At 40.0% G+C, this 230,686-nt stretch carries 228 protein-coding genes, 3 tRNA genes and 1 pseudogene (2 of these 232 only partly in view); 99 read left to right on the top strand and 133 right to left on the bottom strand.

What is annotated here, in order from left to right; translation table 11 throughout:
• Positions 1-788, bottom strand: the 5' portion of a protein-coding gene (locus tag JWG40_RS09600; RefSeq protein WP_205285570.1) for a SpoIIE family protein phosphatase. The gene continues 730 nt to the left of window position 1, outside the view; the window shows 788 of its 1,518 coding nt (coding positions 1-788); the start codon lies at positions 786-788; its stop codon lies beyond the left edge, outside the window.
• Positions 789-914: 126 nt separating this feature from the next.
• Between JWG40_RS09600 and JWG40_RS09595 the strand changes: the two genes are divergently transcribed.
• Positions 915-1,913, top strand: a complete 999-nt coding sequence (locus tag JWG40_RS09595; protein WP_205285639.1) for an LB_137 family protein — start codon at positions 915-917, stop codon at positions 1,911-1,913.
• A 10-nt stretch (positions 1,914-1,923) separates the two neighbouring features.
• On the opposite strand, the gene JWG40_RS09590 is transcribed toward JWG40_RS09595, so the two are convergent.
• From JWG40_RS09590 to JWG40_RS09580, 3 genes are read right to left on the bottom strand one after another with little or no spacing between them, the layout of a single operon-like run.
• Complete coding sequence (locus JWG40_RS09590; RefSeq protein ID WP_205285638.1) at positions 1,924-3,270, bottom strand: PrsW family intramembrane metalloprotease; 1,347 nt, start codon at positions 3,268-3,270, stop codon at positions 1,924-1,926.
• A gap of 58 nt (positions 3,271-3,328) precedes the next feature.
• Positions 3,329-4,531, bottom strand: a complete 1,203-nt coding sequence (locus tag JWG40_RS09585; protein ID WP_205285569.1) for a VWA domain-containing protein — start codon at positions 4,529-4,531, stop codon at positions 3,329-3,331.
• Position 4,532: 1 nt separating this feature from the next.
• Positions 4,533-5,321: an AAA family ATPase gene (locus JWG40_RS09580; RefSeq protein WP_205285568.1), complete on the bottom strand. Its 789-nt coding sequence runs from the start codon at positions 5,319-5,321 to the stop codon at positions 4,533-4,535.
• A gap of 114 nt (positions 5,322-5,435) precedes the next feature.
• Between JWG40_RS09580 and JWG40_RS09575 the strand changes: the two genes are divergently transcribed.
• Both JWG40_RS09575 and JWG40_RS09570 read left to right on the top strand, forming a co-directional pair.
• Positions 5,436-7,346, top strand: a complete 1,911-nt coding sequence (locus tag JWG40_RS09575; protein ID WP_205285567.1) for a hypothetical protein — start codon at positions 5,436-5,438, stop codon at positions 7,344-7,346.
• Positions 7,346-8,056, top strand: coding sequence for a carbon-nitrogen hydrolase family protein (locus JWG40_RS09570; RefSeq protein ID WP_205285566.1), 711 nt, complete (start codon positions 7,346-7,348; stop codon positions 8,054-8,056). Before JWG40_RS09575 ends, JWG40_RS09570 begins: the two co-directional genes overlap by 1 nt.
• A gap of 67 nt (positions 8,057-8,123) precedes the next feature.
• Here the strand turns inward: JWG40_RS09570 and JWG40_RS09565 are convergent, their stop codons facing one another.
• From JWG40_RS09565 to JWG40_RS09555, 3 genes are read right to left on the bottom strand one after another with little or no spacing between them, the layout of a single operon-like run.
• Positions 8,124-8,684, bottom strand: coding sequence for a lipoprotein signal peptidase (locus tag JWG40_RS09565; protein WP_205285565.1), 561 nt, complete (start codon positions 8,682-8,684; stop codon positions 8,124-8,126).
• Between the two features lie 18 nt (positions 8,685-8,702).
• Positions 8,703-10,337 carry an ABC1 kinase family protein gene (locus tag JWG40_RS09560; protein WP_205285564.1) on the bottom strand — a complete coding sequence of 545 codons (1,635 nt, stop codon included), beginning with the start codon at positions 10,335-10,337 and terminating at the stop codon, positions 8,703-8,705.
• Entirely contained in the window at positions 10,334-11,374 is a 1,041-nt protein-coding gene (locus tag JWG40_RS09555) for a Gfo/Idh/MocA family protein (protein ID WP_205285563.1), read from the bottom strand. The genes JWG40_RS09560 and JWG40_RS09555 overlap by 4 nt, the downstream gene beginning before the upstream one ends.
• A gap of 51 nt (positions 11,375-11,425) precedes the next feature.
• Between JWG40_RS09555 and JWG40_RS09550 the strand changes: the two genes are divergently transcribed.
• Genes JWG40_RS09550 through JWG40_RS09540 form a run of 3 tightly spaced genes read left to right on the top strand, consistent with a single transcriptional unit; the run spans position 11,426 to position 14,447 of the window.
• Positions 11,426-12,805, top strand: a complete 1,380-nt coding sequence (locus JWG40_RS09550; protein WP_205285562.1) for a UDP-N-acetylmuramoyl-tripeptide--D-alanyl-D-alanine ligase — start codon at positions 11,426-11,428, stop codon at positions 12,803-12,805.
• 30 nt (positions 12,806-12,835) lie between these two features.
• On the top strand, positions 12,836-13,333 hold the full coding sequence (purE, locus tag JWG40_RS09545) for a 5-(carboxyamino)imidazole ribonucleotide mutase (protein WP_205285561.1): 498 nt from the start codon (positions 12,836-12,838) through the stop codon (positions 13,331-13,333).
• Complete coding sequence (locus JWG40_RS09540; RefSeq protein ID WP_205285560.1) at positions 13,317-14,447, top strand: 5-(carboxyamino)imidazole ribonucleotide synthase; 1,131 nt, start codon at positions 13,317-13,319, stop codon at positions 14,445-14,447. The genes purE and JWG40_RS09540 overlap by 17 nt, the downstream gene beginning before the upstream one ends.
• A 1-nt stretch (position 14,448) precedes the next feature.
• Here JWG40_RS09540 and murC read toward each other — a convergent pair whose 3' ends face one another.
• From murC to rsmH, 7 genes are read right to left on the bottom strand one after another with little or no spacing between them, the layout of a single operon-like run.
• Entirely contained in the window at positions 14,449-15,876 is a 1,428-nt protein-coding gene (murC, locus tag JWG40_RS09535) for a UDP-N-acetylmuramate--L-alanine ligase (protein WP_205285559.1), read from the bottom strand.
• 26 nt (positions 15,877-15,902) lie between these two features.
• Positions 15,903-16,979, bottom strand: a complete 1,077-nt coding sequence (locus tag JWG40_RS09530) for a UDP-N-acetylglucosamine--N-acetylmuramyl-(pentapeptide) pyrophosphoryl-undecaprenol N-acetylglucosamine transferase (protein ID WP_205285558.1) — start codon at positions 16,977-16,979, stop codon at positions 15,903-15,905.
• On the bottom strand, positions 16,976-18,124 hold the full coding sequence (locus JWG40_RS09525) for an FtsW/RodA/SpoVE family cell cycle protein (RefSeq protein WP_205285557.1): 1,149 nt from the start codon (positions 18,122-18,124) through the stop codon (positions 16,976-16,978). The genes JWG40_RS09530 and JWG40_RS09525 overlap by 4 nt, the downstream gene beginning before the upstream one ends.
• A gap of 23 nt (positions 18,125-18,147) precedes the next feature.
• Complete coding sequence (gene mraY, locus JWG40_RS09520) at positions 18,148-19,260, bottom strand: phospho-N-acetylmuramoyl-pentapeptide-transferase (RefSeq protein ID WP_205285556.1); 1,113 nt, start codon at positions 19,258-19,260, stop codon at positions 18,148-18,150.
• Between the two features lie 17 nt (positions 19,261-19,277).
• Complete coding sequence (locus tag JWG40_RS09515) at positions 19,278-20,798, bottom strand: UDP-N-acetylmuramoyl-L-alanyl-D-glutamate--2,6-diaminopimelate ligase (RefSeq protein ID WP_205285555.1); 1,521 nt, start codon at positions 20,796-20,798, stop codon at positions 19,278-19,280.
• Positions 20,795-21,151, bottom strand: a complete 357-nt coding sequence (locus JWG40_RS09510) for a hypothetical protein (protein ID WP_205285554.1) — start codon at positions 21,149-21,151, stop codon at positions 20,795-20,797. The genes JWG40_RS09515 and JWG40_RS09510 overlap by 4 nt, the downstream gene beginning before the upstream one ends.
• Positions 21,139-22,083, bottom strand: a complete 945-nt coding sequence (gene rsmH / locus JWG40_RS09505; protein WP_205285553.1) for a 16S rRNA (cytosine(1402)-N(4))-methyltransferase RsmH — start codon at positions 22,081-22,083, stop codon at positions 21,139-21,141. The genes JWG40_RS09510 and rsmH overlap by 13 nt, the downstream gene beginning before the upstream one ends.
• A gap of 72 nt (positions 22,084-22,155) precedes the next feature.
• Here rsmH and JWG40_RS09500 point away from each other — a divergent pair, with 72 nt between their 5' ends.
• Complete coding sequence (locus tag JWG40_RS09500) at positions 22,156-22,668, top strand: HIT family protein (RefSeq protein WP_205285552.1); 513 nt, start codon at positions 22,156-22,158, stop codon at positions 22,666-22,668.
• A 7-nt stretch (positions 22,669-22,675) separates the two neighbouring features.
• On the opposite strand, the gene JWG40_RS09495 is transcribed toward JWG40_RS09500, so the two are convergent.
• A complete protein-coding gene (locus tag JWG40_RS09495) occupies positions 22,676-23,533 on the bottom strand; it encodes a CheR family methyltransferase (protein WP_205285551.1) in 858 nt (285 codons plus the stop codon).
• 71 nt (positions 23,534-23,604) lie between these two features.
• Here JWG40_RS09495 and JWG40_RS09490 point away from each other — a divergent pair, with 71 nt between their 5' ends.
• Positions 23,605-24,351 carry a menaquinone biosynthetic enzyme MqnA/MqnD family protein gene (locus JWG40_RS09490; RefSeq protein ID WP_205285550.1) on the top strand — a complete coding sequence of 249 codons (747 nt, stop codon included), beginning with the start codon at positions 23,605-23,607 and terminating at the stop codon, positions 24,349-24,351.
• Here JWG40_RS09490 and JWG40_RS09485 read toward each other — a convergent pair.
• The 4 genes from JWG40_RS09485 to JWG40_RS09470 form a co-directional block, all read right to left on the bottom strand.
• Entirely contained in the window at positions 24,348-24,986 is a 639-nt protein-coding gene (locus tag JWG40_RS09485) for an LIC11874 family lipoprotein (RefSeq protein ID WP_205285549.1), read from the bottom strand. The two genes, JWG40_RS09490 and JWG40_RS09485, sit on opposite strands and share 4 nt — an antisense overlap.
• Positions 24,987-25,024: 38 nt before the next feature.
• Positions 25,025-26,449, bottom strand: a complete 1,425-nt coding sequence (locus JWG40_RS09480) for an ammonium transporter (protein WP_205285548.1) — start codon at positions 26,447-26,449, stop codon at positions 25,025-25,027.
• 9 nt (positions 26,450-26,458) lie between these two features.
• Complete coding sequence (locus JWG40_RS09475; protein WP_205285547.1) at positions 26,459-28,279, bottom strand: GAF domain-containing SpoIIE family protein phosphatase; 1,821 nt, start codon at positions 28,277-28,279, stop codon at positions 26,459-26,461.
• 171 nt (positions 28,280-28,450) lie between these two features.
• Positions 28,451-29,458 (bottom strand): hypothetical protein, encoded by a 1,008-nt coding sequence (locus tag JWG40_RS09470; protein ID WP_205285546.1) that lies wholly within the window; start codon positions 29,456-29,458, stop codon positions 28,451-28,453.
• A gap of 47 nt (positions 29,459-29,505) precedes the next feature.
• Here JWG40_RS09470 and JWG40_RS09465 point away from each other — a divergent pair, with 47 nt between their 5' ends.
• On the top strand, positions 29,506-29,934 hold the full coding sequence (locus JWG40_RS09465) for a hypothetical protein (RefSeq protein ID WP_205285545.1): 429 nt from the start codon (positions 29,506-29,508) through the stop codon (positions 29,932-29,934).
• Positions 29,935-30,016: 82 nt separating this feature from the next.
• A complete protein-coding gene (locus tag JWG40_RS09460) occupies positions 30,017-31,465 on the top strand; it encodes an AsmA family protein (protein ID WP_205285544.1) in 1,449 nt (482 codons plus the stop codon).
• Between the two features lie 102 nt (positions 31,466-31,567).
• On the opposite strand, the gene typA is transcribed toward JWG40_RS09460, so the two are convergent.
• Positions 31,568-33,376 carry a translational GTPase TypA gene (typA, locus tag JWG40_RS09455; protein WP_002974204.1) on the bottom strand — a complete coding sequence of 603 codons (1,809 nt, stop codon included), beginning with the start codon at positions 33,374-33,376 and terminating at the stop codon, positions 31,568-31,570.
• Between the two features lie 118 nt (positions 33,377-33,494).
• Here typA and rplU point away from each other — a divergent pair, with 118 nt between their 5' ends.
• The 10 genes from rplU (at position 33,495) to rsfS (ending at position 40,355) form a co-directional block, all read left to right on the top strand.
• On the top strand, positions 33,495-33,803 hold the full coding sequence (gene rplU, locus JWG40_RS09450) for a 50S ribosomal protein L21 (RefSeq protein ID WP_002982882.1): 309 nt from the start codon (positions 33,495-33,497) through the stop codon (positions 33,801-33,803).
• On the top strand, positions 33,804-34,133 hold the full coding sequence (locus JWG40_RS09445; RefSeq protein ID WP_205285543.1) for a ribosomal-processing cysteine protease Prp: 330 nt from the start codon (positions 33,804-33,806) through the stop codon (positions 34,131-34,133).
• Between the two features lie 4 nt (positions 34,134-34,137).
• The gene (gene rpmA, locus JWG40_RS09440; protein WP_205285542.1) at positions 34,138-34,395 is read left to right on the top strand and encodes a 50S ribosomal protein L27; all 258 of its coding nucleotides are present in this window, start codon (positions 34,138-34,140) and stop codon (positions 34,393-34,395) included.
• 77 nt (positions 34,396-34,472) lie between these two features.
• Positions 34,473-35,498, top strand: a complete 1,026-nt coding sequence (obgE, locus tag JWG40_RS09435) for a GTPase ObgE (protein ID WP_205285541.1) — start codon at positions 34,473-34,475, stop codon at positions 35,496-35,498.
• Positions 35,485-36,345 carry a glutamate 5-kinase gene (gene proB / locus JWG40_RS09430; protein WP_205285540.1) on the top strand — a complete coding sequence of 287 codons (861 nt, stop codon included), beginning with the start codon at positions 35,485-35,487 and terminating at the stop codon, positions 36,343-36,345. The genes obgE and proB overlap by 14 nt, the downstream gene beginning before the upstream one ends.
• 3 nt (positions 36,346-36,348) lie before the next feature.
• The gene (locus JWG40_RS09425) at positions 36,349-37,614 is read left to right on the top strand and encodes a glutamate-5-semialdehyde dehydrogenase (RefSeq protein ID WP_205285539.1); all 1,266 of its coding nucleotides are present in this window, start codon (positions 36,349-36,351) and stop codon (positions 37,612-37,614) included.
• Between the two features lies 1 nt (position 37,615).
• Positions 37,616-38,227 carry a nicotinate-nicotinamide nucleotide adenylyltransferase gene (locus JWG40_RS09420; RefSeq protein ID WP_205285538.1) on the top strand — a complete coding sequence of 204 codons (612 nt, stop codon included), beginning with the start codon at positions 37,616-37,618 and terminating at the stop codon, positions 38,225-38,227.
• A complete protein-coding gene (gene yqeK / locus JWG40_RS09415; protein ID WP_205285537.1) occupies positions 38,224-38,841 on the top strand; it encodes a bis(5'-nucleosyl)-tetraphosphatase (symmetrical) YqeK in 618 nt (205 codons plus the stop codon). Before JWG40_RS09420 ends, yqeK begins: the two co-directional genes overlap by 4 nt.
• Positions 38,831-39,988 carry a LytR C-terminal domain-containing protein gene (locus tag JWG40_RS09410; protein ID WP_205285536.1) on the top strand — a complete coding sequence of 386 codons (1,158 nt, stop codon included), beginning with the start codon at positions 38,831-38,833 and terminating at the stop codon, positions 39,986-39,988. Before yqeK ends, JWG40_RS09410 begins: the two co-directional genes overlap by 11 nt.
• Before the next feature lies 1 nt (position 39,989).
• Entirely contained in the window at positions 39,990-40,355 is a 366-nt protein-coding gene (gene rsfS / locus JWG40_RS09405; protein WP_002974064.1) for a ribosome silencing factor, read from the top strand.
• Here the strand turns inward: rsfS and JWG40_RS09400 are convergent.
• A complete protein-coding gene (locus tag JWG40_RS09400; protein ID WP_205285535.1) occupies positions 40,342-42,402 on the bottom strand; it encodes a thioredoxin domain-containing protein in 2,061 nt (686 codons plus the stop codon). The genes rsfS and JWG40_RS09400 overlap by 14 nt on opposite strands.
• 250 nt (positions 42,403-42,652) lie before the next feature.
• On the opposite strand from JWG40_RS09400, the gene JWG40_RS09395 reads away from it, so the two are divergent.
• From JWG40_RS09395 to JWG40_RS09385, 3 genes are all read left to right on the top strand, one after another.
• On the top strand, positions 42,653-44,215 hold the full coding sequence (locus tag JWG40_RS09395; RefSeq protein ID WP_205285637.1) for a TolC family protein: 1,563 nt from the start codon (positions 42,653-42,655) through the stop codon (positions 44,213-44,215).
• Positions 44,212-45,393, top strand: coding sequence for a M20 metallopeptidase family protein (locus tag JWG40_RS09390; RefSeq protein WP_205285534.1), 1,182 nt, complete (start codon positions 44,212-44,214; stop codon positions 45,391-45,393). Before JWG40_RS09395 ends, JWG40_RS09390 begins: the two co-directional genes overlap by 4 nt.
• A 70-nt stretch (positions 45,394-45,463) precedes the next feature.
• Entirely contained in the window at positions 45,464-46,222 is a 759-nt protein-coding gene (locus JWG40_RS09385) for an enoyl-CoA hydratase/isomerase family protein (protein ID WP_205285533.1), read from the top strand.
• An 18-nt stretch (positions 46,223-46,240) separates the two neighbouring features.
• Here the strand turns inward: JWG40_RS09385 and JWG40_RS09380 are convergent, their stop codons facing one another.
• From JWG40_RS09380 to JWG40_RS09365, 4 genes are read right to left on the bottom strand one after another with little or no spacing between them, the layout of a single operon-like run.
• Positions 46,241-46,699: a MarR family winged helix-turn-helix transcriptional regulator gene (locus JWG40_RS09380; RefSeq protein WP_205285532.1), complete on the bottom strand. Its 459-nt coding sequence runs from the start codon at positions 46,697-46,699 to the stop codon at positions 46,241-46,243.
• 34 nt (positions 46,700-46,733) lie between these two features.
• The gene (locus JWG40_RS09375; protein ID WP_205285531.1) at positions 46,734-48,053 is read right to left on the bottom strand and encodes an aminopeptidase P N-terminal domain-containing protein; all 1,320 of its coding nucleotides are present in this window, start codon (positions 48,051-48,053) and stop codon (positions 46,734-46,736) included.
• The gene (gene waaF, locus JWG40_RS09370) at positions 48,050-49,111 is read right to left on the bottom strand and encodes a lipopolysaccharide heptosyltransferase II (protein WP_205285530.1); all 1,062 of its coding nucleotides are present in this window, start codon (positions 49,109-49,111) and stop codon (positions 48,050-48,052) included. The genes JWG40_RS09375 and waaF overlap by 4 nt, the downstream gene beginning before the upstream one ends.
• On the bottom strand, positions 49,111-50,211 hold the full coding sequence (locus tag JWG40_RS09365) for a thiolase family protein (RefSeq protein WP_205285529.1): 1,101 nt from the start codon (positions 50,209-50,211) through the stop codon (positions 49,111-49,113). Before JWG40_RS09365 ends, waaF begins: the two co-directional genes overlap by 1 nt.
• A gap of 79 nt (positions 50,212-50,290) precedes the next feature.
• Between JWG40_RS09365 and bfr the strand changes: the two genes are divergently transcribed.
• From bfr to JWG40_RS09345, 4 genes are read left to right on the top strand one after another with little or no spacing between them, the layout of a single operon-like run.
• Complete coding sequence (bfr, locus tag JWG40_RS09360; RefSeq protein WP_205285528.1) at positions 50,291-50,767, top strand: bacterioferritin; 477 nt, start codon at positions 50,291-50,293, stop codon at positions 50,765-50,767.
• Positions 50,768-50,820: 53 nt separating this feature from the next.
• Positions 50,821-51,897, top strand: coding sequence for a THUMP domain-containing class I SAM-dependent RNA methyltransferase (locus JWG40_RS09355; RefSeq protein ID WP_205285527.1), 1,077 nt, complete (start codon positions 50,821-50,823; stop codon positions 51,895-51,897).
• Positions 51,894-53,039 carry an acetylglutamate kinase gene (locus tag JWG40_RS09350; RefSeq protein ID WP_205285526.1) on the top strand — a complete coding sequence of 382 codons (1,146 nt, stop codon included), beginning with the start codon at positions 51,894-51,896 and terminating at the stop codon, positions 53,037-53,039. Before JWG40_RS09355 ends, JWG40_RS09350 begins: the two co-directional genes overlap by 4 nt.
• A gap of 7 nt (positions 53,040-53,046) precedes the next feature.
• The gene (locus JWG40_RS09345; RefSeq protein WP_205285525.1) at positions 53,047-53,397 is read left to right on the top strand and encodes a DCC1-like thiol-disulfide oxidoreductase family protein; all 351 of its coding nucleotides are present in this window, start codon (positions 53,047-53,049) and stop codon (positions 53,395-53,397) included.
• Here JWG40_RS09345 and JWG40_RS09340 read toward each other — a convergent pair.
• Genes JWG40_RS09340 through JWG40_RS09330 form a run of 3 tightly spaced genes read right to left on the bottom strand, consistent with a single transcriptional unit; the run spans position 53,387 to position 56,258 of the window.
• The gene (locus JWG40_RS09340) at positions 53,387-54,064 is read right to left on the bottom strand and encodes an iron-containing redox enzyme family protein (RefSeq protein ID WP_205285524.1); all 678 of its coding nucleotides are present in this window, start codon (positions 54,062-54,064) and stop codon (positions 53,387-53,389) included. The two genes, JWG40_RS09345 and JWG40_RS09340, sit on opposite strands and share 11 nt — an antisense overlap.
• The gene (locus tag JWG40_RS09335) at positions 54,061-55,056 is read right to left on the bottom strand and encodes a D-alanine--D-alanine ligase family protein (RefSeq protein WP_205285523.1); all 996 of its coding nucleotides are present in this window, start codon (positions 55,054-55,056) and stop codon (positions 54,061-54,063) included. The genes JWG40_RS09340 and JWG40_RS09335 overlap by 4 nt, the downstream gene beginning before the upstream one ends.
• Positions 55,053-56,258: a KamA family radical SAM protein gene (locus JWG40_RS09330; protein ID WP_205285522.1), complete on the bottom strand. Its 1,206-nt coding sequence runs from the start codon at positions 56,256-56,258 to the stop codon at positions 55,053-55,055. Before JWG40_RS09330 ends, JWG40_RS09335 begins: the two co-directional genes overlap by 4 nt.
• Before the next feature lie 82 nt (positions 56,259-56,340).
• On the opposite strand from JWG40_RS09330, the gene JWG40_RS09325 reads away from it, so the two are divergent.
• The 3 genes from JWG40_RS09325 to JWG40_RS09315 are packed head-to-tail and all read left to right on the top strand — an operon-like array spanning position 56,341 to position 59,088.
• Entirely contained in the window at positions 56,341-56,985 is a 645-nt protein-coding gene (locus tag JWG40_RS09325; protein WP_232369277.1) for an HAD family hydrolase, read from the top strand.
• Between the two features lie 34 nt (positions 56,986-57,019).
• Positions 57,020-57,838, top strand: coding sequence for a GerMN domain-containing protein (locus tag JWG40_RS09320; RefSeq protein WP_205285520.1), 819 nt, complete (start codon positions 57,020-57,022; stop codon positions 57,836-57,838).
• 38 nt (positions 57,839-57,876) lie between these two features.
• Positions 57,877-59,088 (top strand): GGDEF domain-containing protein, encoded by a 1,212-nt coding sequence (locus JWG40_RS09315; RefSeq protein ID WP_232369276.1) that lies wholly within the window; start codon positions 57,877-57,879, stop codon positions 59,086-59,088.
• A 152-nt stretch (positions 59,089-59,240) separates the two neighbouring features.
• Here JWG40_RS09315 and mqnC read toward each other — a convergent pair whose 3' ends face one another.
• Positions 59,241-60,350 (bottom strand): cyclic dehypoxanthinyl futalosine synthase, encoded by a 1,110-nt coding sequence (gene mqnC / locus JWG40_RS09310; protein WP_205285519.1) that lies wholly within the window; start codon positions 60,348-60,350, stop codon positions 59,241-59,243.
• Between the two features lie 123 nt (positions 60,351-60,473).
• Here mqnC and JWG40_RS09305 point away from each other — a divergent pair, with 123 nt between their 5' ends.
• The 4 genes from JWG40_RS09305 to JWG40_RS09290 are packed head-to-tail and all read left to right on the top strand — an operon-like array spanning position 60,474 to position 66,336.
• Positions 60,474-62,576 carry a (Fe-S)-binding protein gene (locus tag JWG40_RS09305; RefSeq protein WP_002982586.1) on the top strand — a complete coding sequence of 701 codons (2,103 nt, stop codon included), beginning with the start codon at positions 60,474-60,476 and terminating at the stop codon, positions 62,574-62,576.
• 23 nt (positions 62,577-62,599) lie between these two features.
• Complete coding sequence (locus JWG40_RS09300; RefSeq protein WP_205285518.1) at positions 62,600-63,493, top strand: FecR family protein; 894 nt, start codon at positions 62,600-62,602, stop codon at positions 63,491-63,493.
• On the top strand, positions 63,490-64,419 hold the full coding sequence (locus JWG40_RS09295; protein WP_205285517.1) for an LBF_2017 N-terminal domain-containing protein: 930 nt from the start codon (positions 63,490-63,492) through the stop codon (positions 64,417-64,419). Before JWG40_RS09300 ends, JWG40_RS09295 begins: the two co-directional genes overlap by 4 nt.
• A 3-nt stretch (positions 64,420-64,422) precedes the next feature.
• Entirely contained in the window at positions 64,423-66,336 is a 1,914-nt protein-coding gene (locus JWG40_RS09290) for a PP2C family protein-serine/threonine phosphatase (protein ID WP_205285516.1), read from the top strand.
• Here the strand turns inward: JWG40_RS09290 and JWG40_RS09285 are convergent, their stop codons facing one another.
• Positions 66,337-67,926, bottom strand: a complete 1,590-nt coding sequence (locus JWG40_RS09285; RefSeq protein WP_205285515.1) for a peptide chain release factor 3 — start codon at positions 67,924-67,926, stop codon at positions 66,337-66,339.
• 128 nt (positions 67,927-68,054) lie between these two features.
• Between JWG40_RS09285 and JWG40_RS09280 the strand changes: the two genes are divergently transcribed.
• Together JWG40_RS09280 and JWG40_RS09275 are read left to right on the top strand one after the other, a co-directional pair.
• Positions 68,055-70,088, top strand: a complete 2,034-nt coding sequence (locus JWG40_RS09280; protein WP_205285514.1) for a 6-bladed beta-propeller — start codon at positions 68,055-68,057, stop codon at positions 70,086-70,088.
• Entirely contained in the window at positions 70,069-72,105 is a 2,037-nt protein-coding gene (locus tag JWG40_RS09275; RefSeq protein WP_205285513.1) for a tetratricopeptide repeat protein, read from the top strand. Before JWG40_RS09280 ends, JWG40_RS09275 begins: the two co-directional genes overlap by 20 nt.
• Here the strand turns inward: JWG40_RS09275 and JWG40_RS09270 are convergent.
• Positions 72,062-72,622, bottom strand: coding sequence for a hypothetical protein (locus JWG40_RS09270; protein WP_205285512.1), 561 nt, complete (start codon positions 72,620-72,622; stop codon positions 72,062-72,064). The genes JWG40_RS09275 and JWG40_RS09270 overlap by 44 nt on opposite strands.
• Positions 72,623-72,648: 26 nt before the next feature.
• Here JWG40_RS09270 and JWG40_RS09265 point away from each other — a divergent pair, with 26 nt between their 5' ends.
• Entirely contained in the window at positions 72,649-73,125 is a 477-nt protein-coding gene (locus JWG40_RS09265) for an SRPBCC family protein (RefSeq protein WP_205285511.1), read from the top strand.
• Here JWG40_RS09265 and JWG40_RS09260 read toward each other — a convergent pair.
• Positions 73,102-73,557 carry a methylglyoxal synthase gene (locus tag JWG40_RS09260; protein WP_002974225.1) on the bottom strand — a complete coding sequence of 152 codons (456 nt, stop codon included), beginning with the start codon at positions 73,555-73,557 and terminating at the stop codon, positions 73,102-73,104. The genes JWG40_RS09265 and JWG40_RS09260 overlap by 24 nt on opposite strands.
• Before the next feature lie 51 nt (positions 73,558-73,608).
• Here JWG40_RS09260 and JWG40_RS09255 point away from each other — a divergent pair, with 51 nt between their 5' ends.
• Positions 73,609-74,415 carry an FcpA-related putative periplasmic flagellar protein gene (locus tag JWG40_RS09255; RefSeq protein ID WP_205285510.1) on the top strand — a complete coding sequence of 269 codons (807 nt, stop codon included), beginning with the start codon at positions 73,609-73,611 and terminating at the stop codon, positions 74,413-74,415.
• Here the strand turns inward: JWG40_RS09255 and JWG40_RS09250 are convergent.
• From JWG40_RS09250 to miaB, 3 genes are all read right to left on the bottom strand, one after another.
• Complete coding sequence (locus JWG40_RS09250; protein WP_205285509.1) at positions 74,412-75,242, bottom strand: hypothetical protein; 831 nt, start codon at positions 75,240-75,242, stop codon at positions 74,412-74,414. The genes JWG40_RS09255 and JWG40_RS09250 overlap by 4 nt on opposite strands.
• Positions 75,243-75,314: 72 nt before the next feature.
• Entirely contained in the window at positions 75,315-76,907 is a 1,593-nt protein-coding gene (locus JWG40_RS09245) for an LptF/LptG family permease (protein ID WP_205285508.1), read from the bottom strand.
• Positions 76,900-78,276 (bottom strand): tRNA (N6-isopentenyl adenosine(37)-C2)-methylthiotransferase MiaB, encoded by a 1,377-nt coding sequence (miaB, locus tag JWG40_RS09240; RefSeq protein WP_205285507.1) that lies wholly within the window; start codon positions 78,274-78,276, stop codon positions 76,900-76,902. Before miaB ends, JWG40_RS09245 begins: the two co-directional genes overlap by 8 nt.
• Before the next feature lie 63 nt (positions 78,277-78,339).
• Here miaB and JWG40_RS09235 point away from each other — a divergent pair, with 63 nt between their 5' ends.
• The gene (locus JWG40_RS09235) at positions 78,340-78,939 is read left to right on the top strand and encodes a J domain-containing protein (RefSeq protein ID WP_205285506.1); all 600 of its coding nucleotides are present in this window, start codon (positions 78,340-78,342) and stop codon (positions 78,937-78,939) included.
• Here the strand turns inward: JWG40_RS09235 and JWG40_RS09230 are convergent.
• The 3 genes from JWG40_RS09230 to JWG40_RS09220 are packed head-to-tail and all read right to left on the bottom strand — an operon-like array spanning position 78,936 to position 82,705.
• Positions 78,936-80,072, bottom strand: coding sequence for a DUF1574 domain-containing protein (locus JWG40_RS09230; protein ID WP_205285505.1), 1,137 nt, complete (start codon positions 80,070-80,072; stop codon positions 78,936-78,938). The two genes, JWG40_RS09235 and JWG40_RS09230, sit on opposite strands and share 4 nt — an antisense overlap.
• Position 80,073: 1 nt before the next feature.
• A complete protein-coding gene (locus JWG40_RS09225; protein WP_205285504.1) occupies positions 80,074-81,498 on the bottom strand; it encodes an MBOAT family O-acyltransferase in 1,425 nt (474 codons plus the stop codon).
• Positions 81,499-81,523: 25 nt separating this feature from the next.
• Entirely contained in the window at positions 81,524-82,705 is a 1,182-nt protein-coding gene (locus tag JWG40_RS09220; RefSeq protein ID WP_205285503.1) for a class I SAM-dependent rRNA methyltransferase, read from the bottom strand.
• 54 nt (positions 82,706-82,759) lie between these two features.
• Between JWG40_RS09220 and JWG40_RS09215 the strand changes: the two genes are divergently transcribed.
• Both JWG40_RS09215 and JWG40_RS20160 read left to right on the top strand, forming a co-directional pair.
• Positions 82,760-84,541, top strand: coding sequence for a 7TM diverse intracellular signaling domain-containing protein (locus tag JWG40_RS09215; RefSeq protein ID WP_408611504.1), 1,782 nt, complete (start codon positions 82,760-82,762; stop codon positions 84,539-84,541).
• Entirely contained in the window at positions 84,495-85,292 is a 798-nt protein-coding gene (locus JWG40_RS20160) for a SpoIIE family protein phosphatase (protein WP_408611502.1), read from the top strand. The genes JWG40_RS09215 and JWG40_RS20160 overlap by 47 nt, the downstream gene beginning before the upstream one ends.
• On the opposite strand, the gene JWG40_RS09210 is transcribed toward JWG40_RS20160, so the two are convergent.
• From JWG40_RS09210 to JWG40_RS09175, 8 genes are all read right to left on the bottom strand, one after another.
• Entirely contained in the window at positions 85,267-86,106 is an 840-nt protein-coding gene (locus JWG40_RS09210) for an undecaprenyl-diphosphate phosphatase (RefSeq protein WP_205285502.1), read from the bottom strand. The genes JWG40_RS20160 and JWG40_RS09210 overlap by 26 nt on opposite strands.
• A gap of 6 nt (positions 86,107-86,112) precedes the next feature.
• On the bottom strand, positions 86,113-86,784 hold the full coding sequence (locus JWG40_RS09205; RefSeq protein WP_205285501.1) for a lipoprotein LipL31: 672 nt from the start codon (positions 86,782-86,784) through the stop codon (positions 86,113-86,115).
• Between the two features lie 100 nt (positions 86,785-86,884).
• The gene (gene mfd / locus JWG40_RS09200; RefSeq protein WP_205285500.1) at positions 86,885-90,307 is read right to left on the bottom strand and encodes a transcription-repair coupling factor; all 3,423 of its coding nucleotides are present in this window, start codon (positions 90,305-90,307) and stop codon (positions 86,885-86,887) included.
• Between the two features lie 6 nt (positions 90,308-90,313).
• Complete coding sequence (panC, locus tag JWG40_RS09195) at positions 90,314-91,168, bottom strand: pantoate--beta-alanine ligase (RefSeq protein WP_205285499.1); 855 nt, start codon at positions 91,166-91,168, stop codon at positions 90,314-90,316.
• Positions 91,165-92,457, bottom strand: coding sequence for a histidinol dehydrogenase (gene hisD, locus JWG40_RS09190; RefSeq protein ID WP_205285498.1), 1,293 nt, complete (start codon positions 92,455-92,457; stop codon positions 91,165-91,167). The genes panC and hisD overlap by 4 nt, the downstream gene beginning before the upstream one ends.
• 43 nt (positions 92,458-92,500) lie before the next feature.
• On the bottom strand, positions 92,501-93,685 hold the full coding sequence (locus tag JWG40_RS09185; RefSeq protein ID WP_205285497.1) for an LIC11435 family protein: 1,185 nt from the start codon (positions 93,683-93,685) through the stop codon (positions 92,501-92,503).
• The gene (locus JWG40_RS09180) at positions 93,675-95,798 is read right to left on the bottom strand and encodes a FecR domain-containing protein (RefSeq protein WP_205285496.1); all 2,124 of its coding nucleotides are present in this window, start codon (positions 95,796-95,798) and stop codon (positions 93,675-93,677) included. Before JWG40_RS09180 ends, JWG40_RS09185 begins: the two co-directional genes overlap by 11 nt.
• Before the next feature lie 5 nt (positions 95,799-95,803).
• Complete coding sequence (locus JWG40_RS09175) at positions 95,804-98,560, bottom strand: adenylate/guanylate cyclase domain-containing protein (protein WP_205285495.1); 2,757 nt, start codon at positions 98,558-98,560, stop codon at positions 95,804-95,806.
• A 50-nt stretch (positions 98,561-98,610) separates the two neighbouring features.
• Here JWG40_RS09175 and JWG40_RS09170 point away from each other — a divergent pair, with 50 nt between their 5' ends.
• Together JWG40_RS09170 and JWG40_RS09165 are read left to right on the top strand one after the other, a co-directional pair.
• Positions 98,611-99,381 (top strand): exodeoxyribonuclease III, encoded by a 771-nt coding sequence (locus JWG40_RS09170; protein WP_205285494.1) that lies wholly within the window; start codon positions 98,611-98,613, stop codon positions 99,379-99,381.
• A gap of 32 nt (positions 99,382-99,413) precedes the next feature.
• Positions 99,414-100,385, top strand: a complete 972-nt coding sequence (locus tag JWG40_RS09165; RefSeq protein WP_205285493.1) for an LEA/WHy family protein — start codon at positions 99,414-99,416, stop codon at positions 100,383-100,385.
• Between the two features lie 77 nt (positions 100,386-100,462).
• On the opposite strand, the gene JWG40_RS09160 is transcribed toward JWG40_RS09165, so the two are convergent.
• Both JWG40_RS09160 and mgtE read right to left on the bottom strand, forming a co-directional pair.
• Positions 100,463-101,098 (bottom strand): LA_2219 family laminin/E-cadherin/plasminogen-binding protein, encoded by a 636-nt coding sequence (locus tag JWG40_RS09160; RefSeq protein WP_205285492.1) that lies wholly within the window; start codon positions 101,096-101,098, stop codon positions 100,463-100,465.
• Between the two features lie 63 nt (positions 101,099-101,161).
• Positions 101,162-102,565, bottom strand: a complete 1,404-nt coding sequence (mgtE, locus tag JWG40_RS09155; RefSeq protein WP_205285491.1) for a magnesium transporter — start codon at positions 102,563-102,565, stop codon at positions 101,162-101,164.
• Between the two features lie 65 nt (positions 102,566-102,630).
• Here mgtE and JWG40_RS09150 point away from each other — a divergent pair, with 65 nt between their 5' ends.
• From JWG40_RS09150 to JWG40_RS09140, 3 genes are read left to right on the top strand one after another with little or no spacing between them, the layout of a single operon-like run.
• On the top strand, positions 102,631-103,323 hold the full coding sequence (locus tag JWG40_RS09150) for a hypothetical protein (RefSeq protein WP_205285490.1): 693 nt from the start codon (positions 102,631-102,633) through the stop codon (positions 103,321-103,323).
• Positions 103,313-104,359, top strand: coding sequence for an OmpA family protein (locus JWG40_RS09145; RefSeq protein WP_205285489.1), 1,047 nt, complete (start codon positions 103,313-103,315; stop codon positions 104,357-104,359). The genes JWG40_RS09150 and JWG40_RS09145 overlap by 11 nt, the downstream gene beginning before the upstream one ends.
• Entirely contained in the window at positions 104,352-105,308 is a 957-nt protein-coding gene (locus JWG40_RS09140; RefSeq protein WP_205285488.1) for a cation diffusion facilitator family transporter, read from the top strand. The genes JWG40_RS09145 and JWG40_RS09140 overlap by 8 nt, the downstream gene beginning before the upstream one ends.
• Here JWG40_RS09140 and JWG40_RS09135 read toward each other — a convergent pair.
• On the bottom strand, positions 105,305-106,351 hold the full coding sequence (locus tag JWG40_RS09135) for an acyl-CoA dehydrogenase (protein WP_205285487.1): 1,047 nt from the start codon (positions 106,349-106,351) through the stop codon (positions 105,305-105,307). The two genes, JWG40_RS09140 and JWG40_RS09135, sit on opposite strands and share 4 nt — an antisense overlap.
• 6 nt (positions 106,352-106,357) lie before the next feature.
• Positions 106,358-109,249, bottom strand: coding sequence for an excinuclease ABC subunit UvrA (uvrA, locus tag JWG40_RS09130; RefSeq protein WP_205285486.1), 2,892 nt, complete (start codon positions 109,247-109,249; stop codon positions 106,358-106,360).
• A gap of 40 nt (positions 109,250-109,289) precedes the next feature.
• Between uvrA and JWG40_RS09125 the strand changes: the two genes are divergently transcribed.
• Entirely contained in the window at positions 109,290-110,924 is a 1,635-nt protein-coding gene (locus JWG40_RS09125; protein WP_205285485.1) for a S49 family peptidase, read from the top strand.
• A gap of 24 nt (positions 110,925-110,948) precedes the next feature.
• Here the strand turns inward: JWG40_RS09125 and JWG40_RS09120 are convergent, their stop codons facing one another.
• Together JWG40_RS09120 and JWG40_RS09115 are read right to left on the bottom strand one after the other, a co-directional pair.
• On the bottom strand, positions 110,949-111,956 hold the full coding sequence (locus tag JWG40_RS09120; protein WP_205285484.1) for an L-threonylcarbamoyladenylate synthase: 1,008 nt from the start codon (positions 111,954-111,956) through the stop codon (positions 110,949-110,951).
• Between the two features lies 1 nt (position 111,957).
• Positions 111,958-113,529 carry a glycosyl hydrolase family 18 protein gene (locus tag JWG40_RS09115; RefSeq protein ID WP_205285483.1) on the bottom strand — a complete coding sequence of 524 codons (1,572 nt, stop codon included), beginning with the start codon at positions 113,527-113,529 and terminating at the stop codon, positions 111,958-111,960.
• 145 nt (positions 113,530-113,674) lie between these two features.
• On the opposite strand from JWG40_RS09115, the gene JWG40_RS09110 reads away from it, so the two are divergent.
• On the top strand, positions 113,675-114,385 hold the full coding sequence (locus JWG40_RS09110) for a queuosine precursor transporter (protein ID WP_205285482.1): 711 nt from the start codon (positions 113,675-113,677) through the stop codon (positions 114,383-114,385).
• A gap of 7 nt (positions 114,386-114,392) precedes the next feature.
• A complete protein-coding gene (locus JWG40_RS09105; RefSeq protein WP_205285481.1) occupies positions 114,393-115,163 on the top strand; it encodes a glycerophosphodiester phosphodiesterase in 771 nt (256 codons plus the stop codon).
• On the opposite strand, the gene JWG40_RS09100 is transcribed toward JWG40_RS09105, so the two are convergent.
• Complete coding sequence (locus JWG40_RS09100; protein ID WP_205285635.1) at positions 115,142-115,510, bottom strand: VOC family protein; 369 nt, start codon at positions 115,508-115,510, stop codon at positions 115,142-115,144. The genes JWG40_RS09105 and JWG40_RS09100 overlap by 22 nt on opposite strands.
• Before the next feature lie 46 nt (positions 115,511-115,556).
• On the opposite strand from JWG40_RS09100, the gene JWG40_RS09095 reads away from it, so the two are divergent.
• The 3 genes from JWG40_RS09095 to hisC are packed head-to-tail and all read left to right on the top strand — an operon-like array spanning position 115,557 to position 119,550.
• Positions 115,557-116,924 carry a hypothetical protein gene (locus JWG40_RS09095; RefSeq protein WP_205285480.1) on the top strand — a complete coding sequence of 456 codons (1,368 nt, stop codon included), beginning with the start codon at positions 115,557-115,559 and terminating at the stop codon, positions 116,922-116,924.
• A gap of 9 nt (positions 116,925-116,933) precedes the next feature.
• Positions 116,934-118,451, top strand: a complete 1,518-nt coding sequence (locus JWG40_RS09090; protein ID WP_205285479.1) for a 2-isopropylmalate synthase — start codon at positions 116,934-116,936, stop codon at positions 118,449-118,451.
• Between the two features lie 37 nt (positions 118,452-118,488).
• Positions 118,489-119,550 (top strand): histidinol-phosphate transaminase, encoded by a 1,062-nt coding sequence (hisC, locus tag JWG40_RS09085; protein WP_232369294.1) that lies wholly within the window; start codon positions 118,489-118,491, stop codon positions 119,548-119,550.
• A gap of 124 nt (positions 119,551-119,674) precedes the next feature.
• Here hisC and JWG40_RS09080 read toward each other — a convergent pair whose 3' ends face one another.
• Positions 119,675-120,073, bottom strand: a complete 399-nt coding sequence (locus tag JWG40_RS09080; protein ID WP_205285478.1) for an Hsp20/alpha crystallin family protein — start codon at positions 120,071-120,073, stop codon at positions 119,675-119,677.
• Between the two features lie 10 nt (positions 120,074-120,083).
• Complete coding sequence (locus JWG40_RS09075; protein WP_205285477.1) at positions 120,084-120,527, bottom strand: Hsp20/alpha crystallin family protein; 444 nt, start codon at positions 120,525-120,527, stop codon at positions 120,084-120,086.
• A 155-nt stretch (positions 120,528-120,682) separates the two neighbouring features.
• Between JWG40_RS09075 and JWG40_RS09070 the strand changes: the two genes are divergently transcribed.
• The 3 genes from JWG40_RS09070 (at position 120,683) to JWG40_RS09060 (ending at position 123,599) form a co-directional block, all read left to right on the top strand.
• Positions 120,683-121,141 carry a RidA family protein gene (locus JWG40_RS09070; protein ID WP_205285476.1) on the top strand — a complete coding sequence of 153 codons (459 nt, stop codon included), beginning with the start codon at positions 120,683-120,685 and terminating at the stop codon, positions 121,139-121,141.
• Positions 121,138-121,692: a hypothetical protein gene (locus JWG40_RS09065; protein ID WP_205285475.1), complete on the top strand. Its 555-nt coding sequence runs from the start codon at positions 121,138-121,140 to the stop codon at positions 121,690-121,692. Before JWG40_RS09070 ends, JWG40_RS09065 begins: the two co-directional genes overlap by 4 nt.
• 341 nt (positions 121,693-122,033) lie before the next feature.
• Positions 122,034-123,599 (top strand): hypothetical protein, encoded by a 1,566-nt coding sequence (locus JWG40_RS09060; RefSeq protein WP_205285474.1) that lies wholly within the window; start codon positions 122,034-122,036, stop codon positions 123,597-123,599.
• Between the two features lie 41 nt (positions 123,600-123,640).
• Here JWG40_RS09060 and clpA read toward each other — a convergent pair whose 3' ends face one another.
• From clpA to JWG40_RS09035, 5 genes are read right to left on the bottom strand one after another with little or no spacing between them, the layout of a single operon-like run.
• Entirely contained in the window at positions 123,641-125,908 is a 2,268-nt protein-coding gene (gene clpA, locus JWG40_RS09055) for an ATP-dependent Clp protease ATP-binding subunit ClpA (RefSeq protein WP_205285473.1), read from the bottom strand.
• On the bottom strand, positions 125,905-126,246 hold the full coding sequence (gene clpS / locus JWG40_RS09050; RefSeq protein ID WP_015679845.1) for an ATP-dependent Clp protease adapter ClpS: 342 nt from the start codon (positions 126,244-126,246) through the stop codon (positions 125,905-125,907). Before clpS ends, clpA begins: the two co-directional genes overlap by 4 nt.
• The gene (locus JWG40_RS09045) at positions 126,246-127,409 is read right to left on the bottom strand and encodes a GNAT family N-acetyltransferase (RefSeq protein ID WP_205285472.1); all 1,164 of its coding nucleotides are present in this window, start codon (positions 127,407-127,409) and stop codon (positions 126,246-126,248) included. Before JWG40_RS09045 ends, clpS begins: the two co-directional genes overlap by 1 nt.
• A 15-nt stretch (positions 127,410-127,424) precedes the next feature.
• Positions 127,425-130,574, bottom strand: coding sequence for a SpoIIE family protein phosphatase (locus JWG40_RS09040; RefSeq protein ID WP_205285471.1), 3,150 nt, complete (start codon positions 130,572-130,574; stop codon positions 127,425-127,427).
• 27 nt (positions 130,575-130,601) lie between these two features.
• Positions 130,602-131,240 carry a DedA family protein gene (locus tag JWG40_RS09035; RefSeq protein ID WP_232369293.1) on the bottom strand — a complete coding sequence of 213 codons (639 nt, stop codon included), beginning with the start codon at positions 131,238-131,240 and terminating at the stop codon, positions 130,602-130,604.
• 92 nt (positions 131,241-131,332) lie between these two features.
• Between JWG40_RS09035 and JWG40_RS09030 the strand changes: the two genes are divergently transcribed.
• Genes JWG40_RS09030 through JWG40_RS09010 form a run of 5 tightly spaced genes read left to right on the top strand, consistent with a single transcriptional unit; the run spans position 131,333 to position 135,843 of the window.
• Complete coding sequence (locus JWG40_RS09030; protein ID WP_205285633.1) at positions 131,333-131,764, top strand: hypothetical protein; 432 nt, start codon at positions 131,333-131,335, stop codon at positions 131,762-131,764.
• A 2-nt stretch (positions 131,765-131,766) separates the two neighbouring features.
• On the top strand, positions 131,767-132,876 hold the full coding sequence (locus JWG40_RS09025) for an AI-2E family transporter (RefSeq protein ID WP_205285469.1): 1,110 nt from the start codon (positions 131,767-131,769) through the stop codon (positions 132,874-132,876).
• Positions 132,877-134,154 carry an exodeoxyribonuclease VII large subunit gene (gene xseA / locus JWG40_RS09020; protein ID WP_205285468.1) on the top strand — a complete coding sequence of 426 codons (1,278 nt, stop codon included), beginning with the start codon at positions 132,877-132,879 and terminating at the stop codon, positions 134,152-134,154. It begins immediately after the preceding gene.
• A gap of 9 nt (positions 134,155-134,163) precedes the next feature.
• Positions 134,164-134,439 (top strand): exodeoxyribonuclease VII small subunit, encoded by a 276-nt coding sequence (locus JWG40_RS09015; RefSeq protein WP_002982688.1) that lies wholly within the window; start codon positions 134,164-134,166, stop codon positions 134,437-134,439.
• Between the two features lie 3 nt (positions 134,440-134,442).
• Positions 134,443-135,843, top strand: a complete 1,401-nt coding sequence (locus tag JWG40_RS09010) for a high affinity choline transporter 1 (RefSeq protein WP_205285467.1) — start codon at positions 134,443-134,445, stop codon at positions 135,841-135,843.
• Here JWG40_RS09010 and JWG40_RS09005 read toward each other — a convergent pair.
• A complete protein-coding gene (locus JWG40_RS09005; protein ID WP_205285466.1) occupies positions 135,812-136,861 on the bottom strand; it encodes a D-alanine--D-alanine ligase in 1,050 nt (349 codons plus the stop codon). The genes JWG40_RS09010 and JWG40_RS09005 overlap by 32 nt on opposite strands.
• 47 nt (positions 136,862-136,908) lie before the next feature.
• Here JWG40_RS09005 and JWG40_RS09000 point away from each other — a divergent pair, with 47 nt between their 5' ends.
• The 6 genes from JWG40_RS09000 (at position 136,909) to ptsP (ending at position 143,571) form a co-directional block, all read left to right on the top strand.
• Entirely contained in the window at positions 136,909-138,318 is a 1,410-nt protein-coding gene (locus JWG40_RS09000) for a hypothetical protein (RefSeq protein WP_205285465.1), read from the top strand.
• Positions 138,315-139,091 (top strand): MlaE family ABC transporter permease, encoded by a 777-nt coding sequence (locus JWG40_RS08995; RefSeq protein WP_205285464.1) that lies wholly within the window; start codon positions 138,315-138,317, stop codon positions 139,089-139,091. Before JWG40_RS09000 ends, JWG40_RS08995 begins: the two co-directional genes overlap by 4 nt.
• Positions 139,092-139,099: 8 nt before the next feature.
• Complete coding sequence (locus JWG40_RS08990) at positions 139,100-139,888, top strand: ABC transporter ATP-binding protein (protein WP_205285463.1); 789 nt, start codon at positions 139,100-139,102, stop codon at positions 139,886-139,888.
• A gap of 32 nt (positions 139,889-139,920) precedes the next feature.
• Positions 139,921-140,694 (top strand): mammalian cell entry protein Mce, encoded by a 774-nt coding sequence (gene mce / locus JWG40_RS08985; protein ID WP_205285462.1) that lies wholly within the window; start codon positions 139,921-139,923, stop codon positions 140,692-140,694.
• A gap of 178 nt (positions 140,695-140,872) precedes the next feature.
• Positions 140,873-141,781, top strand: coding sequence for a UDP-3-O-acyl-N-acetylglucosamine deacetylase (lpxC, locus tag JWG40_RS08980; protein WP_205285461.1), 909 nt, complete (start codon positions 140,873-140,875; stop codon positions 141,779-141,781).
• Positions 141,782-141,843: 62 nt separating this feature from the next.
• Positions 141,844-143,571 (top strand): phosphoenolpyruvate--protein phosphotransferase, encoded by a 1,728-nt coding sequence (gene ptsP / locus JWG40_RS08975; protein WP_205285460.1) that lies wholly within the window; start codon positions 141,844-141,846, stop codon positions 143,569-143,571.
• A 68-nt stretch (positions 143,572-143,639) separates the two neighbouring features.
• On the opposite strand, the gene JWG40_RS08970 is transcribed toward ptsP, so the two are convergent.
• Both JWG40_RS08970 and JWG40_RS08965 read right to left on the bottom strand, forming a co-directional pair.
• Positions 143,640-144,971 (bottom strand): peptide MFS transporter, encoded by a 1,332-nt coding sequence (locus JWG40_RS08970; RefSeq protein WP_205285459.1) that lies wholly within the window; start codon positions 144,969-144,971, stop codon positions 143,640-143,642.
• A complete protein-coding gene (locus tag JWG40_RS08965) occupies positions 144,950-145,516 on the bottom strand; it encodes a cob(I)yrinic acid a,c-diamide adenosyltransferase (protein ID WP_205285458.1) in 567 nt (188 codons plus the stop codon). Before JWG40_RS08965 ends, JWG40_RS08970 begins: the two co-directional genes overlap by 22 nt.
• A 204-nt stretch (positions 145,517-145,720) precedes the next feature.
• Between JWG40_RS08965 and JWG40_RS08960 the strand changes: the two genes are divergently transcribed.
• Both JWG40_RS08960 and JWG40_RS08955 read left to right on the top strand, forming a co-directional pair.
• Positions 145,721-146,569 (top strand): flagellin N-terminal helical domain-containing protein, encoded by an 849-nt coding sequence (locus tag JWG40_RS08960; RefSeq protein WP_039926747.1) that lies wholly within the window; start codon positions 145,721-145,723, stop codon positions 146,567-146,569.
• 99 nt (positions 146,570-146,668) lie between these two features.
• Positions 146,669-147,400 carry an OmpA family protein gene (locus JWG40_RS08955; RefSeq protein WP_205285457.1) on the top strand — a complete coding sequence of 244 codons (732 nt, stop codon included), beginning with the start codon at positions 146,669-146,671 and terminating at the stop codon, positions 147,398-147,400.
• Positions 147,401-147,506: 106 nt separating this feature from the next.
• Here the strand turns inward: JWG40_RS08955 and JWG40_RS08950 are convergent, their stop codons facing one another.
• Positions 147,507-147,920: a YbaB/EbfC family nucleoid-associated protein gene (locus JWG40_RS08950; RefSeq protein ID WP_232369273.1), complete on the bottom strand. Its 414-nt coding sequence runs from the start codon at positions 147,918-147,920 to the stop codon at positions 147,507-147,509.
• Here JWG40_RS08950 and JWG40_RS08945 point away from each other — a divergent pair.
• Entirely contained in the window at positions 147,907-149,265 is a 1,359-nt protein-coding gene (locus tag JWG40_RS08945; protein ID WP_205285456.1) for a cyclic nucleotide-binding domain-containing protein, read from the top strand. The two genes, JWG40_RS08950 and JWG40_RS08945, sit on opposite strands and share 14 nt — an antisense overlap.
• A gap of 49 nt (positions 149,266-149,314) precedes the next feature.
• On the opposite strand, the gene JWG40_RS08940 is transcribed toward JWG40_RS08945, so the two are convergent.
• Positions 149,315-150,088 (bottom strand): ParA family protein, encoded by a 774-nt coding sequence (locus JWG40_RS08940; RefSeq protein WP_205285632.1) that lies wholly within the window; start codon positions 150,086-150,088, stop codon positions 149,315-149,317.
• A 95-nt stretch (positions 150,089-150,183) separates the two neighbouring features.
• Here JWG40_RS08940 and JWG40_RS08935 point away from each other — a divergent pair, with 95 nt between their 5' ends.
• The 3 genes from JWG40_RS08935 (at position 150,184) to JWG40_RS08925 (ending at position 153,945) form a co-directional block, all read left to right on the top strand.
• Positions 150,184-150,564: a YopX family protein gene (locus JWG40_RS08935; RefSeq protein ID WP_002982550.1), complete on the top strand. Its 381-nt coding sequence runs from the start codon at positions 150,184-150,186 to the stop codon at positions 150,562-150,564.
• A gap of 62 nt (positions 150,565-150,626) precedes the next feature.
• On the top strand, positions 150,627-152,039 hold the full coding sequence (locus JWG40_RS08930) for a tetratricopeptide repeat protein (protein ID WP_205285455.1): 1,413 nt from the start codon (positions 150,627-150,629) through the stop codon (positions 152,037-152,039).
• A gap of 31 nt (positions 152,040-152,070) precedes the next feature.
• Positions 152,071-153,945 (top strand): AMP-dependent synthetase/ligase, encoded by a 1,875-nt coding sequence (locus tag JWG40_RS08925; protein ID WP_205285454.1) that lies wholly within the window; start codon positions 152,071-152,073, stop codon positions 153,943-153,945.
• On the opposite strand, the gene pepN is transcribed toward JWG40_RS08925, so the two are convergent.
• Positions 153,942-156,518, bottom strand: a complete 2,577-nt coding sequence (gene pepN / locus JWG40_RS08920) for an aminopeptidase N (protein ID WP_205285453.1) — start codon at positions 156,516-156,518, stop codon at positions 153,942-153,944. The two genes, JWG40_RS08925 and pepN, sit on opposite strands and share 4 nt — an antisense overlap.
• Before the next feature lie 41 nt (positions 156,519-156,559).
• Positions 156,560-156,829 (bottom strand): RNA recognition motif domain-containing protein, encoded by a 270-nt coding sequence (locus tag JWG40_RS08915; protein WP_002974517.1) that lies wholly within the window; start codon positions 156,827-156,829, stop codon positions 156,560-156,562.
• Between the two features lie 145 nt (positions 156,830-156,974).
• On the opposite strand from JWG40_RS08915, the gene JWG40_RS08910 reads away from it, so the two are divergent.
• Positions 156,975-158,645 carry an EAL domain-containing response regulator gene (locus tag JWG40_RS08910; protein WP_205285452.1) on the top strand — a complete coding sequence of 557 codons (1,671 nt, stop codon included), beginning with the start codon at positions 156,975-156,977 and terminating at the stop codon, positions 158,643-158,645.
• Here JWG40_RS08910 and JWG40_RS08905 read toward each other — a convergent pair.
• Entirely contained in the window at positions 158,634-161,102 is a 2,469-nt protein-coding gene (locus tag JWG40_RS08905) for a TonB-dependent receptor family protein (protein ID WP_205285451.1), read from the bottom strand. The two genes, JWG40_RS08910 and JWG40_RS08905, sit on opposite strands and share 12 nt — an antisense overlap.
• A 76-nt stretch (positions 161,103-161,178) precedes the next feature.
• Between JWG40_RS08905 and JWG40_RS08900 the strand changes: the two genes are divergently transcribed.
• On the top strand, positions 161,179-162,276 hold the full coding sequence (locus tag JWG40_RS08900; RefSeq protein WP_232369271.1) for a hypothetical protein: 1,098 nt from the start codon (positions 161,179-161,181) through the stop codon (positions 162,274-162,276).
• A gap of 74 nt (positions 162,277-162,350) precedes the next feature.
• On the opposite strand, the gene JWG40_RS08895 is transcribed toward JWG40_RS08900, so the two are convergent.
• Positions 162,351-162,605: a hypothetical protein gene (locus JWG40_RS08895; RefSeq protein WP_205285450.1), complete on the bottom strand. Its 255-nt coding sequence runs from the start codon at positions 162,603-162,605 to the stop codon at positions 162,351-162,353.
• A 140-nt stretch (positions 162,606-162,745) separates the two neighbouring features.
• Between JWG40_RS08895 and JWG40_RS08890 the strand changes: the two genes are divergently transcribed.
• Complete coding sequence (locus JWG40_RS08890) at positions 162,746-164,185, top strand: APC family permease (protein WP_205285449.1); 1,440 nt, start codon at positions 162,746-162,748, stop codon at positions 164,183-164,185.
• A 53-nt stretch (positions 164,186-164,238) separates the two neighbouring features.
• Here JWG40_RS08890 and JWG40_RS08885 read toward each other — a convergent pair whose 3' ends face one another.
• Complete coding sequence (locus JWG40_RS08885) at positions 164,239-164,811, bottom strand: methyltransferase (RefSeq protein ID WP_332470472.1); 573 nt, start codon at positions 164,809-164,811, stop codon at positions 164,239-164,241.
• A gap of 62 nt (positions 164,812-164,873) precedes the next feature.
• Between JWG40_RS08885 and JWG40_RS08880 the strand changes: the two genes are divergently transcribed.
• Together JWG40_RS08880 and JWG40_RS08875 are read left to right on the top strand one after the other, a co-directional pair.
• Complete coding sequence (locus JWG40_RS08880; protein ID WP_205285447.1) at positions 164,874-165,113, top strand: hypothetical protein; 240 nt, start codon at positions 164,874-164,876, stop codon at positions 165,111-165,113.
• A gap of 33 nt (positions 165,114-165,146) precedes the next feature.
• The gene (locus tag JWG40_RS08875; protein ID WP_205285446.1) at positions 165,147-166,244 is read left to right on the top strand and encodes an NAD(P)-binding protein; all 1,098 of its coding nucleotides are present in this window, start codon (positions 165,147-165,149) and stop codon (positions 166,242-166,244) included.
• 2 nt (positions 166,245-166,246) lie between these two features.
• Here the strand turns inward: JWG40_RS08875 and JWG40_RS08870 are convergent, their stop codons facing one another.
• Positions 166,247-166,678, bottom strand: a complete 432-nt coding sequence (locus JWG40_RS08870) for a DUF1499 domain-containing protein (RefSeq protein WP_205285445.1) — start codon at positions 166,676-166,678, stop codon at positions 166,247-166,249.
• Between the two features lie 70 nt (positions 166,679-166,748).
• Between JWG40_RS08870 and JWG40_RS08865 the strand changes: the two genes are divergently transcribed.
• Complete coding sequence (locus tag JWG40_RS08865; RefSeq protein WP_205285444.1) at positions 166,749-167,633, top strand: alpha/beta hydrolase; 885 nt, start codon at positions 166,749-166,751, stop codon at positions 167,631-167,633.
• Between the two features lie 226 nt (positions 167,634-167,859).
• On the opposite strand, the gene JWG40_RS08860 is transcribed toward JWG40_RS08865, so the two are convergent.
• Positions 167,860-167,941 (bottom strand) — tRNA-Leu (locus JWG40_RS08860).
• A gap of 104 nt (positions 167,942-168,045) precedes the next feature.
• Between JWG40_RS08860 and JWG40_RS08855 the strand changes: the two genes are divergently transcribed.
• Entirely contained in the window at positions 168,046-168,684 is a 639-nt protein-coding gene (locus tag JWG40_RS08855) for a hypothetical protein (RefSeq protein ID WP_205285443.1), read from the top strand.
• Positions 168,685-168,693: 9 nt separating this feature from the next.
• Positions 168,694-170,178 (top strand): lysine--tRNA ligase, encoded by a 1,485-nt coding sequence (gene lysS / locus JWG40_RS08850; RefSeq protein WP_205285630.1) that lies wholly within the window; start codon positions 168,694-168,696, stop codon positions 170,176-170,178.
• A 148-nt stretch (positions 170,179-170,326) separates the two neighbouring features.
• On the opposite strand, the gene JWG40_RS08845 is transcribed toward lysS, so the two are convergent.
• Positions 170,327-170,875: a hypothetical protein gene (locus JWG40_RS08845; RefSeq protein WP_205285442.1), complete on the bottom strand. Its 549-nt coding sequence runs from the start codon at positions 170,873-170,875 to the stop codon at positions 170,327-170,329.
• Positions 170,876-170,932: 57 nt separating this feature from the next.
• On the opposite strand from JWG40_RS08845, the gene serA reads away from it, so the two are divergent.
• From serA to JWG40_RS08825, 4 genes are read left to right on the top strand one after another with little or no spacing between them, the layout of a single operon-like run.
• A complete protein-coding gene (serA, locus tag JWG40_RS08840) occupies positions 170,933-172,156 on the top strand; it encodes a phosphoglycerate dehydrogenase (RefSeq protein WP_205285441.1) in 1,224 nt (407 codons plus the stop codon).
• Between the two features lie 26 nt (positions 172,157-172,182).
• On the top strand, positions 172,183-172,959 hold the full coding sequence (locus JWG40_RS08835) for a hydroxyacylglutathione hydrolase (RefSeq protein ID WP_205285440.1): 777 nt from the start codon (positions 172,183-172,185) through the stop codon (positions 172,957-172,959).
• Positions 172,960-173,001: 42 nt separating this feature from the next.
• Positions 173,002-173,394 (top strand): MAPEG family protein, encoded by a 393-nt coding sequence (locus JWG40_RS08830; RefSeq protein ID WP_205285439.1) that lies wholly within the window; start codon positions 173,002-173,004, stop codon positions 173,392-173,394.
• On the top strand, positions 173,391-174,155 hold the full coding sequence (locus JWG40_RS08825; protein WP_205285438.1) for an endonuclease: 765 nt from the start codon (positions 173,391-173,393) through the stop codon (positions 174,153-174,155). Before JWG40_RS08830 ends, JWG40_RS08825 begins: the two co-directional genes overlap by 4 nt.
• Here JWG40_RS08825 and JWG40_RS08820 read toward each other — a convergent pair.
• Positions 174,145-175,083, bottom strand: coding sequence for a LysR family transcriptional regulator (locus tag JWG40_RS08820; protein WP_232369269.1), 939 nt, complete (start codon positions 175,081-175,083; stop codon positions 174,145-174,147). The two genes, JWG40_RS08825 and JWG40_RS08820, sit on opposite strands and share 11 nt — an antisense overlap.
• 101 nt (positions 175,084-175,184) lie before the next feature.
• Between JWG40_RS08820 and JWG40_RS08815 the strand changes: the two genes are divergently transcribed.
• The 11 genes from JWG40_RS08815 to JWG40_RS08765 all read left to right on the top strand — a co-directional run bounded on the left by JWG40_RS08815 (position 175,185) and on the right by JWG40_RS08765 (position 182,919).
• Positions 175,185-176,195 carry a zinc-binding alcohol dehydrogenase family protein gene (locus JWG40_RS08815; RefSeq protein ID WP_205285437.1) on the top strand — a complete coding sequence of 337 codons (1,011 nt, stop codon included), beginning with the start codon at positions 175,185-175,187 and terminating at the stop codon, positions 176,193-176,195.
• Complete coding sequence (locus tag JWG40_RS08810; RefSeq protein ID WP_205285436.1) at positions 176,192-176,983, top strand: SDR family NAD(P)-dependent oxidoreductase; 792 nt, start codon at positions 176,192-176,194, stop codon at positions 176,981-176,983. Before JWG40_RS08815 ends, JWG40_RS08810 begins: the two co-directional genes overlap by 4 nt.
• 94 nt (positions 176,984-177,077) lie before the next feature.
• Positions 177,078-178,463 carry a dihydrolipoyl dehydrogenase gene (locus JWG40_RS08805; protein ID WP_205285435.1) on the top strand — a complete coding sequence of 462 codons (1,386 nt, stop codon included), beginning with the start codon at positions 177,078-177,080 and terminating at the stop codon, positions 178,461-178,463.
• Entirely contained in the window at positions 178,460-179,491 is a 1,032-nt protein-coding gene (trhO, locus tag JWG40_RS08800) for an oxygen-dependent tRNA uridine(34) hydroxylase TrhO (protein ID WP_205285434.1), read from the top strand. Before JWG40_RS08805 ends, trhO begins: the two co-directional genes overlap by 4 nt.
• Positions 179,492-180,409: an ABC transporter ATP-binding protein gene (locus JWG40_RS08795; RefSeq protein WP_135659800.1), complete on the top strand. Its 918-nt coding sequence runs from the start codon at positions 179,492-179,494 to the stop codon at positions 180,407-180,409.
• Between the two features lie 2 nt (positions 180,410-180,411).
• Positions 180,412-181,182 carry an ABC transporter permease gene (locus JWG40_RS08790; RefSeq protein WP_205285433.1) on the top strand — a complete coding sequence of 257 codons (771 nt, stop codon included), beginning with the start codon at positions 180,412-180,414 and terminating at the stop codon, positions 181,180-181,182.
• Complete coding sequence (locus JWG40_RS08785) at positions 181,166-181,447, top strand: BolA family protein (RefSeq protein WP_205285432.1); 282 nt, start codon at positions 181,166-181,168, stop codon at positions 181,445-181,447. Before JWG40_RS08790 ends, JWG40_RS08785 begins: the two co-directional genes overlap by 17 nt.
• Positions 181,448-181,462: 15 nt before the next feature.
• Positions 181,463-182,134: a glutathione S-transferase family protein gene (locus JWG40_RS08780; protein WP_205285431.1), complete on the top strand. Its 672-nt coding sequence runs from the start codon at positions 181,463-181,465 to the stop codon at positions 182,132-182,134.
• A gap of 1 nt (position 182,135) precedes the next feature.
• On the top strand, positions 182,136-182,360 hold the full coding sequence (locus JWG40_RS08775) for a BolA/IbaG family iron-sulfur metabolism protein (RefSeq protein ID WP_205285430.1): 225 nt from the start codon (positions 182,136-182,138) through the stop codon (positions 182,358-182,360).
• A gap of 2 nt (positions 182,361-182,362) precedes the next feature.
• Positions 182,363-182,671 (top strand): Grx4 family monothiol glutaredoxin, encoded by a 309-nt coding sequence (grxD, locus tag JWG40_RS08770; RefSeq protein ID WP_002982746.1) that lies wholly within the window; start codon positions 182,363-182,365, stop codon positions 182,669-182,671.
• 5 nt (positions 182,672-182,676) lie between these two features.
• Entirely contained in the window at positions 182,677-182,919 is a 243-nt protein-coding gene (locus JWG40_RS08765) for a glutathione S-transferase N-terminal domain-containing protein (protein ID WP_205285429.1), read from the top strand.
• A gap of 123 nt (positions 182,920-183,042) precedes the next feature.
• Here JWG40_RS08765 and gshAB read toward each other — a convergent pair whose 3' ends face one another.
• The 18 genes and pseudogenes from gshAB to JWG40_RS08675 form a co-directional block, all read right to left on the bottom strand.
• Positions 183,043-184,050 (bottom strand): bifunctional glutamate--cysteine ligase GshA/glutathione synthetase GshB, encoded by a 1,008-nt coding sequence (gene gshAB / locus JWG40_RS08760; RefSeq protein ID WP_205285428.1) that lies wholly within the window; start codon positions 184,048-184,050, stop codon positions 183,043-183,045.
• A 4-nt stretch (positions 184,051-184,054) separates the two neighbouring features.
• The gene (gene gshA / locus JWG40_RS08755) at positions 184,055-185,647 is read right to left on the bottom strand and encodes a glutamate--cysteine ligase (RefSeq protein WP_205285427.1); all 1,593 of its coding nucleotides are present in this window, start codon (positions 185,645-185,647) and stop codon (positions 184,055-184,057) included.
• 3 nt (positions 185,648-185,650) lie between these two features.
• Positions 185,651-187,405, bottom strand: a complete 1,755-nt coding sequence (gene ggt / locus JWG40_RS08750; protein WP_408611508.1) for a gamma-glutamyltransferase — start codon at positions 187,403-187,405, stop codon at positions 185,651-185,653.
• Between the two features lie 2 nt (positions 187,406-187,407).
• A complete protein-coding gene (locus JWG40_RS08745) occupies positions 187,408-187,731 on the bottom strand; it encodes a metal-sulfur cluster assembly factor (RefSeq protein WP_205285425.1) in 324 nt (107 codons plus the stop codon).
• Complete coding sequence (locus tag JWG40_RS08740; protein ID WP_205285424.1) at positions 187,728-188,150, bottom strand: iron-sulfur cluster assembly scaffold protein; 423 nt, start codon at positions 188,148-188,150, stop codon at positions 187,728-187,730. The genes JWG40_RS08745 and JWG40_RS08740 overlap by 4 nt, the downstream gene beginning before the upstream one ends.
• Positions 188,134-189,378, bottom strand: coding sequence for a cysteine desulfurase (locus JWG40_RS08735; RefSeq protein WP_205285423.1), 1,245 nt, complete (start codon positions 189,376-189,378; stop codon positions 188,134-188,136). The genes JWG40_RS08740 and JWG40_RS08735 overlap by 17 nt, the downstream gene beginning before the upstream one ends.
• Entirely contained in the window at positions 189,375-189,689 is a 315-nt protein-coding gene (locus tag JWG40_RS08730; protein ID WP_205285422.1) for a Rieske (2Fe-2S) protein, read from the bottom strand. Before JWG40_RS08730 ends, JWG40_RS08735 begins: the two co-directional genes overlap by 4 nt.
• The gene (locus JWG40_RS08725) at positions 189,689-190,846 is read right to left on the bottom strand and encodes a SufD family Fe-S cluster assembly protein (protein ID WP_205285421.1); all 1,158 of its coding nucleotides are present in this window, start codon (positions 190,844-190,846) and stop codon (positions 189,689-189,691) included. The genes JWG40_RS08730 and JWG40_RS08725 overlap by 1 nt, the downstream gene beginning before the upstream one ends.
• Complete coding sequence (gene sufC / locus JWG40_RS08720) at positions 190,843-191,595, bottom strand: Fe-S cluster assembly ATPase SufC (protein ID WP_205285420.1); 753 nt, start codon at positions 191,593-191,595, stop codon at positions 190,843-190,845. Before sufC ends, JWG40_RS08725 begins: the two co-directional genes overlap by 4 nt.
• A 94-nt stretch (positions 191,596-191,689) precedes the next feature.
• Positions 191,690-192,928: an EAL domain-containing protein gene (locus JWG40_RS08715; protein ID WP_205285419.1), complete on the bottom strand. Its 1,239-nt coding sequence runs from the start codon at positions 192,926-192,928 to the stop codon at positions 191,690-191,692.
• Positions 192,929-193,043: 115 nt separating this feature from the next.
• The gene (locus JWG40_RS08710; RefSeq protein ID WP_205285418.1) at positions 193,044-194,327 is read right to left on the bottom strand and encodes a sugar phosphate nucleotidyltransferase; all 1,284 of its coding nucleotides are present in this window, start codon (positions 194,325-194,327) and stop codon (positions 193,044-193,046) included.
• A gap of 53 nt (positions 194,328-194,380) precedes the next feature.
• Positions 194,381-195,028, bottom strand: a complete 648-nt coding sequence (purQ, locus tag JWG40_RS08705) for a phosphoribosylformylglycinamidine synthase subunit PurQ (protein WP_205285417.1) — start codon at positions 195,026-195,028, stop codon at positions 194,381-194,383.
• Entirely contained in the window at positions 195,025-195,273 is a 249-nt protein-coding gene (gene purS / locus JWG40_RS08700; protein WP_205285416.1) for a phosphoribosylformylglycinamidine synthase subunit PurS, read from the bottom strand. The genes purQ and purS overlap by 4 nt, the downstream gene beginning before the upstream one ends.
• Entirely contained in the window at positions 195,255-196,112 is an 858-nt protein-coding gene (locus JWG40_RS08695) for a phosphoribosylaminoimidazolesuccinocarboxamide synthase (RefSeq protein ID WP_205285415.1), read from the bottom strand. The genes purS and JWG40_RS08695 overlap by 19 nt, the downstream gene beginning before the upstream one ends.
• Positions 196,109-197,236, bottom strand: a complete 1,128-nt coding sequence (locus tag JWG40_RS08690) for a PP2C family protein-serine/threonine phosphatase (RefSeq protein ID WP_205285414.1) — start codon at positions 197,234-197,236, stop codon at positions 196,109-196,111. Before JWG40_RS08690 ends, JWG40_RS08695 begins: the two co-directional genes overlap by 4 nt.
• Positions 197,237-197,239: 3 nt before the next feature.
• Positions 197,240-197,938, bottom strand: coding sequence for a cytochrome c biogenesis protein CcsA (gene ccsA, locus JWG40_RS08685; RefSeq protein ID WP_205285413.1), 699 nt, complete (start codon positions 197,936-197,938; stop codon positions 197,240-197,242).
• A gap of 51 nt (positions 197,939-197,989) precedes the next feature.
• A complete protein-coding gene (locus JWG40_RS08680) occupies positions 197,990-198,646 on the bottom strand; it encodes a heme exporter protein CcmB (RefSeq protein ID WP_205285412.1) in 657 nt (218 codons plus the stop codon).
• Positions 198,627-199,232: pseudogene (locus JWG40_RS08675) on the bottom strand (ABC transporter ATP-binding protein); the annotation flags it as partial. The pseudogene JWG40_RS08675 and the gene JWG40_RS08680, both read right to left, overlap by 20 nt.
• A gap of 23 nt (positions 199,233-199,255) precedes the next feature.
• On the opposite strand from JWG40_RS08675, the gene JWG40_RS08670 reads away from it, so the two are divergent.
• Positions 199,256-200,272 (top strand): tetratricopeptide repeat protein, encoded by a 1,017-nt coding sequence (locus JWG40_RS08670; protein ID WP_205285410.1) that lies wholly within the window; start codon positions 199,256-199,258, stop codon positions 200,270-200,272.
• Here the strand turns inward: JWG40_RS08670 and JWG40_RS08665 are convergent.
• Positions 200,227-201,015: an ABC transporter ATP-binding protein gene (locus tag JWG40_RS08665; RefSeq protein ID WP_205285409.1), complete on the bottom strand. Its 789-nt coding sequence runs from the start codon at positions 201,013-201,015 to the stop codon at positions 200,227-200,229. The genes JWG40_RS08670 and JWG40_RS08665 overlap by 46 nt on opposite strands.
• Before the next feature lie 71 nt (positions 201,016-201,086).
• Between JWG40_RS08665 and JWG40_RS08660 the strand changes: the two genes are divergently transcribed.
• Both JWG40_RS08660 and JWG40_RS08655 read left to right on the top strand, forming a co-directional pair.
• Positions 201,087-201,986: a hydroxymethylglutaryl-CoA lyase gene (locus JWG40_RS08660; RefSeq protein ID WP_205285408.1), complete on the top strand. Its 900-nt coding sequence runs from the start codon at positions 201,087-201,089 to the stop codon at positions 201,984-201,986.
• The gene (locus tag JWG40_RS08655; RefSeq protein WP_205285628.1) at positions 201,976-202,872 is read left to right on the top strand and encodes a TIGR02757 family protein; all 897 of its coding nucleotides are present in this window, start codon (positions 201,976-201,978) and stop codon (positions 202,870-202,872) included. The genes JWG40_RS08660 and JWG40_RS08655 overlap by 11 nt, the downstream gene beginning before the upstream one ends.
• Here the strand turns inward: JWG40_RS08655 and JWG40_RS08650 are convergent.
• From JWG40_RS08650 to JWG40_RS08635, 4 genes are all read right to left on the bottom strand, one after another.
• A tRNA-Glu gene (locus JWG40_RS08650) sits at positions 202,832-202,906 on the bottom strand. The two genes, JWG40_RS08655 and JWG40_RS08650, sit on opposite strands and share 41 nt — an antisense overlap.
• A 40-nt stretch (positions 202,907-202,946) precedes the next feature.
• Positions 202,947-203,019 (bottom strand) — tRNA-Lys (locus JWG40_RS08645).
• A 79-nt stretch (positions 203,020-203,098) separates the two neighbouring features.
• Positions 203,099-204,373: an adenylosuccinate synthase gene (locus tag JWG40_RS08640; protein WP_205285407.1), complete on the bottom strand. Its 1,275-nt coding sequence runs from the start codon at positions 204,371-204,373 to the stop codon at positions 203,099-203,101.
• A 7-nt stretch (positions 204,374-204,380) separates the two neighbouring features.
• A complete protein-coding gene (locus tag JWG40_RS08635; protein ID WP_205285406.1) occupies positions 204,381-205,406 on the bottom strand; it encodes an ATP phosphoribosyltransferase regulatory subunit in 1,026 nt (341 codons plus the stop codon).
• Between the two features lie 122 nt (positions 205,407-205,528).
• Here JWG40_RS08635 and JWG40_RS08630 point away from each other — a divergent pair, with 122 nt between their 5' ends.
• Positions 205,529-207,547, top strand: a complete 2,019-nt coding sequence (locus JWG40_RS08630) for a 1-acyl-sn-glycerol-3-phosphate acyltransferase (RefSeq protein ID WP_205285405.1) — start codon at positions 205,529-205,531, stop codon at positions 207,545-207,547.
• Here the strand turns inward: JWG40_RS08630 and JWG40_RS08625 are convergent.
• The 36 genes from JWG40_RS08625 to rpoC form a co-directional block, all read right to left on the bottom strand.
• A complete protein-coding gene (locus JWG40_RS08625; protein ID WP_205285404.1) occupies positions 207,537-209,357 on the bottom strand; it encodes a PAS domain-containing sensor histidine kinase in 1,821 nt (606 codons plus the stop codon). The genes JWG40_RS08630 and JWG40_RS08625 overlap by 11 nt on opposite strands.
• A gap of 111 nt (positions 209,358-209,468) precedes the next feature.
• The gene (gene rplQ / locus JWG40_RS08620) at positions 209,469-209,984 is read right to left on the bottom strand and encodes a 50S ribosomal protein L17 (RefSeq protein ID WP_205285403.1); all 516 of its coding nucleotides are present in this window, start codon (positions 209,982-209,984) and stop codon (positions 209,469-209,471) included.
• Between the two features lies 1 nt (position 209,985).
• Positions 209,986-210,963 (bottom strand): DNA-directed RNA polymerase subunit alpha, encoded by a 978-nt coding sequence (locus JWG40_RS08615; protein WP_002974165.1) that lies wholly within the window; start codon positions 210,961-210,963, stop codon positions 209,986-209,988.
• A gap of 25 nt (positions 210,964-210,988) precedes the next feature.
• Complete coding sequence (gene rpsD, locus JWG40_RS08610; RefSeq protein ID WP_205285402.1) at positions 210,989-211,621, bottom strand: 30S ribosomal protein S4; 633 nt, start codon at positions 211,619-211,621, stop codon at positions 210,989-210,991.
• Between the two features lie 10 nt (positions 211,622-211,631).
• Positions 211,632-212,045, bottom strand: coding sequence for a 30S ribosomal protein S11 (gene rpsK / locus JWG40_RS08605; protein ID WP_002974369.1), 414 nt, complete (start codon positions 212,043-212,045; stop codon positions 211,632-211,634).
• 11 nt (positions 212,046-212,056) lie between these two features.
• The gene (rpsM, locus tag JWG40_RS08600; protein ID WP_002982948.1) at positions 212,057-212,437 is read right to left on the bottom strand and encodes a 30S ribosomal protein S13; all 381 of its coding nucleotides are present in this window, start codon (positions 212,435-212,437) and stop codon (positions 212,057-212,059) included.
• A gap of 6 nt (positions 212,438-212,443) precedes the next feature.
• The gene (gene rpmJ, locus JWG40_RS08595) at positions 212,444-212,557 is read right to left on the bottom strand and encodes a 50S ribosomal protein L36 (protein ID WP_002983148.1); all 114 of its coding nucleotides are present in this window, start codon (positions 212,555-212,557) and stop codon (positions 212,444-212,446) included.
• Positions 212,558-212,566: 9 nt separating this feature from the next.
• Positions 212,567-212,785, bottom strand: a complete 219-nt coding sequence (infA, locus tag JWG40_RS08590) for a translation initiation factor IF-1 (RefSeq protein WP_012476295.1) — start codon at positions 212,783-212,785, stop codon at positions 212,567-212,569.
• Between the two features lie 13 nt (positions 212,786-212,798).
• Entirely contained in the window at positions 212,799-213,359 is a 561-nt protein-coding gene (locus JWG40_RS08585; protein ID WP_002983181.1) for an adenylate kinase, read from the bottom strand.
• 3 nt (positions 213,360-213,362) lie between these two features.
• Positions 213,363-214,742, bottom strand: coding sequence for a preprotein translocase subunit SecY (secY, locus tag JWG40_RS08580; protein WP_002974039.1), 1,380 nt, complete (start codon positions 214,740-214,742; stop codon positions 213,363-213,365).
• A gap of 7 nt (positions 214,743-214,749) precedes the next feature.
• Positions 214,750-215,283, bottom strand: a complete 534-nt coding sequence (gene rplO / locus JWG40_RS08575) for a 50S ribosomal protein L15 (protein WP_205285401.1) — start codon at positions 215,281-215,283, stop codon at positions 214,750-214,752.
• A 4-nt stretch (positions 215,284-215,287) separates the two neighbouring features.
• Positions 215,288-215,467, bottom strand: a complete 180-nt coding sequence (gene rpmD / locus JWG40_RS08570; protein WP_205285400.1) for a 50S ribosomal protein L30 — start codon at positions 215,465-215,467, stop codon at positions 215,288-215,290.
• A 14-nt stretch (positions 215,468-215,481) separates the two neighbouring features.
• A complete protein-coding gene (rpsE, locus tag JWG40_RS08565) occupies positions 215,482-215,985 on the bottom strand; it encodes a 30S ribosomal protein S5 (protein ID WP_002973816.1) in 504 nt (167 codons plus the stop codon).
• 3 nt (positions 215,986-215,988) lie between these two features.
• Entirely contained in the window at positions 215,989-216,357 is a 369-nt protein-coding gene (rplR, locus tag JWG40_RS08560) for a 50S ribosomal protein L18 (RefSeq protein ID WP_039926661.1), read from the bottom strand.
• A gap of 6 nt (positions 216,358-216,363) precedes the next feature.
• Positions 216,364-216,903 (bottom strand): 50S ribosomal protein L6, encoded by a 540-nt coding sequence (rplF, locus tag JWG40_RS08555; RefSeq protein ID WP_002973724.1) that lies wholly within the window; start codon positions 216,901-216,903, stop codon positions 216,364-216,366.
• 14 nt (positions 216,904-216,917) lie between these two features.
• A complete protein-coding gene (rpsH, locus tag JWG40_RS08550) occupies positions 216,918-217,316 on the bottom strand; it encodes a 30S ribosomal protein S8 (protein WP_002973604.1) in 399 nt (132 codons plus the stop codon).
• 17 nt (positions 217,317-217,333) lie between these two features.
• Positions 217,334-217,519 carry a type Z 30S ribosomal protein S14 gene (locus tag JWG40_RS08545; RefSeq protein WP_012476296.1) on the bottom strand — a complete coding sequence of 62 codons (186 nt, stop codon included), beginning with the start codon at positions 217,517-217,519 and terminating at the stop codon, positions 217,334-217,336.
• 10 nt (positions 217,520-217,529) lie between these two features.
• Positions 217,530-218,081, bottom strand: a complete 552-nt coding sequence (gene rplE, locus JWG40_RS08540; RefSeq protein WP_002982447.1) for a 50S ribosomal protein L5 — start codon at positions 218,079-218,081, stop codon at positions 217,530-217,532.
• A 3-nt stretch (positions 218,082-218,084) separates the two neighbouring features.
• Positions 218,085-218,468 carry a 50S ribosomal protein L24 gene (gene rplX, locus JWG40_RS08535; protein ID WP_205285399.1) on the bottom strand — a complete coding sequence of 128 codons (384 nt, stop codon included), beginning with the start codon at positions 218,466-218,468 and terminating at the stop codon, positions 218,085-218,087.
• Between the two features lies 1 nt (position 218,469).
• Positions 218,470-218,862 carry a 50S ribosomal protein L14 gene (gene rplN / locus JWG40_RS08530; RefSeq protein WP_002974152.1) on the bottom strand — a complete coding sequence of 131 codons (393 nt, stop codon included), beginning with the start codon at positions 218,860-218,862 and terminating at the stop codon, positions 218,470-218,472.
• On the bottom strand, positions 218,859-219,128 hold the full coding sequence (rpsQ, locus tag JWG40_RS08525) for a 30S ribosomal protein S17 (RefSeq protein ID WP_012388932.1): 270 nt from the start codon (positions 219,126-219,128) through the stop codon (positions 218,859-218,861). The genes rplN and rpsQ overlap by 4 nt, the downstream gene beginning before the upstream one ends.
• A gap of 3 nt (positions 219,129-219,131) precedes the next feature.
• Positions 219,132-219,404 carry a 50S ribosomal protein L29 gene (gene rpmC, locus JWG40_RS08520; protein WP_205285398.1) on the bottom strand — a complete coding sequence of 91 codons (273 nt, stop codon included), beginning with the start codon at positions 219,402-219,404 and terminating at the stop codon, positions 219,132-219,134.
• Positions 219,401-219,814, bottom strand: coding sequence for a 50S ribosomal protein L16 (gene rplP / locus JWG40_RS08515; RefSeq protein ID WP_002974545.1), 414 nt, complete (start codon positions 219,812-219,814; stop codon positions 219,401-219,403). The genes rpmC and rplP overlap by 4 nt, the downstream gene beginning before the upstream one ends.
• Positions 219,815-219,836: 22 nt before the next feature.
• On the bottom strand, positions 219,837-220,517 hold the full coding sequence (rpsC, locus tag JWG40_RS08510) for a 30S ribosomal protein S3 (RefSeq protein WP_205285397.1): 681 nt from the start codon (positions 220,515-220,517) through the stop codon (positions 219,837-219,839).
• Between the two features lie 3 nt (positions 220,518-220,520).
• Positions 220,521-220,871 carry a 50S ribosomal protein L22 gene (rplV, locus tag JWG40_RS08505; RefSeq protein ID WP_004783773.1) on the bottom strand — a complete coding sequence of 117 codons (351 nt, stop codon included), beginning with the start codon at positions 220,869-220,871 and terminating at the stop codon, positions 220,521-220,523.
• Positions 220,872-220,879: 8 nt separating this feature from the next.
• Positions 220,880-221,158: a 30S ribosomal protein S19 gene (gene rpsS / locus JWG40_RS08500; protein ID WP_205285396.1), complete on the bottom strand. Its 279-nt coding sequence runs from the start codon at positions 221,156-221,158 to the stop codon at positions 220,880-220,882.
• Between the two features lie 13 nt (positions 221,159-221,171).
• Positions 221,172-222,008 (bottom strand): 50S ribosomal protein L2, encoded by an 837-nt coding sequence (gene rplB, locus JWG40_RS08495; RefSeq protein WP_205285395.1) that lies wholly within the window; start codon positions 222,006-222,008, stop codon positions 221,172-221,174.
• A 2-nt stretch (positions 222,009-222,010) separates the two neighbouring features.
• A complete protein-coding gene (locus JWG40_RS08490; RefSeq protein ID WP_100790764.1) occupies positions 222,011-222,316 on the bottom strand; it encodes a 50S ribosomal protein L23 in 306 nt (101 codons plus the stop codon).
• 4 nt (positions 222,317-222,320) lie between these two features.
• On the bottom strand, positions 222,321-222,956 hold the full coding sequence (gene rplD, locus JWG40_RS08485) for a 50S ribosomal protein L4 (RefSeq protein ID WP_002983252.1): 636 nt from the start codon (positions 222,954-222,956) through the stop codon (positions 222,321-222,323).
• 15 nt (positions 222,957-222,971) lie between these two features.
• Positions 222,972-223,595: a 50S ribosomal protein L3 gene (gene rplC, locus JWG40_RS08480; RefSeq protein WP_205285394.1), complete on the bottom strand. Its 624-nt coding sequence runs from the start codon at positions 223,593-223,595 to the stop codon at positions 222,972-222,974.
• An 11-nt stretch (positions 223,596-223,606) separates the two neighbouring features.
• The gene (gene rpsJ, locus JWG40_RS08475; RefSeq protein WP_002974412.1) at positions 223,607-223,915 is read right to left on the bottom strand and encodes a 30S ribosomal protein S10; all 309 of its coding nucleotides are present in this window, start codon (positions 223,913-223,915) and stop codon (positions 223,607-223,609) included.
• 4 nt (positions 223,916-223,919) lie between these two features.
• Positions 223,920-225,125 carry an elongation factor Tu gene (tuf, locus tag JWG40_RS08470; protein WP_015679831.1) on the bottom strand — a complete coding sequence of 402 codons (1,206 nt, stop codon included), beginning with the start codon at positions 225,123-225,125 and terminating at the stop codon, positions 223,920-223,922.
• A gap of 49 nt (positions 225,126-225,174) precedes the next feature.
• Positions 225,175-227,088 (bottom strand): elongation factor G-like protein, encoded by a 1,914-nt coding sequence (locus JWG40_RS08465; RefSeq protein WP_205285393.1) that lies wholly within the window; start codon positions 227,086-227,088, stop codon positions 225,175-225,177.
• An 82-nt stretch (positions 227,089-227,170) separates the two neighbouring features.
• A complete protein-coding gene (gene rpsG / locus JWG40_RS08460) occupies positions 227,171-227,644 on the bottom strand; it encodes a 30S ribosomal protein S7 (protein ID WP_015678186.1) in 474 nt (157 codons plus the stop codon).
• Between the two features lie 13 nt (positions 227,645-227,657).
• A complete protein-coding gene (gene rpsL, locus JWG40_RS08455) occupies positions 227,658-228,032 on the bottom strand; it encodes a 30S ribosomal protein S12 (RefSeq protein WP_004783543.1) in 375 nt (124 codons plus the stop codon).
• A 143-nt stretch (positions 228,033-228,175) separates the two neighbouring features.
• Positions 228,176-230,686 carry the 3' portion of a DNA-directed RNA polymerase subunit beta' gene (gene rpoC / locus JWG40_RS08450; RefSeq protein ID WP_205285392.1) on the bottom strand. 1,788 nt of this gene lie beyond the right edge of the window, so 2,511 of the gene's 4,299 nt are visible here — the last part of the coding sequence; its start codon lies beyond the right edge, outside the window — the gene reads right to left on this strand; it ends in the stop codon at positions 228,176-228,178.

The following is a 230,686-nucleotide window of genomic DNA, read 5'->3' as shown; positions in this document are numbered from 1 at the left end:
AACCGAGTAATGGTTGTTACCTTGTTTTGGATTTCTTCTGCCATTAAGTTGAATGACTTACCCAGACTATCCAATTCATCATTACTTTTAAATCCCCAGTCTACCCTAGACTGCAAATTACCTGTTGCCATTTCTTTGGAAGCAACCTCTAAGGATCCTACTCGTTTGAAGATAGCTCGGTATACAAGGATAGCAAAAATAATATGGAAAACAATCCCCCAAAGGACAGCATAACCCACCTGAATGTAGAGTTGTTTTAATCGGTCTTGGATTGATGAGATATTAAAATGGGTAAAAAGAAAAACTTCCCTGCTATCGGAAAGACGGATGGGTAATAAAAAATCAACCGTAAAATCCGATTCGTTAAGATCCAAACTGTATCGTGCTTTGAATAAATTTCCTTCCTTATCGGAAGAAACTTCTTTGGTCTTTTTTAAAACAGATTCTGTGATTTCTTTTACACCCGGTCCAGATTCTGGTTCAGATAATATGATTTTTCCATCAGGATCAAAAATCGAAAATCTGTTGATTTCATAGAGTTTTAGTGTTTTACGAAAAACTTCAAAACTTTCATCTCGGTTACCCGAAAGGCCAATGGATTGAATATCAGCGAGGATGGTGTTGGCGAGGTTTTCTGACTGGAATTGGAAGTTCTTGAGAAGCAAATCAGATTGATTTTCGAAGATCATCACCGTAAAAAAGATGATATTGAGCAAGGCAAGAAGGGAATAAAACAGTCCAATCTTAAAGCGTAAGGAATTCGTCGTTTTGATTTTGCTTTTGTTCACGGCAATTACTAGTATTGTCGATAATTAAGTGATAGAAATCTATCACAAAATGAGATTTTCCCATTGGTTTTAGGCATCTACATATCCTTCCTTCGCTTCCTACGAGCTATTTCACTTCCGTTTCTCGTGGTTTTTGCTTTCTTCTCCCTTTCAGCCGACAAGATTCGCTTGAAATCAGGGGAAGTACTGAACGGTAAGGTAGTGAATGTAACCGCCACTCATGTGGAATGGCAGGATCAAGGAAAAAGGTATAAATTTTTAAATACGGAAGTTTTAGGAATCGATGTAGGTTATGATGGACTTCCCGCTTGTGCCGATTATAAAACTTTTGGTGTGGAAGATTGCGATTTAATTCTCACCAAACTAACGAAAACGAATGCTAGTTTTTCCAAAAAGAGTAGCCCCTTGGAACTTGAGATTATTCCGTTAAAAAAAATAGCAAGCCTTCGAGTGAATGCGGATTCTGGATTTCCTATGGAACGTTACATTGATCCCGGAGTAAAGGGTAAATGGGTTTTTGCTGGAAAAGAAATTTTTGGTAATTTCAAGACTCTGGAACGCGACAAAATCACCATTGAGACAGAGTCCAAAACTTTGGAATCTGTCGATACTTTAGATTTTGAATCTTTTGAGATTCAAAACAAGTCAGTGATTGTGAAGGTGATTAAGGAAGAAACTCCGAAAGTTATCCCTGGTTATACGCCGATAACCGAAAAAAGATATGGAAAAGCTGCTTTTATTTTCAGTGGAGCATTGCTTTCCGGCTTGGGGATGTTATATGAATATAATGCATCTGTGAATGCAATCAACAACGATATCGAGTATATCCCTACGGCAGATGGTAGAGTATTTGTTTTTGCAAATACCCTTAGTACGGACAAATACGACTTCCATAGACAACGTTTTCTCATTTATTCGGCGGTATTCACTTCCATCATTACTTACAGTTTGATTGATAGTTTTTATTTAGGTCGGATGGAAACAAAAAAGGAAAATGCAAATGGAGTGTATTTAAAGCCGATTTTAGATTTGAAACCAAATTCAAATATCTTAGGATCTGCAAACCAGTTTCAAAGACCAAATGATAGTTTGTTCTATGGATTTAGTTTTGAATCTCGATTTTAATTGAGATCACTTATACCATCGCCTCTCGTAAAAATAAATTTTTAAAATTTTGTTTGAACCGAAGGAAGTGCCATTTGATTAGGAATGGATAAGGAATCGCATCCAGTTGACACATAGCACCGCAATTCCCCTCTTCCGTTTCTCTACACCATAAAATAGTTCCCGAAAGTCCTACAAAACAATCCAGTCCAATCCAAAGATCAAATTTAACTTTGGTATTGTCTGGAAACATTTGTGAAGTCGGAAGGTAAAACATATTGGCTTGGATATGAAAGATGGCCGAATTTTCTTCAATATTATTTACATGTAAGTCAACAGAACTAAATAGTGGAACGGCAAGCATTCTATCTCGAAAAAAATACGGATTTAAAATTCCCGCAAAGAAAAACATAAGAGAAAGAATGATGGGATACATCACAAATAAAGCAAAATAATCCTGCAGAGCTAAATCAGGAAATTTCTGAGTAATCCAATCTGGGGAATCCAATAATATATATACTGATAAAATCCCTGGGATCAAAAAGAATCCAGTAAGGATGGAATGGCGTAAGTTCGGGTATTGTAAAAGTTTGATCCCCGATGTAGAAATATGTTTTTGAATATTTTGAATCCAACCTTCGTGTCGGTTGTGTCGACTTAAAATTTCATACTCTTCCATACTCATATTCATTAGTTTTAGAATATGACCTGGAACAAGAATTCTTGATTTAGCGATTGTTAGCTCCAATATAAAAAATAGGGAAAGGATACAAACCGGCAGAATTACAAGTAAATCAATTTCTTGAAAGATCGAGAGGTTATAGAATCCGTGAATTCCAACACAAACAAAAAAACCAAAGCTTAGTTTGCCCCATTTGAATATTGGGTTTTTATGAAATAAGAACATCATCAGATAGGCTCCCACAAGCCCCCCATTCATCATATGAATGGGGAGCGCCGTAATGGAGCGAAGCACCTGCGACCAAAGACCGGTGTTAATAAAGTATAAAATATTTTCAACTAATCCAAAAATTCCACCTAACACAAGGCCGTAAAAAATTCCATCAGTGACAGTAAATTCATCTTGGTTTTTTCTAAAAAATAGATAAATTCCAAGTAATTTCGCAAATTCTTCCACAAAAGCAGAAAGAATAAAAGCGTTCCAATATGGCCCACCGTTAGGAAGCCAATTCAAAAGTAGAGATTGTAAACCGATGGCAATCCCTGCACTAAAAATAGAAAAAGCAATGGCAGTGTATTGTAAAAAAGATTCTGTAAAGCGGTAAAAATGAAATCGATAAAAGGAATAATAAAAAGCGAGCGTGATGAAATTGATAAAGAATATGACCAAACTAGGAATCGAAATTTGAATGATCATCTGTTTGATTAACGGCAAAAAAACTCTGAAAATCAACGAGAATTGCTCGTGAAATTGGTTAAACCAATCTTTTTACAGCCTTCCGTAATCCCTCAATTGTTAAGGGAAACATGGGAACAACATCTTCAATGGCTTCGATCGTAGGTGCACCCCAGAAACGTTTGGGCTCGGGATTGAGCCAAACCGATTCAGGAAAATATCCCACAAGTTCTTTTAGAGATTCGAGCCCACTTTTGGCTTTTCTTTGTTTTTCTTCAGAACTTGAACCATGATACGCATAAGGATTGTAAGGTGTTCCCATAAGTTCATAGGGAGCCATATAAGCATCTCCCACAAAAATGAGTTTTGTGTTTTTGCGGAATTTTTCCTCGAATTGTTTTAAAGAAATACGTGTTTGAAACTCGTGATTTGCATAGAGATATTCATGAAAGATATTGTGAAAAAAGTAATTATGTACTTCTTTGAAGTGGTAGAGCCCACGGCTCGCACTGAATAGTTTACTCACTCTGTCGGAATGAGGGGTCATACTTCCTCCGATGTCCATGATGAGTACAAGTCGAAGAGAATTTTTTCGTTCTCTTTCTTCCACAAGCTCAATTTCGCCCCCATTTTCACAGGTTCTATCGATGGTTTTGTCTACGTGGAGTTCCCTTCTTCCTTCTTTTTTTAAAAACCTAAGTTCCTTTAAGGCAAGTTGGATGGATCTTGTGTCTAGGATTTCATCTTCCCGGTAAGCTTTGTATTTGCGTTCATTCCACAAACTCACACCAGAACGGTTCCCTTTCCCTTCTGTATTTCCGCCAATGGAAATTCCGTTGGGATTGAAGCCGGAATTACCAAAGGGAGAGGTTCCCGAAGTCCCTACCCATTTGTTCCCACCATCGTGGCGCTCTTTTTGTTCAGCCAAACGTTTTTTTAATTCTTCGATGACTTCTTCCATACTCAGATTAGGAGCATTTAATTTTTCGGAATCACTTAAATGTTTGGGAATGTTTTCATCTAACCATTCAAATAGAGTATCTCTAAACTGAATCCTTTGTTCCTTCCAACTCCCAAAGGTTTTGGAAAAGGCAAGGTCATAACTATCGTAGTGTTTTAGATCTTTGGCAAAGTTAAGTCGACCCACTCGGTAAAGTTGGTCCAAGTTCATATATCCAGAAGGATCAGTGAGTTTCCTGAGACTTGCGAGAAATGCAATTAGCTCTCCCGTAGAACAAGGAACAGACTCCCCGCGCAGATTGTAAAAAAAATCCAAGAACATATTAGTTCAAATAAACTCGGTAGTCGTCTTCTGATTTGAAGAGGGTTCCTGCAAATGGAATTTTACTAGATTCCAAAGTTTCCCCTGATACTAACAAAACTTGAATCCAGTCCAAAAGTTCGCTTGTGGAAGGTTTTTTTCGGAGGCTTTCGATTTTTCGGATTGAATAAAACATGGCCAAAGCTTTTTCCATAAACTCTGTTTGAATGGATGGATAATGAGCTTTGATGATTTCTTTCATCGCCTCTCGTTTCGGAAATTCAATGTAATGGAAGATACAACGCCTGAGGAAGGCATCGGGAAGTTCCTTTTCGTTATTGGAAGTGATGATGACAATCGGTCTTTCTTTGGCGATGATATGTTCTTTGGTTTCTGGAATGAAAAATTCCATTTTGTCCAATTCTAAAAGCAAATCATTCGGAAATTCAATATCTGCCTTGTCAATTTCGTCTATGAGGACTACTGCTTTGTCTGGTTGGGAAAATGCTTCCCCAAGGGCCCCGAGCCGGATGTAGTTTTTTACATCCCTGACCCGGAGCATGGCTTCCTCTTCTGGGAACCGAGAGTCATTCAATCGAGAAACGGCATCATAGAAATACAAACCTTCTTTGGCCAAACTAGTGGATTTAATATGCCAGCGGTAAAAGGGAAGGTTCTTTGTCTCGGCAAGGAAACTCGCAAGGAGAGTTTTCCCGGTTCCTGGTTCCCCTTTCAGAAGGAGAGGTCGTTTTGTAATTTCTGCCACTTGGACCGCTTCTTTGAGATCTTCGGACAGGATGTAATCAGCCATGGTGTATTTACCTTTTGGACTCCAATCTTTTCGGAAAAACGGGGGAATCCACTAAAAATTGCTTTTTGTAAGAAATTGAATTCCCATATTAAGGATTTGGAACGATAGTAAATTATGGGCGATTTTGATAATACGAAACGGGCAATTGGCGTTGGGAAACTGGATGATTCTGCAAGAAAGGATATGTTCAATAAGTTTGTCAGTGCCGGCGGGGAAATTGTAAAAGAAAAACAACCGCAAAAAGAAGACGACTCAAAGAAGAGTCGCCCAGAACCCAAGGTTCGACAAAGCACCGTTTCCCGTGGAAACGACGATAGCCGATCGGGAAGTCGGGGTGGAAACCAAAACAAATCTGATTCTGGAAACGCAAGATCCCAAGCAGATTCAAAAGCCCAATACGAAAAAGAAATTAGTAGTTTTTCAGCAAGGTTTGGGATCAAACTCAAATGTTGGCTTGCCCGTGTCACCCCGTTTGGAACAAGCGACCTCACTCCCAAGTTCATGCACGATTTTAGCATTCGCGCCAAACAATCCTTAATTGAACTTCAATACAGTGGAAATGAACTTTTAGCAAACCAACAATATTCTCCTCAACTGAGTAAAGCTTTAGATAAAATCAATCCGCTCCTCGTGGAATTACTTGCCATGGGCCAAAAACTTTATAATGGCCCCGAACTAACAGACATTACTGATCCCATCCTGGTTGCCCCAGAGTCTCCCGTTGCTATCGAACGAGTCAAAAATCCAATTTATGCACTTTTTAAAAGGATGTACATTCTTTATCCTTACCAAGAGACTTTAAAAAAATCTTTTGTCCAAGCTTATGATGAATTACAAAAATTGGAAGGGAAACCATCACTAATTTATGCGAACAAAAAACGAAAGGTAACGCAAGAAATTGATACGTTGTTTGAAGGTTTTTTTGATAGGCTTTATCTTATTATCTTAAGGGCAGAAAATAAAAATATCCCACTTATCTCTCGTTATATGGAAAACCTTTTGGGTATTCTTCCTGAAGATCGCCCTGGCCAAAGAAAGTCAGGAGAAAATGTTCCTGGTGGAAAGCAGGTAGAAACCAGAGACGATAAAAAAGAGGAAGAAGCAAAAAAGGAGGATGCAGAAGAAGAAGTTCCTCTTTCCAAAGAGCAAGCGTATGGCCTTCGTTTGATGCAGATGTATTCTCTACCGAAACTTCGTAAAAAATTTGATCCAAAAAATGAGTATGGTCACATTTCCGATTCGGATAAAGCCCTACTTGCCTTGTTCTATTTCTTTGAATTTGATGATGAATATTCCTTTGTGATGACAACAAAAAAAATTGATATCAAACCTGGCTCGGTTAACGGAGTTAAGGTGGATTATCGCCAAAAGATGTTGGATATTTATGAAGGCACAAGAACCATCATTGACCAATTCCGTATTTATAACGACATCGTAAGAGAGTTAGAAAAACACAAAGCCAATCCAGGTGCCAACTACATTGAAGCTTCCAAAAAACTAACAGGAATTGAACAAAAACGTACCGGACAATCCAGAACCGTTAGATTGGCCATCAAAGAATTTAGTTTAAAATCCAGAGATTCTCTTCTTGTTCTGATAAAGGACATGAAAAGCAAAAAGGAAATCGTCGCAAACATGAATGACGTTTTGACTTTGGATTCGATGGAGTCTCGCAAACGGCTCAATAAAAAACCGGTGAAACAGTGCATTATGGAAGCCTATTGTTACTTAATGGCTTTGTATGAGCGCTTGGAAACTGGTGATTTATTCGGTGGCCTTGTGGAACTCACTCCAGAACAAATGAAATCTTCTTTTGGTGTGGAATTGGGAAATGCTAGTGGTGAATCTACGGATACAGAGTTTGCTGATTTAGACAAAGATTCCTCTGAACCATCGAATCCAGTTGCGAAAACAAATCAAAGTTCGGAAACTAATGACTTAAGTGAGGATTCCTCTAGTGAAGAAAATGACAGTTCGGATGATCCTTTAGATGATGACATATTACCATCTGGGAATCCATTTTAATGGCAGTCATAAAAATCGCAATCTACCAAAAGAACTTACATAAACGCATAAGCCCTGAGGAAATTTTAAAAATCCAACAAAGTAAGGCTCATTTTTTGATTTTACCGGAAGGTTTTCCTCACTTCTTTCAAAGTGAATCGCCTGAAACCGCCGCCAAACACGAAAAAGAATACCAAGACCATTTGTTGGAAATTTCGGAAACTTTTCCTGGGGTCATTCTCGGCGGTAGCCACTATCGAAAAAATGAAGAAGGTCATTTGGTTTCCGCTCTACCCATTGTCCAATCTCTAGTCTTAGTAGATTTCTACGAAAAAAAATCCCCTTCCCTTTCTAAAGAACCCGGTGTGGTTCCTGGAAAAACAGAATCTATCTTTATCATGGGGGGCCTTCGTTTTGGACTTCTTGTTGGTGAAGATTTAGAAAATGAATCTATCTGGAAAGAGTTTAAAAAAGAAGATATTGAAATCATATTCTATTTATCTTATGCCGACGAAAAACGTTCTTATGAGGAAGATCTTACCTACTTTGAATCGCTTGCCAAAGAAAGAGGGGTCCATTTAATCCGTGTTTGTGGACCATCAGAAGGGAAACCGGCCCGTAGTCTCTACGCATCCCCCTCTGGAATCAATTGGAAAGTAGGTAAAGTAGAAGAAGACAAGGATGTGTTTAAAACTTTGTCTGTGAATGTGATGAGAAGTTATTTGTTATAATAAAAAAGTCGGGATCTTTTTTTGCGAACGGATCCCTATTACTTTTCCACTTATATTGATTTTAGTTTTATTTTTTATCTAACTCTTTCCAGTCCATAGTGAAAAGGAGGATGACGATTCCAATCGACACACAAGAATCGGCAACATTAAACGCAGGCCAACGATCAAAGAGTAAAAAATCGGGCCATTCAAAGTCGAGAAAATCCACAACGCCAATGTATTCGACTCCCGGTTTTTCTGGTGTGAACCCGAATCGAAAACCAACTCCCGGAATTTTTACAAAAAATTTATCTAAAAAATTCCCGAAAGCTCCTGCCATCACAAAATTCCAGCCCCAAGCATTTCCCAAATCAGCATTTTGCCAACGATAGAAAATAAGGAATATAATGGCAAATCCTGTAGCAAAAAGGGATGGCAGGGCGTTGTCTTGAAAAAGTCCAAACACAAAACCGGTATTAAAAGTTAAGGACAATCGGAAAAAATCACCTAACACAGGAATACTTTCGTGGGCAAACATTTTGGTGATGATAATATATTTAGATGATAAATCTAAAAAAAGTCCAACTGCAACAAAAGCAAGATATCCTGGTTTAAAGACCGAAAAAAATGGGGTTTTAGGTAAATTCATAAATTAAAGAGGGTCCGTTTATTTTTGTTTCCAATAACTGAGACTTGATTTGGCTAAAGACCAAAAACTCAGCCCTGATAGTATGTAAAATAATATGCTTGGTTCTTTCCATAATTTTTCCGAATAATACATTCCGAAAAAGAAAAATATCGAACCGAGCGCTCCGAAGGTAAATATTTCCTTTAGCCGTAATTCCTCTTTTCTTGAGGAATCCGGGGTTTGGAACTCTCCTCGGTTCCATTTGTATAAAAATTCATTCAGTTCCTTAGGAAGTGAAAAGAGACTCGTAATGAATTCTTCCCCTTCATCCTTCCAAAGTTTTTTCAACGAACTTCCTTTCAGAACAATCTGCGAGAATGGTTTTTCTGCATAATCAATCATGGATCTTGTTGGGTCCAAATAGGATGAGTTTCCAAGTAACAAAGCAAGTACGCGGTGGAGACTTAGGAAATTGGGGGGAAGTTTCAAACTAGAAAGAAGTCGTTTTAAACTTACTTGGATTTCTTTTAAAAATCGAAGGTCCTCTGCTGGACGAAGTGTATCAAGACCAATGTTACGAAAGTGGTCAGTGGAATCTAAAATTCGATTTAATTTTTCCAGAGAATACTTCACTATTTGGATGAGTTCTTCTTTCGATAATGATTCGGTTACGGCTCCAAGTTCAAATAAAGATTCTGTGATTAGATGATAGTCTTTTCGCATAGCACCAATTAGAATTCTTTCTAAAATACGAGTTTCTTCTTCGGAGATGGATTGAACGGCACCAAAATCAATAAAACAAAGTTCCCCAGTCTCCATAAAAATTAGATTTCCAGGATGTGGATCTGCATGAAAGAATCGGTATTCGAAAATCATTAGGATATAAGCCCGAACCAGTTTTTCTAAATTGGGATTTTTTTTGGTATGGGATTCCAAAACCCCTAATTCGTAAATTTTTTTGCCTTCCACAAATTCTGTAACTAACGTATGTTTGTTACAGAGTCCATCTATCGGATTTGGGAAATAAAAATCTTTTTCTAAAGCAAATAGTTGTTTGGTGTATTTTAGGTTTTTTAATTCGCTTCGAAGATCAAGTTCTGCACGAATCATAGAGTGCAGTTGTTCGTTTACTTCTTTGGCAGAAATTTTAAATACAAATCGGTCAATGATCCAAAGTACCCTAGAGATAGTTTTTAAATCGCGAATGGCATCTTCTTCAATTCCAGGATATAAAGTTTTTATTGCGACTTTTTTCTCATTGTAATAACCAATATGGACTTGGGCGGTCGAAGCACTTGCATAAGATGATTTGTCTAGATTTGTGAAGATTTCATTCATTGATTTTCCATAATCATGGATCCAACGTTTGTCAATATCCTCGAATTTTCTGGGTGGGATTTTATCTTGTAAGTCTTGTAGTTCCCATAAGAATTCTTCTGGTAAAACATGAAATAAATTGCTTATAAATTGACCAATTTTGATATACACTCCACCTAATCGAAAGAATAGGATCTTTGTCTCTTTACCTTTTCTTTTTAAAAACTGAATCCGGAGGTTTTCATATTTAGATTGGCTTTTGAATTTTCGTTTGATTTTGGTTAATACGAGATAGTGGAACCAAGTTTTTATTACAAAAAAATAAATGGAAGCGGACCTGTTTTGTTTTGAATTCATTGTTTTCGCCTGTAAATGGATTCTATCAAGCTTAGAATCTCAATATTATTGGAAAGTGTCCCTTCCATCGTTTGTTTTTTTCCCGTAATCACTTGAAAGATTTCATCATATATTCCGATAAATGCATTGGCTGTTTCTGGTTTTGGAAACTGAGCTGGAAGAAAAGGAACTAAACTCCGAAATCCTTTGTACAACTTTGACGTTTCCGATTGGTAAAACTGAAAACCATCATTGGAACAAATAATTCTGTGGGTATCGGTATGGATATCGAGTTCAAATTGAAAATAGTCTCTTTCGCCCGCCACATCTAAAAGAACATCCACACCTGCTTTAGTTCGAAACCAGGCCACAGCTCTTGATTCGATAGAATTCCTTTTTGGTCTTTCTAATTTTGCATCCACTAACTTGGGTTTTCCGAGAATCCAATGGATGAGATCTACCGCATGTGTACCGTCATGGAGTAAAGGGCCACCACCTAGTTTTGAAAATGCAAGGCCAGGGTTTTTAGCCGAAGTAAATACAGAGGCTCGGATGGATTTCAGGTTCCCAAAATTCCCTTTTGTTAGTTGGTCTTTTACAAATTGATAACTGGGATGATACCTTCTTTCATGGTTGATCCAAATTCGGGTTTTGTGTTTTTTTGCGAGTTTTTGAATCCGTTTGGCCCCGGATTCTGTGAGTGCCACTGGTTTTTCAATGAGAAGATTGGGAATCCCTTGGCGGATGCAGTGTTTGGCCCAGTCTTCGTGGTTGGCACTGGGAGTGGAAATGACTGCTAATTGAATGGAATTAGGTAGGGTTACTTTCCTGGGGTCGGAGTTTACGATTTCTGTTTTTGCATCCCAATAGGATTGAAAAGATTCACATTTTTCGGGATTTGTATCCAACCCCAAAATAAATTCAAACCGATCTTTTCCCCAGTCGGAGTTGAGCACGCCCATATGAGTGCAGGGTTTTTTGCGAAAAGGATCCGTTTCTAAACTGGAACAAATCCGTCCTAGGCCAATCAGGATGGTTTTGATTTTGGATCGTTTCATTTATCTTTTTCTTCCAAATCTTTCTTTCCGAAAGAAACTGGCGTAGAAGCTATGATCGCACCATTTGAATATTCCCTGTCAACTATTCTAAGTTTGTTTTCCAAAGACCCACATTGGGACCGGACGGACAATCCTACCTTCCGTTGGATCACAACCTCATCTGCTGAAACCAAGCCTTGGTCTTTGTTTGTTCCCTTACGAGGAACAAGGGATGGTCATGAATTTATACCCGATGCCTTATCGAAAGGGGCACTTGCCTTTCTATGCGAAAAAAACCACCCTATCTTAAAAAAACTTTCCGATGCCGATCAGTCGAAAGCGATTTTAGTTCCCGATTGTTTACTCGCACTGGGAGTCCTTTCCCGTTACCATAGAATTAGATTTAGACCCATCATTTTTGCAGTCACTGGATCATCAGGAAAAACAACCACAAAGGATTTGTTAGGTGGCTTGTTCAGTTTTTTGAATCGAAAATCCCTTGTGGTTACAGAAAAAAATTATAACAATGAAATCGGACTTCCGTTTACTTTGTTTCGGATTACCGAAGAGACTCGAGTTGTGATTTGTGAATTGGGAATGAACCATAGAGGAGAAATCGCTAGGCTCTCCCAGATCGCTGAACCTACACATGCCCTTATCACAAATATTGGTTCGGCCCATATTGAAAATCTTAAATCACGAGAAGCCATTGCCGAAGAAAAAATAGATATCATCAGTGGAATGCCAGAAAATTCAGTCATCTTTGTACCCGACGACTTGGAGTTTTTGAATCGTGTGAAATTGAGAACTAAAAAACAAAAAATTAAGCTTTTGATTTGGAATCATAAAGAAAAACCCAATTTAAAAATAAAGAAAATAGAACCAAATGGATTTCGCCTGGAGTGGAAAGGAAAAGAGATCCATTGGAAACTCCCTGGCTCAAAGCTTCTTTCCAATGTGCGAGGAATGTTGGCTGTAGGAACTCATTTTGAAATCCATCCAGACCAAATTACAAAAACAATTCAAAATTACAAAAGCCCTGACAAACGATTGAATATAAACAAGGGTTACTATACCATCATTGATGATTGTTATAATGCCAATCCAGAATCCATGCTTTCTAGTATTGGAGCAGCAGAACAGTTTGCCGGTGATAAAAACATCGTATGGATTTTAGGTTCGATGAAGGAGCTCGGGAAGTTTTCGAAATACTATCATGAAGAGATGGGAAAAGAAATCCAGAGAATCGGAAAAGGTGTCTTACTCGGATTTGGCGAAGAAACAAAACCTATGGTGAAGAAAGTGCATGGAGCCCAATGTTTTACCGAAGCGGAGGAACTCATTCAATTTGTGAAATCGACTGTTCCGAAACATTCTGTTTTACTCGTCAAGGGATCTCGGTCTATGAAAATGGAAAGAATAGTACTAGCCTTAGAAACATTTAAGGGTTGATGAAGAATTGGCCTTTCCTAGATTACACGTATGCCTACAAATCTACCAAAAGTAGCTGTCATTATGGGTTCCCATTCTGATTGGGAAACCATGAAAGAAGCCTGTGATATTTTGACAGAGTTTGGAATTCCTTTTGCAAAAGAAATTGTATCAGCACACCGTTCTCCTGAAAGGATGGTCGAGTTTGCAAAATCTGCAAAACAAAATGGATTTGGTGTAATCATTGCTGGTGCTGGTGGTGCCGCCCATTTGCCCGGAATGACAGCTTCCCTTACCACATTACCCGTATTAGGTGTTCCAGTGCAGTCCAAGGCATTGAATGGAATGGATAGTCTTTTATCGATTGTTCAGATGCCGAAAGGTGTCCCGGTTGCCACGTTAGCAATCGGGACGAGTGGTGCTGCCAACGCAGGATTACTAGCGGTTCGTATCCTTTCTTTATTGGATGCAGAGTTACACAAAAAATTAGAATCTTTTGCAGACAACAACCGTAAGTTAGCACTTTCTAAAAATGACCAACTTATCTAAAGAAAATCAAAATCTAAAAATAGGTGTTTTGGGTTCAGGCCAACTCGGACAGATGATGTGTTTAGAAGCCCTCCCCCTGGGTTATGATTTTTATTGTTATTCACCAGACGAGGATTCCCCCGCAGAAAAGGCGGGAGCCCGAGCAACAGTCGGTAGTTACGAAGACTTATCCAAATTAAAAACATTTCTTTCGAAAATTGATGTTTTAAGTTTCGAGTTTGAAAATATTCCCAAATCCACGTTAGAGTATTTGGAGTCACAATCAAAACAAATTCAAATTTTTCCACCCGCGAGGGCATTGGTCATTGCCCAAGATCGGTATTTAGAAAAGACTCATTTTCGTAAGTTAGGATTTCGCACTGCCGATTTTTTTCACCTAACAGAAGACACTGCAAAGTTTGAAATCGCAATCCCTTTCCCTTGGATCATCAAAACACTTCGTTTTGGGTATGATGGAAAAGGTCAGGTCAAAGTTAAGGATGAGAACGAATACCAAAACTTTTTATACAAAGCCTTTCCTTCAGGAAAAGAGGAGTATCTGGTTGAGGAAGTGATTCCCTTTCAAAAAGAAATCAGTATCATCCTCACTCGCTTTCAAAATGGGGAAATTGTTTGTTACGGGGCTGTAGAAAATGAACACAAAAATCATATTTTAGATCTCTCTATTTATCCTGCCAGAATTCCAGCAGGCCTGAACCTGGAGGCCACTGAAATGGCTTCAAAACTCGCGGAGACTTTGGGATATGTGGGAACAATGGGTGTGGAATTCTTTTTAAAAGAAAACCATATTTATCTGAATGAATTTGCTCCGAGACCTCACAACACGGGACATTTCACTCAAGATTGCCAAAGTTTTTCACAGTTCCATTTGCATGTAGCTGCAATTACAGGAAACTATCCCCCAACAGATGTTAGACCAAAACCTACGTTAATGAAAAATATTTTAGGAAATGAATACAAAGAGAGTTTGTCTATCGCTCGTTCTCTATTAAAAGATGATAGATACCAATTGCATCTTTATGGAAAACGGGATGCAAAATTTGGAAGAAAAATGGGGCATATGAATTTTAAAGGAAATTTAGAAGAGGTAAACCCCCTCTTTCATGACCTTTAATCTATAATTTCGATTTGTCTTCTAATAATTTAAGGCCCCAGTCTCTCACATTTCCAGCACCTAAACAAAGGAACATATCCCCTCCTTGTAATTTGGATTTGATAGAGATTAAATCTAAATTCATATCTCCTTTTAAAAATTCTGCATTCTTTGTATTCAGGAAAGGTAAAAAGGATTCATGAGTGATTCCCGGAATGGGTGGTTCCCCTGCGGAATAGATGGGTAAAATTAAGAGATTATCTGTAAAAGAAAGAGACTCTGCCAGTTCTTTTAATAACAACTGTGTGCGGGTATAACGATGCGGTTGGAAAAGAACGACAAGCCTTCCATTCAATTTCAATTTGTTTTTTAAGGAACGAATGACCATGGCAATTTCTGTGGGATGGTGACCGTAGTCATCCATCACAGTGACCCCATTCCAAATTCCTAAAATTTCTTGCCTTCGTTTAACACCAATATAACGAGAGAGTATATCCGCAGATATTTCAGGAGAAACTCCTGCTACAAAAGCTCCCACAAGGGCTACAAGCCCGTTGGTCAGATAATGAACCCCGGGATAGGGTAATTGTAAAGATAGGGAAGTAAATCCGGGAAAATCAAATTCCAAAACATCGTCTTTGATATGATACCGTATCGGAATGAGTTGGTTTCCGAGTGTCAATTCTAAAGAAAGATACCATTCTGATTTTGTATCTTTACTTTCTAGACAGAGATAGAGTCGGAATTCTGGAGAAAACTGAATGTCCTTAGTTTTATGTAAGAGGACATCCCGAATCCCAGGATCATTGGCATACAACACGGCATCACCGGCAGTGCCAAAAGAAATATATTCAAAAAAGGCATCTTCTAAACGTTCGCGGGTTTTGTAATAATCCAAATGGTCATTGTCAATATTTGTCAATAGACGGATGGAAGCTTTGTGGCCAAGAAAGGTCCCGTCAGATTCATCCGATTCGTAAACGGCAAATTTTCCACCCCCGATCTTTCCTCCGCGTTTTTCCAAAAGACTCGTGTCCCCACCAATCATAATGGTAGGATCCAATCCCAATTCAGTTAGAATTTGAGAAACCATGGTGGTCGTAGATGTTTTTCCATGACTGCCGGCAACGGAAATGGATTTTTGGTTCGAAACCAAAAGATGCATAAATTCTGATCTATGTTTAAGAGGAATGTTTTTGTTTTTAATTTCATCAAACACTTGTTTGTGTTTGTCGTTGATTGCAGAACTATACACTACCATCTCGATTCCTTCTAAAGGAATCTGTTCGATATTGTTTTGAATGGTAGCCCCACGTTCTTCTAAGTATCGAGTTGTTTCCGAATTTTTTTTGTCGTAACCAAAAACCGAAAGTTTTAAGTCGAGTGCCATATGGGCAAGACTCGACATTCCACTTCCACCAATTCCCAAAAATAAAATAGGACCTTTCACTGTATTTATACTTCGATATATATATATTAATGAAAAAAATAGGAAACCGTTTGGTATGCTGCATTCACATTGGAAAGTGCCAAAGAAGTATGTCCCATTTCTCGGAGAATTTCCGAGTGATCCTTCCACCCGAGTAAAATCTGCACAAGCCTCGTGGGATCTTCTGAAGTGGAATGAATGGTCACCGCCGCCCCTTGGGATTCTATATAATTTGCATTTTCCTTTTGGTGGTTGTCTGCGGCATAAGGATAAGGAATGAGAATCATCGGAAGGCCAAAAACCAAACATTCAGCAAGAACTCCGGCACCTGACCTTGCGACGACTATATTTGCCCATTCATAATTAGGTTTCATATCATTCGCATAAGAAATGATTTCTGCATCCCCAACTGATTTTCGTTTGGTTTCTTCATACAAAGAAGTTCCTGTTAACAAACGAAATTTATACTTGTTTGCAATCTCAGGATTTTCCATTGCTTTTAGAATCATTTGGTTGAGTTGCCTTGCCCCTTGGGATCCACCAAGAACAAGAACATTGACGGTATTCTTTTTTCCTTCATGTAAGTTTTCATTTTGTCGGATATTTAAGTTTATTGGAATCACACGTTTACGGATCGGATTTCCTATGGTTTTGCCAGAAATGGAATATCCTTCTGCTAAGGGAAAACTGAAAGCGAGTTTCTCCGAAAACCTGGCAAAGATACGAGTGATTTTTCCTGGAACACAATTTTGTTCACAAAGATATAATTTCTTTCGAAATAGAATGGCATAGAGGATGGCAGGAAGACTAGAATACCCTCCCATCCCGATCACTGCCCTTACTTTCAACTGATGAAAGAGCAAAATCGTTTTAAAAAAAGGATATAAGAATAAAAGCGGATAAACTAATGTTCGTAGACCACCTAACTGAGGCACATTATGCCAAAGAACAGTACATGGCGGATTTAAAAGATCAGGATTGTCTTTGTTACGTACAAGGGAATGTAAATACACCGCATCAAATCCAAACGTGGAAATTTTTTCTGCTAAAACTTCGGCAAGTGCCACTCCTGGCGATATATGTCCACCGGTCCCACCAGCTGCAATCAATACGGATCCACTCATAATACCAAATTCTCTTTACTGGTGATGTTGGCAAGAATTCCGAATAGGATAAAAATTGTAATGAGGGAGGATCCTCCATAACTTAAAAAAGGTAAGGAAATTCCTGTGACAGGAACAATTCCAGTCACTACAAATAAATTCAAAATGGTTTGGAATCCAAAGAGAATGAGAATTCCCGATGCCAAAAAAAAGCCAAGTTTGTCTTTCAAACGTTGGATTAAAAAATAAATTCGGACAAAAAGAAAAATCACAACGGAGAGAAATAACAAAAAACCCAAAAATCCAAAATCTTCCACAAAAGATGCCATCACAAAATCAGTATGGCTATAGGCCAAATATCGGTGGGCATAACCGGAGCCGACGGGGCGACCCAAACTTCCTCCATCAAAGAAGGCACGAAAACTAGTGACCAACTGGTGGCCTTCATCAAATCGAAATTTATAAGGATCAAGCCAAATTTCTAAACGTTTTTTTCTGTAACCGACTTGGGTCACAAGAACTACAAGGAGAGGCAAAACAGAAGCGCCTAAGATAAAAAGCCGCTTCATGGGAAACCCAGCAAGGAGTACAAAGAAAAATAAAACAAGAAGGAGCTCAATCGTTGTACCAAAGGCAGGTTCAATCACAATCAGTACTAATGTGGCAATAATCAAAAGTACTGAGACAATCTTCTTTCTGTCCCATTTTACTTTTTTGAAATCAAAATTATAAAAGAAATAAGAGGAAAAGAGTAAAAGACTAATCTTTGAAAATTCGGAAGGTTGGATTTGGACTCCTCCAATTTGGATCCAACGATTAAAACTCCTTCCATAACTAGTTCCTACTGATTTTCCGAGGCCTGGGATAAACACTGAGATAAGTAATAACAAACTAAGAACAGAAAATAGAAAGGACCAGCGCACTAAAAATTGATAAGGAATTTGACTGAAAACCAAAAAACTAATAATCCCAAGAATCCCCCATAACAATTGTTTGTTTATGTAATAGTTTGGGTCGGAAAACTCGCGTTCGGCGGGAATGACAGAGGCACTGTACATAATAACAATGCCCATTCCAAATAGGAAAAAAATTCCATACAATACTGGCCCGTCAAACCTCGAGTTTCCAAATCGAAAGAGGTTTTGTATTGGCCTGTAGATTTCCATAACTGTTGTCTAACCGTGGTTGATTATTGGATCTTAAGGGTAGACAAGGTAATGATGGCTAGGATAATTCCGATGATCCAAAAACGGATCACTACTTTTTCTTCCGACCAACCAGACAATTCAAAATGATGGTGTAAAGGAGCCATTTTAAAAATTCGTTTTCCAGTGAGTTTGAATGACCCCACTTGTAAGATTACACTCACTGCTTCTGCCACAAAAATTCCTCCAAGGATCACTAGAAGGATTTCTTTTTTTAACATAATGGCTACAAGGCCAAGCGTAGATCCTAAAAATAAGGAACCTGTATCTCCCATAAACACTTGAGCGGGATGGCAATTGAACCATAAAAAACCAAGTAAGGCACCAGAAAGTCCTGCAAGGAAAACTGCATATTCATGAGATCCAGGAAGGTAAGGAATGTGCAAATAGTTTGCGGCAGAGGGAGTGCCGGATACATAAGAAATGAGGGCGAAGGTAGCTGTTGCAATCACAACCGTTCCCGAAGCAAGTCCATCGAGTCCATCGGTAAGATTGACTGCATGAGAGCTTCCAATTAACACGATGATGGCGAATGGAACTGCTAAGAATCCTAAATTCCAAACAGGACCTTTTACAAATGGTAAAAACAAATCAGTGATCGTAAATACAATCCCTTTGGTTGCGACTATATTGGATTTCCCGGTAAAGTAAAAGTAAATAGTAGTGATAGATACCGCAAAGAAGATAGTCACAAGAAATTTGGTTCTTGCTCTCATTCCTCCTTTGATTTTTTTTACCGACTTCATATAGTCGTCTGTAAATCCAAGACCTGCAAAAAGAATCGCAGAAACTAGAAGTAATAAAACATTTAAATTAGAGAGATTTCCCCATAACAGAGTGGAGACGGTAAGTGATAAAATCATTATGAGTCCCCCCATGGTGGGAGTTCCCGATTTGGCAGCATGAGACTGGGGTCCATCGTTACGGACCGATTCCCGAAACTTTAAGGAAAGGAGAAAGGAAATCAAAACCTTACCAAAAAGAAAGGTGATAAACATAGAAGTAAGACCCGCCATCATCGCACGTAGGGTTACATAACTAAAAACTCTAAGGAAACCGTAATCGTTTCCGAACGATTCATAAATCCACTGGAACATTCAACTTCCCCTTTCGACTAAAGTCCTAAATTTTGAAAAGCATTCTCTATCTCTTCAAAATCCACAAATTTTGTTTTTTCTTTTCCTATGATTTGGTAGGTTTCATGGCCTTTTCCGGCAACCACCAAAATCCCATCTCGTTCTAGTAATCCTACGGCTCTTTGAATCGCCACTCTTCGATCTGTGATTTTTTCATACCTTTGGAATCCACGAGAAAATCCGGATTCAATTTCATCCAAAATTGCTTCAGGAGATTCTGTTCTTGGATTGTCTGAAGTAAGAATGACAAAATCGGCAAAAGTTTCGGCAATGCGAGCCATTTGCGGTCGTTTGGTGCGGTCCCTGTCCCCACCACAACCAAATAGACAAATGATTTGTTTGGGAGCAATTTCCACACAACTCTTTAAGATATTTTCTAAGGCATCCGGTGTATGTGCATAATCCACTACCGCAATTCGAGTTCTGTCAGGAAAGGGAACCACATGAAAACGACCGGGTACTGTGGGGATTTTTTCCAAACAAGAAATCACTTCCTCCCATGGAAAGCCTAATTCATATGCAATGGCTAAGGCAAAAGAAGTATTGAATACATTGAAATTACCAAGTAAGTTTGTTTTGATACTACGGACTTCGATGAAGGGTAGGTTCTTTGCTTTTTTATGAAAACGGTATTCACTTCCCAAAAGAGAAAGTTTTGTATTTGTATAATTGAACTCACCCGATTTTCCCAAAATATAAACGGGAGATTTTAATTTGGCTTCGGCGATCCGTTTGACCATTGCCTTTCCGTAGGAGACATCACCGGCAACAAGTCCAAATTTATTTTTTACAGAGGATTGTTCTAAGAGTTGGAAAATTTTGAACTTACTTTCAAAATAATCTTCCATATTAGGATGAAAGTCCAAATGATCTTGAGTTAGGTTGGTAAATCCAGCACAAGTGATTTCCAAACCCGCCACCCGTCCTAGTTTCAATCCATGGCTACTCATTTCGATAAACACATACTCGATTCCCTCTTCTAACATTTGTTTGAGGAGAAGGTTGAGAGAAGATGCATCGGGAGTGGTATAACCCGATTCTAAAATCCGATCCATAATTTGGATTTGTACAGTTCCAATGAGAGCTGCATTTTTTCCAACTTTTCTTGCTAGGTGGAAAAGGATAAAAGTTAAGGATGTTTTGCCATTGGTTCCTGTGATGGCCACAAGCTTCATTTTTTTGGCTGGATTTCCGGCAAGAAGGCAGGCGATTTTACCATGAGCTTCTCCCAAAGCTTCTTCTGTTTCGAGAATTCCTGGAAAAAGTTCCAAACCCTTTAATTTTAAATGTCGTTTGGAAACAAGGACTACCTTAGAACCAAGTTCTTCTGCCATCTTAAGGAAGGTTTCTTGTTTTTCGTTTGTTTCTTCTGGGAGAACAAAGATATCATTTGGTTTTAGTTTGCGGCTATCGCCCCAGATATAATCCACTTCCAAAGAGCTTTCGCCTTTGATGAGTTTCACATCGGGAATTCGTTTGATGATTTCTGATAGTTTCATTTTTTTTCTGTAAGTTCCTCTTCCGGGATGGGAGGAAGCTCTATCGTCACTGTGCGATTTCCTAAACTAATAGGAAGGAATTGGTAAGTTCTACGGTAAAGTGTTTCAATTCGTTCAGCGGAAGTATAAGCTACAATTCCGATTTTCAGTTCATCATTCTTTCGTTTTAGCTCTTCTTTGGCGGAAGTCCTTTCGTGAATTTGGCGTGTGAGTCTTGCTTTCTCTAAACCTTGCCAAACAATGAAATAAAAAAATATCAGGAAAGGAAATAAAACTACCATGGGTTTCAATGGAGAAAAAAAACCAAGAACCAGTTCTGGAATGTTCCTCATATTTCCTTTCATCGTTCCCATCTAGGTTTTAATATCGGATCAATTTTTTGGATCCCCCTTAATTTTGCCGAACGAGAAGCCCTGTTTTCTCGGATTTCTGTGTCGGTTGGTAGGATGGGTTTTTTTGTTAAGATATCAAAATGTTCGGTTGTCTTTAGATCACGAAAAGTCCATTTGACAATTCGATCTTCTAAAGAGTGAAACGAGATACAAGCGAGAACCCCTCCCACTTTTAGCAAATCACTAAGAACCCGAATTCCTTTTTCTGCATGTAACAGCTCTTCGTTGACCTCTATCCTTAGTGCTTGGAAAATTTTGGTCGCTGGGTGGGATTCTTTTGGCCAAAACTTTCTAGGGATTGATGTTTCCACAAGTTTTACAAGTTCTGTATTGGTTGCAAATTTCTTTTTCTGCCTCGTCTGTACTATGTTATTTGCAACTTTTAAGGCCCAACGTTCTTCTCCGTATTCCCAAAAGACTTTTTTGAGATGTAAAACTGTGCTGTAATTAACGACATCCGCTGCCGTTTTCCTGCCCACTTGGGGTTCGAGGCGCATGTCCAGTGGTTCATCATTTTTAAAAGTAAATCCTCTTCCCGAATGTAGGAAGTGAAATAAAGAAACTCCTAAGTCCACGAGAGCGCCATCAAGCCCTGGACAATCCACCGAATCTAAAAGTTCTTTGTTCACTTCAGAAAAATTCATTTGGAAGGGATGGACACGGTCAAGAGATCCAATCACGGATAGAATTTCTTTTTTTGCCCGTTCCAACATGACAAAGTCACGATCGATGAGAATGAGCTTTGCATTAGGAAAGGTTTGTAAAATGAGTTTGGAATGCCCACCTTCCCCAGCAGTCCCGTCAAGAAACCATAGGGGTTCGGGGCTTTCCGTTTTTTGGAGCAAATCGATGACTTCTTTCGGAAGTACGGGAATATGAGGAGATTCTGACACTGTTACTTTCTTACTGTATACTTGTCAAAATCCTTGCAATCCTTTAATCCTTTAGGGAGATTGAAAGTACAAATGAGTTCCTATGAAGAACATTCGCTGAGAAAAAACCTGTTCAGCATAGGAAAATTAGGCTATGCCAAAGGGGATAGACCCAATGTCGACTGCATCCTTTGCGGGGTTCGAGACAAAAACGAAATTGTTCCCAATCTGACCATTGCCGAAACGGAACTTTCTATCATCTCGGTCAATCTATTCCCCTACAATCCTGGCCATATCATCATCTTTCCCAAACGTCATATCATCCACTACTTAGAACTCACTGAAGAAGAAGCGCTCGATATCCATAGACTCACTCAAAAAACGATGAGAATCCTAGAGAAACAATGGAAGGTGCAGGGCTTTAATATTGGTTACAATTTAGGAAAGAATAGTGGAGGTTCCATTCCCCATATCCACGAACACATCGTGCCTAGATTTCCAAACGAAGCAGGATTTTTAGATGTACTTTCCAATACAAGGATTGTGATCTATGAACCCTACCAAATGTGGGATGATCTTAAAAAACTTTGGGTTAAAGAAGACTAAAATTCTCCTATTCTTTTTTTTGGTAGATGGTATGACCTAAAAACTTAAAACTATCAGAGATTCCAAACATGGTTTCTGAATGCCCAAGGATGAGATATCCCTTTGGTTTTAAACTGGCCTCAAAATTCTGGAATAACGTTTTTTGCGTTTGTTTATCAAAATAAATCACGACGTTCCTACAAAAGATTAAATCCAATTTATCCGTTATGGGAAAGGGAAAGTGCAAAAGATTGATTTGTCGAAAGTCAATCAAAGCTTTCAGGTGCGGTTTGGCTTCATAGAAAACATGATCTTTTTCTACCGTTTTGATAAAATGTTTTGTTTTCATAGCTTCAGAAACTGGTTCCAACCTGTCATCTCGATAGAGACCTTTTTTTGCGGTGGCAATGACTTGTGTATCAATGTCTGAGGCATAGATTTTGCAATTCCAACCTGGTTTTGTTTGGAAGTAATCATAAACAGTAATGGCTATTGAGTATGGTTCTTCTCCCGTCGAAGAAGCAGAACACCAAATGCGCAAGGTTTTGGTTCCCCCACTGGCAGCAGCTTGTTCTAAGGCAGGGAAATATTGGTTTTTTAGAAATTCAAAATGGTGGTTCTCTCGAAAAAAATCCGTTTTGTTTGTTGTTATACGGTTGATGAGTTCTTGCATTTCATCGGTGGCAAACTTAGGATCTAGCTTTAATTTGGCTACATAGTTTTCGAAACTAGTGATTCCCAATGTGCGAAGCCTCGCATTGAGCCTAGACTGAACCATAATTTTTTTATGTGGTGCTAAAAATATACCAGCTTGTTTGTACACTAAATTTTTAATGAATTCAAATTCGGCATCACCGATTGTGTTTAAAGATGTTCGAAAGTCCAATTTGCCCTCGTAAGTGATTCGACACTCTTTTTCAGTTCTGACAAGTTGTTTTTTAGAAGGGAAATTAGATAATGAAAATAGGCATCGTAAAACACCTGAATGCCCGCCCCCTAACCCTCTATTTTGAGAGAACTTCCGGGTATTTACCAGTATATGAAAATCCCAGTGTCCTCATTGAACTCCTAAAACGTGGGGAACTCGATTGTGCCCTTGTTTCCTCTATCGAATGCGAAAGAAATCGTGAGAGTTTGGACTTCACAAAGATTGTTGGAGTTTGTGCCAGAGATGTGGTTCGTTCGGTTCTATTCTTTCGCCATGAATCTGAGCCTGGTCTTCCCGAGGTAGTTTATACCGACAAGGGGTCTAGGTCTAGTGTGGCATTGTTACAATGCCTCCTCTTTCGTGAATTTGGAACCTTGGTGGAAGTGATCCCCACTCCTGCTTCCGAAATCTCAGAGATGATGAAAGAAGGGAAAGGATCGCATCTTTTGTTTGGCGATCATGCCTTATTACAAACACCAGTTCCGGGATACCAAGTGGTGGATCTTGCCGAATGGTGGAACCAATCTACGGGATTATATTTCTGTTTTGCCTTTTGGGCATTTCCCAAGGGAAAGGTTTGGGATGACCGCCTCTTTTTAACCGCATTGGAATATGGACTGAAGGAGTTAGACTCCATCATTAAGGAAGAAAAAAGACTTCCGATTGCTGTCACAGACCGTTATCTCAAACAAGAGTTACACTATATTCCGGAACAAAAAAATTTAGATGGGTTTGATTTGTTTATCAAAACAGCGAAGGAATTAAAACTCGTTTAGAAAAAACGAATTTTATACTCCCAAGTTTTTGAATCTGGATTTTCCAAAGTTTCTTGCAGAGGAATTTGGTATGTCAAATTTCCAAGACCAATAAAACCTCGGTTGGAACTACATTCTGAATCTTTGGGAAATAAAACTTTAAATTGAATTCTACCTTCGCGTAAAAGTCTCGAAGTTTCCGAGATGATTTTCTTTTCCCCGGCACCTGTGTCTAAAATGGCATTGTCAGTAAGATTAGGAAAATCACGTTTTACAGTTAAAGATCTTGGTTTGGATTTGATGGAAAAGGTTCCAATCAGAACTCCTTCCAAATGCAAAGGATCTTCAAAGTCTAATTTGTAAGAAACCTTACCTTTTCGTTTGAAATACATATCTGTCGTTTCCGATTTTTCTAATTCACGAAAGGTAAAGTCTCTCACCTGTAAGTTGTTATTCGATTTTTTTTTGACTGAAGATATGATTTCTTCTTTGGAAGTCGGTAGAAATTTAATGAGAGAGTCGTTCGAATCTTTTTTTAAAGGGACTGTGTATGCAATTTCTACTGTACCAGAACTTAACTTTCGAAAGAGGATGGTCTCCTCATATTCAAAACAACCAACAAAAAAAAGGATGAGTAATAAGGGAAAACGAAACACACCCTAGGCTTCCCATAAAGAAAACCTAGGGTCAAGGACTATTTGGAAACTGGGTAAGCCTCATTTCCGTGTTCTAGAATATCCAAACCTAACAATTCCTCTTCTTCCGAAACCCGAAGTCCAATTGTTTTTTTGATGAGATAGAATACTGCGAAACTAGTTGGGAATGCCCATAAAAAGGCAGTCACCACTCCGATGGCCTGAGCGGCAAACTGTGCAAAGCCTGATCCGTAAAAAAGTCCTGTATCCAGACTAAAAAGACCCACAGCCAGTGTTCCCCAGGCACCGCAAACTCCGTGAACAGAAACCGCACCCACTGGATCATCAATTTTGATTTTGTCTAAGAAGAGAACGGAGACGATGACAAGAATCCCGGCAACAGCTCCAATACAAACCGCGCCAGTAATACTCACCACATCACAAGGTGCGGTAATGGCAACAAGACCTGCGAGTCCCCCATTCAAGGTAAGGCCAATTTCAGGTTTTTTAAATAACAACCAAGTAAGAACCATAGCGGCAATCGCTCCCGCACAAGCTGCCATATGAGTGACAACAGCGATCCGAGCAAAACTCCCTCCCTCGATTGAGGTCGTAGAACCGGGGTTAAATCCAAACCATCCAAACCAAAGAATAAAAACACCAAGGGCTGCCATCGACATGTTATGTCCAAGGATTGGATAGACCCTGCCATCGGTTTGGAATTTCCCCATCCGAGGGCCCACCACAAGGGCTCCCGCAAGACCCGCCCAAGCTCCCACACTATGAACGACAGTTGATCCTGCAAAGTCGTGGAAACCCACTCCCTCTCCACCACCGAGTCCTAATGATTCTAAAAATCCGGTGGAGATTCCAAGGAGACTTCCCCAAGCAAAAGATCCGAAGATTGGATAAATAAACGCAGTGATCACAATGGAAAAGACCAAATAGGCGGAAAACTTTGTCCTCTCAGCCATGGCTCCTGATACGATCGTTGCTGCAGTGGCTGCAAAAACAATTTGGAAGATAAAGAAAGTATATTTGGAAGGATCCATATTCCCATCTTCGGTATTGATGAGGGTTTCTGCAAACGCTGGAACTCCTACCCCAAATCCCGTGAGGACTTGGGGACCAAACATAATAGAAAAACCAACCAGCCAATAAGCGATGGCCCCCACAGTTAAGTCCGAGAAGTTTTTCATAAGGATATTCACCGCATTTTTGGCTCTTGTGAATCCAGCTTCCACGTAGGCAAACCCTGCTTGCATAAAAAATACAAGAAAAGCTGCAATACAAGTCCATACCCAATTGGCTTCCTGTTTGGTTGTTTCTAGGGCAAGTTTTGTTTCCGCAAGGGAAGTTTTAATACCTGCCATTTCTTTTGCCAATGTTTCTAAACTCTGAGTTTCGTTTGCCACTTCTTCGGCTCCAAGTGCGGAACCAATAAGAAGGACCGATAAACTTAAAAATATTCCAAATCTTTTCATAAACTTTCCTTAACTAACTTTCTGCGAATGTGATTCTAACCTTAAAAGTGAGGTTTTTAATTCCAAACTCTGTGGTGTATTTTTTACGCCTTGTTGCAACACTTTGATTGCTTTTGGTTTCGCATTTTCTTTCAAATAACATTGCGCAAGTAAGATACTTGCTTTTGCAAAACTATGGTCACTTGAAAGCGCCATCTTTAACGCACGTTTTGCTTCCGAAATCATTCCTGCCTTGTAATAAGCACGTCCCATCATAAAATGAGAAGCAGCTGTATTGTCCCCGGAAGTCCGTAAATACTGCTCTAAATAGCGGATCGCTTCGTTGTATTTTCCGTCCCTATAATACATCTTTCCTAAAAAGACTAAGATTTCTTTCAGAGAAGAATCAATGCTATAAGCTTTGAGTGCTTGAGCATAAGCCTCTTCCATTTTCATCTTGGAATTGGACTGTTTCGCCATTTGTATGTAATGCGAAGCTTCTGGAATGGAATCCCCACAATACAGAAAGAGAAAACTTAAATCATCTCCATTCGGAACATCCCCTTGGTATGCCCGAAATCGTTCTACAAAGGCATTGGAGAGTTTTTTTAGATCCACTTTCCCGCGACCTTCCATTACAAGGCGTTCTCTTTCGTCTTGTAACCAAGTAAGGATTCGATCCACTCCCACCTCATCTTTCAGATGGTTTCTTTGTTCACTAAATCCATCAGAGATGAGAAGTAAAAAATCTCCCGGCTCTAACTTACCTTGTTTTTCTTCATAGTCGATTTTTCTAACAGGAAGGATTCCTAGCGGAACACCTTTAGTATCATACTGAATGAAAGTATCATCAGCAGCTTTGTAATGTAACATACGCTGGTGGCCTGCGTTTACATAACCAAAAGTATAATCACTAAAAATACGAACCATAAAAGCAGTGAAATAAGTGGATTCCGGAAGTTGTTCTCTTAGTTTTTCTCCAAGTTCCTCCATAATCTCGGTGAGTCCAAGTCCTGCCATCACCGATCTTCTGAACTGGTGGTGGATGGCCATAGTCACAAGAGCCGCTGGAATTCCATGTCCCGATACATCAATATTGATTGCAGTGAGTGAATGGCCTTGTCGTACAATGTCGACAAGATCCCCACTCACTTCTGCCATTGGTTCGTAGTGGCTTGCAAAATAAATTCCGTTCCATGCACTAAGGTCTTGGGGAAGGATTTGGCTTTGGACATTTCGTCCCATTTTCAAATCCCATTCTAATTGATTTAATATCGCTGCTTCTCTGGCTCTTGCGGTTACAAGTCCTTCAATGAGTCTTACGCCGTAAAGGGCAAGGGCCAATTGCGAAGTGAGGGCTTCTAGAATTTCTAGGTCATCAATGATATAAAAATTTTCTCGTTCACTTTCTACAGCAAGAGTCCCAAGGATTTCTTCCTTTTGCATGATGGGAACACACATGACTGACTTTGTTTTTTCCCCTTCATCGAAGAAGTGAGCAGAACGTGTTAGGTCATTCACAAGAACTGGTTCTTTGGTTTCGAAGACCGCACCAGAATAACCTTCCCCCATCACTAAATTTCTACGGGGAGGCTCTGTCTCTTTGACAAACTTAACAGGGACTAGATACTCTCCATCCCAGAGTCGGAGGGTTGTATTGTCCGACTCAAAAATTTCCTGGCAGATCAGGATGACCTTGGAAAAGAGTTGGTCCTCTCTATCTAAATTGGCAAATTCTTTGGAAATGTAGAGAAGGATCGCAATTTTATCTTTGTCTGTTAATCCTCCCACGACTTTGTTTTGTCCGCGGAAGTTGACGAGCATTCGTTTGGAAACTTTGAAATCAACCATATAGGATACCTTTCTGATTTAGATGCAAGTATCGTACCGACGGTGCATCTCGCCTAAAGAAGTCAGAATATCCTATAATTCTCTACATTCTGTTTCAAACTTCAGCGAAAGGAATAAAAAGCACTTATGGAAACCATCCAATTTGCTTAATATTTAAACAAATGGTGTTCTTCATTGGAACTGGATTTGGATTTGGGCCGCAGCTCGGGTCTCTGCCCCCTCTCTTTCCGGGACACTGAGTCCCGATCTTTGGAGAGAGATTGAGTATAAATATCCATCTCCTAAGGCAGAAGGAAAGATAGAACCAGCAATCCCGAGAGAAGCCGTGTAAAACCCTCTCAAAGTAGTATCTGCGCGAAATTCTCTTCCTAGTCCCGATAAAAATTGGAATGATTCTATTTTCCCAATCGCTAAACCAATGTTACCAGCATACATCGTACGGACTGGATATTGAAATGAGTTTTCGCTTCCATTGAGAGAGGTATGCGACCTTTCAAAAAATGTTCGATTCCCTTCCATTTGTAAATAGATCGATTCTGTGATTTTATAACCAACACCAACTAGCAGACGTTCAGGGAGTCTTTCTTTTAATTTTTCTGATCCTAGATATTTATCAAAGCGGTAACTGCCTGGAGATTCTAAAATCAATCCCATTCGAAAATTCCCATACTGAAAAGCAGTCGAGACGGAGACGTTCCAAGAATAAGAACTATAACCTCCAATCCTTCCTGAAACACCTGGTCCTAAATGTAAGGCAAAGGAAAGGTTTTCATTCCACTTCCAACTGACAAAACCTTGGAAAGCATAATTCGAAAAACGTTCATCAGTGGGAAAGGATCGTAAAAAAACAGGTTTGCCTCGAAACCCAAAACCCAGGGAATCGGAATAGGAAAAGTACATTGCTCCCGATAGATACAATGGTGAAGTTTTAGGATTCGCATAACTGCCGTTTACACCCCCATCCACGATATGTTTGGTTTGATTCGATAAAAAAGCAGTGTTTCCATAAAGACTTCCCATCGGATTTGGACTAACCACTCCCGTGGACGAGAGTCCAAGCAAATAGGCAGATGGGTATGCGGATTCGTAACCCGAAACTTGAGCGAAAAGACTTCCCAAAGAAGTGCCGCAAAGGAGAAGAACCAGCAGAGGGAAATACCATTTTCTTTTGAAAATCATTTACTGCCATTACTCCAAAGATTTATTGGAAAGAAAAGGGATTTCTTATGACAAGGCCAATGTACAAACAATTTCGATCCCCACAAGGTTGGTATTCCTTTCTTTTCCCTGCCAATTGGGAACAAATGGTTGTTGAAGAAATTCCTGCCTTTTTTCATCCCGATGGTGGTGGTGCCTTACAAGTTTATGCCTTTGAATCTAAATTAGAAGATTTCGATGTAGACCAGGAATTGGAAAATTACCTAAAAATCCATGAAATTGATTATGATGCCGAAAACGTGGCTGTGTTTGAAAACAATGAAGGTTCTGAGATCCGCGCTTGCGAATTTTTAAAGGAAGATCGAGTTTGGATGGTTTATATGGTAGCCAACCAAAAACGGATGATCCTTGTAACGTATAACTCGGACGAAGAAGTTGGTGATGAACTTTTCCAACAATTAACCAACATTATCAGTTCGGTTCGGTTTTTGAATTAATTTCTTTTCCTTTTTTACTTTACAGAAGCCAAATTTGCCCTAATCTCAACACCACTCTTTAGTGCCGAAATTAGGAGACCATATGAAAAAAATAGGTTACGGAATTGGTGCGGCAATCGCATCTATTCTACTCATCGTAATCATCGCGTTAGTTTTCGCTGGAAGTTTTATCACTCCCAGTTTTCTTGTAAAACAAATCGAATCCTCAATCAATGTCCGAGCCCATGTAGAATCAGTCAATATCAACCTTTTTAATGTCCTTTCGGGAATTGAGATTGAAGGCATTGTCCTTGCACCTCGGGATGATGTGGCCAACAAAGGTACACCCCTTGACGAAAGAAAATCAAAACCAAAAGGTCTCATCCAATTAGGGAAAGCCGATGTCAAAATCTCTTTTTTGGCTCTACTTACAAAAACCTTAAAGGTAAATAAAATTGTTCTAAAACAGCCAGTGATCTCGCTTACCATGAATGAAGATGGAGGAAATAATCTTACAGGTCTTTTCAAAACACCTAAGATTGTGGATGGAGAAAAGAATCCAACCCTCTCGGCAGAAGCAATTGCGGAAAGGAAAAAGGAAGCAGAGGAAGAGGCAAAAGAAGAAGCAAACGCACCCCCGTCTGGACCATTTTCCATCAAAGACATTCCTATTGCGATAAGGATGGGTCTTGTGGGAATTCAAGAGGGAAATATCCAAGTCAATATGCGGAAAACTGGCCAACAAATCTTAATTCAAAAATTGGATTTAGAATTAAGGGACATTGATATTGATGGAAGTGATTTGAAGTCGCATAACAGTATCGATGTGAATTTTGATGCGGATGTCACCATTATTGGTAGAAATAAAAAAGAAGCTGCCAAGTTTATCTTAGAAACGGACGGCAAAGTGGTTCCCTTTGTTGTGAAAACGGGCCTTGTGAATCCGAAAGTCATCTATGAAGTGACTATGAAAGAAGATTCCTTTGTTTCTGGATTTGCCGCTTTTGATGCCATTGCAGGTGAACTTCCGATGATGAACCAAGCTGGACTTAAACTGGATAAACTAAAGGAAAAAGCAGAACTTAAAAAAGATGTTTCTTTTAAAGTAGAGTATAGCAAAGGTAAGGTGACATTTTTAGATGAACCTACCTTCCCTACAAAGAACTATGACCTACAAATCACAAAAGGATCTTATATCGTCACAACCACAAACTACCATGAAATGAAGATGGGTATGTTGTATGATGAAGACGAATCAAAAAAATCTTTAGCATCGGTGGATGAAAAAATCAAACAAGCCACAAAGGGTCAGGGAGATCCAAAAGCACTTCGCAATAAAATTGTGGGTAACCTCATCAAAAACGAAAGGTTATTTATCCCCTTTCGCACTTACGGCGACATTCGGAATCCCAATGTGGAACTTGGTGTCGGTCTTGGAACACTTACTGATTTGATTGGTGGTGCTGTGAAAGAAGTGATCAAAGGAAAAGCCGGGGATGCATTGAAAAAAATTCCAGGTGCAGGAGATGCACTAAAAGGACTCGGTTTCTAAATACGAAAATTACATAAAAAAGGGACTAAACATTTAGTCCCTTTTGGAGTCTGTTCTGACTTCTAGATCAACTTTGAAGTCAGAGTTTATGGTGCGTTTTTTCTAACGACCACCACCAGATCTCTTTCTCATACTCGCATCCAAAACTTTTTTACGAAGACGCAAACTTTGTGGTGTGACTTCCAAAAGCTCATCATCATCTAAAAATTCAATGGATTGTTCCAAAGTCAGCTTCTTTGGTGGAATGAGGCGGATCGCTTCATCTGAACCTGAGGCACGAACGTTGGTTAATTTCTTTTCACGCACTGGGTTTACTTCTAAGTCAGTGTCACGGCTATTCATTCCTAGGATCATTCCTGGATAGACTGCCACTTGTGGTTCGATGAAAAGATCGCCACGTTCTTGCACTTTCCAAAGAGCATAGGCAGTCGAATCTCCAGAGTCCATAGAAATAAGAGCTCCGTTTTTACGACCAGGAATTTCGCCTTTGTATTTATCAAACTTTAAGAAGCGGCTAGACATTACGCCTTCTCCGCGAGTTTCCGAAATGAAATGCCCTCTAAATCCAATAAGCCCACGAGTGGGAATTATGTATTCCACGCGAGTGATTCCAGAGGTATGAGCATCCATTCCTTGTAACTCTCCCTTACGACGGTTGAGTTCTTGAATACAAGCACCAGAGAATTGGTCAGGTAAATCCATCACTAGAGTTTCGTAAGGTTCAATTTTTTCCCCAGCTTCATTGTATTTAATGATCACTTCAGGACGAGATACTTGGAGTTCGTATCCTTCCCTACGCATATTTTCAATGAGGATGGATAAGTGGAGTTCCCCACGTCCCAAAATTTTAAAACGATCTTTATCTTCTGTTTCTTCCAAACGGAGTGCTACGTTGGTTTCCAATTCTCGGTCCAGACGTTCACGAAGGTTTCGTGTGGTAACAAACTTTCCTTCTTTTCCAGCAAATGGAGAGTTGTTTACCATAAAGAACATGGAGACCGTTGGTTCTTCTACTTGGATGGCAGGGAGTGGAAGTGGATTGCCGAGGTCACAAACGGTATCCCCGATAAATACATCCGGAATTCCTGCCATAGCCACGATATCTCCAGATCCTGCTTCGTCGATTTCGTAACGAGTGAGTCCTTCGTATCCATAGAGTTTTGTGATTTTATAATTGGCTGTGGTTCCGTTGGTTTTAGCAAGAGTAACATCAGCACCCTTTTTCATTGTCCCTTGGTAAATTTTACCAATGGCAATACGACCGACATATTCATTATAATCAAGGGCTGTGACTTGGAATTGGAGGGCCTTGTCACTGTCTCTTTTGACTGGAGGAACATGTTCCAAAACTTTATCCAGAAGTGGCTCAATGTTCGAACCAGGAACTTCGGATAGGTGGTTCACTGCCCAACCTTGTTTTGCGGAAGCATAGATGATGGGGAAGTCTAACTGTTCTTCTGTGGCACCAAGATCACTGAATAAGTCAAATACCTTATCCACGGAAAAACCTGGTCTTGCCCCTTCTCTATCCACTTTATTTACCACTACAATCGGTTTGTGGCCTAGTTGGAGTGATTTTCCAAGTACGAACCTTGTTTGTGGCATGGGCCCGTCAAAAGCGTCCACAAGTAACAGTGTGCAGTCTGTCATGGACAAAACTCGTTCCACTTCTCCCCCGAAGTCAGCGTGACCTGGAGTATCAACGATATTAATGCGGGTTCCTTTATACTTAACCGAAGTGTTTTTGGCAAGGATCGTAATCCCTTTTTCTTGCTCCAAAGCATTGGAGTCCATAATTCTCTCTCGGTCTTCTTTCGCGGTTACGGCGCCCGTATGGCGAAGGATACAATCTGTGAGTGTCGTCTTACCGTGGTCGACGTGTGCGATGATGGCGATGTTGCGAATTTCCATTGTTTTTACCAGAAATTCCAATCCACTTAGGCTGTAAATGGGGATTTGCGTTTGACAAGAGGTGCCTATCAGAAATCCTGGTAAGAACTACATTCGAGAAAGAGATTAGGATAGTTATATGTTCGCCATCATTGAACTTGGAGCCAAACAATTTAAAGTGTCTCCTGACCAGGTATTCGTCGCAGAAAAAACAGGAAACTCGGTCGGAAGTACAGTAGAAACAAAAGTCCTACTCCTTTCCGATAACAATAAAGTCAACATTGGATCGCCAGCGCTTTCCGGTGCCAAAGTGACTTTAAAAGTATTAGAAGATTGTAAGGGTGAAAAAATCCACGGCTTTAAATACAAAAAAAGAAAGAACTACAAAAGATCTTGGGGTCACAGACAACAACTCCAAAAACTGCAAGTAGTATCAATCAACGGATAATTGATTTATAGTAAGATTTTAAAAGAATTAGGAGGGAAAATCGCAGGAATCCAACTGGAAGGACATTCTCCGAAGGACTTAGGTTCAAAAGGGGAAAACCTTTTGTGTGCTGGAGTTTCCACTCTAGTGCAGAGTGCGCACTCGTATTTGGCATCACAAAACAGTTTGGAATCGGAAACAAAACGAGACGGATACTTAGAGTTTTTAGTGAAACTTGATCAAAGAGAGGGCTACCAAAGCCTACTTTCCATGGTGGAGTTTGGATTAAAAAGTTTAGCATCCACTCATTCTGAAGCGATTTCCATCCAAGACGTAATCATAAAGGGGTAAACAAATGGCTACAAAGAAAGGTGGGGGATCCACAAAGAACGGTCGTGATTCAGAATCGAAGAGACTTGGTGTAAAAGTTTACGGTGGGCAGCTTGCTATTGCTGGTAATATCATCGTTCGCCAAAGAGGAACTGAATACAAACCCGGAAAAAACGTAGGAATTGGTCGTGACCATACCCTATTTGCACTTGTTGACGGGGTTGTGACTTTCGAACACGTAACGAAAGAAAGACAACAAATCTCCGTTTACCCGAAAGCATAGTTCCTCTCCTACAAATGAGAGGACAAAACCCGTTTTAGGATTTCCTTAAACGGGTTTTTTTTTGACCAAAGGACAATATGAGCGGATTTATAGACGAAGTACCCATTCGAATTCGAGCCGGACACGGAGGGGCAGGTTCTGTCCACTTCCATAAGGAGAAATTCGTTGAATTTGGCGGTCCTGATGGGGGGGACGGGGGAAAAGGTGGAGATGTTATTTTCCTTGCCGAAGGGCGGATGATGACTCTGGAGAATTACCTACCGGATCGTCTGTATTCTGCCCAAGACGGCGAACCTGGCCTTGGACAAAATAGACATGGAAAAAATGGTGAGGATTTAATCTTAAAAGTTCCTGTAGGAACACAAATCCTAGATTCGGTGACTATGGAACTTCTTTATGATTTCAACCACGACGGCGAAAGTTTTACCATTGCGACTGGCGGACGAGGCGGAAAAGGAAATACATTTTTTAAAACTTCCATCCAACAAGCCCCCCGTTATAGCCAACCTGGAGAAGAAGGTGGCGAACTATCTTTATTATTAGAATTAAAACTATTAGCCGATATCGGAATTGTAGGACTACCTAATGCCGGTAAGTCGACCCTACTCGCAAAAATTACCCATGCCCATCCCAAAATTGCCGGTTATGCTTTCACTACCCTCTCGCCTAATCTAGGTGTTGTGCATAGACATGAAGATTTATTTCGTTATACAGTAGCGGACATACCAGGGATCATCGAAGGTGCTTCTCGTGGTGTAGGGCTTGGGATTAGCTTTTTAAAACACATCGAACGGGTCCAAGGGATTTTGTTTTTGTTCGATGGTGGGAATCTGCAACTCGAAGAAGAATTGGAAATGTTACGCAGTGAACTTGGAAATTATAATGATTCTCTTTTGGATAAAAAATTTCTCATTGTCATCAACAAAATGGATATCTGGGACAATGACCCTACCTTTACAGCAGAGCTCCAAACGAACTATTCCCATTTAGGGGAAATCATTTGTATTTCCGCAGACAAAGAATCAAATCTGGATTATCTTTTGGAAAGGATCGATAAAGTATTCTTTCCTGAAAAATCAAAGTTAGTTTATGAAAACACGTAAGGAATTTTTAAACTCCCTGCAACAAGCAAAACTCATTGTCATTAAAATTGGAAGTGCTCGTGTTTCTGGTGAAGAATCCAAAATCAATGACTTTCTGTATGATCTTGTCGGTGACATCCGAAGTTTGCGTGACCAAGGAAAAGAAGTCATTCTCGTTTCCTCGGGAGCCATTGCCCAAGGTAAAAAACTTTTGGAAAGCCAAAACGGGAATTTTCCTAATGGAAAAACCACCCTTGCCGAAAAACAAGCGTTTGCTGCCATGGGCCAAAACAAACTCCTTAATCTCTATGAGAGTTTTTTTAGCCGAGTCAATATTCCTATCGCTCAAATTTTATTTGGAAGAAAAGACTTAAACGAAGAAAAAAGTTTTACCAACCTCAAACAAACGTTTCGTCAACTTTTGGATTGGGGAATTCTCCCTATCGTCAATGAAAATGACTCTGTATCAACCGAAGAGATCAATCTAGGAGATAATGACATTCTTTCTGCCATTGTGGCATCCATTGTGGGTGCTGACTTACTTCTTGTATTAACGGGTGTGGATGGTTTTTTAATAGAAAATTCCAAAATTGATTTATTTACCGAGATAACAGAAGAAACGGAAAGTTTAGCCACTGGACCTTCTGGTCCTGGGACCGGTGGTATGTTTACCAAAATCAATGCCGCAAAACTTTTGTTACCATTTGGAATCAAAACAGGGATTGTGAACGGAGAAAAAAAACATGCCATCTCGCAGTTTTTTGAAAAGGAAAATATTGGGACTTTAGTGGCCAATGAATCATTTCCTCATAGAATTCCAACCGCATCGGAGATCCAAACGCATTTCTTTTCTTTACCCTCGGAGTGAATTATGGCAGATGAATTGACAACCTACGCAAAGGAATTAGCCTCCAAGGCTAAGTTAGCAAGTAGAGCTCTAAAAGGACTCACGACGCTTCAAAAAAATGCAGTCCTTCTAAGCGTAGAAGAACTGCTCCTTAAAAAAGAATCCGCTATCATTGAAAAAAACCAATTGGATATGAAAAACGGAAAAGAGAAAGGACTCTCTTCCGCTATGATGGACCGCCTTCTTTTAGATTCCAAACGAATCAAAGGAATGGCCAAGAGCATTGAAGAAATTCGTAACCTTCCGGATCCCGTTGGCGAGGTAGTTCGTGGTACTATTCTACCCAATGGACTGGAGCTTCTTACCAAACGAGTACCCATTGGTGTGGTGATGACAATTTTTGAGTCAAGACCCAATGTCATCATTGATATTGCATCTCTTTCCTTTAAATCAGGGAATGCATGTATTTTGAGAGGTGGATCTGAGGCCTATCATTCCAATTTAATCCTATCCTCTCTATTCCACGAAGCCATTACTGAGGCGAATATCCCTGGAGTGACAAAAGATGCGGTGACATTTGTGGAAAATACAAATAGAGAAGCTATGGTTCCTTTTTTTCAATTGGAAGAACTGATCGATGTGATTGTTCCCCGAGGTGGCGAAACTCTCATTCGATTTGTATCTGAAAATAGTAAAATTCCTGTCATTAAACATGATAAAGGTGTAACCAATCTTTATTTGTCTAACCATGCCAATCCTGAAATTGTCCTTCCGATTCTGATCAATTCAAAAGTGCAACGGCCTGGGGTTTGTAATGCTTTGGAAAATTTATTTATCCATAAAGACTATCCGAATATCAGTGGGTTGTTAACAAACTTGGAAACGGCAGGGATTCAAATTCTTGGGGATATATCAATTCAAAAGTTAATCCCTTCCGCCAAACTAGCGCAAGAAAATGATTTTTATACTGAATTTTTGGATACTAGGCTTAGCATTCGACTGGTGGATTCTGTAACCGAAGCCATGGAAAATATTCGAAAGTATAGTTCTGGTCATACGGAATGTATCTTATCAGAAGATGTTTCCGAAATTCGAAAGTTCCAACAAGAATTGGATAGTGCTGCTATCTTTGTGAACTGTTCCACTCGGTTTCATGATGGTGGTGAGTATGGACTTGGTGCTGAGGTGGGAATTTCCACAGGAAAACTCCATGTACGTGGACCTATGGGCCTTATCCACCTAACTACAACAACTACGTATGTAACGGGTGGCGGTCAAATCCGCGGCTGAAATGGACGTTCTTTTTTTTGGAGGAAGTTTTAATCCCCCTCACCGGGGACACCGCCACGTGATTGAGACGATTTCCAAGTCTTTCCCTGAAGCCCTTCTCTATATTTGTCCCAATTTTGTTTCTCCGTTTAAGTTAGGGGAAAAAGCTTTTACAGCTGAAGAAATTTGGAAACTTTGTTTGGCGGAATTTGAAGGATTTTTATCCCGAAAAGTAATTCTTTGGGACAAAGAAATCAAAGAGCCAACCGTAAGTTATACGATAGATAGTCTAAACTCACTGCAGTCCCTCTACCCCGATGCGCAAATTTCTTTGGTAATTGGCGAAGACAATTTAAATTCTTTTGATAAATGGAAATCATATATTGACATCCTAAAAGCCACCAAACAAATCATTGTTGTACGAAGAGATAGCCCTTACCCAAAAGAAATTTTAATCCCCTCTTTTTTCCCGAAATCCCAAGTTCTCGTTTTGGAGAACCCGATTCTTCCTATGAGCAGCAAAGAAATTCGAAAAATGTCCCTAGGAGACTGGGTCGAACCCTTTGTTTTGCCTAAAACCAGAGAACTTGCCGTTCGGTTTTTAAATGAAAAACAAGGAGATATTTTTTTATGAATCCATCTCCTTTCGCATCACTAGAAGACTGGACGGAATTCTTTACAGAAGAAGTTCCCATTCAAGTCACGGATATTCGTTTCCAACATATTTTGCGGGTGGCAAAGTATGCTGAGTCCTTAGCCAAAACCCATAGTTATCCTTATCCTAAAAAAGCCTATCTTGCAGGACTCTGCCATGATATCACCAAACAAAAAAAAATGGAGATCCATACCCAGTTATTTCGGGAATTTGACTTTGCTTCAGAAGGAATTCCTTCGCAGGCCCTTCATGCTTTTTCCGCGCCTTTATGGCTAGAGAGAGAATATGGTTTTGTCGATTCTGAGATCGCAAAAGCCATCTCTTCTCATACCCTCGGAAACCCAGAACCATCTTTCTTGGACAAAATTTTGTATGCAGCTGATTTTTTGGGTTCCGACTATGCTTTCAAACAACCGGAGCTTTCGATCTGGATTCAGAAAACAGAGGAAAACCTAGACTACGGTGTTTTTATGAAAGCGTTTCAAACGATTTCCTTTCTTATGGAAAAAAAAGAAGTCATTCATCCTTATACAATCAATATGTACAACCAATCTGCTAAAAATCTAAAAGGAAACCAAATCGATGTTACGTGAACCTCCTAAAAAACAAACAATCCCTGCAAAAACTCTTTTGATTGCAGCAGGGTCTTTCTTTTTAATAGCACTACTCTTTTTAATCTTCCGCTCCAAAGCGGGATTTTCTCTAGATCAAAAGTTTTCCCAAAGTAAAAGAATGCCGATCCTATTTTCCGTGTTAGGGGAAAAGGACGAATACCTATTTTCTCTCTATGCAGAATTTTACCCAAATGAAAAAAAGGCAGCCCTCTTCTTTGTGAATCCTAAAACCAGTTTTGATGATGGGGATAAATCTCTAAAAGAAAAAGGCAGTTCAGCTCCGTCCTATGTGGAATCTGTTTTAGAAGATACTTTAGATTCCAATATCCCCTTTAAAATTGTTTGGACGAAAGCTCAGTTTCAAAATTGGGTCAATTTACTTGGTGGACTCAATCTTTTTTTTGAACCAAAGTCTCTTCACATAACAAAAAACTACGCAAGGAACAAACAAACCTATATTTTAGATGGGGAAGATACATTTGATTGGATGAGTTCTCTGGCAGATGAATCTATGATTTCCTATATCCGTCGTTTGGAGATCCAAGAAACGGTGCTCCTAACTGTCCTTGAAGCCATTCACGAAAAAAAGGACTTACTCGGAAAACAAAGGGTTGCTTATCTGCATTCTCAAATGACAACCAATCTCTCTCTAAAAGAATGGGAGACACTTGTCGATTTTTTGAAAAAAGAAAAGATTCACTTTGGTGTTTCTGAAGTTCCAGGAGAACCAATGGGACGCCCCAAATTCAAAGATGAAGTTTTAAAAGCAAATGAAGAGACGGTGAAAGTTGCTTTTCACAAATTTGCAAGCGAGCTCAGATCCCTTTCTTTTAGTGAGGGCGAAAGGGCAAGGATAGAAGTATTGAATGGAACACCTAAAAATGGGCTTGCCAGATACGGGAAGGTGCTTCTGAATGATAAGGGTCTGAAAGTTCTCTCCGTTGACAATGCCTGGGATTCTAGTTTTAAATCCAGTATCATCTTAAACCGCTCCGGAAACACACAGTACACGGATATTATCTCTGATACCTTCCAAGGACGAAGGGTTTACTTCGCTCTTAGGAAAGATCTGGGACTTGATGCCACCGTCATACTCGGGGAAGATTTTCAAAATTCCAAGGACTAAAATGCCGAACATCAGTGCAGAGACATTAGAACATCTCAAAAAAATCAAACAGACATTAATTGATAAAAAATGTGAAAATATCCAATTTTTGGATCTAAAAGACGTACATAGTTATCTTTCCTTATTTGTCCTTGCGACTGTCAAAACAGAAACACAAGGCAGGTCTTGTGCCAAAGACATCGATAAGTACATGAAACCTTTGAAATTGGCAGTCAAACGCCAAAACCTAGCCGACCTTCCGAAAGATGCCACAGGCTGGATTCTTCTCGATTACGGTGAAATTTGTGTTCATATCATGACAGACGAAATGAGAACCTACTATTCGTTAGATCGTCTTTGGGGTGATGCCGCTCCTATTGCTGTATAAGAGCGAGTGTTTCTTCCCAATTGTCCTTAGGCAATTCACAAGTAAAATTACGACATACATAAAACCGGAGACCGGAACCTGCATCCCTTCCCAAAAGAAGCTCTAGTTCCGACCCCAAACCCTTCGCTTTAGATTCCTCTAAGACCAACCAAACAAGATTGGGATCTTTGATTTCCCCTAATTTTCTCCTGATGGATTCTACTTCCCTAGGATTCTTGTCTTTGTATACCACAAGCACTTCCTTTGATGGGTATTGAAATTTCTGGAAGGCAGAAATCATAGAAGGATAACTCAGAGAGTTTTGAGTGAGTTCCGGTAGAAAGTAAGCAAAAATCGAATTTGCTTTCGATAACAAATCCACTTCTTTATATCCAAAGGAATGCAGGAGATGGAACAAGTGTAAGATGGTGGAATTTCCAGAAGGTTCCACTCCATCATAACCTTCCATGGTTCTCACGAGTAAATCTTCATTTCCATGAAAGGATTCATAAAAAGGTCCAACCTTGGATTCAAAATGGGAAAACAAATATTCCAATGACTGTTTTCCCTTTGCATAAGCCTCCAGGTTTTCATCCAATTGAAAAAGTTTAAAAGAGACCCAGATAAATTCGGCATAATCGGGAAGGTTCCCGAAGTATTTGGCCTCTCCTTCCCGGTAACGTCTGAGGATCGAACCGTCCGCACCGACTAAACTTTTGGTGAGAAAGGTATAAATTTTTTTGGCATCCGTTAAATACTCTATTTCGCCGGAGACTTCATAAGCCGATAGAAGGGCACGAATCCAAAGACAATTCCAAGAAGTTAACACTTTGTCATCCCGTAACGGACGAATTCTATGGCTTCGTTTTGCGAGTAACTTCGATTTCGCTGCCTCCAGTTTCTCTAAAAATTCTGGTTTGAAGTGGATTCCCTCAACAAAAGGATTTTTTCCCTTCCAATAGAGATTGAGGATGTTTTGGTGTTCAAAATTCCCTTCTTCAGTCACATTCCAAAATCCTTGGATTTCTTCCTCCGGGACGATTGTGTGGAATTCGGAATGTTCCCAAAGATAAAACTTTCCCTCTTCCCCTTCGGAATCTGCATCCTCCGCACTGGCAATGCCTCCCGACTCCAAAGTCATATCTCTTCTAATATAATTTACAATTTCTCCGATTACCTCTAAAAAGAAGGAATCACCAGTCGCCTTATAAATTAGAGATAGTGCTTCTACATATAAAGAATTGTCATACAACATCTTTTCAAAATGAGGTACAAGCCATTCATGATCAGTCGAATAACGGCAAATTCCGCCACCTACTTGGTCGTAAATCCCGCCAAACTTCATAGCATAAGCCGTGTTAAAGGCCATTTCCAATGCTCGCGGTTCTTTTTTTCGTAAACTGTAATCGACAAGAAAGCAAAGAGCCATACTGGGTGGAAATTTATTTACTGTATTTGTTTTGAATCCAAAATATTCTTTATCATAAACTTGGAGGTATCTTTCGAAATTTCTTTCAATGATTTCTGTTTCAGGAACTTTCCCTTCATTGGTTCTTGTTTCGTTGTCCCTTAGGTAATTTGTTAAATCTTCAGCAGCGGAAATGAGTTCTCCCCTTTGGTTTTTCCATGCTTCTGATACTAGGCGGAGAACCTCTTTGAAACTGCGTTTTCCGTAGCGATTTTCAGGAGGAAAATAGGTCCCACCGAGAATGGGTTCTTTTTTAGGAGTAAGAAACATATTAAGAGGCCAACCACCTTGGGTTCCCATCGCATGCAGAGCATCCATATAAATTTTATCGATGTCTGGTCTTTCTTCTCTGTCTAACTTGATGCATACGAAATCACGATTTAAGACTTCCGCTGTTGAATCATCTTCAAATGATTCCCGTTCCATCACATGGCACCAGTGGCAGGTCGAATATCCAATGGACAAAAGGATGACTTTATCCTCTTTTTGGGCTTTTTCGAAGGCTTCCGTTCCCCAGGGAAACCAATCTACGGGATTGTGTGCATGTTGTAACAGGTAAGGACTTTTTTCATGAACCAGACGATTCGGTTTTTTCGACATATTTGCCACAATGCACTCCCAGAAACTAATGTTTCTCCACCTAGCTTTTTACATTTTAGGTTGATTGACAACATTGATTTTTTCATCTTGTCTGAGTAAGGGGTTTAAGAAGTTTCCATTGAATCATAACATTTTTACTACCCCAGGTTTTTTCATAAATTCCCGAAAGTTGACCAGTTGGTTAATATCTTTTAGTCTCCTCAGTTTTCCCATTTTTGCGGAATCAGACTTTGAAGAAGACGTGAAACGAATGCAGCTTTCCCAGTGGGAAAACGGCAATACAATCCCTGATTCCCTCCAATCTGGCAGTGGACAAAGAAAACTACGTCTTAGCATTTCTCAGGCAATCGAACAGGTCATTGAGAACAATACCATTGTCCAAAATGCTAAATTAGAGATTGTGAAGGCAGATAGCCCCGAATGGAAAAATGAATCCAAATACAGTTGGAAGGCATTGGCCAGTATCCAATCCTCCAAACAACTTTTTCCCGATAACCGAAACAACATCTTTGCCGGAACGATTCGTTCCCAAGATAAAATCTCTGCAGGTATCGAAAAACAGTTTAAAACCGGTACTTATTTCAAAACAGAAATCAGTACCATTCGTTATGATGTAAACGCATTTGAAAATCCCAATTCACAGACTGCTGGATTTGGAAGTTTGCTTGCCGCTCCCCCCATGTATACGGGTGCACTTTCTGCCACCCTCTCTCAAGAGCTCCTCAAATATGGATTTGGTAAAACCGAAGCAGATAGAGAAAAACTTCTGAAAAATCAAACCTTACTTGTGCGAGAAAACTATATCAATATCTTAACACAACTTGTAGTAAAGATTCTCGTAGACTACTGGTCTCTTAGTATAGTGGATTCGCGTATCGCCACTTATGAAAAGGTTTCTAAAAACACAGAAGAGATTCGTCGTCTGACCTTACGTAAAACAGGACTTGGACTTTCAGAAGGATTTGAAGTCAACCAATGGAACCAGGCCTATTTACGAACCCAATCGTTACTTGAAAAAGCAAAAGTAGATCGAATTGAAGCCGAAAGAAATCTAGTTCGGATTCTGAATGTAGATACAGGCTCCTCAATTGAAGGTGTCACCGACTTAAGTGAAACCTTACCTACAGGAATCGATTTAAAAGCAGACAAAGAATATGCTCTTTCCCGTAGGACGGACTACCTCATCTTAAAAAGAGAAAGAGAAATTGCCAAACTAACTTTGAACACAGCTCTTGCAGAAGATGATCCTTCTCTCCTTGCCACATTTTCTTATAGTTCCATTGGACAAAATTTCCTTTCTCCTCAGGACAACTTCATTGCTCGCCAAAGAGGAATTACCTCTTTCAATTACCCGCAAATTGTAGCTGAGTTAAAGATGTCTTATCCTCTCTGGGATTTGGGAATCAAAGCAGGAATTCGAGATGCAGAAACTAATCTCAAAGTAAACGAGATGAAAATCCAAAACTTGGAACAAGAAATCACCCAAGAAATTGACAACCGTCATGAGGCGCTGATTGCAAGCCATGCCCTTCTGAAAGACCTAATGAAAACTCGTAAAGAAACGGAAATTTTTTACAATGGGCTTATGGAACGATTTCGGCAAGGCCGTTATACGGCTGTTAACGTAAAAAATGCCTTGGATAGTTTGGCGAATGTGGAGCTTGCTGTCACACAGGCAAAGATCAATTTTAATATTAATTTAGTTCGTTATGAGTTGGCAAAAAATTCTCTTTTTGAGAAATATGGACTCGATCTCTATTCTATTTTGGAAGAAGTCGAAAAGAGAGCCAAACAAGAAACCGACAAATTATGAAATCCTATCCCAAAGAGCGTAAAGAGGAGATGGTTCGTTACAGACGGACCTTCCACCAGTTCCCCGAACTCAAATATGAAGAAAGGGAAACGGCCTCTTTTGTTAAGATTCATTTGGAATCTCTCGGATTTCAGGTAGAATCAGGGATTGCGGAAACGGGTCTTGTTGCCCTTTTTGATTCTGGAATTCCTGGAAAAACCATCCTTGTTCGTGCTGATATGGACGCCCTTCCCATTCATGAAGAAAATACTCACGAATACAAAAGTAAAACACCAGGAAAGATGCATGCTTGTGGCCACGATGGGCATACGAGCATCCTTATGGCTCTTTCTTCCGAATTAAAAACTTCATTTTCTGAATTTGTTCCGAAAGGTCGTGTTCTTCTCTGTTTCCAACCTGCAGAAGAAGGCGGCTCTGGAGCCGATCGAATGATAGCCTCGGGGATTTTGGACCGGTACCAAGTGGATTCCGTATTTGCCCTTCATGTTTGGAACCATATTGATCTCGGAAAAGTGGGCGTTGTGAACGGAACCATGATGGCTTCGGTGGATGAATTCAAAATCACAGTGAAGGGAACTTCTGGTCATGGTGCCATGCCCCAACATACAGTGGATCCCATTATTGTGGGTTCTCACTTAGTGACAGCACTGCAAACTCTGGTCTCTCGAAACGTAGACCCTCTGGAACCATGTGTAGTAACAGTGGGATCCTTTCATTCGGGAAATGCTTTTAATGTGATTCCCGAAACTGCCACTCTCCACGGAACGGTAAGAACCTATTCCAAATCAGTATACGAAATGATTCCGAAACGGATGGAGTCACTTGTCGAACAGGTTTCTGCTGGGTTCGGTGCGAAAATTGACTTCGAGTACAACCGCGTTGACAAACCTACCATCAACGATCCTGCTATGGCTGATATCGTCAGAATCGCCGCAAAAAATGTTCTAGGAGAAGACTCTCTCACAGAAGAAAATACTCGAACCATGGGGGGAGAAGATTTTTCTGCCTTTCTTATGGAACGCCCTGGATGTTATTTTTTTATCGGATCTAGGAATGAATCCAAGGGACTGGTCCACCCACACCATAGCTCTTTTTTTGATTTCGATGAAGATGCCCTTCCCATTGGCCTTGCGGTTATGAAAGAAGTCATCAAAACTTACCTTTTAAATTCCAAATAAAGAAAATTACTCTTGTCCTTTTTGACCGTCGTTTCATTAGTTAGACATCTAACCATTTTAGAGGATTCATATGATTTCATTCGAAGAAGTAGACGGAACCGGTTTTATCCGATTGGGGATCAATGACAAGAACAGTTTTTCCAATGAATCGTTTTTGGCGTTGAAGAAGGCTATTCAATCAGCAAAGGAATCTAATTCCAAAGTTATTGTTTTAAAAAGTGATTCTCCTGGGAGTTTTTCTTTGGGTCTTGATTTAACGACTGTCAGCACCATGGATATGTCGAAAGACCTTGCATCTTTTTTAAGTCTGTTTTATGAAAATTTAAAGGGATTATATACACTTCCTGTTCCGACCATTGCGGAAATTTCAGGTCATGCTCTCGGTTATGGCGCGATGTTGGCCCTTGTTTGCGACTACCGTTTTGTCACAGAAGACATTCGTTTTGGATTGCCGGAAGTAAAAATTGGAATCCAAGTTCCTTCCTTTATTTATGCACTGATGGGAGAAGCTGTAGGTTATGATGCGGCAAAACGCCATGTTCTTTTAGGCGATGCTTTTAAAGCAAAAGAGATGCCCAATTTGTTTGAAGAGATTGTCGAAACAGAAGATGATCTAAAGAAAAAATCTAAATCTTTGCAAACCAAACTAAAAAAGAATTCTCTTTCTGCTATGAAAGATACAAAGTCAGGGATTTTATCTGTCCAAAAGGATCTATTGGCACTTATAGAAACAGATATCAAGGCAACCATCCAAAGTATCCAATCTAAAGATGCTCAGGAAGGAATTTCTGCTTCTGTGCAAGTAAGAAGGCCAGTTTTTACTTCCTAAGGATTCCCTTCTTTTCGTTTAACTTTCTTTTTTATTTCGTATGTGTTTGTATATTTGATCGAGGATAGGATACAAAATATCCTCGTTTTCTTTAGAGATTCCCCAGGTTTGTAAGGAAAGTAGTTTTGCCGAAATTGTAACTATTTTTTGGCGAATTTTTTTCCCATCCTTTGATAACAGAAGGGCCCATTCCCTTCCATCGCTTGGAGAAGGATTTCTTTCCACAAGACCTTCCTTTACCAAACGATTCACAAGTACAGTACAGGTTGGCTTCGTTTTCTCAATGGTTTTAGCTACTTGCGTCATATTGATAGGAACCGAACTTCTCAAAAGAAAAGTTAGGATCTCAAAATGGGAAGTAGTAAGGCCTGGATAACCTAACTTCTCCATCTCTAAACGGACAATTTCTGCAATTTCAGAACTAATCCGATCAAAGTAACGAACCGATCGAAAACGTTTCGGTAGTTCTCTAGTCATAAACAAAAGACTTGTCTATCAATGATTTTATCCTCTAGGCCTTTAAAGCTTCAATTTCGGAAATTTCTTTGGGGATAGATTCCGTTAAGTTGATAGGAGTTTTTCCGTGAATCAGAATATCATCTTCGATACGAATACCAATCCCTCTAAATTCTTTAGGAATGGTATCGTCAGACGGATCAAAATAGAGTCCAGGTTCTACCGTGACTACCTGACCATCTTTCAGTGGTCTTGATTTTCCTTCTAAAAAATACCTTCCCACATCATGTACATCCATTCCCAAGTAATGACCGGTTCTATGCATATAGAACTTTCTGTAAGTTCCCTTTTCTATGATTTCGTCTAAACTTCCTTTTAAAAAACCCATTTCTCGCAAACAATCTGAGAGGAAACGAACGGTTTTTTCATGAACTTCATTGAAAGGAGTTCCTACCACAGAGTTATGGATCGCATTTTTTTGAGCATACAGAACAACTTCATACACAGTTTTTTGGGCCTCCGTGAATTTTTTTCCAACAGGAAAAACCCGTGTCACATCAGCAGTATAATAATTCCATTCGGCACCGGAATCGACAAGAACCAAGTCCCCATCTTTTAGAATGTCATCATTACTTACATAATGAAGGATACAGGCGTTTTTTCCTGCGGCCACAATATGACCATACCCACCACCAATGGATCCATACTTTAAATATTCCTGATCGAGAAGTGCTTCCAACTCATATTCATACATTCCTGGTTTACTTTCTCGCATAATGCGCATATGGCCAAGTTTTGTGACCTCGGCTGCATTTTTTAGGAGGGAAATTTCTTCTTTGGATTTGGTTAATCTTTCTTCGTGTAAAAAATTAGGATGTTCGATCCGGTGCGGGCCAAACTTTCCTTCTCGGGCGCGTTCCGAGAGATTACGGCATTCTGTAATCAGTTCTCGGTCTCGGTCAGGATTCTCCCCAAAAAAATAATAAAGAGTATGGTTTCCAATAAGAATTGCTGGCTTTTGTTTTTCCCATTCCGTCAGGTCATAAGTGAAATCTAAACCTAACATTGATTTGATTTTTTCTTTCCCAAGTCGAATCCCAGTCCAAATTTCTTTTTCTTTATCCTTTGGCAAACAAAACATTCCTGCCGTATCCTTGGTGATGGCTAGGATAGAATCTTCTTCAGTGATTCCGGTTAAATAGTAAAAGTCTGAGTTTTGACGGAATTTATACTCCACATCTCGGTTTCGAATTTTATGACTTGCAGCAAAGAGTAAAAAGATCTCACCCAACTTTAATTTCTTTTGGATGTTTGTGATCCTGCTCTGATATAATCTTCCATTATAATCTTTAGTTTTTTTATCAGGCAACTTCATGGTTTAATGACTTCCTCTAAGGCTTCAAAGATACGCACAGGGTTTTGGTCCATCATACAACGGAAATGCCCTTCAGGACAAATCCTACCTCCGTGGATCCCACAGGGCCTACAGTTTAGACCCTGCACTTCCATTATTTTATGTCGATCAGAAAGACTTCCGTAACCAAAAGCGGGAATGGTTGCTCCATACAACATAACTGTCGGTGTATTAAAAGCGGAAGCAAAATGAATGGGACTGGAATCATTTGAAATAATAGCTTTGGAGTTTTTTATCCAAACCATTAGTTCTTTTAAATTCGTTTTTCCGACAAGGGATAACAAACGACTCCGTTCCCGAAGTTGTAAAGGTTCGGTTTTCATCAGCCGAAAGATTGTATTTTCGATCTCTAAATCTGCTTTGCTACCAATCAGAATGACTGTTTCTTTTCGTTTACGAAGAATCTGAGTGATGACACTCACAAATTTTTCTTCGGGCATCCGTTTGGTTTCCCAAAGTGAAGATGGTGCAATTAAGATATAACCTTCTTCATTGGTTAAGATTTCTTTCTTTTTTGTAAAAAAAGATTCTTCTTCGGTTACGCTAGGAAATAAATAAGGTCTTCTTTCTCTTCCAATTGGAAAATCGTATTCTTCAAATAATAGGGAAAATAGTTTTTCTACTTCATGAGGACCTTGTTTGGGTCTTTGTACTGTCTTTGTATGTAAAAATGAAAAACCAGATTCTTTGTAGCCAATACGGATAGGAGCTCTAGTGAGATAAGAGAGTAAACTGGAACGAAAAGAAAAATGAGCTGAGTATACCTTATTAAAATTTTCTTTTTTTAATAAACCAGCAAAGTGCAAAAAGGCGAAAGGATTTCTTTTGATCTTTTTTTTATCCAAAGACCAAACTCTTGTTAAATCTGGATTATTATCCAGAACAGACTCTGTACCAGCATTTACCAATACATGGACTTCTGCTCCCGGATGTTCTGTTTTTACCGCATGGAAAAACGAAGTAGATAGGACCAAATCTCCTAAGAAGGCTGTCTGGATGATCAGTATTTTTTCGGGCATCACGCTCTTTCTAGTATCGACACAAAGTTGTTTGTAGCAAGTCCACCTATACTTTGTGCTACTGCCAACCGCTTTTCCGGCCATTCCTCAAAGAACCGGCAAAGTTCGACAATTTGTGCCAGGCCCGAAGCACCCACAGGATGACCCCTTGATTTAAGTCCCCCAGAAGAATTGATCGGGATTTTCCCTTTCGGATGGGTGAGCCCTGCTTTCACTTGGAATAAAGCCTCTCCCCGCTTGAAAAAACCAGCATCTTCGGCTCCGACAAGCTCAAAAGGAGTGAATGCATCATGTAATTCGGCGAAATCGATGTCTTCCGGTGAAACACTTGCTTCTTCATAGGCTTTCGCAAAAGCTATTTGGTTGGCAAGGAAACTAGGTTCTGCAGAAGAAAGAAACGGTGCCGTTCCCGAGCCCATTCCCTTGACTACAACCGAACTAGGATCTTTGGAAAGCACAAGAGCCGCTGAGCCATCGGAAAGTGGTGAGATATCATACAAACCCAAGGGACTGGAAATCATGGGTTGGGATTTGTAATCTTCCCAGGTTAGCTTCTTTTTGATATGTGCCTTGGGGTTATGAAATCCGTTGTCATGGAGTTTTTTCGAAATCGCAAACAAATCATCTTCTTTATATCCATAATCGGCTAAATATTTTCGGGTGATCATTGCACCACCTTGGGCCATGGACATCCCCAAAGCCTTTTGCGAATCAGAGAGGACAGAACCTAACAAAAGATTATTTTCTTCTCGACTTAGTTGTGACATTACCTCCGTAGCAATCACCAGTCCATGGTCAAATCTACCACTGAGAATTAAATTCACTCCCAATTGAAAGGCAGCCGCTCCAGAGGAAGATGCGGTTTCTATCCTTACCGAATACAAATCACGAAGTCCAAGCCGACTGGGAAGTTTTGCAGACAAATGGTACTCTTTGTTATATGAATCTGGAGAAAAACTAGCATAGATAATAAACTGAATTTTGTGAGATTGAAACTCATGTACAGATTGTTTTGCGGTCGCAAAGGATAAATCCAATTGGGATCCTTTGTGTTTTCCGAATACACTCAATGAGGGATTGTGAATGTAAACTTTCTTCATACGAATAGAGTTTACGCTTGCCTATTCTATGAAAACCAATTATCTTTCCAATTGAACGCAATAAAATGAGGCCACCCATATGAAGGGAAAGAAAGAAGTAATCGACATTTTAGCGGAAGTTCTCACAGCAGAACTCACAGCCATCAATCAGTATTTTATTCATGCAAAACTCTGTAAAAATTGGGGATATTTGGAACTCGCTGATTACCTCAGAAAAGAGTCCATTGAAGAGATGAAACACGCCGACGAAATCATCGAAAGGATTTTGTATTTCGATGGAATTCCCGACCTTCAAAAATACTCAAAAATCAATGTTGGACAAACTGTTCCCGAGATGTTGGAGCATGACTTACAATTGGAATACGGTGCGGTGGAAAGACTCAATCGAGGAATCGATATTTGTGTTGCCGCAAAAGATAATGGAACCAGGGAACTTTTAGAGAAGATTCTTGTTTCTGAAGAAGAACATATTGATTGGATAGAAACTCAAAAGTCCATTATTGAATCTATCAGTATCCAAAACTACTTAGCTCAGAAATTAGGAGACTCGGAATAAAACCTACTCACCCTACTTACCATGCCATTTGCGGAGAGGGCCTTTCTCCGCTTTTGGAATCCGAATTAAAATCACATCGCCTTAGAATTGATAGTTCCAACCGAGGTGGAGTCTTCTTTTCCGGAAAAAAGGAAGACGTCATTGATTTTGCCATCCATACAAAATTTGCTTCACGTATCAACTTACAGTTATTGCACGAAAATGCTGATGACTATGATGAATTTTATACCAAAGCAAGTGAACTTCCTTGGGAAAAATATATCGGTCCAGAAGTTAGTTTTCGTATTGATGCAGAAACAAAAGACAAACTGAGAAATTCTGAATTTACCATGCATCGTATGAAAGATGCAGTTCTCGACAGACTTCGTAGCAAAAAAATTCCACTTCCGGAAATAGAAAAAAGAATGGCCGATATCACCATTGTGGTTAGGTCTCATACCGACAAGTTTAGTATCGAACTTTCCTTTTCGGGAGATCCTGTGGGCAGACGAGGTTATCGTTTATTCGCTGGAAATGCACCTGTGCGTGAACCGATAGCCCAAGCGATGTTAGAAATGTCTGGATGGAAAGAAGGAAACTCTTTAGTGGATCCTATGTGCGGATCAGGAACCATTCTCATTGAAGCAGCACTCAGAGAACGCCTGTATGGTGAAATCAACCGGTTTTTATTTGCGGAATCTCCTGTGTTTCAAATTCTATTTCCTACTTATGTGTTTTCGGAAAGAAAAAAAGAGAAACCAGAGTCACCTCACCTTTTCGGATTTGATGTGGATCCAGAAGCCATTCGCATAGCAAAGGAAAACGCTTACGAAGCAGGTGTGGAAGATTTTGTAAAATTTGAAGTGGGAGATTGTTTAGAGCTCAAAAATAATTTTGGACCGGTAGGACATGTGGTAACAAATCCGCCTTACGGGGACCGGATCGGAAAACCAATGGAAGATTTGCGTGAGATGTACTTTCAATTTGGAAGGGTCATCAAAAATGAGTTTGGTGGTTGGAAATTTACAGTTTTATCCGCAGATTTCTCACTCCTTGGAAAATTTGGTCTGAAAGAAAATTCCCACTTAAGTTTAAAACATGCAAACCTAAAAGCAAAGATTGTGGATTACGAAATCCGTGGGGGGAAATGAATTCCAAAGACGTACTCAGCCGAGTCTTTGAAATCACAAGGGATCCAAGAGATGGGCTTCTATTCTTAAAAGAATTCCAGTCTCTTTCCCCAGAATCCTTTGCCATTCTTTATGCAGACTCCGAAACCATATTTGAAAGTTCTGAAGCCCTTTTCTCCGATTTGAAGTTACTCTACCAATTGGATTTATTTCCTTTTGTTGTTTTAGAAGTGGATAGTTTCCAGTATCTAAAAGTTTTTTTTCCTTTAGAGCAAATGAATGCTGAAGGAGAAAAAAGTTTAGGTTTTACCTATCAAGTAATGGATCGTAACCAACCACTGAAAGAGGCAGTGAAAGAAAGCATTCGTCAGAAAAAAATTCCCATTCTCCTTTGGGATGATGATACGGAAAAACTCTCTGCACTCCTAGATCGGTGCAGGTCCATCCTTCACTCTTCAAAAGTCATTTATGTTTCGATTGATGGTCCGCTGAAAGATCCAATTTCTGGCAAAGTAAAATCCATTGTACAAAGAGATAAAAGTTTTTCTCTACCAGAAGGGACTACCCTCTCTAGGTCACAGGAAGAATTTGTAAATCTGTCGGAAGATCTATTATCCAAAATCGAAGACCCAAAATTTAGTATTGTAATCACTTCCCCCTTCACCCTACTTACAGAGCTTTTTACGGTCAAAGGAAGCGGAACTCTTGTTAAGCGAAAAAACAAAATTAAAGTCTGCCATTCTACCGAGGATGCAGATATGAAACGAGTGTTCCAACTCATTGAGGAATCTTTCGGAAAACCTTTAAAACCAGATTTCTACAAAACAAAATTTGATGTTCTATTTTTAGAAGAATCTTACAGGGCCTGTGCCTGGATGCAAAAAACGGAACATGGCTACTTGTTATCTAAGTTTGCGGTCAATGGTGTGGCAAGAGGGGCAGGAGTCGGACGAGACATCTGGGATCAAATTCTCGAACATTGCCGACCGCTTTTTTGGCGCAGTAAACCCGACAACAATATCAATAAATGGTATATGTCTGTAGCTCAAGGAATTGAAAAAGACGAAAGTTGGTATTACTATTGGTTGGGACTCGACAGGTCTCTCATTCCTGCCACCATACAAACGTTAAAAGAGCAGCCCGAAGATTTTTTCCCTAAATAAATAGTTTATGCAAACCCCAAAATCTATATTAATCTATGATGGAAACTGTAATTTTTGTTCGCGGCTTGCCAAATCCATTCGAGAAAAAACAAACGAAAAGATAGCCATTCTTTCTTATCATAAACTATCAAAGTTGGAACTGGAATCTATCCACAAGCAGCTCACAAACGAACTCTGTGCGGGAGAGGTTCAGTTCATTGAAGAAGGAAATCGTTACCCTGGTTTTTTTGCAATCAGACAAATCCTTTGGAAGATGGACCAATACAAATATTTTGCCTTTCTTTTGTATTTGCCTTTAATTCCATTTATGGGTATGGCCGCTATGTATCTTTTGAAACGATTTCGTTCTAAACTTTAGTTAGTCGTTCTCTATCCAAACGAGAAAGTCCTGTATAAAAATCCTCTCTGGCGGCAAGAGCGAGTAAATTTCCTTCCAACACTTGGCTTTTAGAATCTTCCGTAGTTGCCGTTTCTCCAATGAGATCAAACATCCTTTGGCTATGGCCTTCATCAGCATCCAAATTCACTTGGAAAAACTTCCCTTCAGGTAAGGCCATTTCAGTTTTTAATTTCCGATATGCGTTTGCTATTTGCGAATATTCTAGTTTTAGAAGGTATTCATTCGCTGGACCAAGGGCCCCAAGCCCATAGAAAAAACCTTTTCCAATGATGGATTCCATTTTATCCAAATAAGTTTTTGTTTCAGGTAGAAGTTTATGATTGGAAAAGTCAAAGTTTAATTTTGTTAAAAACTCGGTAAGGATAGAAACATGGGTATCAGAAATTTTCCCTTCGCCTAATTCCCCCCATATGTTTTCTACAAGGACGATCTTTGCATTTTGGTCTCTTGTTTTTGCTGCTACTTGCAAAAACCAATCCACAAAGCCAATGGATACAAAGTATTCTTGGCTAAGCCATAAAATTAAGTCACTAAAACTCATAGTAATCTTTCGTTCTAATAACCACTGCGACTTAAGTACTGGATGGGTTTCCACATCCTTTTTTAAAGTTTCTATTAAGTTCATACGTTTCGATCCTTTGCATATTGATAACGAAAATGATAATTGTATTCTTCAAACCCCAATTCCAAACAATGGTTTAAAAGTTCAGAATAAGTTTTTCCCATATTTTCCCATAACAAGGGCAAGGTGGAGTAAATGGATGAAAATCCAGGAGTGGCATTGACTTCCAGAAGGTAAACTTCTTCTTTTTCTAGTTTAAAATCCAAACGAATGTATCCGGAACTCCCTAAGAGCTCTGCCACTTTTAAGGAATAGAACTGGAGTGAATTCGAGAGCTCCGAAGGTACATGGAAGTCTAATGATTCTAGAAAACTTTCTTTGGATTTGACAAGGTCACTGTAAACAGAACCGGGATAGTCCACAAAGGCTGGTGGGGTGGCTTGGTAATTGCCTTGATTTCCAAGAACGGCAATGGTCAGTTCTCGACCGGACAGGTAAGTTTCAGCAAGTAAACTTGGATATATTTCTAAGAGTTCGGAGGTTACCCGTGTAAAATCATCGTTCTGATCAATCCGGTTATTTTCTCCGATGCCAAGACTCGAACCTTCCCCGTTAGGTTTTAGAAATAAGGGAAATGGGATCTTAGGAGTGTCGTTTGGACTTAGGATAAGCTGCGAATCCGCTGTAGGAATTCCAAAGGTTTTTAGGAATAGTTTTGTTTTGTATTTATCTAGAGTTAAGGTTTGCACCGAAGCCGAACTTCCCGTATGCGGGATTGCCAAATATTCGCATAACGCAGGTATGTAAGCCTCTCGATTTGGAGAATGATATCCTTCGACGAGATTCCATACAATCCAGTTCTTTCTATCGTTTGGTGGAATGTTTGTTAGAACTGAGGCAATTTCAGTTGGATGAGATAAAACCGCAACATCATAGCCTAGTTTCTGAATGGTATCTTCCATATTCAGAATCGTTTCTTTTGATTCCCATTCTTGGCATAACTCTGGAGTTTTCGGATCATAAAGATCACAAGCCAAAACCACTGTACGCTTCATAATCCCAATTTCTCCCATAGAGAATCGCTAATGACGGGATAATACGATTCTCTATCAGAACCAACAGGTTCAAAGGAAAGGTGAATTTTTTTTGTGACTGCAGAACGGAAGGCATGTTGGCGTGTTTTCGGATAGTATCCTAAATACCAATTAGGGGCGATTGTGATCTTTCCGCCACCCCCAGGTAAATCATTTACAAATTGGGGAATCCCCATGCCTCCAATTTTTCCGCGCATATACTCTACAATTTCTATCCCACGAGCAAGCGGGGTTCGAAACCCCCTGGAACCTGGAATGAGTTCTGGATCATAAAGATAATAGGCGCGAACTCTCATCTCTAATAATTTTTTATGGAGGCTGAGCATTACCTCTTCCTCATCATTAATTCCTTTTAATAAAACAGATTGGTTTCCCACGGAAACTCCGGCTTTTAACAACCGAAGGATGGCTTCCTTGGATTCTTTTGTACATTCTTTGGGATGATTGAACTGAGTGTTACAAAAAATGGATAGATTGTCATCATTATAGGTTTCTATGATTCTGCACAAATTATCCGTTATGCGAAAAGGCAAGGTGACAGGATTTCTTGTCCCTAGCCTACATATTTTTACATGGGGAATAGAATGAAGTTCCGATAAAATCCACTCCAATCGAGAATCTGCTAAGTTCAGTGGGTCTCCTCCACTAATCACAACATCTTCAATTTCTTTGTGATTACGAATGTAATCAAAGGCCTTTTCTAAATCTCCCTTTTCCATTCGTTCTTCACTGGAGGATACCTTACGACCCCGCATACAATGACGACAATACACACTACAAGAATGGTTGGAAAATAAAAGAACCCGATTGGGATACATATGAGTGAGTCCACGAACAGGGCTTAGGCGTTCTTCATCTAAGGGATCAGCACTTTCTTCCGAAGAAAGGACTGCTTCTTCCGAGCAAGGAACAATCATCCTGCGAATCGGGCAACTGGGATCTAAAGGGTCTGAAAGCGCCAGGTAATATGGTGTTGTGGATACATGCAGGCGGATCGTCTCACGAATTCCTATTTCTTCCGATTCTGTAAGCACAAAGTATTTTGAAAGGTCTTCGCCTTTGATTCTGTTTTGCAACTGTGAGGTTGTATCCGTCCAATTTGTCCGGGAAAACAACTCACTCCGCGCCTTAAGAACTTCTGATAAACTGCTTTGCACGAGCATAACTTCCAATTCCTTACTTGCCAAGAGACCACCAAATTCTTTTCTGGTGGTAATGCAAGAAAACCGCCTGGGGGAAATCCGCATGGTCGCCTTCGATGTCGATGGGACCTTATTTTCCTCAGAATCCATAATCTTTAAGACCTATGTGCAGGCAATCGAAGAGTTTGCAAGCAAGACGGGAAAAATCACGTCCTTACCCAGTCATGACCAGATTATGAATGAAATTGGAAAACCAGTGCGAACGATTTTTGCGAATCTCTTGCCTGACCTTCCCGAATCCGAACGTGATATGATTTCTGGAAGAGTTCTAGACCTTCTCTGTGACGCCATCCGAAGCGGTGGTGGAGATTTTTATGCGGGAGTTGGATCCACCATCCATTATCTAAAAGAGAAGGGATACACCATCACTTGTGCATCCAATGGAAGGAAGGCCTATATCGAAACGGTTTTAGACACGGCAGGAGTTTTACAATACTTCGAACCAATCGTTGTCATCAACCAGGACACCATCCATACCAAAGGTGAAATTCTTGCCGAATATGTTCGTAAGTACAATTTAGAACCAAGTTCCATTGCAATGATTGGCGATAGACATAGTGATTGGGAAGCTGCCAGACAGACTGGCTGCCCTTTTGGATTTTGTACCTATGGCCACGGCCTTCCCGGCGAAATTCCCGATTTTGAATGGAAATTTGACGATTTACCGACCCTAAAAGAGTTTTTTTAAACCCTCTTTTTGTTCTTCCTCCGACATTTATAGTGTGGCGGTACTTCCCCAAATCCAAGAAGACAAATGGAAATCTTTACGCTATTTGCTTGGCGGAATTTTTCTTGTACTCGTTCTTATTGAAAAATCTATGGGTTTTGATCCGAAAACGGGCGGAAATTTTTTTCCCAAACAAGGATTTCGCAACATAGGAAAGACCCAAGAAAAATCTAAATTTGCCGAGCCCACAGATCCTTTTGCCAAAGAAAACTGGGAAGATGATTTGAATTGGGAAGAAGAAGTTCTCACACAGACTTTTCCTGATTCCGACCCCAAAACAAAACCACGCCAAAAATTAGTTGATGATACCATACCTGAGATCACTCTTCCAGAAGACAGGTTCCCTGGCGCCGGCAAACGTCTGCAGGCGGATGCGGGTTACTTATCCGTTTATTTTTTGAAATTTTATGGAACGGGAAAAAATAGCCAATCGCAACTGGTAAAACTTTCTCGGGAATTCCCAGGGGGAGATCCCATTCCTTTTTTATTCCAAGAACTCACAAAAGGTCCGAACCCTGAAGAAAAGGGCAAAGGAGTCCTATCTGCTTTATCCAAACGTATCCGAATGGAACCAAATTATCGATTGGAAAACGGAATTCTTCATATCTCTGTTTCCGAAGACATAAGTTACGGCGGGAGTATGGAGATCTTAAAAGATCGATTAGACCAAATTGTTTTTACTATGGTAGGTAATTTTGGAATCAAAGCAGTTGTTCTTTATTCCAATGGAGAACGAATTCGCACTTTGGGGAGTGATGGTTTGACGATCCCAGAAGTTCTTGCCAAATCCCAAAGAAAGGTCATCATTTTTTGATCCGGTAAATGGTTTACAGATGCTAGAAGTATTGTATTTTGATTTTTGGTTCGCTCATGCGTAGGCATACATTCAAAAGGTATTTTTTTGTATTTCGTAAAATGTTTTTACGAACCTACCACCCGAGTTTCACCGCCACGAATATTTCAGATATAGGATCCTCTCTACAGATTTTCAGCGTGATGACGGCTTTTACCTCCATCATCTCTCTCCTTTTTGTGGATTCCCTCGTCAGAACCAAAGAAGCTAGTTTCTGGATCGCTTTTTTTCGGATCTCTTCTCTTGCGATCTGTTTCGTTGTTTATCTCTTTGGAAAAAAGAGAGTCAAACTTTACCAAAGACATATATACGGAATTACAAGTCTTGTACTCATAGCTCTCATCCTGCTCTATATTCCCATGATGGTATATGACAAACCGAACCATGCTTATTATTTATTTGGTTCTGCTATCGTTATTGCCAGTGCATCCATCCTATTATGGATTGAACCTTTTCGTATCCTTCTACTATCCACTTTATACATTGCTGTTTTTATCCCTCTGCATTTGAACTTCTCTAGAAGCCAAGGGTTTGATCGTTTTATTTTTTACCAGGATGTACTCATTGTTTCGTTTTTACTCGCATTCGGATTTGTAGCAAACCTTCTTATTAACTATTGGAGATTTGAAGAATACCGAGTCAAAGCTAGGCTTCGGATTACGGTTGGAAAATTACTTCGCATCAACCAAAAGATAGAAGATTTGTCTCGAGTGGACTCGATGACTGAGCTCTTTAACAGACGTCATTTGTTAGAACAATTTGATCTCTATAAAAAAAGATCCAACCGGGAAGGTTTTATTATTGGACTTGTGATTTTGGATCTTGACCGTCTAAAAGCGATTAACGATAAATATGGTCACAAACAAGGGGATCTTGCCATCCAAGCTTTTGCTAAAACGGTAAAGTCTAGGACAAGGATTACAGACATTGCCGCAAGGATTGGCGGCGATGAGTTTTGTCTTCTTGTTTCACCAATCGATAAAGAAGGATTACAAGTCCTTGCCGAATCCATTCGAGAAAAATTGGAACGTTTGCAAATCCCGATCCACAACCAACCAGGGGAATCTCTTACCTTAACGGTCTCAATTGGAGCCACACTCTTTCGTGCGGAAGACGATCCTAGTTTTGATGAACTCTACCACAAAATTGATACTGCCCTCTACACCTCAAAAAACGAAGGCAGAAATCGAATTACCCTGATCGAATCGTAAAAAAAAGAGTGACAGGTTTTAGGAAATTCTAAATAGTTGAAATTGAGACTGATTCTCAGTTTATGTCCATAACGGATAAGGTGTAAAATTTCAAAAGATGGGGGGAACACCCCGTCTTTTTTTTTGTCTTTAGTGGGGGTGGATCAGAAAAATCAATCCACTCCGACTTGGTTGCATTCGTATTCTTCCTCATAGAGTAAATTCCTTCGGATCGGTTGGAACCCCCCTTCTTTCAAGAATTTTCTGGCTTCCTTTTCTGTTTTGAGTCCAAAGGAACGAAGGACATTTTCTTCGATTACCACAGAAGAAATATCATCAGCTCCCGAATAGAGTGCGAGTTGCCCCACCCCTTTTCCAAGAACCATCACGGAAGTTTCCATGTGTTTGATATTATCTAAAAAGATGCGGCAGATTCCAAGGACCTTTAAGTATTCATGAGTCGGAACAGGTCTTACTTTAAAACGTTTGGTTTGTGGTTGGAAGGTCCAAGGGATAAAGGATAAAAATCCACCGGTCCGGTCCTGGAGGTCACGAACAACACTTAAGTGTTCAATCACTTCCTCTTCTGTTTCCTCCGATCCAAAAACAACATTCGCCGAACCGAGAAGTCCCACTTCATGACAAGTTTCCATAGCTCGTATCCACTCCGAAACAGTGGCTTTTTTGGGAGAGATGATTTGGCGCATTCTTTCGGTTAGAATTTCCGCACCAGCACCGGGAACCGAATCAAGCCCAGCTTCTTTCAAAATCAAAAGCACTTCTCTTAATGGCTTTCCAGTGATCGTTTCTAAATTGATGATTTCTACCGGGGAAAAGGCACGAATGTGCATCTTAGGATATTTCGATTTAACCGTGCGAATGACATCCAAATAATAATCGAAAGGAAGCTCTGGATACACTCCCCCTTGCAGGAACATTTGGTCTGCTCCTTCCTCCACAGCGTAGTCCATTTTTTGTAAGATATCCTCTTTCGAAAGAACATAACCTTTTCCATTCCCAATTTCATCCATAAAGGAACAAAAGCTGCATTCTACATTACAATAGTTCGTATAATTTACGACTCGGAACATGGTATAACTGGCTTCTGTATGGGGCCTTACCTTTTCACGTAAGTACCGAGCCACCATCTGGATTTTTAAAAAATCCGCTTCCTTGTAGAGGAGAACGGCTTCTTCTGGGGAGATACGTTTCCCTGCAACCGCATTTAAAAGGACAGCTTCGGACGGATCATTTGGATTCAAGGAAAACGAGTCTAAATTCATGGTCTCTACCTACTTGGACAGGAAATCTTCCTACAGATCCCTGTAAAAACCGAATTTTCCTGGACATTCATTTTTCTATACAAATCCTAGGAAATACCAAACACCTTAAGGGCATAAACATAAATGGATATCGGAAGAATCATCTTTCACCTATTATTCACAGCTTTTTTCGTCGTGGCAAACGTTGTGTTTGTCCGCGCCATCCTTTATAGGCTCGGATTGATCTTTAATGGTCGTCCTGCATTCTTCAATGAGGATGCAAAAAAGAACCTAAATATCGGATTCCGCTTAAAGAGCTTTCTGATCAACGTCGTCCTCCAAAAGAAAAATTTCAGGGAACCTGTGCGCGGAATCATGCACGCCTTTGTATTCTACGGATTCCTAGTCTATACCATCCATACAACAAGCCAAATGGTTGCCGGTATTTTTGGTTATGTCATGGACGACCCTTACAAGTTTGCACTTCCCAATTTCCTCTTTGGCGAAGCAGCGAATCATATTTACGAACAAGCAGTCAATTATGTATCCATCCTAGTTTTAACCGGTCTCGGTTTTTTCGCTTGGAGACGTTGGATTAAAAAAGCAAAAGGTTTGGATGTTCACTCTCCCGCTTCTGCTATTGTCATCAGTATGATTGCAACACTTATGGTCACCACCTTACTTGGAAATGGTGCAAAGACAGTTGCGGCTACATACTTCACTCATGCGGGACTAATTGATGGAGCCATTGGAAAACTTTGGGAATCCATCGGTGTTGCCAATTCCAATGCGGACATTGTGTTCCAAATTATGTGGTGGGGCCATATCCTTACTGTGTTCTCGTTTATGTTGTATGTTCCTACATCAAAACACGCGCACTTAATTTTTGCTCCTTTTAACTATTTCTTGGCAACAGACACTCCTAAAGGCCAACTTTCCAAACTCAACTTAGATGATGAAAATGCAGTTTGGGGATCCAACCGTGTGGAAGATTTCCCTTGGCCAAACCTACTTGACGGTATGTCTTGTATTGAATGTGGTCGTTGCCAAGTGGAATGCCCAGCAAACAGAACAGGAAAAGTTCTAAACCCAAAAGCCATCATTGTAGAACTCAAACACCAAATGTTAGAGAAAATGCCAGAAGTGGCAGCGGCACGTGCTGGAAAAACTCCTGAAGAAGGTGCAGAAGCAGTAGCTGCCCTAGAAACTGGAGTGATCAACTCACACGAAGGTTTAAGTGAAGAAGCACTATGGGGATGTACTACTTGTTATGCGTGCGTAGAAGCATGCCCAGTGGGAAACAACCAAGTGAATGCCATCATTGAAATGCGCCGTCACTTAGTTCTTGCAGAATCCAAAATGAGTCCAGAACTTCAAAAAGCCTTCACAAACATGGAAAACAATTCGAATCCATGGGGTGTAGGAGCTCATACAAGAGCAGACTGGGCACAAGGTTTGAATGTAAAAGTTCTTTCCGAAGCCGAAGACAAAAACGTAGACGTACTCTATTGGGTAGGTTGTGCGGGGGCTTTTGATGAAAGAAACAAAAAGATCTCTCGTGACTTTGTTAAAATCATGCAAAAAGCAGATGTAAACTTTGGTATTCTTGGAACAGAAGAAGGATGTTCGGGAGATTCTGCACGTCGCGGTGGTAACGAATACCTCTACCAAACCTTAGCACAAACCAACGTAGACACAATCAATGGTTACGGAATCAAAAAAATCGTAACTGCTTGTCCACACTGCTACAACACAATCAAAAACGAATACCCTCAGTTTGGCGGAAACTTTGAAGTCATCCACCACTCCGAATACATCAACCAACTTTCTAAAGATGGTAAAATTGATGTAAAGGTAGCTGACGATGCGAACACCGGAAAATACACTTACCACGACTCTTGTTACATCGGTCGTTATAACAACAATTACGATAACCCTCGTGATGTGGTGAAAAAAGTATCCGGTGGAAAAATCGAAGAAGCGGTCGATCATCACTCCAAGGGACTTTGTTGTGGTGCGGGTGGTGCGCAGTACTGGATGGAAGAACACGTGGATGAATCCAATCCAGAAAGTATGCGTGTGAATAGCAAACGTACAGGACAACTCTTGGATACGGGTGCAACAACCATCGCTACTGCTTGCCCATTCTGTATCACGATGATTACAGATGGTGTGAAAGCCGCAGAGAAAATTGATTCCGTAAAAGTAAAAGATATTGCGGAACTTGTAGCCGAGAATATCGACTAACAAGATTTGAGTTTGAGGAAAAAATGAAGTTTCAGAATTTCCTCAAACTGATTTCTCTATGTCCATTGAAAAGGTGGGAGGAAACTTCCACCTTTCCCGTTTTAATCCAAACTCTTCTCAGTCAAAAAATCCGATTCGCATTTATTATCTTCTATTTTTTCCTTTCCCCCATTCATTCTGAATCAAAACAACAGAGGATCCAACCACCCGAAGGTGATGGGATTACCATCATTGTGGAAAAAGGACAGACCTTAAGTATCATCTCCAAAACTTATTTGGATGACCCAAGAAAATGGAAGGAACTCCTGAAATCCAACCAAATAGACAATCCTAATCTCATTATCCCTGGAATGAAATTGTGGATTCCTAAAAGTTTAGGGAAAAAACCGTTAGCAGACATCCAACGATATACAGGAAAAACGGAAGTTCTCAAAGTTTCTCAAAAACAATCTGACTGGGCAAGTGCCAATGTCGGTGAAGGCCTATATACAAAAGATGAAGTGCGAACCTTCAAGGAATCAGAAGCACAATTCCTTTTACTTTCTGGATCAAGGTTTGAAATCACAGAAAATAGTCATATCATTATGGAAAAAGGAAAATCGGATTCCGAACCGGATGAACTATTTCTCCGTAAAGGTAGAATTCGCTCCATCATCCAGAAAAAACCATCGTCTAACCAACGTATGTTTCTTCTTCGGACAGATGCGGCTGTCTCCGAAGTGAAGGGTACTGACTTCATTACAGAAGTGGATGGATCTGGAAACACAACTCTTAGTTGTTATGAAGGTTTGGTTGCTGTTAGTGCCCAAAATGTAACAGTGAATGTTGCCTCCGGATTTGCAACTTTTGTGGAAAAAGGAAAACCGCCTTTAAAACCCTTTGCCCTACCAGATCCACCAAAGCCAAGAGAAGAATGAAAACTTCATTTAAGATTTTCACTTATATACTTTTTTTAAGTGGGATTACTTTCCCTATCTTTTCAGATTCAAAAACAATTCAATTGATTCTAGAGCCAGAACGGGAGGATATCATCCAATATGAATTTGAATTATGGAAGGGAACTTCCTTTGATCTAGAAATTCCTTTTCGAGTGGTATCGAACCCTGGAAATATTCAACTTTATATTCCGAATGGATACGAATACTTCCGAATCCGCGCCGTTGCTAAACGCCAAGTGCGTGGGTTTTGGACTGAATTATTCGAAGTAAATTCCTTTGGGAAAAACAAACCAAAAGAAACCGCTAAAGTTGTATCTCAAAAACCCATAAAAACGGATGTGCTAATCCCCCTCCCCACAAAGGACGGAACCAATCACTTTTTTCTAACAGAAAGTAAAATCCAAGTAAAACCAGTAACCAAACAATCAGTAAAAACATCGGTTCGCTATCGTTTGAATGGAGGTTCTTGGAAATTGACTGAAATTCCAGAATTTTTCTTTTCCAAGGATGGAGAATACCGCTTGGAATTCCAAGTGACCAATGAACTCGGAGTTTCCGATTCGATGCAAGTTTGGGAATTCAGTGTAGACAACACCCCACCTAACACGGAACTTGTTTGGGATCCGCAAACACATAAAAACAAAGGACAAATTTACATATCCGCAAATACAAATCTCAAACTCCAATCATTTGACTTAGGATCAGGAGTGGATGTGATTCGTTTCCGAAGCTCATGTGGGACAAGTTCAAAGTCTGAATGGTTTCTTTGGGAAAAAAATTCTTGGAATGAGTTATTAAAATCTTGTGTAAAGGATTTGGAAATAGAAATCTCAGCAAGTGATCGCTTAGGAAATGAAGAAATTCCCAAAAAAATTCGCATCAAACAAACAAATCAGGAGAACTAACTCGTGTCTTATGTTCGTTGGTTTCGAGAATTGTATGGAAATTTTTTATTTGTAATCCAAACCAAGTCCTTTCTTAAGTTATTTCTCTCAATTGTCACATTTCTCATTGTTCCCTATATCCTTTTAGTTGCATCTATGATTCAATCGCAGTACAGGGAAGCACTGGACTGGAACCAAAGATTCCAATTGATTCGAATCCAACTGCTTGCCATTGATTTAGAGAACCAAATCAGAGAAACAATCAATTCGGAGCTTCTGGAAAAAAAAACAGTCGGTTCTATTTCTCTCTCAGACTTGGAGAGAGTGAGTAAAAACTGTAATTCGTTAAAACATCACCCAGGAGAGATACCTGAACTAATTCTCGTCAGTTGCAAACTAGATTCAGAAGAAAAATCTTATCTTTTCGTTTTCGATGGCAAACAGATATCTATCCATTCTGCAAAATTTTTGGAAGATTCGCTACTAGACTCTCCTTTTAGTGACCCCAACGAAGGACTTTTTGTTTTAAACAATGATGGCAAATTTGGAATTTCCGGATTCATTGAGGATGATTTTTTAGTCTCCGATTTTTGGAAAACAGATGTTAAGTTCTCTCTGCAAATCCGATCTAACTTACCAAACCTTCGTGAGACAAAAAAAGAAGACATGGATTATTTTGTGGTCAGTTTTCCCATGTATGGACTTCCCCTTCACCTATTCATTGTCAGTCCCAAGGATCTGGTTCTTATTCCAATAAAAGATTCGTTAAAGAAGAATGTTCTCATCTTATTTTCAATATTCATTTTATCTTTTCTTTTTTCTATAGTGATTACTCTCAGAGAAATCGAATCTAAACAAAAATTAAGACTTCTTTTACAAGAGTTTCCCCATGCAGCTATCCTATTTGATCCCAAAGGGAAAATACTATTAGAAAATGTCGAGGTCGAACCAAAACTATTAGTAACAGAACTATATCGTGACCAACTTTCGATTAAAGAATGGATTGAAAAGGAAGTCAGTTCTTTCTTAAAATCAGTTTCCAAGGTTCAAAATGACCAAACTAAACTTAGACGAGAAGAATCAGAATTCTATTCGGTGGATGGTTCCGTTTATCTAATTGAAATCACTTACCAACTTTGGTATTTAGAGCAGAAATACCGATATGCCAGTGGGGCACTGGTTCTTATACAAAATGTAACCAAAAAACGCCAAGAATTTGAAAAGGAAATGGAATATGCCAAGGATTTGCAAAAAAAATATCTTCCTAATAGAATTATTATCTTACCGCACTTAGACTATGAAGTATTGTACAAACCGCTTATCCAAGTAGGTGGGGATTATTATGACTATATTGATTTAGGAAACAATCGTTCCATTTTTGCAATAGGTGATGTGATTGGGCATGGTGTGAAGGCTGCCATGATGATGACTGTACTTCGTGTTTTGTTTCATCAAATTGTAAAAACAGAATCCGATCCCAAAAGAATCCTTAGTGGAATGAATGAAGGAGTATCCACTAATTTTCCAGATCCCTATGCATTTGTACCTTTTATGTTTTTGTTATTTGATTTTAATCAAATGACAGTTCAATACGGAAACGCTGGACATCCAGGGATGTTATTTCAAGCTCCTGGAGGGATGGTTTGTTTAGAAAAATTCAATCCAATGTTTGGAATGATTCATAATAAAGATCCAAAGATTTTAGAATTTCCAATAGAGAAAGGAGACAGATTTTTTCTTTTTACTGACGGATTAAAAGATGTAGAAGATTCAAATAAAGAAAAATTATGGGAAAAGGAATTGATACAGTTTTTTACATCAATGGGTTCAAACCATATGTCACTCATCAAACAAAAGTTAGAACTAAAAATTAACTCCTATAGCGATGGAATTCCTCTTTTAGACGATATTACCTGGATCGGGATTGAAGTGATCTAATCAATCTTCCAAAGGAGGATTATCTAAAAGTTCAATTCCTTCATTGTTCTTATGAAAATAGTTCATATCCCATTCAGTATCGAAAAGAAGAGCCATATTTCCAAATAAATCCTCCACCAAATTAGCATTTGATGGAATTTTGGACCGGTCTTCTTTTTTCACCCAACGAGAGATTCCATAAGGAAGGATATGAATGGAAGTTTCGGCTCCATATTCATCCTTTAGGCGACGTTGGAATACTTCAAACTGGAGTTTTCCCATAGCACCAATGATGGGCACACCACCGCCAATTGTTCGTGAAGTGAAAAGGTGGAGAATCCCTTCTTCTGCTAATTGATCCAAACCCTTTTTAAAAGATTTTAATTGTAAAGTATCCTTACAAGAAATGGTGGCAAAAAGTTCCGGTGCAAAACTAGGTAGAGGACGTAAAGGTGGAGTATTCCCCGTAGACAAAACGTCTCCAATTTTATAAGTTCCAGGATTTACAAGTCCAATGATATCTCCCGGATAGGCAGTATCTACCGTGTTTCTGTCTTGGCCAAAAAAAGCAAAACTGGAAGAAAGTTTAACCGGTTTGTCTAACCGGTTATGATTTACGTTTAATCCACGCTCAAAGACACCGGAACAAATCCGAAGAAAAGCAATCCGGTCTCGATGCGCTTTATTCATGTTAGCTTGCACTTTGAAAACAAAAGCACTAAAAGGTGCATTGATGGGATCTAAATAATTCCCATCACGGAGAGGAATGTGATCAGGGCCAGGAGCTAATTCCAAAAATTTATTCAAAAAAAGTTCGATCCCGAAGTTATTTACCGCCGAACCAAAATAAACCGGTGTTTCCTTGCCTAGTAGAAACATATTTTTGTCTACTTTCCCAATTCCATTTTCGACTAGATCAATTTGTTCGCGGAAAGCAGTTACAATTTCTGCATCAAATTGTTCATCAAGACTCGGATCATTGGGACCGGCCATACGAAAGACAGCCTTTTGTTTTCCACCGGGTGTGCGATCAAACAAATACAATTGTTGGTCCCGAAGGTCATAAACTCCTTTAAAATCAAAACCCGTTCCAAGCGGCCATACATCTGGAACCGCTTTGATTCCTAGAACCTTTTCGATTTCATCCAAAAGCGCATACAGATCCTTAGTCGGTCTGTCCATTTTATTGATAAAAGTAATGATGGGAATTCCGCGATCCCGACAAACGCGGAAAAGTTTGATGGTTTGGGGTTCGACCCCTTTTCCGGCATCAAGAACCATCACGGCAGTGTCTGCTGCCATCAGGGTTCGGTAAGTGTCCTCAGAGAAGTCTTCGTGGCCTGGAGTGTCTAGAAGATTTAAGATGCTATTTTTGTATTCAAACTGGAGGGCAGCGGAGGTAATCGAAATCCCTCTCTCCTTTTCCATTGCCATCCAATCAGAGGTTGCCGACTTCCCTTCTTTTTTTGCTTTCACCGCTCCTGCGAGTTGGATGGCACCACCATAAAGAAGCAGCTTTTCAGTGAGAGTGGTTTTTCCCGCATCGGGGTGGGCAATGATGGCAAAGGTCTTTCGCCGACGGACTTCACGTTCTATAAGTTCAGGAGACATAACTTCATTTCCATACTGTCTAAATTTAAGATTCTGTCGAGAATAAAGAGAAAACCACATTCCGAATCCTAAGGAAGGGGTTGACTTACAGATTATGTCCCATTAGATTGGGGTTGGAGGGAGTGTCTTTGAGAAAGTTACTATCGTTTTTCTTTCTATTGGTGAGCACACAAATTTTCCCTCTGGACTTTCCCAACTTTTCCTTGGGGGAAGAGAATGCCAAGGAAGAATTCAAACGAGGTCTTACCTATAAAAATTTAAGAGAATATTCAGCGGCAAAAGAACGATTTCAGAAAGCCGTAAATTTAAAAAAAGACTTCCATTTAGCACGTTTAGAACTTGCGAATAATTACTATCTGTTAGGCGAATGGGAAGAGGCTTTAGATGAATTAGAAATTCTTGCCTCGAAAGCAAAAAACGATCTTTTAATCATTAATAAAATTGAAGCTCTTCGTTTGGCCATTGCTGGTGGCGTCACCGATAAAGAAAAAATCTATTTTAAAACCATTGAAGGAGATTCCATTCGCGGTTACCGGTTTCGTAATCCAGTGGACATTACCTTTGATGAAGATGGGAACTTCTATGTTGCAGGGTTTGACACTTCCAATATCATTAAATTCAATGCAGCAGGATCTCCCCTTTCCAACTGGCGTGGGGGTATTACAAGAAAACTCGATCGCCCAGTCTCCTTAGCTTATTACAATCAAAAAATCTATGTCGCGGATTTTGCCAGGGATGAAGTATTAATCTTTGATTTATCTGGAGGTTACCTATCTTCCCTGGGTGGACCAGGAAAAGGTCAAGGACAGTTTCGCGGTCCCTCTTCTCTTTTTATTGATCCCAGTGGAAATCTTTTTGTAGCTGATTCCGGAAATGCTAGGATTCAGAAATTCAATTCCAGCGGAAAATTTATTTTAGAGTTTCAAGGTTCGGGAAATTCTAAATTAGGTAATCCTTCGGGGATCACCATTCATGATGGTAAAATTTATGTTGTGGATAAAGAAAATCTTCGGGTAGTTATTTTTGACGGTGATGGAAATACAATAAACACAATCGAAAAACCTGAATGGAAAAAACCAAGAAACATTCGAATCTTAGACAACCAGATATTTTTAACAGACGAACTCACTGGAATCTGGACCTACTCTTTGTTACATGGTGAATGGACACAGCTAAATAAATTTCGAGATAAAAAGGGTGTATATCGTGTTTTATTTCGTCCTTTTGCAACGAATATGGACTTCACTGGAAGTTTGTATTTTGTAGATTTTGGAAAACATAGAATCGATATATTTTCTCAAAAAAACCACCTACTTTCCAACTTAGATTTAAAAATTGAATCCATTGATACTTCTGGATTTCCGGACATTCATATTTATACTCGAGTTCGCAACCGGGCCGGGAAAGAAATCGTGGGAATCGACCGTTTGAGTTTTCGAATTTTTGAAAATGATAATATGACACCCCTCTTTAGTTTAGCGAACAAAAATAAACTAAACGATAAACTAAGTATTGCGATGGTTTATGAAAATAGCGAGAGTTTGAAAAAGGGAAAACTTTCACTTGAAGATGGTCTTTTTCCTTTCTTTCGTTCCCTCCGAGATACAGATAAAATTGCCTTGTACAGGGCTGGGAAGGATAGTAACTTAATCCTTGCGGAAACAGTTTCCTTACGCGATATACTCGCAAAAATTAGGGATGGTATTCCAGAAGAAAAATACAATTTTGGTAAAGCGAGCATAGCCGCCTTACAGAAATTATCTTTAGAAACCGGGCCCAAGGCCCTCGTCTATTTAGTTTCTGGCGAAAGTAGAGAAGATAGTTTTTTACAATACCAAAAATCTAGGATCGTTTCTTTTGCCAAAGCCCATTCCATTCCTATCTATATTTTGACTGTAAATCCAAACCCTTCGTTGGAAGATTCTTGGTCCGATATGACTGGGCCAACCAACGGTCGGTATATCGTTCTTGATGGAGAAGGAGAAGAAAGGGATTTATATAAAAAACTAAAATCTCATATAGACTATCGCTACATACTCTCTTACAAAACAGATACAAATCCAGAACTAATCAATCGCTACATCAAACTAGCAATCGGAGTGGAACACAGAGGAGTAAAGGGTCGAGATGAAGGAGGATACTTTGTTCCAGAACCTCGTTAAGTTTACTTTTTTATTTTTGTTGCTAACAGGACTTTTTGTATCGGATCCTCTTTTAAAGGCACAGACTTCCACTTTAGAAGACATTGCTGAAGGGAAAAGGCTCCAGTCAGAAAACAATTGCCGTAAGGCGATTCAATTGTATCAGTCTGCCTTACAAAAAAACCGGAATTCAATCGATGCGAAATTAGGAGTAGCAGATTGTAGCTTTCGCTTAGGTGCCTACAGGGAGAGTAAAAAATTCTATTTAGAAATTTTAGAGAGAGAACCAAAACATATCTTCGCAGTTTCTGGTTTATCAGAAATTTATCTTTTAGATTCGGATTTTTCCGCCATTTCGAAGTTAATTGATCCTTTACTTGTCGAATTCCCAAATAATTCGGCACTCCGAATTACAGAAGCCAAGTCACTGCAGAAACAGGGAAAATTGGATTCTGCAATTTACAAACTTAAAACATTGGCAACTCGGTTGGATGAACCTTCTGATTTATTGAGAATGTTAGCCGAACTATATTTTACCAAACAAAATTATACGGATTCCTATAATGCGATCGATTCCTATTCAAAAAAAGAGCCTAATGATCCAGAAGGATTTGCATTCAAAGCAAAAGTCTTATTATACCAAAACTATTTTTACCCAGAACAACTCCGAGTTGCACTTAGTTCAGTAGAAGAAGCACTCCAAAATTCTTTAAATCTTGATCCCAAAGGGGAACAGGCTCGTTTTTATTCCGTTTACCATGATATTATTTTATCCAATTTTGGATCAAACAGAGAGATTAAGAAAAAAGCCTTTCGGACGATTTATGAACTCGCCAGAGAGTTTCCTGATAACCAACTTTATCATAGTTTGGAAGCCAATTTGGCTTGGGAACTTGGGGAAACTAAATTTGCCACTTACCACTACCGAAGGGCATTGCAATTAGATGATCTAGATGAAATTTTGCGTTTTGAGGCAGAACAGTATTCAATCAGCCAAGAGAAAGAAGAGTCAAAATTAAGAAGAGAACTCGGTGATTATAGACGAGACCGGTTTTATTCCGAAAAACATTCCCTATACCATAAAAGTTCCATTTTTCACCTCAAAAGAGCTAAAGACCTTAGCCCACAAACACCCGTAATTCGGAAAGAATTATTAGAGTTTTACAATCAAACTGGAGAAGGAGTAAAATACACCAACCTTTTACTTCGCTTGCGTGAGGAAGATCCGAATTCCTTTAAACTCCAAAACAAACTCGAGTTTTCGATTAAGAATATAAAAGAATCATTGGAGTTTCGCGAAGGATACATCCAAATTGATCCAAACGCAATTCAGGAAAATGTGATTCGATATAGCCCGGAAGTTTTTGTTTTTGATATGGAGTCCAGTTTAGCCTTTCCTTACCATTTACAAGCAGGACGATTGTTATCGGAAGCACTACGTTATAATTTGAAACAGATGCAATCAGTTCGGGTTGTGGAGGGTGACGAGTTTCAATACATTAGAGGACTTCTGAAAGAAACCAGTTATCATCCGTTTTCACAAACAATACCTTTTACCATAGACAACTTGCACTTGTTAGATACAAAGAGAAAAAACGCATCAAAAATTCGATATATAGTACATGGCAAATATAAAATGAAAGATGGTGATATCCGGCTGGATGTTTCTGTGTATGACAGAACTAGTTTGAGAGACATTGCCACATGGTCTACTAACCAACGAGGTCGCGATAGCCTTCCTACAGTCATTCATCGAATCGCTGAACAGATCAAGGTTTTACTCCCCAAAGAAGGAAAAATCTTGAAAGTCAAAAAAGATGAAGTGATTGTTTCTCTTGGAAAAGATGATGGATTACTAAAAAATTCAAAATTAGAATTCCAAAGAAAGGGGAAACCCTTGTTTCAAGGGGAAATCATTGAACTTGGAAAATCCATCTCTTCTGTGAAACCAAATGTCCGCGGATGGGAAAAGGAACTGGCAACCGGAGATGACGTCATCCTTCCCATGGACTCTCGTATAGAGAAGAAAGATAAATAAGGAGCTCCTCCGAAATTCTTTCTTCTTTTTCTTTTGTAAGATTTGGAATTTCTAATTGGCAAATATTTCCTTCTAGATAAATAGAAATCACATCTTCTCTTTGAAGACAATGGGATAATACTGGACGCAAACTAAAGAACTCTTTTGCTTCTAAATAAATGGGTTCCTTTGTAAATCTATAGTTAGAAATGACTTTATGAATTTCAGGTCGTGGTGTTTTTTTCCATTCTAAATCGATATTGGGGTAAAAATAGAATTTTCCTAAATCGAACTTAAGTTCTCCCAAAGATAGGAGGACTTCGTCAGTTTCATTCATCCAGCGAATCAAACCAGAATCGGAATCCATTTTATCACTAAATCCAACCAATACGGAGCGAACACCACTCTCATTGCGTTGCAAGGTTAGAATCAAAACCTGAGGTTTCCCTAGTTTTTCTGATTCCGCATCAATTCTTTCTTTAGTATCTTGGGAAATAGTTAACTTCTGTTTCTTTTTTTTAAAGGGAAACCACATCATTTGGAACTTATTGCCTTCTAATCATTATGAATACATTCATTTATAGATCCAGTTTTCCCATCGAAAAGGAAATCTTGTTTCAGTTCCATGAGGATCCCATTGGTTTTCAGACTTTAGTTGGAGAAACTAAAGGAATCGAAATCTTGAAATCTCCGAAGTCATTACAAGTAGGCGAAGAAGTGGTTTTAAAGATTTCCATTTTACCTTTCTGGAAACAAACCTGGATTGCGAAACATATCGCCTATAGTAAAAATAACTTCTTCCAAGATAACCAAGAAAAAGGTCCTTTTCGTAAGTTCCAACACACTCATAGATTTTTGGATAGTCCAGAGGGAAATACCTCCAGTATTCTTTCTGATGAAATTCAGCTAGATTTCTATCTATGGCCTATTTCACGTTTTTTTCTATTCCCTATCCTTTATTTTATGTTTCGGAAACGACACTGGCTTACAGCAAAACACTTTGGGGTGAAAGCAAAATTAATTTTTTGCCGGTATTCTTGAGCCATAATCAATCAATTGGCGATTATATTCCGTTTGCATTAAAGGAGATGAGATTAAAAAATCAGCACTAGAACGATTACAGGCCATTGGAATATTATACAATACTGCAATTCGGAGTAATGCCTTTACATCGGGATCATGTGGCTGGGCAGAAAGTGGATCCCAGAAAAAAACCATAAAATCAATTCCATCCTCAACGATTTTGGATCCAATCTGCTGGTCTCCCCCGAGAGGGCCTGAGATGAACCGAAACACTGGAAGACCTATTTGTTCATGAATCAATTTTCCTGTGGTTCCTGTGGCAGATAGGTGGTGTTTGCTTAAGGTGCCTTTATTGTATTTTACCCAATCTAATAGATCTTCTTTTCTATTATCATGTGCAATGAGAACGATCTTTTTCGTGATCTCCATTTTTCTTTGAATTAGTACCATAGAATGATAGTTCTTGCCAATATCTAGGATTCAAGGAAAGTTTCCCTGTAAATGAAATTTCCCATACAATTTTTATGGATTTCTTTGATTTTTCTAGGATTACTCCCCCTCAGCTCCAAAGATACAAATCAGACGTCTTCTAAGGAAAACCGCGTGGAATCGATCCTTCCCTCCAGACCGGAATCGGGATCTCCGTGGGGGGAAAGTTCAGAACGATTGGATTCAATTCAAATACTCAACTTAGTAGATGAAAAGAATTCGGAAAGACGTTGGCAAGAAGCAAACAAAGAATACTCATTTGCCATTGATCATTTTGAATCTGGTAGAAAAAATCTAGAAAAACGAAGAGAAGATTCTAAAAAAGAAATATACTATGAAGATAGATACGAATGGCAAAAACAAATCAGAAAGGAAAACAAAGAAAAGGAATTTCAAAAGCAACTTTTTGACTTACGATCACAAACGGTAGCTCGCCTAGTGAAAGGTATGAATCTTTTAGATAAAATAGAAAACCCAAAGGTAAAGGAAAGTGCCCCTTACCAAGATTTAAAATCCGGAATTTACAGAGAATACATCAAACACCAAGAAGCGTTTAAAAACTATCTACAGGTCATTGATTTTACGCATCGTTATATTGATCTTTCCGCTAAAAATGAAAAAGAAGCAGAACCTCACAGGCTCCTTGCCCTGTCCTATGAAAAAATGGAACAAACAGCAATTCGCTCCAAAAACCAAGAACTCTATTACGAATTCAAAGAACTAAAGAAAAAACATCTATTGCGTTTTGCTGAAATTCACTATGGACGCGATTCCAAAGAATATGCGAGCATAGAAGAAAAGGTAGGAAAGGACTTTTAAATCAGTCCTAGTTTCTTTTTTAAAGATCTATTTTCTTCCACAAGTTCTTTAATTTCTTGTTCTGTATATTCGAAAAGTCGATCTTGGGCTCTTAAAATTTTATCCAAATTCATCTCTTCGATTCGAGAATAATTTAACACCTGTTCCGTTGCTTTTTGTAATTCCAAAGCCTGTTTGAGTTCTTTTTCCCGAAGCTCATCCAACTGTTGGCTTGCCTTTACACGTTCATGAAGTTCGATCAACTCCTGATTTTTCATATCATTGACTTTGTCTAAGGCTGTGTTGATTCCTGCTTGGGATCGTTTGACCAGTTCTTCGTATTTTAGAATAGAACGAAGGGCTTCGTTCTCCTTTTTGGATTCTTCATACTCTTGGTGTGCAAGCGTAAAAACGCCTTCGAAGAAACCAACATTCTCCAGACAAGAATTGCCAATGTCTAAAGCTGCTGCTTTATACGATTCCGATTGGATGGTCCGGTCCAAAATCATACGAAGTTCCCGAACATGGAGGGGATTTTCTAAAACTAAGTATTTTGCATGACCTTGGACCGCTTCCTGAATCTGGTCTACTCCATCTTCAGAGGATACAAGAATCAACGAAACAAAGGGATTGGCTTCAAAAGAAGCGGCAATCGTTGGTTGGATTTGTTTCCACTCCGCAAAGGTTACCTGGAGGAACAAAATATGAATATCGTTAGGACTTATGGAAATTCGATCCAATTCGTCCAATTGCATTTGGTTGACTTGAACTTTGATCTTCGAATGTTTCCAAAGTTCTACCGGAAAGGGGCGTCCTTTAGAAATATTCCAAATGTAAGAAGTTTTCAAATCATTTCTCCTGTGCTACAAATACTGCTTCTATAGGACTGCAGTCAGAGGAATTTTCTAGCAAATTTTGTTTTATTTGCGTTTTCGGAAGCGATTTTTTCTCAGTTCCATCTTCTCTTCCAAAAGGTCTCGAAACCGGAAGTAAAATCCCAATCGGCTCCGAATGGACTCAGGTAACTTGGCATCTGTTCGTGAAATCATAATGTAGATGGAAAGGGTGGCAATCACAATATTTGCCGACCAAGGTCCAACCCAATCGGGGACGTTTTCTTTATACGAAATCCCAGAACCAAAAATAAAGAACGTATAATAAATTAATAAGAAGATAACAGCCAGAGTAAAACTCATTCCTTTTCCCGATCTTTTAACAACAAGACCAAGCGGAAAGGAGAGAAAGAAAAATATTTGGCAAGAAAGAGGAGTCGCAAACCGCTTGTGAATTTCCACATTAAAAGCTGTCAGCGTTTTTTTCGATTCATTGAGTAATTCGGAAAGTTGGGTAAAAAGTGCAAATTTTTGAGCCATATCCTCTTGGCTACCGGTACTTGCTCCCATGATCAGTTCATACTTAAACTGTTCTACCATTTGTTTTAAACCGCCTACCCCTTTGATGGATAAACCGTATTCTTTCAAAATTTCTAATCCCGGAATATTTTCCAAACCTTCGGATTGAATGGCATTTCGAATTTCGATAAGCATTGGTAATGAAAAAGTATCTGGCTTCACATTGATACTTAAAGTTTTTGTATCTTTTTTGGATGGAGTGTTATAATCCATCTCCCCGTCCATAAAGTTTGTGATTCCAATGGCATTGGTTTCTGGATCCCATTCAATGACATATCCCTTTCTCAACCGTACCGATTTTTCATATTCACCAGCTAAGTTTTTTTTCTCGACTAACAGTCCTTCTTGGGCATTTATGATTTGCAACATTTTGGATCCACCCATAGGAACTGCCAAATTATTTACCATAATAAAGTCAGTTCCATCGGCAGAGATTGCCCACTCACGGATTTGGACATTGCTTAGGTTTCCATCAGCATCAATACCGCCTGAATACATAGTCCTTCCCTTTTCGGAGAAAAAATCCTGAGTTTTATCTCCAGAGAACTGACCAGGTTGGATGGCAAGTAACGGGTTGTAGGTGGCAATCCAGTTGTCAAAATCTTTCATCTTACGCGTATTCTCCGGCCCTAAATAAAAATTTAAGTACCCAACAATAAGCGTCATTAGAAAACCAAATACGAGAAAATTGGAATAAATATAAGGAAACGAAACTCCGGAAGCACGCATAGCGGTAATCTCAGAATCTCCCGATAAACGACCTGCGGCCATAATCCCTGACATCAAACAAGCCATGGGAATTGTCATTGGGAGAGTATTCCCAAAAACATATCCCATATAATCCAATAAACGAAAAAAATCGACACCCTTACCCACAAACAAACCAATCATTTTTTGGATGGCCACAGCCATGTAAATCATAGTGAAAAAGGAAAGAGCGACAAGAAAGGGGCTTAAAATTTCCTTTAGGATATAGATTCTAAGGATGGAAGGTTTGAAACGTTTCCATTTACCCAAACGATCCGTATCCACCATAAAACCTGGTGGTAAGTCATCTTTAGAGAAGACTCTTACGGTTCGTAAATCGACTTGTTTAGCCAATGAGGGTTCCTTTTAAAGTAGCACTAGTAGCTGACTCAACTTTAACTTTAACTGTTTTCCCAATCCAATCTTGCGGGTTTTTCGAAGCGTTTTCAGGAATGGGAAACACAACCATTCGACCACAATGGGACCTACCGCATAACTCGAGTTTTGATTTTTTTGAAGTGTTTTCGACAAGCACTGAAAACTCATTTCCGATCTTGGACTGATTTTTTTCATGAGAGATTTTGGTTTGTAACTCTACAAGTTCAATGAGCCTTTTACTTTTGACTTCTTCTGGAACATCGTCAATAAACTTTCGTTTAGCGATTGTACCTTCTCTTTCGGAATATTTGAACATATATGACATGTCAAATTTTACTTTTTTTACTACTTCAAGAGTTTCCTGAAATTCTTCTTCTGTTTCTCCGGGAAAACCCACGATGATATCAGAAGTGATTCCGATATCAGGAATTCGACTCTGAATGCTAGCAACTAAGTCCAGATATTCTTCTTTGGTATAACTTCGTTTCATATCCCTAAGAACTTTGGAACTTCCCGCTTGTAATGGCATGTGGATTTGTGAAGAAAAACGTTCTTCTTTAGCCATAAGAGAAATAAGATGATCAGGGAAGTCTTTTGGATGAGGGCTTGTGAACCGAACCCGTTCTATAGTGGTTTCTTTTAAAATTGTTTCCACCAATGCACAAAAGTCTGTATTTTCAAAAGAGTAACTATTTACATTTTGGCCAAGTAGTGTAATTTGTTTTACACCCATCTCTTCTAATTGTAGAATTTCTGTAACAATGGAACCGGGTTCGCGACTTCTTTCTCTCCCTCTCGTATAAGGAACAACACAAAAAGTACAGAAATTATTGCACCCTCGCATGATCGTAACAAAAGCTTGAATGCCATTCACCACTTTTGGTTCCAATTCATCATAGGTTTCTGTTCGAGAAAGACGTGTTAGTTGGACATCACGTTCGCCTTCTCTAATTTTCTGAATGAGCTCTGGTAAAGTTCTATAATTATCTGGACCAACAATTAAATCCAATGGTAGTTCTTGGTGGAATAAATCCTCACCCAAATTCTGTGCCATACAACCTAGAACCCCAATGACGAGGTTTGGATTTTTTTTCTTTAGATATCCTAGAGATTGTAACCTTCCATAAATTTTGGCATGGGCATTTTCTCTGACAGCGCAGGTATTGAGAAAGATAATATCGCTTTCTTCGACCGAATCTGTGGTCTCATATTTTTCTTTGCGAAAGAGTTCCTTAACGATTCCCGTATCGTATTCGTTCATTTGACACCCGTAGGTCTCCACATAGACCTTTCCGAGTTGGATGGGGCTCTCTGCGGTAGGAATTTCGGTCAAGGATGGGTTCATAATGATATGTTTTTCCAGAAAATCTCCTTGTAAAGCAAAGAAGAAGGATACTAAAAGGAGTATATGGCTCGGACAAAACGGGAGACATTCTACGAAATCTTGGGAGTAACCAAGGAATCAACAACGGAAACAATCGAAGCTATTTATTTAAAGGAATTAGAGTTTTGGGAACATTTGCAAGGCGCAGGAATTCTGGAGGCCAAGGACAAAATTCTGGAACTGACGCGAGCTTACCTAACCCTTAGCGAACCCAAAAAAAGAAAAGATTACGACTCCCAACTTGATTTCGAATTTGTGCTTTTGGACGGGAAAGCGAAAGATCCGGAAATGGAAGAAGCCTATGACCAATACCGGCTAAGCCATCATAAAACCTACCAAGAAATCATCAGCGATTTCACTCGTTTTCGAGAGGAAATGGGAGATACCCTTTGGATTCTCAAAAAAACCACAATTTATATGGTTCTAAACCTTCTCTTGTATTCAGGACTTATCCTTCTTCATTCCCTGTGGATCGAAAATACGGAAAATCAGAAAGTCTGGGGTAATCATTTATCCGATTGGGGTTCTGGAATCTTTTTAGCAGCCAGTGCTCTCGGTTATCTTTTCTTTCGCTTCCGTTTTCTAAATAAAGAACTAGAAAAACGGAAAGAAAAAAGAATCTAACGAACTTCTTTGGGAAAAAGTATCGGCAAAAGATTCGGGAAACAGGCTCCACTCAAGTGAAGTGAGTCGACAAAATCTTTGCAAACCCAATGCGGATCCACGTTAGGATCTACCACAGTGAATTTGGAATTTGGAACTTGAGAGGCAGAAGCCACTGCCGATTTAATTTCCCTATTGAATCTTTCCAAAAGTCCATCCGTAGACATCCGCCTTCTTAAGGCATCCGAAACAGCAGGAAAATAAACAATTACTGGAATACCCGTTCCTTTTAGTAAATCTAACATTCTCTTAAAGAAATAAATTTGCGTCGGAGCCAAACTAGTGCCGCGCAAATACTGGTTGTACATTGCTTCTGCGTCTCTTTCTAAAAAAATATCCATATTAGCAAATTTGATTTCGTTGGGAAGGGCGCCAAATTTCACTCGGTTTACCATTTTGATTTTATCAATGTAGTTTCTTTTGTGTTCTTTGCCTGTGATGCTTACCGCCATACCAGGGAAAAAACCTACTTCGATATTCTTATTATTCGCTTTAATTGCCGTTGGATCCAATGGGTATTTGTATAGAGCAAAGAATTTTTTTAAGAAATAAATCTCCACCTCATCCATAGAAAAGCCTTCAGCATTCGTTTTCCATGGATCCTTTGTTTTTAATCGATAAAAGTCTAGATGTTTTAAAACATACTCATTGTCATAGGATCCGTTCAAAGAGTAATCGATGGCAGCCTGGGAAAACAAAAGTGGATCTACTTCAATCAGAACATAACGAAGAGGAAGTTTGGCATTTAAACTTCTCTCCAACCAATAAGCCTGGAAACTCGGTGGGCCAAAGGGGGCAGCGAAGTTAAAAGTATTCGTATTGGGAAAAAAAGACTCTACCATTTCAGAGTCAAATTCCCCCGAACGAGAACTTCCTAAAATTAAACCAATTTGTTTGGAAGGATTCTTCTTTCTTTCTTCCAACATAACCTCGAAGAGATCTTCTTTTAACTCATAGAACTTTCTTTCAATTTTTTTCCAACTATAGGTGTTTTCTACAATGATTGGCAAAAAGAAAATTTTATCCAAAAGGAAAAGTGCAAAAGCTAGAAAGATCGGATACAAAACTATAGGAAATTTAAGTTTAGAATTCATATTAAAATTGGAAATAGATAAATTCCGTTCCTCCCGGAGCAAGATAACCTAACAAGATTGTAACGATTAACGAAAAAACCAGGAGAAAACTAAGAGATGTTTTCGTAGACCAGTTTTCTCTTGGAAAACTTGGTTTGGTTTGCAGGTAGTTCAGTAAAAATGTGAGAAATAAACTGTAAACAATCAGTTCTAATTTATTCGTTCTCTCTCCCGATGCTCCTGTAAAAGCTCTAAAATACATAGCCAACGCATTGTGAACGGAAGGTGCATTAAAAAAAGGAATTGTGAAAACAAAAAAACAGAACGCATACACCACACCAAGGTATTTTTTCCATATAGGAACTATCGTATTTTTTTCGGGATTTCGAATGAGCTCAATTTTACGCTCAAAACTTAGCATAAGTCCATGTAAAAATCCCCAAATAATGAACGTAAAATTGGCTCCATGCCAAAAGCCTGCGAGAGTAAAGGTTACAATTAAGTTCAAGTATCCCCGATATTCAGAAACTCTAGAACCACCTAACGGAAAGTAAATATAATCTTTGATCCAAGTTGCAAGAGTCATATGCCAACGAGTCCACAACTCTCGTACTGACCTAGAGAGGTAAGGCGCATGAAAGTTTTCAGGCAAATTAATTCCTAGAAGTTTTCCAAGTCCCCTTGCAAGATCTGTATATCCACTAAAATCACAGTATACTCGAGCTGCATACCCAAACCAAGCGATGAAATTTGTAAACCCATCATACTGTTCTGGATTTTGAAAGATGGGTTCAATGACTGGAGATAAATTATCAGCAAGAACTACTTTCTTAAGTAACCCAAGAAAAACTAAGTAATAACCTTCGAAAAGTTGTTCCTTCTTCGCATTCCAAACTTCTAATTGATAAAAAAATTCACCATGACGGACAATTGGGCCTGCCACTAATTGTGGAAAGAAAAAGATAAACAAAGCAAATTGTAAAAAGTTAGGGTTCTCTTCTGCATTTCCACGTTTAATATCAATGGTATAGGCAACCATCTGGAAAGTGTAAAAACTAATGGCAAGCGGAAGGGTAATAGAATCAGCTCCAAATTGAGAATTTAAGAAACTTTGGATTGATTCTGGTGCAAAAAAAATGCTTCCCGTAAATTGAAAAAGCAAAGCCCAAAGAAAATAGAAATATTTGAATAAGAAGAGGTTTCCAAAATTTACAAAAAGAGAAACCGGATACCAAAAAGAGGATTTATTTTTAAGGATTTGTTTATTGAATAAATGGTTTAAACCTACAATCGAAAGGAAGTGAAAAGCAAAGGGAATCGACCAGGCAGCATAAAAAACAAAAGATGCCAGAAACAAAAACCCCAATCTGTACTTACCGCGAAACACCCAGTGCAAACAGTATACGACAAGGAAAAACAAAAGAAAACTAAGGGATGTAAATTTCATTCTAAGATTTCACCAATGTAAAAGATTAAGTATCGCCATCAACCTGAATCACAAGGCCTTTTAAGTATTCTCCTTCAGGATGGAAGACAGAATAACCATGGTCGGGACTCTGAGTTAGATGGTGCAAAATTCTAACTCTTTTTTTGGCATCTTTTGCAGCTCCGAAAACTATTTTTTTAAACAAATCAAAAGAAATATGTTGGGAACAAGAGAAGGTAAAAATTAATCCCCCTGGTTTTATTTTATACATAGCCCGCATGTTAATGTCTTTGTATCCTCGGCTTGCCTGATTGACGGTAGCAATGCTCTTTGTAAATGCCGGTGGATCCAGAATGACCAGATCATAAAAATGTGGTTCCATCGCTTTTAAATAATCAAAACTATCTAAAACTAAACTTTTATGCCTATTTGGCTCTTTTTCAGAAGAAAAACCATTTAAAGCCAAGTTTCGTTCACAAAGTTCGATGGCTTGTTTGGAAATATCTAAACTATGAACTGTTTTTGCACCAGCTAATAGTGCATAAACGGAAAAAGCGCCCGAATAGGCAAAAGTATTTAATACGACTCTTCCGAAAGCATACCGAGCAAGTAGCGCTCGATTGTCTCTCTGGTCTAAAAAAAATCCTGTTTTTTGGCCTTTGGTAATGTCGGCAATAAATTGGATTCCATGTTCCGTAAAAACAGCATCAGTGTCCTTTCCTTTGTGAAAAGTAGCCTCCCCGCCTTGTTTGTCCTCAGGTTTATCACTTTTTTCCAAAATGGTTTCAAAGCCCTTTTCTGAAAGGAAGGAAACAAGCCACTCACGTAACTTTAAAGCGCCAGGAGTTTTCAGTTGCATTACAGCTGTTTTGTGATAGCAATCAACAACGATACCGGGAACACCGTCTCCTTCTGAGTGAAAAAGTCGAAACCCCGTAGTTTCTTTAGGAAGTAATTTCTCTTTGGATTCTAGAATGCCAGTCCATTTTGAACTCCAATACAACTCAGTAGAACCATCTTCTTCTTCATCAAAAGAGAACAAACGAATTCTGATTTGGCTTTTTGGATCGTAATGGCCCCAAGCAAGAAACTCACCGGACGAGGATTCAACTCGCACAGTATCTCCTGAAACCAAGTCTTTTTCTCCCGAAGCAACCGCTCCAGAAAAGATCCAAGGATGAAAATTTAATACAGCTTTTTCTTTATTCTTTTTTAATCGAATGACCATTTTGCATCCATTTGGAATTGTATCAGAGTTATGAACGTAAGAGTTCGTCTATATATGATAAAACCGATACTCATCTTTCTTGTCTTTTCTTTTTCCCTTCTCCATTCCCAGGCTGTCTCCGTTTCTGCTACAAAAACAAATGCCGAAGAAATGATTTCATTGGATTCAAACACGCAGGATCCGGAATCCTTTTGGTTCATGACTGACGAAGTTCTCAGTGAATCAACCATTGAATCCTTTACCGAATCAAACTTTTCCAATCGATCATGGAAACGAGTTCTCGTGCCTGGGAGTTTGTATAAAAATAAAGGAGATTATTCGACAAAAAAAACAGTTTTTCTTGCGAAATGGATAGTTTTTCCGGAAAACCGAAACATACAATTTAGTTTGCGATTGGGTGTGATCAATGATCGCGACAAAACCTATCTCAATGGAAAAAAAATTGGGGAAACAGGGGTTTGGAACTCACTCGAACCGCAAGCCTATGACAAACTGAGAATATATCGTGTTCCTTCTGATCTCATTCAATATGGTAAAAAAAATCTCCTCCTCATCCAAATTCAACCTTACTTCGGTAATTCGGGTGGGATCGAACAAGATGAAACCATTCTTGGACCCTCGGAAAAAATTTATTCACGATTTTATAAAGATGAATTCATAAAATTACTTTTTTTAACTATTTATTCCACCGTTGGAGGATATTTTCTTTTTCTATTCATCCGAAGGAGAAAGGATAAAGAAAATCTTTTTTTCGCACTCTTCTCTTATTCATTCGTAATATATAATTTTCTAAGAAACCAACTTAAATACGAATTCGAATTTCCTTTTTTAGAAATGAAAAAATTGGAATATATGGTCATTCTACTCCTTATACCATTTATGTATCATTTCCTAAGAACATTATTTAAGGAACGTTACAGCATTTGGGGAAAGTCATTAGATGCCTTACAACTGGGATTCTTTTTGTTTTTTGCATTCACTCACAATATTGAAACCTTCAGTTTGTTACTTACAAATTTTGTCCAACCTACCTGGTTAGCTTATGTCGTACTAATCTTTATCATTTTATCCAGAAACTTAAAGAAAAAGGAAAGGAGAGCTTTTTATATTACCATCGGACTCACCATTGTTCTCATTGCTGCTATCATTGATACAGCCACCAATCGAAATTATTGGGTTTTTCCTCGGATTATGGGTTATACCTTCCTTGTCTTTAATATCTCACTTGCTATCATCCTTGCCAATTCCTTTGTCAAACTGAACGAAGAGGTAGAAGACTTAAATAAAAACTTAGAAAAAAAAGTGGAAGAAAGAACGGACGCCTTAAACGAGTCATTACTCCAATTACAGATTTTAAAAGAAAAACAAGATGGTGATTACTTTTTAACTTCCCTTCTCATCCAACCACTGGCGCGGATTGAAAACCAAATTCAAGAAATCAAAATTGATACCTATGTCGACCAAAAGAAAAAATTTCAGTTTCGAGGAAAAGAGGGAGAGATTGGTGGAGATATTTGCATAGTGGGAACCATCCATTTAGAATCGGGAGCCTATACGGTATTTGCCAATGGTGATGCGATGGGTAAATCCATCCAAGGAGCAGGTGGTGCCCTTGTACTTGGTGTTGTGTTTCAAGCAGTATTATCTCGTGCGAAATCAAGTTATACAAAGTCGAGACCACCGGAACTTTGGCTGAAAGATCTCTATGTAGAACTTCAATCCGTGTTTGTTAGTTTCGATGGTTCTATGTTATCCAGCGTTGTCCTGGGAATGGTATCCAAGAACGGCTTTGTGTATTATATCAAATGCAGAACATCCATGGAGCATTCTTTATAGAGATGGCGTTGCCTCTTTTATTGAAACAGAACTTTCTATGAGAAAACTAGGTTTTCCAAAAAATGATCACTACTTTCAAATCAAAACATTTCCGCTAGAACCTGGTGATATCTTGCTCATAGGTTCTGACGGAAGAGATGATATCGGACTTGTCCAAAATGATAGCAATCTTCGTTCCATCAATGAAGATGAAACATTAATTTTACGTTTTGTAGAACGTGCAGAAGCAAATCTAAAAAACATAGTTCATGAAATTGAATCGAGTGGCGAGATTACCGATGACCTTTCGTTTTTAAAAATAGAATACTTTCCAGAAAATCCTAGAATGTCCCTACCTGAAATTGTAAAAAAAGAATATATAGAAATTAAAAACAAATCCAAACAAGGGAAATATGCGGAAGCATTAGAGCAGTTACTGCCTCTGATTGAAAATTTTCCCCATCCTTCCTTTTTGGCTCTCGCTGGAAATTTGCAGTACCAACTAAAGGACTGGAAAGAAGCCATCAAAAATCTAAAACTTGCATCGAAGGATAATCCAATCAAAGAAGAGTATCTTTATATGACAGCAAGAGCTTTATACAAAAATGGACAAGTCCAGGAAGCAATCATTTGGTGTGAACGTTTATTTTTGAGAAATAAACTCTACAAGCAGAATACAAAATTGCTTATGTATCTGCTCGATAAGACAAACAATATAGACAAAAAGGAATTCTATTTAGAATTTTTTAGCCACGAACAAAGTATAGTATAACAAGGATTCCGAGGAAAATACGATAGATCCCAAAAGACAGAAAACTTCTACGACGAATGAAGGCCATGAACAATCGTATGATAAAATAACAAATCACAAAAGAAACAATACTACCCAAAAGAAGTAAACCTATGGTTTCTGAATTCAAGATACCACGGTGTTTATAAAGTTTGTATAAACCAGCTAACGTCAAAACGGGAATTGCTAGAAAAAAGGAAAATTCCGCAGAATCTTTTTTAGAGACACCAAGAATCCTTGCTGTAATGATTGTGGCTGCGGAACGAGAAACACCTGGAATCAAAGCAAAACACTGAAAAAATCCGACGAGAATTGATTCCTTCATTCCAATGGATTTACCTTCGCTTTCATCATAGTGCCTCATTTCTACAAAAACCATAATGAGCCCACCAACAAACCAAGAAAGTCCCAGGATAAGAAGAAGGTCCGGTCGCATTTTGATTTGGTCTAAACTATTCTTAAAAACAAATCCCAAAATTAGAATAGGAAGAATGCCCACAATCAAATTACGATAAAAAGAGAAACCTGCATTTTCTTCTGATCTTTTGGCGATAAAGAGAGCAGCTGATTTTGTATGTTTCCATAAAAGTTGGAAGTATAAAACAACAACAGAAAGGATAGCACCTGTTTGGATAAATATATCAAATAAATCCTCAAAGGATTCATGATTTACTTTTAGGTTTTCAAAAGGAAAAAAGTAACTGAAGAGGAAAAGATGTCCCGTAGAAGAGACCGGAAGGAATTCCGTGGCAGCTTCGATGATACCACGGAGAAATGCATTTAAAGTATTGTCCATTCCGACTTATTTTTGTTCGTTGGCTGGTTCTTCTACTTTTTTCTTTGGTGCAAGGTAAGCATCCAGGTCAAATTTATCGTTACGTTTGATAGTTACTTCTTCTTTAATTCTTTCAACTACTAAGGGAAGTTGTTCTCTAGTTTGTAATTGTTTGATTTGAGCTTTAGCAAAAGTAAGGCATTTATCAATAGTTAGGTTTGCGATATTCCTATCCAATCCGCGCAATCTTTCGCATTCTGCTTTTGCTTGTTCATCAGTGATTTGGATTTTTTTCTCAACCTGTTCTGATACATACATTTGCGCAATGGTTTGCATCTCTACTTGTTTGATTACTTCAGCAACATCTGGTCGAGAGATGTAACCGTTTTTTTCAGCCACTAGACGAGTCATAATCATCTGGCGGTAAGTTTGGTAGAAATTTTTCTTTTGGAGTTGGTAGTTTAGATCTTGGAAATTTTGCGGAACTTCGTTGATATCTTTTTCGATGAACTCAAGAAGAGTCTTTTTTTCGATATTTTGCAATCGGCTGATGGAATCAAGTGCCGTATCATAAGCCGCTTCAAAGTCTTTTACGGTAATTTTATGGTTATCCAAAGTTTCGATCACCGGAGAAGAGTCCGAACACTGAACGAAGAGAAGGGATGCCAAAAAAACAAACAAAGGAAGGATTTTAGTCATATTATTTTAGTGCCTGAAAGGATTTGTGATGATGGTTTCGTGAATTCCCTCAATGTCTATCTTTTTTTAGCCATCAAGGGTTGATTCTATTGCCTAAAAATTAAGCGGCCAAAAATTCCAAAAGTGAAAGCAATTTCTTGATTTTTTGCAAATCTTCTCGTTCTGGAATCGTATAACGTAATACAGATGGTTCTTGCGGGGAGATCAGTAATCCTTTGAATTTCGCCATAGCCTGGATCACCCTGTCTGGATTTCCACGAAAATAAGTTCCACATTTGAAGAGGATTTCCTCTGGTTTTTCGGTGACAAATTCAAAACCTAAATTGGATGCAAGGGTCCGAATCTTTTCTAATTCCACAAAAGTCTTTGCAATTTGTGGCAATTCGCCAAACCGGTCTTCCATCTCCAAGGAAAGTTCCTCGATTTCGTCAAGATTTGCTGAACCTTCAAATCGTTTGTAAAATTCAATTTTCTGTTTTGTGTCAGGAATATAATCATCCGGTAGATAGAAGTTGGTTTTTAAATTTACCGCAGTCCGAACTTCGACACGCACCTCTTCGCCTTTGATACGTGAAATCGCCTCTTCCAACATCTTTACATAAAGGTCAAATCCCACTTCCATAATATCACCGGATTGTTCTTTTCCGAGAAGATTCCCTGCTCCACGAATTTCTAAATCGCGCATAGCTACTTTAAAACCAGAACCTAACTCTTGGTATTCGAAAATTGTATTTAGCCTTTTTTCAGCAAGCTCAGTCATTAGTTTTTTTGACGGATAAAACATATAAGCATAGGCTTTTCTGTCCGACCGGCCTACACGGCCTCGGATTTGATACAACTGCGATAACCCAAACATATCGGCTCTTTTGACAATCAGAGTATTGACATTTGGCATATCAATTCCAGATTCAATGATTGTAGTTGTAACTAAAATATCATATTTGCGTTCGTAAAAATCAACAAGTGTCTCTTCAATCTCATCTTCAGTCAACTGTCCATGTAGAATTCCCACCGAAATTTCTGGAACCAAAGAGCGGATGTAAGCCGCCTCCTCTTCAATGGACTCTACCCGATTGTACAAATAAAAGACCTGTCCTCCTCGATCGATTTCTTTTCGAATGGCTTCTTGGATGAGAGTATCATCTTCTTCTAATACATAAGTTTCGACACTTTGTCTATTTTTTGGTGCCGTGGAAATAATAGAAAGTTCACGAATTCCGGTAAGTGCCATATGCAAAGTTCGAGGGATCGGTGTTGCTGTGAGTGTCAAAACATCAACAAGAGTTTTAAACTTCTTTATCGCTTCCTTGTGCGTAACACCAAACTTCTGTTCCTCATCGATAATTAGAAGTCCTAAATTCTTTGGTTTTACCTTGGATGATAAGATAGCATGGGTTCCAATGAGCATATCAATTTTCCCTTCGGAAAAGTTCTTTAGATCTTCTTTTATTTCTGCCGCAGTTCGGAACCGTGAGACAAAGGCAATTTTGATTGGGTAATTTTCGTATCTTGTTTTGAAGGTATTAAAATGTTGCAAAGACAATATGGTCGTTGGTGTGAGTAACATCACTTGTTTACCAGCCATAATTACCTTAAAGGCAGCTCGAATAGCGACTTCTGTTTTCCCGTAACCTACGTCCCCACAAACCAAACGGTCCATCGGTCTTATGGATTCTAAATCTTGCTTTACGGCTTCAATTGCTGAAATTTGATCAGGGGTTTCTTCAAATTCAAAAGCGGCTTCAAATTCCTCCTGCCAAATCGTATCTGGAGGAAAAGCAAATCCATTCAGTTTGAGTCGATTGGAATAGAGTAACACCAGTTCTTCGGCAAGTTTGTCTACCGATTCCTGAACGCGATCCTTAGCCTTTTTCCAGGAATTTTTTCCCAGAGTATCCAGTTTTGGAGAATCGGTTCCGCCGATGTATTTTTGAACCAAGGAAATTTGATCAAGAGGAACAAATAAACTATCCCCACCAGCATATTCTAATTTAAGAAAGTCCCTTTCTTTTCCATCAGCCTTAGTTCTTTCAATTTTAACAAATCGGCCCACACCATGATTGACATGAACCACATAATCTCCTTCTTTCAAATCAATGAAAGATTCGATCATCTGCGAAGCTTGTTTTTTATACCTGGTCTTTCGTTTGTATTGACGTCCAAATAGATCATTGTCCGTAAAAATATAGACATTCTCATCGAGAATATGAAATCCTCGTTTGAGATCTGAGATGACTAGATGGATTCCCGGCTTTACTTTGTTAAGTGGTAGAGGGGTGGGATCTTCCGAATCGGAATGAACGGTTTCGACTTCTCCATCCGTAAAAAGTCCTTTTAGGCGCATCATTTGCGCAGAAAACGAGGATGTGATAAAAATTTTTTTCTTTGGATCTTCGCTAAGTAACTCTAAAAAATGTTCTTTAGCTTCTCTAATTTTACCACGAAACCCCCGAACTTCCGTAATGGGCTCATAAGAGAAATTCCTTTGGTTGTCTGGCAGAAGAGAAAACCGAATTCCGGAAGTTTCTTCTGAAGTTAGGGTCTCCCATTCTTCTCCAAAAGAAAGAAGTTCCTCAGGTTTAAGGCACAAAGATTCTTCCTTTTTTTTCTCATAGAGTGTATTGTATTCCCTCTCCATTCCATAGGCCCGTTCCTTTGTATCATAATACCTTGGGAAAATTAGGACTGGCTTTTTGGCAAAGAAATTAAGAAATCCTTCGTGTTTTCGAACTAATGGTAGATGTTCTTCAATAATTTCCAATTCGGAATCAATAGGAAGACGCTTCTCTTTATGAGTTTCTAGTTCTTCCTTATATTTAGCTTTATCATCTCGACTAACAATTGTTTCGTTTGCCGCGGTAATAATAATTTCCTGAATTTTGGCAATCGATTTTTGAGTATTAGGATCAAAGGTTCGGATTTCATCCACCGTATCTCCAAAAAAATCAATCCGAACAGGATTTGCCAAATAAGGAGTATAAATATCTAGAATTCCACCTTTTAAACTGAAGTGACCAAACTGCTCACAAACCTCTTCTCTATGATATCCTAAATTGACTAACTCCGATAATAACTTATCTAGCGGAAAATCCTTTCCTAACTTTAAGATAATTGATTTTCCTTTCAAACTTTCTTTTACTGGAAGTTTACGCAAAAGAGCAGAGACAGATGTTACCACCAAACAACGATTTCCTGAAAGTATTCTGTTGATGGCGAGGATACGGTCCCTTTTCCATTCCATCTGCCATTTGGTGTATTCGTAAGGAATATTTTCTGGCCCAGGGAAATAAAAAATCTCATCTTGAGGTAGAAAACTTAGAAGTTCACGAGAGAAACTTTCTGCATCCTGATTTGTAGGAAGGACTATAAGAAATGTAGAATCTGAACTCAGCGTTTCATACAAAGAACCTGTGACAAAAGAATGTGCAGACTCAGGAATCCCACTTAAATTGACTAAGGATGTTTTAGATTCAGCGAATACTTGTTTGGGACTAAATTTACGATCTTCGATTTCTTTTGACATGAATGTTTAATTCGGAATTTGGATGATCTGATTGTCAATGAGGCGGACATCCCCAACAAATGCAGCTATTGCCAGTAGAACCTCACCTTCTAATTTTTCTTTGGGTTTAAGTTCTATCGGGTCTACAACTTCTAAGTAGTCAATACGAACGGAAATTCCCGTGAGTAGAAAATCTCTTAAGATTTCCTTCCAAAGTTTAAGATCTCGTTCTCCCGAAAGGATTGTTTTTTTGGCCAGAGCAAACATCCTAGGGATTAGGCTTGCCGTTTCTCTCTCTTTTTTCGTTAAACGGACATTACGTGAGCTCATAGCAAGACCATCTTCTTCCCTACGAGTGGGAACTCCGATAACTTCTAAAGGAAAATTCAAATTTTCTACCATTGCAGAAATGACACGAAATTGTTGGTAGTCCTTCAAACCAAAAAAGGTTTTGTTAGGCTCAGTTAAATGAAAGAGTTTAGCCACGATCTGTAAAACTCCTTCAAAATGACCGGGTCTTGTTCTCCCACAAAGGTTTTTTTGTAATTCGGGAATACTTAAACTTATAGGAGTTTTTGTTTCCGGATACATGGTTTTTACGTCAGGTAAAAAGACTAAGTCCACTCCTCTCTCTTCGCATAACAATAAATCACTATCCGTTTTTACAGGATACTGTTCAAAGTCTTTGGGATCATTGAACTGGGTCGGATTGACAAAGATAGATACAATGGTTTTATCTGTTTCTTTTTTTGAAGTTTCCACAAGATCCATATGGCCTGCATGCAAACTTCCCATTGTAGGACAAAATCCAATGGTATACTTTTGTTCTTTCCATTCTGCAATTTGATTTTTTAGTTCGGAAATATTAGAAACAACTTTCATGGATTTTCCTCTGTGCGCACTTTCACACTGGTTCCATGCTCTTCATCCAAACCTTCCAATTCAGACATTAACTTTACAAATGGGTAAAGTTTTTCTAAAGATTCCTTAGTCACTTCTTGAAAGGTCACTCGTTTTAAGAAGGTGTCCACACCTAAAGAAGAATAGATCCGACTGCCTCTCGCAGTCGGAAGGATATGATTGGTTCCACTGATATAGTCGCCCATGGCAACGGGCGAATAAGGACCAAGGAAAACACTTCCCGCATGTTCAATTTTTGAAAACACGGCTTCATTGTCTTTTGTCTGGATCTCTAAATGTTCAGGAGCCAGCTCATTGGAAAACCAAATACAATCTTCTATATTAGGAAAAACTAAAATGGCAGAATTTTTATAAATGGAATGTTGTTTCATTTCCAATCGTTTGGGACGTTCGAGAAATGCTTTCTCCAATTCTTCACTGACTTTTTCTGCAAAACTTAATTCTGTAGTGAGTAGAATCGCAGAAGAATCCTCGCCATGTTCTGCTTGTGATAACATATCACAAGCAATCCATTTGGGATTTGCGGAACTATCTGCAATGATAGATACTTCACTGGGACCGGCTGGGCTATCAATCCCAATCAATCCCTTACCAGCTAAGTAGGATTTGGCGGCAGCGACATAGGCATTTCCAGGACCTACAATAAATTCGGATTTAGGGATCGATTCTGTACCATAAGCACATGCCGCAATTCCTTGGGCTCCTCCCACTGTTATGATCCGATCGACTCCCAGGATTTGGCAGAGCCAGATCAAAATTTCAGGCAATCCCTCTTTTTGAGGAGGTGTGACGAGCTGGATATTTCCTACTCCTGCAATCTTTGCGGGAATGACTCCCATAAGGACACTAGAAGGATACAAAGCCTTTCCTCCAGGAGCATAAACAGAAAGAGAAGGAATGGCCGTGTATTTAACACCTAACCTGTTTCCATCAATGGTTTTAGACCAGGATTCTCTTTTCTGAGCGTTGTGGAATTCTTCGATATTTGATTTTGCTCTTAAGAAGGCTTCTTTGATTTTTGGATCTAAATTGGTTTGGATCGAGCGAGGGTCGAGTGTTACCGAACTCAGTTTGATGCCATCAAACTTCTCTGTGTATTCAAGGAGAGCCTTGTCACCTCTAGTTCGGACTGCCTCCAAAATTGGAAGGATTTTTTCGGTAGCAAAACTTAGGTCTTCTTTGGCATCCGATAGAAAACGATCCAATTGATTCCGTGAATTTCTGTCACAGCGAAGGATAGGAATTGGCATAAAATCAGCATGAGAGGAAGTCCTTCCCTAAACAAGCTTTTTGTCAGAAGCGCGAGGAGAATTCGATTTGGTAACGTGACCCATATTCATACGTAAATTTTGACTGGTTCCAACCCGCATCTGTTGTGACAGTTGCTTGTACGCGTTTGGTCGTTTCTCCTAAAGGAAATCCTGGTTCGTAATTTGCTACATTCCTTTTAGCAGAAAAATAGGAATCCACAATATTATAGAGTAAAAATACACCTAAAATTCCGGCACCTGCTTGAATCACACCTAACTCAGTTTTAGCGGTATTAAATTTTGCCTCTGCATTGGTTCTATTGACTAACCAAAGAAGTTGTGAGTCTTGCCTTTCGACCAAAACCACTCCCAATAGTACGGCAGACTGGTAGTCAGATCTTGCACTTAAAAATTTATTATATGAATTGGCATATAAAGCGGCTGCAGAAACAGCTACAACTGGGAATACGTAGAGTTTCCAATTTTTCCCGTCGATGTACTTTTGGCCCCAACCTGGCATCAGAGTGGAGCGCCAAAGTGTTGACCAATAAGGAGTTTCATAATAATCCTCTGGAATTTCTTTCCGTATGATCCTCTCTTGTCTGGCAGCAAACTGGGAGGCTTTTTCTTTGGAATCCGATAAAACTACTCTTTGTTTGGCGGTAAGGACTTTATTTCTTGGATTTTCTAAAACCAAATCATAAATTCCTGTATCTGAATCTGCATCTACAGCAAATGTCGCCTTCGCTACTGAATCGGATTCGATAATGACTTTTTTGGCGAGTATTCTTTTCCCACTACCAGTCACCATGTACACCTTCATGGGATGAATAAAATCCTTTCCCTCAAGTAAAAAAACTTTTTCCTTTTCTTCTTTGGATACAGAAAAAACAGAATCTTTAGTGAGTGTGGGAACTTTGGAAACCACCACTTCAAATTTTACCCATTCCGAATAACTTCCAACCTTCCCAAGCTTATTAACAACTGCTACACGGTGCTCGTAAATTCCTGAAGTATAATTGACTAAATCATAACTAGTTCCATTCACTCGTTCCGAGAGAACAAGATATCCACTAGAATTTTTGATTTCTAAAACATAACCCGTGGCACCGTCCACATCCATCCAACGTAATTGGTATTGGGTTTGTTCTTCTCCATTCATTTGGGCAGATAGAGAGAAAATTGAGAACAAAAATAAAATTAAACAAAACCAAAACTTATTCCACATAGATCTTTCCTGGAGTTAGGATTTTCGGAACTTTCAATTCTGGAACTGAAATGAAAAAGTCCTGTTTATTGTAGGCAGATTCTCTTTCTGATCCATCTGGTTGTTTGTATAAAGTAGCGACTTCCCATCGAAATCTTCCGACATTCAATTTTTGAATTTCGCTAAACTGGAGTTTGGTTGAACTAACTTTTTCGTTTAAAATTTGTTTTTCCCTGATCCCAGAAATATCAATCAAATGAATTCGGTATCCTGATGCTTTTTCCACTGGTTTCCAAGTGAAAACGATGGAATTTTTTGTAAATAAATCGATGGTTTCATTTCGAACTGGAGTCACCAAACTCGGAGGATCCATACCAGAAATCATCTGGAAGTTACGAACCCCACTGAATTCGACCTCGCCCTCTACTGGACGAACTCGCCAATAGAATCTTCCTAGGTCCTTCGATTTGAATTCAAAATAATTTCCAGAAACATTTTCTTTTAAAAGGAGAGGTTGGAAGTCGGACTGTTTTGCGATTTCTACTTCGTAATTTGACTTACCCGTTAATTTTTTCCATTTGAGAACGACAAGGGAACGTTCATCCACTTCCACCTCAGCTCCGTTTCCTGGTGCAACAAGCTCCATCTCCTCTTTGGCAATTACGTTAAAAGAGGAGGATTTGGAATCTAAGGAAACTCCATTAGAACCAATTCCTTTCACTCTCCAAAAATATGTTCCAACACCCAGTCCACCAGTGAGCTTCAAAAAATTGTTTTTAGTAGCTTCCGACTTTACCTTAGATTGGAAATTAGAATCTGAACTTAATTCCCATTCGTATTGGCCAAAATCTTTATCATCCTTCCAGGAAAAGAAAAGTTGGGACTTCGTTTGTTCTTCTGCAAAGGTTTTTCCACGTGCCGGCTCTAACAATTCCGGTGGTGCCGTATTTGTCTTTTTTGTGACCTGGAATTTAATCACTGGAGACGATTTTTCGGAGATTCCAGGAAGATTCGACCTTGCTTGGATTTTGGCAAAGTAATTTCCCTCATTTAAAGAATCAAATGCCAATGATTGGTTCTGTGTCTGTTTGGAGAACACTCCTTCCGAAAAATTAGAATCTTTTGCAATTTGTATTGTATAAGAGGAATAAAGATCTAAAGGATTCCACACAAAACGAACCACAGGTGTATCTTGTGTGAATGAAAAAATCTCTCCCGATTTTGGGCTTAGAATGCGAAGGCCTGGATCACTAAGAATTCGGAATTGATACACTTCAGTGGTCTGTTTCGATTTGGAACTCGGATTTTCGTAAGAAACTCGCCAATAATACGATCCAGATTCTAACTTCTTAGTGATATTAGGTGATGATAATTTTTCCTTAACCAAGGACTTCGAAAAATCAGGGAATAAAGAAATTTCTATAACAGGGTTCGTTTGTTTGGCAGACTCTGGTTTCCATCCAGATAGGGAAAAAGAAATTCGTTCTGATCCCGATTCAGAGAGGATGTTTTTTCGATCCTCGGGTGTCGCCAAACGATACACAGGTTTTCCCACCTTAACCCCTGATTCAGTTACATTGGCAATTTGGTCTTTGGCAATGGTCTCTTCTTTTCCATTGGAAGTAAGTTTTGCCTCACCCTGATCTACTTTGATATTTAACTCTGATTTAGTTTTATCCAGTTTTACATCACCATTGGCAACAGAAACCGTTTTGTCGCCTGCGGTGATATTCATCTTCATATCACCAGAGACCGTACCTTCTCGCGCGGCTTCAAAAGATCCATAAGCAAAGTTGATGTTGATGTTTTTATCCGAGATATCCAAAAGAATCATCGAGTTCTCAGATATATTGATCTTTGTTCCATCATTTAAGGTAAGTATTGCGTCAGATAGACCTTCCGTGCGGATGGTGTCTCTATTTTTCACTTCTGTTTTCGATTCAATCAAATCCCAAACGACTGCGTCGTTGTATTTTCGAAGCACGGTTTTATTCTTGAAAGTAATGATTCCGATCGTTGGACCTGCAGCGTCATTAAAACGATAATTTAAATTTCGATGAAGAAGGAATGAGAATACAAGAATTAGCAACAACAGTGCCGAAACTACAAATCTTGTATCGTTTAACCATCTCATAAACTTTACTTATGTGTCCTCGTAAACACACCATCCCAATCGGAACCTGGAGGGTTTAGTTTGTATTCTTCACAGCGTTCGATAAGCATATGACTAGACTTATCTTTTTTGCCTTTGGCATTTTCAGAATCCAAAAAAAGTTTGATCGCCAAATTCCAATTTTGATCTAAATAGGCTTTGAATCCTGATTCATAAATTTCCGCAGCCTCAAGCGAGTTTGGTAAAACCATCGATCGGTATCCAATGAGTTCATGAATTTTTACCGGCTCATTTTTACCTTTCACTCGAACAAGATCCAGATAACGAGTTACCATCTCCCCTTGGATGGAATCACGAATGGGATCGGTTATGAGAATGTTGACTCCATAATCTTTACCAGCAGCTTCAAGCCTTGCCGCCAGGTTTACTGTATCTCCCATCATAGTGTAGGATGCGAGAGCATCTGTTCCCATAAAACCAACCTTAGCTGGTCCTGAATTGAGTCCAATTCTTGCATCCATCACTTGCGCTTCTTTGGAATAAAGATTGTTTTGAGTCCAATACTCACGTAACTCCGCAAGTTTCATTACCATATCAACGCTTGCACGGGCGGCTTTCAATTCATGGTCAACGACAGGAACTGGAGCATTGAAAATTCCTACAATGGCATCCCCAATGTATTTGTCTAAAACCCCTTCGTGTTTTTTCAAAAGCAGGGTCATGGCAGATAAATATTCATTCAAAAGGGCAGCAAGGTCTGCTGATTTTAGTTGCTCGGAAATAGTAGAAAAACTGGCAACATCTGAGAAAAAAGCAGTGATGAGAGTCTCTGATCCTCGTTTTAAAGCAGCAAGATCTACCATGGCTTCCTGTACCACAACAGGATCAATCATACTCCCAAGGATATTTTTCACCTTTTCCCTTTCTTCCAAACCAGCACCCATATCAATGAAGTATTTGGTAAGAAGACCCACTTCGTCTTGGGTAGTCGGTTTGATCCCAATCTTAAAATTTCCTTTGGCGATCTCTAATGTGGCAGTTAAGAGTTGCAAAACTGGTTTTGTAATGGTTTTGGAAAAGAAAAATACAAAAATGAGTGCCGAACAAAGCCCGATTCCAGCGATATAAAGATTTGTTTTTTGGCTTTTGTAAACATCGGCAAAGGCTTTTTCTTCAGATACAATGGTAATCACTCCCGCATCTGCAAATCCTATCTTCTGAAAAGAACCTAAATACTGCCCACCAAGTTCTTCATCAAAATAACTCATCTGTCCTGTATTCGGCGCGCTAGTTAACATAGATTTTACGATAGGCATTGAGGCAAGATCAGTGGCAGCAAGAATCAAATCCTCTTTGGGATGGGCAAGTGCCGTTCCATTTCCATTTACCATAAAAGTGGTTTCGATTCCTTTTTTGGAAAAGGCACCTATGATTTTATTCAACTTAACAATCATCACAAGGGCATTGTCAAGTTCTCCATTTTCTGAGGTCGGAATAGCGATAGCAAAAGAAGGTTCTTGGAATCCAGGACTTGAGTTTAGTAAAACCGCTTGTCCGTTAAAGGCTTCGGCAAGAGCATCCCGATTTCGATTGACCACTGCATGAAAATCTTCTTCCGTTACGGAACTTTTTTTAAGTTCTTCTTCGTTAAAAACTTCGCGTTTCATGACCAAGGCATTCTCTTTTCTTTCGAAAATTCCTAAGTAGATAAATTCCTTATCGTTTTGAAAAAAAGTTTTTATGAGAAGTCTTCTTTCGGCTTCCGGAAGTCCTTGTGTTGTCAGTGTGATGGCGATTTGTCGCCCCTTTTCTACCACACCCAAAATATCCGATTTTACCTTAGAACCAATGATTTCGGCAATCCGAATATTATTATCACGTAACTGAAGTTCGATGGACCTCTTAAAGTAAAAAGAGGCGAAAAAGATAATTACAGAAACAGATAGAGCGAAAAGGAAACTAATCACTCCCATCATTTTTAATTGCAAAGAAAACCTTGTATTTGCAGAACCATCTAATGAATGTATTTCGGGAACTTCTTTTGATTCGGAAGGTTTTGGTGCTGGTTCTGATTTAATGTCTATTTTGGGAGGTTCACTCACATCGGATTCAGATTCAGAAAAAGATGATTCAATTAAATCATACGGATGGTTCGGAGATTCATCAGGGGGGGAAATTTCTTCTCTTTCTTCGTAGACCAATTCCGAATTTACTTCCTCGAAATGGACTTCCGAATCGTTGGCAGAAACTAACACAGCCTCTCTTTCTTTTTTTCGCCCAGACCTTCCCACAAATTCTAAGGGTGGGTGGCTCAAAGTTGCTTTTTTTGAAATATGCTGATTTGAAACAGTAGATTCAGCAACAGAACTTGTTTTGCCAGTCAGACCAAATTTATGAGTGATACGATCTGGCGATACCTTATCATCCCAAAGATATTCTAAACGAGCAAATACGGAACGGGCTTCCAATTCCAATCCTTTAGGAAGCAAAACATATATAGTTTTTCCTTCCCCTAACTTTGATAATTCGGAAGCCAAATACTTATTTGTTGCGATATTGTGAATGGATACAAACGGAAACTCGAGACGGTTCGTATCCGTTGGAATTCCCCAGAGTGGCGGTCCAAAACGGAACTCCAATTCCCCAGCACGCCTTGTCTGGAAAAATATAGTGAGCCCCTCGTTCCAGTCCCATGTTTCTAAACTCCCAGGAGATTCATCCCAGAGTAAAAATGAGAGTTTGGACGTTCGGAGGAACGGAATTTCTGCGGAAATTTCTATCATGCCTTTTTTAGTATCGACGTATTACGCCATACAATCGATCTCAATTCTAGATGAAAATCATTACGTTAAATTGCAACGGAATTCGTTCCAGTTTGAGCAAAGGTTTGCTCGATTTTATCTGTCAGGAAAATCCTGACATTATTTGTTTCCAAGAAACAAAGGCCCCCGTGACAGAAATTGACAGAAAAGAATTTCGAGATCTGGGTTACGAAGTTCATAGTTGTTTAGCAGAAAAACCTGGATACAGTGGAACAGCGGTTCTCACCAAATTTAAGCCGAAATCTGTCGCTGTGGGTATGGGAGATGGTATTTATTCCTCGGAAGGAAGGTCCATCCTCCTCGAATATCCTGATTTTTATCTCTGGAATCTCTACTTTCCTTCTGGAACGAGTGGGGAGGAACGTCAAAAGGTAAAATACCAGTTTTTAGACTCTTTTTTTGAACTTGCAAAACCTTATACCAAGAAGAAAAAACCTCTGATTGTTTGTGGCGATGTGAACATTGCCCATACAGAAATAGACATCCATAATGCCAAAGGTAATCAAAAGAGTTCAGGATTCCTTCCAGAAGAGAGGGCTTGGGTTTCCAAGTTTTTGGATTTGGGTTTTATCGATTGCTTTCGGATTCTCAAACCAGAGATCCGCGACGAATACTCATGGTGGACCTACCGCTTCCAAGCAAGAAAAAACAACAAGGGTTGGAGGATTGATTATTTTTTTATCACAAAATCTTCTAAATACAAAATCGAATCCGTTCACATTGCCAAAGAACCGGTTCTCTCTGACCACGCCCCCGTAGTTATGAGAATCCAATTCACTTGACAAAGCTTTAGATTTAGGGGAGATTTCTTAGGATGAAATTGGCACTTCCCTTAATTTTTTCTCTTTTCACTCTCCAATGTTCTGTTCTTGGTGTGATCCAAGATAAAATTCCTTTGCCTGCTTTTGAATTTGATTCTCTATCAATCAAAAGCATCACATTTACAGATATCACATTAAATGTAGTTACTTCAGTGGAAAATCCCTATCCAGTTTCTATTCCCAGTTCCTTACTCGATATGGATATTAAAATTGAAGGATTAAAACTTTCCCAAATCAAAACAGACCTAGGCGCTATTGAAGGGAAAAAAACAAAACAACTTCCTTTGGAAGTCAAACTAAAGTATACAGACCTACTCAATCTTTATAAAAAATTTCCGAACAAACCTTTGTTAGAAGTTAGCGCCGAAGGAAATATGAAAGTTCCAATTCCCAAACAGTGGCAACTTCTAGGAAAAGATTCACTTACTTTTCCCTTTGTCAAAAAAAGAGAAATCCCAGCGATTCTTCCTAATGTGGAAATCCAAAACTTCAAAATTTTAATGCCCACGGAAGCCGATATCCTAAGCGCATCCCATACAGATACCCTTGCTGACTCGGCCACTGGTTTTTTAAAAGGACTTCTGGGAGGATCCAAACAACCTGCCACTTCGGCCGCCAAAGCAGGATTAGCTGGCTTAAAGTTAGATTTAAATACCGAATTTGATTTTGTATTCTCGAACCAAGCAGCCTCTAATTTAAACCTAACAGGTCTTACCTATGATTTAAATTTGGCAGGCGAAAAATTCTTAAATGGAACACCTAAAGAAATTCTCAATTCGGGAAAAACTTCCACTGTAAAAGTAGCCACAAAGTTTCCGATCACTTCGATTAGCTCCTCTCTTTACAAAACCATCCAATCCAAAACCGCACAGTTTGATTTAAAAGGAGATTCGGGCCTAAAAGTCCCAGCAGTTGCGGAAACCATTCCTTTCCAATATGAAAAACATGGAAACTTCAAGTGGTGACTTGCTGAAATTGTAACGAAGTAATAAGACAAGGATGAAAGGAATCCCCTGAACACAATGTTAGTTTGATGGATTGGTTATTTCTTTTTTTGTAACATCTGCTTAATTTCGTCTCTAGTTTTTCCCGGATAGAGGCGAATTTGGTAACTAATCAAAAACTTGGTGATGATGGGACTCCCATCTTTAGTAGAATGTTCGTAATTGAAACGGGAAGCATCATTTTGAATGATTTTTGCGATATCATTGATTCTCGGAACACGACGGTCAAAAGCAATGGATTCTAGTTTTCCTGTCACAGTATTTAGGCCAATGGTGATCATTCCATCATCCACAAAACTGAGTAGATCAAATTTCTTCATTTCCTCTTTCGAAAGTTCATCTCCACCTGCATCCGGCTTTCTACGAATTTTATCAGTATGGCGAATTTGACGAACTTGATAGGAATCAGAGGCAATAAATACGCGAAAGATTTCTGTAGGCAGATCGCTTTTCTTTTGAAAGAAAGGAATCTCCCCCGCGTGGTTTTGCACTTCTTCCCCTTTTTCGTTGATAATGATTTCTCCTTCGCCCCCTGGTGGTGGGAGTAAATCTTTTATAGGAAGAGTTTCCTGAGTGATTTCTTCCTTAGCATTTGGGCTCGTTTGAGGTGTAGATTGGCAATGGCTGACTAAAAAGAAAGAGAGAACCGATACAAACAAAGGCAAGAATTTCATTTCGACATCAGTATTTGGTGATTTCTCTTTAGTGGCAAGAATTTTAAATTGAAAGGGCAATCCCTAAACTAAATATTTTGCGAACACTGTGGCAAGTCCGAGGAAAAAGAAAAATCCACAAACATCTGTGGTGGCAGTCACAAAAATAGAGGATGCAATTGCCGGATCCACACGCATTGCTTTCAGTACGATCGGAACTAATGATCCCGTGAGAGAGGCGACAATCATATTTACAAACATAGCAGTTCCTACCACAAGACCAAGAACAAGATTTCCTTTTACTAAGAAGATCATACATCCTGTTACGGTTCCAAGTACAAGCCCATTCAATACTCCGATTGTACATTCTTTTCGAACCGCTTCCCACCAATTAGAAAAGGAGAGGTCTCCTGTGGCAATATTTCGGATAACAACCGTTACTGACTGCGTACCCGCATTCCCTCCAAGCCCTGCCACAATTGGCATAAGGGTAGCAAGAACCACAATTTGAGAAATGGTATCTTCAAAAAAAGCAACGACTGTAGAGCTTACAAAAGCAGTGAGTAAATTCACATTCAGCCAAATAATCCTTCGTTTTACCGATTGTAAAATGGGTGTAGATAATCTTTCATCCTCTGATACCCCGGCCATAAGTAGGATATCTTCCGAAGCCTCTTCCTCCACGATCTCTAAGACATCATCTACTGTGATGCGGCCAATGATTCGACCCAAATCATCTGTGACTGCGGCACTGACTAAGTCATATTTTTTGAATGTATTGGCGACCTCTTCCTGATCGACATCATAATGAAAAGCAAAGACAGAGAAGTTTGTGATTTTTGCTACCTTAGTGTTGATGGGTGTGAGGAATAAATCTTTTAAAGGAATAAACCCTTCAAGGACTCCATCTTCATCGGTAACATACACTTGGTAGATGTCTTCGATTTCTTTTGCTTTTTTGCGAACATTGATGATTCCTTTGCGAACATTGTCTGTTATGGAAACAGTTGCAAAGTCTTTAGACATAAGACGTCCCGCCGAGTATTCACGAAAACCCAACTGGGAACGAATTTCAAAACTATCGGCTTTACTTAAGTTTGCTAAAACTAGCTCTCGTTTGGTGCCTGGTAAATAAGAAAGAAGATAGGTGGTTTCATCTGTTTCAATATGATCCAGAGTGTTCGAAATCTCATCTACAGAAAGTTCCTCTAAAAAAGACTCCAAGGTCTCCTCTTCCATTTTGATCAGGGAATAGGCTTGGTCTTCTTTTGGAAGAAGACGAAATAGGTATAATTCCTCTTCGCGTTCTAAGTCACGAAATAAGGTGACGATATCGGCGGGGTGAGCCCCATCCAACATTTCTTTAAGCTGTTTGGAATCCTCAGCCGTAATGAGGTCTTTGATCTCTGCGACAAACTCATCATAGGAATCGCTGTCTCTGTCGATTTTGATACGGAATTCGGATTCTTTCTTTCTTTCTTCTTCCATAAATCAGCGGATTTCCTGAATTTTCCAATTGACGGTTATGTCACGTAGAGCATAGGCTATATCCTATGTCGGCACGAGTTCGAATTTTGAAAACGAATCTTTTTCTTCTACTTGTTTTTTCCCACTGTGTTCTCTTCGAACCAAAAATTAGTAAAGTTCCTGATGCTTATGTACGGGATGAGGTAATGAACTCAGAACAGAAAAACGCCACAAGAGTTCTGACAGATAAAATCATCAAACTTAATAACGAAGTCTCGGCGCAAAGAAAGGCAAACACTCTCACAGGCCAAGCGATCAAAATCTCGCAAAGTAAGGTAACAAAACATAGCGCCCAAAGGGATCTGGCTCGCACCAAAGAAACCTACTTCGTTTTGAAAGAAGACTCGGCAGCTTCCAAAAGGTATCTGGAGGAAAGCCTGGGCCATGAATTGGAACGGGCCAAAGAAGAAACTAGATACAAAACTTGGGTGCAAAAAGAAAAAGAAGACAAGGCCTATTTGGAGATGAAAGAAGCGGCTCTTGGTGAACTCATCGCTGAACTCGAATTAGTTCGCTCGGAAATTGCCGTTAAATTCCAAGAATCGCAAGGAAAAACTCCAACCGACCCAGAATATATTAAAAAAGAAATTTATGAAACCCAATATGCAGAGAAAAAATCCGACGCTCGCCGTCGGGTCTCTGACTGGGAGCGAGTCAAAACAGAAGCTCCTAGTTTGCCAAAAGTCAATTTAGAGGACAGTTTTGACGATGCGAAGTAAACAAAGAAGCCTAAGCTTCTTACTCCTAACCCTTGTTTTTGTTTCCGGCCTATCGGCAGATTGGGTTTACTTTCCTTACGAATACAACCAAATCTATAAAGAAAAATATGCTTTGGAACTAGAACTGGCTGACATTCGTAAACAACACCAAAACGAACTGAATCGTTTGGAAGAGGAAAAAAAAGAACTCCAAACCCAAAATCGCAATCTTACCGAAGACTTAGAATTAGAAAAACGAAATCGGGCCAAAGAACAAGATGAGTATTCTGATAAGATGCGCGATTACGATATGCGCCTTCGTGGTTTAGAAAAGAAAGGAACGGATAAAGAACGTCTCCTTGCAGATGAAAACCGAAAACGAGAAGAAAAAGACAGGGCAGATCTAGATGCATTGAAGAAAAAACTCGAAGAAAAAGAACGAGAAAACCTTCAAAAAGAACAAAAACTCCGAGAAAATTATGAATCCAAAATGGATGAACTGAAAGAAAGGATTCGCAATTTAGAAGAGGAACTTGGAAACCTACGTAAACTCACCAAAGAACAAAAAAGAGAATTAGAAAGGCTTGCCGAACAAACCAAAGAGTTTGAAGAAAAGTTAGCCAAGGAAATCACTTCAGGCCAAATTCGCCTCAAACGTTTTCATAACAAACTTATCATCAATATTGATGATAAAATATCCTTTGATAGTGGTTCTTCGGAACTAAAACCTGCCATCCTTCCTGCGATTGAAAAAATTCGGGATATCTTAGCTGCTTATCCAGAAAACTACATTGTGGTGGAAGGTCATACTGATAATGTTCCCATCAAAACAAAATTCAGAAACAATTGGCACTTATCCAGCGAACGTGCGTTATCCGTCTTGGATCATATGTTGCAAAACAAAAACCTAAATCCAAAAAACTTTTCTAGCGCCGGTTATGGGGAATTCCAACCCATAGTCCCCAATACAACAAAAGAAAACAAAGCTCTGAACCGCCGCGTGGACATTGTGGTTGTACCTAGAGCTACTGGGTCACTCAATACAAACAATGAGTAAACCAAGACCCAAACGTTCTCGCTTGGTATTTTTTTTAAGCCTTTCGGGTCTGCTCTCTGTTCTTATATTTTTTATTGAATGGATTGGTTCAAAAGAGAGCGGAAGCCTTGCTCTCTTTGCGGATGCAGGCCATATTTTTACCGATGTATTTGCCCATATTATCTCGCTATTTGCTCTTCTCATTGCATCCAAAAAACCAACACAAAAATATCCTTTTGGATTCCACCGGTTTGAGGTTTTAGCAGCTTTATTCAATGGCCTTCTCCTCATTGCGATTGCTCTTTTTATTTTGTATGAAAGTTATATGCGCTTTTCTGGCTCGGCTCATGTAGAAGCGGATGCGATGCTCGCCTATTCCCTTGTGGGATTTGGAATCAATTTAATATCTGCAGGGCTTCTCGTAGGAGTCAGTAAAACAAGTCTCAATTTAAAATCGGCATATCTCCATGTAATTAGTGACTTACTAGGAACCCTTGCGGTTGTCGTTGGAGCCCTTCTCATTCGATTTACTGGATTTAAAGAAGTAGACCATTTCCTAAGTATCATCCTTGGAATCTTTATCTTAAAAACATCCTATGGAATCGTGAAAGAATCTATAGAAATTCTGATAGAAGCAGATACAAGTGAATTTGACAAAGAGCATTTATTGGAACATATCAAAACCTATCGAGGCATCGAAGCAGTTCCCCAAATGACTGTTCGAAAACTCACATCAGGTGTGTTCTCAGTCGAACTACAGATTTTAGTCAAAAAAGATGCAGACAGGGATAAAATCGTTTTAGAAATTCATAAAGTACTAAAAGAAGAATTTGGTGTTCCGTTTGTTTCAGTCGAAATTCTCTCTTCCGCTCTAAAAAACCAATTAGAAGGAATCGCTATACGAGAAACCGAACGTGAATTTGGTCACCACGGCCATAGCCATGGACACGCTCACGACCACCATCACTAAGAATTCCTTTTTTTTATTTGGACTAAGTAATTGGTAAAGGAATCTTCCCAAACAAAAAGTTGGTAGTCTGGATCAATGGACTTAAGTTCCTTAGGAGAATCTACCTTCCAGAGTTTGGCAAGAGCCAATAGCAAGCCTTCCGTCGGGTAAGGAAATCCAGAAAGTAAAAATTCACCATCGGGATTTCCATTTCTAGGTGAGAGAAAAGACTCCCTCCAGTCGATCAGTTTTTCTCTTTCTTTTGCAACAGTTTGCTCTTCTAACGAGATCTTTTTTGTTTTCCCAATCAGTAACGAAGCTAAAGACATAAGTTCTTTTAATCTTAGTTCCATTCCCAGTTTGCCATAATTTTCTAAAACCAAGTCATCCTTTGTGATGGGATATTCGCATAACGAAAGTTTTAAATGACTTACCAGATGGGTAAAGTCTGTTTGGAAACACTCTTCTTGGATTTGGGTTTTCTGATCCGTGGAATTCCCTTCTCTTTGCCTATGCACTAGGTAGACGGGATTTTCTGATCCCTCTTTCGTTATCCAGAAAATCAGGTCGGCCTCCCCACCATTGGTGATAAAGGATTTGGTTCCTGACAGAAGTCCATCTTTTACTGTTGAACTCAGCTTCCTAAGTTTCCCCTCCCAACCGGGTTCACTCACTCCTACAGCATAGATTCTTGTAGGGTTTGTTTTACGAAAAGCGTCCCAAGGAGAATCAAATGAAGTTTTTTCACTCACCGATTTTCCTTTCGTGTAAGATTCATTCTCCATCTGTAAATGAGCTTGTTTTAAGATTCCCCCTGCCACATTGACTTCGACCATACAAGAAAGAGCAAGAGAAACACCCACAGGCTCTTCTGCTAAGTGAGATAGTTTCTTCTGGAATTCTAAATAAGATTCTAAACCGAGAAGAAAGTGATAAAAACCTTCCTTTATGAGATAGGGTTTCCAACTTCGATAAAACCCGGCCTCTGGTCCGCCGGTATCTTTTGGATAAGAAGAACCAGGGACCCCATACTTTAAAATCAAGTTTACCTGTTCTACACCCATAACAAACTACTTGGATTTCTTTTTGGCATATTTGATGTCTAGCGCCTTCTCTTCTTCCAATACTTTTTTTAGATACTGGCCAGTAAACGAACGTTTTTCGGTAACCACTTCTTCTGGAGTCCCAGTAGCGATCACTTCCCCACCACCGTCACCACCCTCAGGACCAATATCAATGATATAGTCTGCTGCTTTAATCACATCTAAGTTGTGTTCGATGATTACCATCGAGTTTCCTTTGTCGACAAGGACTTGCAGGACAGAAAGTAACTTTTCAATGTCTTCGAAATGAAGTCCTGTTGTTGGTTCATCCAAAATATAAAGTGTTTTTCCTGTAGGTCTTTTGGAAAGTTCTGTGGATAGTTTAATCCTTTGGGCCTCACCCCCAGAAAAGGTTGTGGCAGCTTGGCCGAGTTTAATATAACCAAGTCCCACATCCATAAGAGTGTCTAACTTACGTTTGAGATTTGGAATTTTTTCAAAGAAAACAACGGCCTCTTCAATGGTCATATCCAAAATATCGGAAATATTTTTTCCCTTGTATTTTACTTCCAAAGTCTCTCTGTTGTATCGTTTGCCCTTACAAACTTCACATTCTACATAGATATCGGGAAGAAAGTGCATCTCAATTTTTAAGATTCCGTCGCCTTCGCATTTTTCACAACGTCCTCCGGCAACATTAAAACTAAATCTTCCGGGTCCATACCCTCGCACCTTAGCTTCTTCGAGTCCGCTATACAAATCCCTGACAAAAGTGAACAAACCAGTATATGTTGCCGGGTTGGATCTCGGAGTTCTTCCGATGGCCGACTGGTCAATGTTAATCACCTTATCAATCTGATCTTTACCCAGGATTTTTTTATGTTTTCCAGGAATGAGCTTCATTCCCATCACAGAACTTGCAAGTTCCTTGTAGAGAATTTCATTGATAAGAGTAGACTTCCCGGAACCGGACACACCGGTAACAACCGTTAAACTTCCAAGTGGGATGGATACATCAATATTCTTGAGATTATTGTGTGTGGCTCCAGTGATTTTTAGGAACTTTCCATTGCCCTCGCGCCTTGTTTTCGGCATGGAAATTCTTTTTTCCCCAGAGAGAAATTTACCTGTGACAGAATGTTTGTCTTTTTTGATTTGTTCGGGAGTGCCAAAGGCCACAATCTCTCCGCCATGAATCCCAGCGCCAGGACCCATATCCACAATGAAATCTGCCTCTTCCATGGTTTCTTTATCGTGTTCGACAACAAGAACTGTATTCCCGAGATTACGAAGGCCTTTTAAGGTTTGAACAAGTTTCGTATTGTCTCTTTGATGAAGGCCAATGGAAGGTTCGTCCAAAATGTACAAAACACCCATTAGGCGAGATCCAATTTGAGTCGCTAGTCGAATCCTCTGCATCTCACCACCGGATAATGTTCCTGCGGAACGGCTAAGGTTCAAATACCCTACACCCACATCGTTCAAAAAGTGAAGGCGTTGGAGGATTTCTTTTAGAATAGGTTTAGAAATGGTATCTTCGGCCCCTTTGTATTCGGAGGATTTTGTAAACGCTAAGGCCTTTTCAATGGAATAACCAGTGTAAGCATCGATTCCCACTCCTTGTACTTTGACAGCCAAGGCTTCCGGACGGAGACGTTTTCCATGGCATTCATCGCAATCATGGTTTGTCATAAAAGATTCAAACCACTGGCGCATCGAATCCGATTTTGTTTCTTTATACCGACGTTTGAGGTTAGGAATCACACCTTCATAATTTTTGGAAAATTCATAATGCGAATTGGCACCCCGAAAATCATAATCGATATGAATGGACGCATCTCCATGTAAAATTGTAGATCGAATTTTTTCAGATAGATCTTTCCATGGAGTGTTTAAATTGAATTTCAATTTTTTGGATAACGCTTGTATGGTGGCCATATACCAATAGGAATTGGATTTGGAACCTCCCCAGGCTTCGATACAACCTTCGGCGAGTGAAGCATCTCTATCAGTCACTAGGAGAGATTCATCAAACTCTAAGAGGACTCCGAGCCCATCACAATGGGAACAAGCACCAAATGGAGAATTAAAAGAAAATAGTCTTGGAGTGAGTTCGGGAATACTCACATCATCGCATTTGGGACAGGATAGTTTTTGAGAGAACAGATGGTCTTTTTCTCCGTCCTCGACTACCACAATTCCATCCGCCGTCTTTAAAGCAGTTTCTACGGAATCCGACAACCTAGATTGAATTCCTGGTTTCATCACAATTCGATCCACAACGATATCGATATCTGCTTTGAAGTTTTTCTTCAAAGGAATTTCATCCTCTAACGAATACACCTCTCCATTCACACGCACCCGGTTGAATCCTTCTTTTTTGAAACGTTCGAGGACCTCGCGATGTTCCCCTTTTTTGCCCTGAATGACGGGTGCCATAATTTGGAGTTTGGTTCCTTCGGGAAATAAATTGATTCTATCAGTGATTTGGTCGACGGAAAGGCTAGATATGGCGGTTCCACATTTGGGACAATGAGGTTTTCCCACTCTGGCATATAACAGCCGTAAATAATCATAAATCTCTGTCACTGTACCCACCGTGGAACGCGGGTTTCGGTGAGTTGTTTTTTGCTCGATGGAGATGGCGGGACTCAGTCCCTCGATTTGGTCCACTTCTGGTTTTTCCATTTGCCCGAGAAATTGACGGGCATAACTGGAAAGCGACTCCACATACCGCCTTTGTCCTTCGGCATAGATGGTATCAAAGGCAAGGGAGGACTTCCCCGATCCAGAAAGTCCAGTGATGACCACAAGTTTATCTCTTGGGATATCAAGGTTTATGTTTTTGAGGTTATGTTCTCGGGCGCCGCGAATACGAATAAAGGAATCCACATCGGATAGCTTGTTTTCCTCTTTCATTCTGGAAAGAATTTTAAGAAATGACGGAAGAGGTTCGCCCGTGTTTCGCATTCTTTTTTTGATACTTTTTTTGCCCTTTCGCCTTCTGTATCAGTTATACCTACGTCTAAGCCTAGTTTTCCAACGAGGACGCGAGGTCTATGAACTGGAATTTCCTGCCGTTTTTGAAGATTCTTACAAGTCTTACTTAGTCAAAAAATTTCAGGGTAAGGAAGAAACCGTCACAAGATTAGAACTCCTCATCCTTCTCAAACTCATCCAAAAAAATGGGAAAATCAAAACCTTAGATATCTCCCTTCCCCCTCTGGAATGGACTCTCTCTGAGTTCTATGAAGTGAGAAACCAACTCATTGCCATTAAAGATTCAGGTAAAAAAGTCCGAATCTTTGCCAAAGAAGGTGGAGTCGGAACTCTCCTTTTACTCACTGCAGCTACAGAAAGTTATTTGGCTCCAGAATCCGAATTTATGGTTTTATTACCAAGCGCCGAACCAATGTTTTTTGGTAAGTTTTTGAAAACCTGGGGGATTGAAGTCCAAGCCTTTGCCTCCGGTCCCTACAAATCCTTTGCCGAAAGTTTCACTAGGGGTGAGTTTTCTAAAGAAGCAAAAAAGAATTTAGAAACTTTGGTTTTGGATTTACGAAAAGTAATCCTAACTGCCCTTACCAATGGAAAAAAATCATTAGAGCCTATTTTCTATAGACCAATGCTATCTTCCGATGAACTTCTGTCAGCTGGTATCATCCAAGGAATCAAAACAGAAACAGAATTCTTTTCTGATGACAGAAAGGTGTTTTCTGGAAACTATCCGTCCCTACACTACAAAATCAAAGAATTTCGCATCCTTCCCAAACGAAAGGCTGAAGTAGTGATCCTTCCTTTAGAAGGAGGAATCTCTGGAGGTGATTTTTTACATAAACATAGAGAAAATGGAAAAATTGAAGCCTTCTCACTCATTCCCAATCTAAAAGCTCTTTCTGAAGACAAAAAAATCAAAGCAGTGATCTTAGAAATTTCCTCACCTGGCGGGTCCGCGTTTTATTCCGAACAAATCCACCAAGAGATCCTAGAATTAAAGAAAACCAAAATTGTTACCGCTTATTTTAAAGATACTGTTGCGAGCGGTGGGTATTACCTTGGTTCGGCGGTAGATCATATCACGGCATCTCCCGTTTGTATTACAGGTTCCATTGGTGCAGTGAGTATCCGAGCCAATCTACAAAAATTATACAAAAAGTTTCAATTGAATAAAGAGGCCGTTGGATTTTATCCTTTTCGAGACATCCATTCTGAATTCCAACCCCTTTCCAAACAAAGTGTTCAGTATCTAGAATCTCAAATCAAAAAGATCGAAGGTTTGTTTTATAGGCGTGTGGCCGAAGGAAGAAAAATTCCTTTAGAAGACCTTCCAAAAATTGGAATGGGGAGAGTGTATTTGCCAACTGTGGAAAACCGGATTGTGGATTCACTCGGAGGGCTTTTAGATGCAGTTCATGAAGTGAAAGAAAGATTAGGTGGAAAACCGATCCTTCTCACAGAAGAACTTCCTGCTTACAATCTAAGAAACAAAATTCCCATTCTTGGCGGACTGATTTCTGAATTAAAAACTTTAGAATCACTAAACGAGATCTCACTCCTATCCCCCATTCGTCTCGCATGGAAAAACAGAAGATAATTGGGAATTTAAGGTTTCTAAAAGTTAACTACTGATAGCCTTCTCCAATCGATTGCGAAGGCCCTCTTCTCCTTTACCGAGTTTGGGAACTTCGCAAAATATTGTATCGATTCCTGCGAAGTCACAGGCTTCAAAAAAAGCGTAGAGTTTAGACGCATAATCTTCATTAGAGGATACAAAGCAGAAACGATCGCTTTTGAATATCGGATGAAGATTACCAAGTTTATTTCCCTCATTGAGCTCTATCTCTTCGAACGAAAATCCAATCCATGCAGTGGACTTGGATTCATTCATTGTCTTTAAACTAAATTCGAATTCCTCTTTGGATGCCAAAATCACACGGGCTGTGGGAGCATAATGTTTGTATTTTGTTCCGGGGCTTAAGGGAACGGAATCTGTCTCCTTTTGGGAACCAGACCCTGGAATCCAAAGGTCAGGGAGAATTTTCAGAAGTTCATTCGACTCAATGGATCCGGGCCGTAGTAATACCGGAGTTTTTCCCACAAGGCTTACTACCGTGGATTCAATCCCGAAACTCGGCTCCTCAGCGATAAGGATTCCGTCCACCACCCCGTCAAAGTATCGCAAAACATCACTTAGTTTGGTTAAAGAAGGCCTACCCGATAGATTGGCTGAGGGGGCAGAGACCGGTCCCAGAGAAAGTTCAATCCATTCTCGAACCACTGGACTTTTAGGAATCCTTACGGCGAGTGTATCCAATTCCTTTGGAAAAAGGGATTTGTCTTTTTTAGGAAGGATGAGAGTGAGAGGACCTGGAGAAAAACGTTCCAATAACGCTCTACCAACATCCCCTAACTCACATACGGCGGCAATGGATTCGATAGAATGGAAATGAGCAATGAGAGGATTATCTTTGGGCCTTCCTTTGATTTCATACACTCGGAGACAAGCCGACTCAAGCCTTGTGGAAGCCCCAATTCCATAGACAGTTTCTGTGGGAAACACAACGACCTTTCCCTCTTGGATGAGGTTCGCAAGCAAACGTACATCCGAAGAGATTAAGGTTTTCATTTTAAAACTTTTTTGTTTTGGCTTTAGATTTGGAATCGGATACTTTTAAAGCTTCTTTGGAATCACTCATTGGAGTTGTTGTTTCTTCCTTTGGTTCCTCTTCCTCTTTAGCTTTTTCGACTGGAGGGAGTTGGCCTTGGACCAGTTTGCTTAAGTAAACATTGATTTCTGGATCATTGTCGGTCACGAGTTGCCAGAAAGAAAATCCACCCAAATCGTACTTACGAAGAAGGGTCATTTTTTCTTCAAAGGCTTTTCGGTTCATATAAAAAGCCACTCGGTCGCAACCACCACTGGTATACCAAAGGGATGGATCTTCATAAGCGCGATTCTTATGAATGTCAGAAAACTTAGATAAATTTCTCCAACTAGCCACTTTGTTCTCTTCATTTAAGATCCGATTGATATCCGTGGGTTGGCGATTTTTATGTACCCCTGCTTTGATCCTTTGGGCATCGGAATGATAAATGGCTTTGGCAGAAGATTTGCAATTGAGAGCCCAATCATATCCATAAGTGGGAATGGCCATATAAAGTTTATGCATGGGCACTCTTTTTTTGGCATATGTAATGATTTCTTTTAACCAAACATTCGGTGCTTGGGGTCCAGGACCTGGGTTATGGTATTTACGAGGGTGGAGCTCATAGGCCATAATTTTCACCCGATCCGCATGTTTGGCAAGGAACGCATAATCATGTGTAGTGGGCCCTCTCCAATTTTCACGAAAATCAAGAGCGATTGGCTTGGAAAGGCCACGGCAATTCAGTTCTTTCTTTTTTGTTTTTTCCGCAGGAGTTTTCGGGTGTACCGCAACAGAAATCAGTTTTCCTTTTTTATGAACTTCCCGGGCAAGAAGGGCAAAAAACTCTTCAAACTTTTCTTTTTTGTCGCAGGACATTCCTTCATAATCAATATCAATTCCATCATAACCATAAGTCATAATTTCATTTACGATGACTTGGATGTGGTGGTCACGGATGTCGTTTCTCCCACCCATTCCAATGTTTTCTTGGATTTTTTCCTTTGGATTTTCCCAGCGAAAGATAGTCGGAATGATTTTCACTTTTGGATTTAACGCACGCAGTTCCAGAACTCGTTCTTTCTTGGAAGTACTAGACCAACTAGAAATCAATTCTCCGTTATTAGAAAGTCCCCCTTTCATGGTATAAATGAAGGGATGGATTTCGTTGTAGAGATGAACTGTTTTTTTCATCGCTGTCCAATCAGTGGACCAGGCGGAGGAACGAAAAGATACGTTTTCATCGGGAAGAAAGTTTGGCAAATCCGCAGATTCTTCTACAGTTTGTGTTGTTTGTAACTCTGTGTTTTCTTTTGTTTCCATCTCGGAAGGAGTGCCAAGCGAGGGAGTGGAAGCTTCCACAACACTTGGGTTGGCATTTCCCGTTTTGGCACTGTCTTTTAACACAAGGGCTGTACCGTTATTTTGGATTAAGTTCATTCCTAAATAGAAGGAGATGGCGGATAAAAAGACCCAAGAGGCAAATAATAAGGAATATTTAGCTGCATTAGACAGAGGATGTTTGGAAGAGGATGAGTTTTCAGATTCGGACATATATTACTTCTAGTGTGATTATCGAACGCGGATGAAAAAAAGAGTAGAGAATATTCGAAACACGCAAGACCCTATTTCTCATCCCATGATTTTTCAGGAGGGATTCTCTCCTAGTCTAAATTCGAAGGAAAGGAAAAAGAAATTTATGCATGTTCTCAAACAAAAACCGGTCATTCTATATACGGTTCTTCTTAGTTTTTTTCTAACCTTTCTTTTGCTTGCGGAACTTACCGGTAGTAAATTATTTTTTGCCTTCGGATTCACAATGACTATGGGGGTTATCCCTTTTCCAGTCACTTTTATCATCACAGACCTTTTAAACGAATACTATGGTAGAAAGGTAGTACGAGCCACAACCTTTCTTGGAATGGTGATGATTGGACTTGCTTACCTTCTTATTGTGATCGACATCCAAATTCCGGCAAGTCCCGAATCCCCGATTGATGATGCCTCCTTTGAACGGGTGTTTGCCAATTCTGGCCTTGTGATTTTAGGATCCATCATTGCTTATATGATTGGGCAGATGATTGACCTCCATACCTTCCATTTCCTTAGGAAAAAAACTGCCGGTAAACACATTTGGCTAAGGGCTACCGGTTCCACCATCATCTCCCAACTGATTGATTCTTATGTGGTGATCTTTATCGCTCTCGGCAAATACCATCCCGTCTCCAAACTGATCGCCATTGCCAACACAAACTTTTTATACAAAATGGGTGTGGCTATCCTCATTACACCTCTTCTCTATGCCATCCATATCTACATTGACCGTTATTTGGGAGAAACTTTGAAAAACCAAATGTTCCGATCAGCCATGGAAGAAGAAGGATTGGAATCCACCATCCAACCAGGGTAAGGCGACTATGTTCCAACCAAGAATCGAAAGAATCAAAGCCATCCTCGGAAAAACTCCAGCAAACATTGGACATCGGGGGGCAAGGGGTCTTGCTCCAGAAAACACCCTTGTATCCTTTCTTGTGGGATCTGATTCCACAAGATTTTTTGAATTGGATACCATGCTTTGTGCCTCTGGCGAACTTGTGGTCATCCATGACTTCACTGTGGATCGAACCACCGATGGAAAAGGAAAAGTGGCTGATTATAAATACCGGGCTCTTGCGGAACTCGATGCAGGAAGTTTTTTTGAAGAAGCCTTTGAAGGAGAACAAATTCCAACACTCTCTCAAGTCATCCAAACTCTTCCCGAAAATACTGTTTTTGATATTGAAATGAAAAGTGAAGGTAAAAAAGAGGAAAGGCAGGCTCTAACATCGGCCCTTGTCAAACTGATTCGGAAATACAAACTAAGTGATCGCATTTGGGTCAGTAGTTTTGATTGGGATCTTGTGGATCTGATCAGAATCGAAGAACCCGAAGTATTACGTGGCCTTCTCGTGGAAAATGGAGATTCGCTAAACAAGAATTACATGGATTATGAGCCGGATTTAATTCTTCCTCATCTTTCGGCATGTACAAAAGAGTTTGTTCAAGGCCTAAAGGAAGAGTCGTTACTTGTGATTCCTTATACCACCAATACGGAAGAAGAATGGAACCAGTTAATTGAAGTGGGAGTGGCCGGTCTAATCACTGACTTTCCCGATCGTTTGGCTTCCTATTTAGAATCTAAAAAATAAATCCAGATCCAATTTCCCCAAGGATCTTCATATAATGCGTATGGTTTTTCTGGAATGGAGATTACAAGTTTCAGCGAAGAGAAATTGGGATGGTTGCGTATGGATTTGTCACAACTCACTGTGATGGTTCCTTTACGCACCGGACAATGTTCTGTAGCTTTGGAAAAAACCAAACATTCCCCCGATTTCAATTTCAATTCCGAATGACCAAAACTTTCTTTTAGGACAGTCGCCCCGAGAAACGATTGGTAAAATCGGATTGGAATCGTTGTATCCTCGCCGCCGTCTAAATTGACAGAGAAGAACTGAGGAAAGAATAAATCTATGTTTTTGTTATCATTCATTATGCAAGAAAATCTTTTCGTTATGTTGAGGTTCGCTTTTTAGATTCCTATGTCGATCCAATCCCCATCGCGATTTTATTTTTTTTTATTCTTTTTGGTTTCCGGCATCATTAATTTCTTGTTATGCGAAACTATTTATTTCGAACCACTCCATTCCGCAGACAGTCTTTACCTTCCTTTACTTTTAAAGGATGTATTTTCGGAACAAGGGATGTTTCACTGGTATTTGCCTCCATCACCCTATTTTTTTCCTGATTTATTTTTAAACTTAATTCTTTATCCCTTGGTTCCCTTTTTATATATTCCTTCAGCATATGGAACCCTCCAAATGTTTTTTGTGTTACTCGGAATTTCCTTTTTTATTTCTAAGTATGCAACCAAAACAGAGTCATTAGAGTTTCTCTTTCTTTTCGAGTTTCTTTTGACCCTAGTCTCTTTCCTCGGATATTGGATCGGTGACAATCCCCTTCCGTTGGTATATTTCCTATCGCAGGCACACCACAGCACGGGTTTTTTTTTCTCACTTCTTCTTGCCATGTACCTTTATTCGGTGTTAAACGACAGAGAAAAGGATCACCTAGGAAATGGATCTCACCAATACCTTCCCAATCATTTAACTGCCTTCTTTTTCTCCAGTTTTTCCCTGCTTTATCTTTCGGACCGTTTTTCGTTTTCTGTGGGTGTCCTCTCATTTTTTGTGGTTCGAATTTGGGATTCGAAGAGGCCTCTCTCTGAGAGAATTTCTTACTTCCAAAAGAAACGTTTTTGGATTTTAAGCTTCCTATTTATTCTCTTCAATGAACTCGCATTCCTCGGTTTGAAACAGATCTTTCAGATTCCCGGAAGTTTCCAAATTCTCGGGAATTATCTAACACGCCAAACATTAGAAAGTAGTTTGCAACTCTCGGGAACTTATCTTTGGGACTTTTCGAAACATATCTACTACCAAGGAAAATCGATTCTCTTATTAATGGGTTTGCTCTTTTTTAGTTATCCAAAATTTCCTAAACTCATTCGCCACCTCCTTATTGTCTTTTTTCCAGTCCTAGTCGGACTCCTCCTACTTGTGGGAAGGTTCACTTACCTCCATCCTTATCCCATTCGGTATTTATTTCCCCTCTGGTTCTTTGCCCTGTTTGGAATCACCTGGGTCCTTGTTCCTTTTACTAAGAAGATTTCCCACTGGGTTCTTTTTTTGGCCCTGGGAGGTGTGATGGTCTTCCATTTCTACCTACCGTATCCAAGAGCAGAAGTTCAATCCAGGTTATCCTCCATCACAGACAAGGAAGTGACCTATGATTTGGAAAAACCCATCCGGTTTTGGAGCGAAGGAAAACAAAACCCAATCCCTATAGGGAAAGATGGGAAACCCTACCATTGGATCACTGGTGCATTCCATACTCACTTGACAGAGTGAAGCGAACCTATGATCTGGAAGGAGATGGAAGATTTCGTACGTATATTTGATACCACTCTAAGGGACGGGGAACAATGCCCCGGGGCTGCGATGAGCGAAGATGAAAAGGTGGAAATTGCCCAACACCTTGCCCGAATGAAAGTCGATATCATCGAAGCTGGATTTCCCGTTTCTTCTCCTGTACAATTCAAAGCTGTAGAAAGAATCGCTCGGGAAATCGAAGGTCCAATCATTTGTGGACTCGCAAGGAGCCTTCGTCCTGATCTAGAAGCCGCACGTGATGCTCTAAAACCGGCCAAACTCAAACGAATTCATACCTTCATTGCTTCCTCTCCCATCCACATGAAACACAAATTGGGTAAGTCTCCTTCGGAAGTTTTGGAGATGGCAAGAGCTGCCGTAAAGATGGCTCGGGACTTTGTCACCGACGTGGAGTTTTCACCAGAGGATGCTACTCGCTCGGAATGGTCTTTCTTACGCGAGTTAGTCGAAGCTGTCATAGAAGAAGGGGCAACCACCATTAACATTCCAGATACGGTCGGTTATACCACCCCACAAGAATATATGGATCTATTTCGTTTCCTTAAAAAGGAAGTGAAAGGTGCCGACAAAGTGATTTTTTCTGCCCATTGCCATAACGACCTTGGTCTTGCTGTGGCCAATTCACTAGCAACCGTTCTTGCGGGAGGTCGTCAGATTGAATGTACGATCAACGGGATCGGCGAACGTGCCGGTAACACAGCTATGGAAGAAGTGGTGATGGCTTTAAAAACAAGAAAGGATGCCTTTGGAGTGGAAACAAGAATTGATTCTACTCTCATCACTCGCGGTTCTCATTTGGTAAAAACCACAACAGGTATGGTAGTCCAACCTAACAAAGCCATTGTGGGTACCAATGCTTTTGCTCACGAGTCTGGAATCCACCAAGATGGTGTGATCAAAAATAGACAAACTTATGAAATTATGACGCCTGAATCTGTGGGACTCAAATCCAATCGTATGGTTCTTGGCCGTCACTCTGGCCGAGCGGGATTCAAAGACCGAATCGTCCGCATGGGTTTTGATCCCAAACCGGAAGAAATTGATAACGCCTACAACCGTTTCCTCGAGATTGCTGATAAAAAGAAGGAAGTCTTTGATGAAGACATTGCGGCCCTTTTTCAAGGAGAAATCAGTCGTTCCCAAGTCGATGAAACCTACCGATTAGTTTCCTTTGAACAAAATACTGGCACAAACAAAACTCCGGATTCTAAAATTTCATTACTCATCAAAGGAGAAACAAAACAAGGAGAAGCTCATGGAGATGGACCGGTAGATAGTATCTTCAAGGCAATAAACCTTGTGACTGGACTTTCTCCATTCCTTTCTCGACTTGTAATTTCTCCAGTGACGGAAGGAACCGATGCCATGGCAGAAGCTTCTGTGACTTTAGAAGATGGGGAAAGACGAGTGGTAGGAAAAGGGGATTCCACGGACATCATTGAAGCCTGTGCGAAAGCCTATATCAATGCCCTGAATCGGTTATAAGCCTGTGACAAGTCCAAACAAAATATTTTCTATGGAAATGTTGGTGCGTAAAGAGTTACTAACTTTCAAACCATACACTCCGGGTGAACAACCAGGTCTTAGCACATCTACCATCAAACTTAATACCAACGAAAACCCCTACCCACCTTCACCAAAAATAAAGGAAGCTGTAGAGAAAGTTTTACAAACAGGTGTTTTACGAAAATATCCCAACTACCATGCAAGGAAATTACAAGAGCTCATAGCCAAAGATCATGATTTGGATCCTAACCAAATATTAGTTACGAACGGTTCTGATGAAGCCTTACGGATGTTATTCCATACACTCATTGGACCTGGGGATGTAGTTGTGGCACCAGAGCCTACGTATTCCTATTACCCAGTAATTACTGAACAAATGATGGTGGGAGCTACTTACAAAGCGGTTCCCCTTCTACCAAATTTACATTTTGATTTTGAATCTTTATTAAAAGAAAAAGGTAAGTTACTTTGTTTCGCCCATCCCAATGCCCCGACTGGTGTCGAAGAAGAGAAATCAAAACTCTTAAACTTAGTCAAAAATTTTCCAGGCATTGTTCTTTCGGATGAAGCATATATTGATTTCACAGAACCTAATGCAAGTTTAATTTCGGAAATTAAATCATATCCAAACCTTGTTGTATCTCGAACCTTTTCTAAATCCTATGCGCTTGCAGGACTTCGGGTGGGTTATCTAGTCGGATCTCTGGATGTAATCAATTGGATTCGTAAACTGAAAGATTCTTACAATGTGGGGATCTTAGAACAAGTGATTGCCGAAGCTTCATACTCAGACAAAGAATATTTTTTTGAAAAACGTTCTCTTGTAATCCAGGAAAGAATAAAGTTAAAAAAAGAATTGGAGTCCCTAGGATTTTCCATTCCAAACTCTTCTACCAATTTTTTATTTTGTAAACCAAAAGTGGGAATCTCTCCGGAAAGTCTTTATTTACAATTAAAAGAAAGGAACATTCTCATTCGTTATTTCTCTACGGGAATATCCAAAGATTACATTCGAATCACCATAGGAACCCCAGAAGAAAACAAACAGTTGCTAGAAACAATTCGCACCCTTTTATAAAAGAAACGCAACTGAACTGACTGAGCCTTCTTTCTATAAAAGAAAACCCGACTTGCCAGAATTGACAAACCGGGTTTGTGATAAAATTCCGTTAAGGATTACCAAACACCTAACAAGGAATTGTTTATTTTTGAATTTCGATTTTTGTTTTTTTCGGCTCCATTTTGGGAATGGTTAGTTCCAAAATCCCATTCTTCATTTTTGCCGTTGCTTTATCAGAATGAATCGCCTTCCCTATGGTAAATTTACGGAAGTAGTTTCCTTCTCTGTATTCTGCGAGTCGTACTTGACCTCGAGACTCTGATGGAGGAACAAACTTCCCTTCTAAAATGAGTTGGTCTTTTTCGATCGAAATCTCCACAGAAGATTGGTCCACCCCAGGCATTTCCACGCGAAATAGAAGTTCCGCTTCTGTTTCGAACACATCCACATTTGGTGAGTAAACTTTTGTGGGTGCTTTTAGGTCTTTTTCTTGTGTTTTTTGCGGAACTTCTTCTTTGTTTTCTTTTGTCAGTGTATTCATAATTCTCTCCTTAACCAGCAATGATGGATACTTTCTTAGGTTTATCTTCTTCTCTGCGAGGAAGGTGGATGTTTAAAACACCGTTTGTAAATTTTGCAAGGACATGATCTTGATCCACGCGAAATGGTAGTTCCAAAGTTCTATGAAACTCTCCATTGAAGATTTCACGACGATGCACCTCTGTTCCTTCCGCCAGTTCTTCGGCTTTTTTCTTTCCATGAATGGAGAGAAGATTGTCTTTTACGTTGATATCGATCTCGTTAGCTTCAATTCCAGGAAGTAAACAAGTGACCAGGGCTTCCTCTTCCTTTGTATACACATTTACAGGTGGGAAATTAGAAGAAGGACCAAATTGGCTGTCCAAAATGGAACGGGTCAACTCATCATTCAACCGGTCAAAGTCTCTCCAGAACTGATTTGCTTTCGTTTGTGGGTCTAGAATTCGGAACAACATGCGCATTCTCCTTTTTAGCAGTCGCATAACCCAACTGCTATTTTAATTAGCACTCTAGATGTTTGACTGCCAATCGTCAAGAAAGTTTTCTATTTTAGATGATTTTTTAAAAAAATTTTTGTCCCATAAACGAGGCCCTTCTAGCCTGGAATCCAATGCCTATCCAAGACACATTAAGAGAATTGGGCCTAGAAATCCCTCCTGTTCCTGCAGCACTTGCTGCCTATATCCCGTCCAAACGCTCTGGTAATTTGATTTTTACTTCAGGACAATTGCCTCTTGTTTCTGGAAAAATACAAAAAACAGGAAAGGTAGGAAGAGAAGTTACTTTAGCAGAAGCACAAGCGGAAGCCAAACAATGCCTATTGAATGCTCTTGCCGCCATCTTACTTCATATTGAATCCTTAGACCAAATCAAATCCATTGTGAAGTTAGGTGTTTTTGTATCCTCAAGTCCTGACTTTACCGAACACCATTTGGTAGCCAATGGTGCCTCCGAACTTGTAGTCGCTATCTTTGGAGACAAAGGAAAACATGCTAGGTTTGCGATTGGAGTTAGTTCCCTCCCTTTGGATGCCAGTGTGGAATTGGAAGTGGTAGCCGAAATCGAATGAACAATTCTTTTTTGATTCATTGTTTCGCTATTTTTCAGTTCACGAAATCCTCTCTTTTTTTTGTTCCTGAACTAATCCTTGCTTGGTGGTTTTTAACCAAAAGGATTTTCCTCTCTCTCTATCGTTATTGGGAAACGAAACTTTTTTTTGATAAAGTATTCTTTATATTTTTATTCTTACAACTTCTCTTATCTATCCTTCCTTGGTTTTCTTATGAGATTCGTTTTTTTGAAATCAAAGAATCCATTTCACTTGGACCCAAATTAAATTCGGTGTTCATTCTCCTGGGTCTTCTTAATTTTTTCTTCCTTGGATTTTGGAAGTCCCAATGGACTAGGTTTTGGTTTTTCGCAAGCCAAATGGTGTCAGTTGTTTTCGTCATCTGGGGATATTTGGATCCAAAACGTTATTTTTATGACTTTGTAAAACCAGAGGAAGTGGTACTTATCAGTCCATTCTATTTATTTATATTCTCTATCCTCGGAGCTTTTGTATTTGGCTACCTTACCTTCAAAAAAGAAGATGAGATACTCAGTAGAGTTCATCCTTAAATTAAAGAATGTACTTATTCATTGACCTTAGCTTCTGCATTCTAATTACAAAAGCAATCAACGATATTTTTTTTAATTCAAAAAGATTCACTGAAGTATTTTTTCTATTTTTAATTACTTACATTCTGCTCACTCAAGAAATCCTTTCTTGTTTTAACCTGTTAAATAGCACCTTGGGGCAGTATTCTCTTTCGATTTTGTTTCTTTTATGTTTAGTACCATTGCGGAAAAAAATTCATCTGAAATTCTGTTTTCCGAAATTCCCCAAATATTTTTATCCCAGACTCGCAGTGAGTATCTTTTTAATTTTGGTCATTCTAAATCTGGGAATTGTATTAGTATTGCCACCACATAACCACGACTCACTAGCCTATCAAATTCCCCGTATATTTGGTTATTTATCGCAAGGTACCTTTGAAATCTTTAGAACCAATTACTGGGCGCAGGTTACTCAACCACACGGACCTACTAGTTTTTACATTTGGATCTGGAAAGGAATTGCCTACCTACCTCTTCTTCAAGGATTTAGCTTATTATCTATTGTTGCTATTTCCATTTCTAGCTTTCATATTATCGGACAAATTTCAACGAATAGAAATCTGAAATATTTTGCATTAATTGCTAACTTTTTTGTAGTTGAAACCTTACTTATATCCACTACTACTCAAACGGATATCATACAAACGGCAATATTATTCACATCGATTAGTTTGATTAGATTTATAAAAAGTCCATTAATTCAGTGGAATGATCCTAGAATTGCAATTGTTTTTGGGATTATGATACTTTTGCTAACTGCAATAAAAGCGACTTTTGCTATTTACACCATTTCCCTTTTTCCTTTTTTCTGGAAACATCTCTTACCAAGTAGAATGCAATTCGATTTAATTTGGATTAGTATTCGAAATGCAGTGCTTATCGCTTCAATTGCCTCTATCGGAATTGTATTCGGCTATAAAGATAATTTCGTTCGCTATGGATCACCGATTGGTCCAACCCGGGTTCTAAAGGAACATACAGCTTTTTCCGATCCCATTTGGATCTCTGGTTCAGACAATTTGATTAGGTTTACCTTTGATACCCTGACACTAGATGGCCTACCAGTTGAGCCATTCAAAGAAACAAATCGCGACATCAAGAAACTCATTTCAAAGTTCTTTGCGATCTTCTCCAATCACTATCTTCTAAAAAGAAATTTGAGAGGAGAATTCTTTCCAGATAGAGAACAAAGAGTTCATGAAGATTTTTCTTATGGTGGAATTTGGGGGATTATCTTATTCTTATCTTCGCTTTATCTGCTAATAAAGAGACCAAATAATATTCCCAAGTTTGCTAATCTATTTCTCTATTCTGCTATTTTATACTTTGTAATAAACTCGTTTTTAGGTCCTTACGATCCTTGGCGAGGGCGATATTTTTCTGGAATGTTCTCCCTTTTGATCATACCGGTTTCCCTCTTTCTGTTTTCAAAGAATACTGCACGCTGGCCTATTACTGTTTTTAGCCTAATTTTGACAGCAACTAGCCTATACGTACTCATAAATCGCGAGGGACGTGAGTATATAGGACCTAACTCTGCATTTAAAAAATCTTTCAACACCAATACATACGCTCACAAAACCGATTATAAAGTAATCGCTGACTCTATTTATAATCAAATAGGGACACAAGAAAAGGGTGCAGTTATAGGAACTTGTATCCCAGAAGATATACCCTCACTATTTTTATATAAATACCAAGGTTACCCAGAAAACAAAGTGGTAGTAATTCAGGATTTCGCAGATGGAATTTCGCCGCATTTGCTAAAAGAGGTAAATTATATCTTCTTCCATGAAACTTGCCTTCAGAAAGAACCATTAGATACGCCTCTACCGAGAGGATTCTTTTTTAGAAAGACTCTCCGGTAGTTAAGAACTCCTTTGTCATTCTAAAAACTGAAAACTTTTAATTAAGGAATGACTTCCAAGATTGCCAGAACTTCCTTACCCTCTTTTTCTTTCACATCCACAAGATAACGGTTTACCTTGTCTTTGTGGAAAAGGATTTTTTTGGAAAGGGGTTTTCCAATTTCTGAATTGAGAATCCTTTGAATGGGTCTTGCTCCCATAGCTTTGTCATAACCAGTTTCGGCTAGGTAACGCACCGCTTTCTCTGACAATTCCAAATGAATCCCCTTTTCTTCGGCCTTGGCTTGTAAAGTGCGAAACATTCTTTTGACCACAAGTTCTACCACAGAGATGGATAGAGCATTGAACTCGACAACGGCAGTCAAACGATTTCGAAATTCAGGCGTAAATGTCCGTTCAATGGCTTTCAAGGAACGATCATCATACCTATCCGTATCAAACCCAAGAAGTGGTTTGGAACTTTCCTGAGCTCCTGTGTTGGTCGTTAGGATAAGGATCACATTGCGAAAGTCAGCTTTTTTACCTGTGCTATCCGTGAGTGTGGCATGATCCATCACTTGGAGTAAAATATTATAAATATCTTCATGTGCTTTTTCAATCTCATCGAATAACAAAACACAGTGGGGATTTTTGGCAATAGCATCCGTAAGTTGGCCCCCTTGGTCAAATCCCACATAACCGGGAGGACTTCCAATCAGACGAGATACAGAATGTTTTTCCATGTATTCACTCATATCAAACCGAAGGAATTCCACTCCCATTTTCTCTGCCAAAGTTTTTGCGACTTCTGTTTTACCCACACCAGTGGGGCCTACAAAAAGAAAACTACCAATCGGTTTTCCTTCGTCGCTAAGGCCGGAACGAGAATAGTGAATGGCATCTACCACTTGTTCTATGGCGTGGTCTTGTCCAAAAACAATGGACTTGATTTCCGAATCCAAGTGTTCCAATTTCTTTTTATCATCCGCTTTGACAGTTTTTTCTGGAATTTTAGCAATCTTTGCGACCAAGGTTTCTATTTCAGAAATCCCTACTTGTTTTCGCGGTTTTTCTTTTTTCTCATCACGTAACTTAACAAAGGCGCCGGATTCATCCATTAAGTCGATAGCTTTGTCAGGTAAAAACCGGTCCCGAAGATGCAAACTGGATAAATCCACACAAGCCTCAATGGCCTTCACACTGTAAGTGACCCCATGAAAGGATTCGTATTTCGGTTTTAGGCCTTTAAGGATTTCAATCGCATCTTCCCGAGATGGCTCAGATACTTCAATTTTTTGAAACCTTCTAGAAAGGGCGTGGTCTTTTTCAAAGATAGATTTATACTCTTTATACGTGGTGGTTCCAATGCATTTTAATTCTCCATTGGCAAGGGCAGGTTTCATTAGATTGGAAGCATCTAAACTTCCCCCAGATACAGCACCGGCACCCACAATGGTATGAATTTCATCTACAAAGATAATACGTTCTGGTTTTCCGACGACTTCTTGTAAGATAGCTTTCAGTCGTTCTTCGAACTCTCCACGGAATTTAGTTCCCGCCATCACAAGTCCCATATCCAAAGAATAAATTTCCATATTCAAAAGGCTTTTGGGGACAAGGCCTTTGACTACGCGTTCGGCGATTCCTTCCACAATGGAAGTTTTTCCCACACCCGCTTCTCCAACAAAGATAGGATTGTTTTTACGACGACGCGATAAAATATGAATGGTTCTTTCGATTTCTACTTCTCGCCCAATGCAAGGATCTAGTTTTCCTTGTTTAGCTCTTTCTGTAAGATTCACACAAAACTTTTCTAATGCAGATTTACGGGCGCTTGCGTCCGTTTCGCCGGATTCCGTTTCTTCAGCAAACTCAGGTTCCTCGGAATCTTTTTCTTTTTTGATTCCATGAGAAATGTATTTGATTACATCGAGTCTGTTTACTTCTTGTTTGGCGAGAAGGTAATAGGCCTGGCTATCTTCCTCTCGAAAAAGTGCCACAAGCACATTGTTTCCGTCCACTTCGTCTTTGCCGGAATTTTGCACATGAAAGGCTGCAAACTGGATAACAAATTGAACTCCCACGGTATAACGCGGTTGGATTTTTAAATTGGGAACGGCGATTGTGGAGAGATCCTCTTCAAAATATTCGGTCAACTCTTTTCGGAGAAGATCCAAATCACAACCTACGTTGACTAAAACTTCTTTTGTTTTTTCATTGTAAGTAAGGCCATATAACAAATGTTCTAATGTAATAAATTCATGGTGGTATTTGGATGCTTCTTTTCCTGCAAGCTCCAGACTTTTTTCTAAATCAGTGGAAAGGTTCATTCGTCCTCCTCTTTTGCCAACTGGCATTGTAATGGATGCCCTGCGTCGTCTGCCAATTTGTGGACTTCCGCTACTTTGGTTCTTGCAATGTCTAAAGAATACACCCCACAAACTGCTGAGCCCGAAGTATGCGCTTTCCACATAATTTGACGAGATTCTTCCATAGATTTCCGAAAAACATTGGCAAGAACATAAACGACAAATTCCTGCGGAGTGTAATCATCATTGATGAGAATCACCTTATAACGATCTGGTTTCTTTAATTTCTGCTTTTGTTTTTCTCTTTCGAGAAGTTCTACGTTCATGTCCGTGTAGGATTTTCGTTTTGGATCTGACATTATCCCTCCCGCAGAGCCTTAATAGGAGACTGCGCATTGTAGGCGGAAATATTTTCCCTTTCCATAACTATCTCTCGTTCCAAATAGGATTCGATGGCGGCCCTGCCCTGTTCATTGTAAATATGATGCAAACTATACATAGGAACTGCTTCATAACCCCGAAGGAATTTATGTTCCCCTTGGGCCCCAGCTTCTACTCGTTCCATTTTATGCTCTATGGCAAAATCGATCAATCGGTAATAACAGCATTCAAAATGCAAATTGGGAACATGTTCCAGAGCTCCCCAATACCTTCCAAATAAAAAACCATCCCGAAACACATTCCAACTCCCTCCAATTGGTTTTCCCCTTGGATCCGATGCCAAAACTAACATAAGCCTATGGCGAAAGTGATGATACATTTCTATAAAAAATTGACGATTTAAGTAAGGTTGTCCCCATTTTTTGGAATGGGTGTCCTTGTAGAATTCATAAAATATATGCGCATGGTCTTCCGTAATTCCATCTCCAGTCAGAGTTTGAATGGTTAGCCCTGACTCGGAAATTTTCCGACGTTCTTGGCGGATGGTTTTTCTTCTGTCCTTTACAAGTGTTGCTAAAAATTCCTCAAAATTCGCAAAACCTTTGTTAAACCAATGATATTGATGAGAGAGCCTAGGAGCAAAAGAATTGGCAATTCCTATTTTTTGTTCTTCTTCTTTGCAGAATAAAAGGTGAACCGAAGACGTTTCCTCTTGTTTTCCGAACTGGAGTAGTCTTTGTAAAAGCTCAGAACTTAAAAAAACTTTTTCCTCTGCTGTCAGATTTGGATGGAGTAAAATCCGACTTCCCGTCACCGGAGTAAAGGGAACCGCTACTGTGAGTTTTGGGTAATAAGGAATTCCTGCCCGATGGAATGCATTGGCCCACTGGAAATCAAAAATATATTCCCCGTAGGAATCACTCCGAACATAAGCCGGAAGGATTCCCGATAAAACTCCTCTTCGCCTAGCAGAGACAAGCACAGGAGTCCAATCGGAATCTCCTATGCAACCTGTCTTCTCTAATCCTGATAGAAATTCATATTCTTGAAAGACCGAATCTGGTAAAACCAGAAGATTCCATTCTTCCTTCCTAAAGTCCGTAAAACTATGGGAGATCGTAATCTCAAATGATTCACTCAATGTAAACCTTAGACTCTAACTTACAACATCTTGTTTGTTTTGTTTCTTCCGAATGTGGTCAAGAAGACGTTGCAAACTAGGATTTTCAGGATCTAACTCCAAAGCGGAACTGAGAATATTCTCTGCCCGATCCAAATTTTTATCCGCCAAGTAGGTTTGTCCCAAATTGATTAAATTTTTGACATGGTTCGGGTCACGAAGACGGACTCTTTCCCCAAAATCAATGGCTGTTTTGACATCGGCAACTTTGCGAGCACAAAACGCAGTGATGTACATAATCTCTGTATCCATTGGTCTTAATAAACTATAGTCCTTAGCCATTTTTTTGGCATTTCCATAGTCCTTTAATTTTAGATAGAGTTGGATGAATTTCTTTTTAATTTCAGGAATGTTTTCTTCTAGGGAGTTGGCCTCCTCAAGATAAGCAACTGCTTCTTGTAAGTCAGAGGATTCGCTGGCTTCCTTTGCTTTCAGCAGGAGGGCTTGGATTTCTTTCAAACGTTCTTTTTCAATTTTATATCGTTCTTTTTCTTCAATGTAGGAAACACGTAACAAGGATAAGTCATCGGTGAGACTTCCATACTTAGCCAATTCATCATAGATTTTGTCGAGCTCACCCTTTCCTGATTCGACAACTTTTAAGAATAACCTTTCATCTTCGTTGATCACTCGTTTACCATCGGCTGTATGGGAAATCAGTAAATCATCCCGACCATCGGAACCGGCAATCAGAATGTCTCCTGGTTCTAATTGGAAGGTTTTGATATAAAGATTTCCTTGGACACCGGAAGTTCCTAATTTTCGAAACATCAATTCATTTTCAATAAAACTAGCAATCCCATCTCGATAAAGAACCATCCAGGGATGTTCCGCATTGATAAAGTACAGCAGTCCTGTTTCGTTATCAATGAGTCCCAGTACAAGCGAGACAAGCATAGACCCATCGAAACCTTCAAAGATCTTATGTAGTTCTAAAAAAGTATTTTTGATCCAACGTTCTGGATAAGTATTTCTTGCCTCACCCAAGAGTTGAGTCCTTGTAATGATAGACTCAAAGACAGAACCAAGGACCAGTGCCCCACCAGCACCTTGCATTGATTTTCCCATAGCATCAGCATTCAGAAAAACTGTATAGGAACGATTGTTCAGGAAAATTTGGTTTGCGATATTTAAATCCCCACCAATTTCTTTTTCGTACTGACGGAAGGTAAATTTTTTCTTTTGTTCCAATAAAAAATCAATATGGACATTTTCATGCTTCGCATGATTAGCATTAAATGGCTGCAAAAGGAGTGAGGTTAAAAAGTAATCTCCATCTTGTTGGTGTTTTAAGGATTGGACTTCCTTCAGAGTGTTCTCCAATTCCTTGGTCCGTTCCTGAACCTTCACTTCCAGTTGGTCCGCATACTGTTCCAATTTTTTTCTTGCGGCCTGGATGGAGCGAACCATTCGGTTGAAGGATCGGGCCATAAACCCAATATCATCTTCTACATGAACCGTCAGACGATGTTCTAAGTTTCCAGAATTTACCTCTGTCAAACCTTCGATAATTTGTTCAATTGGCCTTAGGAGTGCAATAAGAAAGAATAACCTGTATCCAAAGATCACAAGAACCGCAAGAGATAAAACACCAATGATCCAAGGAAGAGTCACCTCCTCTTGGAATTCTCGGTAATCTAGGTATGGGTATCCCACTTCATGTACAAGCCCATTTGCCTTGTCGACCACCAAATAACTTACGTAAAATGAATATTTCGGATTGTTTTCCGCAAACTTGACGCGACCGCGGTAGTTTCTGTCGCCATGATTTGGCATAGGGGAAAACATCTGATCGAGGACTTCTGCTTTTTTTTCTTCTGGGAGATTAGAATCAAGGACAGAACGTGCCGCTCCATAAAAACCAGAAAGAGGTCCCTCTTTTTTAGATACTAGAGAATCTGCATTATCCGAAAAATTCTTTGCCGGTATTTCTCTTAATTTGTTTCTTGTGTAGAGAATTTTCCTTTTTTCCGATTCCAATTCATGAATTAAGGCTTCTGGACTTTTCACGGTATCCAAAGTTAAAAGTCTTTTAATTTCTGCCGCATAACCCTTGCTTGTGTTTGGAAGTAAAGAAACTAAGTTCTCCGTTTTTTCTTTCCAATCTTTACTTTGTTTGTAAGAGAGGATTGTTTCCAATGCCCAGTAGTTCCAATACTCTGATTCATAAACAGTAGGGTCGACCTCAGATTCCTCAGAACCTTTTTTTCGAACAAATTCTTTTCGGTTGGTATCATAAGTATAATGAAAACTAGGGAGCTGGTCTGTTTCCAATCCAGCAATATAGTTTTTTGCTCGGGCAGTATGCACCATATCATAGTTTGCATCCGACTGTTGGATGACTGAATAAGCAACGAGTTGTAAAACCAATAAAAAGGAAGCAAGTGAGATCCCTATGATTCTAGAGATAATGGTAGTTTTATCTTTGGTATTGTTAATATAAACCACATTGGCTACAAAAAGTCCTACTACCAAAACAAGATCCGTAATGGTTTGATACAATCCTCTTCCAATGGCACCATCCCTGGACTGAGCATTCATAATCCCTGGTAGTATAGTCACGAGGATAAAGGCTACAAGAATACTTGCGGAAGCAAACCTTGATTCTTTTGGCATTTTAAAGATCTGAACCAGAGCCACCAAAGAAAAGGTAACAAAAAAACCGAGAACGATCAATGCATAGGCTTTATAAAAAACAGGAACAGGAAAATCCCAATAATGCCCGCTAAAGAAAAATAACCTACCAGCCGTTAAACTAATAGATACAAAGTAACCGGTAACGAACACAACAATTGTATTCATAACCCAAAAAAGATATTTTTTAAGTCTAGGAAAGTATACTTCCGGATAACTTAAGAAAAAACTAGTGAGGTAAGAGGCACCAGCCATAGCTCCAATGATCACAAGCCAACGCATGTAAGCCGAAGCCGGACCCATAAAGGAGAAGTTGATCATATAACCGAAGTGGAAGAGACCAAGCCAGAGAGTTCCCATTCCCAATTGGTAGGTAGCTTCGGACTTTTCTTTAACCGTTAAAAAAAATTGTGCATTGTAAAAAGTAAAAATCACACCGACCAGAGAGCCGAATGTATAAAAATCAAACGCTATATTTCCCCAAGAGTTCATGGGTGAAAACCCTAACAGATAAAGAAATCATGTCAACTTTGTATTTCTTTTCTTCTTAATTTGGTATAGAAAGTACAACAATAAACAAATGAGTATGAATCCGATGGTTTGGTTGTAGTATGACAGTATAACAACGATTTGGTTCCAATGGGTTCCCATCACAGATCCGCCCAAAAGGAGAAGTCCACACCAAAGTGAGATGGCAATGGTATACAAAAAAACAAATTTAATGACGTTCATTTTACTCATTCCCGCTACAATGGAAACAAAGAAGCGAATTCCTGCGGAAAATCGGGAAATTAAAACCACAACGAGCTCATGTTTACGAAACCAAGCAAGTGTCTTATGTAAATTTTCTTCCTGATAGAGGGCTGAAAGAAAAGGGAACCGTGATCGTTTTAAGAATTGGAGGATCCTTTCCCCAAAGAAATACATCACCAAGGCACCGAGGAGGTTTCCTAAATATGTGGCGATTACTACGGAAACAAAAGAGAGAGGGGAACCTGGACTCGAGGATAGAAACCCTGAGAACACGGTGATGGTATCGCCCGGCCAAGGGGGAAAAACATTCTCCAAAAAGTTAGAAAAACAAAAGAAACCCCAAAGCACTAAGGGGGGTAACTCTAGAATTCGAGCCAAAAAAACATCAAACTGAAGAAAATCCAACACAAGGAAAAGATAAGCTTTCCTTGCAGCTGGCAACAAAGATTTAAAAAAATGAATGGAAGGAATCAGGAGTTACCCATTTGCTTTCCGTAATGCTTCGTTTTTTGCCTATTTTATTGCTATTTATTTGGGCTTGTACTCCGACTACCCAAACAGAAATCTATCGTTTTGATCAAATTGTTGTTACCAAAAACCCTACAAGCCCTCCACCGGCTTTCCCTCAGTCTTTTTTTCCGGAAAAACTAAGGTTCCTAGAATCAAGTGAATTCAAAACAAGCCATATCCATACAAAGGAAGCCTATCTATTACTCGAATCAGAGGAAAGTTTGGCAACAATTCTAAAACGAATCGAAACAAGATCGGCCCAAGGCGATTGGAAACTCCTCGAAAAAACAGAAAAAAATGGGGAGGTCACTTACTTATTGGAAGGGTTTATCAAAAAATCTCTTTCGATCATTATTTCTGAAAATGGAAGCTCTACCACTTACCTTCGTTTTTATTTTAGAAAACATTCCAGTTACTAATCATGAATTGGATTAAAAACAAAAACGAAATTATAGTCTATCTCCTACTGAGTGCCATATTCATTGGGACTTGCCTTACTTTATTTTTTGTATTCAAACCTTTTCTTTGGGCCAGTTTTCTTGCCCTATTGTTTTATCTCACAACAAGAAAGATTCACAAAAAACTAAAGAATGTACTCGGTGTTAAATTCCATGGACTTTCACCTTATATTATGGTTCTTATTATGCTTGCTGGAGTGTTTATCCCATCTTATTTGATTGTTTCGACTTTGATTCGAGAGTCACTAAACTTAGTCAGCTATGTAAGAAACCAACTCACCGAAGAATCCATTGTTTCTTTGTTACTCAATAGCCCCATGCTCACAGACTTCTTTACAGAAAATGAATTTTTTTGGATCAAACTTCCTTTGATGTATAGGGAATATGTGGGTCAACATATGGACATTTTAAACCTAGATTCCATTTATAGTTTACTTAAAAACTCTTCTGGTTTTTTACTCGGTTCATTTGAAGTGCCTGGGGCCATTATTTTTAATGCATTTTTTACATTCATTTTACTTTTCTTTTTATACAAAGAAGGAAGCCGAATGGAACATGCTCTTTTTGTTTTACTCCCCTTCCCCACAGAAATTGAAGAAAGACTGGGCCGGCGTATTGAAGAAGCCATTCGCACTGTGATGATGGGGAACTTATTTATTTCCCTTTTACAAGGAACCTTTGTATACGTATTGTTACTATTTACATCCGTATCAAATAAGTTTTTACTTTCTAGCATCGCCACCATTTTTTCACTCATTCCAGTAGTCGGAACTTCTGTAGTTTGGTTACCCATTGGTTTGTACATTGGACTTGTCCAAGAGAACTGGACGGGAAGTATCCTCTTTATGATTGCAGGTGGTGCGAGTTATTTGATTTTAGAAAACTTAGTAAAACCAAAAATTTTGGATAAAAAATTAAAAACACATCCGTTTTTGATCTTTCTCTCTCTCATTGGCGGATTACAAGAGTTTGGTGTTGCTGGAATCATCATTGGACCCATGGCTTTGACCCTTGTCATCATCCTTTGGGATTTCTGGAAAATCTTTAGAGAGACACGTTTTCAGAATATATAAATGGAACTCGTAGACTCATCTCTTAGTGTTAGTGAGGTCAACCGCCTCATCAAAGCCAAACTCCAAGACTCATCGGAATTTAAAAACATTTGGGTGCGAGGAGAAATCTCCAATTTTTCTCAAACGAATAGTTCTGGGCATATGTATTTTTCATTAAAAGATACGACAAGTGTGATCAAATGTGCTTTTTTTTCCTTCCAAGCCAAAAACTATAAAGGTACGCCGCTGCGAAATGGAATGGAGATTTTGGTTTATGGTTCGGTTTCTGTTTATGAACCTGGTGGGTATTATAGTTTAACGGTTCAAAAAATTGAAGAAATCGGAGAGGGGGACATCCTTCTCAAAATTGAAAAATTAAAAAAAGCCCTTTTGGATAAAGGAATTTTTGATGCTGCACACAAACGCCCTCTTCCCAAGTTCCCAAAACGCCTAGGCATTGTTACCTCACCCAAAGGGGCAGCTGTAGAGGATATCATTCGTATTGCCACAGACTTAAATCCTTCCATTCAGATTCTGGTATCCCCTTGCCTTGTGCAGGGAGATGGCGCGGAAGTCTCCATCATAGAAGCAATTAGAGAGCTGAATGATCCCAAATGGGAAGTAGATGTGATCATTGCGGGCCGAGGCGGAGGTTCCTTCGAGGATCTAATGGCCTTCAACCAAGAAGCAGTGGTGATGGCTTATTACCATTCCAGGATTCCTATTATTTCAGCGGTGGGTCATGAAATAGACCGAGTGCTCACAGACCTAGCAGCTGATGCTACCACACCCACTCCTACAGCTGCGGCAAAACTAGCCATTCCCAATGTATCAGATACTCTCATCCGACTGGATGAAATGGAAGATCGAATTAAGTCTGCCCTAACAAACGTTATCCGTATAGGGAAGGAAAAATGGACAGGTCTTGTAACAAGACCTGTATTTCAAAATCCGAAAACTCTATTAGAAATCAGATCCACAACACTGGATGAACTGATGACAAAGATCTCACTCCTTGGAAAAAACTATTTGGTTCGCAAACAAAGCGAATTCCAGAGGTTTGATAACCTTTCCCATAACTGGAAATCCTATTTAGAAAGAATCCATAATAAATTCACTCTCGCCGAACAAAGATTAGAACATTTTTCTCCATTAGGGACTTTAAAACGTGGGTATTCGGTAGTTCGTAATCAAAACAAACAAGTTTTATCCTCCATTCATAGTATCAAAGAAAAAGAAAGTTTAGAAGTATTCCTATCCGATGGAAAACTTCTCGTAGAAGTAAAAGAAAAAATATAGGAATTCAAAATGGTAGAGAAAAAATCAATTAGTTTTGAAGAAGCGCTGCGTGAATTAGAAGACATTGCAGAAAAATTAGAAAGGGGAACCCTTTCCTTAGAAGATTCCATCAAAGCCTATGAAAGAGGAATGGAATTAAAGAAAGTTTGTTCCGAACGACTTGTGGATGCAGAAGCAAAAATAGAATTTTTATCCAAAGCACCGAGTGGCGAAATCGTAAAATCTGCGGTCAAAAAAAAGAAAGAAGATGGGCCGTCAAAACCAGTGGAAGAAGATTTATTTTAAAGAATGAGTTTCCAAGCAGTTTTCATTGTTGGTTACCTACTCATAACGATTGCCATTGGAGTGTATGCGGCAAAAAAAGTCAAAAACTCTCGTGACTTTATCTTAGCGGGTAGAAGCCTTCCCCTTCCTATCTCTACTGCCGCCCTTTTTGCTACTTGGTTTGGAAGTGAAACCATCCTTGGTTCCTCCGTCGAATTTGCGAAGGGGGGATTTTTATCTGTCATCCAAGACCCGTTTGGCGGAGCCCTTTGCCTTTTTTTACTCGGTCTCGTTTTTGCCAAGTATCTCTACCGAATGCAAATCCTTACCTTTGGAGATTTTTACAGAAACCGGTATGGAAAGAAGATGGAATTTATCGCCGGGATTTGTTTGATCTTTTCCTATTTTGGATGGGTGGCCGCACAATTTGTAGCACTCGGAATTATGGTGCAGATTCTTTTTGGAATCAACCAATTCACAGCCATAGTCATCGGTGCTTGTCTTGTTGTTTTTTATACTTATCTTGGTGGGATGTGGTCTGTCTCTTTAACGGATTTTTTCCAATCTATCTCCATCATCATAGGCCTTGTGATCGTTTTATTCGAGTTAAACGAAGTTAAACCAATTTGGACTTCGATCCAGGAAAAACCCGATGGGTTCTTTCGTTTTTTTCCAGAGTCCAATTACCATGCATGGACTTTGTATCTTTCTGCTTGGATGGTGGTGGGGTTTGGATCTTTACCCCAACAGGATATCTTCCAAAGAGTGATGTCAGCAAAATCCGAAAAAGTGGCCATTACCGCATCTTATCTTTCTTCCATTTTCTATCTTCTTTTTGCCCTTATCCCTTTGTTTTTAGGTCTCCATGCCAAAAGTCTTCTTCCCGACTTTGATTTACATGGAGAAACAGGGCAACTTCTCATCCCGACAATGATTTCTAAGTTTGCAAGCCCCTGGGTGCAGATTTTATTTTTTTCAGCCCTCATCTCTGCCATTCTTTCCACGGCTTCCGGCGCTATCCTTGCCCCTTCTTCCATTCTATCTGAGAATATTCTGAAATACGCATTCAAGGATATGAATGATAAAAAGTTACTCCTTCTCTCAAGAACTTCGGTTCTTATCATTGCTGGGATTTCTTTTTTACTCGCTGTAGGAAAACCATCTATCTATGCCCTTGTAGAAGACTCAGGAGGAATCTCTCTTGTCACACTCTTTATTCCTATGGTGTTTGGACTGATGAGTCAAAAGGCAGATGAAAGAGCTGCCCTTTTTTCTTTATTTGTGGGAATTGGAACTTGGCTTGTTTTGGAAGTTTACGGCGACGATATGACAAGCCACTTCTATGGAACCATAGCCAGTCTTATCGCCATCCTTGTGGGAATTTATTTCTTTCCTAAGAAAGAGCAATCGATAGAAGCCAAGTAAATACTTCTTTCATCTCTACCCCGAGCGCTTTTGCTTGTTGCGGGATAAGACTTGTCCCCGTCATTCCTGGCAGAGTATTGGTTTCTAAAACATAAGGGACACCGTCACTAATGATAAAATCTGACCGTGAGTAACCTTTGCAACCAAGCACTTCGTGACACTTTAAAGTATACTCTTGGAGTTTTTTTGTGATTTCATCACCGACCGGCGCGGGAGTGATTTCTTCGCTTCCCCCTTTGGTGTATTTAGCCTCAAAATCAAAAAACTCAGACTTGGGCCGAATCTCCGTTGGCACGAGAGCAAAGGGAATTCGTTTTTCTCCTTCCTTTTTTTCCAAAACACCAATGGATACTTCTGTTCCCGAAATCAACTTTTGGATGAGCACCCGGTCTTCGGAGACAAAAATTTTATCCACAAGAACCATAGCCTCTTCAGGAGTTTTTGCCATTCCCGTATTGACACTAGACCCACCTAGCGTCGGTTTAATGAAGACGGGAAAGGAAAAAGGTAAGTTTAAAACTATTTTTCTGGCATCCGTTTTTCCCTTTTCTAAATCTACAAAAGGAGCCACGGGTATCCCTATGGTTTGGAATAGGAGATTAGCTCTATATTTATCCATTGCCAGAGCTGATGCCAAAACTCCCGAACCTGTATGAGGAATTCCTAACACGTCTAAAAAACCCTGGATCCGTCCATCTTCTCCGGCTCCCCCGTGTAATCCCAGAAAGGCGACTTGGAATCCATGTTCTAACAATCCGGCACCCGACTTTGATTCGGAAATTTGATTGAGGGAAGAAAATTCTTTTAAAAATTCAGCCTCAGTTCTGCCTGTAGGATCCGGATAGACCGCATCTTTTCGTTTGGGTATCCAAAATTTTCCTGTTTGGTCAATGTAAACAGGACAAATTTCGAATTTCTCCCTATCGATTGTATTGAAAATGAAATAAGAAGACCGAATGGAGATGATATGTTCGCCGGAGATACCTCCGAAAAGCAGTGCGATTTTGGTTTGGATCATGAAATCACTTGATTCCTTTTCTAGAAACTTGAAGATATTGAAATTACGTGGATTCCCGCTTTAAAATTCAATTCGGAATTGTTTTTTGTCTCTTCTTTCTGAGCTCAAGTGTTTTTGCTAAACTCCCCAACTCGTTTACCGAAGATATCAAATCCAACTACCACCAGTTTTGGTTTTTATATGAATCGGAAACTAGGGGCCGCCAAAGTTACTTAGCCTTCCGTCCTTTCTATATGGGTTTCCAAGACAAAACCTATGCCTTTCGTTTTAAAAGTTATCTATCCCCTTTTTATTATAAAGAAGAAACGAACTATTGGTATACTTGGTCTTCTTTATTTTTCTTTAGTGGAACTGGATTCAAACACGAAGAAGGGGACGCCGATGAAGACATCCTTTTTACTCCCCTTTTTATTTGGGGCAAAGGAGAATCCCAAAGGGAAAACTATTTTAGTATCTTTCCCATTTACGGGAAAATTCGGAACAAACTTTCTTACCAAGAATTGAGTTATGTGCTCTTCCCCGTTTATTCTGAGTGGAAGTACAAAACCTATGAAGCTAAATCCATCCTTTGGCCTCTAGTTATGTGGGGCGGATCCGAAACTAGAAGTGACTTTCGGATCTTTCCTCTCTATTCAAAAAAAGAACATGAAGGAAAATACATTCGCCAATCTTTTCTTTGGCCCTTTTTTCAGTGGGGTGAAGAAAGGTTGGATAAAAAAGAACCCACAACCTACTCCCTATTTTTCCCACTATATAACAGCAAAGATTCTAAAGATGGGAACATGAAAAGTAGAGCCTTTCTTTGGTTTCCTATTTTAAATTCTTTATTTTCTTATGGGTATGATAAAAAAACAGGACAAACCAATTACACGGCTCTCTTTATTTTTTTCCAATACACAACCTCTGAAAAAAAGGATACACAAAAACTAGTGTTTTTTCCCTTCTATGGATATTCCTATTTTGCTAATAAAGAAGCAGAGTTTATCACTCCATTTTACATCCGTTTGTCGCAAAATACCTCCCACCTAAAAGCAACTTCCCATTTTTTATTACCTTTTTATTCCCATATGAAAAGTGAATATGTCCAAACAGGGAGAGAAGATTATTATTGGAAACTTTGGCCCCTATTTCGTTACCACAAAGATGCCGATGGGAATTTTGGTTGGAATACCCTTGCCATCATCCCTGTTCGTTTTGAAGTAATGGAAGATGTATGGGAACCCATATTTTCTATCATCGAATACAAAAGGTCATCTAATGGGGAAAAACGTTTGCACCTGATCACAAGGCTCTATACTCATCGGTGGACAGAGGATGAAACCCATATCCATATTCCCATCCTTTTAGAATATTCAAAATCGCATACGGGTTTCCGGTATGAACTGGGTTATGGATTTTTAGGAATCGATACAAGAGAACCAAAAAACAAATACAAACTCCTTTGGTGGGAACTATGAAACGGTTATATTCAAAAACCTTGGAACCCTTACTCTATGCCATAGGGTATACGGTTCTCCTTCTCTTTCGTTCGGTTGGCCAGTCCCACCATCTCTATTTCAAACGAAAAGAAATTTTAGAACAAATGTTTATCGCAGGTGTTGGTTCTCTATTTGTTGTCTCTATTGTTTCCATTTTTACAGGAATGATTCTTGGCCTAAACACAGGTCTTGGTCTTCGTGACTTTGGGGCCGAAGGGCAAATTGGACTCCTCCTTACCATCACACTCACTCGAGAAATGTCTCCCTTTATGACTTCTCTCATTCTCGCAGCATCTGTCGGTTCAGCAATGGCTGCAGAAATTGGAACCATGAAAGTCTCCGAAGAAATCGATGCATTAGAAGTGATGTCTATTAATCCCGTTCGGTATCTGGTGATGCCAAGAATCGTTGGATTTTCGCTTATGGTTCCCGTGCTCTGCGTATATTCAGCCGCCTTAGGAATCGTAGGTGGAGGTATTGTTGGACATTTTCAACTGGGAATTGATATGATCAGTTACTTCCAAGATGTATATTATCGAATCTCTTCCGTTCCAGGACTGAAAGATTTGTATGTGGGACTTCTCAAAGGTTATGTGTTTGGTCTCTCCATCTCCACTATATCCTGTAGCCAGGGACTTAGGACAGAAGGTGGCGCCATTGGTGTGGGCCAAACCACAAGAAAGGCTGTGGTCACATCGTTTCTTATGGTCATTTTTTCTGGTTATGTGCTCACTGCCTTATTTTATAAATGAAGGAAAGTATGGAAACCTTTGCCATTGAAATGAAAAACGTCCACAAAGCTTTCGGAAAACGAAAGATCCTAACGGGAATGAACATTCAAGTAAAACAAGGAGAAACTATGGTCATCCTTGGTCCTTCGGGAACAGGAAAATCAGTGAGTCTCAAACACATCACAGGGCTCCTTGATCCCGATGAAGGTGATTGCCAAATTTATGGCGAATCCATAGTGCATGCCAAGGAAAAGAAAAGAGAAGAACTTCGGTCCAAACTAGGTGTTTTGTTCCAGTCAGGAGCCCTCATCAATTGGCTGACTGTATATGAAAATGTGGCTCTTCCTTTACGAGAACATAAAATTGCCTCTGGTGCGGAACTAGACCGCATCGTGATGGAAAAATTAAAATGGTTGGATCTAGTTCCCGCCAAAGACACGTTACCGAGTAATATTTCAGGAGGGATGAAAAAACGTGTGGGTCTTGCCCGTGCCCTCACTTCCCAACCTAAAATCGTGTTATACGACGAACCTACCTCAGGCCTTGATCCGGTGATGTCGAATGTCATCAATGATCTTGTCATTCGATTACAAAAGGAACTCGGTCTAACTTCTATCGTGGTTACTCATGATATGAATTCAGCCTACAGGATTGCCGATAGAATTAGTTTTCTATATGAAGGTAAGGTGCAGTTTTGCGGAACCTCGGAAGAGATCCAAAAATCAACGAATCCCGTCATCCAACAGTTCATTCATGGAAATACAGTAGGCCCGATGATTCTGGATCATTCGGAATTAAAAAAAGGAAAATCCAATTGACTTTGCCTCAAACATTAGGAGAACTTTAGGGAATGCCTACTATAGGTCGCGCTCTCATCGTCGGTCTTTTATTTGTCTTTTCCCTTGTGGCAGTGGGTTATTTTACCATAGTCACAGAAGGTGGTCCCTTTCAAAAGTCGGGTTACCAACTTCCCGTTTACTTTCCCGATGCAGAAGGGATTAAAATTGGAAACAAGGTGACTATCCACGGGGTTCCCTTTGGTTATGTTTCGAAAATCCGTTTGGTTCAGATTGATGAATATGGAAATTTACTCCCCGAAGGAGAAACGGGAATTGGTACCAAAGTCGAGCTCACCCTCCTTTTAAAAGGGAAGGTACAACTTTTCTCCAATTACGAAATCAACATTAAAAACGAAAGTCTACTTTCTGGACGTGTGGTCTCTCTCGATCCAGGCTCCAAGTTCCCGATCGATCCCAAAACCAAAGAATATATGATGACGGAACCTGCTCTGACCAAAGTGGAGATCTCTCCTAAGTCAGGAAAACTGATGCCAATCCAGGGAAAGGTGACCCAAGACCCTCTCGTTTCCTTATCCGAACTCATTGCCGAAAACCGCTCCGATATCCGCAAAACCGTTCAAAATATCGCCGGAATTACCGGAAAAATCAATGAAGGCCAAGGAACTCTTGGGAAACTCATCAACGAAAGTGACGTACATAAATCGGTGAATACCACTCTTGGCGATGCCCAAGTTGTTTTGAAAGAGCTCCGGGAAGGACTGGAAGACACAAGAGAACAGGCTCCCGTTACTAGTTTCATTCGTTCTGCCCTCAGCGCATTTTAAGCACTAACACGTAAAGTACGGTCCTATTTGTAGTAAAAATCTTTGGTTTGGTGCACAAAGAGAGGCCGTCACATTCCCACCACACTGTTGTAAAAAGGAGACATTTTTTTGACTAAAGTGCCCGGTTTTGGAATTGTCCCTCCCCCTATTTCTACAAATTTGTAAGTAGGAACTGAATATGGTAACGGCGATACACAGAAAAACGATCCAAAACTCCATCACTCTTCGGGGAATTGGCGTACATTCCGGGAAAATGGTGACCTTAAGGCTCCATCCTGCGGAAGCAAATACAGGACTTATCTTCTACCTCTACAAAGGTACCCAAAAAATTAGAATTCCGGTATCCCTAGACCATGTGGTAGACACAAGTAACGCCACAACCATCGGAGACGGTAGTTCCAACCGAGTACAAACCATAGAGCACCTTCTTGCTGCCGTCCATACCTTAGGGATTACCGATTGTATCTTCGAAATTGATTCCGTAGAAGTTCCGATTATGGATGGTTCCTCTCTTCCTTTTTGGGAAGGGATCCGGTCGGCAGGAATTCAGGTCCTGGATGAAACCATCGAACCCATAACCATTGCCAACCCCATTTGGGTGGTAGACGGGGACAAATACCTCGTTATGTTACCTTCCGACGAGCTCAAAGTCACTTATAGTATCGATTTCAACCACCCCCTCCTCAGAGGACAATCCTACACCACCACTCTTGACGAATCCATTTTAGGAACAGACATTCTGCCTGCCCGAACTTTTGGGTTTTTGAAAGATGTGGAAGCCCTCCAAGCCAGAGGCCTTGCTATGGGTGGGTCTCTCGACAATGCGGTTGTTCTCACAGATGAAGGGTATTTGAACGAAACTTTACGTTATGATAACGAATGTGTCCGTCACAAGATCCTTGACCTAATTGGGGACTTGGCAGTGATGGGTCGCCCCTTCCGAGGCCATTTGATTGCTTCCAAAGCAGGTCATGCCCTAGACATCTCTCTTGCCAAATGCATTATGAGCCAAGTCACAGGAAATGAACTCACTCAGTTTAAAAGCAAAAGGGTTCCACTTTTCTCTAAAAAACAAGCGGCTAGGTAGAATCCGCCGTTTTTTACTTTCCAAACGAAGCCTAGCCGAAAGTATTTTTGGCAAAGGGAAGGATGGAAGAAAAAACCACATTTAAAGGCATTTCAGCCTATCCAGGCACAGTTTATGGCAAAGTGTTTCGTTGGAAACAATCCAAACGGAAACGCGAAGACCGCACGGACCTTTCCCCAGACGAAATCAAAGAAGAAGTGGAACTCCTAAAAAAGGGACTTCTTAAAACCGAAGAAGACCTTGCTGATCTTGTCCAAAAATCTAAAGCAAACAGAGAACTTTCCGAAATCTTAGAATCCCAAATTGTATTTTTAAACGATCCCTTATTTCGTGCCCGAGTCTTCGAAAGAATTTCGCAAAACAACGAATCGGCGGGTCTTGCCCTGGAAACAGCTGTTAGTTCCTTATACGACGAATTCCAATCCATTCCTGATGAATTCTTTCGGGAAAGGGCCGACCATATTTTAGATATTGGCAAACGAATTGAATCTAATCTTTATCCCGACAAATTAGCCGACCAAACCAAAATCCCTGAGGATGTCATCCTTATCGCCAAGGAAATCACTCCCTCCGAGATGATCCAACTAGGCAAAGTAGGCCTACGTGGAATTGCCACTGACTTTGGGGGAAAAACAGGGCATACGGCCATCATTGCAAGAAACTACGGAATTCCAACAATTGTTGGCTTAAAAAATATCACCTCTCATGTAGAAGACGACGACTATATCTTGTTAGATGCCACTAAAGGAATTTTAAATCGGTCTCCGGGAATTGATGAAATCAAACTCGCTGGAATCAGAAGTGAAATTCATAAAGCACAACCCCTTCGTGAGATTAGTGATGGTCCAAGAGAAATCAAAACCAAAGATGGGAAAAAGTTTTCTCTTAGAGCCAATATTGATTCGGAAGACGAAGTGGATTTGGCTTTTGAACAAGGGGCTGATGGAATTGGTCTTGTAAGAACCGAAATTTTATTCATTCGCTATGTAGAATTCAAACCCACAGAAGAAGAACAGTTTGCCGTTTACAAACGCATTTTACTAAAGATGGTGGGACGGCCCGTGACGTTCCGAGTCTGGGATATCGGTGCTGACAAAATGGAAAATGGATACGAAGAGGCCAATCCCTTTCTCGGAAATCGGGGGATTCGTTACCTTCTCCGCCATCCGCATTTTTTTAAGGAACAACTGAGAGCCCTCCTTCGAGCCAGCGAATTTGGAACCATGAGAATCATGTTACCAATGATCACAACCCGTTCGGAAATTTTACAAACAAAAACTTTGTTTGCCGAATGTCGTGAAGAACTAAAAAGTATGGGACTTGACATCACAAAAAAAATTCCTCTTGGGATTATGGTAGAAACACCTGCTTGTGCCCTAAACCTACCCTTTCTTGGAAACCATGTGGATTTTTATAGTGTGGGAACAAACGATCTATTACAATATCTTTTGGCAGTGGAGCGTAACAACCATTTGGTGGGAGATCTATACAATCCTTGGCAAGTGGTCTTTTTGCTTCTTTTGAAGAACATTGCCGATGTGGCCAATTCGCAGAAAAAACCCATTAGTATTTGTGGAGAAATTGGAAGTGATCCCATGTTTACCGCTGTCCTCATTGGGCTTGGGTTTCGGGATTTGAGTTCTGCTTTGCCGCTGATGCGAGAAGTAGGAGAAAAAGTACAGGAAATATCCAGCTGGAAAGCAAAACTTCTCGCCGAACAAGTGATAGCACTTGCGGGCGAAGAAAAATTTGATGAAATCGAATCCCTGGTTTTAGAAACTAAAGGTTAGTTTGACTTAGGTAGTGATGGGATTCTTGTCTCGATAAAAAATAGAATCAAGAGTCCCATCTTTTTTACTTAAACAGCTGGATTTAAGTTTTCTTCTTCTTTACCTTTTAACAAAGCTAAAATCGATTTCTTTTTCAGAAAATAAATTCCATACAATAGAAAAGCTCCAAACCAGGAACAGAGAACAAAAAAACCATAGAAGTTGGTCATACTTCCCCATTGGTTTTGGTAACCCGATAAAATCCCGGCTGCATAATGCCCAAAGGCATTAGATAAAAACCAAATCCCCATGAGAACGGATGCATATTTCACCGGAGCCATGTGACTCACAAAAGACAGTCCCACGGGAGAAAGACAAAGTTCACTTAGTGTATTCCAAAAGTATACAAATACCAAAAACAAAATGGAAACAGCTACCCCAGTTTCCGCATATTTTGCCGCAACCACCATCACGAGAAATCCAATTCCCAAAAGAACCAAACTAAAAACAAATTTTAAGACAGGATTGGGATTCTTTTTCCGTTTGGCAAGACCTGTCCAAAGTGTAGAGACAATCGGACCAAATAGAAGGATAAATAGAGGATTGATGGATTGTAAAACCGAGGCAGGGATTTCAACACCAAACAAAGATCTGTCGGTATTTCGGAGTGCAAATAGGTTGAGTGAAGAACCCATTTGTTCGAAAGCCATCCAAAAGAATATACTGAAAAAAGAAAGTAAAACGATGAGTAAAATTTTTGGTTTCGTTTGGTCGTCGTTTGCGGTTACTGCCGATGAAATTGCCTGGCCTCTTTGTTTTTCCCAAAGAGAGTTTGGTAAACGTTTACTTCCGAAATAAAATACAATCATACCGATCGCCATTCCAAAACCTGCAGATAAAAAACCCAAATGCCAATCCACTCGTTCCCCCAAACTTCCACAAAGAATCGGACCAATGAGGCCACCCAAATTGATCCCCATATAAAATATGGTAAATCCACTGTCCCGAAGTCCAGGTTTCTTTTCATATAACCTCCCGAAGATGGTAGAGATATTGGGTTTAAAAAATCCATTCCCGAGAGCTAACAAAACAAGGCCCGAATAAAAAAAAGATAAATCAGAAAAAGCAAGGGAGATATGCCCACAAAGCATAAGAAAACTTCCCAAATATATGGAAAATTTGTAACTAAGGAATTTGTCTGTTAAATACCCCCCAAGAACAGGCGTTAGATATACGAAACTTGTATAAAAAGCATAAACAGCTCCAGCATCTGCATCAGAAAATCCTAATGACTTTACCAAATACAAAACAAGGAGAGCGCGCATCCCATAATAACTCAAACGTTCCCACATCTCGGTGAGAAAGAGTGGTGCGATTCCTTCGGGATGTTTGCCCAAATCTATTTGGTTCGGCTTTTCCAAATGGTTTCCTCGTTTCCAATCGAAAAATTGGCAAACCTTGCAGCAACAAAAAGATAATCCGATAGACGATTGAGATAAATTCGTAAGTCGGAATGGATCTCTCCACCAGACTCAATGTATACAAGAAGATCCCTTTCCAATCGCCTGCAAATTGTTCGAGCAATGTGCAGAGTGCTTGCCACTGAACTTCCCCCAGGCAAAATAAAAAACTTAATTTCAGGAAGGACTTCCATAAGTCTGTCAATTTCCTTTTCCAAACTTTCTACATCGGATCGGAGAACCACTGTTCCTTCCTTCGACTCCTTGGGCACATAACCTGCCAATTCCGAACCAATCTCAAAAAGAAAACTTTGAATGCTTTTTAAGTAACTGAGAAAAGCCGGCTCAAAACTCAAATCTTTTGTAAACGAAAGAGCAAGTCCAATCGTACTATTGAGTTCATCACAACTTCCGTAGAGATCCACCCTACGATCTGTTTTGGAGACTTTGATTCCGGAAGCAAGGTAGGTCTGACCACCATCGCCAAATTTGGTGTAGATTTTCAATTTCCCACCCCTTTATGCATAAATTTTCTTTACAGACATTAGTTTTTTGGTATAGAATCTTCTGGAAAGGAAAAATTCGCGGAAGAACCAAGGGCAGGCAACCCCTTCTCTTCTCGACGGGTACGGATACCCTGGAAAGTGAATTTTACTTTTCTCCGCATGTAGGGAAACAGGCGGGTCATGGACACACAGGAGGGTGTGACAATGATTATCAATCACAACATCAGCGCGCTTGTTGCGAAACGGGCGCTCACAAACACCGGGCGTGACATGGATAAATCCATGGAGCACCTAGCCACGGGTATGCGAATCAATAGACCAGGGGATGATTCTCTGGGATTCGCCGTGTCCGAAAAATTAAGATCACAAATTCGGGGCCTTGGCCAAGCAGAACGAAATACCCAGGATGGTATGTCGTTTATTCAAGTCACCGAAGGATCTTTAGACCAAGTAAACTCTATCTTACAGAGGTTACGCGAACTTTCCGTTCAATCCTCAAACGGGATTTATTCTAACGAAGACAGAAAACTTGTCCAATTAGAAGTATCCCAACTTGTGGAAGAAGTGGAAAGAATCGGTACTTCTGCAGAGTTTAATAAAGTCAAACCATTGGATGGAAGGTTTTCTCGTTCTTCCAAAAATCCAATGACTTTGCAAGTGGGTGCAAACGGTACAGAGAAAATAGAACTCTACATCAATACGATGACAAGTTCTTCCCTCAAACTGAAACAAGCCGGAAACAAGTTGACACTATCAACTCCGAACAAGGCTTCCGATTCACTCCAAGTTTTAGACGACGCCATTACCAAAGTCAACCGCCTGCGGTCTGACCTAGGTGCCTATTACAACCGATTGGATCTAACTTTGAAATCACTGAGTAACAACTATGTGAACATTGTTTCAGCTGAATCGCAAGTAAGGGATGCTGATATGGCAACGGAAATGGTAGAATATTCCAAAAACCAAATCCTAACCAAATCAGGTGTGGCGATGCTTGCACAAGCGAACCTCCGACCGGAATCCGTAGTAAAACTCCTCACGGACAGATACTAATCCGCTCGAAAAAGAAACGGAAATCCTTCTTGCAAACAGGGAGGATTTCTTCAAACTTTGTCCTTATACTTATACAGAGTGTAAGCGAGGACATTACCGTTGAAACAAATCATCTCAGGAATTCTTTCCCTATCATTACTTTCCACAATCTCTTGTGGACTATCCGAAAACACAAAAAGATTAATTCTTAGTACATCCATCGGATGCGGAGTTGGTCTTGCCCTCGGTGCTGTTTACGACGAATCACAACGAAAGAAAGATACCAAAAACAAACAAAACGATTTTCAAAGACAAATCAAAGAATCTTTGACTAGAGAAAAAAAGAAGCCACAAAACAAAGGTAAGATTGTAGGTCTTGGTGCCGGATGTTTAGCAGGACTCGGGACCGGCTTTTATCTCAATACTATGTATGACAACATGGCGGAAGAGATGAAAAAACAAGGGATCACTCTTGAAAAAAACCAAAGGGGTGGAGAAACAGTTGGTCTCACCGCCACTATGGACGGAGGAATTGCTTTTGAAGATGGAAAGGCTGATCTGAAAGGAAAAGGAAAAGAGAACATCGATAAACTAGCAGAAGCTCTTGCTGCTTATCCAGAAACCAAAATCAATATCTCAGGGCACGCCAATAAAACCGGAGCAGAAGATTTGAACCTTCGCCTATCGCAAGACCGCGCGGTGACTGCAAAGAATGCGATCATTGAAAACGGTGTGGAAGGAAAACGAATTGGAACAGTACAAGGGTTAGGTTCCTCACAACCGATTGAAAAAGTGGATCCAAAAGACGGATCGAACCGAAGAGTGGAAGTCGAAATCGTTCCAGCAAGCTAAGAATCAAAGTACATAAAAAAAGGGACAGTCCGTCCCTTTTAGATTCAAATAAAAAGCCTACATAAATTTGTAGGCTTTTTTGTTTTAGGATTTTTCAAAAAACGGATTACATTCCAAGCCCAGGAAACCCACCCATAGCTTGCATTTGTTTTGCGGCCCCTGCTTGTGCATCTTGTAAAGCCTTGGTGTAGGCCTCTTGAATGGATTTTTCTAGAAGATTTTTATCTTTTTTATCTAGGAGTTCATCTTCTATCTGAATGGATTTCATTTGGAATTTTCCATCCAAAGTCACAGAGAGAAGTTTGTTTTTTGAAATTCCTACAAAATTGAGACCGGCAAGTTCCTTTTCCATGGTTTTTACCTGCGATCGCATCTTTTTCATCTGTTTGAGCATATCAAACTTGTTTCCGCCCGCTCCACCGAACATAATCACCTCTTTTCCTTTCAGGATTATTTTTATTAAAAAGAAGGCAAATATAAAACATTGGCATGTCGATACTAAAACTATGATCCATCCCAATTCTCCATACAAACGAATCTGGGATCTTTTTGTTTTTGTTTGTATCACTTATTTTGCCATAGAAGTCCCAGTGAGATTGGTTTTTCATTATAAACTCAGTGCGGGAGTTTCTTTGGTGGAAAGAGTCATTCAAATTATTTTTGGGCTGGATGTGATCCTCAATTTCAATACCGCCCTTTTGAAAGACCGTCTTCTCATTCATAATAGAAAGATTGTGACCAAAACTTATTTGCGTTCCTGGTTTCTAATCGATTTTTTGTCCGCCTTTCCTTTTGATCTTTTTGGTGGATTTTTCTTTCAATATTTTGGTATTACAGACAGCTTAAAGATTTTAAGACTCTTAAGATCCGTGCGTGTCTTTGAACTTTTTAAGTCGCTTCGCCTCCTTGCCCTTGGAGCCGATTCAGATGATCGGTTCAAACTAGTCGAAGTGATCAACCCCATGACTTTTCGTCTGATATTTTTTATTTATTGGACAAGTCTATTTGCCCATTGGGTGGCTTGCGGCTGGATCCATCTAGGACCCGATTTTTTACCAGATAAAGATATCGCGACTAGATACATTCGAGCTCTTTATTGGTCTGTCACCACACTCACCACAATTGGATATGGAGACATCACTCCCGTCACTAACGGACAAACTATTTATACAATGGGTGTGATGATCTTAGGTGTGGGTATTTATGGATATGTCATTGGTAATATAGCCACATTACTTTCCAATTTAGATATCTCTCGTGTTCATTTCCAAGAAAAGTTGAACACCATAGATAGTTTTATTAAATATAAAAAGTTACCTCCGCAACTGGCCAATCGAATTCGATCCTACTATGTAAATCTTTGGGAAAACAAACACGGAATTGATGAAACAGAAATTTGGAACCAACTTCCATCGGGAATTAAAATTGATGTGTCCATGTTTTTACACAACCACTTGATTTCTGTGGTTCCTTTTTTTAAAAATGCACCTGAAGAATTAAAAAGAGAAGTCGTCCTCGAATTAAAACCTGCTTTTTATATGAAAGGAGACATTATTTTTAAAGAAGGTGATGTTCCTCACAATATGTATTTTTTATCCAAAGGTCATGTCGAAGTGATTAAAGAGAAAACAGGTGAATTACTTGCCACTCTAAACTCAGGGTCTTTTTTCGGAGAGATGAGTTTGATTGATGATTCCTTAAGGACTGCAACCATCAAAGCAGGTTCTTATTGTGATGTTTATACTTTAGGGAAAGATCGGTTTTCGGAAATTCTAAAACACCATCCAGGATTTGCTAAACATATCCAAGGGATTGCCGAAGAACGAAGAAAAAACCAAACAGCGAGAACCACTAAAACAGAATGATTTAGTATCTTCAATTTCTGCTGGAAGTACGAGTTTGAATTTTTAGTTACTACGGCTTCATAGAAAGAATCGAATTCTCTGGATCCACCAGGGAAACGGATTCATCAGCTAACAAATCAAAGGCATGCCAAGCATTGCTGTCTTTTTTTAAAGGTTCTTGTTTTTCGGTTTTGGTTTTAATGGATTCCAATTTGGGAATTTCTGCCAAACAGGGGATTTCTTCGATCTGTTTTAATTTCTCCAAAAGTTCTCTGTGTTTTTTAGAAGGACCAAACCAAGAAGGCACAAAGGCTATTTTTTTCTTTTGACTAAAGATGGTTTCGGTTTGCGTAATTTCATCCAGAAGTAAATTAACCGCCCGGATCGTCCATTTACTAGGAGTTACAGGAATTAAAATTAGTTCGGAATTATAGATAGCGGTTGTGAGTTCATGTTTAGCGGACCCCGGTGTATCGATGATGACAAATTTGTATTTGTTTCTCACTTCATCCAAAGCTCGTTTGAATTGTAAACAAAGGCTAGAGGAATCGGGATTGTATTTGGTAAGTTTAGCCAAACTTAAAGTAGATGGTAAAACATCAAATTGTTTGGTTTCACGAATGCAGTCTGTCATGCGTTTCATCCCGAGAAGTACACTCATCACGTTGGATTCGTCCAATTGATTCAGATCCAAATCGGGCAAACAATAGTCAGTTAAATCGCCTTGCATGTCCATATCCACCACAAGGGTTTTTCCCCGCCTGGCGAGGGCACAAGCTAAGTGAGCAGCGGTGGTGGATTTCCCACTTCCTCCCTTAATATTGGAAACAGAGATCACCTTCATGGGGCATAGAATTCCTCCAATTCTTTCGTTGACCACTGATTTTTTTTTGAATTTTCCTTGGAAAGGACTAAGCAAAGCTTAATTTGGTTCCAGTTATGGCATTCACAATCCGGTTCCGAGTTTGGGACAAACAAGAAAAAGAATTCACTCAGAAAGGCTTTAGTTTAACCCTCGATGGGAAACTCTTAAAGTTTGGACAACCCATCCCAAACGAAGACAATTATATTGTTAATAGTTTTACTGGACTCAAAGACAAATACGACAAAGATTTATTCGAAGAGGATATCATAGAACATACCGTTGCCAAAGGTGGGAACCTTACCCAACATACAGGCGTTATCCGCTACAACAATGAACATGGAGCCTTCTACTTAGAAAATGGTCCTCCACTCCTCCAGTTATTTTCTATACGAAAAGTGGGAAACCCATACGAAAATCCAATTCTTTACGATTTGTATTTAAAAAGTAAATCTTGAGATTTTTATTTCTATTCCTTTCTTCCCTATTCTTATTCTACCTACCTCTAAGAGCAAGTCTCTTGGAGGATTACTGGAATGCCGTCCAAAACACAAAAGAAAAATTTGAAATAGCAGACCATAGCCCCAAACGATTTAGTTTTCGATTGAGTGGTGAACTTCCAGGAATTTTACATAAAGAATCCCTGAATCATGAAATCTTTTGGTTTTGTCAAAAATATATAGATAAATACCATACTAACTATCCTTTTCCCAGATTCAAAGAAGATATAAGGTCTCACCTAACAGATCTCTACGGAGATCCAGCACAAAATTTTTTAAGTGGAAAACTATCCTTTTCTTGTTTTTCCGGTTGGAAGGAAGGAAGTTCCCTATTGAAATTGTCTTTCTTTTTAAATGAAGAAGAATTTTTTCCGTATCGATGGGATTATTATGACAACAAAGGCCAACTTTTTTTAACCGAAGAAGATGAAACTAAAAATGGAAAAAAAGATAGTTTCACTTATTATTCGCAAAGCGGTTGTCCCAAAGAAATTACAAAAGACAAAAATGATTTTGGGGCCATGGATGAATGGTGGTATTTTAAAAACTGCCAACTAATGCGAATTGAATACGATTCGAACGAAAACGGATTTCGAGAACGAATTTGCCATTATGAAAACGGGAAAGAATCTTATTGTGAAGGTGTGGGTGAAAAAGAAGAAAGAGATGCTATCCAATATGAGTCCAACCAAAAATACCAAGAGGCCTTAAAAGCCTATCGAAAGTCTCTAAAAGAATACAAAAAGGAAGTATCCAATGGAACTTCTAGGACTTGTTCCCTTCTAAAAAAAATCGCAAACATTGAATACAGTGAAAGAGACTTTGTAGCCTTCACAAAAACTTTAGATGAATTCTTTTCCTACAAAGCTTGTGAATCCGATTCTTTGGATGTACTCATTTATAAATCCTATTATTATTTATATGTTCTTGGTGATTACAAAACAGCAAAGGACAGCTATCAAAAAACTTCTGAAATTTATCGAAAAACCAATGGGGAGATCAGTCCCGAAATTCTACTCAACTTGGCCTATGCCCAATTTATGGATAAAGATCCAATTTCTTGTTTAGCAAGTTTAGACAAACTGAATAGTCGTAGGCTCACGGCTTATCCTCGTTTTTTCCTATTTTACTACCGAGGTTCCTGCGAATTGAGTCTTGGACGGTGGGAAGATGCTTACACTAACTTAAAACGAGCACAAATTTTAGGAGGGGAACGCGAATTTTTACCCGTAGTCTATTACAAATTAGGAAGAGCTTCCTTTGCAACAAAGAGAGAACAAGAAGGAAATCTTTGGACTCACCAAGCGTTATTGTATGATTTTGATTTGATGGACCAAATGGATTCAGACCCTCTCTTTGAAACCTTTTTTGAATCCTCTAATGGGAAATCACACAAAAGAAAATATTACTTGAATAAACAAAAAAAACAATGATAGTCAGCTCCTACGGAGACTCAAACGATCAATGAAAAATTTTACGACGCTGAATGATGTTTTTTATTATGCCAATCGAACTTATGGAAACAAAGAAATGTTCTTTGGAAAGGATGCGGGAAAAAACTTTATAGGTCGTACTTTTTCGGATATCTTTCATAAAGCAGAAAACCTTGCCTTATCTCTTTTACAGATTGGATTACAGCCTGGGGACCGAATTGGTCTGATGGCAGATAACCGAACCGAATGGGCCATTGCCGACATCGCAACACTGTTAAATGGTGCTGTCAATGTTCCCCGTGGGTCTGATTCTACCCCACAAGAAATCGAATACATCCTAAGTCACTCAGAAAGCAAATACTGCTTTGTTGAACACGAAAAGTTATATGATTCTTTAAAACCAATTCTCTCTACTACCAAAGTGGAAAAAGTCATTATTTTAGATCCAGGTTTTCGTTCCAAAGATGCCCTCGCCATTCCTATGGAAACTTTAATTCAGGAAGGGGAAGCTCTTCGTAAAAATCTCCCTTCTTTGGAACTTAGATCCAAACAAGTAAAACCGGATGACCTCTTTACCATCATTTATACATCAGGAACTACCGGAATGCCGAAGGGAGTGATGCTCACCCACCAAAATATGGTCTACAATGTGGTAAAAGTTCCGCCACGCGTAGGACTAAAAAACTCGGACAAAACCCTTTCCATTCTTCCTGTTTGGCATATCTTTGAACGCGCAATAGACTATGCGATCATTGCCGAAGGTGCATCCATTGCTTATACCAATATCCGCGACCTGCGTGACGATTTCCAAAAAATCAAACCAAGTTTTATGGCTTCTGCCCCAAGACTCTGGGAAAATCTATACCTTGGCATCAAACAAAAGTTAGAGAAGGCACCAGAAAACAAACGGAAACTTTTTGATTTTGCTTATGATATTTGTAAAAAATTCAAAGATGGACAAGACTATCTTTCCGGAAACAAACTCCTTACCAAAGAAGAGTCACCCTTTGAAAGAGCAAAAAACACTGCTGTTTCCCTTGGTTATGTTTTGAATTTATTTTTACTTGCTAAGGTTTTAGATGGACTGGTATTTTCCAAAATTCGGGATGTATTGGGTGGCCACCTAACAGGAACGATATCAGGTGGAGGAGCCCTTCCAGCTCACGTAGATGAATTTTTTAACGTAATCGGAATTCCTGTATATGAAGGTTATGGAATGACAGAATGTGCGCCTATCATTTCAGTTCGCTCTGTTGGGAATGTAGTGCAAGGATCAGTGGGAAAATGGCCTGAAGGAACGGCAGTCAAAATTGTCAATGAACAAGGGGAATCGGTTCCCAAAGGGAAAATGGGTGTCATTCATATCAAAGGCCCACAAGTAATGAAAGGTTACTATAAAAATGAAGAGGCTACTTCCAAGGCAATTTTTGACGGTTGGATGAATACAGGAGACTTAGGTTTTATTTCTTTTAACGATACACTTTCGGTCCGTGGGCGAGTGAAAGATACAATTGTTCTATTAGGTGGGGAAAATGTAGAGCCTGTCCCTATTGAGAATTTACTTTTGGAAAATTCTCTTATCAACCAAGTGATTGTCGTAGGTCAAGACCAGAAGTCTCTTACTGCTCTTGTTTGGCCAGAAAAAGACCGAATGAAAGAAGCGGGACTAAACGTAAAGGAAGGGGAAGACCTAAACCAAAACAAAGAGGTTCGACTTTACTTTCAAAATATCATCAAAAAACAAATCTCCTCAGAAAACGGATTCAAATCTTTTGAAAAACTTTCTGACTTCCGATTTTTGCCAAAAGCCATGGAAGTAGGAGATGAACTGACGAATCTTTTCAAAATGAAACGAAACGTCATCCATGACAAATACAAAGACCTGATCAAATCCATGTACAACTAAAGCGAATTTAAGATCGTACCCAGAACCTCTCCCAATTCCTTAGAAAGATTCGGGAGAGCCGCTAAACCTTCCAATTCTCTTTTAGCAATTTTTGGAAGATCTCCCTTTTGTTTGGATACAGGAGAATATAACTTCGTTAAGGAAGCTGCCATTTGTGGATTGATTTCATTCAAACGTTTGATCCGCTCTGCGAGAAAAATATACCCACTTCCATCTTCTTTGTGAAAGGTTAATGGATTTCTCGCCAAACTAAAGTACAATGACCGAACCTTATTCGGATTACGAATGTTGAACTGAGGATGTTTTTCTAAGTTTTCGGCAATTTCACAACGATCTTCGCCAGTATTTACTTGTGCGGTAAACCAAACATCTAAAACCAAAGTATCTTTTTTCCATTTTTCAAAAAAGAGATTCATAGCACTTTCTTTTTCTTTGGAATCCACTTCGATAAGAAATTTCATCGCAGAAACTTCTTCACTCATATGTTTGGCTTCTCTTTGTTCCATAACTGCCAATCGTTCAAACTTTTTGGATGGATCGTATAACAAATAATAAAGTGCAATATTCTTTAGTTTTCGTTTCCCAATTTCTTCCTTTGTTTGGACGGGAATGGTTTTTCTGTTTTCTTCCAAAAGAATTTGAAAGTTTTTAGTAAAGGTAGTGGAGATGGTTTGGATGGCCCAAACTCTTAATTTTTGAATTTTAGAAAACTCATAACAATTGATGTTTTCACTGATTTGGGTTAACCCAGGAAAAGAAAGATAAAAACTATGATAAGTTTTATCCCATCCCCGTCCAAAGGAATCAGCAATCGTTTCTAAAATGGTAGAAAAGTTTTCTTCGCTGTTTTTGGCGATTGACTTACGAAACCAATCGAAAATCAAATTTTGGAAGGCAAAAAAACGAGAGACTCCATCGGTTTCCACTTTTGCTAAAACTTTGATTTCTTCTTCCGATTGGTTGTAATCCAAACGCACCGGACTGGAAAGAGAACGAAATAAAGAAACTATGGGTTTTGTCCCTTTTGGATCTAAAGCAGAGATACGAATTTGGTCGCTGGTACCAGACATGATTCTTTTTTCTTCTGTAAGAAGTTTTCCTTCTCTATCAAAAACAGCTATCGAATTCGAATACACCAAAGGATATTCACTGGCACCAGTATCCACTAAATCCAAAATCCATTCATTAGAATCCTGTAAGTAATTTTCTCGAACTGTGAGTAAAGGAGTTCCACCCCGATGATACCAATTCCTGAGGTAAGGAATGGAATGGCCGGCTGCTTCTTCCATCGAAGAAATAAATTCTTCAAAGGTAACACCTTGTCCGTCATATTTAGTAAGATAAAGTTTTAGCCCTTTTTTAAATGTTTCTCGGCCAATAAGCTCTGAAACCAAACGAATGACTTCGGCTCCTTTTTCATAAACTGTGACTGTATAAAAATTATTCATTTCGCGGTAGGATTTGGGAAGGATGGGATGAGACATGGGGCCTTGGTCTTCTGGGAATTGAAATTCTTTTAAAAACAAAACATCTTTGATTCGTTTGACCGCAGGATCTGTCATGTCCTCGGTAAACCATTGGTCACGAAAAACTGTAAGTCCTTCCTTTAAAGTGAGGTTAAACCAATTGCGAAGGGTTACCCGGTTTCCTGTCCAATTATGAAAGTATTCATGAGCAATCACTGCAAGGATGGATTCAAAACTTTCATCGGTTGCCGATTTTTTATCAGCAAGCACAAGTTTTGCGTTAAATAGATTGAGCCCCTTATTTTCCATAGCACCCATATTGAAATCTTCTACCGCAACAATCATAAAAAGATCTAAATCATATTCTAAACCAAAGGTATCTTCATCCCACTTCATTGCTTTTTTTAAGGAATCAAAAGCAAAACTTACCTTCTCCTCATTTCCTTTTTCCACAAAGATTTTGAGAGTGATCTCCCGACCAGACTTCGTCTGGAAAGAATCCTTGGTTTCCCAAAGTTCGCCTGCCACTAGAGCAAAAAGATAAGATGGTTTTGGATAAGGATCTTCCCAAACCACTTCCCGTTTTCCACCTTCTAATTGTTTTTCGCCCACCAAATTTCCGTTAGACAGCATAACAGGAAAAAGAGACTCTTCCCCCGAAATGGTGACACGAAACTGCATCATATTGTCTGGTCTGTCAATGGAATATACAATCTTACGAAATCCTTCGGGTTCGTTTTGGGTACACAACATAGAGCCCGATTTATACAAACCTTCAAGTGTAGTATTCTCCGCGGGACAAATTCGATTTTCTATAGTGATTCGGAAAGAATCTTTGGGGGGATTAGGTAGCAGAATTCCAGTAGGTGAAATTTGATAATCCCCTGGATCCACAATGGCTCCATCGATACGAAGGGATAAAAACTCTAATGATTCTCCATTTAAAAAAAGTGGTTCTATTGTTTCGGAATGGAGAACTACTTCATAATCAGCTCTGACAACTGTGAGGTGCAAATCTAAGTCAAATCGTAATTCGATAGATGGAGTGAGCCAAGAGCTTGGTCTGTAGTCTTCCAGTTTGTGGATGGGCGAGGAGGATGGAGTCATCCTCCTTCTTTATGGGATGGGTGATCCCGGAAAAGTGAATTTTAGTTCTGTTTCTCTTTTCTTTTATCCTCGGCAAAGGTAACCTTTAGATTCCGACCATCGACAGGTTGTCCATTCATCTGGGTCACAGCCTCTTCTGCTTCTTCGGGATTGGCATAGGTTATGAAAGCAAAACCTCTAAAATTTCCAGTTTCCCGGTCATGAATCATTTTCAGATCTTGAATTACTCCGTAAACGGAGAAAATCTGGCGTATATTTTCTTCCTTAAGGGAAAATTTTAAATTTCCCACATATATTTTGTTAGAAACCATTCCTGTCCTCGTAAAACACAATGAATGTCCCAATGTCCTGGGAACGGGGTCGATTAGACACAATCGAAAGAAAATGTCAACATCAAATATTTCTTGCATATTCTGAAAGATGGCAATTTATTTGAATCGCTCTCCAGGTATCCCTTTGAACGAAAAACCCTTTATCTTATGCATCGATGATGAATTCTTCATTCTTTGGAATCTAAAAGAACAATTGAAAAAAGTCTTTGGATCAAATTTTACCATCGAAACTGCGGAAAGTGCGGAAACGGCTAAAGAAATCATGAAAGAAATTGCGGCATCCTCAGGAGACTTGGCTGTTGTGATCTGCGACCATGTAATGCCTGGTCAAAAAGGAGATGAATTCCTGATTGAAATGCAGGAAACTCATCCTCGCACAAAAAAAATTATGCTTACAGGACAAGCCCCGGCCCAAGCCATAGGGAATGCACTCAACCATGGTTGTTTGTATCGTTATTTATCCAAACCTTGGGACGCCCACGATTTAGAACTGACAATCAAACAAGCCATCGATGCTTACTTCCAAGAAAAGTCCTTAGAAGAAAAAAATAAGGAGCTGGCTGACTCCCTCTATTTTCATAGAGATTCCAAATACCCTAATTTTGAATCCTTAGTGAAACAACTAAAAAGAGAGGGAAATCTAAGAAACAACCAATCCATTTTACTGATTAAAATTGTGAGTTTTCCCATCATCATCAAAACCTATGGAATTGAAGTTTATCGAAAATTATTTAAAAAATTATTACAACTTCTTTCGGTGCACTTACAAAACGAAGAAAAAGTATTTCATATCTATTCCGATGAAATCGCAGTTCTATCAAATCTCTCCGAACAGGCATTAGTGGAAAAAATCAGAAGTTTTCGGATGATCTTAAAATCTGATGATTTGATTTTGGATGGAGTTGGATTCCATTTGGATTGTAGGTATTCTTCTGCCTTGGGACAAGAAGATTGTTATTACAAAGCGAAACTGGCCCTATTCCAGGCAGAAGCACAAAGTTCTTCTGATTTTGTATCTTATACAGATGATCTCTCGACAGATCATCATCTTCAAAATTTTCAACTCAGCCAAAAAATTCAATCTGCCATCACAAACAAACAAATTGTTCCCTACTTTCAAGGGATCTTAGACAACCAAACCAAACAAATTAGAAAGTTTGAATGTTTAGCAAGAATTAAAGATAGAGATGCCATTCTCACACCTGACGTATTTTTAAAACTCGCTAAAGTAACGGGCAGTATCCGAATGATCGGTTTGCAGATGATCGATGAATCAATGAACTATTTTTCAGACAAACCCTTTGACTTTTCCATCAACCTCACCGAATCCGAACTGGAATATAAAAGTTTTAGCAAATGGGTTGAGTCAAGACTATCTCATTACAAAATAGATCCGAGTCGTGTTACCTTTGAAATCTTAGAAGACATCAGTTTTTCTGAAAACAAAAATAGCTTATCTACCATTCGTGATCTAAAAACCATTGGTTGTGAAATTGCGATCGATGATTTTGGAGTCCAATATTCTAACCTAGCCAGGTTATTAGAATTTAATCCTGACTATTTAAAAATTGATGGTCAGTTTATCAAAAACCTACCAGAGAATAAAACTGCCTACCTTCTCGTCCAAGGGATTGTGGAACTCGCCCGAGGAATTGGCGCCAAAGTGGTGGCAGAGTTTGTAGATCGCCCTGCCATTCAGGACATGATTGAAACCTTAGGTATTGAATACTCCCAAGGTTATCTATTTATGAAACCATCACCTGCTCTTCCTGCAGAAGCAAATTTACAGTTGTAAGGTGACTCCAAAATTGATCTGACGAAAAGGGCCAGGTTGGATTCCTTCAGGCAAACGAGAAGAAATGTATTTTCTATCCTGTAAGTTTTTCCCAGAAAGAAACACGGACCAATTGTCTTTTTTATAGCCAATATTGGCATTAAGAAGTTCATAAGCGGGAATTTCGCCGTCAAGGCCAGATACATCAGACTTAATTCCTGCATAACTGAGAATGGTTCGGTAGTCGGTTGTGGTCCCCAATGTATCATACCAACTCACAGTTTTGGAATTCTCTAAATCGTGAAATTGTTTTGAAAAATATTGCCACTCGATTCTTGCATAAAATCCGGTACTTCTGCTAGAGATTCCAAGTGATAATGTGAGGATATCCCGAGATACATAAGGCAGACGGTTTCCATTGGTGTCCACATGGGCAAAAGGATTGGAATCTCCTTTTGTCCATGCATTAAGGTTGTAAGTGTACTGGTTTGATTTTGCTTCCGTTCTTGTATAAATGACATCCAAAGGGATGGAATAGTTCAGTTTCCAAAATTGACCAAAATCAAAAGTCATATTGGACTCCACACCTCTATGAATGGACCTGCCTGCATTTACAGGTCTCGAACCGAAGTTTCCACCAGCGGCAGAACTGTTGATGATCTGGTCCTCAAAGTTTAATAAATAACCAACCAATTGACCACTTAAGTATTCCGTGATCTCACCTCGAACCCCTGTTTCATAATTCCAGGACCTTTCAGGTTTTAAGACTAAATCCTCGGCCGTAGGTGAAATTGCCGATTCATATCTTGGTGGAGAAAAGCCACGATGAACTCCAGTAAACCAGGTCATATTTTTGGCAAAATCCAAAGTTGTTCCAAAACCTGGGAGAACAATTTGGTTTCTTGTGGTGGCCGTTTTGTCTAATTGAACCGTCGGATTGGTTCCTGAAAAATAATCGAATGTAACTGGATCAAAATCCCTTCTTGCTCTATTGATGGAACGTGTTTGAGTGAAGGATTCATAACGTACTCCTGGAATAATGGAGAATTTCTCTGTTAGGCGAATTCTATCTTGCAAGTAAACAGAAACTGCCTTGGCAGATCGTCTTTCATCATCCCTTAATTCCCCACTATTGGCTAAACTGGTTTGGGATTGTAAAAGGACAGCCGGCGTCGATCCAATTCCATTTGGATACACTACAAAGTCTGGTGTTGTAGGTCCATTTAGAAGTTGAACTTTTGCCATATCAATATGGTAACGTGTTCCCAAATCAATTTCATGTTTGATGGGGCCTGTTTCAATTTCGGTTTGTAATTTGGTTTCGATACCGGCAAACTTATAGGTTCTGTCTCTATGAGCGTTGGTGCCCCGCATCCAAATGGTATCACTATTTCTGGAAGTGTAAGGTTCCCCATCATAAGTAGCAATGGCGTCGGTAGGAATTGTACTTCCTCTTGTATTTCTTGAGTAGTTTTGACGTGCCCAGTTTCGCTCTGTATAAGCAGAATATACCCTAGTGATGAGTTTTGTTTTTTCTGAGACAGTCCATTCATGCCCGATTGAAAAACTATATCGCTCGATGGTCCTTTTGTCATTTTGTGCTGGGTTGTCTTTGGGGTTATTTTGAAACATCCCTGTGGTAAGGCCAACATAAGTCGCTTGAGATTCTTGTTGGTGGAAACCTACCTTGGTTGTGATATTATGACTTTCATTTAACTGATGTATGGTTTTTACATTTGCTTCATTCACAAAGTAACCTTGGTTGGCCCGAAACCCATCACCTTGTTTCCGAAGGACATTGACATCAAAGCCTGTATTTCCAAATGTCCCGCCATAGTTTACCATTTGGCTAAAGTAAGCGTTTTCGCCGCCAACAGTTTGAATACTTAATGTAGGATCTTTTGGTGGACGTCTTGTGATAAAATTGACAACTCCTCCAATAGTCGATGGTCCAAAAAGAATCGAACCAGAACCTTTGACCACTTCGATACGTTCCATTCGTTCGATGGAAGGAGTATAATACATTTCAGGTTCCCCATAAGGGTTCAGGGAAGTAAAAAGACCATCCTCCAGAATCAAGACTTTTCTTGAAACTTCGCCACTCACACCCCGAAATCCTAAATTCATGGTGAGACCCGCTGGATCCTGATAACGGATGTTAGCTCCAGGTACGCGACGCAACACTTCCATGTTATCAGTTGGTCTAGTTTCTTCTAAAAATTTTTTCGAAATGATAGTGGCGGAGCCTGGAATTCTTTTAAGATCCTTTTTATCTCCGATGACTCTAATTTCTGCTTTCTTCCATTTCGGATCTTCGGGATTCTCTTCTGGACTGGAGCTTTCAACATTCGAATTTGTTGCCGGAGATTCTTCGGGATTTGCCTTTCGTTCGGGTTCTTGTGCAAAAACATTGCCCCCCAATAGGCAAAGAACCAATAAGAAAGAGAGAGTTATGTTGAGAATTGGTTTTATTTTCATATCTATATTTTGATTTTGAGACAAGAGTTCATTTAGAGTCCCTAAGGACAACAGAAATTTCCCAGAAGGAACCAATATGGAATCGACCCTGCGCTTTAGAGACCACCGTTCAAAAAATAATGGCACCATCCATTGGATTCTAATCGCTCTAGATGTCGTCGTTCTAGGTATCCTTATCCCTACCTTTTATAGTGCTGATCTTCTCGACGGAGATCCGGTAACGGTTGTGGTGCTCGCAGCCATGTTTCTTTTCTTCGTTCTCATGCCACATATCTTCCTGCGAATGATGCAAAAACCCAAGTGGACAGAATTAGATCTGCAAACCAGGTCCATTCGATTGGTAGAAAATAACAAAACAATAAAGAGCTTTTCCTGGGACTCTCTCCAATACCTATCTTACTCGGAATATAGTTATACTGTGAAAACAAAAAATGGATCAAAAACAATTACTGTATTTACCGTTATTGGTCATTTCGATGGGGAAACGATTTCCCTAGCGGAATCGACAAACTTTCCCGAATTACGTTTGATAGGTGAAAGGATTGCAAAATTTGTGAAGGTATCCATTCAAAACGATTCCGGTGTATTAACCCCATATACAGAACTTGATCTTCCGATCCATAAAAGAAAAATTCCAAAAGAAATCTGGGAATCAGAGATTACTTTTAGTCCGAGTTCCGAACTGTCTATTGAGAAGATTGGGCAGGACATCCTACTCAAATCTAACTATAATCCAAAATTCTATACTTTCGTTGCCGTGAGTGTTAGTTTTGCTTTTACACTGATGATTCATTTTTTTATTGGTACGGCATTTGATCTTTCGGTTATCTCTTGGGAAACATTTCCTCCGAATCCCTACCAATTATTATTTCTCGCAGTTTCCTTAGGATTAGGATTTTTACCTTTAGCATATGTTTTATGGAACAAAAATAGAAAAAAGGAAATTCAAATCTCCCAGGATGCCATGTATTGGAATGGAAGGGCCTATCCATTTGCCGATTGGGAGGAAATTTTATTAAAACAAAATACTCTGTATCTAGTGAATGATCATTCTACAAAAACTTATTCCTTACATTTTTTTTGTGAATCGAGTGATTCTAGCCAAATACGAAATTGGATTCAAAAAGAAATTGGCAAACAATCAGGTGGAAGTGAAGACTTGGGGAGATTCTGAAAATTTTAGTTTAAAACGATAACGTACCTATCGAAGAACTAGATAGATACGTTATTCAAAAAGTTTACAAAAAATTACTGTGCCGGAACACCAGGGATTTCTTTTTTCTTTTTATCCTTAGAAAGTAAGCCCTTTAGTTTTTCTTGGGTCGCCGGGTCTTGGAGTTTTTCCTTTCCCATTTGGATTGCCTTCTGGCCTTCTTCTGAATTTGCCTTTTCTATGATTTTACCCATAAGACCGGGTTCCTCAGAACCTCCCTCTTTGGACTCCGAACTGGCACAGCTAAGCGTAAGTGATAGCAGCATTGCGAATATTATTGTTTGTTTCATATCTAGTTTCCGTAACAGGAAAAAGTTAATTTTACAAAATCCTTTCGTCAATGGAAAAACAAAATCGTTTGTAGAAAACAAGGCCACTTCTAAAAACAATCCTGGATTCAAAAAGAAAAAGTAGCACACAAGGAAGTTTCATGAACCAAAAATCTATAGATCAGGATTCCGCACAATTAGAAGCTCTGGGACTCAAATCCGAATTTGAACGCAGTATGAGTTTTTGGGAAAACTTTTCTCTTGGTTTCACTTACCTCTCTCCTGTTGTGGGAGTTTATTCCGTATTTGCCCTAGCCCTCCAGGCGGGTGGCCCTCCGATGATTTGGAATTATCTTCTAGTAGGTTTTGGACAATTTTTAGTTTGTTTGGTATTTGGGGAGATTGTTTCGCAGTATCCGATCTCTGGGGGAATTTACCCCTGGGCCTTACGTTTGGTGGGAGAACGTTGGGCTTGGATGTCTGCTTGGGTTTACGCCTGGGCTCTTTTCACAACAGTTGCTGCCGTTGCTGTCGGCGGTGCTCCTTTTCTTAGCCAGCTGCTTGGGGTGGAATTTGGAAATACTGGTTTTATTTGGATTGCCATCATTATGATTCTTATCTCCACCATTCTGAATTTGAGTGGAACAAGGCTCCTTGCACAAGTTGCCTTTTTTGGATTCTTATGTGAGTTAATTGGGGCTGTGGTTGTGGGAGGATATCTATTACTTTTTGCCAAAGTAAATTCTATTTCGATCTTATGGAATACCTTCTCTTTTGGAGAAGGAGTGAATTACTTCCCCGCTTTTTTAGCTTCCTCTGTGGCAGCGATGTTTTGTTATTATGGGTTTGAAGCTTGCGGAGATGTCGCAGAAGAGACACCAAATGCTAGTTCTGCGATTCCAAAATCGATGCGTATGACCGTTTATATAGGAGGAGGAGCTGCCACCTTTGTTTGTTTAGCACTTTTACTTGCTCTGCCCAATGTAGAGAAAGCCATTTCAGGTGAAGATAGTGATCCAGTCACGACAACTCTGGTTACTGCCATGGGCCTTGTGGGATACCGTATGGTCATCGTGGTGGTTATGATTTCTTTTTTATCCTGTTTACTCAGCTTACAAGCAGCGGCCAGTCGCCTATTATTTTCTTTTGCCCGCGATGGAATGATCTTTGGAAGTAAATACTTAAACCATCTCTCTAAATCAGGGAAGGTTCCCGTAAATGCACTGGTTATCACGGGTCTTATTCCCATTCTTATCGCAAGTATTGGCCATTGGCTGCAAGATGCAGTCACAACCATTATCAGTTTTGCTTCTGCTGGAATTTATATTGCCTTCCAAATGGTGATCCTTGCAGCCTTGTATGCACGTTACCATGGCTGGAAACCAAAAGGTTCTTTTACTTTAGGGAAACTGGGGGTTTGGATCAATGCAATTGCTCTCTTTTATGGAGTCACAGCAGTTGCTAATATGGTTTGGCCAAGGACACCCGAAGAACCCTGGTTTATCAATTATGGAATGATTTTTACGACTCTTGTTGTGATCTCCTCAGGGATTCTTTATCTTTTGGTAGCAAAACCACATTTACAAAGAAAGGTATCTTAAGGCTAGGCAACTTAAATTTATCATGTTTAATTCTCATTGGTTTGGGAAAATGTTTATTCTCTTTCCCAAATCAAATACTCCCCACCAGAGACTTCTTCTTTTAAAACAATTCGAAATCCAGGCAAATAACTTCCACCAAACCCATGGAAGGTGATTAGTTTCGTTTTTGGTTTTAATAGTAACAAATTTTGTTTTAAGGTTTGTAAATCTTTTAGGAACTGATTCGCCGATTTCTGTTTTTGCAAATCTATGGAATGGTTTCCTTTCATGGTTTCATACAAAGGATTAAAGCAGTAATAATGAGAATGACCCTCTGGAAATTCTTGTAAAAAGTTTTGCTTTCGAAACTGGACCTTGGGTGTGTCCCAGTGTTCTTTTAAAGATTCAGAAACATCTACCAAATCCACTCTATCTTCCAAGCCCAAGATATCGATAGAATGATTAGAAAGAATGGAAAGATATATGCAAAATTTACCAACGCCAGATCCCAAATCTACAAGGGATGTCACTTCGTTCGTGGAAAGATATTTCCATGTCCTTTCAATCACAGAAATTGGAGTCCATTGAAAAGGTGAAAGAGTTTGGAATTTTTCAGGCAGGGAAGAATCCCATAAGTCATCTGTCATTGGATCCCCTACGGTGAATTTCTGTCCTTTATTGAAAAATTGGTTTCTCATTTTTTCCCGCTATGTTACACCTTTTGTATATGGACCAAAAGATTCAATATTTGAACCAAATGATCGAAATCATTGATAACAAAGTTACCATTTTCAAGAAAAACAAGTCCAAATTACCACAAGCAGCTTATGCTGCTGAAAAACAAGTGCTCACACGCACAATCCAAGATACCATCCAGCTTGCCGAAGAAATCAAACCTGTCCCATTTTCTTTGATTAATGATTTGAAAGCTCTCATCAAACAATTATAATTTAAATTCGCTCAAACTAAAGCGATTCAAATTATGGAACCAAATTTTTGTTACCAAGTCCCCGTGGTTGTTGGCGCCGGAATTTCTGGATCAGCCATTGCAATGTTAAATCAAAATGTGGTAGTCTACGATAAAGGAAGGTCTCACGGCGGGAGAGTGTCCAGTAGACTAGGGAACGACCCCTCCTCTTTTGACTTTGGGGCGACAATGTTTCGTGATCTAATGGATGTGCGTTGGCTCGGACAAGAAACCAAGTATTCCATTTTAGAGATTTGGAAGTCAAAGTCAGTTTCTTTACATGTAAAACCCATCTACAGTGATGCGCATTTTTATCCAACCATGGGTATGACGAATTTAGTTTCTGCTATGTTAAGGGATGTAAAACCAATCCAAAGCCATTCCCTAAAAAGGATAGCATCGACAGATGAAAAAACTTTGAATTTAGAATTTTACAATTCTGCGACCAAAGAAACAAATACGATTTGTACGCATTCTGCCATCCTTACCCTTCCCATTCCTCAAATTTTGGAAATTTTCCATCGTTCAAAAGAAAATTCTAAACTCAAACAATGGAGCGAATTTTTAAATCAATATAACGACTACCGAAAAACTCTTGTTAGTTACTTTTATTGGGATCATTGGAAACCTAATTGGAGTAAACTTTCTTTGTATCCCGACTCGAAGATTCCAATCACAACATCTCTACAACCTGGAACAGATTGGGAATACCAAAGTTGGGAAAGTCTCAAATACCCTAAAGAATTTCATTCGGGTTCTGCCCTTCTTGTCCAATTTGGTGCTCTATTTTCAGAAACACATTTTGATGATTGGATGGATGAGAATAAAAATCCGAACGCCAAATATAGAGATTATCTCATCCGAAGTTTAAAAGAAATATTGAATGCCCCGAAACCAAACTTAATTTGGAACCATAGGTGGAGGTATGCGCAAGCCCAGATACCTCTCCTAGGAAGGGAAGGGACTTTAGACCTAGACTCAGAAGCTTTTGAAGAGTGGAAACGTCTTTGTAAAGATACGGGGATCACGATCATCGGCGACTGGCTTTTCGGTGCCAAAATAGAGAGGATCATTGGAGGAATTTATTTTCTTTCACACAATGATCTTTTGTAAGTTTATTCTTTAGCGAGTAAGTCTCGAAACTGATTCACTCGCCTTCTATTAGCGAAGATATCCCATAAACCTAGAATCGACTGGGATCTAACCTGTGCTTCTTGTTTGTCTTCTGGAAAATATATCTCCACTCGATCGGGGAATCGAAATACTTTTGTGAAAAAAATCACACGGATGTATTCCCCCTCTTTCTCTTCGCTGATCCAAATGTTTTCCGATTCATGAAAGTATTTGGATATCCGTTCATAGGCAACCGCACGAGAGGTGGTATACGTGATGGGATCCACTTTATGAACAATGTTGTATTGCATACTCTGACTTGAAACACAGTTAGGCGATGGGGGACAACCGCGGAGTTCCCCATCACTCACACCAGAGAGGGGACTTAAAACACTCATACAACAAATAAAGAAAACACCTAAAGCAGCTTCCATATCTTCCAAAAATCCCAATCCCCTATTTTTTACTTGCAGAATTTAAATTTTTCCTATCTTTTATGGGCACATGAAACGAATCAAAAAGTATCTTATTTCTGGATTGATTATCATTATCATCTTACTCACCGCCGCAGCCTTTTATTTTTCAAGTTTAGTTCTGTATCCTAAAGTCAAATGTAGCTTGGACCACCATGTATTTTGTGATGGACCTTCGGAAGTAGGGCTTACCTTCGAAGAAGTGACGATCACGACCGAAGATAAACTGAACCTTGTTAGTTACTGGATTCCCGCCAAACAATCCAAAGCCTCAATCATATTAGTACACGGTCACGGAGGCCAAAGAAACGAAGGGATTCGATTTGCTAAAAGTCTACACCAAGCAGGATATAATTTGCTCCTCCTTAGTTTACGAAGAAACCATGGTGGTTTTGCATCCATGGGATTTCATGAACAAAAGGATGTAACAGCCGCTATTTCCTATTTAAAAGCAAAAGGTTACGACAAAATTGGTATCTTTGGATTTTCTATGGGTTCGGCAACAAGTATCATCGCGATGGCTGACCATCCAGAGATCCAAGCAGGTCTCTTTAGCAGCGGTTATGGGAGTGCTATTGATGTTCTTGTAGAATCTGCAAAACGTGATTTTGGAATTCCGTATTACCCACTCATTCCCGTTGTTAAACTTGCCCTCAACTTGCGCGGAGAAATGGACATAGATTCCGTTAGGCCCATTGATAAAATTGCCTCCATCAGTCCTAGGCCCATTGCCCTCTTTCATTGCACCATGGATGATTATGTAGACTACCACCATGCGGTGGATCTTTATGCCAAGGCAGGGGAACCAAAATCCCTTTGGTCACCAGAGTGCAAACGACATGAACGACTTTGGAATTTTGATTCGAAGGAAGCCGAATCAAGGGCGGTTGGGTTTTTTCAAAAGTATTTGAAGTAGCGCGGTTTTGTTTGTGATTAGTTTGATCTGCTCGAAGGGGGACTCGACCTCTCCGTTGTTTGGACTTCCTGTCCAAACAACACTTCGAGGCACGGTTTTGTTCGTCGCCTCCCTTCCGGGTCGGCTTTCCGAATGATCGCTTCCTTGGGGCGCGATCTTTCGGCTCACAAAACTGTTCGAGTCGATCTATATGTATTTGAATATTTGGTTTGTGATTAGTTTGATTTGCTCGAAGGGGGACTCGAACCCCCACACCTTGCGGCACTACCACCTCAAAGTAGCGTGTCTACCAATTCCACCATCCGAGCGGGTGTATATGTAGGTCAGGTTAGGAAAACGGGTTCTTTCGTCAAGGAGATGAATTTTCTCTTGTCACTTGCACTCACATTTCAGTAGGTTGTAGGGGTCAAGTATGCAAGTATCCGATCTTACGTTTCGACTCAAACTCCTCCTAATAGGATTCCTTTCCCCCATCTTTATCCTACTAGGACTCACACTTTCTGCTCCTTATTGGTTAAAATCAAGTGAAACTTACCAAAAGTCGGATCTTGCCGTATTAGAAGTATCGCATGCACTTCCTTCTAAAAAAACATTAAAAGCTGTCGTGGCCTTAGCTCAACGAAGTGATTTCAAAAAACTAATACTTGTTATACGTGAAGACAAATCACAAAACCTACTTGATTCACCCCAAGAGAAGGAATCCAAAATCAAAGAACATTTGAGTTCCTTAGGAATTGGACCCGGGTTTGTTTCCTCTCTCATCATTCCCACAACCAAAATGGGTGACACAGACGAGGCATCCAAAAACCTATTAAAAATAGCTGTTTCGGATAATTTAGGAAGCATATTACTCCTTTGTCGGGAGTATGAAACCAAAAGAGTTTTAGGAACCTATCGCAAAACCTTAGCCAGTTTGCCAATCAAGGTGACAGCTTATGGATTTCCATCTGACATTTCTGGATCCAACTGGTTTTTATCAGAAGATGGGGTCAGGGAAATTACCGGAGAATTTGTACGTTATCTGTATTCTTATATTAGAGGTGTCCTATAAATGGATGAAATTAAAGATTCCAACGAACTGATCGAACAACGCATTCAAAAAATTAACGATTTAAAAGCAAAGGGAATCAACCCCTACCCACTTCGTTTTTTTCCCAATGCAGATTCCAAATCTCTGATTGTTGGATTTGATCCCAACCAAACAGAAAAAAAATCTTTTAAATTGGGAGGTCGTTTGCATGCAAAACGTGTGATGGGAAAAGCAAGTTTTGCTCACCTCCGAGATGCGGAAGGTCTCATCCAATTGTATGCCACAAGGGATGATTTAGGGGAAGAGAACTATTCTATTTTTAAATCTCTGGATTTAGGTGACTGGATCGGTGTGGAAGGCTGGCTTTTCCAAACTCAAAAAGGAGAAACCACCCTTCACTTAACTGGCGTTCAACTGCTTGCAAAATGTATCCGTCCCCTTCCTGTGGTCAAAGAAAAAGATGGTGTTGTTTTTGATGCTTTTTCGGACGTAGAACAACGTTATCGTATGCGTTATGTGGATCTTGTCGTCAATGAAAACGTTAGAGAAACTTTTAAGATGCGTTCTCGGATCATTTCCGAAATTCGAAAATTTTTGACAAATGAAGGATTTTTAGAAGTGGAAACTCCCATGATGCAACCCATTGCTGGTGGTGCGGCTGCTCGTCCTTTTGTCACTCACCACAATACACTGGATATGGAACTTTTCCTACGCATTGCACCAGAACTTTATTTAAAACGACTGATTGTGGGTGGGCTTGACCGAGTTTTCGAACTCAATAGAAATTTTCGTAACGAAGGAATTTCTACCAAACACAATCCCGAATTTACAATGATGGAAGCCTATATGGCGTTTGGTGATATGGAAGCAATGTTGTCTCTTACCGAGAGAATGATTGTCTCTGTAGCCCAGTCCATTGGCAAAGGTTTAAAATTTGCTTACGGAAAAGACCAAATTGATCTTACTCCCCCATGGAAACGTGTGAAGTACATAGATATCATCAAAGACTATTCCGGAATTGATTTTAGCCAAATCACGGATCTAAAGGATGCAATTTCACAAGCAAAAGCCAAAGGTGTGGACTCTTCGGATTCCGTTTCCATTTGGAAAGTATGTGATGATGTATTTAGCTCTCTAGTGGAACCTCACCTCATCCAACCAATTTTTATTACTGATTTTCCAAAAGAACTCTCTCCCCTTGCAAAGTCTCGTGAAGATGATCCGAAATATGTGGAACGATTTGAACCTTATGTGGCTGGTCGTGAGATTGGAAACGCATTTACTGAGCTCAACGATCCCTTCGACCAAAGAGAACGATTTGAAGAACAGGTAAAACAAAGGGAAGCTGGGGATGATGAAGCCTTTATGATGGACGATGACTATATTCGAGCATTGGAATATGGTCTCCCGCCAACGGGGGGCCTTGGAATTGGAATTGATCGCCTGGTGATGTTACTCACCGATTCTCACTCCATCCGAGATACGATCCTTTTCCCACTGATGAGACCGGAATAGAAAACAGTTTTCTACCTCAGGAAGAAATGGAAGGAATCTTAAAAAGGAAAAACTGACTGATCGCTAAATGATTTTTGTGGTCGGATTCAAGTATAAAAAAACCTCCTTGGATTTATATCCTTGGAGGTTTTTTTGCAAATTAACAATATTACTTTTTATTAATATTGAGTTTTGGCTCTGATTCGATGGTTCGGATCAATTTGGAAAGGTTAGATTGAAAAGAAGCCGTTTGGCTAGAACTCAATTGGAAGTTAAAGGTTTCCTTTCGGTTGGTATAACTGATCCCAATGTTTTGGCTCTCACCCACTTTAGGAATGATCTCTGAAGAAATCGCTGAGCTAATCACGATTGTATCGGAATAATCTGTATTGGTTCGTTTTAGATTGTACCAAGTATCTCCCAGCTTTAAGGAAACACCAATCGGAAGGTCTACGTCAAAGGTTCCAATTTCATAGAGTAAAAAGTATTGCACAAGTCCCGTGCTATTGTCTCGTTCTGCCTTAAAATACACACAAGGTCGTTTGCCCGGAAATACCCAGACATACCTTTGCAAACAAAGGTCTTTGGAAATGGCAGTTTGTTGCTCTAAGGTTGGTTCCGGTGTGACCACATAGGCCTTGGTTCCTCCGCAGGAAACAAAAACCAGAAAAGTGAGGAAAATGAAGGAAAATCGGGTGAAGGACAAGATTCTTTCCATGGTAAGCTCAACCTTTTTCGAGGTGCAAGGTTTGGCAAAGGAAAAAATCCTGTTCCTATGGTATCTTATCCCAAAGGAAAAATAAAAGTCCTACTTCTGGAAAACATCCACAAAGATGCGTATGAACTTTTCCACCGAGACGGTTTTGACGTTACCCTCGTCAAAGATGCGATGGAAGAAGCAGAACTCATCGAAAAAATTTCCGATGTACATGTTTTAGGCATTCGTAGCAAAACCAACGTTACAATGAAAGCCCTTGCCAATGCTAAAAAATTAATGACTGTTGGATGTTTCTGTATTGGAACCAACCAAGTCGAATTAGAGGAAGCCGAAAAACGTGCCATTCCCGTTTTCAATGCTCCCTACAGCAATACCAGGTCTGTGGCCGAACTTGTAATCGCTGAGATCATTATGCTTGCTAGAAAAGCAACAGACCAGTCCCGCGATGTCCACCTCGGTAAGTGGAATAAAATCGCCAAAGGCTGTTTTGAAGTCCGTGGCAAAACGTTAGGAATCATTGGGTACGGACATATTGGATCACAAATCTCTGTGCTTGCTGAGTCTATGGGAATGAAGGTGATTTTTTATGATATCATCTCCAAACTTCCGCTAGGGAACGCTTCTTCTGTCCATACTTACGAAGAAGTTCTGAAACAATCTGATTTTATTACCTTTCATGTTCCAGAAACGGAAGAAACAAAAAACCTATTCCGTAAGGAACACTTAAATCTTCTCAAACAAGGTGCCTACCTTCTCAACCTATCTCGTGGAAAGGTTTTAGAAATCGATGCACTTGTGGAAGGATTGAAGTCAGGGAAAATTGCCGGTGCTGGCGTGGATGTATTCCCTGAAGAACCCAAGTCCAATGACGATCCTTTTGTAAGCCCACTCCAAGGTTTGCCGAATGTGATTCTCACTCCGCACGTAGGTGGATCAACAGAAGAAGCACAAAAAAATATTGGATCCGAAGTGGCAGAAAAACTTTTAAAGTACGTGAACAATGGATCGACCACATTTTCTGTGAACTTTCCTAACATTGAACTAGGAAGTTTGAAATCAGGTTACCACAGGATTCTCAATATACACCAAAACCAACCAGGGTTCTTAAGAGATATCAACTCCATCATCTCTGATTTGGGAGGAAATATCCTCACACAAAACTTAAGCACTTCGTCTAATATTGGTTATTTGAGTATGGAAATTGATAAAAACTTGGGTGATGAATTGAAAGATAAAATCAAAGCCCATAAACATTCCATTCGGACTCGAATTCTCTATTAGAAATCAATGGGAAGGAAAATATCCAAATGATAGAAATCCTTCCCATCTTTACAAACTCACCCCTTAGAAACTTTAGTTATATTGTTTATTCCACTCGAACGGGCGAAGCCTATGTGATTGATCCCTTCGATGCTAAATCCATTCTCACTCAAACAAAACAATTGGGTGTGAAAATCAAAGGAATTCTCAATACCCACGAACATGGAGACCATACCCAAGGAAATTTGGAATTAAAAGAGGAAACGAGGGCAATCGTCTACGGACATAGCCAGGCCAAAGACAAAATCCCAGGACTCGATCAAATTCTAAAAGAAGGTGATATCGCCTTTTCAGTAGAAGAAGAATCCATTGAGGTTTGGGACACTCCCGGACATACATTCTCTCACCTAAGTTTTGTTCATAGAAATCCCAAAACCATTCTTGGAATCTTTTCGGGGGATACTCTTTTTAATGTTGGAGTCGGGAATTGTTTTCGCGGGGGAGATCCCAATGTACTCTATGACACTATCCAATCTCGTTTCGAAACCTTACCGGATACTTGTTTGTTGTATCCTGGCCATGACTATTGGGAAAACAATCTAAAGTTTGCAGAACACGTTGATCCAAAAAATGATTTCAGAGAAGAATACAAATCCACACTCATACCCTTTTTAGTTTCCGAAATCGGTACAGAAAAGAAATTAAATCCATTTTTTAGAAGAAATACACAATCAGTTAAGGATCGACTAACGGAATTAAAAGAAATATATACGAATGATCGTTCCGTATTTTTAGTTTTACGAAAGATGCGAGATCATTGGTAATTTGTATTTTACAAAATCTAAACTAGGATGACAGTTTAGTCAATGACCATCATTACCATCTGTTTACTTATCTCCATTGGCCAAATTTACTTAGCAAAAGGAATTGTGGCCATTGCTATGGCAAAGGAAAAAAAGGGTTACGACAACCACCATCCGAGAATGCAACAAGCCAAACTCACTGGCTGGGGTGCTCGTGCCAATGCCGCCCACCAAAATGGGTTTGAAGCGTTTTCCATATTTTCCATCGCCATTTTATTCAATCTTCTTTTGGAAGTTGATTTTTATTGGTTAGAAATTCTTTCCTTAAGTTTTGTTGGTTTGCGATTTTTGTATATTTATCTTTATATTGCTGATCTACCGAAAGCTCGGTCTACCGTCTGGACTCTTGGTTTTCTTTGCACTATGGCGATGTATCTTCTTCCTATCCTCCCTTGAAATACTTTAGATTTTATAGTATTCTCTTTGTCTCTTTATGTTTGGTGAGTTTCTTTGTTTATTCTCAAGCAGAAGACAAAAATCAACCAAATGAAAAAAAACTAAAGGTGATGGATTTTCAAAAAGCCAAACGAATCTTAAAACACTTTTATAAAAAAGTAGGCGTCGATTTTTACTGCGGATGTCAGTTCTCCGAAGATACGGAAGTTCTTGGCCGACTTAAAATTGATTTTGAATCCTGCGGACTTAACAGCCGCAAAGACACCCACCGCCAAACATGGATTGAGTGGGAACATATTGTTCCAGCCCATAGTTTTGGGAAAGACCGCGAATGTTGGACAAAAAAAGACTGCGAGTGGAATGGAAAACCAGTGCGCGGAAGGAAATGTTGCCAAGCCACCGATCCTGAATTCAACCAAATCGAAGCAGATATGCATAATATTTTTCCTGTTCCTGGAGAAATCAATGCAGACCGCGGAATTTTTTCTTATGGGGAAATTGAAGGCGAAGAAAGGAAATATGGACTTTGTGATTTTGAAGTGAATTTCAAAGAACAAACAGCAGAACCACAACCAAAGATTCGGGGCGATATTGCTCGCACCTATTTCTATATGGAATGGAAATACGGGATTCCGGTTCCCGAGGGAAGGAGGAAACTCTATGAATCTTGGAACCAACTTGATCCACCCGATACTTTTGAAATCCGAAAAAATGAGATCATAGAAAGGATCCAGTCCGTAAAAAATCCTTTTATAAATTGAACCGACGATTACATTCGGACTCTAAAAAATTGCGAAACTCCATCACCCGACGGGATGGCGTTCGATTGTTGGGATGAACCACCCAAACATTCCCAAAATTTTCTAATGGAAATTCTTTTAGGATTGGAATCAGTTTCCCTGATTGGATATGAGCTTCTATGTCCCAGAATGAACGAACAAGAACGCCTTTTCCCTTTAAACCCATTTGCACAAGACTCGCAGCATCATTGGATAAAAATTTTCTATTTTTTGTTACCTCTGCGAGCTTTAGTTCCGTTCCAGAAAATCCTAAATCCTTATGTAAATCCAAATACAAAAGATTATGTGTTTCTAATTGCTTTGGGGAAAGGATGGGTTTGTTTGTTTTTAAGTAATCTGGACTAACCACCGCTATGATTCGATTCTTAAAGAGATGAGTTCCCACGAGGTTTACTGGAATTTCCATTGCCACACGAATTCCTATATCAATCGACTCTTCCATAAGATCAAGAAAGCTATCAGTTACGATCAGTTGGATTTTGATCTTTGGGTTTTGTTCTAAAAAACCTTCAATGATTTCCGATACAAAATGATTTGCCATCGAACTTACACAAGTGACCCGGAGGGTTCCCTCTAACTCATCTTTGTTGGCTAAAGAATTCTCAAGTTCCTTAACACTGTCTAAAACGGAAATCACCTTATGGAAAATCAATTCTGCTTCTCTTGTAGGAACAACCTTTCTTGTATTGCGGTAAAAAAGTTGTGTTTTCCAAATCTTTTCGAGCCCTAAAATCCTTTTGGCGACTGCGGCTTTGGTCACACCCATTTTACTTGCCACTTGCGTAAAACTACGCTCCTGCACCACGAATATGAAGGTTTTAAGGTCTTCTATGTCCCGAATGAGAGAATCCATACGACAATTGAATACCAAAAGGATACAATCTGTCAACTAAACTCTATATCGACTCTTTTTAGTTTACAAATAATCAGGGAATCAGAGACCGGCTCCTATGAATCTGATAAAAACAAATTTAGATCACGGGAGAAAATATGAAGACCATTTCTGCCATCTTTGATTCCAAACAAAACAAAGCCGTATTACAAACATTAGAGGTCAACCCACTACCCTTAGGAGACCACGACATTCGAGTGAATGTTAAAGCGGTGTCGGTCAATCCAGTCGATTATAAAATTAAGAATTCAATTCATTCCGAAAACCTAGGTCCTCGTGTCCTTGGTTGGGATGCCAGTGGTGTGGTGACAGAAATTGGAGCAAAGGTATCGACTCTCCAAATGGGAGAAGAAGTATTTTATTCGGGAGATCTCAAACGACCAGGCAGTAACGCAGAGTTTCAGGTTGTGGATGAGTTCCTTGTAGGAAGAAAACCAAAGACTTTAAGTTTTAAAGAAGCAGCCTCTCTCCCCTTAACAACGATTACTGCCTATGAAGCGATTTTCGAAAAACTAAAAATAGATCCTAATGCGATGCAAACGATACTAATTGTTGCCGGAGCTGGTGGTGTAGGAAGTATCGCAATTCAGATTTTAAAACAAATGACAAAAGCCAAAATCATTGCAACAGCTTCCAGAGAAGAATCTATCTCTTGGGTAAAAGATTTAGGGGCCGACTTTGTGATCCATCCGCAAAAAGATTTTCTAGAACAGGTCCAAGCTTTGGGATTGAGTGGGGTAAATGATGTGCTTCTTTTCATCGACCCCAAAGATCACTTTGAGAATTTGGCAAAGGTATTACTTCCCTTTGGCAATATTTGTTCGATCGTAGAATCAGATTCTCCTCTTAATATGAATCTATTAAAAACGAAAAGTAATGGGTATTTAAATGAGTTTATGTTTACAAGGTCAATGTTCCAAACAGAAGATCGAATCAAACAAAAACAATTGTTAGAAGAAATCGGTGCATTGGTGGATGCAAAGAAAATTTTCCCGACAAACCATATTGATTTGGGAGAAATGACGGAAGAAACACTGAACGAAGCACATGAACTACTACAATCAGGAAAAACAATCGGTAAAATTATACTCGGAGGATTTACAAAATGAATACAGGACTTAAAGAGAAAAAAGTTTTAGTGACAGGATCTACCAAAGGCATCGGTTTTCAAACAGCTGTCCAGTTTGCAAGAGAAGGGGCAGAAGTTTTTGTCCATGGCAGAACGGATGCAGCAGTCGCAAAGGCAATCGCGGAAATCCAATCTATCCAACCGAATTCCAGGCTCGGTGGAGTGTCGGCAGATTTGGCTTTAGAAGAAGGAATCCAAAAACTTATCAAAGAAATTCCCGAGGTGGATATTCTTATCAATAACGCAGGTTATTTTGAACCCAAACCCTTTTTTGAAATCACAAGAGAGGACTGGAAAAAAATGTATGACACCAATGTCCTCAGTGGTGCCGAGCTCACTCAACATTATTTAAAAGGAATGTTGGAAAGAGACTATGGACGGATTGTATTTGTTTCGAGTGAATCGGCTCTAAACATCCCAGTTGAGATGGTGCATTATGGGATGAGTAAAACGGCCCAACTTTCGATCTCCCGAGGCAGTGCCGAAATCACAAAAGGATCCCAAGTCAGAGTCAATTCTGTTTTACCGGGCCCCACGCTTTCGGAAGGTGTAGAGGACTTCATCCAAAGTTTAGCAATCGCACAAGGAAAAACAAAGGAAACAATGGCAAAAGATTTCATCATAGAAAATCGTCCCACCTCCCTTGCCCAAAGGTTTGCCAGACCAGAAGAAATCGCAAACGTCATTCTTTTCCTTGCCAGTGACTTATCCTCCATGCTCAACGGAGCTTCGGTCCGAGCGGATGGAGGGGTTTTCAAATCCATTTGACCTGGGAAAACAGAGGTGCAGTTTTTTCTAAATTTGCCAAAAGAGATTTTGCTTCATTTACAGAAAACTGCCGAATTTTCAAGCTGGAATTGGTATGAAAGAATATGACATCATTGTCATTGGCGCCGGTGCCGGAACCAAACTCGTCACTCCTCCCTCGCACCTTGGCAAACGCGTAGCTGTCTTCGAAAAGGAAAGCCCTGGCGGAACCTGCCTCAACCGTGGTTGCATTCCTTCCAAAATGGTGATCTATCCATCCGAGCTCATTCGTATGACAGAAGATACAGAGAAGTTTCCGGTGCATTTCAAAGAAAGACCATTGGCCGATGTGGACAAAATCTTTCGGCGTGTGAACGAAACCGTAAAACAAGATTCTGATTCCATTCCCATCGCTTATGGAAAAAATCCCAATATTGACTTTTACCCAAAACAAGTCCGGTTTGTCAGTGAACGAGTCCTTTCCGATGGAAATGAAACTTATACCGCCAAACATATATTTGTTGTGACAGGCACAAGACCCCAAATCCCAGATATCCCTGGATTAAAAAATACACCATTTTGGACTTCTAGAGAAGCCCTTTCACCAAACCAATTTCCAAAATCTCTTCTTATCATTGGAGCTGGTTTTATCTCTCTAGAACTTGGAGCCGCTTACCAAGCGTACGGCTGTAAAGTCACAAGTCTTACACGAACAGACATATTACGAACTGCCGATGGAGATATCAAAAAAGAACTAAACCTTCATCTTCCCTTTCCGATTGAATCCTATTACCAAATTGAGAAGGTAGAATTTGAAAACGGAGAGTTTCGAGTCACAGGCCAAACAAAAGAAGGAAAAAAAACCATTCATACCGCCGAACGTTTGCTTGTGGCAACAGGAATTCGCCCCAATACCGATGACTTAGGTTTGGAAAAAACAAATATCAAAACTAATGAAACCGGCTACATTCTTGTGAACCACTACCTAGAAACAACGGAACCTGGGATCTATGCTTTTGGAGATGTGATTGGCAGGTACTTTTTTAGACATAGTGCCAACTTCGAAGGGGAATATCTCTTCGAACATCTGTATGGTGCTAAATCCGATACCCCTATCCAATATCCACCGATGCCGGAAGCAGTCTTCACTCACCCTCAAATTGCAAGCGTCGGTTTTACCGAAGAAGATTTGATAAAGAAAAAGATTCCGTATTACAAAGGAATCAACCCTTATTCCTCAAGTGCAATGGGAATGGCGAGAATGTCTAATTCTGGATTTGTAAAAGTGCTTGTTTCGGAAGAAACTGAAGAAGTGTTAGGTGCCCATATCATTGGGGAAGAAGCAGCTAACCTCCTCCACCAAATTGTTCTCGGAATGTATCTAAAAGCAAAATTAGACCAGTATTTAGGAATGATCTACATCCATCCTGCCATTTCGGAAATTACAAGGAATGCATTTCGAAAAGTCAGAGAGGAAAAACTAAAAAGGATAAAAAAATGAAAAAGTTTTTATTCAACCGTTTTGATAAAGATACCTTACTAAAAAAAGTATCCACGGATCCAAGAGAAAGAAGAGTCATCTCCTTTTATCGCTATGTAAAAATCGAAGACCCAATTGTGTTCAGAGACAAACTCTATGATGTTTTTGAAGACCTGGGAATTCTCGGAAGAATTTATTTAGCAAAAGAAGGAATTAATGCCCAGTTTTCGATTCCTGTAGAAAGCTACGAGAAACTTAGATCGGTTGTGGACTCTATTCCAGAACTTAAAAATATATATTTCAATGATGCGGTAGAAGATAAAAAAGAAAGTTTCATCAAACTTGCCATCAAAGTTCGCAAAAAAATTGTGGCTGATGGTTTGGATGATTCAAAGTTTGATCCCTCAGACGTCGGAACCCACCTAACACCAATGGAATTTCACGAAGCTCTCGCAGAACCTGGAGTGATTGTTGTTGACCTTCGTAATAATTACGAATCCGAAGTGGGCCATTTTGAAAATGCCATCCTACCTGATGTAGGAACCTTCCGAGAAGAATTACCACTCGTCGAAGGTATCTTAAACGAGGATAAAGATAAAAAAATTCTACTCTACTGCACCGGTGGCATTCGCTGTGAAAAAGCAAGTGCCTACTTAAAATACAAAGGTTTTTCTAAGGTCCACCAACTTCAGGGTGGAATCATCAATTATGCAAAAGCGATTCAAGACGCGGGTATCCTTTCTAAATTCAAAGGGAAAAATTTTGTTTTTGATGATAGGCTCGGGGAAAGAATCACAGAAGATGTTTTGACCGTTTGTTATGTTTGCGGAAAACCCAGTGACCGCCATACCAATTGTGCCAATCTCGGTTGCCACGTTCTCCTTGTCCAATGTGAGGATTGTGCGAAAGAACTCCTCAATTGTTGCTCCGAAGAATGTAAAAGTATAGTCTTATTACCAGAAGAGGAACAAAAACTCTTAAGAAAAGAAAACAGGGTAAATAAAAAATACCCTACACACCACCTAACGAGAAAACTAGTAGGAAAATAAATGTCAGAATATGCAATCGAATTGGAGGGTTTGGAAAAAACCTATCCGAATGGAGTGAAGGCCCTTCGTTCCATTAATTTAAAAGTAGAATCAGGAGATTTTTTTGCTCTCCTCGGTCCAAACGGTGCCGGAAAATCAACCACCATTGGAATCTTAAGTTCCCTCATCAACAAAACGGGGGGCAAAGCAAAAATCTTTGGAGTGGATATCGATGCGAATCCCGATCTTGCCAAAACCTTTTTAGGTATTGTTCCCCAAGAATTTAACTTTGGAATCTTTGAAGCTGTAGAACAAATTCTCATCAACCAAGCAGGTTTCTATGGAATGCCCTACAAAATAGCCAAAGATAAAGTAGAATATTACTTAGAAAAACTATCCCTTTACGATAAACGGAAGTCTGCTGCGGGCCAACTCAGCGGGGGAATGAAACGTAGGCTTATGATTGCAAGAGCACTTGTTCATGATCCCAAACTATTGATCTTAGATGAACCAACAGCCGGTGTAGACATTGAAATCAGAAGGTCTATGTGGGAATTTCTAAAAGAACTCAACCAAGCAGGAAAAACCATCATCCTTACAACTCACTATTTAGAAGAAGCAGAATCTCTCTGTAAAAATATAGCCATCATCGATAAAGGGGAAATTGTAGAAAACACTTCGATGAAAAAGTTATTACATCGTTTGGATAAAGAAACTTTAATCATCGACTTAAAAAAATCCTTCAAAACAAAACCAGTATCCAAAAAATTTCATTGGGAATGGTTGGATGACCATACATTAGAGGTGCAGTTAGATAAAAAAGATTCTGTGAACCAACTCTTTACCGAACTTACCAAACTGAATTTGGAAGTACTCAGTCTTAGAAACAAATCCAATCGACTAGAAGAGCTTTTTTTGTCTCTTACAGGAAAAAACTAAATATGTGGAAACGTAATTTTACTGCCTTACAAACTATAGTTAAAAGGGAATGGATCCGCATCATCCGCATTTGGGTCCAAACTCTGATCCCACCAGTCATCACGATGGCTTTGTATTTTTTAATCTTTGGTGAACTTGTGGGACGCCAAATTGGAAAAGTGGGAGAATTTACTTATATTGAGTTCATTGTTCCGGGCCTCATTATGATGAGTGTCATCACCAATTCTTATAACAATGTGGTATCTTCCTTTTTCTCCAGTAAGTTCCAAAGAAATATAGAGGAGTTACTCGTATCTCCTACCTCTCCCTATACCATTGTTATTGGTTATACGTTTGGTGGTGTAGTTCGTGGACTTTTTGTGGGAATCCTTGTCACTCTCACTTCTCTATTTTTTACCAATCTTAGGTTCCACAACCCTGTGGTGATTGTCTTTACAGTCATCATGACATCGATTCTCTTTTCACTCGGTGGATTTTTTAATGCTCTCTTTGCTAAAAAATTTGATGATGTCACCATCATCCCCACCTTTATCCTCACTCCTTTAACTTACCTCGGTGGTGTCTTTTATTCCGTAAAAAACCTACCTAATTTTTGGCAAACGGTCTCTTATTGTAATCCCATCCTTTACATGGTAAACTTGTTTCGTTATGGTTTTATTGGAGTGAGCGATGTGAACTTATATTTCTCTTTTGGATTTATCATACTCCTTTCGGCTCTTCTCTTTTATATCAATGTGAGGTTAATGAAAATTGGTTATGGAATCAGAAACTAAAGAATCAAGACAAACTCGGATGGAAACCATTCTAAGGAATCAATTTGCTCCGAAGCTACTTACCCTTACCGATGTCTCCCTAGAACACGCAGGCCATCCGGGAATGACAAAAGGTTCCAAGGAAACCCACTTCCGTTTGCAAATGGTTTCCTCAAAGTTTGTAGGTAAGTCCACTGTGGAAAACCACCGAGCAGTCTACGCAGAACTTGCGCCGGAATTCAAAAAAGGCCTCCATGCTTTGGAAATGGACCTTTCTGCCCCATAACACCGTCTAATTATTATGACCAAACCTTTACTTGTCAGTTTTAAACTTTGTCCTTATGTCCAACGGTCCGTAATCAATCTTCTAGAAAAGAAAGTAGATTACGATATCAAATACATTGACCTCGCAAAAAAGCCGGATTGGTTTTTGAAAATTTCTCCTTTTGGAAGAGTTCCCGTCTTACAGATAGGAGACGATGTGATTTTCGAATCGGCTGTCATCAATGAATACCTAGATGAAACAAACGAACCGGCACTCCACCCGAAAGACCCCATCCAAAAAGCCAAACATCGTTCCTGGACAGAGTTTGCCAGTTCCCTCCTTGCTGACCAATACGGTTGGACCATGACCAAAGAAAAATCAGACTCTGATAAAAAGAGAGAAGAGATCTTATCCAAATTTAAAATTTTAGAAGCAGGCCTTCCATCACCTACCGGATCGACACTCTTCTTTGCAGGTTCCCAAATGCATTTAGTGGATACTGCCTTTGCCCCTTTCTTTATGCGTATGCAATTTTTGGCAGACCATAACCCAGAATTCTATTTGCTCGGAGATTTTCCAAAGATCCAAAAATGGAGTGAAACTCTACTTTCACTCCCCTCGGTAAAGAATTCTGTTTTACCGGAAGTGCCAGTAGAATATCTTGAATTTATCAAAGCCCATCATTCCTGGATGGGAGGAATACTATAGGATGACAATCCCTGAAATCCAAAAGAAAATTGAAGATGGCCTCCCCGGCTGCAAAGTGGAAATTTTAGATCCGTACCGAGATGGCGTGCATATCAAAGCGGTGGTAACCTATCCTGGTTTCGCAGGCAAAGGTCTTATCGAACAACATCGTATGGTCTATGCCACTTTAAAAGATGAATTAAAAGAAGAAATCCATGCATTGGCATTGGAAACTAGGAGCGAATAACCATGGAACAAGAGTTAAAGGATAAAATTGAATCCTTAATCAAATCAGAAAACGTATTTCTGTTTATGAAAGGAACGCCGGAGATGCCGCAGTGTGGGTTCTCCGCAGGTGTTGTGACCACTCTCAAACAACTAGGAATTCCTTTCGGTTCGTTTAATGTTCTCTCTGATATGAAAATCAGAGAAGGAATCAAAGAATTTACCAACTGGCCCACCATTCCTCAACTTTATATTAAAGGTGAATTTGTGGGTGGCCATGACATCACGATCCAAATGGCCCAGTCCGGTGAGCTAACCAAAAAAGCGGGTTAATTTCTATGATTCGCCTCTACCAGTATGACACCTGCCCCTACTGCCAACGAGTGATTCGCACGATGGAATCCCTCGGCCTTGTTTTGGGTAAGGATGTTGAATTTGTAGAGGCTTCTTATGGGACTTCTGGTCTAGCCGAAGTGGTGCGGCTTGGAGGTCAATCCCAAGTCCCCTTCCTTGTGGATGGGACTGTGCAGATGTATGAATCTGCCGACATCATTGCTTATCTAAGATCCAAATATAGTTAAATTTATAACTAGATTCTACTACAGGACTTTGCCGACTAACGGACCCTAGATTCAAGTTCTCTTTAAAATCTTTCCATCTAAAAAACATACAGACTTAAAAACGATAAGTCTGTATGTAAGCCATCAATTAAACCCAAGTAAATCCAAAATTTTATCACCCACAAACCTTGGTTTGCCGGAATAAGGAAATTCATGGATGTACAATACTGGATTGAAGTTGATTTCTAAAATGGCATACGTTTTTGGATCTGGTTTCGACTCGATCTTAGAGGAGATGATATCGATCCCACAAATCACAGCACCCGCAGCCTTCGCCGCAGCAATCGCAATGGATTTAAATTCTGGATGTACCAACTCGGTTACATCGAGTGAATCCCCACCAGTAGAGATATTGGAGTTCTTTCGAAGGAAAATTTGTTTTCCAGGCTCTGGGATCGAATCAAAATCCAATCCTTGGTCTTTGAGGATGGTTAGTTCCACCTCAGACATCTGGATCTTTTCCAGAGCTGTTTTATGACCTTCTCCGCGCCTCGGGTCTTCGTTTTTTTTTGCAATCAACTGCCTGATGGAACTTTTGCCGTCACCCACCACATTGGCGGGCACCCGATTACAAACGGCAACCACCGCTTCACCTAATACCAAAAACCGATACTCCGGCCCTTCGATAAATTCTTCAATGATGATGGAACTAGAAAGCCCCAAGGCAATTTGAACAAAGTTTGTAAACTTCTCAAGGGAGTCTCCTGGATTAGAAATTCCAATTCCAAGTCCAAAGTTTGTGGTTACTGGTTTGATTACCTTTTTTTTGTCTAAAAAAAATTCATAATCTTTTAAAGTGTCTTCTAAAGAAGAATAATTTCTACCCACGGGAACACGAATTCCAGCCTCGTCTAACACTAATTTGGAGGCAATTTTATTCTCCATTACGAGATAAGTCATAAGACTATCTAGCCTGGTTTTACTTGCCTCTTTGACAAATTCGATATGATTGCCTTGTTTTAGGCGAATGAAGTTTTCCTTTCTATCCACCATTTCGATCTGTATTCCCCGAGCCAACGCATCCCGAATGATGATTTGCGTAGAGATTTCTAAATCTTCATAACCTAAAGGTAAAGATTTTGTATCCAACACTTACTCAAACCCCACTACAAAGTTTTAAGGGTTTGATTTGGATGGGTTTTTGATTTTTCTTTAAATGACTTCCTTCCAAGGTTTCGATCTTTTGTTGTTCATAAATCGATTGGACACTTAGATCTTCGAAGTATTTAATTTTGTTTGGTGGGAGTGGATACTGCTGTAATTCTTCTTTATGGGCTTTAGCAAGAGTAAGACCGAACTCACGATAACTCGATTTATGAATTTCTAAATCCAACTCAGACATTTCGGATCCTAAATGGCTTGGATCATCCCATTTCTCCCATTGGGTCTCCCAAGCTTTACTAAAAGGGCCACTCGCATCGTTTGCGTCCAAAAGATCCGCTATGGGTTGGATTTCCACAAAAAGTTGGTAGACCAACTCGCGAAGAGGCATTTCTTCCCCTAAAAATTGAATTTTTGTATCTTCCTTTCTTCCAAACCAAGTAGTGACCTCTTGGTTTTTTCTCCAATCGGCCATTTCCGCCAAATCAGACTTAGGTGACTCATTCAACATACAATAAAGTAAAACCATATGCAAAAAATAAAGACGGTTTTCTTCCACACCAATGGCGGAAAAAGGATCCAAATCCAAAAGTCGGATTTCTAAATACTCCACACCTCTTTCCACAAGAGCATCCACCACCCTTTCCTCGCCTTTCGGCACTTGTTTAGGGCGAACAAGCGAGTAGTATTCGTTCTCCAATTGTAAGATATGATCATTCAACTGGTTTGTGGCTTTCCCATTAAACTGTTTGTAAGCTGTATAAGACTTAGAGACCACGTTACACATTCCATTAGCATATTCTTCCAAGGAATTGACAGAAATTGGATATTTACCTTGCACTTTACTCGTATAACCTATACTCGACAAACGAAGTGTTGTCGCATAAGGTGCTTTCAGAGTTTTGGAATCAAGTTTTTTGATATGTTTAGTTTCTTCTGTAAAAGTAATGTCTGTTAAACTAGAAGATCCGAATAAATACAAAAGAGCAGGAGAAATTCTATAGAAATTTCGAATGGTGTCAAAATAGATTTGAGATTTCGTTTCGTGAGTTAATGGTTTTTTGAATCTTTTTTCCGAGACGATGGACAAAAGACATGTATCAAAAGAGATATTGTAATGAACACCTGAGATGGTTTGCATCTTCTTTCCATAACGATACCCAAGGCCATTGCGATAGATGGTCTTTTTTCTTCCCTCTGTGGAGGTTCCGTAATTTCCCACTTCAATTTTATTCTCAGAAGGTAAAATCGGTGGCATACTAAAAGGCCATAAATATTCCGAATCTAAGTTGTGTGCTGTAAATGCATGTAACTCGGTGAGTTCTTTTAAGGCATCCGGGATGGATTTGTGGATATTGGTAGCATATTCAATTTGAGCTTCGGCAAAGTCCGTTTTAATCAATGGATGGGTGAGACTTGATCCCAAGGCTTTGGGATGGGGTTTTGAAGAAATTTGCGACTTCCCATCTACCCTCACACTTTCTCTTTCTAACCCATGTTTGGCGCTGAGTAAACAGGCCCTATATTCTTCTGATAATAAACTATTTGTGGAATTCTTTTTTTTTGATGTTAATAACTTTGATTTCATGGTTTAAAAACCTAAAGGGACTCCTTCCCCTTTGGGATCAGACACACCGATTAGGCGGTCTCCCTCTCTCGTCACGGCAAATACTTTAGCACGATGCCTACTATATTGGACTTGATAAAAGGGTAATTCTGACTGAGGATAACTGTCTTTTATTTCAGGATCCAAAAAAATCCGATCAGGCATAAATTGGTGGTGGATTCTCGGATAGGATATACTTTCATAAAGATCTCTCTTTTGGATCAAATACCGGTAGAGAGTATTAAAGATGGAAGTGGGAATCTGGGAACCACCGGGGGCACCGATCACCATCTTTGTTTTTCCTGAAGCGTCAAGAAGTATGCTCGGACTCATACTAGAAAGGGGAGTTTTGCCAGGTTCAATCGCATTGGCCTTCGAACCCACTAAACCATATAGGTTTGGCACTCCTGGGGCAACGGCAAAGTCGTCCATGGTATTGTTGAGTACAAGACCCGTTCCGGGAACCATATGACCTGATCCAAAAATCCCATTCACTGACTGGGTAGTCGAAACAGCATTTCCTTCTCGATCAAGAATGGAGATATGAGTGGTATTGTAAGATTCTGTTTTTTTTACTTCCTCTTTGGGTGTTGGCCAACTTCCAGAAACCACTTTCCTTTCGATCTCAATGGTTTCTTCTTTGGCATAAGCTTGTGACAAAAGTTTAGAAACGGGAATGTTTGTGTATAAAGGATCTCCTCCAAGCTCTGCCCGGTCCCGGTATGCGACTCGCATAGCTTCCGTAATACGAATCATTTCACCCACATCCCCTTTCGGAAATGTATTCCGATTTTGCATTTCCGAATACAAATGCATCATTGTCACAAGATGGACCCCGGAACTCGGAGGAGGCATGGTAAGAATGGTATGACCCCAAACAGAACTTACCAAAGGTTCACTTACCTTCACTTGGTAATTTTTAAAATCATCTGGAGTGATAAATTCCTGAAATTCGGAATAGAACTTAGAAACCAACTGAATCGTTTCCCCATCAGAAAATTCTTTTTCCGCATTTTCTATGATACGTTCCAAGGTTTTAGCAAGATCCTCTTGAATCAGAAGTTCTCCTTCTCGGATGGCCCGGTTATCAATTCCGAATACTTTTTGCATGGCAGGATTCATCTGTGGCCAAGTTTTTACAATCGCGGCCGCTAAATCCCCATAAACAGAAAAACCATTTCTCGCATAACGAATCGAAGGTGAAAGGATGTCACCGAGCGGTAATTTTCCATGTTGTTTTTGGATTTGTAAAATCCCTTGGACTGTTCCCGGAACACCAGCACTATAAGGCCCTTTTAGAGTTTTCTCCAAAATGACAGTGCCGTCTTCTTTTAGATAAAAAGAGGCTACTCCTTTTTTGGGAGAACGTTCCCTAAAGTCGTAAGCCCACTTTCCCTTCGCTGGCAAAAACACGACTGCAAAGCCACCACCAAAAAGTCCTGTGGAATGGGGACGAAGGACAGAGATCGCAAAACTGGCAGCGGCAAATACATCCACCACATTTCCTCCTTGTTTCCAAACCTCCATCCCCGCTTGAGATGCCAGTGGATGGTCAGAGGATATGATGATTTCTTTTCCAGTAAATTCATACCTGTCCCGTTTCTCAGAAGCACCTTCGATTTGAGGTACAGTTAAGTTTGCTTGTGGTTTAGATGGAAACGAGTCTTGAAGGAAGGGGAGCGACTCACAACCGTTAAAGAATAAAAGAAGAACCAACCAATAGTTAGTTCGGATGATCAAATTCAATCGAAGATCCCCATTTGCATTTTGGCTTCTTCACTGGCCATGGCCCGAGGTTCCCATTTGGGATTCCAAACTACTTGAACCACAACTTCACTGATCCCATCTACACGAAGGGCATGGTTTTCAATGTCTTGTTTCATTTGTGGACCTGCCGGACAAGCAAGAGAAGTATAGGTCATGGTGATCTCCGCTTTCTCCCCTTCCACTTTGATATCATAAATCAAACCCAGCTCAATGAGAGAAATTCCAATCTCTGGATCTTCCACCATACGAACACTATGGAATACTTCCCATTCTTTCTCTGTTTCAGGATCACGTATCATATCATTTCCTCACTCAATTTTACTAGGGTTAGCCAGGGCAAAAGCCCACAACGATAACGACCAGGATGTGTTCTTAGGGTTTTAAAAAAGGATATCTCTTCTGGATCTTCAAACAAGCGAGAATCCACCCCATCTAAAAAATTTTTTCTCTCTTGCAAGTAAGACGGAAGAGCCTTCCACTGCAGCAGTGATTTATTTTTAAAGAGAAGTCCTGCTGCTGCAGAACAAATAGAACAAGACTCACCACCGAGTCCTAAAATCTGAATGGAATGGTCTTTTTCCAATTGGTAGTAGATAAAAATTTCATCCCCGCAAAGTGGGTTCAGTCCCTTAACCACTCTATGGTCTCCCTTTGGTTTTTCCCAAACGGCAAAGGACTTCCAACGCAGGAAATCTTCTAAGTTACTTTCTTGCGACACGACCGAATATTGATTTTACTTTATCAATCGAATGAACCAAGGCATCGATATCTTCTTTGGTATTATAAAGATAGAAGGAGGCACGACAAGTTCCCGGAATGGACAATTGTTTCATCAGTGGTTGGCAACAGTGGTGACCCACTCGAATCGCCACACCTTCTTCATCTAAGATGGAACCTACATCGTGAGGATGGATTCCGTCCATAGTAAAGGATACAACACCTCCCCTTTTGTCTAAATCCTCAGTTCCATAAATCTGAAGTCCACCAATCCGGTTCAACCTTTCCAATGCATATTCGGTTAACATCCGTTCGTGTTCTTTGATATTTTTCATTCCTACTTTTTGCAAATAATCCAAAGCATGACTAAATCCTATGACTCCTGCAATATTGGGAGTGCCGGCTTCGAGTTTGGCTGGGAGAGCCGCATAAGTAGAACTTTCTAGTTCCACAGATTCAATCATGTCCCCACCACCAAGCCAAGGAGGCATTGCTTCTAAAATTTCTTCTTTTCCAAAAAGAACTCCGACCCCTGTGGGTCCAAGCATCTTATGCGCAGAAAATGCATAAAAATCTACATCCATATCCACCAAATGGATGGGCATATGACAAGCAGCTTGTGCCCCATCGACTAAAATTTTGGCTCCGACTTGGCGAACACGTTCTATAATCTTTGTTAGGTCATGGATAGTTCCCGTCACATTCGACATCTGGCTTAAGGCCACAAGTTTTGTTCGTTTGGTGATGATTTGATTTAAGTTCGATAAGTCGTAAGTGGTGTCTTCTTGAATCGGAATGAATTTTAAAAAGGCTTTTTTCTCTAAGGCCAACATCTGCCAAGGTACTAAATTGGAGTGGTGTTCCTGAACCGATAAAACAATCTCATCCCCTTCCCCAATATTGGTTCTCCCCCAGGCTTGTGCCACAAGGTTTATGGAATCTGTTGTACCACGCGTAAATATAATCGCCTTAGCACATTGCGCCTGGAAAAAATGGGAAGTTTTGATCCTGGTTCTTTCAAAAAGTTCAGTGGCATGTTGGGAGAGATAATACACCCCTCTGTGGATATTGGCATTATCATTAGTATAATAGTCGTTCGTGGCATCAATCACCGATTGTGGTTTTTGGGAAGATGCCCCATTGTCTAAATACACAAGCGGTTTTCCGCTCGGTAAAATCCGAGAAAGGATTGGGAAGTCTTTTCTGATTTGGTAAGGATCTAAACTCATACCGCCTCCAAATCCACTTCCAAATCATCACCCACCACACGAACGGGAAAGACCACGAGAGGTTCTGTTGCCGGAAGGGCCAAAACTTCTCCACTACGAACATCAAATTTTGCGAAATGTCTCGGGCAAGTGATGACACAACCTTCCAATTTTCCACAAGAGATTTCTTCCCCGTCATGCGTACAAGAATCTTCAAAGGCGTAATACTTTCCTTCCACTTGTGTCACGACCACATTGAAATGGCGGGTTTTGACAACAACCAAACTGCCTTCGCCCACTTCTAAAACAGAGATCAACTTTTTAAAGGCCACTATTTGCCTCCTACTAGAATCTCTCTGATTTGAGATTCCAAAGACAGTTTCACTTCTTCAGAAAAACCAATCGAGTGGATGGTCTCTCCGTAAAAAGCAGTCACAAGTAAAGACTTGGACTCTGCAGGTGTTAGACCTCGGGAAAGAAGATAAAAATACTGTTCTTCATCAATGTCCCCCACTGTGGCTCCGTGAGTACAAGACACATCTTCGGCAAGCACTTCTAATTTGGGATTTGCTTCTGCTCTTGCTTTTTTATTTAAAGAAAGGTTAAAAGACTCTTGGTGGGCTATAACCTTTTTCAAGTTTGGTGGTATGATTAAATTCCCAGTAAAAATATGATGGGATTTATCGGTGACAATCGCTTTATAGCTGATTTTACTTGTGGTATGGTCAGCATGGTGGTACATCTCCATCTCTAGATCTTTTAGGTTCCTTCCCCCGAGAGCAGAAACCCCATCCACAATCACTTCTGCACCTTTCCCAAGTAAGTGGCTATGTAAAAACAATTTCGAACGAAATCCACCTATAGGAAAATGGTGAAATTTTACTTGGGACTCAGATCGAGAAAGAATGGCTACACTACGAAACCTATATAAATCGAAATCACTGGACTCTCTATCCAAAATTTCTAAAAAAGAAGCCTCTTCTGTAATATAAAAATCCAAAGAGGAAGACATATGGAGGGCATCTGTTTCGTGAATGTGTTCCAATCGATTTTGGATTTTTGCAGTTTTACCCGACTTTAAATAGAAGATACGAACAGAAAATTTAGGAGCATCTCCCATTTCCTGAAATAGAAAATCACTTTCCCCTTCCTCTACAAGAATGAGTTCATAACTTTCTGCGGCCATCAAACTCAAATAAGCAAAATAATCCTTAGGAATGTATTTTAAAATATCAGAAAGAATCCCATCGACTATCTCTTCAGGTAACGAAGGTTCGTCTGAAACTTCGTCGTTAGTATTTATAGAAATTTCTTTGGGATCAAATTGTAATTCCTTCCAATCCACGGAAGCCAAGGGAAATTTTCTCCAAGACTCATGAGAGTCTGTAGGAATTTCTAACTTTTTCCAAATTTCTAAGATGGATTTACGAAATTCTTTTGTTCGTTCTTTCGAGAGAACCAATCGATTTCTCGTGAGTGAGGAATTCATTTGACTCCTTCTCTCTCCAAAATCCAGTCGTAACCCACTTCTTCTAATTTTAAGGAGAGGTCTTTGCCACCAGTCTCTAAAATTCTACCATCAGCAAATACGTGTACAAAATCAGGAACAATATAATTCAACATACGTTGGTAATGAGTGATGAGTAAAATAGAACGTTCCGGATTTCTGTTGGAATTAATTCCTTCCGAAACAATTCGTAAAGCATCAATGTCGAGTCCAGAATCGGTTTCATCCAAAATGGATAATACCGGTTTTAACAAACTCATCTGTAAAATTTCTGCACGTTTTTTTTCCCCACCGGAAAACCCATCGTTCACATAACGACCGATAAACGACTGAGGCACTTCAAGAAGATCCATGGATTGTTTTAGTTCTTGTTTGAATTCTTTGACGGGAACGTCCTTTCCCCTATGGGCTTTCAGAATGGACTTTAAAAAATTTCCAATGGTAACTCCTGGAAGAGCCGTTGGGTATTGGAAGGATAAAAAGATTCCGAGCCTTGCCCTTTCATCCGTCGATTTATTTAAAATGGATTCTCCCCGAAAGAGAATGTCACCTGAAGTAATCGTGTATTTCGGATGGCCGAGAATGACGTTGGAAAGAGTACTCTTTCCGGATCCATTGGGTCCCATAATGGCATGAACTTCGCCGGGGCCGATGGTGAGATTTACCCCTCGGAGGATCGTTTTGTCCCCTACATTAGCGTGTAGAGATTTGATTTCGAGAATAGCGGACAAGGTGGTATCCTGTTTTGTATATATTTAGAATGATTCTATATTTTAGACGAATCCCTTCTACCAGGAAAAAGCACCACTCAAAAAAAACAAGATTCTATTCCGACCAACCTACCTGGGCAATCAGGATCTTTCCATCCATTAGAGAGAAGGTAAAAATCACATATTGGTTTTGGTTCGAAATATCATAGAGTGGATAGGTCACACCCCATTTTTTTCGAAACCGTTCCGATTCCTCTTTATGTTTGAGAAAGTAAGGTTTCCACGCGTAATTGTTTCCAATTTGGCGGGAACGTTCCAAATACCCGCCATTCATACGATCCAAATCGTAAGTGGGAGTGATTTGGTAACCTTCCTGATCACAAACAAAGACCTTTAGGATTTCTCTTGGCAAAGACCCAAGGATTTGTCCAAACCGGTAAGAAAAATCATCTTCTTTGGTATCCGATAGCTCGTAGAAAAGATCTTGGAGTTGGTCAATGATCCTCTGTTCCCGCATTCCCTTTTCCCGAAGTTCCCTAGAACGAACGCTAGAAAAGTTTTCTAAAACTGTTTTCATTTTATCGGAGAAAGTATTGCGGTTCAGAAAATGTGGGTTCGGGGTCGAAAAGTAGTACCCTTGCAAAAGATTGGCTCCCATAGATAGGGCTAGGTTCACCTCTTCTTCGGTTTCAATTCCTTCAAAGAGAAGTTGGCTTCCGAGTTTCTGAGACATTTCCGAAATCGCACCAAGGACTTGTTTGAAAGAATTTTTATTCAAACTTTCTCTCATAATGCGAATGTCGACCTTCATGATATCGGGGTGTAAATAACCAATCCTTTCCAAATTGGAAAATCCAGTTCCCAAATCATCGATGGCAATTTTGAGCCCATAGTCCCGAAAGATCTGCACAATTTGGATGAGGCGGTCAATCGAACCATCAAATTCATCCTCTGTGATTTCGATGACCACTTGGTTGCGATCAATTCCGTACTTTTCGATGAGTTGGATGATATGGAAGTTTTCTGCAAATAAATCCGTATGATGGACCCGAGACAGGAAGTTCGGCATCATATTGAAAAAGAGTTTGGTGCGTAGGGAACTTTCTTTTAAGGTCTGCACTGCCTTTTCTCTAAGAATCCGATCGATATTGTAGACCGGAACCGGATCCTGGTCCCGATTGTGGAAAAGCTCACCTAAAGAATGGTAGGAGTTTTTCTCAGGATTGAACTGCCGGCCGAGAACCTCGTAAGCAGAAATGGAGCGATTGATCGCATTGACGATGGGTTGGAAATGAGGGACAAAGTATGTCTCGTTCCAAAACTGGTTTCCTTCCGTTGATTCCGTTGTGAACATGGTTCCCTTTCGTCCAGGTTAGAACTAAGTTCAAAACTGACAAGTCAAAATCCCTAGATCTGAGACAATCCCGAGGAATTTTGACCCAAATTTGCCCAAAATATGTCAATTTGACTCAGATCGTATACCCATCAGGGACTGCCGTATGGCGAGGAACCACGATGATTCCCTCCCGAATCCGTACATATTCGTCTTCATATTCTTGGAGATTTTGTTCGTTTAACAGCCGAACGTTGGCTCCGATGGCGCAGTCTTTATCGACAATTGTCCGTCGTATTTCGCAGTTAGGTCCAATCCCTATCGGGATTTTCCCTGACTTACGATCAAAGTAGCCATAGTGGTCCAGACCCATAATGATGGAGTCATAAATTTTAGTTCCCGAGGCGATGAGTTGACGCACACCAATAATAGAACGGTGCACCTCACACTGGTTTAAGATCGTCCCTTCCGAAATCAGGGCTTGGTTGACTACTGCTTGGATGATCTTAGAAGGAGGAAGAGCACGGGCCCTAGTGTAAATCGGTGTTTTTTCCAAGTAAAGATTGAACTTAGGGATATGGTCTGTCAGCATCAAGTTGGCTTCATAAAAAGCTTTGATGGTTCCGATATCTTCCCAATAACCGTCGTAAGTATATGCTTTTACCTTTCTTTCTCGGATGGCTCTCGGAAGAATTTCCTTTCCGAAGTCTGCCATATTCCTATCTTCTAATACATCAATCAGAGTGGATGTATTAAAAATATAAATTCCCATATTGGCAAGGAAGGCTCCGTTCTCCGTGCGACAGGATTCTACTTGAGAGAGGTCTTGTGGTTTTTCTATAAACTCTTGGATAAACCCACCCACTCCTGCTTTCACAATCCCAAGTCCATGAATTTGGTCTTCAGGAATGGCATTGGTAGCAACAGAAATTTCTGTTTCTGGATCCATCAGATGGCTCTGCATAAAATCAGAAAGGTCCATATTGTACAATTGGTCACCGGATAAAATAAGAACGTATTTGGGTTTTTGTTCTCTGATATAAGGAAGGACTTTTCTTACAGCATCGGCAGTTCCTTCAAACCAATTGGCACTGGATACAGTTTGTTCTGCAGCGATGATTTCGACAAAACTCTTTTGGTGGATGTTATTGGTAGCGTAGGTTCTGTTAATATGTCGGTTTAAGGAATAAGAATTGAACTGAGTTAGGATGAATATCTTTTCGAATCCACTGTTAAGTGAGTTAGAAATCGGAATGTCAATGAGTCGGTATTTTCCACCAAAACTCACAGCAGGTTTGGATCTTTTTTCTGTAAGGGGCAATAAACGAGTTCCTTTCCCTCCACCTAAGATGATGGTCAAAACTTCATCCTTCTTTAGAATGAAGTCAACGCAATCAATAGAGTCTTCTTGAAATCGCATACCTTCCCTTGTAATCTAATCAGACGAAAAAGCAAGAAAAGGTTAAAAGATTTTTATTTTTTTAATAGTGCTTCTAGGATTTGTTTCCCGTCCATCTTACCGGTATAAGGATTCACAGCTCGTTCTGGATGAGGCATCATTCCCAAAACATTTCCCGCTTCATTACAAATCCCCGCGATATCATGTAAAGATCCATTGGGATTTTCTTTATAACGAAAGACCACTTGCCCGTTTTTTTCTAATCGTTCTAAAGTATCCGAATCTGCAAAGTAAGCACCTTCTCCATGAGCAATGGGGATACTTAAATTCCCCTGAAGTCTCTTGGTAAATTTGTTTTCTGCAACAGGAATGAGATCTACATCTTTACAAATGTATTTGAGAGTTCGGTTATGAAGGAGAGCTCCCGGAAGGAGTCCTGATTCTGTCAAAATTTGGAATCCGTTACAAACTCCCAAAACCTTTCCCCCTTTTTTGGCATAAGATACAACAGATTCCATCGCATTGGAAAACTTGGCCATTGCCCCGCATCGCAAATAATCTCCAAAAGAAAATCCTCCGGGAAGGACCACAAGGTCTGGAAGGTCAGTAAAGGAATCCTTATACCAAGTGTAATCTACCGTAGCACCAAATTCTGACGCGAGGACTGTCCCCACATCCTTATCACAATTGGAACCAGGAAAGGTGACAACTCGAACCTTCATATTTTTTCCACAACCAAACGGTAAGTCTCAATCACTTGATTGACGAGCACCGATTCACAAATTTCTTTTGCCAAGGTCTCTGCATCCGATTGGGAGCTGGCATCGATTTTCATTTCGATATATTTTCCTACTCTTAGGTCAGCGATGGAATTTTTCCCTTGGTCGTGCAGGGTGCGGAGAACCGTTTGTCCTTGTGGGTCAAGAACGGATTCTTTGAGGGTAACATTTATTTTTGCGACAAACATAGCGTGATTTTATCTTCCAATTCCAAGTATTTTTTACGTAGTTCCAGGATCAAGGATTCGGGCAAATGGGGAGCCGGTGGATTTTTGTCCCAATCGGTGGATTCTAGCCAATTTCTTAGGATTTGTTTATCAAAACTGGCCGGAGTTTTCCCGAGTTCATAAGTGGATGCGTCCCAATACCTGGAAGAATCCGGTGTCAGGATTTCATCGATGAGGATCGGTTTTCCATCGATGAGTCCAAATTCAAATTTGGTATCACAAAGAAGGATTCCCTGTTTTGCCATGAAAGTATGAGCCGTGTTGTATAAATAAAGAGAGAGTTCTTTTAGTTCGCTAAAAAGTTTTTCCCCTACTTCCTTTTCCATTGTGGATTCACTTACATTCTCATCATGACCGGAATCATTTTTCCGTGCCGGTGTAAAGATCGGAGTTTCAAATTGATGGGATTCGAGTAGGCCCTTGGGATAAGGAACATGAGCAATGGTTCCCTCGGTTCTGTATTCCTTCCAAGCAGACCCAGTCAAATACCCACGAACCACACATTCAAAATCGATCCGTTTTGCTTTTTTGACTAGGACCGAGCGACCTTCGAGGGACTCTTCTTTTTGGAAAGGAGGGGGAAACTGAGAGACATCATCGGTAATCAAATGATTGGCAATATTCGGAAACTGGCGAAACCAAGCAGTGGAGATCCGTGTCAGGATTTTTCCTTTGTCTAAAACAGGTTCCTGAAAAACAACATCAAAGGCAGAGATACGGTCTGTGGCCACAAGAAGGAGAGAATCCCCTAAATCATAAACATCTCTTACTTTACCCTTATAACTGGGAGTTGGAATCATAATTGTATACACACCATCGCCATATCGTCACTAGGAGTGGAAGACCCACAGAATTCTAAAATTTTTGTCTGAACTGTTTGTAAAATATCTGTTCCAGACTTTACAGATTCATGAAAAATACCTTTCATTCCCTCTTCTGTAATGTATTCAGAATTAGGGTTCATGGCTTCACTTGCCCCGTCCGTATACATAAAAAATAAAGACCCAGTTTTTAACTGAACGGTCTGTACTTCATCGTTGGTTATAAAATTGATACCCATAATCATGGGACTCATCCCTTTTAGGAATTTGGTTTCCCCATCGATATAAACTATGGGAGCGGGATGACCCCCGTTGATATAAGAAAGCTTTAAGTCCTGATCAAGGATCGCATAACAAAAAGTAATGGCATAATCTTCAGGAAGGACTAACTCCATATTTTTTCGCAGGTGCTCCACTCGTTCCCTAAGTCCCATACTCGACACTAAGTTAAAAAGTTGCATCTTAAACATGGCACCAATGAGAGCCGCACTTGGTCCATGCCCAGAACAATCGGCAATGACGATATGGAGTTTTTTCTCTTCGATCCAAGAATCTACAAAGTCCCCACCAATTTGTAAATAAGGATGAAACAAAGTTTGGGCTTTGATTCCATTCCAGATAAAACTTTTTTCTGGTATTAGTTGGTCCTGAACCCGTCTTGCGGTTTGTAATTCTTTTTCGTATTTACTTTTTTGTCTGTACAACTCATCCTGTAAGTCTTTCAAACGAATCACTGAATGAATTTTGGCGACCAACTCTCTTTTGTTAAATGGTTTGTTGATAAAATCATCCCCACCATTTTTCATTGCTTCTTGAAATCCAACTTCCCTTTCTATCGATGTGATAAAAAGAATCGGAAGGAGTTTGAACTGGTCCATGGTGCGCAGTTCCCGACAAAAGGAAAAACCGTCTTGGACAGGCATATTTACATCTAACAGAAGTGTATCGATAGCGGTATTTAATAGAACAAGGCGAGCCTCCTCTGCAGAAAAGGCAGTATAGGTTTTGAAACCCTCTTGCTGCAAAAGGTATTTCAAAAGTTCCACATTTTCTGGAACATCATCTACTATGAGGATGGTGTGAGCCGAATCTTCTTTTCCCATGGTTTATTCCAGTTCCGATTTCAGTTTGGATCTGATATCATGGATTTTTTCACTTCGGTTGGAAACAAGAAAAAGGAAAAGAAATAAGAAGTGAAAGGCAATTACACCAAGCCACATACTTTGTTTCATATCCGAATCCATCCCCCCTTTTCCAAGAACGCTACTTGGATGGTTTCCTGGATTTTCGATCCAACGAATGGCCCCCCAAGTTAAGATAGCACTGACTGCACAAAGAACAGAAAGATAAGCAGAAAGGATGGCTTTTTTGGTTTTTGCAGGAACTAAATAACGAAAAATAAAATAACTTACCAAGGAAATACAAAGTATAAAAAAAGACTGCAACCTAGCATCTGTTTTATCCCAAGGAACTCCCCAAGCACTATAGGCCCAAATGGGACCGGAGAACAAAACCCCAACCGCAAATAAAAAGGAAAGTTGGTTTGCAGTAAAAGCAAGCCTATCCCAAAGCATATTTCGAGTAAAAAGAAAAATCAAAGAAAAAAGAAAGGAAAGAATGGGGCCATATAACGCAACCCAGGCGACTGGTACATGAAGGTAAAAAATTCGGTGACTTAAGCCTTGTTCCAAAATGACATTCGGATACACTAAAGAAGTAAAGACGGCAAAAACCAGTGACGTACATACAACGAGAAAAAAACCAATGTCGAAAGCTGGGTGAAATATCCGAATCTTACGTTCCATTTTTTTCCAGATTTTCAGGGATGGAAAGAAATTCTAGGAGAAAACAAGGTCTCAGTGCTCATTCCGTAGAATCTCAATCATCACCGAACCAAGAGTTGCGTAAAATAACATAAAAAACAAAAGAAGGCCCACTGAGGGTAGGTAAAACCCTGGTTCCAACCAATACCTATGTTCAGCTTCCAATCCAAAAAGAAAAAGCGGGATAGAGAAGGGAAGCTGCAAAAGAGGAATGATGATTTCTTTCAAACGACTTTCAAAGGCAATGAGACCAAGTGATACTCCCAGAAACACCAAACACCCACTCCCCAAGTTCGCAAAAAGCCACTCCCCCCAATACCGGTCGATACTCATATTTTGAAAAAAAACGGAAAGCACAAGAACAAGGGCTCCGTTGACTAAAATGGTGCAAAACCAAATGGCAAGGGACTTAGCCAGATACAAAGAGATGGGACTCACAAAGGAGAGGCTTGCTTCCCAACCCATCGATTCTCTTTCTTCCCAAAGACTTTGGCTCACAATCACAAAGTTGAGTAAAAAAATAATGGCCCATTTGATCCCGCGAATGCTACGTTCGGACAACATTTCATTCACTTCAATCGAGGTATAAAAAATAAAAACAACAGATACACTTAAGGTAAAAAGAGAAACCACTCCCCCAAGCGACCGGCCTATCAGATAAAATTCTTTTTTAAGTAAGGTGAGTAACAAACACTCCTCCCTTCTCAATTTGTAATTGGGAGCTGCATTCTAGTTCTTTGGGAACGGAATGGAGAACTATCAGAATGAGTCTTGATTTTGATTCTTCATTTAAGAGACCGCTCAAAACTTTTGAAGAATCCGCATCCAAACCAGTATAAGGTTCATCAAACAAAACCACTTCTGCTGAAGAAAGTAAGGCTCTTAGAATTGCCACTTTCTGTTTCATTCCACGAGAAAAGGTATGGATGGGATCCCAAATTCTTTTTTGCAAACGAAAGGCCTCCAAAAGCCGGCTTCGTTTCGAATGATCGAGTGTAACCCCATCTAACTTGGAAAAATAATCTAAATTTTCTTCTAAACTGAGTGAGGAATAAAACCCGAGTTCATGTCCAAGATATGTGATTTTCTTTTTGCCCTCTTTCCAGTCCCATTTCGGAGAGGAAAGCGAGTGGTGGTAGATTTCTTTTAAGAGGGTGGACTTCCCTGCTCCGTTTTCGCCAAGAACTGCCACAATCCCGGTCTTAAAAAAAGAGAGATTGACCTCTCTCAGTAAGACCTTTTCGCCGACAGTAATAGTAAGCGCTTTTGTTTCCAAAAGGGTTTGATTCATTCTACACCATGTTCTTCCGTAGCTTCAGTCTCGCACTTCTGTTTTTTTTCCCTACATTGATTTGGGGACAAAAACTCATAGGGAACCAGGAATACCCTGAGATTCTTTGGGGTAAGGATCAGGAGTTTGATACCTCCGATTTTCCGAATGGATCCTTTATCTACCACAAAGATGACTTCATTCTCGCACGTGGGAAACTCTACCAAGGCGAACCACCGAAATCCAATGGAAGTTTTACTTATGGGACCGAGACCATCACCAATTCCGGAAAGTGGAACAATGATACGATGGAACTTTTATTCAATGGGAAAACAAATGCACGCCTAGAAGTGATCAAACGATTGGAGGCAGGTGTTCGTTTTGATCCGCAATTTTTCCCCTTCCGATACAATTTAGGACGACTGTATTCTCTAGAGATGAAATATGAAAAAGCATTGGTAGAATTTGAATATGCCAAAGCGGAAATGCCTGAGTATTTCAAAACCTACCTGCATATCGCTATTCTTTCTGAAATCACACGTCAGACCTATTATGCCATAATGAATTATAAATTGGCTGTGGAAAAAAATCCCTATGACACAGAAGCCCTGATCCGGCTTTCCGATCACTACTTGGCAACCGGACTTAAAAACCGGGCCCTTCTCTATTTAAAAAAGGCGCTCACCATTGAAGAAGAAAGCCCCAATGTAAAATTAGGATTTGCTCGATTAGAAATGGAAAAAGGAAATTTCCATATTGCTTATAAAATTTTTAACCGCACCACTCTCACTACAGCAGAAGGAAAACCAAAACCCTACGATAAAAAATTTCATTATTATTTTGCAGAAACGGCATCGAAAGTCACCGACTATGAAACGGCAGAAGAAGAATACACGAAGATGTTAAGTTTTACCAATGATCCTTTTTTTGCTACCGTATCTTCCAAGGTGATCGCAAGAAGGCGTGACATTGCCAAAAAATTTGCAGAGGCCAAACGCACTCAATTGGATGATTCAGAAGAGGAAGCGGTACCGGCAAACGAATGATTTCTTGCCTGAAGTAAACTCTGCAGAAATTGCGATTTTGGATTTGAGAGAATTTCTTTGGTAGGACCAAACTCTACCATTTCTCCTCCATCCAAAACAAAAATAGTATCGCACATATAAGATAAAAATCCTAAATCATGGGAGACAAGAAACATTCCCAAATTTTCCTTTGTATTGATTTCTTTTAATTCTTCAGCAATTTTTTTTTGGACAAGCACATCCAGAGCAGTGACAGGCTCATCCAAAAGCAAGTATTCAGGACTAGTCAATAAGGCTCGAAGGATGGCAAATCTTTGCAATTGCCCACCACTTAACTCTTGCTTTGTTTTATCTAATAATGTTTTAGTGAGCTCAAACCTTTCACAGTAGGATTCAATTCGATCCCATTCTTTCGCTTTAATTTCACTCGTTAAGAAAAATTGTTTTTTGATACGGGCCGGTTCGAGTAATAATTCTCGCATTGTGCCGAAGGGAGAAAAACTGCCGTGAGGGTCTTGGAATACCGGTTGGAGTTTTGGATTTTGTCCAGACGAAAGGGCATCGCCATTCCATGAGATAGAGCCGTCCCACTCATAGCCATCCTCTTTCAAAAGTAGCCCCAGTGCCAATCGAAACAAAGTTGATTTTCCAGAACCTGACTTTCCCACAAGGCCCGTGATTTCTTTTGGTTTTGCGGTTAAGTTTATATTTCGTAATAAGGAACGATCAGCCACACGAACGGAAATATTTTTAAGAGTAAACATAAAACTCACTCCATAAAATCATTGCGTTTCTTATTTCTAAGAGGAAGGTGAAAGAGAAGGAGATTTGGATATTGGAACAAATTAAAATCACAGAAGTGGGACCAAGAGATGGACTACAAAACGAAAAAACCATTCTCTCGACTCAGGATAAATTCGAATTCGTATCTCGTCTAGTAGAAAGTGGAATCAAAAATATCGAACTCACTTCCTTTGTACGCAAAGATCGAATTCCTCAAATGGGTGATGTCATAGAACTTGCTGGCCTTGTCCTTCCTAAGTTCCAAAACCAAGTTCAATTTTCTTGTCTGACTCCCAATGCCAAAGGATATGAAGGAGCCAAAGAGTCCGGTTTTTCTGAAGTTGCTGTCTTCACCGCCACTTCAGAGACATTTACCAAAAAAAATATCAATATGACAATTCAGGAGAGTTTGGATTTTTTTAAACCCATCTTTACTGCAGCGAAGGCGGATGGAATCAAAGTGCGAGGGTATATCTCTACAGTCATTGCCTGCCCTTATGAAGGAAAAATCAAACCAGAACAAACCTTAGCGATCGCAGAACGCCTATTAGAGGCTGGTGCCTATGAAATTTCTTTAGGCGAAACCATCGGAGTTGCTGTTCCCACAGAAGTAGAATCTCTTTTAGAGGTCCTCTTAAAAAAAATTTCGACGACTCATCTTGCTGGTCACTTTCATGATACCTATGGTATGGCTATCGCCAATATAAAACAATCACTGAGTATGGGACTTCGGAGTTTTGATAGTTCGGCGGGAGGACTCGGAGGTTGTCCTTATGCCAAAGGGGCTGCAGGAAACGTAGCCACAGAAGACTTGGTCTATTTTCTCCATAAGGAAGGCCATGAGACTGGAATCCAATTGGATTCTCTCATCAAAGCAAGCCAGTTTATGGAAGAAAGGATTGGAAGAAAACTAACTTCTAGAACTTACGTTGCGATGAAGAATGCCGATTGATTTTGAACTTCTTCATTCTAAGTTAGAAGCTCTTAAAAACAAATACCAAAATCTTACCTATCTAGATTCAGATCCTATCTGTTTTCCGAAACAATACAAAGATCCTTTGGATATTGAAGTGGCCTCTTTGATTTCCTGTCTTTATGCTTATGGAAATGTCAAAAGCATCCAGGGTTTTTTAAAACCTCTATTTGTTCTTCTAGGCCCCTCACCCTACCAAACCTTACGGGACTCTGGCTCCGAATTCCAATCCCTTCTCCAAGGATTAAAAGTGTATCGGTTTCAAACGAAAAAGGACAACCAAGTATTCTTTCAAACTTTGGCAAGGGTGGTTTCGGAATCAAAAAAGAAATCTCCCCTTTGGGAATCTAAGTTTTTAGATAACAAAAAACAATTTCAAGAAGAAACCTCTCTCCAAGGTTTCCAAAAGTATTGGGAAAAAGAACTCCAGACCACCTTGGGAAAAAAACCACTCACTTACGGGCTCCAATTCTTAATTGGAAAATCTACAGCAAAGTCCCCAAAAAAACGCCTTTCCTTATTTTTACGATGGATGGTGAGGACCTCTTATCCTGATTTTGGAATTTACCAAAAGATCAGACCCAATCAAATTCCCTTCCCTTTAGATGTACATATCCAAAAGTTAATTCGAATTTTAGGAATCACCACTCGCAAAAGTTTTGGAGCAAGTGATGCTTACCTGATTAAAGATTTTTTCTTGAAAATCAAACCCGACGATCCCTTGTTATACGACTTTTATTTAACGAGAGTGGGAATCATAGAAAAATGCAAAGCAGAGTATCAGAAAGACGTTTGTGAAAACTGTTACTTGAGGGAGGTTTGTTTGGTAGTGCCACGGGGAATTGAACCCCGATTGCAAGGATGAAAACCTTGTGTCCTAACCATTAGACGATGGCACCATTTTAGAACATTGTAATTAGAGTTTTAAGAACTCTTATGTGAGTCGTCGGGGATTCGAACCCCGGACCCATTCCTTAAAAGGGAATTGCTCTACCAGCTGAGCTAACGACTCGTTCTGTAGCCAAGAATATCGAAGGACCTTTCTCGGTCAACAACTACTTAAAAAAAAGATTCAAAGCACCTCGTTTTTTTTAGTCCATAATGATCGTGTGCTCACGATCCGGTCCGGTCGAAACGATACTAATCTTTGTATGTACCAACTCCTGAAGTGACTTGATGTAAGATTGGCAAAGTGGAGGTAACTTAGCAAAGGAATTAATTCCAGCAATATCATCCTTCCAACCTTTGAATTCAGCAAACAACGGTTTGACGTCTTCTAAACCTTGGGATGGGAAAAAATCTAACTTCTTACCTTTGTATTCATAACCAACAACCACAGGTATGGAATCATAATGACTTAAAACATCAATTTTGGTAAGCACTAGAGAATTGATTCCATTCACAGTCACCGCATGTTTGATCATTTGTACATCAAACCAACCACATCTTCTAGGTCTTCCTGTAGTGGACCCGTACTCGCCACCTAACTTTCGCAAGACGTCACCAGGTTCCCCAAAAATCTCTGATGGGAATGGACCTTCTCCTACTCGAGTCGCATAAGCTTTGGTAATTCCAATCACATCTTTTAAATACCGAAAACTCACTCCAGAACCTGCAAGTGCTCCTCCCGTTGTAGGATTGGAACTAGTTACATAAGGATAGGTTCCAAAATCAATATCAAGACCCGTTCCTTGTGCCCCTTCTAATAAAACTCGTTTGCCTTTTTCTAACTCAGAATTTAAGTAGTATACTGTGTTTACTATGTTTTTGCCGATTTTGTCAGCAAAATCCAAAAGGAAATCATACATTTCATTGATATTGACTGGTTCTAAATCATAATACTTCACTAGTTCTTGGTTTTTCACTTCCAAGATATGTGTGAGTTTTCTTTTTAGATTTTCTTTATCTAAAAGGTCTCCTGCACGAACTCCATTACGTAGCATTTTATCTGCGTAACACATTCCGATTCCCTTTTTTGTGGTTCCGATCTTTCTCTCTGGAGAAGATCCTGCTTCTCTTGCTTCATCAATCAAACGATGGTAAGGCAAAAGGATATGGCAAGAATCGCTGATAAGCAATTTTTCTTTCACGCGAAATCCGTGAGATTCCAAATCAGCACATTCTTTTAGAAAATATTCAGGATCGAGAACCACCCCGTTCCCAATGACACAAACGGTATTGTCATAGATGATTCCAGAAGGTACAAGATGAAAAACGTATTTCTTTCCACCTACCACCACGGTATGACCGGCGTTTGCACCACCTTGGTACCGAACAATGATATCTGTATCTTTGGAAAGGTAATCAATTACCTTTGCCTTTCCCTCATCACCCCATTGTGCTCCGACAACTAAATTTGCAGGCATAATTTCCTCATTTAACCTTATTTACAATTTCTTCAATGGAATCGAGATGCAGGGCAAAACCGCAGGCATCCTTTTTAATTCCGGTAAAACTTTCATACAATTCGTTATAAACACCACCGGCAAAAACCGGCTCAGGATCTCGGTCCACGTATCCTTGAAACATAAAACCCGTATAATAAGAAAGATCTCGAACAAGGGAAGGATCCCAAATGCTCGAAGTCCCTTCCATTGACTTTGTCCATTCTCCAAAAAAAGAAATGATCGCTTCTAAATCAACTTTCAGCTTCTCCCATTCTTTGGAATCTAAAATCTTTTGCAGTGATTCTTTGAATTTTGAGATCTCACCCACGGGGATTGGACGAAGTAACAGTTGGATCATCTGCATATGTGCATCCGTTGTGTTTTCTCTAGCAGCCAGGGATACAAGTTCGGGAACATTTTTTGTGTATAAAAGTTGGCGTAGAACTTTTGTTTGTTCCTCGTTCCAACCTAAAATTTCTAGTACGGATCTGAAAAAAGAAGAGTGCCCAAATACGATAGTAAACGGAACCGATGGAACAGAACTCGTCCAAAGTTTCTTTAAGATTTGAATTTGTGAAATGATATGTTTCGAATCACTTTTACCTAAGGACTCCACTCCGATTTGTAAGATCTCTCTTCTGGACGCATTGCGTTTTTTGTGGTCACGAATCTTACGAGCAAAGTAAAATACATTTTGGTTCTCTTCCCAATGGGAACGAGCAGCCATTCCCTTCACCACTTGGAGTGTTAAGTCAACTCCTGGAGAGAGTTCATTCCCATCCCAATCTTTGGTAACAAGTAAACTCTCCACTCCATGATCCAAGTGAGAGCGAAACGAATTAGAATAATCAAAGGAAGGAAGATTGATTTCAGAATACCCTTCTTTCTCAAAGAGTTCCGAAAATGTTTGTAGTAAAATCCGCCGGTTTTTGCTTTCTTCGGGGCCTAAAAAATGAAATCCATCCGGAATCCATTTTTGTTCCGAGGAAATTGATTTGTTTTTTTGATTCATACCGGGATCTCGATCACCCAAGAAGTCAGTTTAGAGAAATCCTGGATTTACGCAATCAATTGTAAAAATCGAATAGACAAATCGAAAGTTTTCAGTAATTTAATGTCGGTTTAGAGGCATACATGACAGAAAAAGAAGCCACTTTGGGTCGCTGGCATAAAGAATTTTTTGAGAACATCCACCTATTTGTAAAATCGGGTCTTACCGAATCCGAAGCAAAGTCCATTTTAGAAGAGTTTTTAGTTCTTTCACAAAGCACACCGAAACCTAAGGTCATGGAGATCTTCCAAGAACCGGAACGTTTAGAAGAAATCGGCGTTTATACAGACATCCGCCCAGAGCCTCGTGACTTTATGCTGAAGTTCCTCGATCCCATCATGAAAAAATTCAAAGTGGAAGGGGTTGAGAACTTAAGACTCCTCGATGGAGTGATCGGGAAATATCCGGTGACCCTCATCTCCAACCACTTAAGCCATCTAGATGCACCAGCCATCTTCACTCTTCTCTACAATGCAGGTCCTGAAGGAAGGAAGATTGCGGAATCCCTAGTCTTTATTGCTGGACGTTTGGCATTCGAACCAGATTTTACACGACTCGGACTCTATATGTTTGGGACCCTTCTTGTATGTTCCAAAAAGGATATGGCGGACAATCCATCTCTTTCCGACGTAATGACAAAAATCAATATGCGAGCCTTCCGGAACTCGCAGAAATTACAATCCGATGGAAAGGTCATTTCGATTTTCCCGGAAGGTACCCGCTCACGAGATGGAAGACTTATGCCTTTTGTGGACACAGTGTACCATTATGTTGCCAACAAAGTCATTCTCCCCATTTCCCTGGAAGGAACTGAAAAAATTCTCCCCATAGAAGGATTACTTTTTAACCAAGCGGTTGGGAAACTTGTGATCGGAAAACCCGTCCTTGTGGGGGAACTCACAAAAAAGGAAATGCTCACCTTTCCTTCTCACATTGAACAAATTTCTTTTCCAGGTACTGGAGACAAAAAGCAGTTCATTATCGATAACCTTGCTCTACTTGTGGGTAGCAATTTAAACAAACACAAACATGGAACCTATCGTAACCTCTACAAAGGAGACGTGAGAGAAACAAACCAACTTATTTCGGTTCCGAAAAAACCGGATGAACATGTGGTTATCATAGGATCCTCTAATATGTCCGTGGCCTTTGCTTGTGTGATGGCAAATAAAAACGTAAAAGTTACAATCTACAGCCCCGATTCCGAAATGGTAAAACAGAGTAACGAAGAAAGGCGTGATGTGGTCCATTACCCCATTTACAAATTGCCACCTAATATCGAATTTTCGGATAAACCAGAGGTTTTGGAATCGGCCACTCTCTTCATCCAAGGAACCAATCCCTGGGAATTCGATAGTATCTACTCAAAAATAAGAACTTACCTTCAGAAAAACAAATCCCCTATGGTCAACGTGATCAAAGGTTTTACCGGTTCCAAAAAAGGACTGATTTTAGAAGACCTTAATGAATTGTTACTGATTGAAAGGGACCGGCTTGCTGTGGTTTCTGGTGCGTGTTATCCCGACCAAATTATGGAACGCAAAATTTCTGGATTTGAAATCTCTGCTTTCGAAGACTCTCTCATTCCAAAACTAAAAGAACTTCTCACTAATAACTATGTTTTCACAAGAACCGCTATCAATTCGAGGGACACAAAAGGTGTCCAACTCGGTGGAGCCTTAAAAACGGTTTATGCTCTTGCGATGGGGCTTGTGGAAGGTTATTTCAAACGAGAATTAGGTGGGAACGTGGACAATACACTTTTTCATTTGAGTAATCGTTTTTTCAATGAAATGGTATCTATAGGGGTTTTGTTAGGTGGGGATCCCACTACCTTCAATGGTCTTTCTGGTATGACAGACTTTATGTTGGCATGTTTCGGATCAGATACAAGGGATAGAAAGTATGGGTATGATTTGGCTTATGGCACAAGACCGGAAAAAATCACCAATGGTTTTTATGGATTAAAAGTTTTACCAAACCTAATCCAACTAGATGAGAAACGCCATCCCATTGTAACTGCAGCTTACCGAACTGTGATCCAAAACGAGGACTTTGATTTGATTGCGGAAAAACTGCAGATGCAGCTTGCTAGATTTTAGGTAAGGTCACTTGAAACTCTGTGTTGCCGGGTTCTGATTGGAATTGAATCCGGCCATGATGTCTTTCTTCGACCGATTGTTTTACAATCCCAAGACCAAGTCCGGTCCCTTCCCCTTTTTCTTTGGTAGTATAAAATGGTTCAAATATCCTTTTTTGAATGGCCACAGGAATTCCCGGCCCTGTATCCTTCACACGAACCACCACCTCCTTCTCAAACTCATCCACTTGTATGGTTAAAGATCCTTTAAAAGCCATTGCTTGTAAGGCATTGTAAATGAGATTAGTCCAAATTTGTATCAGTTCATCTGGATAACCAGCAATGATGGGAGTTGCATTGTATAGCCTAATGCACTCCACTCCCGTTTTCATTTTACTTTGGTAAAGTGTAAGAACCGTTTCAATGGTATCGACCAAATTGATTTGTGATTTTGCTTCGTTACGGTCAAAACGTCCATAGCTCTTTAAACTATAGACAATTTTGGAAGTACGTTCCACCGCCAAACGAATGGACTCAATGCTACGTAAGGTATTTAATTCCGAGAGAACTAACTCTAATAAATGTGAGGATTTGAAGTAAGGTAAGAACTTTTCATTTTCTAAAATGAACTCAGATACTCCAAGGTCCACAATCCGATCAGCTAAGTCGTATGCCGAGCCGATATCCAGACTAAGGAAAATACCTTCTAAATCTTTTTTGGCCTTTCTTGACTCAGCAAAATTGAGTGATTTCGGTTTGATCGTAAACAACTCAATGATCCAAGAGATAATTTCGTTAATTTCCTTATCCGAATATTTTGAAAAACATTCCTTGATTTGGAATAAACGACTTCCGAAATTTCCCATTCGATTGTAGATTTGTTCACTAAATGCAGCAATGGCTGCCAATGGATTATTGATTTCATGAGCGACACCAGCAACTAACTGACCCAAGGTGGCCATCTTTTCAGAAAGAATCAATTGGTCCTGAGTCTTTTGTAAGTCTTCTAAAATTCGATTGAGTTCTTTTGTTCTTTCTTTTACAGCAAATTCAAGCGCCTCTTTACTTTGTTTGGATTCGGTAACATCAATCAGAATGGCGAGTAGTGTAGGTCGGCCTTTAGTCTGCAAAATGGTATTTCCAGAAACTACATGGCGGATCTCGCCAGACTTAGTCCGAATACTGGCTTCCATCCCGGTGCTCCAACCTTTTTTGAGAAGTTCCGTCATCAGCCGTTCTCGATCAAATTTGGTAATCCAAATGTTTAAATCATGAGAGGCGCGTCCGATAATTTCTTCTCTTGAATAACCAATGAGACGGCAGTAAGCTTCATTGACATCGTCATAAACTGCCGTCTGTGCATTGGAAAGACTGACAGCTGCCGGATTCAAACGGAAAACACTTTCAAATAATTCTTTACTGATGACGAGTTCGTTCTGCAAAACAGCAGCCAGGTATTCTTTCTCTTTCAGGGCAGTGATGTTTTGCCCTGCGGAAAGAAGATACTTCCCATTCTCCACGATTCGTCCACTGAACAAAATGGTAACCGTAGCACCCTGTTTGGTAATGAGGGGAACTTCTAAATTCAATACATAACCATCCTTTCTTAAATTGGCTAAGATGGAATCCCGATCCTTTACATTAGAGTAAATCCCTAAATCAAGCGTGGATTTGCCAATCACCTCTTCCCGTGTCCGACCAAGCCAGGTACAATAGACTTCGTTTGCATCGACATATAGGCCCGTCTCCATATCAGTTAAAGCCATCCCAATAGGACTTGAACTAAAAGCAGTATGCCATATAGAATCAGATGTGGAAAGGGCAGGAGTCATGCGTTTGGAATGTAGAATTTAATTTAAAATCCGAACGAATGCAATAAAAAAAAAGCCCACTCATTGTTGAGTAGGCTTTTGTTCCCAAATCAGTTTGGTTTAGAATCAGTCCTATTTCGTAGCGACTTTTTCCTTCTTTGCTTTTTTGGGTTTTTCTTCTTTCTTCACAGGTTTCTTTTCTTCGCGTTTTGCTTTGGATTCCGCTTTTAACTCATCTTGAGTTTTGCGATCTACCAGTTCCAAAATTCCCATCGCTGTGTTATCAGAAGGACGGTTTACCAAACGAATGATTCTTGTGTATCCACCGACTCTTTCTGCGTAACGATTAGCGAGATCTTTCAAAAGTTTTGTTACGATTTCTTGGTCACCAAGATGGCTATAAAGATACCTTGTATTGTGCAAAATCGCAGCATTTTTCTTTTGTTCATCAAGGTTTGCTAGGTTAGCATCCAAATTGCGTTTTGCTCTAGTGATGATTCGTTCTGCATAGGAACGAGCCACCTTCAATTTCGCAACCGAGGACTCGATCCTTTCGTGACGAAGAAGAGAGATTACCATATTTTGAATCATAGCTTTTCTATGATCTGCGGATCTATTGAGTTGTTTAACTTTATTACGTTTGTTCATCTTAAAAATCTCTCATACCGAACGAAAGTCCCATAGAGGAAAGTTTTGCTTTCAACTCTTGTAAACTTTGTTCGCTGAAATGTTTTGATTTAGTCATTTCGTCTTCTGATCTCTTAACGAGTTCACCAATGAAGTCTATTTCCAAACTGCGAAGAACGTTTGTAGAACGAACCGAAAGTTCTAATTCTTCTACATGTTTAGATAAAGCTGCTTTTAGTTTTTCGTCAGCTTCATCCAATTCCTCTTCTTCTTCTTCAATTTCTTCTTCAAAGTTGATGAAAACAGTTAGGTGGTCTTTTAATATTTTTGCTGCTTGTGCTACTGCATCCTCTGGAGACACAGAACCGTCAGTCCAAACTTCCATAGTCAGTTTTTCGTAATCAGAACGTTGTGCAACACGAGTTTCTGATACTTCAAACAATACTTTTTGGATTGGTGAAAAAATAGAATCGATTGGGATAGTTCCCAAAACTTCAATATCTTTCTTTTTATCCTCAGCAGGAACGTATCCACGTCCTCTTTGGATCTCCAAATCCATAATCAAATTGGCATCCTCATTGAGAGTGGCAATATGAAGGTCTGGGTTCATGATTTCAATCGAAGAATCAACTGCTAGGTCAGCCGCACGAAAGTAACCTGCACCTTTTAATTCTAAGTGGATTACTTTGCTTGCTTCTTTGTCTTCAGGCTCGTATTTGATTCGAACTTGTTTTAAGTTAAGAATGATACGAGTAACGTCTTCTGCTACACCTTCGATGTAAGAGAACTCGTGAGAGACTCCTTCAATTCGAATTGCGGAAATTGCCGCACCTTCGATTGAAGACATAAGCGTACGACGAAGGGAGTTACCGATCGTTGTACCAATTCCTCTTTCGAAAGGTTCTGCAACAAACTTACCATAGTTTGGTGTATTCACATCAGTGGTGAATTCGATTTTTTTGGGTCTTTTAAAACCTTTTAATAAATTCTTTGGAGACAATGTCGTATCCTTCTTCTCTAAATTCTTACTTCGAGTACAACTCTACGATTACCTGTTCTTTCACAGGGATATCAATATGATCTCTTGTTGGAAGTGATAACACTTCTCCAGAGAACTTGGAATAATCTACACTCACCCAAGAAGCAGTACGATTGATTGCTTGAGCTAGTTTGATGTTTTCTTCAATAAAGGTAGATTTTTGGAACTTCTCACGAATCTCGATTTTATCACCTATGTTCACTCGGTAAGAACAGATGTCTACTCGGTGGCCATTCACTAAAACATGTCTGTGAGCAACAAAGTTACGTGCTTGTCTTCTTGTGACAGCATAACCCATACGATAAAGAACGTTATCCAATCTTCTTTCGAGGAACTGGAGTAGGTTCTCACCAGGGATCCCTGGAGTGTGAGTTGCTTCTTCGAAGTATCTACGGAATTGTTTTTCTAAAACTCCGTAAGCGCGTTTTACTTTTTGTTTTTCACGAAGCTGAGCTCCGTATTCAGTGATCTTTCCTTTTTTCTTTGGAGGAAGACCTGGCGGGTACTTTCTCTTTTCAAGGGAAGATTTTTCTTTATGTAATGTATGACTATTTTTGAGAAAGAGGTTTAACCCCTCTCTTCTCATCAATTTAACAACTGGACCTCTGTAACGTGCCATAATCTAATTCCTACACCCTTCTTCTTTTTCGTGGTCGGCACCCATTGTGAGGGAGCGGAGTTACGTCTTTAATGAGTTTGATTGCAAGCCCTTTCGTAGTTAAAGATCGGATAGCAGATTCTCGTCCAATTCCTGGACCAGAAACCATCACATCAACTTCGGAAAGACCAGAAGCTTCAATTGCTTTTTCGGCAGCGTTAGTAGCAGCTACCTGCGCCGCATAGGGAGTGGATTTTTTGGATCCACGAAATCCCATCATCCCAGAAGAAGACCAAGAAAGAACATTCCCAACCATATCCGTAATGGATACAATCGTATTGTTAAACGAAGCTTGGATGTATACCTTACCTCGTGGAACATTCTTCTTTTCTTTTTTCTTAACCTTTTTGGTATCTTTTTTATTCTTAGCGTCTTTTTCAGCCATGGATCAGTCCTCTATTTACCTGGTGCCTTTTTCTTATTGGCAACAGTCTTCTTGACACCCTTACGGGTTCTAGCATTGGTTCTTGTTCTTTGTCCGTTGACTGGAAGTCCTCGTCTATGACGGAAACCTCTGTAACAACCTACGTCCATCAATCGTTTGATGTTTAGGTTAACTTCAGAACGAAGATCCCCTTCTACCTGGTATGATTCTTCAATGACTCTACGGATCGCGGCTTCTTGTTCGTCCGAAAGGTCCTTCACCCTGATAGATTCGTCAATTCCTGCTTTTTTCAGGATACTTTGAGAGGATGTCTTACCAATACCAAATACGTATGTAAGACCGATCACTATTCTTTTGTTTGATGGTAAATCAACACCCGCGATACGTGCCATATCTTTCTATCTTTGCCTTTGTTTGTGTTTTGGGTTCGTGCAAATCACTCGGATTACACCTTTTCTGCGAATGACTTTGCATTCTGGACAGATTTTTTTAACTGATGATCTAACTTTCATTGTAGTTCCCTATTTCTTTCTGTAAGTGATGCGACCCTTGGTTAAGTCATAAGGAGAAAGTTCTACAGTAACCTTATCGCCGGGTAATATACGGATATAATGCATACGCATTTTTCCCGAAATGTGTGCTAGAACTTTATGACCGTTCTCCAGTTCCACACGGAACATGGCATTCGGTAACGGTTCTAAAACGGTTCCGTCGATGGTGATTGCTTCTTCCTTAGCCAGGGTCTATCTCCTACTAGATCGATTTTAAAATAGTGTTAGTGATTTCTTCCATACTTCCCAAACCATTGATTTGCCGAAGGATCCCAGAGCCTTTATAAAAGTCTATCAGGGGCAACGTCTTGGTGTTGTAAGTATGCAGACGGTTTTTGATGGTCTCTTCGTTGTCATCCGAGCGTCCTTCTTTGATCGCTCTACCTAGCAACCGTTTGACGAGTTCTTCGTCAGGAACGTCTAGGTTGACAACGGAGTCGAGCTCCATGTGGAGCTCTTTGAGGATTTCCGAGAGAGCCTTTGCTTGCTCCACCGTCCTAGGAAATCCATCCAGAATGAATCCATTCGCACAATCAGATTCGACCAAACGGTCGCGAATTATGCCTATAACGACAGCATCTGGAACAAGGTCTCCAGCGTCCATATATTTTTTTGCTTCAATCCCCATAGGGGTTCCGTTTTTTACGGCAGCACGGAGAATGTCTCCAGTTGAGATCTGCGGGATTTGGTATTTCTCTTTGATGATGTCAGCTTGGGTCCCTTTTCCAGCACCTGGGGGCCCCATAAAAATGAGTCTCTTCATTCGTTACACTCTTCCCTTGATTTTAGTCTTCTTCATGAAACCTTCGTAGTTTCTCATCAGGAGTTGGGCTTCGATTTGTTTTAAGGTTTCGAGTGCCACACCCACCATAATCAGGAGCGAAGTTCCTCCGAATGTATACACCAAAGTTCCGCCACCGGTGTTCGAACCGAGGTTTAAGAACTTAATGATGAGATACGGAGCAAGAGCAAGACCTGCAAGGAAAAGAGCACCCGGAAGGGTGATTCGATTCAGAATTTTCTCGATCATATCTTTGGTTTGGCTTCCGGGACGAACTCCTGGAATGAACCCACCGTATTTTTTCAGGTTATCAGCAAGTTCCTGTGGATTGAACTGAATCGCTGTATAAAAATACGCAAAGAAAATGATTAGAGATGTATAAATCACATAATAAAAAAGGGCGTGATACCAAATTTGAGAGAATGGGTTAAAATAGTCCATAATCACTGCCCAACCTGCCCACTGACCACCCTTAGACGATAACCACTGAACAATTGTTTGTGGGAATAAAATGAGTGAGGATGCAAAGATTATTGGCATTACGTTCGCACTGTTGACTTTAAAAGGGATGGATTGGCTACGAGCCTGAACCATCTTACGACCCACCATTTGTTTTCCGTAATTAAGTGGAACCCGGCGAACCCCTTGGGTTAAAATCACAGTCAAGGAAATAAGAACAATAAAGATAATGATAAGAATGAGAATGCTTAGAGCATCTGAAGTGTCAGAAGTAAACATTGCGATGAGTGCTTCTGGCATACGTCCAATAATCCCCGCAAAGATAATGAGAGAGATCCCGTTACCAATTCCGCGTTCCGTAATTTGTTCCCCAAGCCAAATGAGAAGCACTGTTCCCGTAGTGATGGATAACATCGCTATGGGTAAAAAGTAACCTTCTACGGATGGATTGATGAGACCCGGATACTTTGCTTGTGCCGTTCCCGATCCAGTAGACCAAGAATTTGCCAATTGGATCACGGCAAGGGACTGGATCGCACAAAGGATGAGCGTTCCGTACTTCGTGTACTGTTGGATTTTTTTTCTACCCTCTTCTCCTTCCTTTTGCATTTTTTGCAAACTAGGAATGAGAACCATGACTAGTTGCATGATGATGGAGGAAGAAATATAAGGCATAATTCCAAGTGCAAAAATAGAGAACTTGAGAAGAGCACCACCGGCAAACAAATCTACCATTCCGAGGAAACCTTCACTCGGATCGGCAGTAATGCCCGTAACAATAAGGCTGTTGATACCAGGAATGGTCACGTGAGTTCCCATTCTAAAAAGTAACAACATACCGATCGTAAATAGGATTTTAGATCTTAATTCCGGGATTCGAAAGATGTTAGCGATGGTTTGAAACATAGGTTATCTAGTTTTTTTTCTCTTCTTTTTTCTTTTCTCTAATGATGACTTTTCCACCCGCTTTTTCAATTTTCTCTTTTGCAGAGGCAGAAAAAGCATCTACCGTAATGGTGATGGCAGCAGTCACTTCTCCAGTTCCCAAAAGTTTAATTGGTCCTACTTCGGACTTTATCAAACTTTTTGCTTTGAGAATCGCGGGAGTTACTTCCCCAGAAAGACCTGCTTTAGATAAAGAGATCAAGTTCACTGGTTGGAACTCCACAGAGAAAATATTTGTAAAACCGCGTTTTGGCAAACGTTTGTGGAGAGGCATCTGTCCACCTTCGAAACCACGTTTCATAGAAGATGCACGAGCTCTTTGTCCTTTGGAACCACGAGTGGAAGTTTTTCCCATCCCGGATCCTGGACCTTGACCCACACGTTTAGGAGAGGTGGTTGCACCTTCCGGAACGGGAACCAAGTTTTTGTTTCCTAGAGATGTGGATTTTTTCGGGCGCTTTGCACCAAATCCACGTCCTTGTTCAATTCTGTCTTGAGCCATACGATTATACCTTTTCCACTTTCAACAAGTAACCTACTTGTCGTAACATCCCTTTTAACTGGGGAGTCATTTTGTGTTTTTTGGATTGACCTTTCTTTTTAAGGCCGAGTGCAATTAAGGTTTTTTTGTGTATCGGAATGATACCAATAGAACTTTTTTCTTGCGTTACGATCACGTCTTCCATAGTCAGATTCCTTCTTATAGATCTTGCCCAAACAAGTGTTTGAGGCTAACACCACGTCGTTTCACCGCCATGGACGGTGTTTCCAACTGTTGTAATGCATCCATAGTCGCTTTTACAATGTTCATCGGGTTTGAAGAACCCCATGACTTTGTCAAAACATCTTGGATTCCTGCTCTTTCCAATACGGAACGAACAGAAGCTCCGGCGATGATCCCCGTTCCCGGAGATGCTGGCTTCAAAATCACTCGAGCGGATTTGAACTGTCCCACAACATCGTGAGGAACGGTATGACCGATATAGTGAATGGATTTTAAATTCTTTTTTGCCGATTCAATGGACTTTCGGATTGCATCTGGAACTTCATTCGCCTTTCCAAATCCAATTCCTACTTTTCCTTTAGAGTCGCCGACAACGGAAAGTGCGTTGAAGGAGAAACGACGTCCCCCCTTCACTACTTTGGCAACTCGGTCGATTTTTACGACCTTCTCAGTAAATTCTTTTGTTTCTTCTTCTAACATCATTTAGAACTCCAATCCACCTTCGCGGGCAGAATCAGCAAAAGCGGCGATCCTTCCATGGTAAACCATACCAGAACGGTCGAGAACCACTTGGGAAACTCCTGCTTTTTTCGCCTTATCAGCGACTACTTTACCGAGTTCGGTTGCAGCCGATTTACTCTTCTTAGAATTTTCATGTTTTGGAAAATCCTTCTCAAGAGTTGTTGCATAAACAAGAGTTACACCCTTCGCGTCATCAATGATTTGTGCGGTGAGGTAACGGTTTGTTTTATTGAAAACCAACCGAGGTCTTTCCGATGTAGAGCGGAGTTTGTATCGAACTCGTTCCGCTCGTCTCAATCTTTTCGTATTTTTAGCTGTCTTGTTGATCATGACGTTCTACTTCTTACCGGTCTTTCCGGCCTTTCTACGGATGTATTCGTTCTGGTATTTGATCCCTTTCCCTTTGTAGGGTTCAGGAGGTCTTTTAGAACGAATGTCAGCCGCAACTTGTCCAACCAGTTGTCGGTCAATTCCCGATACTTTGATTTTTAGCTGATCTGCGACATCAATTTTGATACCTGTAGGTTCAGGGAAAACCACTTCGTGAGAGTAACCAAGAGCCATCACTAGATCTTTACCGCGTTTTTGTGCACGATAACCAACCCCAGTGATTTCCAAGTTTTTTTCCCAACCAGTAGTGACACCTTTTACGCAGTTCATCGCAAGAGAACGAACGAGACCGTGGAGAGCCACAGTCTTTTGGTCTTCACTTTTTCGGGTAAACACCAATTCGCCGTTTTCAACATTTGCGCTGACACCTTCGTAAAGCGGAGTTTTTAGTTCCCCTAAAGGCCCTTTAATTGTTAGGGCCTCAGCTTCTGCTTTGACTTCTACCTTTGCAGGCAATTTGATTATACTTTTTCCAACTCGAGACATGGTGTTATCGTTCTCTAGAATACCTTACAGAGAACTTCCCCTCCTACTCTGAGTTTGCGAGCACGTTTCCCAGTCATCACACCTTTCGAAGTCGAAAGGATGAGGGTTCCGATGTTATTTCGGAACGGACGGATTTCACCAGATTGGATGTAAACTCGACGACCAGGAGTGGATACTCTCTCGATCATCCGAATTACCGGTTTCTTTTCCGTGTCGTATTTTAATTTCACTTGGAAGTCATCAAAACTTCCATTTTTTACTGTTTGGACATCATCTACAAAACCTTCTTCTTTAAGAAGATCTAGGATGGATTTTTTGATTTTGCTACCAGGAATCACACAAAGCTCATGTTTAGCTTGTTGTGCGTTTCTGATTCTTGTTAGCATATCTGCGATTGGATCTGAAAGACTCATATCTTACCTTAACCTAATTACCAGGAGGACTTTTTCACACCGGGGATCTGAGCCTTGCTAGCAAGGTCCCGGAAGCAAAGACGACACATATCAAAGCGGCGCAAATAAGCGCGTGATCGACCACAAAGAGGGCAACGATTGTACTCTCTCACTTTGAATTTTTGCTCTTTGGCGTGGCGTTCCATCATTGATTTTTTCGCCATGAATAATCTCCTACTTACCTGCCGCTCGGTAAGGCATACCGAAGGCTTGGAATAATTCGAACGCTTCTTTGTCCACTTCCGTGTTCGTTACGAAAGTGATATTGATCCCATAGATCGTATTGATTTTATCAAAATGAATCTCAGGGAAGATGATCTGTTCTCTTACGGACAGATTGTAATTACCTCGACCATCGAAACCTTTGGGGTTTACACCGCGAAAGTCACGAACCCGTGGAAGAGCCACGTTAATGAATCTGTCAAGGAACTCATACATATGATGACCACGGAGGGTAACTTTGCAACCAAGCACCATACCCTCTCTCACTTTGAAACCCGCAATGGACTTCTTAGCGAAAGTTTTTACCGGTCTTTGGCCTGTAATTTGACCAATTTCTAACAAACAAGCTTCCATCGCTTTTGGGTTTGTGTGAGCTTCGCCCATACCAACGTTAATCACGATTTTTTCTAGTTTGGGAACTCGCATTACACTTTGAAAGCCGAGTGACTTTTGGAGTGTAGGACGGATTTCCTTCTCGTATTTTGATTTAAGCCTAGGTACCATAACTTATACTTCTTTCCCTTCAGGTCGAGTCACTCGGACGGATTTACCATCCTTCTTGACAAATCCCAAGCGTACAGCCTTAATTTTCTTCTTTGGCTTCGCTTTGTTCTCTGCTTTTGTGTCGTGAAACATCACATTGGAAATATGGATTGGGAATTCGATTTCGATCGCACCACCCTGAGGGTTCTCTTGGGTAGGTCTTACGAATCTTTTTCTTTTGTTCACACCTTCGATATAAACGCGATCTTTGCGTTTGTCGATTGCTAGAACTTTCCCTTTTTTCCCTTTTTCTTTTCCGGAAATCACAAGTACTTCATCGTCCTTTTTGATTTTCGTTTTTTTGAATTTAGTGGGCTCGGAGCCTCTATATGCTAATTTAGCTGCCATTCTAGAGAACCTCCGGAGCGAGAGATATAATTTTCATGTATTTTTTATCGCGAAGTTCACGGGCAACAGGTCCGAAGATCCTGGTTCCTTTGGGATTCCCTTTGTCATCAATGATGGCAACGGCATTGTCATCGAAACGAATGTAAGTTCCGTCCGGACGACGAACTTCTTTTTTCGTTCTCACAACAACTGCTCTTTGAACCGCTTTGTTATGCACTTTTTTTCCTTGCCCGTCACGAAGACCGTAGGCAGGTTGTGCTTCCTTAACAGCGACGATGATTTCGTCACCAAGCGTTGCGTAGCGTTTTTTGGAACCGCCAAGCACTTTCACGCACATGACTTTTTTCACACCCGAGTTATCGGCTACTTGTAAAATAGTTTCTTGTTGAATCATACTAATTTAGCCTTCTCAATTACCTTTACAAGTTTATGGTGTTTCTGTTTAGAAAGTGGTCTTGTTTCCACAGCGATGACTCGATCACCAACTTGACACTCGTTCTTCTCATCGTGAATTTTCACGCGGGAAGTTCTGGTCATAATTTTCTTAAACCGTGGGTGCACTTTTCTTGTGATGATTTCGATCACTACGGTTTTATCCATAGCATCGCTCACAACTACACCCTGAATGGTTAAAGACTTTTTAGAGTTTTTATCTTCCATAACCTACTTCTTCTTACCTTTGCTAGTTTTGGCAGCTTTCGGAGCGGAACCAGCCTTTGGTGCGATTTGTTTGAGTTTGCCTTTTGCAGTTAATTCCTTCTCGCGAAGGACAGTCAGTGCCTGGGCAATTCTCTTCTTATGATTGCGGATTACTTTTGGGTTCTCAAGAGATCTTGTAACACCAAATTGGAATCTTGCTTTTCTAACTTCTTCAGAAGAGGAGAGAATTTCTTTTTTCAAATCTTCTGGCGAAAGTGATTTAAAATCGTCTTTCATAGAACGTTCCTCTTAACAAATGAAGTTTCTACTGGCAGTTTGAAAGCCGCCAAATGAAGAGCTTTTCTTGCTGTTTCTTCATCAATACCCGCCATTTCAAAAAGAACGCGGCCCGGACGGATTTCTGCAATCCAGAATTCTGGGTTACCTTTACCTTTACCCATACGAGTTTCGGCAGGTTTTTTAGTGATCGGAAGATGAGGGAAGATACGGATCCACAATTTTCCACCTCGTTTCACTTGGCGGTTGATAGTAATCCTTGCAGCTTCGATTTGACGCGCTGTGATACGACCGGAAGAAATAGCTTTTAAACCATACTCTCCGAACGCAACGTAAGAACCTCTTTCGTCCTTACCTTTCAAGCGCCCTCTTTGGCGTTTTCTAAATTTTACTCGTTTAGGTGCTAACATTATCGTATCTCTTTAGTACTTCTTAACTCGTTCTACGTTTTACAGCGTATTTGTCTTCATCGGTCTCTTCCTTACTAGTCGGGAAGTAGTCACCTGTATAAGTCCATACTTTCACACCGATTTGGCCGAAAGTCGTGAGGGCTTCTTTGAATCCAAAGTCAATTTTGGCACGAAGAGTATGAAGAGGAACTCGTCCTTCCATATACTTTTCTGTTCTTGCCATATCGGCTCCGTTCAGTCGTCCGGAGATTTGGATTTTAACACCTTCGACTCCACCGCGCATCGCACGACGAAGTTCCGCTTTCATTACGCGACGAAATGGCATCCTTTGTTCGATTTGAAGAGCTACCGTTTCTGCAATTGCTTGCGCAATGATTTCTGGTTTTTTCACTTCGATGATGTTCATCCCAATCGGTTTATCAGCGAATTTTTTAAGTTCTTGTTTTACCGCTTCGATGTTTTGGCCTTTTTGACCAATCACCATACCTGGTTTAGAAGTATGGAGGTTCACGTTGATTTTTTCAGGGAATCTTTCGATTATGATCTTAACAACGGATGCATTTTTGAATTTCTTCTGAAGGAATCTACGGATCTTGATATCTTCGTGAAGATTTTTAATGTAATCTTGCTTGGAATACCAAATTGAATCCCAGTTACGTGTGATTCCGATTCGTAGTCCGATTGGATTTACTTTCTGACCCATAAATTAACTAACCTTCTTTTCGATTTCAGATACTACAACAGTGATGTGACTCAAACGTTTACGAATCCTAGAAGCACGACCTCGTGCTCTTGGGCGGAATCGTTTCATGATAGGGCCGTCATCCACATAGATTTTTTTCACGTAAAGTGAACTTGGGTCCAAACTTTCGTTCATTTGGACAGCGTTCGCCACTGCCGAGTTCAAAAGGTTGATGATCATGGAACTTGCTGCTTTATTTGTAAAACGCAAGATATCAATGGCTTCCTTGTAATCGTATCCACGAACTTCATCAGCAACCAGGCGAGCTTTTCTGGCAGAAATTCTGAGGTGTTTTCCTACTGCTTTTGCTTCCATCTCTCTACCTATTTCTTCGTTACTTTTTTGTCTCCACCATGGCCTTTGAAGGTTCTAGTGGGAGCAAATTCACCGAGTTTGTGACCGATCATGTTTTCGTTTACATAAACAGGAACAAACGCTTTGCCATTATGAATCATTACGGTATGACCGATCATGTCTGGATAAATGGTACTTCTTCTGGACCAAGACTTAAAGGGAGTTTTTTTCCCTTCGGAGTTTAACTTGGTTATTTTTTTCATGAGGTGGTCGTCAATAAACGGACCTTTTTTTAAGCTTCTAGCCATGATTATCTAGATCCTACCTATTCCTGTTTTTCTTACGTCTTTGGACGATAAAACGGTCAGACGGTCTCGTCTTACGTGTTTTAAATCCCTTCGTAGGTTTACCCCAAGGAGTCACTGGGTGACGACCTCCGGAAGTTCTACCTTCACCACCACCGAGTGGGTGGTCCACAGGGTTCATAACGACCCCTCTTACTTTCGGTCTTTTTCCTAACCATCGGTTACGTCCCGCTTTTCCAATGATGACCAAGTTGTGGTCTTTATTGGAAAGTTCTCCGATCGTTGCTAAACACTCTTTACGAACCTTCCGGATTTCCGAAGAAGGAAGTTTGAGAGATACATAGTCACCATCTTTTGCGGAGATCACAGCGAAAGATCCTGCTGTGCGAGCGATTTGACCGCCTTTTCCGATATGAAGTTCAATATTGTGAACGTTTGTTCCAGCAGGGATTTTATCTAAAGGAAGTGTATTCCCTAGTTTGATCTCCGCAGTTGGGCCTGATTCAATTTTGTCCCCTACTTTCAGTCCGTTAGGAGCTAAAATGTAACGGTATTCACCATCAGCATAACAAATAAGTGCTATAAACGCAGAACGGTTTGGATCATACTCGATTGTTTTTACAGTCGCAGGAATTCCAAATTTATTGCGTTTGAAATCGATGATCCGGAACTTTCTTTTGTTACGTCCACCTTTCCGTCTAACAGCAATTCGCCCCTTATTGTCACGACCCGCTTTGTAAGAAACGTTTGCCGTGAGCGGTTTGTAAGGAACCACTTCTGTGATTTCTTTAAAATCTAGAACCGAGTAGAAGCGGCTAGATTGCGTAGTGGGTTTAAGTTTTCTAATTCCCATAATTAAACCTTAGCAAAATCCAAATTTGCTCCGTCAGCAAACGTCACTACAGCTTTTTTGTAATGAGGTCTTGGCGACGGCATGTTTCTAAAACGTTTCATTTTCCCACGGTAAACGGCTACGTTTACATTTGTTGGAACAACGTTATACATTTGTTTCAGAGCCTGTTTGATCAAAGTTTTGTTCGCATCCGGGTGGACTTTGAACGTATACTTGACTGTTCTTTTTCCCATACGTTCTCCGATGGTTTGAAGGTCTTGCGACTTTTCTGTAACAACCGGTGATAAGATTACATTCTCTAGGTTCACTGTCTTATCCTTTCTTAGAATACTGTGCCTGAAGCTCTTTTAAAGCGCTTTCAGAGATTACTAAATTGTTATTATAGAGGATGTCTCGGCAAACGACTCGTTTGCTGTTCACATATTTGAGGTTCTCTATATTGCGAGTGGATTTTTTGAGGAATTGGTTTTCACCAGCTACCACAAAACCCACGTTACCCTTCTCTGCAATTTCCATGTTTTTCAAAATATTGAAGATGGATTTTGTAGAGTAAGAAGAAGGTTCTACGTCTTCTATGATCGCGATTCTGTTTTCTTCTGCCTTTTTGTTAAGGATAGAGAGAACAGCCTTTTTCTTAACGCTGCGTGACAGGTTAGAGGAATAATCTCTTGGTTTTGGTCCATGTATGATACCACCACCAACGAAATGAGGCGCTCTAATGGATCCTTGTCGTGCGCGACCAGTCCCTTTTTGAGCCCAAGGTTTGATTCCCCCACCGCGAACTTCAGAACGATCCTTAGTAGAATGTGTTCCTTGTCTATTGTTCGCATTTTCAGCTTTTACCGCATCATAGATGGCTCCAAGCGAAATGCCGGTAGCAAAAAGTTCTGCCGGAAGTTCCACTTCGCTTACGAATACGCCTTCTTTATTGTATTTACGCGCTTTCATGTTCTACCTATCTATTTATCCGATTTTTTCTATCGTAACGATACCGCGTTCTCTTCCTGGAACCGCACCGGACACAAATACCAAGTTGGAATCTGCATCAATTTTTACTACTTTCAAGTTACGAACAGTGCTCTGTTCAGAACCCATCCTTCCACCCATCTTCAAACCCTTGAACACTCGTCCAGGAGTTGTGTTAGAACCAATGGAACCCGGGTGTCTTTGGAATCTGGAACCGTGACCCGCAGGACCACCGGCGAAACCATGACGTTTTACAACACCTTGCGTTCCCTTACCCTTAGAAGTTCCTGTCACTTTTACCGTGTCGTTCAAAGCAAACACATCTGCAAGTTTGAGTTCTGCACCCACCGCTACATCTTCAAAACCTTTGAATTCAATCAGAGTTTTTTTAGGAGCCGCAATATTTGCTTTTTTAATGTGTCCCACTTCGGCCTTAGTCATGTGTTTTTCCTTGGCATCACCAAATGCTAGTTGAACGGCTTCATAACCGTCATTCGCAGATGTTTTTACCTGGGACACAAAACAAGGACCCACGCGTAAAACAGTTACAGTAACCATTTTACCTTCGTTATTGAATATGTGGGCCATGCCCAATTTTTCGCCGATTAAACCTTTAGCCATGGATCCTATCCTTAGGATTTAATATCTACGGAAACTCCAGCAGGGAGTTGAAGCTTCATCAGGGCTTCTACCGTATCTTCATTCGTATTTAAAATATCGATGAGTCTCTTGTGAGTTCTCATTTCAAATTGTTCTCTAGCTTTTTTATTCACGTGCGGAGAACGTAATACCGTGTAGATTTCTTTTTTCGTTGGAAGCGGGATTGGACCGGAGACAGTAGCCCCGGTCCTCTTCGCAGTCGCAACGATCTCAAAGGTTGATTGGTCAATCAACCGATGATCGAAAGCTTTTAACTTAACGCGAATTCTTTGTCCAGCCATTGTATTACTCGACGATCTCCGCAACAACACCAGAACCAATTGTTCTTCCACCCTCACGGATAGCGAACTTCAAACCTTGGTCCATGGCGATCGGGTGGATAAGTTCGATAGACATCGTAACGTTATCTCCCGGCATAACCATCTCCATTCCACCAGGAAGGTTACAAACACCAGTGATGTCTGTAGTTCTGAAATAGAATTGAGGACGGTAGTTGTTAAAGAATGGAGTATGACGTCCACCTTCGTCTTTTGTAAGAACGTAAACTTCCGCTTTAAACTTTCTGTGTGGAGTAATAGTACCCGGTTTCGCCAGAACTTGACCTCTTTCGATGTCTTCTTTTTTAGTTCCGCGAAGAAGAGCACCAATGTTGTCTCCAGCTTCTGCTTGATCGAGTAGTTTACGGAACATTTCAATACCAGTAACCACTGATTTTGTAGTATCACGAATACCAACAATCTCGATCTCGTCGTTGATCTTAAGAACACCTTGCTCCACACGACCAGTTGCCACAGTTCCACGACCAGTGATTGAGAATACGTCCTCAACTGGCATTAGGAAAGGTTTATCAACAATACGTGTAGGGTTTGGAACGTAAGTATCAACTGCTTCCATTAGTTTAATAATGGATTTCATACCTAGGTCAGAATCTTCACCTTCGAGAGCTTTTAATGCAGAACCAGAGATGAAAGGTGTTTTATCACCAGGGAAGTTGTATTTGTTAAGAAGGTCTTTGATTTCCTCTTTAACCATCTCCACCATATCGTCTCTTTCATCAGCAGCAAGCATGTCCGCTTTGTTTAGGTAAACCACGATGTAAGGAACCCCTACTTGGCGAGCAAGAAGGATATGTTCTTTAGTTTGTGGCATAGCACCGTCAGTTGCAGATACTACGAGAATCGCAGCATCCATCTGAGCAGCACCAGTAATCATGTTTTTTACATAGTCCGCGTGTCCCGGGCAATCTACGTGTGCGTAGTGACGGTTAGGAGTTTCATATTCCTGGTGAGACGTTGCAATAGTAATCCCACGAGCCTTTTCTTCGGGCGCGTTGTCGATTTGGTCGTATGCAATCGCTTTGTTTTTTCCACCCACTAATTTCGCAAGCGTCGTTGTGATCGCTGCTGTTAGTGTTGTTTTACCGTGGTCAACGTGACCAATTGTTCCGATGTTTAAGTGTGGTTTTGAACGGTCAAATTTTTCTTTAGCCATTGTTAGAATCTACTCCTCAATCGTGGTGCAAGACCCGATCCTCGGTTCTTTACTCCTTTAAAACTGCATAAAATTCAGAGGTAAAAGCAGTCCTTTCCCAAGAAATGCCAATCCCTTTGGTCATGTTTCTAAGAGCCCCTGAAAAGCCAAGCAGGTTTTGGGCCGGTGCATTGGCTTTTAAGTGACTCTTCCCTGCCACAGCTTCCCAGATGGATTCCACCTTGGCATTTCTGCGACTTAGATCAGAAAGAACTACACCTAAGTGGTCTGCGTCCACCATCACATCTACTTCCGTGAGGGGTCCGACCAAGTATGTGTTGGATGGAAACAATTCCTTTATGCCCGCAAGTATCGCTACTTTTAGTAACATTAAAGTGACTTGCAGATCTCCTTTCGGCATCTCATACGAGAGGACACGAAATTTGAGACCGGCAACTTCCTCACCGTAAAACCCATGTAAGCAGGCTTCCAGAAAGGACGTTTCTATCGAATTTTTTACTTCTTCTGGAAGACTTACCTCGAAGGCAATATGCTTCGAAAAGTCGGCAGTATCTTCCAGGACTGCGATGAGCGCGCCGCTTGACTTTTGGTCTTCAAAGGCACGATGCTCTAGGGCAACCTTATGAGACATTTTTTTTAGAAGCTCTAATTTGGCAATGTTTATCGAACTGAAATTGAGTTTTTTTTCAGTTCTTTCTCGAATTCTTCGGATTCCGATCTCCAAATGGAGTTCTCCTCGTCCAAGGAGTACCAATTGTCCGGTATCTTCCTTGTCAGTGAGTTGGTATCCAGGATCTTCCCAGACCAATTCCTCCAAGCGACATAACCAAAACTCTTTATCACTGGATTGTTCCGGCTCCAGAACAATGGAAAATGGACTGGGAATTCTTTCTACAGGGGTTAGTTCCTTTGAGTACGCCTCACTTGTTCGCAATCGCAAACTCTGACCAGGGAAGGAAAGGAGACTTGGATGGTCCTTTATGTAGACAAGTTTGCCCTGAATCAAATGGGATACCGGCTCTAAGGATTCTGGATCTAAAAAGGAAAAGTAGGATTGGTTCGCAACGGAATCTTTTGATGGATGGTGGCTTTTTGCGAGAGAATTCAATTGCTCTGTGGTTGTATCGGTAATCGGATAAACCACGGAATACCGCCCCGCTTCTTCATCTGTCCTTCGAGAGAGAACTAGGAGAGGGACCACATCTACTTTCTCCGGTATTTTTGCTTCAGTCCAAAGCACTAAATCCAGAAGTTCTCTCACCCCTTCTCCTGTTTTAGCGGAACCACCATAAACCGGGTAGAGTTTTCCTTCCCCAGGACCTGAGCGGAGTCCTATCATCGAAAAATCCGTTTGGCCAGAAGGGTCATTCCATGAAGAGATCATGAGATCATCACTCCAGGAGATGAGTTCTTCTTTGACAGATTTGGGAAATGCGGATGGTTCCCTTAGATAGTATTCGAGTTTGCCTGATTCGTTTTTTTGAAAAAGAGAAACGGGAGCCCCTTTTAGAATTTCTTCCAAAGAGACTAGTGTGTCTAAATACTCGTCACTGAATCGGTCTAGTTTATTGATAAAAAATATCATAGGAACCTTTGCCAAAAGGAGTTCCTCCATCACAAGCCGTGCCTGAGACTGAACTACAGTTCCCGCCTCCAAAACAACAATCGCTGTTTCCATAGCTGGCAAAAGATCAGTGACTTGGTTTCGAAAATCGATATGGCCCGGTGTATCTACTAATTGGATTTGGAATTCACCAAAGGTGGTTTTCCAAGGAATGGAATGGAAAGTCGTGCGGATGGAAATCCCCCGCTCGATCTCTTCCTGCAAGCTATCGGATTCCGTATTTCCGTCTTCGATAGAACCAACGGCAGAAATTTTCCCTGCTTCGAATAATATTCGTTCGGTGAGGGTTGTTTTCCCTGAGTCAATATGAGCGAATATTCCAACAGTTCTGTATTTCATAAATTTTTGAGCAGATCACGAGAAAATAAAAAAGCCAGGTAGATCACCTGGCTTATTAATGTTTGGAATCGAATGTTTGAAATTACCAGCGGTAGTGCGAGAATGCCTTGTTGGCGTCTGCCATCTTTCTGATATCTTCTTTCTTCTTGATTGCAGATCCAGTGCCTTTTTGGGCTTCCATAAACTCTGCAGCCAATTTATTCTTCATAGATTTTTCGTTTCTACCACGGCTGTATTTAATAAGCCATCTGATTCCGAGGGCAAGTCGTCTTTCTGGACGAACTTCGATCGGAACTTGGTAAGTCACACCACCCACTCGTCGGGATTTTACTTCCACTTGTGGTTTTGCATTTTCCAAAGCTTCTTGGAAAACAGCAAAAGGGTCTTGGCCAGTTTTTTTCGCAATCACTTCTAAAGCATCGTAGAACACGGCTTCCGCGACACTTTTTTTACCATCTACCATCAGACAGTTGATAAACTTAGAAATCACTTTGTCATTGTATTTAGGATCGCCTTCGATATGGCGTGGTTCAACTTTTCCTCTTCTTCTTGACATACCTTAACTCCGATTAAGCCTTAGGACGCTTAGCGCCGTATTTAGAACGTCCTTTACGACGTTTGTCTACACCGAGTGTATCCAGTGTTCCACGAATGATATGATAACGAACCCCAGGTAAATCTTTTACCCTTCCCCCACGGATAAGAACCACGTTGTGTTCTTGGAGGTTGTGTCCTTCACCAGGAATGTAAGCAGTAACTTCAATTCCAGTAGTGAGGCGAACCCTGGCTACTTTTCTAAGAGCAGAGTTCGGTTTTTTTGGCGTAAAAGTCATTACCCGTGTGCAAACTCCACGTCTTTGTGGGCATGCTTTTAGGGCAGGAGATTTAGTTCTTTTCTTTTGGTCTTCTCTTCCGATTCGGATGAGTTGGTTAATTGTAGGCATTCGATTCCTTCTTCTACTTCTCTGTCTTTAAAAAAATAATGACGTTTTCGTCCAAAATTCCAGACAGGGACATTTTGTAAACGAAAACATGATTTTGTCCCTAGAAACTCTTTAAAAAGTCTCTAGAGACAAAAGATTCGGATTTAATCCTCGTCGTCTTCTTCCGCTTCCTCTGCTTCTTCTTCCAATTCATCCTCATCCTCATCCTCTTCGGCAACGAGTCGAGTCAGAGTGGCAGCAGAAACTGGTGTTGCTTCGGAAAGTTCAGAAACTTCTTCTTCCTCTTCTTCCGTTTCAATATCCCAATCTAAGTCCCCAGGCATTTCCTTGAAAACTTCGATGTCACGATATTTTTTCATACCAGTTCCCGCAGGGATCATGTGACCGATGATTACGTTCTCTTTAAGACCCACTAAATTGTCTGTTTTTCCTTTGATGGCCGCATCGGTTAGAACCTTTGTGGTTTCTTGGAAAGACGCTGCTGAGAAATAAGACTCAGTGTTAAGGGATGCTTTTGTGAGACCAAGAAGGACAGGAGTTCCTTGTGCCGGAGATCCCCCTTCTTTTTCTACGCGATCGTTTTCTTCGTCAAAAAGGAATTTATCTACTTGTTGTTGGTTTACAAACGATGTGTCTCCACTATCAGTGATGATCACCTTACGAAGCATTTGGCGGACCACTACTTCGATATGTTTATCGTTGATATGAACCCCTTGCAGACGGTAAACTTCCTGAACCTCAGAAACAAGATATTCGTGAAGAGCATTTGGCCCTTTGATCGTTAGGATATCGTGCGGGTCAAAGTTTCCTTCATCCAACTGGTCTCCGCGTTTCACAAAGTCCCCTTGGCGCACACGGATTTGTTTTCCGATCGGGATTGCTACTTTTACTTTTTCGAGTTCTGCCGTTTCTGGAATGATATATAGAATTCGTTTTTCTTTAACGATTTCCCCTTTGTCTTCGATCTTTCCATCGATTTCTGCGAGTGTGCAGGCATCTTTTGGACGACGAGCTTCGAAAAGTTCATCTACCCTTGGAAGACCACCAGTGATATCTCGTGTTTTTTCTGCAACCGATGGAATCTTGAAGATGACATCCCCTTCCCGCACTTTGTCTCCATTTTGGAATTGGAGGAGTGCATCGACTGGGACCGAGTATCCGTCAGAACCAACGACTACTTTCGGAACTAAACGATCTTTCTTTTGTTCCACAACTTTTAAAATGATATTGGATGTTTTTGGATCCACATCACGGCGAACGTTTTTACCAATTTCCAAATCTTCCCAAACAATGGTTCCTGCAGTTTCAGAAACCGCTACTTCGTTGTATGGGTCAAACTCAGCCAGTGCCTTGTTCTCTTCTACGATTTGGCCTTCTTCTGTGCGAAGGATGGTTCCGATTTTTACAGGAAGGACAAAGTCATCCCCTAAAATTCGGAGTGTGGTTCCCACAAGGGAAACCGTTCCCGCTTGGTCAGAAGTGATTCGTTGTTCTGTGGATTCACCCACCTGAGTCGCGAATACTTCCCCTTTCTCCAATCGTTGTCCATCCACAATCCGAACACTGGAAAGTGAATCGGTATTGAATTCTTGGATCAGACGATTGACGATGATGGTTCCGCGACGAGCAAATACCTTCGCACCATTCGCATTCGTCACAAGACGTCCGTTAATGGATTTTACAAGGGAACGATATGGAACTTTATGTTCTTTTTCTTGAATGGTCGCAGAAGCCGCACCACCTACGTGGAAAGTTCTCATCGTAAGCTGGGTTCCTGGTTGCCCAATGGATTGTGCCGCAATGGTTCCCACTGCTTCCCCAATCTCCGCAGGAACAAGGCGAGCCATGTCCATACCGTAACACTTAGTACAGATCCCGTGACGAGACCGGCAAGTGAGTGGAGATCTTACTTTGATTTTATCATAACCAAGATTTTCGATCTGTTGGCCGATTGCTCTTGTGATGAGAGTGTCTTTCGGGAATACGACTTTTTCAGAAACTGGATCCACTAAATCTTCTGCCGTATAACGGCCGAATACGCGGTCACCTAGGGAAACAATCACGTTCTCCCCTTCTTTTACGATTCCAAGAGTGATGTTTGCCTTAGTTCCACAATCATCTTCGGAGACAATGACGTCCTGAGAGATGTCCACTAGACGACGAGTGAGGTAACCTGCATCGGCAGTTTTTAATGCCGTATCTGCAAGACCCTTTCTCGCACCATGTGTAGAGATAAAAAATTCTAATACCCCGAGACCTTCCCGGAAGTTGGAACGAATCGCAAGTTCAATGATTTCCCCAGACGGTTTCGCCATAAGTCCCCGCATCCCTGCGAGCTGACGAATCTGTTGTTTGGAACCACGAGCACCGGATGCTGCCATCACGAATACAGGGTTGAACCCACCTTGGTCTTTTTCCAATTCCTTAAACATCCCGTCCGTAATCCGGTCATTGGTTTTGGTCCAAATCTCGATTACTTTTTTACGGCGTTCTTCGTTGGTGATGATACCTTTACGGTACTCCATATCCGCTTTTTCTACTTCTTTGTTGGCATCGTTCACGAGGCCCTCTTTTTGAGGAGAAACGCGGATGTCATCAATAGAAATTGTAGGAGCAAATACAGTCGCATAACGGTAACCAAGTCGTTTGATTTC

This window comes from Leptospira abararensis (assembly GCF_016918735.1).
GTDB classification, from domain to species: Bacteria; Spirochaetota; Leptospiria; order Leptospirales; family Leptospiraceae; genus Leptospira_A; species Leptospira_A abararensis.
Note: the sequence above shows the minus strand (reverse complement) of the source record. Positions and strands in the feature narration are given on the sequence as shown.

Bases quoted from the DNA above. Each gene is read 5' to 3' on its own strand.
- JWG40_RS09590 (WP_205285638.1), bottom strand. From the start codon at position 3,270: ATGATCATTCAAATTTCGATTCCTAGTTTGGTCATATTCTTTATCAAT.
- JWG40_RS09585 (WP_205285569.1), bottom strand. From the start codon at position 4,531: ATGTTCTTGGATTTTTTTTACAATCTGCGCGGGGAGTCTGTTCCTTGT.
- JWG40_RS09580 (WP_205285568.1), bottom strand. From the start codon at position 5,321: ATGGCTGATTACATCCTGTCCGAAGATCTCAAAGAAGCGGTCCAAGTG.
- JWG40_RS09575 (WP_205285567.1), top strand. From the start codon at position 5,436: ATGGGCGATTTTGATAATACGAAACGGGCAATTGGCGTTGGGAAACTG.
- JWG40_RS09570 (WP_205285566.1), top strand. From the start codon at position 7,346: ATGGCAGTCATAAAAATCGCAATCTACCAAAAGAACTTACATAAACGC.
- JWG40_RS09565 (WP_205285565.1), bottom strand. From the start codon at position 8,684: ATGAATTTACCTAAAACCCCATTTTTTTCGGTCTTTAAACCAGGATAT.
- JWG40_RS09560 (WP_205285564.1), bottom strand. From the start codon at position 10,337: ATGAATTCAAAACAAAACAGGTCCGCTTCCATTTATTTTTTTGTAATA.
- JWG40_RS09555 (WP_205285563.1), bottom strand. From the start codon at position 11,374: ATGAAACGATCCAAAATCAAAACCATCCTGATTGGCCTAGGACGGATT.
- JWG40_RS09550 (WP_205285562.1), top strand. From the start codon at position 11,426: ATGATCGCACCATTTGAATATTCCCTGTCAACTATTCTAAGTTTGTTT.
- purE (WP_205285561.1), top strand. From the start codon at position 12,836: ATGCCTACAAATCTACCAAAAGTAGCTGTCATTATGGGTTCCCATTCT.
- JWG40_RS09540 (WP_205285560.1), top strand. From the start codon at position 13,317: ATGACCAACTTATCTAAAGAAAATCAAAATCTAAAAATAGGTGTTTTG.
- JWG40_RS09530 (WP_205285558.1), bottom strand. From the start codon at position 16,979: ATGAGTGGATCCGTATTGATTGCAGCTGGTGGGACCGGTGGACATATA.
- JWG40_RS09525 (WP_205285557.1), bottom strand. From the start codon at position 18,124: ATGGAAATCTACAGGCCAATACAAAACCTCTTTCGATTTGGAAACTCG.
- mraY (WP_205285556.1), bottom strand. From the start codon at position 19,260: ATGTTCCAGTGGATTTATGAATCGTTCGGAAACGATTACGGTTTCCTT.
- JWG40_RS09515 (WP_205285555.1), bottom strand. From the start codon at position 20,798: ATGAAACTATCAGAAATCATCAAACGAATTCCCGATGTGAAACTCATC.
- JWG40_RS09510 (WP_205285554.1), bottom strand. From the start codon at position 21,151: ATGGGAACGATGAAAGGAAATATGAGGAACATTCCAGAACTGGTTCTT.
- JWG40_RS09500 (WP_205285552.1), top strand. From the start codon at position 22,156: ATGAGTTCCTATGAAGAACATTCGCTGAGAAAAAACCTGTTCAGCATA.
- JWG40_RS09490 (WP_205285550.1), top strand. From the start codon at position 23,605: ATGAAAATAGGCATCGTAAAACACCTGAATGCCCGCCCCCTAACCCTC.
- JWG40_RS09480 (WP_205285548.1), bottom strand. From the start codon at position 26,449: ATGAAAAGATTTGGAATATTTTTAAGTTTATCGGTCCTTCTTATTGGT.
- JWG40_RS09475 (WP_205285547.1), bottom strand. From the start codon at position 28,279: ATGGTTGATTTCAAAGTTTCCAAACGAATGCTCGTCAACTTCCGCGGA.
- JWG40_RS09470 (WP_205285546.1), bottom strand. From the start codon at position 29,458: ATGATTTTCAAAAGAAAATGGTATTTCCCTCTGCTGGTTCTTCTCCTT.
- JWG40_RS09465 (WP_205285545.1), top strand. From the start codon at position 29,506: ATGACAAGGCCAATGTACAAACAATTTCGATCCCCACAAGGTTGGTAT.
- JWG40_RS09460 (WP_205285544.1), top strand. From the start codon at position 30,017: ATGAAAAAAATAGGTTACGGAATTGGTGCGGCAATCGCATCTATTCTA.
- typA (WP_002974204.1), bottom strand. From the start codon at position 33,376: ATGGAAATTCGCAACATCGCCATCATCGCACACGTCGACCACGGTAAG.
- rplU (WP_002982882.1), top strand. From the start codon at position 33,495: ATGTTCGCCATCATTGAACTTGGAGCCAAACAATTTAAAGTGTCTCCT.
- rpmA (WP_205285542.1), top strand. From the start codon at position 34,138: ATGGCTACAAAGAAAGGTGGGGGATCCACAAAGAACGGTCGTGATTCA.
- obgE (WP_205285541.1), top strand. From the start codon at position 34,473: ATGAGCGGATTTATAGACGAAGTACCCATTCGAATTCGAGCCGGACAC.
- proB (WP_205285540.1), top strand. From the start codon at position 35,485: ATGAAAACACGTAAGGAATTTTTAAACTCCCTGCAACAAGCAAAACTC.
- JWG40_RS09425 (WP_205285539.1), top strand. From the start codon at position 36,349: ATGGCAGATGAATTGACAACCTACGCAAAGGAATTAGCCTCCAAGGCT.
- JWG40_RS09420 (WP_205285538.1), top strand. From the start codon at position 37,616: ATGGACGTTCTTTTTTTTGGAGGAAGTTTTAATCCCCCTCACCGGGGA.
- yqeK (WP_205285537.1), top strand. From the start codon at position 38,224: ATGAATCCATCTCCTTTCGCATCACTAGAAGACTGGACGGAATTCTTT.
- JWG40_RS09410 (WP_205285536.1), top strand. From the start codon at position 38,831: ATGTTACGTGAACCTCCTAAAAAACAAACAATCCCTGCAAAAACTCTT.
- rsfS (WP_002974064.1), top strand. From the start codon at position 39,990: ATGCCGAACATCAGTGCAGAGACATTAGAACATCTCAAAAAAATCAAA.
- JWG40_RS09400 (WP_205285535.1), bottom strand. From the start codon at position 42,402: ATGTCGAAAAAACCGAATCGTCTGGTTCATGAAAAAAGTCCTTACCTG.
- JWG40_RS09395 (WP_205285637.1), top strand. From the start codon at position 42,653: ATGCAGCTTTCCCAGTGGGAAAACGGCAATACAATCCCTGATTCCCTC.
- JWG40_RS09390 (WP_205285534.1), top strand. From the start codon at position 44,212: ATGAAATCCTATCCCAAAGAGCGTAAAGAGGAGATGGTTCGTTACAGA.
- JWG40_RS09385 (WP_205285533.1), top strand. From the start codon at position 45,464: ATGATTTCATTCGAAGAAGTAGACGGAACCGGTTTTATCCGATTGGGG.
- JWG40_RS09380 (WP_205285532.1), bottom strand. From the start codon at position 46,699: ATGACTAGAGAACTACCGAAACGTTTTCGATCGGTTCGTTACTTTGAT.
- JWG40_RS09375 (WP_205285531.1), bottom strand. From the start codon at position 48,053: ATGAAGTTGCCTGATAAAAAAACTAAAGATTATAATGGAAGATTATAT.
- waaF (WP_205285530.1), bottom strand. From the start codon at position 49,111: ATGCCCGAAAAAATACTGATCATCCAGACAGCCTTCTTAGGAGATTTG.
- JWG40_RS09365 (WP_205285529.1), bottom strand. From the start codon at position 50,211: ATGAAGAAAGTTTACATTCACAATCCCTCATTGAGTGTATTCGGAAAA.
- bfr (WP_205285528.1), top strand. From the start codon at position 50,291: ATGAAGGGAAAGAAAGAAGTAATCGACATTTTAGCGGAAGTTCTCACA.
- JWG40_RS09350 (WP_205285526.1), top strand. From the start codon at position 51,894: ATGAATTCCAAAGACGTACTCAGCCGAGTCTTTGAAATCACAAGGGAT.
- JWG40_RS09345 (WP_205285525.1), top strand. From the start codon at position 53,047: ATGCAAACCCCAAAATCTATATTAATCTATGATGGAAACTGTAATTTT.
- JWG40_RS09340 (WP_205285524.1), bottom strand. From the start codon at position 54,064: ATGAACTTAATAGAAACTTTAAAAAAGGATGTGGAAACCCATCCAGTA.
- JWG40_RS09335 (WP_205285523.1), bottom strand. From the start codon at position 55,056: ATGAAGCGTACAGTGGTTTTGGCTTGTGATCTTTATGATCCGAAAACT.
- JWG40_RS09330 (WP_205285522.1), bottom strand. From the start codon at position 56,258: ATGCTCGTGCAAAGCAGTTTATCAGAAGTTCTTAAGGCGCGGAGTGAG.
- JWG40_RS09325 (WP_232369277.1), top strand. From the start codon at position 56,341: ATGGTCGCCTTCGATGTCGATGGGACCTTATTTTCCTCAGAATCCATA.
- mqnC (WP_205285519.1), bottom strand. From the start codon at position 60,350: ATGAATTTAGACTCGTTTTCCTTGAATCCAAATGATCCGTCCGAAGCT.
- JWG40_RS09305 (WP_002982586.1), top strand. From the start codon at position 60,474: ATGGATATCGGAAGAATCATCTTTCACCTATTATTCACAGCTTTTTTC.
- JWG40_RS09300 (WP_205285518.1), top strand. From the start codon at position 62,600: ATGAAGTTTCAGAATTTCCTCAAACTGATTTCTCTATGTCCATTGAAA.
- JWG40_RS09295 (WP_205285517.1), top strand. From the start codon at position 63,490: ATGAAAACTTCATTTAAGATTTTCACTTATATACTTTTTTTAAGTGGG.
- JWG40_RS09285 (WP_205285515.1), bottom strand. From the start codon at position 67,926: ATGTCTCCTGAACTTATAGAACGTGAAGTCCGTCGGCGAAAGACCTTT.
- JWG40_RS09270 (WP_205285512.1), bottom strand. From the start codon at position 72,622: ATGATGTGGTTTCCCTTTAAAAAAAAGAAACAGAAGTTAACTATTTCC.
- JWG40_RS09265 (WP_205285511.1), top strand. From the start codon at position 72,649: ATGAATACATTCATTTATAGATCCAGTTTTCCCATCGAAAAGGAAATC.
- JWG40_RS09260 (WP_002974225.1), bottom strand. From the start codon at position 73,557: ATGGTACTAATTCAAAGAAAAATGGAGATCACGAAAAAGATCGTTCTC.
- JWG40_RS09255 (WP_205285510.1), top strand. From the start codon at position 73,609: ATGAAATTTCCCATACAATTTTTATGGATTTCTTTGATTTTTCTAGGA.
- miaB (WP_205285507.1), bottom strand. From the start codon at position 78,276: ATGAACCCATCCTTGACCGAAATTCCTACCGCAGAGAGCCCCATCCAA.
- JWG40_RS09235 (WP_205285506.1), top strand. From the start codon at position 78,340: ATGGCTCGGACAAAACGGGAGACATTCTACGAAATCTTGGGAGTAACC.
- JWG40_RS09230 (WP_205285505.1), bottom strand. From the start codon at position 80,072: ATGAATTCTAAACTTAAATTTCCTATAGTTTTGTATCCGATCTTTCTA.
- JWG40_RS09225 (WP_205285504.1), bottom strand. From the start codon at position 81,498: ATGAAATTTACATCCCTTAGTTTTCTTTTGTTTTTCCTTGTCGTATAC.
- JWG40_RS09220 (WP_205285503.1), bottom strand. From the start codon at position 82,705: ATGGTCATTCGATTAAAAAAGAATAAAGAAAAAGCTGTATTAAATTTT.
- JWG40_RS09215 (WP_408611504.1), top strand. From the start codon at position 82,760: ATGATAAAACCGATACTCATCTTTCTTGTCTTTTCTTTTTCCCTTCTC.
- JWG40_RS09210 (WP_205285502.1), bottom strand. From the start codon at position 86,106: ATGGACAATACTTTAAATGCATTTCTCCGTGGTATCATCGAAGCTGCC.
- JWG40_RS09205 (WP_205285501.1), bottom strand. From the start codon at position 86,784: ATGACTAAAATCCTTCCTTTGTTTGTTTTTTTGGCATCCCTTCTCTTC.
- mfd (WP_205285500.1), bottom strand. From the start codon at position 90,307: ATGTCAAAAGAAATCGAAGATCGTAAATTTAGTCCCAAACAAGTATTC.
- panC (WP_205285499.1), bottom strand. From the start codon at position 91,168: ATGAAAGTTGTTTCTAATATTTCCGAACTAAAAAATCAAATTGCAGAA.
- hisD (WP_205285498.1), bottom strand. From the start codon at position 92,457: ATGCCAATTCCTATCCTTCGCTGTGACAGAAATTCACGGAATCAATTG.
- JWG40_RS09185 (WP_205285497.1), bottom strand. From the start codon at position 93,685: ATGTGGAATAAGTTTTGGTTTTGTTTAATTTTATTTTTGTTCTCAATT.
- JWG40_RS09180 (WP_205285496.1), bottom strand. From the start codon at position 95,798: ATGAGATGGTTAAACGATACAAGATTTGTAGTTTCGGCACTGTTGTTG.
- JWG40_RS09175 (WP_205285495.1), bottom strand. From the start codon at position 98,560: ATGATAGAAATTTCCGCAGAAATTCCGTTCCTCCGAACGTCCAAACTC.
- JWG40_RS09170 (WP_205285494.1), top strand. From the start codon at position 98,611: ATGAAAATCATTACGTTAAATTGCAACGGAATTCGTTCCAGTTTGAGC.
- JWG40_RS09165 (WP_205285493.1), top strand. From the start codon at position 99,414: ATGAAATTGGCACTTCCCTTAATTTTTTCTCTTTTCACTCTCCAATGT.
- JWG40_RS09160 (WP_205285492.1), bottom strand. From the start codon at position 101,098: ATGAAATTCTTGCCTTTGTTTGTATCGGTTCTCTCTTTCTTTTTAGTC.
- mgtE (WP_205285491.1), bottom strand. From the start codon at position 102,565: ATGGAAGAAGAAAGAAAGAAAGAATCCGAATTCCGTATCAAAATCGAC.
- JWG40_RS09150 (WP_205285490.1), top strand. From the start codon at position 102,631: ATGTCGGCACGAGTTCGAATTTTGAAAACGAATCTTTTTCTTCTACTT.
- JWG40_RS09145 (WP_205285489.1), top strand. From the start codon at position 103,313: ATGCGAAGTAAACAAAGAAGCCTAAGCTTCTTACTCCTAACCCTTGTT.
- JWG40_RS09140 (WP_205285488.1), top strand. From the start codon at position 104,352: ATGAGTAAACCAAGACCCAAACGTTCTCGCTTGGTATTTTTTTTAAGC.
- JWG40_RS09135 (WP_205285487.1), bottom strand. From the start codon at position 106,351: ATGGGTGTAGAACAGGTAAACTTGATTTTAAAGTATGGGGTCCCTGGT.
- uvrA (WP_205285486.1), bottom strand. From the start codon at position 109,249: ATGAAAGAGGAAAACAAGCTATCCGATGTGGATTCCTTTATTCGTATT.
- JWG40_RS09120 (WP_205285484.1), bottom strand. From the start codon at position 111,956: ATGAAAACCTTAATCTCTTCGGATGTACGTTTGCTTGCGAACCTCATC.
- JWG40_RS09115 (WP_205285483.1), bottom strand. From the start codon at position 113,529: ATGTCCGAATCTGAAAACTCATCCTCTTCCAAACATCCTCTGTCTAAT.
- JWG40_RS09110 (WP_205285482.1), top strand. From the start codon at position 113,675: ATGCATGTTCTCAAACAAAAACCGGTCATTCTATATACGGTTCTTCTT.
- JWG40_RS09105 (WP_205285481.1), top strand. From the start codon at position 114,393: ATGTTCCAACCAAGAATCGAAAGAATCAAAGCCATCCTCGGAAAAACT.
- JWG40_RS09095 (WP_205285480.1), top strand. From the start codon at position 115,557: ATGTCGATCCAATCCCCATCGCGATTTTATTTTTTTTTATTCTTTTTG.
- JWG40_RS09090 (WP_205285479.1), top strand. From the start codon at position 116,934: ATGATCTGGAAGGAGATGGAAGATTTCGTACGTATATTTGATACCACT.
- hisC (WP_232369294.1), top strand. From the start codon at position 118,489: ATGTTGGTGCGTAAAGAGTTACTAACTTTCAAACCATACACTCCGGGT.
- JWG40_RS09080 (WP_205285478.1), bottom strand. From the start codon at position 120,073: ATGAATACACTGACAAAAGAAAACAAAGAAGAAGTTCCGCAAAAAACA.
- JWG40_RS09075 (WP_205285477.1), bottom strand. From the start codon at position 120,527: ATGTTGTTCCGAATTCTAGACCCACAAACGAAAGCAAATCAGTTCTGG.
- JWG40_RS09070 (WP_205285476.1), top strand. From the start codon at position 120,683: ATGCCTATCCAAGACACATTAAGAGAATTGGGCCTAGAAATCCCTCCT.
- JWG40_RS09065 (WP_205285475.1), top strand. From the start codon at position 121,138: ATGAACAATTCTTTTTTGATTCATTGTTTCGCTATTTTTCAGTTCACG.
- clpA (WP_205285473.1), bottom strand. From the start codon at position 125,908: ATGAACCTTTCCACTGATTTAGAAAAAAGTCTGGAGCTTGCAGGAAAA.
- clpS (WP_015679845.1), bottom strand. From the start codon at position 126,246: ATGTCAGATCCAAAACGAAAATCCTACACGGACATGAACGTAGAACTT.
- JWG40_RS09040 (WP_205285471.1), bottom strand. From the start codon at position 130,574: ATGAACTCTTGGGGAAATATAGCGTTTGATTTTTATACATTCGGCTCT.
- JWG40_RS09030 (WP_205285633.1), top strand. From the start codon at position 131,333: ATGCTTCGTTTTTTGCCTATTTTATTGCTATTTATTTGGGCTTGTACT.
- JWG40_RS09025 (WP_205285469.1), top strand. From the start codon at position 131,767: ATGAATTGGATTAAAAACAAAAACGAAATTATAGTCTATCTCCTACTG.
- xseA (WP_205285468.1), top strand. From the start codon at position 132,877: ATGGAACTCGTAGACTCATCTCTTAGTGTTAGTGAGGTCAACCGCCTC.
- JWG40_RS09015 (WP_002982688.1), top strand. From the start codon at position 134,164: ATGGTAGAGAAAAAATCAATTAGTTTTGAAGAAGCGCTGCGTGAATTA.
- JWG40_RS09010 (WP_205285467.1), top strand. From the start codon at position 134,443: ATGAGTTTCCAAGCAGTTTTCATTGTTGGTTACCTACTCATAACGATT.
- JWG40_RS09005 (WP_205285466.1), bottom strand. From the start codon at position 136,861: ATGATCCAAACCAAAATCGCACTGCTTTTCGGAGGTATCTCCGGCGAA.
- JWG40_RS08995 (WP_205285464.1), top strand. From the start codon at position 138,315: ATGAAACGGTTATATTCAAAAACCTTGGAACCCTTACTCTATGCCATA.
- JWG40_RS08990 (WP_205285463.1), top strand. From the start codon at position 139,100: ATGGAAACCTTTGCCATTGAAATGAAAAACGTCCACAAAGCTTTCGGA.
- mce (WP_205285462.1), top strand. From the start codon at position 139,921: ATGCCTACTATAGGTCGCGCTCTCATCGTCGGTCTTTTATTTGTCTTT.
- lpxC (WP_205285461.1), top strand. From the start codon at position 140,873: ATGGTAACGGCGATACACAGAAAAACGATCCAAAACTCCATCACTCTT.
- ptsP (WP_205285460.1), top strand. From the start codon at position 141,844: ATGGAAGAAAAAACCACATTTAAAGGCATTTCAGCCTATCCAGGCACA.
- JWG40_RS08960 (WP_039926747.1), top strand. From the start codon at position 145,721: ATGATTATCAATCACAACATCAGCGCGCTTGTTGCGAAACGGGCGCTC.
- JWG40_RS08945 (WP_205285456.1), top strand. From the start codon at position 147,907: ATGATCCATCCCAATTCTCCATACAAACGAATCTGGGATCTTTTTGTT.
- JWG40_RS08940 (WP_205285632.1), bottom strand. From the start codon at position 150,088: ATGAAGGTGATCTCTGTTTCCAATATTAAGGGAGGAAGTGGGAAATCC.
- JWG40_RS08935 (WP_002982550.1), top strand. From the start codon at position 150,184: ATGGCATTCACAATCCGGTTCCGAGTTTGGGACAAACAAGAAAAAGAA.
- JWG40_RS08925 (WP_205285454.1), top strand. From the start codon at position 152,071: ATGAAAAATTTTACGACGCTGAATGATGTTTTTTATTATGCCAATCGA.
- pepN (WP_205285453.1), bottom strand. From the start codon at position 156,518: ATGACTCCATCCTCCTCGCCCATCCACAAACTGGAAGACTACAGACCA.
- JWG40_RS08915 (WP_002974517.1), bottom strand. From the start codon at position 156,829: ATGGTTTCTAACAAAATATATGTGGGAAATTTAAAATTTTCCCTTAAG.
- JWG40_RS08905 (WP_205285451.1), bottom strand. From the start codon at position 161,102: ATGAAAATAAAACCAATTCTCAACATAACTCTCTCTTTCTTATTGGTT.
- JWG40_RS08900 (WP_232369271.1), top strand. From the start codon at position 161,179: ATGGAATCGACCCTGCGCTTTAGAGACCACCGTTCAAAAAATAATGGC.
- JWG40_RS08895 (WP_205285450.1), bottom strand. From the start codon at position 162,605: ATGAAACAAACAATAATATTCGCAATGCTGCTATCACTTACGCTTAGC.
- JWG40_RS08890 (WP_205285449.1), top strand. From the start codon at position 162,746: ATGAACCAAAAATCTATAGATCAGGATTCCGCACAATTAGAAGCTCTG.
- JWG40_RS08885 (WP_332470472.1), bottom strand. From the start codon at position 164,811: ATGACAGATGACTTATGGGATTCTTCCCTGCCTGAAAAATTCCAAACT.
- JWG40_RS08880 (WP_205285447.1), top strand. From the start codon at position 164,874: ATGTTACACCTTTTGTATATGGACCAAAAGATTCAATATTTGAACCAA.
- JWG40_RS08875 (WP_205285446.1), top strand. From the start codon at position 165,147: ATGGAACCAAATTTTTGTTACCAAGTCCCCGTGGTTGTTGGCGCCGGA.
- JWG40_RS08870 (WP_205285445.1), bottom strand. From the start codon at position 166,678: ATGGAAGCTGCTTTAGGTGTTTTCTTTATTTGTTGTATGAGTGTTTTA.
- JWG40_RS08865 (WP_205285444.1), top strand. From the start codon at position 166,749: ATGAAACGAATCAAAAAGTATCTTATTTCTGGATTGATTATCATTATC.
- JWG40_RS08855 (WP_205285443.1), top strand. From the start codon at position 168,046: ATGCAAGTATCCGATCTTACGTTTCGACTCAAACTCCTCCTAATAGGA.
- JWG40_RS08845 (WP_205285442.1), bottom strand. From the start codon at position 170,875: ATGGAAAGAATCTTGTCCTTCACCCGATTTTCCTTCATTTTCCTCACT.
- serA (WP_205285441.1), top strand. From the start codon at position 170,933: ATGGTATCTTATCCCAAAGGAAAAATAAAAGTCCTACTTCTGGAAAAC.
- JWG40_RS08835 (WP_205285440.1), top strand. From the start codon at position 172,183: ATGATAGAAATCCTTCCCATCTTTACAAACTCACCCCTTAGAAACTTT.
- JWG40_RS08830 (WP_205285439.1), top strand. From the start codon at position 173,002: ATGACCATCATTACCATCTGTTTACTTATCTCCATTGGCCAAATTTAC.
- JWG40_RS08815 (WP_205285437.1), top strand. From the start codon at position 175,185: ATGAAGACCATTTCTGCCATCTTTGATTCCAAACAAAACAAAGCCGTA.
- JWG40_RS08810 (WP_205285436.1), top strand. From the start codon at position 176,192: ATGAATACAGGACTTAAAGAGAAAAAAGTTTTAGTGACAGGATCTACC.
- JWG40_RS08805 (WP_205285435.1), top strand. From the start codon at position 177,078: ATGAAAGAATATGACATCATTGTCATTGGCGCCGGTGCCGGAACCAAA.
- trhO (WP_205285434.1), top strand. From the start codon at position 178,460: ATGAAAAAGTTTTTATTCAACCGTTTTGATAAAGATACCTTACTAAAA.
- JWG40_RS08795 (WP_135659800.1), top strand. From the start codon at position 179,492: ATGTCAGAATATGCAATCGAATTGGAGGGTTTGGAAAAAACCTATCCG.
- JWG40_RS08790 (WP_205285433.1), top strand. From the start codon at position 180,412: ATGTGGAAACGTAATTTTACTGCCTTACAAACTATAGTTAAAAGGGAA.
- JWG40_RS08785 (WP_205285432.1), top strand. From the start codon at position 181,166: ATGGAATCAGAAACTAAAGAATCAAGACAAACTCGGATGGAAACCATT.
- JWG40_RS08780 (WP_205285431.1), top strand. From the start codon at position 181,463: ATGACCAAACCTTTACTTGTCAGTTTTAAACTTTGTCCTTATGTCCAA.
- JWG40_RS08775 (WP_205285430.1), top strand. From the start codon at position 182,136: ATGACAATCCCTGAAATCCAAAAGAAAATTGAAGATGGCCTCCCCGGC.
- grxD (WP_002982746.1), top strand. From the start codon at position 182,363: ATGGAACAAGAGTTAAAGGATAAAATTGAATCCTTAATCAAATCAGAA.
- JWG40_RS08765 (WP_205285429.1), top strand. From the start codon at position 182,677: ATGATTCGCCTCTACCAGTATGACACCTGCCCCTACTGCCAACGAGTG.
- gshA (WP_205285427.1), bottom strand. From the start codon at position 185,647: ATGAAATCAAAGTTATTAACATCAAAAAAAAAGAATTCCACAAATAGT.
- JWG40_RS08745 (WP_205285425.1), bottom strand. From the start codon at position 187,731: ATGATACGTGATCCTGAAACAGAGAAAGAATGGGAAGTATTCCATAGT.
- JWG40_RS08735 (WP_205285423.1), bottom strand. From the start codon at position 189,378: ATGAGTTTAGATCCTTACCAAATCAGAAAAGACTTCCCAATCCTTTCT.
- JWG40_RS08725 (WP_205285421.1), bottom strand. From the start codon at position 190,846: ATGAATTCCTCACTCACGAGAAATCGATTGGTTCTCTCGAAAGAACGA.
- JWG40_RS08715 (WP_205285419.1), bottom strand. From the start codon at position 192,928: ATGTTCACAACGGAATCAACGGAAGGAAACCAGTTTTGGAACGAGACA.
- JWG40_RS08710 (WP_205285418.1), bottom strand. From the start codon at position 194,327: ATGCGATTTCAAGAAGACTCTATTGATTGCGTTGACTTCATTCTAAAG.
- purQ (WP_205285417.1), bottom strand. From the start codon at position 195,028: ATGAAGGTTCGAGTTGTCACCTTTCCTGGTTCCAATTGTGATAAGGAT.
- purS (WP_205285416.1), bottom strand. From the start codon at position 195,273: ATGTTTGTCGCAAAAATAAATGTTACCCTCAAAGAATCCGTTCTTGAC.
- JWG40_RS08695 (WP_205285415.1), bottom strand. From the start codon at position 196,112: ATGATTCCAACTCCCAGTTATAAGGGTAAAGTAAGAGATGTTTATGAT.
- JWG40_RS08690 (WP_205285414.1), bottom strand. From the start codon at position 197,236: ATGGGAAAAGAAGATTCGGCTCACACCATCCTCATAGTAGATGATGTT.
- ccsA (WP_205285413.1), bottom strand. From the start codon at position 197,938: ATGGAACGTAAGATTCGGATATTTCACCCAGCTTTCGACATTGGTTTT.
- JWG40_RS08670 (WP_205285410.1), top strand. From the start codon at position 199,256: ATGTTCTTCCGTAGCTTCAGTCTCGCACTTCTGTTTTTTTTCCCTACA.
- JWG40_RS08665 (WP_205285409.1), bottom strand. From the start codon at position 201,015: ATGTTTACTCTTAAAAATATTTCCGTTCGTGTGGCTGATCGTTCCTTA.
- JWG40_RS08655 (WP_205285628.1), top strand. From the start codon at position 201,976: ATGCCGATTGATTTTGAACTTCTTCATTCTAAGTTAGAAGCTCTTAAA.
- JWG40_RS08640 (WP_205285407.1), bottom strand. From the start codon at position 204,373: ATGCCTGCAAATTTAGTTGTCGGAGCACAATGGGGTGATGAGGGAAAG.
- JWG40_RS08635 (WP_205285406.1), bottom strand. From the start codon at position 205,406: ATGAATCAAAAAAACAAATCAATTTCCTCGGAACAAAAATGGATTCCG.
- JWG40_RS08630 (WP_205285405.1), top strand. From the start codon at position 205,529: ATGACAGAAAAAGAAGCCACTTTGGGTCGCTGGCATAAAGAATTTTTT.
- JWG40_RS08625 (WP_205285404.1), bottom strand. From the start codon at position 209,357: ATGACTCCTGCCCTTTCCACATCTGATTCTATATGGCATACTGCTTTT.
- rplQ (WP_205285403.1), bottom strand. From the start codon at position 209,984: ATGAACAAACGTAATAAAGTTAAACAACTCAATAGATCCGCAGATCAT.
- rpsD (WP_205285402.1), bottom strand. From the start codon at position 211,621: ATGGCACGTTACAGAGGTCCAGTTGTTAAATTGATGAGAAGAGAGGGG.
- rpsK (WP_002974369.1), bottom strand. From the start codon at position 212,045: ATGGCTGAAAAAGACGCTAAGAATAAAAAAGATACCAAAAAGGTTAAG.
- rpsM (WP_002982948.1), bottom strand. From the start codon at position 212,437: ATGGCACGTATCGCGGGTGTTGATTTACCATCAAACAAAAGAATAGTG.
- rpmJ (WP_002983148.1), bottom strand. From the start codon at position 212,557: ATGAAAGTTAGATCATCAGTTAAAAAAATCTGTCCAGAATGCAAAGTC.
- JWG40_RS08585 (WP_002983181.1), bottom strand. From the start codon at position 213,359: ATGAAGAGACTCATTTTTATGGGGCCCCCAGGTGCTGGAAAAGGGACC.
- secY (WP_002974039.1), bottom strand. From the start codon at position 214,742: ATGTTTCAAACCATCGCTAACATCTTTCGAATCCCGGAATTAAGATCT.
- rplO (WP_205285401.1), bottom strand. From the start codon at position 215,283: ATGGCTCAAGACAGAATTGAACAAGGACGTGGATTTGGTGCAAAGCGC.
- rpmD (WP_205285400.1), bottom strand. From the start codon at position 215,467: ATGGAAGACGTGATCGTAACGCAAGAAAAAAGTTCTATTGGTATCATT.
- rpsE (WP_002973816.1), bottom strand. From the start codon at position 215,985: ATGTTAGAAGAAGAAACAAAAGAATTTACTGAGAAGGTCGTAAAAATC.
- rplR (WP_039926661.1), bottom strand. From the start codon at position 216,357: ATGATCAACAAGACAGCTAAAAATACGAAAAGATTGAGACGAGCGGAA.
- rplF (WP_002973724.1), bottom strand. From the start codon at position 216,903: ATGTCTCGAGTTGGAAAAAGTATAATCAAATTGCCTGCAAAGGTAGAA.
- rpsH (WP_002973604.1), bottom strand. From the start codon at position 217,316: ATGAGTCTTTCAGATCCAATCGCAGATATGCTAACAAGAATCAGAAAC.
- JWG40_RS08545 (WP_012476296.1), bottom strand. From the start codon at position 217,519: ATGGCGAAAAAATCAATGATGGAACGCCACGCCAAAGAGCAAAAATTC.
- rplE (WP_002982447.1), bottom strand. From the start codon at position 218,081: ATGGTACCTAGGCTTAAATCAAAATACGAGAAGGAAATCCGTCCTACA.
- rplX (WP_205285399.1), bottom strand. From the start codon at position 218,468: ATGGCAGCTAAATTAGCATATAGAGGCTCCGAGCCCACTAAATTCAAA.
- rplN (WP_002974152.1), bottom strand. From the start codon at position 218,862: ATGATTCAACAAGAAACTATTTTACAAGTAGCCGATAACTCGGGTGTG.
- rpsQ (WP_012388932.1), bottom strand. From the start codon at position 219,128: ATGGAAGATAAAAACTCTAAAAAGTCTTTAACCATTCAGGGTGTAGTT.
- rpmC (WP_205285398.1), bottom strand. From the start codon at position 219,404: ATGAAAGACGATTTTAAATCACTTTCGCCAGAAGATTTGAAAAAAGAA.
- rplP (WP_002974545.1), bottom strand. From the start codon at position 219,814: ATGTTAGCACCTAAACGAGTAAAATTTAGAAAACGCCAAAGAGGGCGC.
- rpsC (WP_205285397.1), bottom strand. From the start codon at position 220,517: ATGGGTCAGAAAGTAAATCCAATCGGACTACGAATCGGAATCACACGT.
- rplV (WP_004783773.1), bottom strand. From the start codon at position 220,871: ATGGAAGCAAAAGCAGTAGGAAAACACCTCAGAATTTCTGCCAGAAAA.
- rpsS (WP_205285396.1), bottom strand. From the start codon at position 221,158: ATGGCTAGAAGCTTAAAAAAAGGTCCGTTTATTGACGACCACCTCATG.
- rplB (WP_205285395.1), bottom strand. From the start codon at position 222,008: ATGGGAATTAGAAAACTTAAACCCACTACGCAATCTAGCCGCTTCTAC.
- rplD (WP_002983252.1), bottom strand. From the start codon at position 222,956: ATGAAAGCGCGTAAATACAATAAAGAAGGCGTATTCGTAAGCGAAGTG.
- rplC (WP_205285394.1), bottom strand. From the start codon at position 223,595: ATGGCTAAAGGTTTAATCGGCGAAAAATTGGGCATGGCCCACATATTC.
- rpsJ (WP_002974412.1), bottom strand. From the start codon at position 223,915: ATGGCTGGACAAAGAATTCGCGTTAAGTTAAAAGCTTTCGATCATCGG.
- tuf (WP_015679831.1), bottom strand. From the start codon at position 225,125: ATGGCTAAAGAAAAATTTGACCGTTCAAAACCACACTTAAACATCGGA.
- JWG40_RS08465 (WP_205285393.1), bottom strand. From the start codon at position 227,088: ATGAAATACAGAACTGTTGGAATATTCGCTCATATTGACTCAGGGAAA.
- rpsG (WP_015678186.1), bottom strand. From the start codon at position 227,644: ATGTCAAGAAGAAGAGGAAAAGTTGAACCACGCCATATCGAAGGCGAT.
- rpsL (WP_004783543.1), bottom strand. From the start codon at position 228,032: ATGCCTACAATTAACCAACTCATCCGAATCGGAAGAGAAGACCAAAAG.